We start from the raw sequence: 229,664 nt of genomic DNA on the forward strand, positions 1-229,664 counted from the left end.
CGACGACGTCAATCGCCATCCCGTCATCCACACATGGTCCTATAAACTCGCCGACGCCGCCTGATAGGATTCGAACCACGAAAACGTTGAACTAGTTCGCGTTTGATCGCCGGCCGCCGGTTGTACGGCCAGCCGGGATGTATCTAGCTCGACGTTTGCCTGTTCGCAGGCGGTTCGTGATCGTGCCTTGGGGGCGCTTGTGCACATATCGGCGCGGACTTAGCAGAAAAAACTATGCTAACGGGCAAGGTTAGAATGAAGAGCCTCGAATAGCCCATAAACTCCATAAAATATATGCAGATAACGTTTGTCATTTGCTTGCGAGGGGTACACATGGAGTTTTCAAGACGTAAGTTTTCAGCCTTGGTGGCGGGATCCCTGACACTGCCGCTTCTGAAAATCGCTCCGGCCCTGGCGGCGGAAAAGGTCGTTCGCATCGGGTTTCAGAAATACGGCACGCTCGTATTGCTGAAGGGAAAGGGCCTGCTGGAGCAGAAGCTCGCCAAGATCGGCTACACGGTAAGCTGGAAGGAATTTCCGGCTGGCCCGCAGCTTCTCGAGGCGTTGAATGTCGGCGCTATCGATTTCGGCACCACCGGAGAGACGCCACCGATCTTCGCTCAGGCCGCCGGCGCTCCTGTCGTTTATGTGGCCCATGAACCGCCGGCCCCGTTGGGCGAAGCCATTCTCGTGCCCAAGGATAGCTCGATCAAATCGGTCGCCGAACTCAAGGGCAAGACCGTGGTCCTCAACAAGGGCTCGAACGTTCACTTCCTTCTCGTCAAAGCGCTCGAGGAGGCCGGTCTCAAATACAGCGACATCAAGACGTCGTTTCTGCCGCCGGCTGACGCACGCGCCGCTTTTGAGCGCGGTGCAGTGGATGCATGGGTGATATGGGATCCTTTCCAGGCGGCTGCAGAGGTGGCGATCGAAGCGCGCGAACTGCGTAATGGCGAAGGCATCGTGCCGAACCATCAATTCTACCTCAGCACCAAGAATTTCGTCGTCGATCATTCGCAGGCCGTCGATATAGTTCTTGAGGCGGTTGGTGAAATCGACGAGTGGGCGAAGGCGAATACGTCGGCTGCAGCGGCAGAGCTTGCCCCGTCCGTTGGTATTCCGGAGGATGTTCTCGCCATCGCGCTGAAGCGCCAGTCCTATGGCGTCAAGGCGCTCGATGCGGCGGTGGTGACGCAGCAGCAGGCAATCGCGGACACCTTCTTCGGGCTCGGTCTCATCCCGAACAAGATTTCCATTGCGGATGTCGTGCGCAAAGGCGGTGCATGATGGTGGAGACGTCGGTGGCCGGCCATCCCGCCGGCGAACGCCGCAGGATCGATTTCAAGGAGTTAGGGAGCGCACTTGCGCCCTTTGCGCTTCCGATCGTGCTGCTGATTGCCTGGGAGATCGCGGCAAGCACGGGCCTTGTCAATGCCCGCCTGATGCCGGCGCCGACGAAGATTGCCGCCGCATTCTGGCGTTTGCTGCTTGATGGCTCGCTCCTCCATCATACGCTTGCTTCGACACAGCGCGCCTTTATCGGGCTTGTGATCGGCGGAGGGTTGGGTTTCGTCGCCGGTGTGTTGAACGGACTTTGGAAGCCGGCCGAGACCTTTCTCGACAGCACGTTGCAGATGCTGCGCAACATTCCGCACCTCGCGCTCATCCCGCTCGTCATCCTCTGGTTCGGCATAGACGAGGGAGCGAAGATATTTCTCGTCGCGACCGGCGTTTTCTTCCCGATCTATATCAACACCTTCCACGGGGTCCGTACCATCGATCCGCAACTGGTCGAGATGGCATCCGTCTACGGCCTCGACCGCAAGGCTCTTATCCAGCGCATCATCCTTCCGGGCGCGCTGCCTTCTATCCTCGTCGGCCTGCGCTATGCGCTCGGTTTTATGTGGCTGACCTTGATCGTCGCCGAAACGATCTCGGCAACCAGCGGCATCGGCTTCATGACGATGAATGCACGGGAGTTCTTTCAGACGGATGTCGTGCTGCTCGGCATCATCATCTATGCCCTGCTCGGCAAGTTCGCCGACATGGCGACCCGGGCGATAGAGCGCCGTGTCCTTGTCTGGCATTCCGCCTATCAGACACCGGATGGTGCGAAGCGATGAGTGCGGTCGAGATATCAGTGGCGACAAATGTCGATGATGCGGCGGAGGGCGGCTTGCCGATCGCGCTGACGCGCGTCAAAAAATCCTTCGGCAAGCTTGACGTGTTGAGCAACTTTAATCTCGAAGTCCCGGCCGGCCAGTTTCTGGCCGTCGTAGGGCGGTCTGGCGGCGGCAAGTCGACGCTGATGCGCCTGATTGCGGGGCTTGATGCACCAAATAGCGGCGCTGTAACGATCGCCGGAGAAAAGGTCGATCGGCTTCATCCGGAGGTGCGCCTGCTTTTCCAGGAAGCTCGTCTCGTTCCATGGCAGCGCGTTATCGAGAATGTCGGCATCGCGCGAGGATCGAACTGGCAGGAGACCGCGCGAGCCGTCCTGGCTGACGTTGGTCTGCAGGAGCGCGAGGAGGATTGGCCGACTGTACTGTCTGGCGGCCAGCGGCAGCGCGTGGCGCTTGCACGCGCTTTGGTCAGCCGACCGCAGATACTCTTGCTCGACGAACCCTTCGGTGCGCTCGATGCCTTAACCCGCATCGACATGCATCGCCTACTTGAGACTATCTGGGCAGACCGCGGTTTCACTACCGTTCTGATCACACATGATGTTGCTGAGGCTGTTGCGCTTGCAGATCGTGTCGTCGTTCTCCATCAAGGCTCAATTGCCCTCGATATAGACATTGATCTCGATCGTCCGCGACGCGAGCTTGCCGATTCCAGGGCTGTCGGTTTGCAACGACGTATTCTGGAGGCGGTGTAAGAGGACGCGTGGCAACAGCGTCTCTTATCCTGGCCGGCCCAAATGGAGGCTGGTCATTGCCCTGCTTTCAAGCCGCAATGGCACCCGCATCTGACCGAGCGCCACTGGGCCGGCCTGGTGGAGAAGGTCAAAGAGGCGCGGTTTCTGCGCCTCTTTCGCACGCCGCCTTGTCAGGAATCTGCGGCGTGAATCTGTTGCGGCGGCCTTGAAGGCTGCCGATAGCGTCCGTTCTGGCAATCAGACCTTGGAGAACGAGCTGAACTGCCTTCGACCAGAGGTTTTTCATCTCGTGGTTCTCTTGCTCAAGCAGCCGGGCCGGCGGCGCGAATATAGTTGCGCCAGCCGCCGAACTCGGTGATCTCTCGGGCCCCCGTTATGGCGTGGACCTCGCAGAGAAAACCTGTGACGCAGGTTCCGTCGTCGAGCGTGATCTTGCCCACGCCAAGCGGCGCCGGAATATTCTGGACGAAACGGGCGAATGCCGCAGGTGGCAGTGCCCAGACTTCTACTTCCACGCCATTGCCCGCAAAGCCCGGATCGCGCACCAGCCCCGGCTTGGGCGGGATCGTGCCGGGGAGAGCGAAGAGCCGATAGCTGCCGTCCGTCCGCGCGGTTTTCACTCTATATCCGCCCGGTCGCGTCAGCTCATGGTTCAGCGGCATATCCGTCAGGTGCGCGCCGACAACCACGATCGGAACAAATTCGTCAGCCATGGGAGCGACACGGCTTGCCTCCGGCAGCACGGCTTTGCGGTCCTTGCCCATTCCGGCGTTCAGCGCCCGATGCATGGCGTCGGCGAACGGGGCCAACGCATCGTCGGTGAAGGCGGGTCCGACGAGCATCACACCCGCTGGCAAATGGTCGTTGGCGTCAAAACCGGCGGGAATGGCGATCGCCGCGCAATCGAGCAGGTTGGCAAAGTTGGTATAGCGGCCGAAGTGGCTGTTCTTGACGATTGGGTCCGCCTGCATTTCTTTGACGGTGTAGGTGGTGGGCGACGTCGGCAGCATCAGGAAATCGACCTTCTCCCACTCGGCCTTGGTTTTCTGCCGCAATGCTTCCAGCTTGTACCGGCCCTCGAAGGCGTCGACGGCATCGTAGGCTTTTGCCCCTTCGATAATGGCGCGCACCGTCGGGTCGAAATCGCCGCCATTCGTCGCCAGGAACTCCTTGACCGCCGCCAGCCGCTCGGCAACCCAGGGGCCGTTGTAGAGCAGTTCAGCCGCCAGCCGAAACGGGGCATAGTCGAAAGGCACGATTACCGCGCCGAATGATCGTGCCCGCTCGATTGCCGCGTCATAGAGAGCTTCCACATCCTTGTTGCCGTAGAATTCCCGTTCCGCACCGCCGAGAATGCCGATGCGCGGACCTGTCGACGGCAGGCTTGCGGGGACGGCTTGCCGTGAGAACGGATCGCGGGTGTCGTAGCCTTCCATGATCCTGCGGATGGCAATGCCATCGCCGACTGTCGCGGCAAAGATGGTGACGACGTCGACACTGCGGCAGGCCGGCACCACGCCGACATTGGGCACCAGCCCCGGCGTCGGCTTGATGCCGACGAGATTGTTGAAGGCGGCCGGGACGCGCCCTGAACCGGCCGTGTCGGTGCCGAGTGAAAAGCTTGCCAGACCAGATGCGACAGCGACGGCCGAACCCGAGCTGGAGCCGCCGGAAACGTAGTTGCTGTTAAATACCGAACGCGGCGCGCCATGCGGTGAGCGCGTGCCGTTCAGCCCGGTCGCGAACTGATCAAGATTGGTCTTGCCGATGACGATGGCGCCGGCAGCCCGCAACCGCGCGACCGTCGTTGCGTCCGCCTGCGGGTGATAGGAAAAGGCCGGGCAGGCGGCCGTTGTCGGCAAGCCTGCAACGTCGATATTGTCCTTGACTGCGAAGGGAATGCCCCAGAGCGGCAGGCTGTTCGGCTCAGGGGCACGCTCCACCAGCTCGCGTGCCGCAGCTCGCAATTCGTCCTCGGGTGTTGTCGTGATGAAGATGGCCGGATCGTCCGATGCCCTGCATCTCGCGATGATCTCTTCCATCACCTTGAGCGGCGACAGGCCGGCCGTATAGGCCTGTCTCAGCGAGGCAAGATCGAGAATGGTGGGAAGCATCAGATTTCCTCCAGAATGACCAGCACATCGCCGGCTTTGACATTGCGCCCAGGGCCGGCGCGCAGATCGCGGACGCGTCCGGCGGCGTGTGCGGTTACGTTGATTTCCATCTTCATGGATTCGATTATGGCCAATGTATCGCCGGCTGCCACCGGCTGGCCTTCTTGGACGAGTATTTTCCAGACATTGCCGGGCACGGCGCTTTCGATGCCGAAGCACCCCTCCGGTATGTCGCCGGCAAAGCCGGCGCCGGAGCCTTCGTCGACGGTGAAGCTGTCGAGACCGAGCTCTTTCCAGCGTTGCCGCTCTGCTTCGAAAGCTGCCTGCTGTCTCGATTTGAAGGCGCCTATGGCGGCGACCTCACGAGCAAGCTCGGCTTCATAGGCGGCGTATGAGAACTCGGTTTCCTCTATCTTGACCGGATAGCCCCCATGCGGGAAGGCGGCACGGGCTTCGCTCAGCTCTTCATGACTGACAGGGAAGAAGCGGATCTGATCGAAGAAGTCGAGTAGCCACGGCTTATCTTTGGCGAAAACCGCTGTCGGTCGCCAACTGTTCCAGACCTGTATGGTGCGACCGAAGAGCTGGTAGCCGCCCGGCCCCTCCATGCCGTAAATGCACATATAGGCGCCGCCGATGCCGACGGCATTTTCCGGCGTCCAGGTGCGAGCGGGATTGTATTTAGTCGTCACCAGCCGGTGGCGCGGGTCGACCGGGGTTGCGACCGGCGCGCCGAGATAGACGTCGCCGAGGCCAAGCACCAGATAGCTGGCATTAAAGACGATATCGCGCACCGCCTGTTCATCCGGCAGGCCGTTGATACGGCGGATGAACTCGATGTTGGATGGGCACCAGGGCGCGTTCGGGCGCACCAGTTCCTGATATTTGCGCATGGCAAGCTCGGCATCCGGGTCGTTCCAGGACAGCGGCAGGTGCACGATGCGGCTCGGCACCTTGACCTGCTGCGCAGCAGGCAGGCTCGCCTCGATTTCGGCCAGCAGTCCCAGCAGGCGATTACGGGTAAGCGCGGTGCCGTTATAGTGGATTTGCAGCGAGCGGATGCCGGGCGTCAGATCGATGATGCCCGGCAAGTGGGCGTCGACGATCGCCTGCATCAGCAACTGCACCCGCAGGCGCAGCGCGATATCGAGCGTCATCGCTCCATATTCGACCAGCAGATTGTCGTCGCCCTGGCGACGATAGACGACGGGCACGGGTCCTTCTCGGCGCTGGCCGACGATCGCCGACCCCGCTGCATTGCCGAGGCGCTGCAGCCTCGGTCCCGCAATCGGGTCTTCGGCACGTTCGGTCGGATGAAACCGGACCTTGTCGCCGGGTTTGAACTGGCCCATTTTCCATTGTTCATCGCCAGCGATGACGGCCGGGCAGACGAATCCGCCGAGGCTCGGACCGTCGGGGCCGAGAATGATCGGCATGTCGCCTGTGAAGTCGATCGCGCCGATCGCATAGGCATTGTCATGCAGGTTGGAGGGATGAAGGCCAGCTTCGCCTCCGTCGCTGCGCGCCCATTTCGGCGCGGGGCCAATCAGACGCACGCCGGTGCGGGCGCTATTGAAGTGTACCTCGTATTCGGTCGAGAACAACGTCTCGATATCGTCTTCGAGAAAGAAGTCCGGCGCGCCATGCGGACCATAGAGGACGCCGATCACCCAGTTGCGGGTCAGAGGAGCGGGCGGGCCTGCCGGTTCTGTCTGTCGCTGCTCGGTGCGTGCCAGCCTCAGGACATGGCCAGTCTGGAGCGTGCCGGTCGCATGGCCTCCGAACCGTCCGAGGCCAAAGGTCGCCCTGGAACCGAGCATGACCGGCGCAGAGAACCCGCCGGCAACGGCGAGATAGGAGCGCTGCCCCGGCCCCTCAATCGCACCGATGGCAAGTGTTTGTCCCGCCCTGGCGTTGATGGCTTCGCCATGCGGCAGGGGCAAGCCGTCGAGGCTCATCGGCATGCGGGCGCCTGCAAGCGCGATGGTGATGTCGGAGAAGATCTTGAGCACCGGGCCGGAAACAGTGAGTTCCAGCGCCGCGGTCTCATCGGCATTGCCGACGAGCCTGTTTGCATGGCGAAACGAGCGCTCGTCCATCGGGCCACTCGGTGGCACGCCGACATGCCAGAGGCCGAGCCGGCCGGGTAATTCCTGAATGCTCGACTGCGCGCCCGGCGTCACCACCTCGATCACATCGGACACGAATGGAAAATCCCTGAGCGCTGTCGTCGCCACATCGCCGCTCGCCAGCAGCTCGGAGCTGGCTATGGCCTTGAGGTATTCCAGATTGGTCTCGATGCCGGCGATGGAGCTTTCCGCCAGTGCGCGCTTCAGCTTCTCGATCGCTGCCGGCCGGTTCTCGGCCGTCACGATCACCTTGGCAAGCATCGGATCGTAGTAGGGGGTGACCTCGGTGCCGGTCTCGATCCAGCCGTCGACACGCGTGCCTGCGGGAAAGACGACTTCGGTCAGCAGACCGGCGCTGGGCCGGAAGCCGGCATGCGGCGTCTCGGCATAGAGGCGGGCTTCGATCGCCGCTCCCTTCGGAACGAGGCTCTCGTTGCCGGAGATTACATCCTCGCCGGCGGCTTGGCGGATCATCCATTCGACAAGGTCGATACCATAGACGGCCTCTGTGACCGGGTGCTCGACCTGGAGGCGGGTATTGACCTCGAGGAAATAGAATTCCTCACGGGCAGGATCGTAGATGAACTCCACGGTCCCGGCGGATTGATAGCGCGCGCAAGCGCCAAGCGCCACGGCTGCCGCATGTAGGCGCTCCCGCATCCGAGGCGAAAGACCGGGTGCAGGTGTCTCCTCGATCACTTTCTGGTTCCGGCGTTGCAGCGAGCAGTCGCGCTCGCCGAGCGCGATCACGCGGCCTTTGCCGTCACCAAAGATTTGGACCTCGACATGTCGGGCCTTGGAAACGAAGCGTTCGAGATAGACGCGAGCATCGCCGAAGCTTGCCTTGGCTGTGCGCTGCACACTTTCAAAGGCGGTCTTAACACTATCGGCATCCTCGCAAAGCTGCATGCCGATGCCGCCGCCGCCGGCTGTCGATTTCAGCATGACCGGATAGCCGATTTCGGTAGCTGCCGCGAGCGCCGTCTCGCCCGTCTCGACAAGACCGCTGCCCGACAGCAGCGGGACGCCGCTTGCGTGCGCCAGTTCACGGGCCGTGTGCTTGAGCCCGAAAGCGGCGATATTATCTGGCGTCGGACCGATGAAGACGATGCCCTCCTTCGCCAGTCGCTCGGCAAAGCCAATGTTTTCAGAAAGGAACCCGTAGCCGGGATGTACGGCTTCGGCGCCCGTTGCCTTGCAAGCCGCAATGACGGCATCGATATTGAGATAGCTTTCGGAGGCATGTGCTGGGCCGAGCCTGACAGCCTCGTCAGCCATCAGCGATGCCTTGGCAAAGCGATCGGCGTCCGAATAGACGACGACGGAGGCAATGCCCATGCGTTTCAGCGTTTGGATGATCCGGACTGCGATTTCGCCGCGATTGGCAATCAATACCTTCTTGAACATCTCAAGCCTCACCGTCCCAGACGAGAACGCGGATCGGCGTCGGATCGAATCCATTGCAGGGATTGTTAATCTGCGGGCAATTGGAGATGACGAGCAGCACGTCCATCTCGGCCTTCAGCTCGACATAATCGCCCGGCGCGGAGATGCCGTCGACGATCGTCATCTTGCCGGTAGGCTCGATCGGCACGTTCATGAAGAAGTTAATATTGGGCACGACATCGCTCTTGCCCATGCCATGCTTTGCGACCTCGAGAACGAAATTGTCCCGGCAGGCATGGAGATATTTGGTGCCGTGGCCGAAGCGCACCGTATTGCTTTCGCAGGAGCACGCGCCGGCAGACGTATCGTGGCGTCCGCAACTGTCGGCCGTCATCGTCAACATGATGCGGCCTTCGTTGGAGATGATACCGGTGCCCGTCGTGACATAGGCCGCACCCTGCTCGCGCATGGTGTCCTGGCTGGAATAGCGTTCCGAATAATCTTCGGCATTGTAGAACAGCGTGTCGATGGCCTGCTGGCCGTAGCTGTCTTCGATGCGCAACGTCTGACCCTTGCGGATCACCGTCGAGAATGGTGCTTCGGCGGCAATGAAGTGATCCTGCACGGCGTTTTCGAGCGTGCGGAAAGAGGCGGTCTGGATGAAATCGATCATGATCGTCTCTCCCTGGATCAAAGGGTGGCGGATGCGTTGTTCTCGAAGCCGCGCACAGCCTCGGCAGTGGCGGTGCGGCACAGGTCGTCGTCGGCGACGGGCCGGACGGACAGTCGGGTCACGGTTACCGGCTTCGGTGCGTAGACGGGGCTCGGATCGAGCGGATGCGGGCAATTGGAAAAGCCCATGATCATCTCCATCTCGGCGCGCAGCTCGACATAATCGCCCTCATGCGGCAGCTCCGACTTCCATGCGAACTTGCCGTTCGCGTCGACACGAACGGGAGCAAAAAGTGCGAGCGCGGCGGGAATATCGCGCTTGTCCAATCCAGCCTTGGTCGCAAGTTTGATGAAATTGTCGCGGCTGTTGCGGGTGCCTTCGCCGTATTTCGCCAGGTTCGAAGCGGCGGTGGAACCACCCATCAGGCAGTCATGAGCACCGGAAGAATCCTCCGTGATGGAGAACATCACGCGGCCCATGTCGGAGAAGATCACTCGCCCTTTCGAAAGGGCGGTAGTCCATTGCATCTTCACTGTGTCAGGCAGATTCAGCCGCTCGCTCGTGTCGACGGCGCTCCACGCAACGAGTGACACGGTCGAGAAGCCCTGTTCCTGGGCGACGCGTAGCGTCTCGCCGCGCTTGATGCGTGTCGACCAGTACCAGCCGCCCGGTATGATCTCCTGATGGACGATCAGCGTGGCATCGATCGGCGGGGCGGGAAGCGGGCTCGGTGTCGGCAAGGCCTTGGGCGCAAATTCCAGGCCCTTCCTTTGGTGGTCCTCGTAACGGGCGCGATTGGCGGCGATTTCTTCCGGCGAACGTCTGACGTGCTGCATGGCTAAATGTCTCCCGACGGTGCCAGGTCGTCCCGGCGGTGCCCCTTTGAAGCGAACGGGCCGTCCCGGTCGGGGCTGAAGATCGAGGCGGCGCCGGCGATACGCGGCGGCCAGATGGAAATGTCCTTGGTGATCGTTGCGCCGTAGCGCTCCTTTTCTTCCGGCCGGTCGCGGCGGCGTTCGAAGGCGACAACCCGGGTGGCGAGTGTGAAGGCTTCGCGCATGTCGTGCGTCACCATGACGACGGTCATCTGCGTCTCGTGCCACAAACGCTTCATCAGCGTGTGGATTTCGGCGCGAATGCCGGGATCGAGTGCGCCGAAAGGCTCGTCGAGCAGCAGCACCTTGGGCCGCATGATGAGCGCCTGCGCCAGCGCGAGGCGTTGCTGCATACCCCCGGAAAGCTGTGCCGGATATTTGTCCTCGTCGCCGGCAAGGCCGACGTCTGCCAGGAGTTGTCGCGCCTCGTCGGTCGCATTTCGGCGCGCGGCGCCAAAAAGCTTGGCTTTGTAGCGCGAGCCGGCGAACTCCTTGCCAAGCAGCACGTTGCCGAGGGCGGTCAGGTGCGGGAAGACCGAATAGCGTTGGAAAACCACGCCGCGGTCGGCGCCCGGCTCAGACGGCAGCGCCGCGCCGTCGAGAGAAATCGTGCCTCTCGTCGGTTGCTCCTGCCCCAACAGCATGCGCAGAAAGGTGGACTTGCCGCAGCCGGATGGACCGACCAAGGCGACGAAGGCGCGGGAGGGGACCGTCAGGGACACATCCTCGAGCACGATCTGGTCGCCATATTCCTTCCAGATCTTTTCTATCCTCAGCTCGCTCATGCCTGCTTCTCCAGTTCGGACCAGGGAAAGACGACGATGCGGAGACGATCGAGAAGATAGTTCATGAGCACGGCAAGCAGCGTGATCCAGACGACGTAGGGAAAGATCACGTCCATCGACAGATATCGGCGGACGAGAAAGATGCGGTAGCCGAGGCCGGAATCGGACGAGATCGCCTCGGCGGCGATTAGGAACAGCCAGGCCGGCCCGAGCTGAAGTCTCAGGCAGGTAATCAGGCGCGGCAGGATCTGCGGCAACACGACACGAAGTGCGATCTGCCACGAGGAGCCGCCAAGCGTTTCGGCCTTGACGATCTGCTCGCGCGGCAATTCCAGCGCCTTCAGCGCCAGATCGCGGATCATCGTCGGCGCAACGCCGATCACGATAAGAGCGATCTTGGAGGTCTCGCCAAGGCCCATGACGATAAACAGGATCGGCAGCAGTGCGAGCGGCGGCACCATTGAAATGACGGCGACGAAGGGCGACAACAAGGCTCTCAGATAGGGCAGCATGCCGATGAGCATGCCGAAGCAAAGCGCGATCGCCGTGGATAGGCCGAGGCCCGACAGGAGCCGCACGACGCTTGCCCAGGTGTCCGACCACAGCAGGTATTCTCCGGTGCGCGGGTCGGCGATGAAGGCCATGCGGTCGATGGCGTCAGCAAAGCCGGCAAGATTGGGCAGCAGTTTGTCGTTGGCGTTTTCGGCAAGCCGCGTGGCCGAGCCGACGGCATAGGCGACGATCAGCAGTGCAAAAGGCAACAGCGTCAAGGCAAGCTGCGCGCCGGGGCTGGGCCTGGTATTGATCCAACGCATGGGAGGCTCCGCGGATGAAGGGACGGGGCGGCGCGATGCCGCCGCCGGAGAAGAGCTCGCTCAGAGCGAAGCGTCGGCCGCGGCCTTCATATAGGTCTCCGTGAAGCGCAGCTTGACGTTCGCGCTATCGCCGAGAACCTTGCCGTCGGGCATTTCGATCCCGATGACATCCGCCGAAGGAGCGCCATTGCCGAGCAGACCCTTCTGGAACAGGAAGCTGCGCACCAGATCCATCGTCTTCGGCAGGTTCGGTGAGGCGGTGAAGGCGACCGCGTCGGCAGGCTTGTCGAAGAGCTTGGTTGCGGCGAGCTGCGCCTCGAAGCCCTTCAGGTCCGTGCCCGATGCTGCTCCCATCGCCTCGCGGGCAGACTTGCCTTCCGGCGTGTCCGCCCTCAACAGCGCGGCCGTTTCATACCAGATACCCGCCAGCGCCTTGCCGAAATCCGGATTGTCCTTAAGGACGTTGCTGTTGGCGGCCATCAGGTCGATGATCTCGCCCGGCACCTGCGAACTGTCGAAGACCTTCTTGGCGGAGGGCTCTTCGAGAATGGTCGAGACCAGCGGATTCCAGGTGACGACGGCGGAGACGTCGGGCGTCTTGTAGGCTGCGACCATGTCGGCATCGGAGGTGTTGACCACCTTCACATCGCGTTCGCTGAGCTTGATGCTGTCGAGCGCGCGGGCGAGCAGATAGTGGGAGACGGAATATTCGACAAGATTGACGTTCTGACCCTTGATGTCGGAAAGGCTCGTCTTGTCCTTGAGGATGACGGCGTCGTTGCCGTTCGAAAAATCGCCGACGATGACGGCCGTCGTATCGACGCCGCCAGCAGCCGGGATCGAAAGGCCATCCATGTTGGTGAGTGTCACGGCATCGAAGGCACCGGCCGTGTACTGGTTCATCGACTCGACGTAATCGTTGAACTGGGTGACCTCGATGTTGATGCCGTATTTGTCGGCCCATTTCTTGACGATGCCGTGGTCGGCCGCATAGCCCCACGGCATCCAGCCGACGTAGATGGACCAGGCGACCTTGAAGCTGGTTTTCGGCGCGGCGCTGGCCGCGGAGCCGAAGCCGAAAATCAGAGAGACCGAAAGGGCCGTTGCGGAAAGGATCTTCGAAAAAGTCTGCATAGAAATTCCCCTTTTGCTTTTTTCAAAAAGGGATCGGCAAAGACCATCGCACCGCCAATCCCTTGGCTTACGAGGTCTCCCGGGCTTTTATCCCGCCGTGCATCCGGTGGGATTTCTCTCCCAGCCGGTGGTAGCTCTCGGACCAGTCACGCCCTCAACGGACGCCGGAACCCTAGCCACCAACTCGGCAGATACGAAGCAAGCACCGTGCCAGATCGTAACTCATTGATTTTTATTTGACTGCATGACGATTGATTGATGTCGAAATCCGTGATGGGTGCAGTTGCGCGAAAATTATGCACTTTCTGACGCCTGAACCATCAACTGAACTTCCATCCCGCAGAGGGTGATAAGAGCAATAGAGCCATCATTCTTGTCACCGCTCAAATGGCTCACCGAGCGAGGCGACGCCGTTGAGCTTGAGTAGGCGGCGATCCGCGGAGATAAGGCCGAGAACGATGATCGTAACGAGATATGGCAGGCACGCGAGCAATTGCGAGGGAACGGCGAGCCCGGTGGCCTGAGCAGCGAGCCCCATCAACGACACCGCGCCAAACAGGCACGCGCCTAAGAAAATCCTTGATGTCAGCCAGGTTCCGAAGACAACAAGAGCAATGGCAATCCAGCCGCGGCCGGCGATCATGCCGTCCGCCCAGAGCGGTGTGTAGATCGTCGAGGCATAGGCACCGGCAAAGCCTGCCATCATGCCGCCGAATGCAACCGCGGCGAAACGGATGGCGATGACGGGATAGCCGATGGCATGAGCGGCTTTCGGATTTTCACCGACAGCACGAAGGACCAGGCCAACCTTGCTGTAGGCAAACAGTGCCCAGATGCCAATGGTCACGACAAGAGAGATCCAGACGACGATATCCTGATTGAAGAGTCCACCGATGACCGGAATTTCCGAAAGCCCGGGGACCGCGATTTTCGGCAGCGTAGTGACCGTCAGGCTCTCATAGCTCTTGCCAAACAGTGCCGAGAGGCCCTGGCCGAGAATCCCAAGCGCAAGGCCGGTCGCGACCTGATTTGCGTTAAAGCCCAGAATAATCCCAGCAAAAATCATCGAGAGGAGAGCGCCACCGAGCCCGGCCGCAAGGAAAGCGAGAAAATGGCCGCCTCCGTGATAAACGGTAATGAACGCGATGACAGCGCCGAATGCCATCAATCCTTCGATGCCGAGATTGAGGACCCCAGCGCGCTCGACAACGAGCTCGCCTAAAGCCGCCAGCAGAAATGGCGTTGCCGCAGCCAGCATGCCAGCGAGAATGAACTCGATAGCGCTCATGATGCACTCCGGGCAGAAATGGGGCGCCATATAACGCGATAGCGTACGAAAGCCATGGCGATGAGATAGATGAGGAGCAGGCTGCCCTGGAATACGCGGACGGCAGCGATGGGTAGATTGGCGGAGACCATGGCATTATCGCCGCCGATATAGAGCGCCGCCATGACGATCGAAGACACGACGATGCCAATCGGATTGAGACCGCCAAGATAAGCAACGATAATGGCCGCATAACCATATCCAGTCGAGATGGAGCGCTGCAACTGGCCAAGCGGACCGGCAACTTCGGCTGCGCCGGCAAGGCCGGCGGCGGCGCCGCCGATGATCAGCGATAGCCAAATCGCCCAGCTCTCCTTGAAGCCGGCATAGCTCGCGGCCCGGGGTGCCAGTCCGCCGACCTGCAATTTGTATCCGGCGAAGCTTTTCTGCATGAAGATCCATGCCGCAATCGATAGACCGACGGCGAGGATAAGCGAGACATTGACGCGCGTTCCTTCGAACAGGATCGGCACCATGGCATCGTATTGGAACATGACCGACTGCGGGAAGTTGAAGCCATTCGGATCTTTCCAGGGGCCGAGAAGCAGATAATTGAGCAATTGCGCGGCAACGAAGCTCAGCATCAGCGAAACGAGGATTTCGTTGGCATTCAGCCTGACCCGCCAGAAGGCGGTGAGCGAGGCCCATAGCGCGCCGCCAATGGTGCCGAGCAGCAGCATTGCCGGCCAAATCCACTGGCCCGTTGCCTGAGGCATCCAGATGGGGAGGGCTGAGGCGAAGATGGCACCGAGAATGAATTGGCCCTCGGCACCGATATTGAAGACCTTGGCGCGGAAGCCGATCGCAAGTCCCTGTGCGATGAGAAGCAGCGGCCCGGTCTTCAGGAGCACTTCGGAGAATGACGCCCAGGAGATGAATGGCTCGATCAGCATCGCATAGATCACCGCGGCGGGGGCGCGTCCCATGGCGACATAGAGGCCGAGATTGAGAACGATGGTGACGATCAGGGCTATGGGTGGGGCGAGCAATGCAACGGTAACGGAGGCCCGTTCCCGGCGGACCAGACTGGGCAAGGCGTCGAGGAAAGGTCTGTTCATGCGGTGGCTTGCCCGCGCTGTGTGTGTGCTCCGATCATGTATCGGCCAATCTCCTCCGGTTTGGTGGCCCGCGTGACAAGCGGCGGGCTCAGCCTGCCGTGGTGCAGAACCTGTATGAAATCGCTGAGCTCGAATAATTCCTCGAGCTCCTCGGAAATGACGAGGATCGCCATGCCTTCATTGCGAAGGGTGATGAGCCGCTTGCGGATCGCCGAGGCCGCACCGATATCGACGCCCCAGGTGGGCTGAGCGAGGAAAAGAAGCTTTGGCGCCAGCATGATTTCGCGCCCGACGATGAATTTCTGCAGGTTGCCGCCGGACAGCGAGCCGGCTTCCGCCTCGGGACCGCGCGTGCGCACGTCATAGTCCCGAATGCAGTCATTGGTGAAGGCGATCGCCTTCGTCTTGTCGAGCAGGCTGTGCCTAACTAGGTTCAAAGGATGGGCCGTCAGTAGGCTGTTCAGCGTCAGCGACATTTCGGGAACCGCGCCGCGACCCAGCCGATCCTCCGGGACGAAAGCGAAGTCCAGTTTCCGGCGGGCGGCCGAGTCGAGCGTGCCGACGTCCTTGCCCATCATGAAAATCTGGTCGCGTTGAGCCTGCGGCAGGATGGTTTCGCCCGAGATCAGCGCTGCGAGTTCACTTTGACCATTTCCCGAAATTCCGGCAATGCCGAGGATCTCGCCGGCGCGTACCTCCAGGCTGACATTGGAGAGCGGTACGGCGAAAGGATCATCCGGCCGGTAGTCGAGGCCGATAAGCTCCAGGCGTTTCTCGCCTTCCGCCAAAGGCAGTGCCGGCATGGGGTCGGGCATGTCGCGGCCAATCATCATGCGGGCAAGCTCATGGGCATCATGCTCGCGGGGATCGACATGACCGGTCACGTGTCCGCCGCGCAGGATCGTCGCGCGATCGCAGAGCGACTGGATTTCCTCCAGCTTATGCGAGATGAACAGGATGGAGACGCCGCCGTCGCGTAGCCGGCGCAATGTCTCGAAAAGCCTCTCTACCGCCTGCGGCGGCAGCACGGATGTCGGTTCGTCGAGGATCAGCAGTTTCGGGTCGGTCATCAGGCATCGGATGATTTCCACCCGCTGCCGCTCGCCGACCGATAGCGAATGCACATGGGCGAGCGGATCGACCTCAAGGCCGAATTCATGTCCGAGTTTGCGGATGCGCTCCGCGAGCTCGGCTTTGCGACCGGGAACGATCAGTCGGATGTTCTCGACGACTGTCAGGCTTTCGAACAGCGAGAAATGCTGAAAGACCATGCCGATGCCGGCACGCCTTGCCTCCGCTGGGGAGGCAAGGCTCAGGGGCTGCCCCTGCCATGCGACAGTTCCGTCGTCCGGTCGCTCGACGCCGTAGATCAACTTCATCAGGGTCGATTTGCCGGCGCCATTCTCCCCGAGGATGGCATGGATCGAGCGAGGCGCTACGTCCAGATCGATATGCCGGTTGGCATGGATCTGGCCGTAGCTTTTGGAAATGCCGCGCAGCGAAAGGAGCGGGCTGGTCATGGCTTACTTCGGCAGCGGCGTCTTGACACCCTTGACGTGCCAGTCCATCGCGACGATCTGGGCATCCGTCAGCGTTGCGCCCGAAGCCGCACCTTCGCTGCCATCCGCCTTGGTGATCGGCCCTATGAATGGGGAGAAGCCGCCACTGGCGATCTTTGCTTCGATTTCCTTGATCTTGGTCATGGTTTCGGTCGGGATTGCCGGGCTCCAGTCGACGACCTCGACGACCTTGTCAGCAACGCCGAGGAAGGCGTTGGCGCCCTTGAAGGTTCCCGCGAAATGGGCATCGACCGATGCCTTGAAAAAGGGCGACCAGTCGGTGGCGACGCAGCCAAGATAGGTTTTCGGGGCATATTTCTTCATTGAGGAATTGAGATTGAACGAACGGATACCTGCCTCCTCGCAGGCAGAGATCACGGAGGGCGTATCCTGCGCATTCGAGAAGATCACGTCGCAGCCCTGGGCGATCAGAGCCTTGGCGGCTTCCTGCTCCTTTGCTGGGTCGAACCAGGAGTTGACCCAGACGACCGACACCTCGATGTCGGGCCTGACGGCCTGCGCGCCGAGCGTGAAGGCATTGATCGATGTGATCAATTCGGGAATCGCGAAGGCTGAAACCGAGCCGAGCTTGCCGGTCTTGGAAACGGCCGCTGCCGCCATGCCGAGCAGGTAGGTTCCCTGGAAATATTTGGCAGCGAACGGCGAGAAGTTCGGCGCGACCTGGAAACCCGAGGCGTGCAGGACAGTCACCTTGGGATTGCGGCGGGCGATCTGCAGCGCGCCGTTCTGATAGCCGAAGGAACCAGCGATCAGAAAATGGTTTCCGTCTGCGACCGTCTTGTTCATGATACGGTCGGCATCTGGACCTTCGGCGATGCTTTCGAGGATGGTGACCTTCACCTTGTCGCCATAGGCCGCCTTGATCGGGTCGATACCGGCAGCAAGTGCGTGGCCCCAGCCGACATCGCCGATCGGCGAGGGAACGACGAGGGTGATGCCGAGCGGTTCGTCGGCGGCGAATGCGGAGCGACCGACAAGGGCCGTTGCGAGGCCGGCGGCGGCTACGCTCTTCATGAGTGTTCTGCGGGTCAGATTGTTGGACATGTTAGTTCCCCTCTTTTGGCTTTTCAGAGTTCCACTGTCGCGAGTGCCGTTTCTGCGCCTTGCTAGTTTTCCAGGAGGCAACGGCCATCTCATCCGTCCTCCTCCGCGGGATGAGGATCGGGCTTCAACTCGTGCAGTCGATGAATGCCAGGCATTTCGATAAACCCGTCGATACTGCGCATGGCGCGTAGCCAGAGCCGGATGCTCGGGTAGAAATCGAGCGAGACGCCGCCGTCGGGCGCAAGCGCCACGTAGGGGAAGCAAGCGATGTCGGCAATGGTGGCACGGTTCGATGTCAGGAAGCGCATGCCCCGGAGACCCTGCTCGAAAAGGCCTGCTTCCAGTTCGCGCAGTGCAGCCATCCCTTGCGCTTGCAATGTTTCGATGTTGCCGGGGCGCAAGAGCATTTCGTGCAGCCGCGCGCCACCCAGGTTTGCCGTCAGCCGATGTGAGAAGGAAAGCCACTGCTGCACACGCGCCATCTCTTCGGGCGTGCTGGTTCCCAGCCATTCCCGTGCGCTCTGGGCGGCGAGATAGGCGAGAATGGCAGAGGACTCCGTCAGCACGAGATCTCCATCCTCAAGGATCGGGATGGAGCCCGCCGGATTGAGCGCGAGGAGTTCAGGTCCGCGATGTTCGGCGCCGGGATGGAAATCGACCGGTCGGATTTCCAGCTTGACGCCCAGGATCGCCGCCATGAGGCGGATCTTGTAGCAACTCGGCGATAGGATGTAATCGTAAAGCTTCATTGCGCGACCAACTGTGCGCCGTAGGTAAAATTGTGTCGCTTCAGCCAGCGCCGGTAGGCGACCGACGTCAGGTCGGCCCTGGTCGGGATTTCCATGCCGGGATCCAGCGGCAGAAGTGCCGGGATTTGGTTTTCGAGGATCGAGCGATCCTGCAAGAAAATCATCTGCTGAAAATGGATCAAGTCTGTCATCGGCGTCACGTCATCAAACAGGGCCATCCATGGCCATACGTCGCAAAGGTCTTCCGCGAGAGGCTGCACGAACAGGGTAATGACATCCCATTCGCCCGGTCGGGGAGGGCAGGTCTTGTAAAGCACCGAGCAGGTCGGCGCCGGTACGCGGTACATGTATTCGGTGGTGATGCCACCGGCAGCGGACTTTGCGGCCTGCGGCTGGTAGAATTTCACCTGGGTTGCCCAGACTTCGTCTTCATCCTCGCGGATTTCAACATTGTAGTTTTCGACTTCCGTATGGGGCTCGGCACCGAGAATGTCGGTATGGACGAAGGGGAAATGGGCGATGTCGAGGAAGTTCTCCACTGCCCGCAGCGGCGAGCAGCGCACCCGCACCACGCCGACATCCACGAAGCTGCGGCCGGGCTGATCGGCCTCGGGGATCCCAAAAAGCTCCTTGGTGGGATTGCCAAGGGAAGACCAGACATGGCCATAGCGGACACGGACGGGGAGGACGCGTCCGTCCCCGGATGTTACCTGTGCATTCCCGTCTGGTGTGCGTGTCACCTCGATGGGCTCGCTCATGAGCGCGGTTTTGCTCCCTGTCTCGGTGAGTTGGCTGAAAAGGCCGACCGGGTACCATTCATCGATCATCGCGCCGGTCTTCGTCACGCGACCTCCTTCTGGCGTGTTTCCGCCTGGCGGCGCAGAGCCTCGGCGATGCGCGATGCCGCGATCCGATCGGCTGGGCTGCGATCCTGCTCGATCAGCACATGAATGAGGGTGCGCCCCAATTGCTCAGTTGCCAGCAGTCGGACCCATGGAAAATCTGCGACACTGATCAGCCCATTCGAATCCGTTTTTGCATCAGCCGCGGCTTCGATGGCAGCGATGCCGGCCTCAACCGTCAGTGAGCGCAATGGGACGAGATCGCCCAGGCGCCACGGTTTTGTCTCAGGTTGGCCGACCGCGACCCATATAATGCCATCCGATTCTTCAACCTCCTGTACCGTAACACGGATGGTTTCCGGCGGTACGAGGTTGGGATGGGCAGGGATGCGAACGCATCCTCCTGCTGGCGAATAGCTCCAGCCATGATAAATGCAGGAGAGCGCTTCACCCCGCACAAAGCCGTGGGACAATCGCATCCCGCGATGCGGACAGCGATCCGATGATGCCGTTGTCCGCCCGGACTGGCTGCGCCAGAGAGCGAGCGGTCCTGCTGACGTCCACGCCGGCATAACTGCTCCCGGCAGCAGATCGGCAGAAAGGGCGACAGGCGTCCAGGAGCCGGTCGTATCAAATGGCATACCTTCACTTCCTCAATTTTGCCAATGCGTTAGCGTTCTTGTCCGTACACCGTTGCCGACATTGCGACCTCGGTTGCGCCAGAGGCTTGCATAAAAAATTCGCATTGGCAACAATGGTTAAATAAAAGGCAGCGGATCATTTCTATCTCTGTTGCGATGTCGCTACGGGATCTACAATCCTGCGCTGAATCTCGTCCACCCAGACGTCGATCGGGCCGAGCGAACATCCCATTTCCAGCATATCGATGAGCTCCGCAGGCCCTGCGACCTCGAGCTCGATCCGATCGGCGCTCGCGTGAAGGAAAGCTTGGGAAAGCCCGAGTTTGTCCGCATGGCGGCGTATCCACGGAACGAACGAGGCGGAATTCACCTCGCCGAGGATCGTCATCCGTTCGCGCGGTTCGTCCGCTCGTAATGCCATCATTGAATTACCTGCCATTCGGTGTCGTCAGGATGACACAATAGCGCTTGGCAGCATTTGCGAAAGAGCGGAAAAACGAAACGGGTCTGTGGCGCTATCGCTCGCAGTAGTTTCCCGAAATACGTTCGCCCAGACAATTCAAGGTGCGGTACCCTGAGCGGGTTCACCTTTTGTGAAGGTCCTGCAGCGATGCTGCGCCATCCTGCGATGATTCGGCTTAAAGGACAAAGAAAGCATGGCGGTTATACAGTTCCCCGTCCATCGGCGCACAGCCGAAGTCGAACGATGTGCAAAAGCCCTCCAGCGCCTTCATGGTGAGGAAGCCAACCGCTTCTGGCGGTCGGAGATGGCCGCGTTTGCCGCTGCGCTCGAACAGCAGGGTATGGACGAAGAGAGCATATCGCGGCAAGCGAGCTGCTTCATGCATGCGGTCCAGATCGCGCTGCAATGCGCCTTTTCGATGAATGAGGCAAGAAGCTAGTCACCTGAATCTGAAGTTCGGTTCATTGTCTTGTGGCAGAATCGCTTGACCGAGGCGAGGATTTGGTCGGCGGATTTGACCCACTTGTATGGTGTTGGATTTTCGTTGTGGGTTTCGATGAAGGCGTCGATGTCGGCTTCCAGTTCTGCGGTGGAACGGTGTACGCCGCGCTGCAACTGCTTTCGCGTCAGCTCTGCGAACCCCGCTCGACCTGATTGATCCAGGATGCCGAGGTTGGCGTGAAGTGAACATGCCAGTGTGGGCGGCGCGCGAGCCAGGCCTTGATCCTCGGCGTCTTGTGCGTCGCATAATTGTCCATCACCAGACGCACGTCCGGCCCATTGGGCATTTCTGCGTCGATCCGCTTCAGGAGGTCGAGGAATTCCGTGGCCCGGTGACGCTTGTAGCCATGACCGATCACCGCCCCCGTGGCAATGTCGAGCGCGGCGAACAGCGGAAATTTCTTTCCGTCCAGAATGACGAGGTCCGCCTGCCTGCCAGCCATCGATCAAACTCCTGCTCTTGTCACAGAAGCCAAACAAAATGAAGCTTACTTTCGTTCCACGTGACTAAAGTCATTTGCCACAGAAGTTCATTACATTGTCTGCTTGGCCTCTTCATGGGAGGTTGAGCCATAGCAAATGAGACTGGCCGACGACGGCAGAAGGGCTCCATCACCAGCGATGGCGCACAGATCCTGGCCGGCTATGACAAGGACGGCATCCCCACGATACCAGGTGATCCACCGACCGGTGATATGCTCCTGTCTGCAACGAATGGCGACATCAATCTCAATGCCGCCACGGGCACGTCGGACTCGAATAGTTCTAACAGCTCCTGGAGCATTGGCGTAGGTGTCAACTTCGGCTGCTCGACGACATCGAAGAACTGCAGCACCAGAGTCGGCGCCAGCGCCTCCTACGGCGAAGGTGGTTCTGAAACCACAGGTATCACCCACAATCTCACTATTGAATCAAATTCTGGACGAGCGGCTTGCCAATTATTCTGAAGCAAAGGCTCAACTCAAGCAGTCTCTCTTCGCTTGCGAGGACGCGTGTGACCGACTGCTGGATGAAATAGAAATTGGGAACACGAGAAGATGCCTGCAGGAGGTCCTTCCTGAGGTTTACACCTCGATACGATTCACGAAATTTGGGCCGTAGTGGCTGGCTGGCCCCGACGTTGAACTTGAAGGTGCTCAGTGAATCCCATTGAAGAGCAAAGGCTGAAACTTGACCAGCTTTATCGCGTCGTACGCGACGGGAGCTCCAGCGTAGGTCAGCAGTTTGAATACGCTGAAGCGGGAAAATTGCTTTCCGCGCCGCTGGGACCGCACCCTACGTGCGTCAGTGATACAGCTTGTTAAGGAACTCCACGCCAAGTTGGCCAACCTTACATTCCAGCGTTGCGATTTGCGCCTCATACTCGGCGATGACGCTGGCCTCATAGGCATACCGGCCATCCGGGCATGTTCATTCGTTTTGATGATGACGGCGCTGACGTCCTTCAGCGTGGCCCGTGCCGATGATCTGACCTTCGATTTGAGCCCCGAGCAGCCGGGCCGCATTCATGTCGGGCGGGATGGGACGGCAGTCGCGGCTATCCCTAAGAATTTCAAGTTCGTTACGCCGGGCACGCTCACGGTTGCCGTCGCACCCGGCGGACCGCCGCTCGCGACCTATGCAACGGATGCCAAGACCGTGGTCGGTGCCGATCCGGATATTGCCTATGCCATCGCCGATAGTCTCGGGCTGAAGCTGGAACTCGTGCCGGTCGCCTGGATCGATTGACCGCTGGGTCTGACGTCGGGCAAATACGATGCCGTCATCTCCAATGTCGGTGTCACCGAGCAGCGCAAGGAGAAGTTCGATTTCTCCACCTATCGGCAGGGCCTGCACGGCATCTACGTCAAGTCGGACAGCAAGATCGGCTCTATCAAGGAGCCGAAGGACGCGGCAGGACTCAGATTCATCGTCGGCGTCGGCACCAATCAGGAGCGTATCCTGCTCGAATGGAGCAAGGAGAATGTCGCGGCCGGGCTGAAACCGCTGGAGCTGCAATATTACGACGACGATGCCGCAAGCTTGCTGGCCCTGGCGTCGGGCCGTGCCGATGTGATCGTGCAGCCGCATGCGCAGCTCGTCTACATCGCCGCCCGCGACAACAACATCAAGAGCGTCGGCACGCTGAGCGCCGGCTGGCCGGATCGTTCCGACGTGGCGGTGACGACGCGAAAGGGAAGCGGCCTAGGCTGCGTTGACAAATTCAGTCGTGTCGGATTGTCCTACCTCCCGCTAAGGCACTGTTGATAAATTATCGCACCGGTGGTGGGATGATTGGGCTGATTGTGTAGTTCCAATCGCCATGGAATTGATGACGGTTGATGACGCCGGCATCAAGGTCAGCGATGCCGAGATGGATGCGATCAACACGGGGTAGATATTGGTGTCGATCTCGGACTTGACTGTGAGACCGGCCAGACCGCGGGCAATCGTGCTGCGCGCCAGACCGGTGATCCGCGACACCGCCGTCACGCCGCCGCGGCCGGCCGCTAACGCTTCGGCCGCCGCAAAGCGACGTCGTCCACGTTCGTCCAGAACAGGTTCAAGCGCAGCATAGCGCAGTTGGATGGCGGCCTCGTCAATCACACCGCGATTCTATAGGCTTCAAACCAAAAGGGAATCCCGGCGCCGCAAAAAATCCAAAGCTGCGATTCCTTTATTTATCAACAGTTCCTAAGTGGGCATCAGGCTCGCGCGGCTATAACGCGCGGCACATATGATGGTAAGGCCGCACGGCACTTCGACGGTGTCTTCGATCCACTCGCCTCCGTTGTTTTGCAGGCAGACGTAACAGGCCTCACAGTTTACCGTTGACGCCGAACACAATGGTTGATTCAAGGCTGCTTTTTGGAGGCAGGCTTGAGCCGGGGCGATTTGACTGAAACAGAATGGCGCGCTTTGAAGGGCTTGCTGCCGATCGAGCCTGAGAATCGTGGCCGAGGCCGTCCGCCCGAGCAGAACCGCTCAATCATCAACGGCATACTCTGGCGGCTCCGCTGCGGCGCTCCATGGCGCGACGTGCCGTCCAAGTACGGAAGCTGGAACACTATCTATCGTCGCTTCCGCCGATGGAGCGAAGCCGGGGTCTGGGAGAACGTCGCTGTGACCCTGGCCGAGATCATGGCGGATACTGGCCACTACAGCATTGATAGCACCACAGTCCGCGCCCACGTTTCGGCAGCGGGCGGAAAAGGGGGACTCATCAACGCGCTCTTGGTCGCTCGCGGGGCGGGTTCACCAGTAAACTTCACTGCCTGGCTGACGCCCTTGGACGGCCGATCGCCTTCGCCCTAACCGGCGGTGAGGCGGCGGACTGCAAGGCATATGATGCCCTGATCGATCTGCCCGAACGCGCACCCGACGCATTACTCGCAGACAAGGGCTATAATGCCAACGCGATCCGTGTCGACCTTGCAGAACGGAAGATCGAGGCCGTAATCCCCGGTCGCTCGAACCGACGCGTACAGATCGAGTATGATCGGGCGCTCTACAAGCTGCGCACCCGCATCGAGCGCATGTTTGGCCATCTCAAGATCAACCGGGCCATTGCCACCCGCTACGACCAACTGGCCAACAGCTTTCTCGGCATGGTCCATCTCGCCACCGCTAGATACTGGCTAAAATTTGTCCCCACACCCCTCAGCTTGCATCAAACCGGACGCGAGCGTCCTGGATGCTCTCCCGATTGCTGTTCGCCCACATTACGAGAGCCATTACCGGCGCAAGAAGCGTCCGTCCCACCTCCGTCAACTCGTAGTCCACGCGCGGCGGAATAGTGGGAAACAATGTCCGCTTTACCAGCCCATCACGTTCCAGTCCGCGCAAGTTAATCGTCAGCATCCGTTGCGAGATGCCGTCGATCTGGCGCCGCAGTTCGTTGAACCGAACTGGTCCATCTCTAAGCGTCGCGATGATGTACAGGGTCCATTTGTCGCCGACGAGATCGAGGATCTCCCGAACGACCCGGCAGTCGTCACCTTCGCTGGGGGTAGGAAAATCAGTGTTACTGAGTGTCATGTAAGTGCCTTCTTGCGGGTGATTGCCAGTGATCTTACTATCGTTAGTAACAAGAATTTACTACCCTGTTCACATCGGAGCAATCATGACCAGCATCCTCCTCGTTACATCGAGCCCCCGTGGCCCGGAAGGCCTGTCCACCCGCTTCGCGACCGAGATCGCCGAAGGCCTCAAGGTGCGCTTGGGCGGCACCCTTTTGACCCGCGATCTTACGGTCAACCCACCGCCGCATATTGCGCAAGCCTATATTGGCGGCCGCGTCGCGGCCCCCGAGGCCCGAACCCCCGAGCAGGCCAAGGCGGTCGGCCTTGCCCAGGAGCTCGTCGATGAGGTGAAGGCGGCTGACGTGATCGTCCTCGGTTCGGGCATGATCAATTTCGGCCCATCTTCGCAGCTCAAGGCCTGGTTCGATCATATCACCTGGCCGGGAGTGACCTTTGGTTATAGCGCAGCCGGCAAGCCGCAGGGATTGCTGACCGGCAAGAAGGTGTATCTCGTCACTGCCGCAGGCGGTGTCTTCTCCGAGGGCGACTGGGCGGCCTTCGACTTCCAGACCGGGTATCTGCGCCACCTCCTTGGTTTCATCGGCCTGACCGACGTTGAAGTCGTCCGCGTGGAAGGCACCGTCTTCGGGCCTGAGGCTGCCAAGGCCGCTATCGCGGCCGCCGAAGTCCAGGTTCGCGCGGTCCTTGAACAGGCTGCCTAAAGCGGAGCCGGCCAACTGCTCAGGCTGTAAGCACGAATATGCATGTCAGCAGCCAGAGCACTTGCTCCAAGTCAGACGACAAAAAGGAAGATGAAATGAAGATCGCTGTGCTAATCAACAATGCCGGCGTGCAGGGGCCGACACTGAAGCACACAGCGCAAGGCTTCGAGCAGACGTTCGGAGTCAATCACCTTGGCTGCTTCGCGTTCACCGCGCTGCTGCTGCCCAAGCTCATGGAAACGCCAGGATCGCGCATCGTCGTCACGAGCAGCGGGCAGCACAAGGGAGCGAAAATCGATTGGGAAGACCTTAACGCGCAGAGGGATTACAAATGGCTCCCGCGCTACGGCGCCAGCAAGCTTGCGAACCTGCTCTTCGTCTTCGAGCTGGATCAGCGGTTGCGGGCGGCAGGAGCGCCGGTAACGGCGGTAGCCTGCCATCCAGGTCTTGTCGGAACGAACCTCGCCCGCGGCAGCTTGTGGGGCAACATAGCGATGACCCTGATCGGCTTGATATTCGCCAAGCCCGCCATGGGCGCGTGGGGCGCGCTGCACGCAGCGACTGGGCCAATAACGCCTGGCGGTTACTACGGGCCGACGGGATTTTCCGGGCTGCGAGGTCCTTCCGGTGAAGGGGTTCCCTCTGAGGAGGCGAGAAATCCGCAGTTCGCCGAACGACTATGGGATGTGTCAGTCAAGATGACCGGGATCGACCCTGGCTTGCCCCCCGTCAATCGCCCGTCCTGACTTACAGATGGAAAGCGCCGCAGTCGCGGCCAAGCGGCTCAGATTAATCCAAGACTGTCGGCTCAACGCTCAGAAGGATGACATAATGCTGCAAATCGATCTTTACACCGAGATCACCTGCCCCTGGTGCATCATCGGGCATCACCGCCTCGATAAGGTCCTGGCGGAACGCTTCCCTGAGCTTGACGTGGATATCCGCCAACATCCGGTCCTTCTGCTCCCCGATGCGCCAGCGGAGGGCCTCTACATTCCCGATCTTCTCCTCTCGCGTTACGGCGTGACGGATCCGAAGGCGTCCTTCGCTCGCCCTGAGGCGGAAGCACGCGCGTCCGGCCTTGATCTCGACCTGAGCCGTCAACCGTGGACTTACAGGACACAGCCGGCGCACGGGCTAGTCCTTGCGGCGCGGGCACGAGGTACGCAGCATCGGCTCGCGGTAGCGATCACCGATGCCCATTTTCTGGAAGCAAGGAACATCTCAGACGCCGATGTCCTCGCGGACATTGCCGTCGCTTATGGGTTCGACCGCGAAGAAGCACGCGCGATAGCGCTCGACCCCGTGCAACATGCACGTGTCGAGCAGGAAGCGGCCCAATCGATGGCGGCCGGGGTCAGGTCAGTTCCCCACTTCGTCTTCGGCGAGCGTATCGCCATCAACGGAGGACGCAGCGAAGACGAGATTGCATCGGCTATCCGTGAGGCTGCTGGTGTCGCCGCGTCCGCCTAGCACCGGGTCACCATCGCAGCAAAACACTCAGGGTTGCGCTCCCATGCAAAAACGGTCCGCAACTTCCGCTCCATCGTTCGCCACAGGCCCATGCTTGATCAAATTCGTCCACGCGGCCTAGCAAATGCACTGACCGTTGCCGCCAACGACCTGATCACCAGCGGCACCTATGGGAAGATTCTCGATCACTGGCATCTTTCGGAAGAAGCCCTGCCGAAGTCGGAAACCAATCCGCCCGGCCTGCCGAAATATTGATCGCCTGGGGTATCGAGGGAGTAATGACAGGAGCGGCCGCAAGATATCCATCAGCCATATCGGTTTCCTGACCGCCGGCAATTATCCGGACGACGATCCGCTATCGGGGCTGGAGCAGACCCTCCAGCAACTGCAATATGGGGAAGAGCTGGGCTTCGACAGCGCCTGGGTCCGCCAGCGGCATCTCGAGCCCGGTATTTCGTCGGGCAGTGCCTTCCTGGCGGCGGCAACCCAGCGTACCAGCCGGATTCAGTTGGGAACGGCGGTCATTTCGATCGGCTATGAAAGTCCCTATCGATTGGCGGAGGATCTTGCGACCGTCGACGTTCTATCGCGTGGGCGCCTGAATATCGTCGTCAGCGCCGGGCGTCCGCTGCATGCCGATCTGATTGCGTCTCTGGTTTTCGACGGCGACTGGACGGGCAACGATTTCTCCCATGATCGCGTCCTGCGCTTTGCTGACAATCTGCGCGGCACCCATCTCGGCGACGAGCAGACCTTCATCAAGACACCCGTCGGCCCCATCCGGCCGCGCCTGCAGCCCTATGCCACGGGGCTGATCGATCGAATCTGGTATGGCGGCGGATCGCAGCGCTCGGCCGAATGGCAGGCCGCAACGGCTTCAACCTGTTGACGGGCAATGTGATCACGGGCGAGGGAACCGATGATTTCTTCGTCGCTCAGTCACGTTTGGTCGAAACCTATCGGTCCGCTGCTGTGCCTAAGCGTCATGTTGCCTTGGGCGCGTCATCGTGCCCATCGACAGCGCCGACGCGGTCACGCGCCGCCGGTATCAGGACTACGCAGCCGGCCGCAACGAACGAACGCTGTCGCCCCAAGGCGAGAAGCGCACCCGCTTTGCCCGCGATATCGTCGGCACCTCCGACGAAATATTGGAACGGCTCTTCGCCGATCCGTTGTTGCCGGAGGTCAGCGAGTTGCGGCTGGAACTGCCTTACGAGTTCGAACACGAGCAGTACCGCCAGATTCTCCACGACTTCGTCACGCGGATCGCGCCGGAACTCGGCTGGTCGGCCGCACTCGTGATTGCGCCGGGCGAAGAGAAAAAAGCTATGCCTGAGTTGCAGCACGCAATTCGTTGAAAGCGACGAATCTTTTCGCCAAATCAAACTCATCATACATGTTGATAATTTCTGTCCATAAGTTTGCCGGCCACATGTGTTGGCGTCAACTTGACATACGACTTCGCGCAGTGCTTTTCTCATCGTCGAAATCGATCAAGAGAGGTACCGACGTGGCCGTTCAGCCAAAGTCCCAGACTGAAGCCAGGTCGGAGACGCTGGTTGCGCGTCTCAGCAATACGCTGCGTCGGGCGATTGCGAGCGGACAGTTTCCGCCGGGAAGCAAGCTGCCGAGCGAATCGCAACTCACGGAGACCCACGGTGTCAGTCGTACGGTCGTGCGCGAGGCGATTGCGGCGCTGAGAGCCGACCGTTTGGTCGAGGCGCAGCAGGGAGCGGGGGTCTTCGTGCTGGAATCTCCGGCATTACCGGTGCTCTCCTTCGGGAATCTTGACCAGGCCCGAGTTTCGTCCGTTATCGAGCTTTTGGAGCTCAGAACTGCCGTGGAGGTCGAGGCCGCCGGGCTTGCCGCATTGCGGCGGTCGCCGGCACAGGAAGAGACGATCTTCGAACGGCATCACGCGTTGCGCGACTGTTTCAATGCAGGTGCTCCGACAAGCGAGGCCGATTTCGCGCTCCATCTCGCCATCGCTGAGGCGACGAACAATTCCCGCTTCCGGGAATTCCTGTCGATGATCGGGCCGCGGATCATTCCGCGCGCGGCCATGCGTGAGGGAGACCCCGAGCCCGATCAGGATGCCTACATCCTGTTGATCGACGAGGAGCATCTCCAGATCGTCGTTGCGATATCGAATGGTGATGAAGAAGGCGCCCGTGAGGCGATGCGCAGGCATCTGCGGGGCAGCCAGGAGCGCTATCGCGCGCTTCTGCGCGAACAGCGCAAACCTGTATGATGAGTTGTTGACAGGAAAACGTCATGCATATATGACAACTTCTGCCTGAGGAGGCAGAAGAGGAATTCCTGATGACGCCGCAAGAAATCAAGGCCGCGCTGGGCGCGGGCCTGTTGTCCTTTCCTGTTACGCATTTTGATGCAGAGGAGAGATTCCGCTCTGACAGCTATCAGCGTCATATCGAGTGGCTCTCCGGCTATGATGCTCCGGTGCTGTTTGCGGCCGGGGGCACGGGTGAGTTCTTCTCGCTGTCGCCGAACGAGATCCCGACCATCGTCAGGGCAGCCAAGGAAGCCGCAGGCAAGACGGCCATCGTTTCCGGCTGCGGTTTCGGCACGCATGTCGGTGTCGAGCTGGCGCAGGCGGTCCAGAAGGCTGGTGCCGACGGCATCCTGCTTCTACCACACTATCTGATCGATGCGCCGCAGGAAGGGCTCTACACCCACGTCAAGCGCATCTGCCAATCGGTCGATATCGGCGTCATGGTCTATAACCGCGACAACTCGGTACTCTCGGTCGATACGCTGAAACGCCTCTGCGACGAATGCCCGAACCTGGTCGGATTCAAGGACGGCACAGGCGACATCGGCGGAGTGCGCCAGATCACCGCCACGTTCGGCAACCGGCTGACTTATCTTGGCGGTATGCCGACAGCTGAACTCTTCGCCGAAGCTTATCTCGGTGCCGGCTTCACCACCTATTCTTCCGCCGTCTTCAATTTCGTGCCGGCACTGGCCGTCGAGTTCTACAGGGCGCTTCGCGCCGGTGAACGTGTGCGCTGCGAGACGATCCTGAAGGACTTCTTTTATCCCTTCATGGCTATCCGCAATCGCCGCAAGGGCTATGCGGTCGCCGCCATCAAGGCCGGCGTCAGGCTGCAGGGCTTCGAAGCAGGCAGGGTGCGGCCGCCTCTGGATGATTTAACCGCCGAAGAAGAGGCCATGCTCGACAAGCTTATCTCGCCCTGGAAGCGGTGAGATGATGGCGCCCGCGGCCCGTCCATATCGTCCCGCATGCCCATCAGGACTGCGGCTTGGCCGCCTCTTCCACGCGTTGAGGATGGTTGGACTTCGTAAGGAGGATAGGTGACATGCTGGTGCGCAAGCTTTCAGGCACTCCGCCTCGCATCGCCCTTCCCCAGGGAACGATAGACACGCAGATGCACATGTATCTGCCCGGTTTCCCGGCACAGCCCGGCGGCCCCGATCTGCCGGCCGGCGGTCTGCCGACACCTAAGCAATATCGCCAGGTAATGAGCTGGCTCGGCATAGACCGCGTGGTCATCACGCAAGGCAATGCCCATCAGCGCGACAACGGCAATCTTTATGCCTGCCTTGCCGAAATGGGCGATATCGCCCGCGGCGTCGCCGTCATCGATGCTGAGACGCCGGAGGCGGAACTCGACAGGCTTGCAGAGGCCCACGTCGTCGGGGCGCGCATCATGGACCTGCCGGGCGGCGCCGTCGGTCTCGACGCGCTCGAAGCCATCGATGACAGGGCGAGCGCGCGCGGCTGGATGCTGGCCGTGCAGTTCGACGGCAGCCATATTCTTGAGCACGAGTCCCGGCTGGCGCGGCTGAAATCTCGTTGGGTGTTCGATCATCACGGCAAATTCTTTTCCGGGGTGACGCCGGCGAGCCCGCAGGTTGCGGCCGTGAAGCGGCTGATCGACAAGGGCAATTGCTGGTTCAAGTTCGCTGGCTGCTACGAATCCTCGAAAAGCGGCGGCGGCGCCTATGAGGATATCGCCGCTGTTGCGCGCGACGTGGCCGCCCACGCGCCGGAGCGGATCGTCTGGGGCACGAACTGGCCTCACAATCTGGCACGGCAAAACGCCGATTATCCTGACGATGCAACGCTGACGGATACCGTGCTCGGCTGGCTGCAGAGTGCCGACGCCCGGAGACTTGCCCTCGTCGACAATCCCGAGGCGCTTTTTGGTTTCGCGCCGTTCGGGAGCGCAATGCAGTGAGAATTCGGCCGGGACGAGGAAGTTCCGGCCTTTGTTGAGGAGGGGAGATGATGACTATCGCCGGCATCTTGGGAACCGCTGTTGTTGGGCGGGCGCTTGGGCCGAACGCGGCGCGGACCGGAACGGTCAAGCCGCCGTTGCCATTCCAAAAGTAACCAGTGTTTTCAGCCCGATTGTGACTTGGATCTCCAGGCGCGGAAGCGGGCAGTCGTTCTTGTTTTGTGATTAGGAAAGAGGGAAACAATGAAGCGCAGCACCAGAATCATCACGACCGCATTTGCCGGCCTTCTCGCGCTCGGCACGTTTACGACGGGGCAGGCCCGTCAGTTCCGTTCAGCCGACGTGCAGGCGCCGGATTACCCGACCGTCAAGGCCGTGCAGTACATGAGCGATGAGCTCAGCAAGGCGACCGACGGCAAATATACGATCAAGGTCTTCCCGAACTCGCAGCTCGGCAGCGAGAAGGACACCATCGAGCAGGTCAAGCTCGGGGCTCTCGACTTTATCCGCGTCAACTCCGGAACGCTGAACACCATCTGCCCGGCGATGATGGTGCCGGTCCTGCCATTCCTGTTCCACGACAAGGCGCAGATGCGCACGGTTCTCGACGGACCGATCGGCGATCAGATCCTGGCGGATTGCGATGCTCATGGCCTCGTCGGCCTCGCCTTCTACGATTCGGGCTCGCGCTCCTTCTATACCACCAAGCCGGTGCGTAAGATGGAGGACCTCAAGGGTCTGAAAATCCGCGTGCAACAGTCCGATATCTGGGTCGCAATGATGAAGGCGCTCGGCGCCAACGCCACGCCGATGCCGACGGGCGAGGTCTTCACCGGCCTGAAGACCGGGCTAATCGACGGTGCGGAGAACAATTGGCCGAGCTATTACAACTTCCATCACTACGAGCTCGCCAAGTATTATTCGCTGAGCGAACACTCGATGGCACCCGATGTCTTGCTGATGTCGAAGCGCGTCTATGACAGCTTCACGCCGGAAGAGCAGGCGCTGGTGCGCAAGCTCGCCAAGCAGTCCGTCGTTTACATGCGTCAACTCTGGGACACGATGGAAACGACGTCGGAGGAGAAGGTGAAGCAAGCCGGCGTCGAGGTCATCCCGCTGGACAAGGCGCCCTTCGAAGCTGCCATGCAGCCGATCTATGACCAGTTCGTCACCGCTCCAGCCCTCAAGGATATGATCACCAAGATCAAGGCAACGAAATAATGAAGTCTGCCGGGGGCGTTTGATGCGCCCCCGCGCCGCCTGCCTTCGCCCGGCGCCTGTAAGACGCCGAAACGACGGCAATCGATACGTCAGCACCAAATGATCAATCCGAGGAGATTAGCATGGGCGCGCATATGCATGCACTGCCGGCAGATCCCGCCGCGCGTTCGCAAGCGGTCCGTACCACCACCAACACAACGGGCTTGCTCGGCGCCTATTTCGCCTTTCATGCGTGGCTCTCGCGCGTCTGCCTCATGATCGCGGTCGTCGGGACACTTTTGATCGTTGCAGCCGTCCTCTATCAAATCTTCGGGCGCTATGTGCTCAACGACTCCCCCGCCTGGACCGAAATATTCGCGCTGGTGGTCATTCTCTACGTCACTTGCCTGGCGGCAGCCGTCGGTGTTCGCGACGGACGCCACATCGGCATGGACTCGCTCCTGAACTTCGCGCCCGAGGGTGTTCGTCTGGCGGCCGAGATCATCGTTTATCTCGGCATGATCATCTTTGGCCTGTCGATGGCCTGGAGCGGTGGCGAACTCAGCATCGAGATGGCGCCTTACATCAATCCCGGCCTGCCGATTTCGCAGGCCTGGAGCTATGTGCCGCTTGCGGCCGGCGGCGTGCTCATCGCCCTCTTCGCCGTCGAGCGGATCGTCGCCGCCGTCCTGAAAATCAAGGTTATCCCCTCATGGCATTGATCATTCTCTGCGCAGTCTTCGTGGGCGGGCTGGTGCTCGGCATGCCGGTCATCTTCGCCATCGGCCTGTCGTCGATCGCCACCGTGCTATACGAAGGGCTGCCGCTGGCGGTCGTCTTCCAGCGCATGGCGTCCGGCATGGGCACCTTCTCCTTCCTCACCATTCCGTTCTTTATCTTTACCGGCGAGCTGATGATGTATGGCGGCATCGCCGATCGGATCATCCGCAGTTCCAAGGCGATGGTCGGCCATGTGCGCGGCGGCCTCGGCATGACCAACGTCGTCGCCTGCACCATGTTCGGTGGTGTCTCCGGCTCGCCGGTCGCCGATGTCTCGGCCATGGGTTCGGCACTGATCCCCCTGATGAAAAAGGAAGGGATCGACGCGGACTATGCCGTCAACGTCACCACCTATTCCTCGCTCGTCGGCGCGCTGATGCCGACCAGCCACAATATGATCATCTATTCGCTTGCCGCCGGTGGTCTGGTGTCGATGAACGCCCTCATCATGGCAGGCGCCATTCCCGCAATGATCCTGACGGTTGCCAACGTGCTGACCGCCTATTTCGTCGCGCGGTCGCGCGGCTACAGCCGCGGCGAGTTTCCGGGCTGGACTGAGGTCTGGCGCAGTCTTGCGGCCGCAGTTCCCGGCCTTTTCATCATCGTCATCATTGTCGGCGGTATCCTGTCCGGCGTCTTCACCGCGGCGGAAGCCGGCGCCGTTGCCGTTCTCTATGCTCTGCTCCTGACGATTTTCGTCTATCGCAGCCTGTCGTTCGAAAACTTTTTGAAGGCGGTGACGAAGGCGACCAAGACCACGGGTGTCGTGTTGCTGCTGATCGGCATCTCGACGATGTTCGGCTATCTGATGAGCATTTACGGCGTCGCCGACATGGTGGGCGAGGCGCTTAGCCATGTCAGCACCCAGCCATGGGTGATCTTCATCCTGGTCAACATAGCGCTGTTCATCTTCGGCATATTTCTCGACATGGCCGCGCATATTCTGGTCTGCACGCCGATCTTCCTGCCGATCGTCACGCAATACGGCATGGACCCGGTCCAGTTCGGCATCATCGTGCTCTTGAATTCGACCATCGGCCTCAATACGCCGCCGGTCGGTGCCGCCTTCTATCTCGGTTGCGCCATCGGCGAGGTGCCCGTCAGCAAGGTGATCCGTTCGATCTGGCCGTTCATGGTCGCGCTCTGGACCACGCTCATGATCGTCACGCTCATTCCGGAAACCTCCATGTTCATCCAGGATCTCTTCCGGTAGGCTGATGGGCTGCTGTCAAGCTGCGCTTATCAGGCCAGGGTTAGCCGCCCTGGCCTGCAATTTGTTTGCCCGGCTTTCAGCCGGCTTACGACCCATGGCACGCTATCCCCGACGTTTGGGCGGCAAGCGGAAGACAACTGCGAAGATCATATCCGATCCTGTAGAAGAAGCTGCCCACAGGCTCGCCATGTTTCGTCACCTGTTGCTCCTTGATTTCGCTTATCCGGGAAAACAGCGGATCTAGAGAAGCCCGTTCCAGGTCGCCCCTTTTCAGTCCGAAAAGAATGACATTGCGTCCCTGCAGGTCGGCCGGCTTGAACCAGTAGCCATACATCAAGCTATCTTGACCAAGTGCGCCCCGCCCCACGGAGGTCTGAACGGCATCGTCGTCGTCGCGATTGTAAAAGGCGATCTCGCTTGCCACGAAATACTTGTCCATTCCGGCCAGCAGCACCTGCTTACCCGTTTCCTGCTCGACGCTATGTTCGATCAATTCGGTTTGGCGGCCGAATTCCTGCCAGGCGACAGGCAGCGTCCGGATATTGCCGAAGTGGCCGACCATCGGAAATCCGAGGACGAGGTAATGCAGACCAAGCCCGTAGACTACCAGCATGGTCATTACGGTCGGAACCCATAGCCGCCGCAGCAGGCCGTCGAATTTCGACACGCTGTTGCCGGCCGCGACGATGGTTGCCGAAATCGACGGCAGAAGGGCGAGCCAGAGCGGTCCCGTCCAATTCAGCTTGACCTCGTGGAACAGGCTGAATGCGACGAAGACCAGCAGGGGAACGATCGTATAGACCTTGATGAAGAGAGAGCGACGGATAGCCTTTGCGTCCGTCTTCGTCGCGAATGTCACGCTGTTTCTGGTCACCAGTGCCGCCATCGCGGCCACCAATCCCAAGGGCGTCAGCAGGATCACGATACTGGTAACCAGAGAGGGAAGCGAGAAGGTTGTCGTGCCTTCCAAGCGATCCGCACTCTGAAATGCGAACGAAGCCCAGCTATGCGTCGCGTTCCAGTAGATCACCGGTGAGAAAAGCACGGCGGCGAGCGCGGCGGCGAGATACGGTTCCGGCCGCAGCAGCCAACGTCGCGCTCTGGCGTCAAGGAGCAGGAAGATCAGCGTGGCGGGGCCGAGGAGCGCGATCGTGTATTTGGAGAGCATTCCGACGCCGACACACAGGCCGACGCCCCACCAGGCCCGCCGCTTCCCCGCGATCAGCGCGCGCTCCAGAAAATAGAGCGTTCCAGCCCAAGCGGCCGTCAGCGGGACGTCCGGCATCATCATGAAGCCTGTGGAAAAGAAGAACGGCAGGATAGAGATGAGCAGGACGCTGACGAATGCTGCCGACTTGCCGAACAGATTGCGCGAGAACCGGAAAGCGAAGAAGCCGGCCACGATCCAGGCGAGGTAAGCGCCGATGCGAACGCCAAATCCCGTATTGCCAAACAGACTGGTTCCCGCCCAGATCAGCCAGGCAACCATCGGGGGATGGTCGAGATATCCGATGTCGAGATGCTGGGAGTAGTTCCAGTAATAGGTTTCCTCCGGCACGAGATCCACAAGCCCGAGGAAAACCAGTCGCAAAGCAAGGATGTAGCCCAGCACGCCGATCGCCGCCACGCGCCATCGGACGTCGGATGGCATGCGCGGGCGGGCATAGGGGAACACGAAGAAGGCATTGCCGAGATAATTGACGATCGCGGCGGCACCGACGCCGAGGATAATGGCGGCCTGGGGGGGCCACCCGAGAAGATCGACTGCACCGGCAAGCACGCCGCCCCGCAGGGCGAAAGCGAGCAGGCAGATGGTCATGAAGCGGATGTATCGCCGCCAATCCCGCTCATGAGGCCGTGGCCCGTCGCTTGCAAAAGCCCATTTGGAATTCAGGATGTAGTTGGAGATCGTGGCGACGGCGAAGCTGACGAGATGAGCCGTCACCAGACCGAACCCCGCCCCGAAGAGAATCTGAAAGATCAGCAGGTCGATGGCGAGGCCGATGAGGCCGACGCCGGCAAAACGCGTTGCGTTTCCAAAGGAAACCGCGCCTCCGGCAAGGACCATGAGACGGCGGGCATAGTCTATCATATGCCCCCATCCAATCTTGGTTTGCCCATGCACTCGATCGCGAAAGATGATCGGGACCTCGGTCAGCCGAAGCGCATCGCCGCCTTCCGCGATGATTTCGAGACCGATCTTGAAGCCGATTGCCGTCGGATCGATCGCTAGAAGCCGCTCCTTGCGTACGGCAAAGAACCCGGACATCGGATCCCGCATATCGGTCAAGGGCCAGGCCAGGGCGCCGCCGAGGCGGGAGAGGAGCCGGCGAGACCGTGGCCAATCCGGCGTGGCGCCGCCCGGTACATAACGGCTTCCAACCACCATGTCGCTGGTCCCGTTGATGATGGGACGAACGAGATTGCGGATCTCCTCCGGCGGATGGCTGAGATCGGCATCCATGACCACGACGATGTCGCTGCTGGCATATTGCGCTGCCCAGAGTACATCTCCGGCCAGGCCTCCATTTCCGCCTGCGGAAATGAGCCTGACGGGCGCCTTTTTCTCCCATGCCCGGACGCGCTCGATCGTGCCGTCGGTCGATCCGCCGTCGGCGATCAGGACCTCCAGCGCGATGTCGCCACCGGACTGCGAAAACAGCCCTGACAGCAGGACATCGACATTGTCGGTCTCGTTGAGAGTGGGAACGACGACCGAAATGGATTGTTGATGCTTCACGGTATTGTGAGGGGAAACGTCAAGCTCGGATACGAGAGCTCCGCCGGCCGACTTTTGTGACCGGTCCGAAATATTGCGCGAATAGTTCACAGGCTTACAGACAATGACAAAGCGCCGGAGCGCGGGGACGCTAGAACGGCTGAAAATGGGTACAGTCGGACCTGAACGTCCGAATAATAAGTTTGTGTCTGCACTTGCTTCATAAGAGATCGCTTCCTGTTCCGGTGGGGCGCGACTATCGGCAATGACGCTGACAGCCACCTGAAGACTATTTTTTAGTCTTTGATAAGGCGAGACGACATGAGACGTGCCGGGCATTCAACCGGGGTGTTTGGACGTCATGGCCATTCAAAAGCCATAAAGCTGGGGAGGCTCGTCGCCCGTACAGACAAATCAAGTCTATCTTCGCCACCCATCGGCCAGCATGTCTGTGACAGCAGCTTTTCAGCTTCGGAGAGTTGTGCTCGCCGGAATGGGTTTTAATCCACAGGACCTGAATGAGTAGGTTCGCCGCGACCAAAGCAAATTTGCGAGGTTCAATGCGATGCACTCCATCACAGACCGTGCTTTAGTTTCTATTATCATCTCGAACTACAATTACGCTCGCTTTCTACCACGCTGCATCGACAGCGCGTTAGAGCAAAGTTACGACAATATGGAAGTCATCGTCGTCGACGATGCATCGACCGATGACACAGCCGATGTTGTTGCTTCCTACGGGTCGCGGATTAGGGCCTGCCTGAGAGAGAAGAACGGTGGGCATGCAGCGGCATTCAATACCGGTTTTGCGGCGAGCCGCGGTGCGATCGTCCTCTTTCTCGACGCCGATGATTACCTTTATCCGAACGCAATATCCGAGATCGTCGACGCCTGGGAAGACGATGCCGTCCAGGTGCAGTTCAGATTGCATATCGTCGATGAGGATATGCAGGTAAAGGACGTCTTTCCGCCTCCGGAGCTCCCGTTCGACTCCGGCGACGTGACCCCAAAACTGCTGCAGAGGGGACGGTATCAGACGACTGTCACCAGCGGCTTGGCTTTCAAACGCTCGGCTCTGGAGGTGGTCATGCCGGTTCCGGAGACGGATTTTCGCCAGGGCGCCGATGGTTATCTCGTCACCGTTGCGCCTCTCCATGGAAAGGTGACGTCGATCGAGTCCTGCCTTGGAGCCTACCGCATCCATGGTGCCAATCACTCCGTCTTCGCGGAAAAACTTGGTCAGCGCGCGCGCTGGCGAATGGAGCATGACTTCCGTCGCATCGACGCCTTGTCGGATCAGGCAGCCGAGATCGGGTTGACGGTGCCAGAGGATGTCAATCTCCATGATCCCGTCCATTTGGAAGAGCGTCTGGCATCCCTGACCATGGACAAATCCCGGCATCCCATGGTCAGCGATTCCAGATTTGCACTCGGTACTGCCGGTGCCGTCGCCAGCCTGGAGATGAATGCATCGCTGCGACGGCGTGCCATGCTGGCGGCATGGTTTCTTTCGGTCGGCGTCCTTCCCGGCCGCATGGCGAAGGCGATCCTGTCGTGGAAACTCGTCGCCTCCTCCCGGCCCGCCTTCCTGTTGCGCCTTTCGAAGACCATTCGTAGCGCCATCGGATAGGGTCCAGACTGCCTGGGATCAAATCCGTGCATGGCGCAATCCGGTTGCCGGTACTAAAGTGCGTCGTATCTGAAATGGAGTGCGACGAACTTGGCGCAAAGAGCTGGCAACGCGGATCTTCCCTTGCATGGAGGGCGGGTGCCGAAATGGCTCGGCGACCGAATGACGCGTTTGGGCGCCGTGATTACCGAGGCGGTCGTTCAACATTATGGGCGCGACGAACTGTTGCGCCGGCTGGCGAGCCCCTTCTGGTTCCAGTCCTTCGGCGCCGTCATGGGCATGGACTGGCATTCCTCGGGCATCACCACCAGCGTCCTCGGCGCGCTGAAACGAGGCCTGACGCCGCTCTCGGGCGAACTTGGAATTCACGTCTGCGGTGGCCGCGGCGCTCAGTCGCGCAAGACGCCGGATGAACTTACGGCCATCGGCCGTCGTGTCGGCATCGACGGTGTGGCGCTCGCGGCGAAAAGCCGGCTTGTCGCCAAGGTGGACAGCGCCGCCTTACAGGATGGATTCGATCTCTATCTGCACGGTTTCATAGTGACAGACGATGGCAAATGGGTCGTCGTCCAGCAGGGGATGAATGGCGATCGGCGGCAGGCGCGTCGCTATCATTGGTTGTCCGAAGGGCTGACAAGCTTTCTCGATTCCCCGCATGCGGCGATCGAGGGAAGAGACCAGGGCCGGATCGTCAATCTTGCTGATCGGCGCGCCGACCGGTCGCGTGCAGGTCAGCTCGATCTACTTTCATCGCTAGGGCCGGACAGGATCGTGCGCGAAGTCGCCGCGCTGGAAGCAGAGCCGGCGGCAATTGCTGAAAACAACGCGCAACCCATGTTGCCGCACCTGATCATGCCGGCTCATCACGATGTTCGCGAAACCGATGTGAATATGAGGCGATTGCATGGGAATCTGGCGGCGGCAGCCGATCGCGGGCCGGTGGATTTCGAGGACCTGTTGCTGACGCCAGGCGTTGGCGCAAGAACGGTCAAGGCGCTGGCGATGGTTGCCGAAGTTGTGCATGGCGCCCCCTACCGCTTTTCTGATCCCGCCCGGTTTTCGCTGGCGCATGGCGGCAAGGATCGCCACCCTTTTCCCGTGCCTTTGAAGGTCTACGACCAGACCATCAACGTGATGAAATCGGCGGTGCGGAAAGGGCGGCTCGGCCGTGACGAGGAGTTGCAGGCGCTGAAGCGCCTGGACGATCAGTCCCGTATGCTCGAACGATATGTCACCGGCCCCGATCTCAAGGAAATCGTTGCCGGCGAATTCGACAGGTCCACTTTTTACGGCGGACGCAGCGTGTTCGGCTGGGAGCCTCCCGCCCAATCCGAAGACGAGATGGAGAGACGCCGGCAGCCGTCAAAAGACTGACAAAATAGGCTTTCGTGCCAAAGGGAACATATTCCCCGTTCGATTGTTGACATCCTGATAACTGGCGCAAGGAGCGGGATGATGATGACGAATGCTGCGAAAGAGCTGGCGACAGAATATTTGCGGTTGGGTGGCCATCGTCTGCTGGTGATGGACGACAACCTCTTGTCGACGAATTGTTGGGAGCCGGATTCGCCGGAGGCGGACAGCTTCTGGAGCGAGCGTATCGAGACGCTGAGCCCCAGGGGCCGCAACGAGGTGATGTCCTTCCTGCCGTCAATCAACGCCGTCTGATCTGGGCCGGCCATCGACAATCTCTGGAAACGTTCAGCGTCCGAATAGGGCCAGCGAAAGTCGGTGGCGATCGGCCGGCTTCCATTCTCAAACCGTGAGGAGAGAAACGATGAGCGTCATGAAAGCTGTGCGTATCCACGCATTTGGCGGTCCGGAAGTTCTTCGTCTCGAAGAAATCGAACGTCCCGAGCCCAAGATCGACGAAATTCTGATCCGGGTCGAGGCTGCCAGCGTCAACCCTGTCGATTGGAAGATGCGTGAGGGAAGCTATCCGGCTGTTCAGGAAGACGATTTGCCTTACGTGCTCGGTCGAGATGTCTGCGGAACGGTCGAGAAGGTAGGGGAGGGGGTCGGCGCGTTTCGCCTCGGCGAGGCGGTCTATGCCTTTCTCAATCCACGGCACGGCGGTTACGAACAATTCGTCATCGCCAGGCCGGAAGAAGTAGCGCCGAAGCCGAGGCTGATGAACCCGGTGGAGGCTGCCGCAATTCCGCTGGCGGGCATTACCGCATGGCAGGGCCTATTCGAGCATGGCGGGCTTCAGGCAGGCCAGCGCGTCCTCATCCATGGCGGCGCGGGTGGTGTCGGTCATTTGGCCATTCAGTTTGCGAAGGCGAAAGGCGCCTGGGTCGCGACGACGGTTTCCGGCGGCGATATGGAATTCGCGCGTTACCTCGGTGCCGATCAGGTCATCGACTATGAGAGTGAGCGCTTCGAGGAGGCGATCCAGCCGGTGGACATGGTGTTCGATCTCGTCGCCGGCGAAACCCAGGATCGGTCGTTCAGCGTGATAAAGACGGACGGTATCCTAGTTTCGACGCTTGCCCAGCCCGATAAGAAACGTGCAACCGAGCTAGGGATACGCGCCATTCGCTATACGGCGCAGCCGAACGGTGTGCAGCTCGCGGAGATCAGCCGCCTCATCGACGATGGAAAGGTGCGCGTCGAGATTCGCCGCGTTTATCCGCTTGATCAGGCGCGCGCCGCACAAGAGGCGATCATGAACGAACATAATCGCGGCAAAATCGTCTTGCGGGTCGAGCATTGATGCACGCCCTGCCGGGTGTATTTCCCCTTAAAGTCCGGGCTGATCGGCCACTCGATCCTGATCATATTGCTCCGCGCCCGGTAAAGGCTTCAGCCAGGGTTCGCGCCGCTTTACCCAGAGTTCGTAGGTCGGAACCATATCGGTCGGTGCGCTATCGAGGCATCCGAACTTGATCTCGGCCTCGACGTCGTTGATCGCAAAAACATGCGACCCACAATGAGGGCAGAAGCTCCGGCCTTCGTAGGCGGTTGTCTCGCCCGTCGTCGAGAAGGCCTCGGCCTTCCAGATCCCGAAAAACGCAAAGGCCGAACCGCTTTCTTGGCGGCAGTCGGTGCAATGGCAAATACCGACGCGGTTCGGCTCACCGCTGATGGAATAGCGAACCCTTCCGCAGCGGCATGATCCATGTCGCAATGTCATTTCAAAAGCCTCCGTGCCTATTGAGTGCAACCTGACGCCTCGCGCGAACTGGAAACATCAGACATTGGGGAAATGTTCCCGATAGCGAAGACCGCTCTCGCCGCCGTCTGGCCTAAGGCAGTCGGTAGGCGATGACATAATCGCCGGGCTTGGTGCCGATCGAGCCGTGGCCGCCTGCGACCATGACCACATATTGCTTGTTGTCGCCCGCCGTATAGGTCATCGGCGTCGCCTGGCCACCTGCGGGCAAGCGAGCTTGCCAAAGCTGCCGCCCGGTGGTGACGTCATAGGCGCGCAGATAGTTGTCGACCGCCGCTCCGAGGAACGCAACGCCGCCCTTGGTCATGATCGGTCCGCCGATTCCGGGAACGCCAACCTTGAAGGGCAGGGGCAGCGGCGTCATGTCATGCACCGTGCCGTTTTTGTGCTTATAGACGATCTTGCCGGTCCTGAGGTCGACGCCGGCGACGTAGCCCCATGGCGGCGCCTGGCAGGGAATACCGAGCGGGCCGAGAAACGGCCCCATATAGACGCCGTATGGCGCACCTTCGTTTCGGTTCAAACCCTGCTCGCTGCCCTTCTCATCCTGACCTCTTGGCGGGATATTCGCACGGGCAACGAGTTCGGAGGTGAAGGCGAGATAGGTTGGCATGCCGAACATGATCTGGCGTTCGGGATCGACGGCGACGCTGCCCCAGTTGAAGGTGCCGAAATTGCCGGGATAGATGATCGATCCACGCAGGGATGGTGGCGTGTAGCGGCCCTTATATTTGTACCGGTGGAAGGCGATGCGGCAGGCGAGTTGATCGAGGAGCGTCACCCCCCACATGTCTTTTTCCTGCAGCGGCGGGGGCGAGAAGGTCAGATCCGAAATCGGCTGCGTCGGCGCGGTGTAATCTTCGGGAATGGCACCACCCGGTGCCGGTATCTCCTTGAAGGGAATGAGCGGCGCGCCGGTGCGCCGGTCGAGTACGTAGATGTCGCCCTGTTTGGTCGAAGCGACAAGCGCGGGAACCACTGTGCCATCGGATTTTGTCATGTCGAAAAGAACGGGCTGCGCCGGAACGTCCATGTCCCATAGATCGTGATGGACGAATTGCTGTACCCATTTGAGCTGGCCGGTGTTGATGTCCAACGCAACGACCGAGGAGGAAAAGCGCTCGACATTTGCGCTGCGGCCCATCCCGAGCTGATCGGGGACCTGATTGCCGAGCGGAATATAGACCATGCCCAAGGCTTCATCGACGCTGAACACCGACCAGCTATTGGGCGAGTTGGTAGTGTAGGTCTGACCGGCCAGGAGGGGCGTCGTCTGGTCGGGGTTGCCGGAGTCCCAGTTCCAGAGCAGTGCGCCGGTCCTGATATCGAAGGCGCGGATGACGCCGGATTGCTCCTGAGTGGAATAGTTGTCGTTGACGGCCCCGCCGACGATCAGCTTATCCGCGACGGCAACGGGCGGCGAGGTCGAGTAGTAGTAGCCGGCCGGGTTGTACTTCATTCCAGCTTCTAGATGGAGTGCACCCTGGTTGGCAAAGCTCGTACAGATCTTGCCATTGGCGGCATCGAGCGCGATCAGCCGCGCGTCGGACGTGGGCAGATAGACGCGGTCGGCGCAGGGTGTTCCGGCCGTCGCCGTTTGATCGTGGTAGTAGGTGACACCACGGCATGTCTGATGTTGGCGATCCGGATTCATGCCGGAATTGGCGTCGAATTTCCATTTCTCCTTGCCGGTTTGCGCATCGAGCGCGATCGCCAGATTGTGTGGCGTACACAGGTAGAGGGTGTCGCCGACCTTGAGCGGCGTCACCTGATAGGTCGTCTCGCCGACATCGTCCGGGCGCTTTACGTCGCCGGTTTGATACCGCCAGATTTCCTTCAGATTGGCGACGTTCTGGACATTGATCTGATCGAGCGGCGAATAGCGCTGGCCGAAAGGTGTCCGGCCATATTGATGCCATTCGCTATCCGCTACGTCGCCGCCCATCGGCGCATTAGCCGCAACCGTCGTCGGCAGCTCGCCTGAATGATCATGCGGATCGGTGGTCATCGAATAGATCGCGACGAGGATGGAGACGATCAGCGGTACGGCAAGTGGCCAGGGATTTGCGGCGTAGTCGACGCCCGCCGGGCTGCGGAAACCGAGTGGACGCCTGATCCAGGGCGTGAGCATCCAGAGCCCGATCAGGATGATGAGGCCGCCCCGCGGGCCGAGCTGCCACCAATCGAAGCCCACCTCCCATATGGCCCAGAGGAGTGCGGCGAGCACGAGGATTGCATAGAGCCAAAGGGCAGCCGGTTTGCGCATGAACAGCAAAAGCGCGGTGGCGATGAACATCAGGCCGGCAAAGAGATAGAAGAAACTGCCGCCGAGCAGGACAAGCCATAGTCCGCCGCCGCCGAGCCATAAGCCGATGATCGCCAGAAGTGCCGATGTGATAAGAATGGCCATGATCTACTCCAGTCTCTATCCGCTTGTTGGCGGCGATTGATCGAGCGCAGGCGACGACGATCGGTCAGGATCCGCTTGCGGATCACACCCGGCGAAGCTGAAACTCGGGAGAGTGAGGGTGGAAACGATATCGATTGGGGTCGCCGATTTTGGATCGATCCATGAAGACCTCCAAAACAAAATCTTAAGTTGAACGTAAGGCCAGCGGAAATGTTCCGCGCAAAGCGAGCACCTTTGTTGGCGCGCTGAAATTGCTCGGCTCACCCAAATTGATTAACGATCGTAGTTAATTTTTTAATAATTTTGTGTTTACTCATGGAACTAAGCGCGGGACTAATCGTTTCCGCGCGGCACCGGAGGAAACATGATGAATTTCAAAATCGTCACCGCTCAGTCCGAAGTGGAAACCGAGGACACCGGAACCTATCCAGATGGCATGATGGAGCGCGATCGTATCGACTTTTCCTCAAGTCGGGAAAAACTTAACCGCAGATCTCACGAGCGCGATTACGGTGCCGGCAAAAAGCTTGCGCCCATCCCGGTCGGCTACGTGTGAGCCGGCCATCCATTGATACCTTGATGGTTCGAGAGCAGGTCTCTCGGGCAACGATCGCCGCAGCTTTTGCCCTTCGGCCTTTACTCAGGCCGGTCGTCAAATGTACAGCGCCGCCATTTTACGCCACGCGCCTGCCCGATGGGCACGGCCGCCCCAGACATGCAGTTGATGACCGACCTGTTTGTCGACGAGAAGCTGGCTTAGGTGGCGGTTGTTGTCGAGGAAGGGATCTGCGTCCCCGATGGTGAGGACGATGTCGACCTGACGTAGACTTTCGAGCCGGCATTCGCAGGAAAGCCCTGGAAGGAAGTGCGTCGGCGTGTGGAAGTAGACATTGTCGTCGTAGTATCCCTCGAACAGGTCGCCGAAGTATTCGACCTTCATCGTGAGATCGTAGCGGCCGGAAAAGGCGACGAGCTTGCGAAAGAGGTGAGGGTGGCGAAAGACCAAGCTGGCCGCCTGGAAGGCGCCGAGGCTGCAGCCGTGTACGATGGTGCAGTCATGAGGATTTTTCTGCGCCATCAGCGGCAGAACTTCGTTCAGAATATATTCCTCGAAGGCGGCGTGCCGGCGAATGCGGTCGGCCGGATGCTGTCGCGATCCGTAGAAGGTCTCGGCGGCCAGACCCTCGATACAATAAAGCTGGAGATGACCGGCCTGCAATTTGTCGGCTAGGCTGGCGACGATGCCAAGCTGCTCATACTCCCAGAAACGCCCGTCTCTCGTCGGAAACATCAATACCTTGGCGCCGGCATGGCCGAACACCAGCAGCTCCATGTCTCGATGCAGGCGCTGGCTATACCAGCGCAGGTATTCCCGGTTCATGGCACCTAAAAAATCGTTCGACTTTTTCGCGAAGCACCGCTTGTTGCTCGGTGCTGCCAACATAGTCGAAGTGACCGGCGTCCAGGATGAAGATTTCGTTAAACTTTGGCAGCGCGTTCGCCACCGCGAACTGGCAGGGCGGCGCTACCGCGGGATCGAAGAGGGCTGCTGCGACGAGCATTGGTACCTTGATACGGGCCGCCGCGTTTGCGGCATCGAACAGGCGCAGGGTTTCGAACACGCTTCCATGCTTCTTCTCGTACGCCTGGACGGATTGCGCGCTGCCGATCGTCGGCAAGCTCAGCCATAGCGACCTGTGCCCGAAGGTCGGTACGATGAGATGCCCGCGATCGATCCGGCTGTCGAAGGGGATTGCCAGCGCCCCGATACCGCCGCCGAAGCTGATGCCGCTGTAGCCAATATGCCCCTCAAGCCAGGGATAAAGGGCAATAAGCGTCGAGACGGCGAGCCACAGATCGTCGACGCAGCCGCCGATGATATAGGAATCGGGTTTTTCGATACCGTAAAGCACATGCCCGCCAGGATCGGCTGGAATCGGCGGACGAGCGCTGAGGGAGAGGCCGCGAGAGCAAGGAAACAGTATGGCCGTCTCTTCCACCGACAAATCGAAGTCGGGCATATCCCGCCCGCCATAGCCATGTCCCACGACAAGGCCACGCCGCACCGCCCCGGTGCGGGGAAGAAGCAGCCAGCCGCTGATCCGAAACGTGCCAGTCGACCTATAGGTCACGTCGAGAACATGCCAGTCGGGATGCTGGATTTTGCTGCGGCGGAGTTTCGGCTGGGGATCGACCGCGATGGCGCGCCGATACCGCTCGGTCCAAAAATCATCGAAACCGGAGATTTCCTCGGGCGGCTTGATCGCCAGGAGCTGCTCGAGCTGCATGCCATAGGTCGGATCGAAGGCGAAGGGGTGTGTCGTTGGAACGCTCATCTTGTGCTTGTCCCGCGAAAGGATTGGCGAGGCAAGACTGGAACCTCGGCAATGCCCGCAAAACCATGTCATCTGCCACAGCGTTCAGGCTGCGAGATGTCGAACGACTGAATAGAATTCATCTTTCTTTCGATCGCATTAGAAGTCGTGGGCGCAGAGTGCTAAAGTTCTCTTATTTCCCTTGTAAGCGCGGTTTCCGGAACCAGATCAAATTTCGCCGGACGCTAGAGGGTTTCGGCATCTATCCGGACGGTCGTCCGGCCCGGTCACGGGGCATTGATCATCATTGTTTGCCATGGAGGAGAGCATGACGTTTCGACCGCTTCACGATCGCATTCTCGTTCGCCGCGTCGAATCTGAAGAAAAGACGAAGGGCGGCATCATCATCCCCGACACTGCCAAGGAGAAGCCGCAGGAAGGCGAAGTCATCGCCGTCGGCTCTGGCGCACGCAACGAGGCCGGCCAAGTCCAACCGCTCGATGTCAAGGCCGGCGACCGCATCCTGTTCGGGAAATGGTCCGGTACCGAGATCAAGATCGACAATGAAGACCTGCTGATCATGAAAGAAACCGACGTCCTGGGCATCATCGAGTTTCCGGCGGAAGACCAGAGGTCTGCCTGAGCCGTCTTCTTTCAAGCATCAGTCAAAACTGCGCTGCCTATGGAGGAGTAAAAAATGGCTGCCAAAGAAGTCAAATTTCACACCGACGCCCGTGAACGCATGCTGAGGGGGGTGGATATTCTCGCCAACGCGGTCAAGGTGACGCTCGGTCCGAAGGGCCGCAACGTCGTCATCGACAAGTCCTACGGCGCTCCGCGCATCACCAAGGATGGCGTCACCGTCGCCAAGGAAATCGAACTCGAAGACAAGTTCGAAAACATGGGCGCACAGATGCTGCGGGAGGTCGCCTCCAGAACCAGCGATATCGCTGGCGATGGCACCACGACCGCAACCGTTCTCGCCCAGGCCATCGTTCGCGAAGGCGCCAAGGCTGTTGCAGCCGGCATGAACCCGATGGACCTGAAGCGCGGCATCGACCTCGCCGTCGACGCCGTCGTCAAGGAACTGAAGACAAACGCCCGCAAGATCTCCAACAATTCCGAAATCGTTCAGGTCGGCACCATCTCTGCCAATGGCGACCCGGAAATCGGGCGCTATCTGGCGGAAGCCATGCAGAAGGTCGGCAATGAAGGCGTGATCACCGTCGAAGAAGCCAAGACGGCTGAAACCGAACTCGAAGTCGTCGAAGGCATGCAGTTCGATCGCGGCTATCTCAGCCCCTACTTCGTGACCAACCCGGACAAGATGCGGGCGGAACTGGAAGACCCATATATCCTGATCCATGAGAAGAAGCTCTCCAACCTTCAGGCCATGCTGCCGATCCTCGAGGCTGTGGTGCAATCGAGTAGCCCGTTACTGATCATTGCCGAGGACGTCGAAGGCGAAGCGCTGGCAACGCTCGTCGTCAACAAGCTGCGCGGTGGTCTGAAGATCGCTGCTGTCAAGGCTCCGGGCTTCGGCGATCGCCGCAAGGCCATGCTGGAAGATATCGCCATCCTGACGGGCGGTAGCGTCATCTCCGAAGACCTCGGCATCAAGCTGGAAAACGTCACGCTCAACATGCTCGGCCGTTCCAAGAAGGTGATGATCGAGAAGGAGAACACCACCATCATCGATGGTGCCGGATCGAAGGGCGAGATCGAGGCGCGTGTGACGCAGATTCGTGGTCAGATCGAGGAAACCACCGCCGACTACGACCGCGAAAAGCTGCAGGAACGCCTTGCCAAGCTCGCTGGCGGCGTTGCCGTCATCCGCGTCGGCGGCTCGACCGAAATCGAGGTGAAGGAAAAGAAGGATCGCGTCGACGATGCACTGCATGCGACGCGTGCGGCCGTTGAGGAAGGTATCCTGCCGGGCGGTGGCGTGGCGCTGATGCGCGCGGTCAAATCGCTCGACGGGCTCAAGGCCGAAAACGAAGACCAGCGCGTCGGTGTCGAGATCGTCCGCCGGGCGATCGAGGCGCCCGTCCGCCAGATTGCCGAGAATTCCGGCGCCGAGGGCTCCATCATCGTCGGCAGGTTGCGCGAGACGGCCGATTTTTCGTTCGGCTGGAACGCTCAGACCAGTGAGTATGGCGATCTCTACGCCATGGGTGTGATCGACCCTGCCAAGGTCGTGCGCACGGCGCTGCAGGATGCAGCCTCCATTGCTGGGCTGTTGGTGACGACGGAAGCGATGATCGCCGAGAAGCCGAAGAAGGGCTCCGCGCCAGCTCTGCCGCCCGGCGCCGGAATGGACTTCTGAGGATTGCGATGGTGGCTCGCCCGATCGGGCGGGCCATTGTCGGCGCAGATTGGGAGGAGGTTCGAACAATCGTTGGGCTATGCAAGCCTAACTTACAATGGAGCTAGTTGCTTCCATCGTTCTTGCGCGCTTTGGCGCTGTCATTGCTGGATGACGAGATTGTTTTGCCGTCAGGCTGTTGACCGAAATAGGTTCCGCCAAGATGACCGCCGGCGCTGGTGTTTTTCACTTGGCGTTCGGCTCGCTTCTGGAGCTTATGAACGTCGCTTTTGCTCATTTTTGTCTCCGTTGTTCAAGTCGTACACTTGAACAACTGGTGCGGACAGGATGGGTTCCCCAGATTTTTGAGATCGAACCTTCACGCTAAGGTGAGCGAGCCGCCGCGAAAGTCGGCTGGTGTCGGCACCATGGCCGCGTCGTCCCCCTATTGGTCGGCGCCGAAAAAGGCCAGCCGGGTAAGCGCCGTATAATGCGATTCCGACACCATAAGGGCGACGAAGACAAGCACCAGGACTGGCGGAACCAGAATAGCGTAGATCAACGCTAACCGTTCCCAGGCCATGTGCATGAAAACGGCAACGATCAGCCCCGCCTTGAGGATCATGAACAGCAGGATCAGAAACCATCTGAGATAGCCCTGTATGCCGAGATAGTCGACGAGATAGGAGAAGGTGCTGAGGACGAAGAGCAGCCCCCAGACCACCATGTACAGTCTTATCGGATGCTGCTGTCCTGAATGTGCCTGCGTCTGTGCCATGATGCCATCCTCACCACAGATAGAAGAATGCAAAGATGAATACCCAGACGAGATCGACGAAGTGCCAATAAAGCCCCATGATCTCGACGATTTCATAATGGCCCTTGCGGCTGGTGAAAAATCCTCGTCTTCCGTGATCGAAATCTCCGCGCCATACCTTGCGTGCGATGATGAGGAGAAAAATGACGCCGATCGAGACGTGGGTGCCGTGAAAGCCGGTAATCATGAAAAAGGAGGAGCCAAACTGTGCCGCACCCCAGGGATTTCCCCAGGGGCGAACCCCTTCCGTGATCAGTTTGGTCCATTCGAATGCCTGCATTCCGACGAATGTCGCGCCGAGAGCCGCTGTCGCCAGCATCAGCACAGCCGTCTTGCGCCGATCGCGGCGGTATCCGAAGTTGACGGCCATGGCCATCGTGCCGCTGCTGCTGATGAGGACGAAGGTCATGATAGCGATCAGGATCAGCGGGATTTCCTGGCCGCCGATCCTTAGGGCGAAAACCTCGCTGGGATTGGGCCAGGGAACGTTCGTCGACATGCGCGCCGTCATATAGGCCAGCAGAAAACACCCGAAAATGAAGGTGTCGCTGAGGAGGAATATCCACATCATCGCCTTGCCCCAGGAGACGTTCTTGAACGCCCGCTGGTCCGATGACAGATCGGCCGCGACGCCGCGCAGTCCCGTCGGCCGCAGAAGTGGATCGTGTACCGGTCTTTCTATGGATTCGGTCATCGTCGAAGCTCCTCAGGTGACCAATTGACGGCAGAGATCGGCGAAACTATTGGCCCAGCCGGCAAAAAGCGCAAAAAGGACCAGCCAGACAACGAGCATGAAATGCCAGTAGATGGCGCAGAGATCGACGCTCAGGCGCACTCTCGCCTGCCCGACGTTGCCTTGGGCACGGATTGTCGTGCGCCCGAGCACGAAAAGCCCGCCAAGAATGTGCAGGCCGTGCAGCCCGGTAATCATGTAGAAGAAGCTGTTCGATGGATTGTCGGCGAGCACATAGCCCGCCGCAACCAATTGCCGCCACGCCAAAACCTGCCCGACAAGGAAAAGAACGGCGAGCACCAAAGCCACCGCAAGAGCCGTGTTCAGCATCTCGCTGCGGTCAAGACGGGCTTCGGTTTTCGCCCATTGCAGGGCGACGCTACTGGCGGCAAGGGCGGCCGTATTCACCCAAAGCATCCGAGGGATGGGAATGCTCCACCAATCGGAGCCGCTGAGGCGTGTCAAGTAGGCGCTGATGAGGAGCGCGAATAAGGCGCCGACGACGGCGAGAAAGATGCCGAGACCGACTTTTGCCGTTGTCTCCGACGATCCCCGCATCTCCGGCGCATCGTCCACCAAGCCCGTTTCCAACCAGGGCTTCGAGGTCAGCCTCTGCCGCGCCATCCACCAGGCGATGATGCAGGCAATCCCCGCCATGAAGATGAGAATGGCGCTCATGACGACGCCCTTTCGGGCAATCGGCTTGGCGCCGGCTGGTTCTGCGGAATGAAGTCCTGATCCGCGCCGGGCACACTGTAATCATAGGGCCAGCGATAGACGATCGGCAGCTCCTTGCCCCAATTTCCATGCGCAGGCGGCGTTTGCGGCGTCTGCCATTCCAATGTCGTTGCCCGCCAGGGATTGCCGCCCGCCTGCCGGCCCCAGCGTAGGCTCCAGGCGAGATTGAACAGGAAGAGAATCTGTGCAGCGCCGACGATCAGCGCGGCGACGGTGATGAACATGTTCAGCGTATGCGCTGACGGCGGAATGAAGGCCGTTTCGCCGAGCTCGTAATAGCGGCGCGGCACCCCCATCAGACCGAGATAGTGCATCGGGAAGAAGATCGCATAGGCGCCGAGGAAGGTGATCCAGAAGTGGATATGGCCCATCGTCACGTTCAGCATGCGCCCGGTGACTTTCGGATACCAATGGTGGATTGCGCCGAAGATCACCAGGATCGGCGCGACCCCCATCACCATGTGGAAATGGGCGACGACGAACATGGTGTCTGACAGCGGCACGTCGACGACGACATTGCCGAGAAAGAGGCCGGTCAGCCCGCCATTGATGAAGGTGACGATGAAGGCCAGAGCAAACAGCATCGGCATTGTCAGATGGATATCGCCGCGCCAGAGCGTCAGTACCCAGTTATAGACCTTGATTGCCGTCGGAATGGCGATGATCAAAGTCGTGGTCGCAAAAAAGAACCCGAAGTTCGGGTTCATGCCGCTGACATACATGTGATGCGCCCATACGACGAAGCTCAGCGCTGCGATGATGACGATCGCCCAAACCATCATCCGATAGCCGAAGATGTTCTTGCGCGCATGCGTGCTGATCAGATCCGAGACGATGCCGAAGGCTGGAAGTGCAACGATATAGACTTCGGGGTGACCGAAGAACCAGAAGAGATGCTGGAACAGGATGGGGCTGCCGCCCCCTTGCTGCAACTGCTGGCCCATCTCGACGATGGCAGGCATGAAGAAGCTCGTGCCGAGCAAGCGGTCGAACAGCATCATGACGGCGGCGACGAAGAGGGCCGGGAAGGCGAGCAGCGCCATGACGGTTGCGGTGAAAATCCCCCATACCGTCAGGGGCATCCGCATCAGGGTCATGCCGCGGGTGCGTCCCTGCAGCACCGTGACGACATAGTTCAGCCCGCCCATGGTAAAGCCGATGATGAACAGGATCAGCGATGACAGCATCAGGATGATGCCCCAGTCACGCCCTCCCGGCGTGCCCGATAGAAGAGCCTGCGGCGGATAGAGCGTCCAGCCGGCGCCCGTCGGTCCGCCGGGCGCGAAAAAGCCGACGACCAGCACGATGACGGCAAGCAGGTAGAGCCAGTAGCTCAGCATATTCGCATAGGGAAACACCATATCGCGCGCGCCGAGCATCAGGGGGATCAGATAGTTGCCGAACCCGCCGAGGAACAGCGCCGTCAGCAGGTAGATCACCATGATCATGCCGTGCATGGTGATGAACTGGTAATAGTGGTCCGCATCGATAAAGGAGAAGTAGCCGGGAAAGCCGAGCTGCAGGCGCATGAGCCAGGACAGCACCAGCGCCACCATGCCGATGGAGATGGCGGTTAGAGAATACTGAATGGCGATGATCTTGGCATCCTGGCTGAAGACATATCTCGTCCACCAGCTTTTCGGATGATAAAGCTCCACATCCTCGACTTCAGCGGGCTGGATGACCTGCTCGGTGCCCGATCCAATATCGACCATATTCCATCCTCCCTGTTCCTTCCGATGCGGCCTTCCTCTTCAGGTACCGGTCGCACTTACTTGGCCGCCGACTTCTCCGCAGACGCCAGCGATTTCGCGAAAGTCGGCTGCTGCTGCAGCCAGGCTTGATAGGCGGTGTCGGTATCGACGACGACCGTGCCGCGCATTTGTGGATGACCGACGCCGCATAGCTCCGCGCAGAGAACCTCGAAGGTTCCCGTCCGCGTCGGCGTGAACCAATAATAGGTGACCGTGCCGGGGATCATATCCATCTTGGCCCGGAACTCCGGCACGTAGAAATCGTGCAGCACGTCGATCGAGCGCAGCAGCACCTTCACCGACTTGCCGGCCGGTATATGCAGTTCGCCACCCTCGACGATAACGTCATCCAGGCCCGCAGGATCATTCTTGTCCAGACCGAGCGGGTTGTCCGGAGTGACGTCGCGCGTATTCGCCCGCCCAAGCCGCCCGTCCGCCCCCGGCAGCCGGAAGCTCCATTGCCATTGCTGACTGACGACTTCGACCTCGCTGGCATCGGCGGGGACCGTGACGAATTGTTTCCACACGAAGAGGCCCGGCGCGAGCATTGCCGCGACGCCGATCGCGGTTCCGGCGGCAAGCCACCATTCCAACCGCTTGTTTTCGGGCTGGTATGCCGCCTGGTTTCCGGCGCGGTGCCTGAAACGGAAGACGCAATAGGCAACGAACAGCACGACGACGGTGAAGACGACGCCGGTGATCCAGAACGTGATGATAATCGTGTTGTCGATATAGCTCCAATTGGAAGCGATCGGCGTCCACCACCAAGGGCTCAGCAGGTGGAACGTGATCGATCCCACTACCAGTAGAACGAGAACCAATACGACAGCCATCGTCTCCTCCCTGACCCGGCCGAGCGTTTCCACAATCCCATCGCGAAACGTTTTAGTATTATCTCATGAACAAATCACACGGGCAATTGCAGCAACGGCAGCTGTTCATCCGGCGAACCACACGGGGCATATCAACGCCGCGGGCCGGATCGGCGGCGTCCATCATTGAGCCGAGCTCCCGCCGATCCGACGGCGACATAGAAAACAGCTCATCCGCATCAGGCATCTCGCTATTTGGAATATTGCTTCAGATAGGCGATCAGATTGGTAATCTCGGTGTCATCCTTTATCCCGGTGAAGGTCATCTTCGTGCCCTTCACCTTTGCCTGGGGCGCATGCAAATAGTCGCGCAGCGACGTCTCGTTCCATACCAGGCCATCCTTGCCCGCCTGCTGCATGGCGGGCGAATAGGCGAAATTTGGATGTGTTCCGGCCGTCCTGCCGAACAAGCCGTTCAGCGAAGGGCCGACTTTGTTCTGATCGGTTTCGGCGATATGACAGATGGCGCATTTCTTGAAGACGGTGGCGCCGGCCGTGGCGTCACCCTCCTGCGCGAGGGCATCAAGCGGTAGAGCAAAGGCGAAAAGCAGACAGATCGGAAGAAAACGGTAAGACATGGCAATCCTCATTCTCTTCATCGCTATCCCAACCAAGGCGACTGCCATCTGACAGTTCGCAACGGCTTGGAGGATGATCCCACGGAAAATTTTCTTGTGAATTCAAAGCGTGCGGTTCGGATAGGCGGAGGCAATCAATTTTCGATATAAATGCCAGGTCGGATGCCCGAGGATGGGCATGACGACAAAGCTGGCAAAGATCGGGATCGTGCCGACGACGAGCAGCGCCGCGACGATCAATCCCAAAAGCGCGGCCGGCCATGACATGAAACGCCGCCACAGCAGCTCTCCTCCACCACCACGATCCGGCTAACAGTGCGAAGATGCCCGGCAAATTTCTACCGACACGTCAAACCGCAACCGGTAGTCTAGTTTTATCAAATCTCTTTGCCTTTGTCGCCTATTCCTTAAATTAGATGTTCGTCATTTCTTGTGGTAACGATCAAGCGGGGACATATGATCTCAAGCAGCCCATAAGGCGCCGTAGCGAACTCGTCGCAGGCGTTCATTCAGGATGCCGCTACCCTTGTCGCGAATTTTGAGGTTTCAGAGGGAGGCCGAGGCCTGCTTCAGGTGCGGCCCACAGTTCATTCTACTGAGCTGCCGCCGCGCAATGGCTGGAAAAACACCACGCCCTGAGAGAGTCATGCATCGTCAGATGGGAAATCCGATATGGAAGATCAAAAATTCAGAATGGCACTCGAACAGCATTGGGCCGCTTCGGACGCCGGGGATTTCGAACTGGAACATGAAATTTATCAGGACAACGCTCTCCTCGAATATCCTCAGTCCGGCGAGCGGATCCACGGTCGTCGAAAGATTCAGGAAAGCCGGTTCGCTCAACCAAACAAGAAGCGCTTCAGCGTCCGCCGCATCGTTGGCAGCGGCGAACTCTGGGTTACGGAATTCGTCCTCACCTACGATGGCATGCCTTCCCACGCCGTAAGCATCATGGAACTCACGGATGGTCTTGTGGCGAAAGAGACCCAATACTTCGCGAATCCTTTTGATCCGGCGCAGTCGCGCGCGCACCTGGTCGATCGATAATGGGCAATCGTGTTGATTGGGGGGCACGGAGTTGATCTTGTCCCCAGCTACAGGAAAAGGGTTCTCTTCCGCACCAAGTACGAAAGTTCGACGCTGCGCGACTATCTGGGCGTTTCACGCCTAGCTCTCGCGTAACTTTTCAGAGCCGGCAAGTTGCAGATCGCCGTCCGCAGTTCGATTCTCATCAACTGCAATGCACACGTCGAGTGACCGGGTTCGGTTCTGCTCCCGTCAAGGGCTGGATAGGCGGATCGGCATCTTCTTCGAAATAGCATATCCGTCCAAATGACATCAGAGCATCGCGGCCGTAGCCACATACCCACATATGTGCTAATGTGGGTCTCCATAGTTCAGGAACACGTGAGATGAGCCGATTGACGATCGACATAACGGACCAGCAACATCAAAGCTTAAAGGCGCTGGCGGCTTTGCAGGGCAAGACAATCAAGCAGTATGCACTCGAGCGCCTCTTTCCCGGAGACACAGATGGAGAACGAGCCTGGGAGGAGCTGAAGACGTTAATGAACACGCGCATCAATGAAGGGCTCGCCGGAAAACTGTCGACCAAAACCGTAAGCGAGATCCTCGACGAGGAGATTGCCGAGGGTCGTGCTTGACGGCCTACATTCTTACCGCAGAGGCGGAATCTGATCTACGTTCGGTAATCCGCTACACACGAGCTCAATGGAGTGCCGCCCACGTACGCCGCTACGTCTCGGCGTTGGAGCGAGGTATCGCAAACCTTGCCGTGGGCAAAGCTCCTTTCAAGGATATGAGCGCGCTTTATCCGGCGTTACGAATGGCGCGATGCGAACATCACTACGTCTTTTGTCTGCTTCGAGAGGAGGCGCCTGCCCTTATCGTGGCAATTCTTCATGAACGCATGGATCTCATGAAGCGTTTGGCTGCTCGTCTGAACGAATGATTTTTGGACGAAGGCGAGATGGCCCGAGCGAAAGGCCAATAAATCGTTGTTGTCGAGTGGTTCAAAGGGGGATCGCCTGTTCTGATCCCTCAAGAGCGAGAGATCGGAAAAATCCGGAAGCCTCGGCAGCACCATTTAGGTGTTTAGTTGCGTGCATTGCCCGGTGTATGCAGTGAAGCGCCTGCCTTTTCGGCCGCCGCCTGCAGGCGCTTGTCCCTGGTCCATAACGCCGCTCGCCGATCAAGCAGTATCGAGGCGAGCAAATGGGCATCTGTATAGCCGATGCCCATACTGAAAATGCCATGGCGATCAATCATTGTCATCACTTCGTCGTGCGTTGCGACGAACGCTTGGCGCTGGGCCGCCAGGAAAGCTAGTCTAAGGCTCGAAGGCTTCCTTCAGGCCGAAGCTCTTGCGCTCTCGCAGATCGAGATCCGCTTCGATGTGCGAAATATGGTGGAGCATGAGATGGCACGCCGTCTCGATATCGTTGCGCTCGATGGCAGCGATGATGTCGCCATGTTCCGCATGGCCGCAGCTCGACGCGCTCGACTGGCCGTAGAGCGCGATCACGAGCGACGAGCGGGCGACGAGCTCTTCCATGAAGCGCTGCATGATCAAATTGCCGGAGATCGAGGCGAGCATAAGATGAAAATCGCCCGACGCCTTGATTTCGGCGCGGCGCGCGGACTGGCCGCGCTCGTTCATGAGCCGGCCTTCCTCAAGCAGAAGCTGCTTCAGGTGTTGAACCTCTGAGGGCGTGATCCTTCTTGCCGCTTCGCAGAGAATGCCGGGCTCCACCAGACGGCGGGCAGCGAAGATGTGCCGGGCTTCGTCTGGAGAAGGATAGGCTACGAAAGCGCCACGGTTCTTCTCGACGCTGACAAGTCCTTCATAGGAGAGGGCCTGCAAGGCGGCGCGCGCCAGCGTCCGGCTGACGTTGAAGAGATTGCCGACATCGCTTTCCGAAAGTTTCGTGCCTGGCGAAAGCCTGCGCTCGACGATCGCTTCGCGAATGGCGTCGCGGATCTGCTGCGCACCGGTTTCAGTGGAATCGGAGGTTGTTTGAAGCGCGTCGACTGTGGAGGTCATGAAATCGGATACCTGATAATCGGCGTGATGGTATCCGTATTCCTTACAAAAGTTAAATGGAATTTGCCGCAAAATGGCGGTTAAATTGTATACGATTTTATGCCGATATTGCAGACAAAAGCCTATTTCGTGTGCAGACGAGTGTTTACCTCTCCCGAGGCAATTTTCTGAGTTTGCCGCAAAAAATCATGATTCACAAAGAGTTGGTGCGCTGCACCAGAATTGGCACGGCAGATGCATTGTCTTTCTCAAACAGAGGAAGACACGATGTCGAAAGCGGCAGAGATCGATATAGCATCCGTTTCGAAGGTCTATGGCACGACGACCGCCGTGCATGCGATCAGCCTGAAGATTCCGGCCGGCTCCTATTGCTGCTTTCTAGGGCCGTCCGGCTGCGGCAAGACATCGACCCTTCGCATGATCGCCGGTCATGAAAGCATTTCGTCGGGCGATATCCGCCTCGGAAACATCGTCGTCACCGATTTTCCGCCTGCCAAGCGCGGCACGGCGATGATGTTCCAATCCTACGCGCTCTTTCCCCATCTCGACCTCATCGACAACGTCGCCTTCAGCCTGAAGATGAAGGGCGTGGACAGGGACGAGCGCCGGGCCAAGGCGCTTGAGATGCTGAAGCTGATGCAGATGGAGGCCTATGCCACGCGGCGTCCGGCGCAGCTTTCCGGCGGGCAGCAGCAACGTGTGGCGCTTGCCCGCGCGCTGATTACAGACCCCGAGGCCCTGCTGCTCGACGAGCCGCTGTCGGCGCTCGATCCGTTCCTGAAGATCCGCATGCGTGCAGAGCTGAAGAAGCTGCAGAAGACGCTCGGGATCACCTTCGTGCATGTGACGCACAGCCAGGAAGAGGCCATGGCGCTCGCCGATATCATCGTCATCATGAACGATGGCAGGATCGAGCAGGCCGCCGCGCCGCGTCAGGTCTTTGAGCGTCCGGCGACGGCCTTCGTCGCTCGCTTCATGGGGGACCACAACGTCCTCTCCGGGCGGGTTACGTCCAGTGAAGATGGCGTTCTGACGATGACAGCTCCCGAGGGGCAGACATTTTCCGTGCGCGGAACCGGCAGGGAGGTGGGCGAGGCTGTCGATATCGGCATTCGCACTGACCGCGTGAGCCTGCAGGAGGCCTCCGAAAAGGCCGTCGGCTTCAATGGCATCGTCTCCAACATCGAATATCGCGGCGCGTCGGTGAAGATCACCGTCATCGGCGCGGGCAGCGACGACTTCACGGTCATCGCGAGCGACGGCGATTATTTCGCCAAACCCGTATCGGTCGGCGATGCGGTGTCTCTGAGCTGGGCCCTGGAGGACGCAATCCTCCTTGGCCGGGCTTCCGCATGAATTTCAAGCATCACACAAGGGGAACTGACATGACGACTGAAACGAAGACGACCAAGGCGGTAAAGGGAATCTCCCGCCGCTCGCTATTGAAGACCGGCGCTGCCGCCGCCGGCGCGATCGCCGGCTCCGGCCTCATCACCGGCTTTCCGACCATCTGGGCGCAATCCAACATCACGCTTCGCCAGTTCGGCACCGGCGTTTCGAACATCAATGCGATCGCTGAGAAGTGCAAGGCCGATCTCGGCATTACGCTGGAGATGACGGCGACCGATTCCGATGCCGCCGCCCAGCGCGCGGTTACCCAGCCGGACAGCTATGACATTGCCGACATCGAATACTGGATCGCCAAGAAGGTCTTCCCGACCGGCGTCATGCAGCCGATGGACGTCAAGAAGCTCAAATATTTCGACAAGATCGTGCCGCTGTTCATCAACGGCAAGCTGAAGTCGGACAGCGTCATCGCCCAGGGCACGGCGCCGCACACGGTCGGCTTCGTCGAAGCGCAGGGCTCCAAGAAATTCGCCAAGGAGCCGACGCAGTGGATGACGATGGTTCCGACCATCTACAACGCCGACACGTTGGGTATCCGTCCGGACTTGACCGGCCGCCCGATCACGAGCTGGGCCGACATTCTCGATCCGGCCTTCAAGGGCAAGACCGCGATCCTCAATATCCCGTCGATCGGTATCATGGATGCCGCGATGATCATGGAAGCTGCCGGCAAGATCAAATATGCCGACAAGGGCAACATGACGAAGGCCGAGATCGACAAGACGATCGACTTCCTGATCAAGACCAAGGGTGACGGCCAGTTCCGCGCCTTCTGGAAGTCCTTCGACGAAAGCGTCAACCTGATGGCGTCCGGCGAAGTCGTCATCCAGTCCATGTGGTCGCCGGCCGTTGCTGCCGTTCGTTCCAAGGGCATTGCCTGCACCTTCCAGCCGCTCAAAGAAGGTTATCGCGCCTGGGGTGGCGGCCTTGGCCTCGCCTCGCATTTGAAGGGCGCGCAGCTCGACGCTGCCTATGACTATATCAACTGGTACACGTCCGGCTGGGTCGGCGGCTATCTCAACCGCCAGGGCTACTATTCCGCCTGCATGGAAACGGCCAAGCAATTCATGTCGGCCGACGAATGGGGCTACTGGATCGAGGGCAAGCCGGCGCAGGGCGATATCCTGTCTCCGGAAGGCAAGGTCATGGAGAAGGCCGGCGCCGTTCGCGATGGCGGCTCGTTCGAAGCCCGCATGGGCGCGGTCGCCTGCTGGAACTCGGTGATGGACGAAGACCGCTACATGGTTCGCCGCTGGAACGAGTTCATCGCCGCCTAAGCAGCATCGCCCTCAAATCAAATCCTCTCCCCGTAAGCGGGGGGAGGAAGCCGCAAACGGAGAAACCGGAACATGGCGACGATCGCTTCCTCAGAGACGGACCAGGCAGCGCAAAAAGCGGGTGGCGGACGTGGTTTTGGCGTGCCGCTGCGGTTCGTCTCCTATCTGCAGGCGGCGCCGCTGTTTCTGATCCTGGGCTTCTTCTTTCTGCTGCCGATTGCAATGATCGGCGTCGTCAGTTTTTGGGATTATGATTTCGCCGGTCTCTATCCCGCCTTCCTAACCACGAATTACACCGACACGCTGGGTTCGTGGGTCACCTGGAAGACCTATCTCAACACGCTGAAATTTACCGCCATCGTCTGGGCATTGACGCTGGTGATTGGCTTCTGGGTCGCCTATTTCCTCGCCTTCCATATCCGCCGCACGTCGACGCAGATGATCCTCTTCCTCGTCTGCACCGTGCCGTTCATGACGTCGAACATCATCCGCATGATCTCCTGGATCCCGGTGCTCGGGCGCAACGGGCTCGTCAATTCCACCCTGATCCAGATGGGGCTCATCCCGAAGCCGATCGAATGGCTGCTCTATTCCGATTTTGCCGTCGTGCTCGCCATGGTGCATCTCTATACGCTGTTCATGGTGACGCCGATCTTCAACACGCTGATGCGCATCGACCGCTCGCTGTTCGAAGCCGCCCGCGATGCCGGCGCCAGCGGCTGGCAGGTCCTTTGGAACGTGGTGATCCCGCTTGCCAAGCCCGGCATGGCGATCGGCACGATCTTCGTCGTCACGCTGGTCATGGCGGATTTTTCGACCGTGCAGGTCATGTCCGGCGGCCAGAGCGCCTCCATCGCGCTGATGATGAAAAACCAGATGTCGCTGCTGCAATATCCGGCGGCGGCGGCCAATGCGGTGGTGCTGCTGATCCTCGTCCTGCTGATGGTTTCCGCCATCCTGCGGATCGTCGATATCCGCAAGGAGCTTTGAGATGAACCGCGAAAAACGCAGCCTGGAATTCTACGTCCTTGCCATCTTTTTCATTGTCTTCGTGCTGTTTCTCTACGGTCCGCTTTCGGCGATCCTCATCCTTTCCTTCCAGGGACCGGATGGCGGCCTGACCTTTCCGTTGAACGGCGTCTCGCTGCATTGGTTCGCAAACCTGTTTGAGAAGCAGGCGGTCGGCGATTTCGGCGCCTCGTTCCGCCGATCGTTCATGCTGGGGTTGATGGTGATGGTCGTCACGGTCGTCGTGTCGTTGCTGGCCGGCCTGGCCTTTCGCCGCCGCTTCCGCGGAGCATCGTTGCTGTTCTACGCGACGGTCGCCAGTCTGGTGGTTCCGTCTATCATCATCTCTCTCGGCATCGGCGTCGTCTTCCAGCAGGGCGGTCTTGCGCCGGCCTGGTATTCCTCGGCCTTCGGCGCGCATCTGACCTGGACGCTGCCTTTCGGCGTGCTGATCATGTTTGCCGTTTTCAACCGTTTTTCGCCGGCTTACGAGGAGGCCGCGCGCGATCTCGGGGCAACTTCGTGGCAGACCTTCCGCCATGTCGTGCTGCCGATGATCGCACCGAGCCTGATCGGCGTCGGCCTATTCGGCTTCACGCTGTCCTATGACGAGTTTGCGCGCACGTTGATGACATCGGGCACCTACAACACCTTGCCGCTCGAAATCTACGGCATGACCACCAACGTCACCACGCCTGTGCTTTATGCGTTGGGAACGGTGACCACTCTCTTTTCCTTCACCATCATTCTCGTGGCGCTCGGCATCATGACCATGCTCGGCCGCCGGCAGGCCAAGAAAAGCTGACATCATGCGTTTATTGCTTATCAATCCGAACACTAGCGCGTCGATGACCGAGAAGGCTGCGATTGCCGCCCGGGCTGTTGCTGCGTCCGGGACGGAAATTATCGCCGCCACGTCACGGATGGGTCCAGCCTCCATCGAGGGATATTATGACGGTGCGCTTGCCGTTCCCGGCCTGCTGAGCGAACTGAGGGAACGCCGGATAATGGGCTACGATGCGGCGATCATCGCCTGTTTCGATGATACCGGGCTTGAAGCCGCGCGAGCGTTTTCGGATGTCCCCATTCTGGGGCTTTGCGAATCCGCCGTCGCGACCGCCGGCTTTCTCGCCCAGCGCTTCACGGTCGTGACGACGCTGGAGCGTTCGCGCATCCTGATCGACAATCTCGTTCAGCGTTACGGCATGGGTGGGCGGGCGAAAGTGCGCGCTTCCGATATCGCCGTGCTGGAACTCGAGGATGCCGTCTCTGGCGCAATCGGCAAGTTACGGGCGGAAATCGAACGGGCGCTCGACGAGGACGGGGCGGAGGCGATCGTGCTCGGCTGCGCCGGCATGACTGATCTTGCGCGCGAGTTACAGGCGATCTACGGCGTGCCGGTGATCGACGGCGTCGCGGCGGCGGTCAAACAGGCGGAAGCACTGGTGTCGCTCGGCCTTTCCACCAGCAAGCGCGGCTCCTATGCCTCACCGCTGCCCAAGCCCTTCATCGGCGCGATGAGCGATTTCGCACCGGTGTGAGCCTGCAGTCTCGGCCGGCTTGCGCGGCACGGCGTCGATCAAAAGTCAGCGCTATTTTCAACCGGTCACGGGCGCAGATCGGTGCTGGGGGCGCAGATCCAGATTGGGCAATTGCGCTTGTCCTTCGACGGCACCGAGCTTCGTTCACCGAAGCCGTTGCCGAGGCAGACATCGGAATTGGCGACGGCGCGATCATAGAGCAGGCCACCGGAGCCCCGGGTTGACGGATATTGCAGGATGACCGCGCGGTTTGCCTGAACGAAGGATTGGACTTCGGCGCACGACCTCGTGGCCGTCTGCAGCCGCTGGATTGCGGCTACCGGAGAGGCGGCGAAGACCGCGAACGCGGCAAGCACTATGATTTGAGCTTTCATCTACGTTCTCCCTCTGTAGCCGGCGAACTTTCCCATCAATCCAGTCGGCCGGCACCCCGTTTCTTGCTTTCAAACTTAAGCATCTCCTTTTATGCGCCATCTGTCATCATTCGTGGTGCGAAAGCCTTCGTTCGCCGGACGGATTTGATTGCACGGTAAGAACCGGAGTTTTGACCCCGCCGGATCAGCCTATCCCTTTGCTCAGGTCGTCGATCGAAATCGATGATCCCCGTTGGATACGTCAAAAAGGAAATCCACATGAGCAAAGAAGAAGACAACAAGGCCATCGTCGCGCGCTGGTTCAGCGAATTCTGGGGTGAGACCTGCGACCTATCTGTCGTTTCCGATCTCGCAGCGCCAGACATGCTGTTGAAATACTCGCTGCACGAGCCGCGTCGCGGCCATGATGACATCAAGGCTTTCATGACCGACTTCCGCACGGCATTCCCGGACCTGAATTTCTGGGGCACCGCCGATCTCATTGCCGAAGGCGACTATGTCGTCGGCCAATGGGAAGGCGGCGGCACGCATACCGGCCCGGCCTTTGCCGACTTTCTGGTCGGATCGCTGCCGGCTGCGACCGGTCGCAAGATGCACTTCACCGGTACCACCATCCTGCGCATAGAGAATGGCAGGATCGCCGAGGAAATCGGCCTTGACGACGGTGTGACGGCCCTCACGCAGCTCGGCCTTATCAAGGCCGCCTGATGCAGGGTCGCCGCCCATCATCCGGGCGGCGACCTCCTGATGATCTCCGGTCACGTAGGAATCGGGTGGCTGTGCGGCTCTTTCGCTGCCAAGAATGATGGACTTACGCCGGAACACACAGGGACGAGTGATATGACCGTGATGCCCAGAAACCGGATGATGTTTACACAAACGGCGGTGGCCGACGATCCGCGTTGGGCGCGGATCGTCGCCCGAGACCGGACCGCTGACGGCTATCTCTGGTATTCGGTGGCAACGACTGGCGTCTATTGCCGACCCTCCTGCCCTTCGCGAACTGCAAACCCCAAGAATGTGCAACTGCATGATTCGCTCGAAGCCGCCAAAGCAACGGGCTTTCGCGCCTGCAAGCGATGCAAGCCGGATAGTCTTTCCGCAGCCGGAGAGAACGCAGCCATCATCGCGCGCATTTGCCGATTGATCGAAGAGAGCGAGGAGGAACCGTCTTTGCACGAACTCGCGGATGCGGCCGGACGCAGCGTCAGCCATTTCCATCGGTTGTTCAAATCGGCAACCGGCCTGACGCCCAAGGACTATGCCTCGGCGCATCGCGCGGCAAAAGTCCGTGAAGGCCTTGCGAACGGCAACAGCGTGACCGAGGCGATCTACGATGCCGGGTTCAATTCGAGCGGGCGTTTCTATGAGAAATCCACCGATATGCTCGGAATGACGCCGACTCACTATCGATCGGGAGGTGCTGATGAAGATATCCGTTTCGCGGTCGGTCAATCGTCGCTGGGTGCGATCCTGGTTGCGTCGAGCAGGAAAGGCGTGGCGTCCATTCTCCTCGGCAGCGATCCCGACGCGCTGCTGCGCGATCTTCAGGATCGTTTTCCCAATGCCAACCTGATCGGTGCCGATGGGGATTATGAGGCCCTTGTGGCGCGTGTCGTCGGCCTAGTGGAGGCGCCAGGTCTTGGGATCGATTTGCCGCTCGACGTTCGCGGTACGGCGTTTCAGCAGCGGGTTTGGCAGGCGCTGCGGGAAATCCCGGCGGGCCGGACCGTCTCCTACGCGGAAATCGCCCGCCGGATCGGCTCGCCCAAGGCGGTGCGCGCCGTTGCCGGAGCATGCGCGGCCAACAATCTGGCTGTCGCAATTCCATGCCATCGGGTGGTGCGAAACGACGGTTCGCTTTCCGGCTACGCCTGGGGCGTGGAGCGAAAACGTGTTCTGCTGGATCGCGAAGCGACCCAAGTTCGCTGAGAGCCGGATGAGCGACGCTTTCGGCTCGCGGTATATCTGGCGCATGCCGCCCGAGCGGGGCAATATGCTGACATGAGTGCTCCCCTTCAGAACCGTGTGACACCCTTCGGCGATATCGTGGCGATCTCGCAACGAGGATTGTTCACAGGCAATCGCGGCATCATCCACGATCCGGCGACGAAAACGCTGCTGAATAAGCGCTGGTCGAGCAAGGCATGGCTGGTTTGCACTCGCGAATACAAGGGGCGGCGCCGCGATGTCATGGCCAACCGGAGCTGGACCGAGCTCTTTTTTCTGGACGAAGCGGTGGCATTAGCCGCGGGTCACCGTCCCTGCTTCTTCTGCCGGCGGGACGACGCCAAGGCATTTCGCGCGGCATGGGCAGGCGCGAGAGGGCAAGCTGAACCCTCGGTCGGTGCAATGGACGCCGTTCTCCATAGTGAACGCATGGAGCGCGGACGCAAACGGATACATCCGCTTCCCGGACCGCTCTCCGAGCTGCCGGATGGTGCGGTTATCCTGGCATCCGGTGCGGCTTGTACGATCGCCGCCGGTCGCGCCTTTCGTTGGACCGAGCATGGCTATGAACCGCCGCAAAAGCTCATCCACGCCGAAGGCATGTTGACGCCACCTTCCACATTCATGGCCCTTCGCGCCGGCTATCGGCCGATCCTTCATCCCATGATTCGGAAGTAAAATTGTCTTTCCCAGCCGAGACTTGCCGATTTGAAAGCAAGGACCGGAGTGCGGACGGATGGCTTCAGCCCTATTGTCGCCCGCAGCAACGCCCTCATCGATAAGGAGGCTAGATCATGAATGCCCATTCGAAGCTTAGTCCATCGGGCTCTTCAGTCCTGTCCGCAGAAGAGCGCGTCGCTGGGTATAACTGGCAGACGCTGTCGGAGGAGCTGAGCGGGTTCGGCTGCGCGGTCATGGAGAAGCTGCTGTCGCCTGAGGAGTGCCGGGAAATCGCCGGCCTTTATCCGCAGGAAGAGCATTTCCGCAGCCATATTCACATGGCGCGCCATGGGTTCGGCAAAGGCGAATACCGCTATTTCAAATATCCGCTGCCGGATCTGCTTGGCAGTCTGCGCACGGCGCTCTATCCGCGGTTGGCCGAGGTTGCCAACGATTGGAACATCCGCATGGGCATCGATCAGCGCTATCGTGCAAACCATGCGGCCTTTCTCAAGCAGTGCCATGATCAAGGCCAGACGCGGCCGACGCCGCTGCTGTTGCAATACGTCCCAGGCGACTTCAATTGCCTGCACCAGGACCTCTATGGCGACCTGGCATTCCCGCTGCAGGTGGCAATCCTGCTTTCCGAACCGGGCAAGGATTTCACCGGCGGCGAGTTTGTTCTGACGGAGCAGCGCCCGCGCATGCAAAGCCGCGTCGAGGTGGTGCCGCTGCGCCAGGGGGACGCTGTCGCCTTTGCGGTCCACAATCGCCCAGTCCAGGGCTCCAAGGGGAGCTATCGCGTCAACCTTAGGCACGGCGTCAGCCGTCTTCGATCGGGTATGCGCCATACCGTCGGCATCATCTTTCACGATGCGAAATGAGCGAGCCTAACGGAGGCAGCTAAGCCCGGTTTCTGCGTCAAAGAGATGTATTGCTTCATCGTCGAAGAACAGAGTCATCTTCCGATCGGCGCTGATCGGCGTGCGGGGAGCAAGGCAAGCGGTCAGCCGCTGATCTCCGGCAATGGCGGAGACCACGAGTTCGGGACCGGTCAATTCGGCGATTTCGGGCGTTGCCTCGATGGATAGAGCGCCCTGTTCCAGACGCAGTGCTTCAGGCCGTATGCCGAGAATGACATGCTGGCCTTCTTTGACCTTCCCTTTGAAGCGTTCGGGGAGCGGCAGCCGAGCGCCGGCGCCTTCCAATAGCAGCCCATCGGCGCGAACCGTGGTCTTCAGGAGATTCATCGGCGGTACGCCGACGAAGGTTGCCACATAGAGCGTTGCGGGACTGTTATAGATCTCCTCCGGCGTGCCCAACTGCTCGATCCTTCCGTCCCGCATGACCGCGATCCGGGTGGCGAGCGTCATCGCCTCGATCTGATCGTGGGTGACGTAGACGACCGTCGTCTTCAGCATCTGATGAAGACGCTTGAGCTCCGTGCGCATTTCCATGCGCAGTTTGGCATCGAGGTTCGAAAGCGGCTCGTCGAAAAGGAAGACTTCCGGCTTCCGCACAAGGGCGCGGCCGATCGCTACGCGCTGCCGTTGGCCGCCGGAAAGCTGGCTCGGCTTGCGATCCAGCAGATTTTCGATCTGAAGCAGTCTCGCAGCCTCGCGCACGGCCTTGTCGCGCTCCGCCGTCGGCACTTTGCGCATCTCAAGGCCGAAGCCGATGTTGCGGTGGACCGTCAAGTTTGGATAGAGCGCATAGGATTGGAACACCATGGCAATGTCGCGGTCTTTGGGATGCACGCCCAGAACCGAGCGATCACCTATCCGCACATCGCCACTGGTCGCCTCGGCAAGACCGGCGATGATGTTCAGCAGCGTGGACTTGCCGCAGCCGGAAGAGCCGAGCAGCACCAGGAATTCGCCGCTCTCAAGCGCGATATCGATGCCCTTCAGCGTTTCGACCTGACCATAGGTCTTGCGGATATTCTGGATCTCGAGCGCGCTCATCGTGCGGCCTCCTTCGTCGCGTTGAGCTCGCTATAGCTGCGGGGCAGGGTGGAAATGGCGCGCGAGGCGACCTCCGTTCCAGCAGCCAAACAGGTGGAAAGTATTTCGCCGCGGGCAAGTGCGGCCAGAAATGCGGCATTGAAGACGTCGCCGGCGCCGATCGTATCCACGACTTTCACCTGGGGCGCGGTGGCGGCAATGAGTGCTCCATCCCCGTCGATGGCGATCGCGCCGTCAGAACCGCGTTTGACGACGACGATCGCCCCTTCGGGCATATGCGAGCGGAGATGGCGTGCGGCGTCTGGAGGATCGTCCAAACCTGCGAGCGTGGTCGCTTCCACCTCATTCAACAGGGCAATGCGGCAGCGCGACAGCCACCCGCGCGTGGCGGTGCAATTTTCATCCGTCCAACCATTGAGCGGCCATCCGGTATCGAGTGCGAGCGCGATCCCGTGACTATCGGCCCAGTCGAACAATGCGCCGTAATCCTGCGTCAGGTCGTCCGTCAGGAAGGGACCGCAGAGAAGGGCATAACCGCCGGAAAGCGTTGATCCGTCGAGAACGGCAAAGACATCGGCAAGGCTGAGGCGCGGCAGGTGGCCGCGCGTCGTGAAGAACGTGCGTTCGCCGTCCGGATGGGTGATCCCCACCGAAAGCGTCGTGCGCTCAGGGTGCACGGGCCACTTCGCAGCCCGTTCGCCGAAAGCTTGGGCAAGCCAGTGGCCGAACTCATCGCTGCCGACACTTGCCGCGATCTCGAAGTCGACGCCCATGCCTTCCCAGGCAAGCGCGCTATTCCCCGCTGCGCCGCCGACACGCAGTTCGTCATGGTCGACGATGATCTCCGTGCCTGCCTTCGGCCAAGGTGCGGCAGGCCCGAGGATCAGGTCGACATTGACATTGCCGATGACTGCAAGCGGCTTCATTCATTCACTCCGGGTAATTTTCGTCGATCGGACCGGCGTTCCTGCATTCTCGACGCGGGCTTCCGCAAAGGCGATCATCAGCCGTTGCGCGATCGGCAGCATGGCGAAGATCGCCGCAAGACCGGTCGCCGGCTCGAAGCGAAGGGTCACGGCGCCCGCCACCGGCTCCTCACCGGATGCATCGAAGACGACGGTCGGCGCGCCGGTTTCCACGGCGGAGACGATCATCGCGGTGACAAGACCCGCCGTATTGTCCCGCCCGCGAAACAGGACGACGCCGATGTTCGGCCCGAGCATTTCCATAGGCCCGTGGCGAAGCTGTCCGCCTTCGAGCGAGAAGCAGGGGCGGCGGGACAGCTCCGTCAAACCGAGCGCAAGCGCCTCCGCAACACCCTGCAATTTGCGGCCGGACGTGACGACTGTGTCGATAGTCGCGAGTGCGGAAAGTGCCGGCGCGATATCGACGTCTCGAGGGGATTTCAAAACGGCAAGTGCCGCCACCGGGTCTTCGCCGAGCGCGGCAAGGATTGCGAGATGGAGGGCAAACGTGACGGTCAGACTGCGTGTTGCCGCAAAGGCCAGTTCCGTGCCGCCGGCGCCGACCAGGGATGGTGCAGCCTTTGCCAGGAACGAGCCGCCTTCGAGCGTCAGCCCGAATGTCTCGTCCGTGCCGCCGGTTTCGTTGAACCAACGGACGACTTCGGCGCTTTCGCCGGATTGCGAGGTAACGAAGACCGTTCGGCCCTCCAGCATCAACGGCTGGCCGAGCTGCTCGGAGAGCGGCAAGGCGATCGCATCAATGCCAAGAGCGCGATAAAGCGGCTCGACCGCGCGGTTCACCGCATGCGATCCACCCATGCCGAGGAGCAGGAGCTTCCCCGTTTTCTTCAGCGAGGAGGCTGCCTTTGCGGCCATTTCGGCAGCGCCTTGGTAGGAGGCGATGGCATCCGCATGCTGGCGCGCCATTTCGCGATCGATCGCGACAAGCCCTGTCAGTCGTGTCTTTTGTCCGGTCATGGTCATCCCTTGACGCCGCCGCTTGTCAGCCCCGAAATCAGGGCGCGTTGCATGACGAGACCGACTAGCACCGGGGGCAGGGCGGCAAGCACACCGGCGGTCGCAATCAGTCCGTAATCGGATACACGTCCGCCTGCCAAGTCGGCGATGGCGACGGTCAGGGTCTTCGCCCGCTGGTCTGACGTAAAGAGCAGCGCATAGAAGAATTCATCCCAGGCCAGCAGGAACGCGAAGAGCGCCGATGTCGCGATCACCGGCATGGCAAGCGGCAGCGTGATGATCTTCAGCGTCTGGAAGAGGCCGGCGCCGTCGATCATGGCTGCGGATTCGATCTCTTTCGGAATGGAATCGAAACCAGATTTCATGAGCCAGGTCGTGAACGGCGCGAGGATGGTGAGATAGACGAGCGCAAGCCCGAAGACGTTGTTCAGCATGCCGAGATAGGCAAGGCCCATATAGAGCGGCACGGCGAGCGCCACCGGCGGCAGCATGTAGGTGCCGATCACCATGGATAGCGACCAGCCGACGGACGGGGTGCGCGACACGGCCCAGCCCGCCGGGATGGCAAGCGCAATAGCCGCGATCGTCGCCATAGCCGCGATTTCGATGCTGTTGCGCAGCGAGGAGGTGAATGCAGCGCCGGTACTGTTCTCGATCGTCGAGAACAGCAGCCGGTAACGGGAAAAATCGGCCGTCTGCGGCCACCAGCGCAGCGGTTTCGCCGCGAGATCGGCGGCCGGCGAAATGCTCATGACGAACAGCCAGAGGATTGGCGCGAGAATGACGGCAGCAAGCAGCAGTGCCGCGACATAGATGAAGACGGTGAAGATCGGGCTCCGGCGTTCCATCAGGCAGCACTCCCAACCGTCTTGCGCACCAGCGCGGCGTAGCCGGCGGCGAGCACTGTCACCAGCAGCGTCACCATCAACGCCAATGACGCGCCGGATCCGGCCCGCTGGAAGGAGAAGGCCTCCTGATAGACAAGGATCGACAATGTCCGCGTGCTGTTGGCGGGGCCGCCGCGCGTCATGACCCAGATGATGTCGAAGACCTTGAAGGCTTCGATGGTCCGCAGCACCAGCGCCACCATCAGCGGACCCGCGAGATAGGGCAGGATCACGAAGCGAAAGCGGGCAATCGGTCCGGCGCCGTCGACCAGCGAGGCGGCGGTGATATCGCGCGGAACGGCCTGCAGCGCCGCCAGAGCAATCAGCGCGACGAGGGGAAAGTTCTTCCAGCAATCGGCGACGATCAGCGCCGAAAGGGCAGTGGCGGGCTCTCCCAGCCATGAGCGATAAGCATCGATCAGGCCTAGCTGCGTCAGCGCCGCGTTCAAGGCGCCGTATTCCGGATTATAGATCAGCCGCCAGAGCGTCGCGTTGACGACGGTCGGCAGAGCCCAAGGCAGGATCATCAGTGCACGCAACGCCGTGCGGCCGCGGAATTCCTGATTGAGCAGCAATGCGGCAAGCACGCCGATCACCATCTCGGCGGCAACGGAAATGATCGCAAACAAGGCGGTCGTGACAAGGGTCCGCTGGAAGTTCGAACCTGAGATCATCTTCGTGTAGTTATCGATCCCGACGAAACTGCCTTCAGTGCCGACGAGCTTGGCGTCAGTGAAGGAGAGACGGACGGTATCCACCAGGGGCCATCCGATAACGGCGATCATGACCACGAGGAGCGGCAGCATCAAAAGCCACGCGCGGGTCGTCATCCAGGTGCCGGACATTTTTAGGCCACCCTTTTTATTTGTCGGACTGGATTGGAAACGGGCGGCGCTTTGCGCCACCCGTTGGCGGCGGCATTAGAGACCGCTGTTATCGGCAGCCGATTTCAAAGCGTCTTCCGGCGAGGACTGACCGAGCAGCGATTCCTGGATCGCCTGCTGAAGTGCTGTCGAAAGCTCCTGATATTTCGGTGTCGTCGGGCGCGGGTACATGGCTGCAAGGCCGACCTTTGCCGCGGCGATCAGTTCTTCCTGCCCCTTGGTGACGGCCGGGTCCTCGTAGGAGGATGCCCAGATCGGCAGGCTGAGCTTTGCATATTGGTTTTGCGTCGGCTGCGAGGTCATGAAGCTGATGTATTTCCAGGCTTCGTCCGGATGCTTACTGGCTGCGGTGATGCCAAGGCCCATCGAACCGTTCACGGCGGAGGCGTCGCTCTTGCCCGCTACGCCCGGCGCCGGCACGACACCGACCTTGCCGGCCACTTTGCTGTCCTTCGGATCGTTCGCCATATTGTACATGTAGGTCCAGTTCAGCGCGAAAGCGGCATCGCCGTTTTCGAAGACCTTGCGGACGTCTTCTTCCAGGAATTCCTTGGAGTTCGGATTGGTCAGGCCGGATTTATAGCTCGAAACCATATACTTCAGGGCATCAAGGCCGCCGCCCGTCTGGAAGGCCGGCTTGCCGTCCTTCAGGAAGTCACCCTTATAGGCGCTGACGAGCGTCGTGTAATCGCAGATCGCGGCTTCGGCCTGTGACCAGCTCCAGGCGATCGGCGTTGCCAGCAGCCCCTTGTCCTTGATGGTCTTTGCCTGTTCGGTGAGTTCGTCCCAGGTCTTCGGCGGGTTCTTGATGCCGGCTTTTTCCAGGATTTCCTTGTTGTAGAACAGATACTTGGTATCGAGAATCCACGGCATGCCGAAATATTTGCCGTCATATTGCACGGTGGTCCAAGCGCCGGGCAGTACGCCCTTTTTCATGTCGTCGGTGATGCGCGAGGACACGTCGACGAGCACTTTGTTCGTCGCATATTCGGCCGGCCAAATCACGTCGAAGAGGACGACGTCATAGCCGCCGCCTGAGCCCTGTGCCAGCACGGTCTTATCGTGCAGGCCTTCATAGGGAACGAATTCGAGCTTGACCTTGATATCGGGATTAGCCTTGGTAAAGGCGTCGGTCATGGCGCGCACGTCGGCTTCGCTATAGGCGGCCTGCGCCATGAAAAGCGCGTTGATCGTCGTTTCGGCCAATGCATGCGATGCAAAAGACGCGCCGATCAGCGCGGCGCCAAACAACGTCTTGCTTAGGGATTTCAACATTCCACCCTCCAGTTTTTGACTTTCACGCGATTTCCGATGGCGGCTCTCACCGCGACCGGTTGTTAAAAAGCAGCCGGGAGCCGGATGTCCGACTCTCGGGTCATCGTCGGGCCACTGCCGGCCCATTTGTTCCCACGAAACTCTTCGGTTTCTCATTAAGTCAATTGTCTTGACTTAATTACTTCTTCAATATTCTACTGGTGTCAAGAGGGAATTGCACATGAACGATAGCCGCCCGATCCGGGCCAAGAGCGGCACCAATCACGAAGGCACCAGCGCTCATAACCGACGCGTTATGATCGATGCTCTGCGCGTCAATGGAGCGCTTTCACGGGCGGATCTGGCGCGCGCCACCCGGCTGACCAAGCAGACGGTTTCCAACATCATCGACGAACTTGAGCGCGATGGTCTCGTGGCATCGCGGCAGACGGTGCGCAATGGCCGCGGGCAGCCTTCGACGCCCTACGCTCTGGTCCCGGAAGGTGCGTTTGCGATCGGCCTTCAAATCGACCGGCATATGACGAGAGCGATTGCCGTCGATCTCATTGGAAATGTGCTGGTGCGGCTGGAGGCGAAGCTTCCCTCGGGTGGACCGACGACAGGCGCCAAGGTCATTCTCGACCTTGTCGCGGATGTTCGGCAGCAATTGGCAGTGGTCGCGCCGCAATCCGAGGAGAAGCTGGTCGGCCTCGGGGCGGCGATGCCAGGTCCCTTCGGCCTTGCCGGCAACGGCGACGATCCCTGGATGATGGAGGCCTGGCAGAAGTTTCCCTTGCTTGAAACCCTTGCCGTTGGCACCGGTCTTAATGTCAGCATCCAAAACGATGCCGCCGCGGCGACGATTGCCGAGCGAATGGTAGGCGCCGCGCACGGGCTGGATCATGCGGTTTGCCTCTATGTCGGCTACGGCATCGGTGCCGGCCTTGTTCTCGGCGGCGAGCTCTATACCGGCGCGAACGGCAATGCCGGCGAAATCGGCATGGCCTTGCTCGCCGTCGGAGGCAAGTCGACGCCCCTCGAACATCGCGCGTCGCTGGCATCACTCTATCAATATCTATCGCTCGATCCGGCCGATCCGGATCTTTATGCCAAGATCCATGATCTCGTATCGGCCGACGATCGCAGGATCATCGAATGGATCGAAGCGGCCGCCTCCGATCTCAGATGGAGCGTGCATTTGATCGAAACCATCTTCGATCCGCAGACCGTCATCCTATGCGGCAGCGCACCACGGATTCTGGTGGACCGGCTCATCACAGCCATGGGTTCGTTGCTGCCCTCGATCGCCGAGCGTCGCGATCGGACCGTTCCACGCTTACAGATCGGCATGGCCGACCCCTGGTCCGTCGCACTCGGAGCTGCCGCCGGACCAATCAGCCGTGAATTCGATCCGCGCTATGCTGCGATCTTGAAAGACTAGCTGTCGGTGCTGGTCAGCGGACAGCCAACCGCAACTCAAGAGCCGCCGGAAGCATCATCCCGTTCTACTCGATCGCGATCTACTGCATTGAGTGCCTGAACACTGACGGCGGCAACCAGGCCTGTCAGAATGATGCCGGAAAGACCGATCATAAGAGCCAATAGCCGCGCTACAGTGTGCTTGGGCGCAAGATCGCCGTAGCCGATCGTAAGCCCCGTGACGAAGGTGAAATACAGGGTTTCCCCGAGCCGCCAATCCTCGATCTGTCCGATGACCATGCCACATCCGATCATGACAATAAGCATTCCCGAAAAGATCGGCCACAATATGCGAACCTGCTGGAAGAGCGCGGCGAAAAACAGTCTTCTCATTCCCTTCGTTTGAGACCGTTTACCTCCCGCCATAGGCTCCTGCCTTTCGATTTATGGTCCTCGCAAACAGGGTGGCACTGTTCAGTCGCCGGGACCATCATAGTCGTGGTCGTCGTCGAATGCGGATGGATCGACCACGGCGATCAGGAAGACGCGCCAGCTTTTGTCATCTTCATCGGATGAAGAGGAGGCCGCAGCGGCGCGTCTGGTTTGCCAGATCTCGAGCTCCCTGGGGTTCGGTTCCCGCAGCCGCATTTTTGAAACACCGTCCCATAGCGAGCGGCCTTGATTTTGGAGAATGCGTAGGTCCCGCAGGAGCAGCGTGTCTGCGAGCCGCGTCGTTGCCTCGACATCGTTCGCCGCTTCGAACGCCAGGACGCCACGCCCGGAAATTTCGGCCACATAGAGGCTCATCTTCGATCCCTTGTCTGGTTGTAAAAAGGCATGCGAAGCGCAGGCGCTGATACTGTGGAGGTCGCAAGCGACTTTTCTGACTGTGCCCCTCCATAAGTGGTGCCGTTAGATTAAGACGGAGTTGCCGGAGGCAAGACAAACAACGTAAACGCAAAGATGGCATAAAGCGCCAGGGCCATGACACCCGCGTACCAGGCTCCACGACCACCATTGGACAAAAGAGCCGCCGCCATTGCGGCGACGACCATCATCGTGACGGCACCCCGCCAGAACTGAAGCGTCATGGGTTCAGGGCCGATGAAATAGCTGACAAGCACCAAAATCGGCGCGACGAAGAGGGCGATCTGAACCGCACTGCCCAACGCGACCCCGACACTGAGATCCAGACGATTTGCGCGGGCGGCCGAAAATGCGGTTGTCATTTCCGCTGCCGCGCCCACCAGAGCGACGACGATGAAACCTACGAAGGCCGGCGTCATTCCCAGCTGCTCGGCGGCGACCTGGACCGATCCCACGAAGATCTCGCTAACCAGCGCGACCAGCAGCGTGACGACGACCAGCATGACTATGCTCAGTTTTACCGGCCACAGCTTTTCGTGTTCTTCGGCATGGCTGACGCTGGCGAAAAGCTCTCGGTGCGTCCGCAGCGAAAACAACATGCCCAGCGCATAGACAACGATGAGAATGATGGCCAATCCCAAGCTCAGCTTCTGGGAAACGGCGAGCGCGGGTGGCTGATCCACTTGGCTGATCAGCGAGGGAACCAGGACGGCGATCGTCGCCAGGAACAATAGGCAGGCCTGGAACCTGGCGTTGATCCGGTTAAATTCCTGAAGGTGATACTTCAGACCTCCGAACAGGAAGGCGCCGCCCAGCATGAAGAGGGTGTTGGTCACAATCGCACCCGCTATCGACGCCTTGACCAAGAGGTATTGACCGGCCTGGAGAGCCGCGAGCGATATAACCAGTTCGGTCAGATTGCCGAGGGTGGCGTTGAGCAAGCCACCGACGGCATCTCCGGTTTTGGCGGCGACCGCCTCGGTGGCGCGGCTGAGCAGTGCCGCCAAAGGAATGATCGCCAGGACCGACATAACGAAGAGCAGCGTGTGCGCTTCGGGGGAAAACCGTTCCAGAAGGATCACGACCGGCACGAATATGATGAGCGCGAGAATCGGCGTCTGACGAATTTCGTTCACAACAGTGCTTCCCACTGAAGACGACGACGCCACCGACGGTTTTTCCTGAATAGTGCCCATGACCCAGGCCCCGGCATGGAATGACCACGGGCTAAAATACCACCTTTCCCGGTCGATGTCGCGGCCGCCGGTGAATGGCTTTTGGTGTGGTTAGACATATCGGCATTCAGAGTCTCGGCCAGCGGTATTTGCCGCTCACTACCACATATTGACCGCCCAGCCGGCGGGTCCGGTTGGCAAGCGTGCCTGATATCAGCGTTTTGCGGCTTTCGGGGCTCCTCGAATATTCGTCGAGCGCGTTGGCCATCGCTGCGATCGCCTCATGCCGCGTCGGTGCCCGGGTGCAGAGCTTAGCGATCATCGGATCATAGTACATCGAGATCTCGCCGCCCTCATAGACGCCGGTGTCACGATCCACGCCCATCCAAGCCTCGGTGAAGCCCTGCAGGAGGCGAGCCTCGCGGCACTCGGCCACGCCAACCATGTCTGACGGTTTGTCGGATCTAGTCTTCAGCTTCGGGTCCGCTCACGCGGCTTAGAGAGGTGTAACTGGTACTCCTAACTGAACTCCACACTCATTCGCGCCAGATCGTCCCAAAGACTTTCGGCAAAGCCTCGGAGTACGATCAGTTCAAATGCCTCTTCCTCTGTGCGCGTCAGATATACGGCAATATGACCGACGAGGGTCGTCGTTGACTGTCCAACTGAAAATTCGGCGAGTGCAAAATCCACGGCAGTGCCCTTGGCGAGAACACGCGTTGCCATGGAACCGCGGATGGCAATCCGCCCGCGCCCGTGGCTCTGATCCACTACATCCGCTTTGGGTTTCAATATCGCCTTCAGGTCATTCAGTTCAGCAAACGGGAACGGCGCGGCGCTGACCGCAAACCATTGCCCCGGAGACAAAGTGCGAAGCGAGAGACCTGCGGCTTTGGCTTCCGCATCGAGTGCGGGGGCCTTCGGACTGGAGGTATTGGCCAGCAGATGCAGAACCGTTCCTTCAGGAAGCGCTTCGATATGCACGCCAGATCGAGAGATCGGCGGTCGGCCAGCCAATGCGGGGCGAAGCGTGACGCGGAATTCGGACATCAGATATCTCCCGGTTTAGACATGTAGCTTTTCATTGGCGGGATCGTAGAAGACTGGACTGCACAATCGGGCGGGCGTGAATTCGCCGCGCAGACCATTCCAGACCAGCACTTCTTCTCCATGGCGTTCTGAACCGCGGCGCACGAGGGCGAGGCCGATGGTCGAGCCAAGATGCGGCGAATAGCAGCTTGAGCTCACATAGCCCTGATCGTTTTCCAGCGTCGGAGCCGCACCTTTCTCCAGAATATGTGAGCCGGTGCGGAAGCTTGTTGCCTCATCGAGTGGCACCACCCCAACAAGCTGTTGGCGTTGCGGGTCGTTCAACCCTTTGCGCTCCAGCATCCGTTTGCCGATGAAATCCGGTTTCGTAGCCGAGACCATCTTCGCGAAACCGAGATCGCCCGGCACGACAGTACCGTTGATCTCGTTATGGGTGACATGGCCCTTCTCGATACGCAGCACGGACAGGGTCTCGACGCCGTAGGGCTGGATGCCGTGGTCGGCGCCGGCCTCCGTGATCGCGTCGGCTACGGCCTCTCCATAACCCGCCGGCACGGCCAGCTCATAGGCCAGTTCGCCGGAGAAGGAGATGCGGAACAGCCGGCCATGCACCTGGCCACCGAGGAGCGAAACCTCCGATGCGGCCAGGAAGGGAAAGGCGTCGTTAGAAATATCGGCATCAACGATACGTTCGAGGATCGCTCGCGATTTAGGCCCGGCAATTGCCATCTGTGCCCACTGGTCTGTGACCGAGGCAAGCCGGACGTCGAGTTCCGGCCACAGCGCCTGCGCGCAAAATTCCAGATGATTCATGACGCCTGCGGCATAGGCCGTCGTCGTGGTCATGAAGTAGCGGTTCTCATCGAGGCGGCTCGTGGTGCCGTCGTCATAGATCATGCCGTCTTCGCGCAGCATCAGACCGTAGCGGGCCTTGCCGACCGGCAGCTTAAGGAAGGCATTGCAATAGACCCGGTTGAGAAATTCGGCCGCATCCGCGCCGGTGATCTCGATCTTGCCGAGCATCGAGACATCGCAAAGACCGGCGTTGAGGCGGACGTTTCTGACTTCTCGGTCAACGCTTTCGCGCCAGCCGGTTTCGCCCGCACGCGGGAACCAGGCGGAACGATACCAGAGGCCGGTTTCGACAAAGATTGCGCCGTTCTTCTTCGCCCAGTCGTGCAGCGGCGATTTGCGCACCGGCTGTAAATGGCTGCCATGCGAGGGGCCGGTCAGCGCACCGAAGGAAACTGGCGTGTAGAACGGCCGGAAGGTGGTCGTGCCGACCTCGGCGGGGGAAATGCCGCGGGCTTCCGCGAGCAGGGCGATGGTATTGATATTGGAAAGCTTGCCCTGATCGGTCGCCATGCCATTGGTTGTGTAGCGCTTGGCAAGCTCCACATGACCATAGCCTTCCTGCACGGCAAGATGGAGATCCTTGCGGTGGACGTCGTTCTGGTAATCGACGAAGGCCTTGCCGCGCACGCCCGGTATGGTCCAGAGCGGCTTGGCCGGCGGCGACGAGATCTCGCCGGAGACGGCGCCGAAACCGGGCTTGGCGGCGGCAAAGCCGAGTTCCACCGCAATGGCCGCGCCCTTTGCAGCGCCATCTTCCAAACAGGCCGCCAAACCATCGATGCCGGCAGCGGCACCCGCCAGAGCCAATCCCTTCAGACCCGAGGGGGCTAGGAAAGCCGAGAGCTCATCGGACCATTGCGGCTTGCCGCCGCGATGGCAGGCGAGGTGAATGACCGGGCTGAAACCGCCGGACATCGCGAGCGCATCGACCTTCAGCGATTCACTGCCGCTGCGGCTATCAATTGTGATGCCGGACAGCACCTTGCCGCCGGTGGCATCCCTGACGACCGCGCCCGAAACGATCCGGGCTCGGCCCGTGTAGGCGGAAGGTGTGGCCGCGCGGCTGTCGATAATCGCCGTCGGTACGATGCCGGCAGCTTCGAGATCCTGCGCCAGCGCATAACCACTGTCGTTGGTGGTGAAGATCGCCACCTGGCGGCCGGGCGCAACGGCGTAGCGGTTGAGATAGCTGCGCATCGCGCCTGCCATCATCACCCCCGGGATATCGTTGCCGCCGAAGACGAGCGGGCGTTCTTCGGCGCCGGTGGCGAGCAGCGCCCGCTTGGCGACGATGCGCCAAAGACGCTCGACGGGAAGCTTGCCGGACGGGATGGCGATATGTTTCTGAACGCGCTCGACGGCGCCGAAGACATTGCCGTCATACCAGCCGAAGACCGTGGTACGCGGCATGACCGTGACATTCGGCAGGGCAGCGAGTTCGGCCAGCACGTCCTTCACGAAGGCCTGCGCCTTTGCTCCGCCGATCGCCGCAGTTTCCGACAACAGGCCGCCACCCGGCTGCGCATGTTCGTCGGCTATGATCACCCGCGCGCCGGCACGCCCTGCTGAGAGCGCTCCAGCAAGGCCGGCGGCGCCGGCGCCGACGACCAGCAGGTCGCAATGTGCCCAGCTTTTCTCATAGGCATCCGGGTCGGCTTCGTAGGTCGCGCGGCCGAGACCGGCGGCGCGGCGGATGAAGGGTTCGTAGAGCTTTTCCCAAAGGCCCGCCGGCCACATGAAGGTCTTGTAGTAGAAGCCGGCGCCGAGGAAAGGCGACAAGAGGCTGTTCAGCGAGCCGATGTCGAAATCGAGCGACGGCCAGCGGTTCTGGCTTTTCGCTTCCAGCCCCTGGTAAAGCTCCTGCATCGTTGCGCGTGTGTTGGGCTCGGTGCGTCCGCCCTGGCCGATCGTCATCAGCGCGTTGGGCTCGGCGGCACCGGCGGTCAGGATGCCGCGCGGGCGATGGTATTTGAAGCTGCGGCCGACCAGCAGGCGGCCGTTCGCCAGCAGCGCCGATGCGAGGCTGTCACCCTCGAAGCCCTGCATGCGCTGGCCGTCGAAGGAAAAGGAGAGGGGTTTGCTGCGTTCGACAAGTCCGCCGGCGGGAAGGCGATGAGGGGTCATGCGGTCACCTCGCGGCGCAGGGCTGCATCGCGGCTTTCGAAAATCTCATGGGTTGCGGTGTCACGGGTAACTACCAGCCAGCGACGGCAGCCGGAGGTGTGGTGCCAATATTCCTGATAGGCGCCGCGCGGATTGTCGCGCAGATAGACATAGTCGAACCAGGTTTCCCCGTCTGCTTCGGGCGAGGGGCGGCTCAGCGCGGCACCCTTGACGGTGAATTCTTCCTTGGGTCTTTTGCCGCAATGCGGGCAGGCGACGAGGCTGGCCATTTCGGTGTCCTTGCTACTGCGGATCAGTGCAGATTGGGTTGGGCGCCCTGGCCCTTTTCGTCGATCAGATAGCCGCGCTCGAAACGGTCGAGGCGCATCTGCCGCGTGGTGGGATGCGGCGTGTCCTTGGCCAGCAGATGGGCGAAGCAGAAGCCGGAAGCGGGCGTGGCCTTGAAGCCGCCATAGCACCAGCCGGCATTGAGATAGAGGTTGCCGATCGGCGTCTTGTCGATGATCGGCGAACCGTCCATCGACATGTCCATGATGCCGCCCCAGGAGCGCAGCACACGGACGCGCGACAGCGCCGGGATCATCGCCTTGCCGGCTTCCGCGACATGCTCGACTGTCGCGAGATTGCCGCGCTGGGCGTAGGAATTGTAGCCGTCGATATCGCCGCCGAAGACGAGGCCGCCCTTGTCGGACTGAGACACGTAGAAGTGTCCTGCGCCGAAGGTGCAGACGCAATCGATAAAGGGCTTCAGACCCTCGGAGACGAAAGCCTGCAGCACATGGCTTTCGATCGGCAGTTTCATGCCGGCCATCTCCGCGACGCGGGACGAGTTGCCCGCCGCCGCCAGCGCCAGCTTGCCGCAGCCGATGAAGCCTTTGGTCGTCTCGACGCCGACCACGCGGCCGTTTTCCTGGCGGATTCCGGTCACTTCGCAGTTCATGACGATGTCGACGCCCCGGCTGTCGGCGCCGCGTGCATAGCCCCAGGCGACGCCGTCATGACGTACTGTGCCGCCGCGGCGCTGCAGAAGCCCGCCCTGGATCGGGAAGCGGGCATTGTCGAAGTCGAGGAAGGGCAGCATCGCCTTGATGGCGGCGCGGTCGAGAAGGTCGGCATCGACGCCATGCAGCCGCATGGCATTGCCGCGCCGCGTATAGGCATCGCGCTGCGCATCCGAGTGATAGAGGTTTACCACACCGCGCTGCGACACCATGGCGTTGAAATTGAAATCCTGTTCGAGCCCTTCCCAGAGCTTCATCGAAAGTTCGTAGAAGGGGTTGTTGCCTTCCAGCAGGTAGTTCGAGCGGATGATTGTCGTGTTGCGCCCGACATTACCGGAGCCGATATAGTTCTTTTCAAGCACGGCAACGTTGGTGATGCCGAATTCCTTGGCGAGATAGTATGCGGTAGCGAGACCGTGACCGCCGCCACCAACGATGATGACATCGTAATGTGGCTTGGGCTGCGGCTCGCGCCATGCGGCGCCCCAGGTGCGGTTGCCCCGCAAGCCCTTCAGTAAAATGGATAGAGCCGAATATTTCATGTCCCGATCTCACGTTGATATCGATTGACCTAACATGCCTTTCATCGCAATTATTGCTGTAGAAGGACGTATTTCATGTGTTTTGGGACATGACCGACAAAAGCATGACACAAAGGATCGGGTTCGTACCGGTCCGCAATTTCGCTCTCATGAGCTATGCCTCGGCGACCGAACCATTGCGGGCGGCCAATCTCATCTCTGGAAGCCCTTTGTACGAGGTTGTTCCACTTTCGGTGAATGCAGCTTCAGTAAGCTGTTCGGCGGGCTTTGACCTGAAATGTCAGGACTTGGCCGAAACGGGAGACACCTTTCACACCATCTTCGTCTGCGCGGGCGGTGGTCCTGCAGACTGGGCCGGGGCAGATAGTCTTTATCCCCATCTGCGGAAGCTCGCTCGACAGGGTGTGAAGATTGGCGCGATTTCGAGCGGAGCCTATATGCTCGCAGCCGCCGGCCTCCTTGATCATCATGAATTTACGATCCACTGGGAACATGCCGCATTGTTGCGCGAGACGTTTCCTCACCTCACACCAAGACAGACGAGATTTGTTATCGACGGAGCACGAATCACGTGCGGCGGCGGCGTGGCACCATTGGATATGATGCACGCCCTCATCACCGATCGTATGGGAGCCGATTTCGCACGGCGAGTGAGCGATTGGTATCTTCACACAGCGGTTGGAGATTCGGTGGATCCTCAGAGAGGTTCATCCGCCGAACGGTTTGGGACCCATCACCGCGTCCTTCTTTCCGTGTTGGAGAAGATGGAGATCTCCATAGAAAACCCTCTTAGCCGGGACGCGATGGCGACGTGGGCGGGCGTGAGTACCCGTCACCTGAACCGACTGTTTATCGAGCATCAGGATACGACCTTTTCCAGCGCCTACCGTGCGATACGTCTGAAGCATGCCCGGCGATTGATAGAGCAGAGTGCCTTGTCGGTCTCACAAGTTGCCTTTGCGACGGGATTTTCCAACGCCGCACAGTTCTCGAACGCCTTCACAGCATTCTTTGGCTTGCGCCCCAAGGATGCACGACGTGCAGCGAAGACTGCACGAAGCGCAGAATATGCTTTAGAGTAAGATCTGAGAATCCAACGACGCGGAAAGCGACGCATAAATGACTGCAGAAAAACTCGCGGAAGCGATGGCCGTAAAACACTGGCTTGATCAAAATCCCCACGCTGTCCGTGAACCACGTGAAAACAATCTTGAGCTGGCTATCGGCCACGCTGTCAAGGAGTGCCGTAAGAAGCTGAACATCACCATCGCGGATCTGGCGAGCGCAACGGGTGTTTCATCCGGAATGCTCTCGAAGATCGAACGCGGCAACATCTCCCCCTCGCTCGGCACTTTGCAATCTCTGTCCAAGGCGCTCGGCGTGCCGATCACGACCTTTTTTCGCGGATACGAGGAGCCACACAAGGCTACGTTCGTGAAGTCGGGGCAGGGGCTGAATATCGAGCGAAGAGGCACGCGTGCTGGCCACCAGTATAGCCTGCTTGGACATATCGATAACAACACAACCGGCGTTTCGGTTGAGCCCTATCTCATCACGCTGACGACAGCGTCGGATGTTTTCCCGACATTCCAGCACGATGGGATGGAGTTCCTTCATATGCTCGAAGGTCGAGTTGTTTATCGGCATGGCGACCAGCTCTATGACATGGAGCCGGGGGACAGCCTTTTCTTCGACGCTGACGCTCCGCACGGACCGGAACAGCTCGTTCAGCTTCCATGCCGTTATCTTTCGATCATTTCCTATCCAAACAAAGCTGGCAGCGAAGCCTGACCGGCTTCTGGCCTGTCGAATTGCGCAGACATCGCGGCCTTTGGCATCCTTGTAGAGCCAAAGGCCGCTGCTTTTGCGCGCCGATTTCCCTGAATGTATTTCCAGTGCGTCCACTCAATGGGCATTTGCCCCATTTTGCCGCGCATCTTTTACGCATTCTGCCCATCGCCTAACCAAAATGTTTCTTCTTACGAACATTTAGTTCTTCCGAGTTGATCTAGGATAATCTGCGTGCTAGCTGTTTCTCCATCAACTGAACGGAGGCACACGCTATGTGCGGCATTGTTGGACTGTTCCTCAAGGACAAGAGCCTTGAGCCTCAGCTTGGAAATCTGCTCTCGGATATGCTGATCACCATGACGGATCGCGGACCGGACTCGGCTGGCATCGCAATCTATGGCGGTTCTGCTGAGGGCAGGGCGAAAATTACCGTCCAGTCCGCCAATCCGGGCGTGGACTTCGAAGGCCTTGCTGGTGACCTTGAGAAGGCGGGCATTAGAGCCGATGTGTCGATCAAGAGCACGCATGCGATCATCGAGCTGGAAGCATCCATGCTCGGAAATGTACGCAAAGTGCTCGAAGAGATCCGCCCGGCAGTCCGTCTCATGGGATCGGGCGAAAGCGTCGAGATTTATAAGGAAATCGGTCTTCCAAAAGACGTCGTGGCGCGGTTCGACGTCCGTGCGATGAGCGGAACCCACGGCATCGGGCATACCCGCATGGCGACTGAATCCGCCGTCACCACGCTCGGCGCCCACCCGTTCTCGACCGGCGCCGACCAGTGCCTCGTGCACAACGGCTCGCTGTCCAACCACAACAACCTGCGCCGCGAGCTGGTACGCGAAGGCATGACCTTCGAGACGCAGAACGATTCCGAAGTCGCCGCCGCCTATCTGACGGCCGAAATGGCCAAGGGCAAGGATCTCGGCCAGGCGCTGACCGGTGCGCTCGACGATCTCGATGGCTTCTTCACCTTCGTTGTCGGCACCAAGTCCGGCTTCGGCGTGGTGCGCGACCCGATCGCATGCAAGCCTGCCGTCATGGCCGAAACAGACCAGTATGTCGCCTTCGGCTCGGAATATCGCGCGCTGGTCAACCTTCCCGGCATCGAGAATGCCCGTGTCTGGGAGCCGGAGCCGGCAACCGTTTACTTCTGGGATCACGACAAGGCCGCCTGAGGGACGCCTGAAAAGGAGGAGCCGGCTCAGACCGTCTCCCGGAACAATGAGGATTCAATGCCCACATTCGATCTTTCCAACACCCCTCTTCGCGAGTTGAACAGCGCGCTGCATGCCCTTTCCAAAGGTGCGAACGATACGGAATTCGAAGTCATCAACCCACGCGGCAGTCATGCTGTTGCCGTTGGCATCGACAGCCCCGTTACGGTCGCTGTCCGAGGATCAGTCGGCTACTACTGCGCCGGCATGAATGACGGCGGCAGGGTGACGGTTCATGGGTCGGCCGGTCCGGGCGTTGCCGAAAACATGATGTCCGGCACGGTCGTCATAGAGGGCGACGCCAGCCAATATGCCGGCGCCACAGGCCGAGGCGGCCTGCTCGTCATCAAGGGCAATGCGGCGTCGCGCTGCGGCATTTCGATGAAGGGCATCGACATCGTCGTTCATGGCAGCATCGGCCACATGTCGGCCTTCATGGGCCAGTCCGGTCATCTCGTCGTGCTGGGCGACGCCGGCGATGCGCTGGGGGATTCGCTCTACGAAGCCAAGCTTTTTGTCCGCGGTGAGGTCAAGAGCCTCGGTTCCGACTGCATTGAGAAAGAGATGCGGCCGGAACATCTGGATAAGCTTGCCGAACTGCTCGACAGGGCGGGGGTCACGGGCGTCAGGCCCGAAGAGTTCAAGCGCTACGGCTCCGCCCGCAAGCTCTACAATTTCAACATCGACAACGCCGACGCGTACTGAGGCGAGGGACACCCATGAGCTATCACAACCCTTATACCCCGCCACGCAAGTCCGCGACCTTCGACGACTATACGCTCGCCGAAATCCGCCGCGCGGCTGCGACCGGCATCTATGACATCCGCGGCGCTGGCACCAAGCGCAAGGTTCCGCATTTCGACGACCTGCTGTTCCTCGGCGCCTCCATCTCGCGCTATCCGCTCGAAGGCTATCGTGAGAAGTGCGACACGACCGTCGTGCTCGGCTCGCGCTTCGCCAAGAAGCCGATCACGCTGAAGACGCCGATCACCATTGCCGGCATGAGCTTCGGTGCGCTTTCCGGCAATGCAAAGGAAGCGCTCGGTCGCGGCGCGACGATTGCCGGCACGTCAACCACCACCGGCGACGGCGGCATGACGGATGAGGAGCGCGGCCATTCGCAGACGCTGGTCTACCAATACCTGCCCTCCCGCTATGGCATGAATCCGAAGGATCTGCGCCGCGCCGACGCAATCGAAGTCGTGGTTGGCCAAGGTGCCAAGCCCGGTGGCGGCGGTATGCTGCTCGGCCAGAAGATCTCCGACCGCGTCGCCAATATGCGTAACCTTCCAAAGGGCATCGACCAACGCTCGGCCTGCCGCCATCCGGACTGGACCGGCCCCGATGATCTCGAAATCAAGATCATGGAGCTGCGCGAGATCACCGATTGGGAAAAGCCGATCTACGTCAAGGTCGGCGGCGCGCGGCCCTATTACGACACCGCTCTGGCCGTGAAGGCGGGCGCCGACGTCGTCGTGCTCGACGGCATGCAGGGCGGCACGGCGGCGACGCAGGATGTCTTCATCGAGAATGTCGGAATGCCGACTCTCGCCTGCATTCGTCCGGCTGTCCAGGCGCTGCAGGATTTGGGCATGCATCGGAAGGTGCAGCTCATCGTTTCAGGTGGCATCCGCTCGGGCGCTGACGTTGCAAAGGCACTGGCGCTGGGCGCCGACGCGGTCGCGATCGGCACGGCGGCACTCGTCGCGATCGGCGATAACGATCCGCGCTGGGAAGAGGAATATCAGAAGCTCGGCACAACGGCCGGCGCCTATGACGACTGGCATGAAGGCAAGGATCCGGCTGGTATCACGACCCAGGACCCGGAACTCGCAAAACGCCTTGACCCGGTTGCGGCCGGTCGCCGGCTTGCCAACTACCTCAAGGTCATGACGCTCGAGGCTCAAACGATCGCGCGCGCCTGCGGCAAGAACCACCTGCACAACCTGGAGCCGGAAGACCTCGTTGCACTGACGATCGAGGCGTCGGCCATGGCGCAGGTGCCGCTCGCCGGCACCAACTGGATCCCGGGCAAGACCGGTTTCTAAAAACACCCGGCCGGGCGCGTTTGGGAGGATGCGGCCGGCCTCACCATCAAGTGTCTAAGATCAATACAAGGGGACGAACGTGACACTGGACCTCTCGCAATACGCCTCTGAAAAAGGCATCAAATATTTCATGATCAGCTATACGGACCTGTTCGGCGGCCAACGCGCCAAGCTGGTCCCGGCAGAAGCCATTGCCGATATGCAGAAAGATGGCGCCGGCTTTGCAGGCTTCGCCACTTGGCTCGATCTGACGCCTGCCCATCCCGACCTGTTCGCGGTTCCCGATGCTTCCTCCGTCATCCAGCTACCCTGGAAGAAGGACGTTGCCTGGGTCGCAGCCGACTGCGTGATGGAAGATCAACCTGTTGAACAGGCTCCGCGTGTGGTGTTGAAAAGACTGGTCGCTGAAGCTGCGAAAGAAGGGCTTCGGGTGAAAACCGGTGTAGAGCCGGAGTTCTTTCTGATCTCTGCGGATGGCTCCGTGATTTCGGACCAGTTCGATACCGCCGAGAAGCCTTGCTACGATCAGCAGGCCGTGATGCGTCGGTATGATGTCATCGCCGAGATTTGCGACTACATGCTCGAACTCGGCTGGAAGCCCTATCAGAACGATCATGAGGACGCGAACGGCCAGTTCGAGATGAACTGGGAATATGACGATGCTCTCAAGACGGCGGACAAGCACTCCTTCTTCAAGTTCATGGTCAAGTCGATCGCCGAAAAGCACGGTCTTCGCGCGACCTTCATGCCGAAGCCCTTCAAGGGTCTGACGGGAAATGGGTGCCATGCCCACATTTCGGTCTGGGATATCGATGGCAAGGTAAACGCCTTCGCGGACAAGGAAATGCCCTTTGGGCTCTCCGCCCAAGGTAAAACCTTCCTTGGCGGCATCATGAAACATGCGTCGGCGCTGGCCGCGGTTACGAACCCGACCGTCAATTCCTATAAGCGGATCAATGCACCACGGACGATCTCGGGCGCAACTTGGGCGCCGAACACCGTCACCTGGACCGGCAACAACCGCACGCACATGGTGCGCGTGCCCGGCCCGGGCCGCTTCGAGCTCCGCTTGCCAGATGGTGCGGTAAACCCGTATCTCCTGCAGGCGATTATTATCGCCGCCGGCCTTTCGGGAATTCGATCGAAAGCCGATCCCGGCTGCCACTATGATATCGATATGTATCGCGACGGGCATACCGTGACCGACGCTCCAAAGCTGCCCTCAATCTTCTCGACGCGCTGCGTGAATACGAGAAGGATGAGGAATTGCGAGCTTCGCTCGGTACGGAGTTCTCCTCCGCTTACCTCAAACTGAAGCATGGCGAGTGGAACACCTATTGCTCGCATTTCACCGAGTGGGAGCGGAGCACCACTCTCGACATTTGAGTTCTCCCAGCCGCGTCTGCGGCCACCTGCACCCGTGCCACGGCACGGGTCTTTCTTCTTTGTTCGGCCTGCACCCGTGCCGCGGCACGGGTCATTCTTCTTTATTCGGAAAGCCCCATGTCTCAGTACATTCTGACGGTTTCATGCATGTCGACCCGCGGTATCGTCGCTGCGATATCGGGTTATCTAGCTGAGAAAGGCTGCAACATCATCGACTCCTCGCAGTTCGATGATCTTCAGAACACTAAGTTCTTCATGAGAGTCACGTTCGTCTCGGAAGACGGCGCGACCCAGGCAGAAATTCGGGAAGGGTTCGAAAAGGTTGCCAAGCAGTTCGAGATGAGCTTCGAATTGGTCGACGCGTCACGTCCGATGAAGGTCATCCTGATGGTATCCCGCTTCGGGCATTGCCTGAACGACCTTCTCTATCGTTGGCGTATCGGAGCGCTGCCGATCGACATCGTCGGGGTCGTTTCCAATCACCACGACTATCAAAAGCAGGTGGTGAACCACGACATTCCTTTCCACCACATCACCGTGACCAAGGCCAATAAACCCCAGGCCGAGGCGCGCTTGATGGAAGTCGTCGAGCAATCGGGCGCAGAACTGGTCGTTCTCGCTCGCTACATGCAGATTCTCTCGGACGCGCTTTGCCAAAAGATGTCCGGCCGCATCATCAACATTCACCACTCGTTCCTGCCGAGCTTCAAGGGCGCCAATCCTTACAAGCAGGCTTATGAGCGCGGCGTGAAACTGATCGGCGCCACGGCGCACTACGTCACTGCCGACCTCGACGAAGGTCCGATCATCGAGCAGGATACGGTACGCATCACGCATGCGCAGTCCGCGGAGGACTACGTCTCTCTCGGACGCGACGTGGAAGCCCAGGTGCTGGCGCGCGCCATCCACGCCCATATTCACCATCGCACCTTCATCAATGGCAACCGCACCGTCGTATTCCCGGCAAGCCCTGGGTCCTACGCTTCCGAGCGGATGGGCTGATAAAATCGCCAAGCTGATCGCCCGGCGCTCGGCACGATCCGTGCCCTGCTCTATCGTAGGATGAGGACGCGGGATCCGTATTGACCGAACGAAAGTGTCGCAGTGTTGCGACACTGTGCACTGCGGTATGGACTGCGCACCCTGTCGTTCGGCGACGAAGACGCGCAAATTTCTCCCATCGGGTTTCAGACCTGGATTTATCTCGACCAAGGGAGGATGGCATGCTGCATCAGAAAATCGTCGAATCTCCGTTCAAGCTGAAATATGGCAACTATATTGGCGGCGAATGGCGCGAGCCGATCGGCGGCAGATATTTCGACAACATCACGCCGGTGAACGGGGGCAAGATCTGCGAGATTCCGCGCTCCGATGAGAACGACATCAATGCGGCGCTGGATGCCGCCCATGCCGCCAAGGACAACTGGGCAAGGACATCAGCAGCCGAGCGTTCGAACATCTTGATGAAGATCGCCCAGCGGATGGAAGACAAGCTCGAAGCGCTTGCTCAGGCCGAGACGTGGGACAACGGCAAGCCGATCCGCGAGACCATGGCAGCCGACATTCCGCTCGCCATCGATCATTTCCGCTATTTCGCCTCCTGCATTCGCGCCCAGGAAGGCTCGATCGGCGAGATTGATCAGGACACGGTCGCCTACCATTTCCATGAGCCGCTCGGCGTCGTCGGCCAGATCATCCCGTGGAATTTTCCGATCCTGATGGCTGCCTGGAAGCTGGCGCCCGCGCTGGCCGCCGGCAATTGCATCGTCATCAAGCCCGCCGAACAGACGCCCGCTTCGCTGCTCGTCTGGGCGGAAATCGTCGGGGACCTGCTACCTCCCGGCGTGCTTAACATCGTCAACGGCTTCGGTCTCGAAGCGGGCAAGCCACTTGCGACCAGCACGCGTATTGCCAAGATTGCCTTCACCGGCGAAACGTCGACCGGCCGGCTTATCATGCAATATGCCAGCCAGAACCTGATCCCCGTCACGCTCGAACTCGGCGGCAAGTCGCCGAATATCTTCTTTGCGGACGTCATGGCGGAAGACGACGATTTCCTGGACAAGGCGCTCGAAGGCTTCGCCATGTTCGCGTTGAACCAGGGCGAAGTTTGCACCTGCCCGAGCCGGGCGTTGGTCCAGGAGTCGATCTACGATCGTTTCATGGAAAAGGCCGTGAAGCGTGTCGAACAGATCAAGCAGGGCAACCCGCTCGATGCCGCCACGATGATCGGCGCCCAAGCCTCCAACGAGCAGATGGAAAAGATCCTCTCCTATCTCGATATTGGCAGGCAGGAAGGGGCTGAAGTTCTAACTGGCGGCGGCCGCAACGATCTCGGTGGGGAGCTTTCAAGCGGCTACTACATCAAGCCGACGATCTTCAAGGGCCATAACAAGATGCGCATCTTCCAGGAGGAAATCTTCGGCCCGGTCGTGTCGGTGACCACCTTCAAGGACGAGAAGGAAGCGCTGGAAATTGCCAACGACACGCTCTACGGCCTCGGTGCCGGCGTATGGACCCGTGATGGCAATCGCGCCTATCGCTTCGGGCGGGAGATCCGGGCCGGCCGCGTCTGGACCAATTGCTACCATGCCTATCCGGCCCATGCTGCTTTCGGTGGGTACAAACAATCTGGCATCGGCCGCGAAACGCATAAAATGATGCTCGATCACTACCAACAGACCAAGAACATGCTGGTAAGCTACAGCCCGAAGGCGCTTGGCTTCTTCTGATCTCCTCTCAAGCGACTATGCAGGGCTTCCGGCTGTGGCCGGAGGCCCTTCGTGTTGATTGGAACCTATTGCGCCAAGCTCACTTTTCTTGCCGATAGCAGGCGGATTGATTGGAGCACGCCAAACGACGTCTGCGGAGCCTACGGGAAAAGCATTGCCTGCGGCTCCATCACTCGCCGACCAGCCGTGAGCGCCAGCACGGAGGCTGCAATCGCATGCCGGTCGATCCGGAAATTCCGATAGAGATCGCCGATTGTACCGGTCTGGCCGAAATGCTCGACACCGTGCGCAATGGTCTTGTGGCCTGCCACCGCGCCAAGCCAGGAGAGCGTGGCGGGATGACCGTCGATGACGGTGACGATGGTGCAATGGCTCGGAAGTGGATCGAGCAGCCGCTCGATATGGCTGACGGCGTGCGGATTGCCGCGGGCGCGCTCGCGCTGCGCCGCTGTCCAGCCGGCATTCAGGCGGTCGGCTGAAGTGACGGCAAGCACGCCGACATCGCGGCGGAACTCGCCGATCATGCCGGCCGCCGCAATGGCTTCATCCGCTACCGCGCCCTGATAGGCGATCACGACAGTGCAGTTCGGTCCCGGCTTTCGCAGCCAATAGGCGCCATCGACGGAGCCTCGGCGGAAATCATCGTCCACGCGCTTCAGTGGCTGTTCAAGTGGCTTGGTGGTGAGCCTCAGATAGACGGAGCCGCCTGTTTCGTCGCGCAGCCATGTGCGCTCGTCCGGATCGCCCTCGCCATCGCGCTGCATGTAGTCGAACGACCATTCCATGATGACGGCAAGCTCGTCGGCAAAGGCGGGCTCGAAGGCGGCGAGACCGTCCTGGCTCATGCCGATCAGTGGCATGCCGATCGACTGGTGCGCGCCTCCTTCGGGGGCGAGCGTCACACCCGAAGGCGTGCCGACGATCATGAAGCGTGCGCCCTGGTAGCAGGCATAGTTCAACGCATCGAGGCCGCGGCAGACGAAGGGATCGTAGACCGTACCGATCGGGATAAGCCGCTTGCCAAACAGCGAATGGCTGAGGCCTGCGGCCCCGAGCAGCAGGAACAGGTTCATCTCGGCAATGCCGAGTTCGACATGCTGTCCCTCCGGCGTGAACTCCCATTTCGCCGTTGATGCGATGCGGTGCTCGATGAAGGCATCGGCCTGAGAGCGCGCGAACAGCTTGCGCCGGTTGACCCAAGCGCCGAGGGTGGTGGTGCCCGTCACGTCCGGGGATGTCGTCAGGATGCGCGCGGCGAGATCGGAGTTGCCCTTAGCCAGGTCGTCAAGGATCTTGCCGAAGGCGAGTTGCGTCGCAACTTCCCTTTGCGTCTCGAATTCGATCCGCGGCACCTCTAGCCGACGGTCGGCATGGCGTCGCGTCCCCGAGGAAAAGAACGGCGCCGAAGCGAGATACGCCTTGAGCGCGGCGATGTCAGGCACGCCTGCGAAGGGGTCCCATTCCTCCCCTGGCGCGATGCCCATATGCGCCTGCCATTCGGCGAACTGTTTCACCGTCATCAGCCCGCCGTGATTGTCCTTGTGACCGGCAATCGGCGTGCTCCAACCCTTGATCGTATAGGCAAGGAAGCAAGTCGGCCGGTTATGGTCGATGCCGGCGAAGACATTGGCCATGGTCTCCACGCAATTGCCACCGAGGTTCTCCATCAACGCCGAAAGCTCGGCATCGCTCCGACGCTCGATCGGCGCGGAGACGTCGCCCTGATCACCAAGATCGTCGAGCAGACGCTTGCGCCAGACCGCACCTCCCATGAAGGTCAATGCGGCGTATTCCTGGTTCGAGCAGTTGTCGATCCAGTCGCGCAACTTTGCCCCGCCCGGCTCCTCGAAGGCCGCACGCTGCAGCAAGCCATATTTGACGCGCACGACATCCCAACCGAAGGCCTCGAAGATCTTTTCGACCCGCTCGAACAGACCCTCGCGAACGATGCCGTCGAGCGACTGCCTGTTGTAGTCGATGATCCACCAGCAGTTCCTAAGATCGTTCTTCCAACCCTCCTGCAATGTCTCGTAGACATTGCCTTCATCGAGTTCGGCATCACCGACGAGCGCCACCATGCGGCCGAGCTTGCCATGACCCCACTGTTTGGCGCGGACGAAATCCCGCACGATCGAGGCAAGCGCCGTGATGCCGACGCCCAGGCCCACCGAACCGGTGGAGAAGTCCACATCGTCGGTATCTTTGGTGCGGCTCGGATAGCTCTGCGCGCCACCGTAACCCCGGAAATTCTCGAGCTTCTCGCGCGTCTGGCGTCCCATGAGATACTGGATCGCATGGAAGACCGGTGCGGCATGCGGTTTGACCGCCACACGGTCTTCGGGTCGAAGAGCTGAGAAATAGAGCGCCGTCAGGATCGACACGACGGAGGCCGAGCTCGCCTGGTGTCCTCCCGTCTTGATGCCATCGACCTTCGGCCGAACATGGTTCGCATGATGGATCATCCAATGGGAGAGCCAAAGCAGGCGCTTTTCGATGGTCGTCAGATGCCTTGTGTCCGTCATCGCTGGCTCCGCAAACGAGTGGACAATCAATGCATTCGGCCCCGGCCGAGCGCTGTCCTCAGCCGTCCTTATAGTAGTAGCTATAGCCGTTGAGCGCCGGGGCACCGCCCAAATGGGCGTAAAGGACCTTCGAACCTTCGGGGAAGAAGCCCTTTTTCGTCAGATCGATCATCCCTTGCATGGATTTGCCTTCATAGACCGGATCGGTGATCATCGCCTCGGTACGGGCGGCAAGCCTGATTGCCGCATTGGTCTCCTCGGACGGCACGCCATAGGCAGGATAGGCATACTCGGGGTTGATGACGATCTCGCTCTCGCGGATTGACCGGCCGAGACCAACCAATTCGGCCGTGGAGTCGACGATCTTGCGGACTTGGGCGCGGGTCTGGTCGAGCGTGCCCGATGCATCGATGCCGATCACACGCTCCGCCCGATCCTGCGCGGCAAAGCCGACGATCATGCCACCCTGGGTCGAACCAGTGACGACGCAGACGACGATATAGTCGAAGGTGAAGCCAAGCTCCTTTTCCTGCGCCGCAACCTCTTCGGCGAAGCCGACATAGCCGAGAGCACCGTATTTGTGCACCGAGGCGCCGGCCGGGATCGGATAGGGTTTGCCGCCGGCATCCTTCACCGACTGGATCGCGTCTTCCCAGCTCTTGCGGATACCGATGTCGAAGCCGTCTTCGACCAGCCGGCTGTCGGCGCCCATCAGCCGCGTCAGCAGGATATTGCCCACACGATCATAGACCGCATCGTAATGCGGCACCCATTTCTCCTGAACGACCACGCATTTCATGCCGATCTTGGCGGCGGCGGCAGCGACCATGCGGGTATGATTCGACTGTACGCCGCCGATCGAGACCAGCGTATCGGCGCCCGACGCGATCGCATCGGGCACAATATATTCGAGCTTCCGGAGTTTGTTGCCGCCCATGGCCAAGCCGGAATTGCAATCATCACGCTTGGCATAGATCTGCACCTTACCGCCAAGGGCGGCCGTCAGCCGCGGAAGATGCTCGATCGGCGTCGGGCCGAAGGTGAGTGGATAGCGTTCGAATTTTTCGAGCAGTGACATCGATCGTGGCCCTCCGTGTTGATTTTGTAGCTGGAGGATAGGAGAAATCGTATGAAAGGTGCTCTCTAACTTCGTTGCCGTTTTTCTTTTCGATCGGTATCTTCGCGCAAGTATGATTTCTTTCTTCAATTTTTTAAGAGAAAATGAAAGATTCTTCCATGGCGGATTTCGACCGTATCGACCTGAAGATCCTGCGTGCCCTGCAGTCGGAGGGCCGGCTCACAAATGCAGAGCTGGCCGAGCGCGTGAATGTCAGCGCCGCCACTTGCCACAGGCGGACGCAGAGGCTTTTCGATGGGGGCTATATCACCGGCGTCCGCGCCGAAGTGGCGCCCGCAGCCGTCGGGTTGGGAGCGCTGGTGATGGTCGGCGTGGTGCTCGATCGCTCGACACCAGAAAGCTTTGCCGCCTTCGAAGGCGCTGTGATGGAAATGAAGGAAGTGCTCGACTGCAATCTCGTCGCGGGTGACTTCGACTACCTCCTGAAGATCCGCGTGCGCGACATGGCAGATTTCAATAAGCTGCACGGCCAGAAGCTCATTGCGTTACCTGGCGTCCGCCAGACAAGAACCTTCTTCGTGATGAAAGAAGTCAAGGAGAATGCACGGCTGCCGTTTTGAGAATTCCAGAAGCTGCTTTGTGCCAAGTGATGTCGTTCGGGGCCGCCGATTCGAATCCCAACCGGCGCGTACGGAATGGAGGTTGCACACGGATCAAGGCGCAAGCGCTCATTGGCAACATCTGCGGCCCGCTATCTGTGTGCCCCATCAATGCATCGTCGAATGAAGTTTCCTGCATGCATGATAGCCTGCCGTCCCGCTTCGAGCTTTGCGTTCCATAGCGGCCATGCGTGGATCATGCGCGGCCAGATCTCGAGCGTCACCTCGACGTCGGCTTCGCCCGCAGCCGCTGCAAATCTTGTGGCATCGGCAAGCAGGCTTTCATCCGATCCGACCTGGATGAGGAGCGGCGGCATGCCCTTCAGATCGGCATAGAGCGGGGACACGCGCGGATCCTTGCGATCCACGTTCTGGGGCACGTAGGCGTCGGCGAGCTCAAGCAAATAGCCTTTGTGAATGAGCGGATCGATCGCATCCTTCGTTGCAAGCGTCGTACCGGATAGGGTCAGATCGGCCCAAGGTGAAATCAGCCAGCCGCACGCCGGCAAGGCTTCGCCGCCGGTAAGCAGCGTGCTGATCAGCGAGACGGTCAGACCCGCACCAGCACTATCGCCGCCAATGGCTATGTGTTCGGCGGCTATGCCCTGTCCACGCAGAAAGCGCCAGGCGGTGATCGCATCATCGAGGGCCGCCGGGAACGGGTTTTCCGGCGCAAGGCGATAGCCGACAGCAAGCGTCCGCACACCTGCCGCCCGCCCGGCTTCGGTCACCAGGCGGCGATGGCTGACGATCGAGCCGGAGCAATAACCACCCCCGTGGAAGAACATGAGAATACGCGAAGCATCGCTGCCCGGCGCCATTGACCATTCCGCGGAGAGGCCGTTCAACTCAACCGTTTCCAGTTTGATATCGTCGGCAATCGGCCAGGCCGCGCCGACTTCCTCGATTCTATGACGGCGCTCGGCCCATCCGAAAGGGCGAGGCTTTGAACTCAGCAGAGCACGGATAGCATCGATTTCGCGGTGGTCCGCCATCTTGATCTCCATATAGGCCCGGATGGATCGTTGCTGGATTTCAGTCGATGCAGATGTGATTGCCGCTAGCCGGGCTCAATGTCGCCAGGCTCATTCTGTCCCTTTGGGACATTCTTGGGGAATACCTCAGCCGCAGAATAGAATCGCCTTTGCGCCGTTGCAAGAACGCAGCGGTGTCCGCAGACAGGGCCGTCTGCAGGCCAACTATCAGGATGCCGGGCTTCGACAGTTACGGCGTCCCGGAACTCTATGGCCGGCACCTCAGCGCCCGCCCATGCCCGCATTGAGGGCTATGCTATTGTAGATGAGTTTCTGCAGGATGATCGCGAGGAAGATGCCTGGAAGCATGGAAAGGGTGGCGCCGGCCATCAGGTAGTTCCACTGCGTGCCTTGCTGCGTCTGGAACAGGGTGAGGCCGACGGGGAGGGTGGCGTTGTCGGCGCCGGTCATGACGATCAGCGGCCAGAGGAAATTGTTCCATTGTCCGATGAAGGTGAAGAGCGACAGAAGTCCGATCGCCGGCATCGACAGGGGCACGATGATGCTGACGAGGATGCGCAGGCGCGAGGCGCCATCGATCCTTGCTGCCTCTTCAAGCTCCATGGGTATGGAGAGGAAGAACTGCCGCATCAGGAATGCGCCGAACGTACCGAAGGAGACCGGCAGGATCACGCCGGGGAAGGTGTTGACGAGGCCCAGCTTGTTGACGATTAGAAATAGCGGGATGATGAGCATCAGCGGCGGCACCATCAGCGTGCCGATATAGCCAAGCAGCAGCATTTCGCGCGCCCTGAATTTCAGCCGCGCAAAGGCGTAACCAGAAAGGCAGGAGACGACGACGGTGATCGCTGTCACGTAGATGGCGATGATGGCGCTGTTGAGGAAGAAGCGGCCGAAGGGCAGTCTGGTCCAGGCAGCGGCAAAATTACCCCATTCGAAAACCTCAGGGAGGATGCGCGCTGGGATCGCCGTCACTTCGGCGTTCGAGCGCACGGCGTTCGAGACCATCCAGAAGAAGGGAAACAGGAAGGCGATGGCGACGAGTGTGAGTGCCAAGTGATTGACAATATCGAGCGCCAGCTTCCGGCGGGCTCTGGTGTTGGACCTATGCGTCATAATGCACCCATTTGCGCTGGAGCCAGAATTGCAGTGCCGTCAGCGCCATGATCAGCGCGAACATCACCCAGGCGATGGCCGAGGCGTAGCCCATCTGGAAATTCTGAAAGCCGCGCTGGTAGATGGCGTAGCCGAGTGTCGCCGTCGACGACCCCGGTCCCCCCTTCGTCATGACGAAAATCTGATCGAAGACTTGTAGTGAGGTGATTGCCGTCATCACGGTGCCGAAGAACAGCGTCGGCGAGATCAGCGGCAGGCGGATTTTCCAGAAGCGGTCCCAGGCCGTCGCACCGTCTATCAGCGCTGCTTCGAGATAGGTGGCCGGCACCATGTCGAGGGCGGCGTTGAAGAGAACCGTATTGTAGCCGACGCCGGCCCAGAGCGAGGTGAGGACGACGGCCTGCATGGCGAGCGTGCGATCGTTGAGAACGCCCGTGAACGGCAGCGACAGCGCGGTCATCAGACTGTCGAAAAGGCCACCGCTGGTGAAGATCAGCATCCAGACCATGGCGACGGCGATGAGCGGAGTGAATGTCGGAAGAAAGAAGATTACCCGGAACCAGCGTTGCCCGATCTTGATGCTCGAAATCCACGTCGCCAGTCCGAGCGAAATGACGATATTCAGGACCAGATATTCGACGGTGAAGAAGATGGTGTTGCGCATGACCGTCCAGAATTGCGGGTCGGTCGTCAGCAGGCGCACGTAGTTGGAAAACCCGACGAAACGCGGCGTGCCGAGCAATTGCCAGTTGGTGAAGCTGAGCGCGATCGAAGCCAGGATCGGCAGGACGAGGAAGAGGACGATGCCGATCAGGCCCGGCAGCAGAAAGAACAATGCCGTCCATCCCTCGCCTCTGAACCATTCGCGGGAGCGGGGTGCTGGTTCGGCGATCATATCGGTGTGTTTGCCCAGCATCATGGGCCTCTCCTTTCCGGCAAGTGGCGCTGCGGTCGAGCCGGTGGGCCCGACCGCAGGCAGGCCAGATGCCCCGGGGTTAGGGAAGCTGGCTCTGAATGTCGCTGAGCACGCCTTCGGGTTTGGAGTCTCCGGTCAGCGCAAGCGGCACATATTGCGTCACCAGATTCTCAAACTGGTTCCATTTTTCATTAAGGCGGAAGGGGGTGGTGTGGGAGAACATATATTGCAGCGTGTCGCGGGTGCCGCTGACGTTTTTGGCCGCCCCGTCATACCAGGAGGTCTGTTGCGCAAGCCGTGCCGGTAGCGCGCGTCCCGCCGAACCGAGGATTTCGGCGGCCTTCGGGCCTGTCAGCACCTGCAGGGCCTTGAACGCAGCGTCCTTGTGCTGGCTGGCAGTGGAGATGCCCCAGCCCGAGCCGGCTGTGATGAAGCGTGACGGGCCGCTTCCGCGCGGCAGCGGCGCGATGCCGATCTTGAACTTGACGTTGGCCTGCGCGGTAATCAGCGTCCAGGGACCGTCGATATACATGGCGACATTGCCCGAAGCGAAGCGGCCGCTTGCCGCGGAGGCATCGGCTGCGGAGGCAAAAACGGGGGAGAGTTTGTCCTTGGCGGTGAGATCGGCATATTTGCTGAATGCATCGACAAAGCTGGCATTGGTGAGGTCGAATTCATTATCGGAATTGAAATATTCCGCACCGAGCGCGACGGGACCGGCAATGAAATCGAAGGCCTGGGTGCCGTAACCATAAGTACCGTCCTTCGTCAGCGTCTTGGCGTCGGCCTTGAAGTCGTCGAATGTCCAGTCCTTGGCAGGTTCCTTCAATCCGGCGGCAGCGAACTTGTCGCGATTGTAGAAGACCATCCATGGGCCGACATCGTAAGGCAGCGCATAGAGCTTGCCGTCATGCGAAAGCCCGGACATGATCGATGTCTCGAAATCCGCAACCTTCACGTCGCTGGTTTTCACGTAATCGTCGAGGGGTGTCAGGATCGAATAGAAATTCGGCATGCGCATCGACTGCATCGAGACGATGTCGGCGACTTGTCCCGATGCCGTCAGCACTGGCAGGCGCGTCCAATAGTCAGTCCAGCCTGAAAGCTGTAGCTGGACCTTGATGTCGGGATATTGCTGGGTGACGAGATCGGCCAGTTGCTGCCAGAGCTGCGCATCGTTGGGCTCGCCCCACATCTGCCAGGTCAGGGTCACGGGTGCATCCTGCGCTTGCGCGCCGATGCCGGGTAGTGAACTCGCCGCAAGGGCGGCGGCAAAGATCAATGAACGCTTCATGATGGTTCCTCCTCCTGAATGACTTTGGTTGCAGTGACGTTCGTCACACTCCGGACGCTCCCCTCCAGCTTGGTCTTGCGGCTTATTCAGGCCGCGATCATGGCCTCCAGATCGACGATGAGGCCGATCAGCTCCATCCGCTGGCGCCGCCAGATATCGGGACCCTGTCCCGGCTCCAGAATAGTGGTCATGCGCTGGAGGAAGTCAGGTGGCAGCCGTTCGAGTTCGGCTGCCATGGGCAGGTTCCAGCCATCACCCGGAAAATAGACCCGGTTGAAGGCAAAGACCGTCTGCAGGATGGCGTTCGCAAGCTTGCCCGTCAGCCCGACGAGAAAGACGAGATCGCGACGGGCAACCTTGCTCTCGTAGTGATAATCCCTGGCCCAATAGCGCAGAATATCCATGTAGTGGCTGAGGACGGTTGCCCTAAGCGCTTCTGGATACTGCGCAAGCTGCTGCTTCCATTTGGCCAGCAGACCCCGCGGATCGGCGATGATCTGCTGGCTGGCAAGGTCCGTCGGCAGATGATAGCCCCAGATCGTCCATTCGAAGCTCTTGGGCACGAGAATGCCGGCAAGCCAGGAGTCCAGATCGCGTTGCACGCCGGCGTAACGACGCATCCAGACACCATCCATGCGGATGCCTTCGGCCTGCCAGCCTCGCAGCGCGGTCTCGAAACGCCACCACGCCGCGGTTTGTCGAACCTCCGGTCCGCGATAAGCATCGGCATAGACCCGGAAGTCGAAATCCGATTGCGCATCCGAGCGTCCCTTGCCGCGCGAGCCGGCGAGCGCGACGGCACCATTGCCTTCTTCGGCCAGATCGGCGATCAAAGGGGTCATTGCGGCAATGAGTTCGGCTTCGCGGCTCATGACGGCACCGGGCGGCTGGGTTTCGCGCTCTCCTTCAGTCCTTGAGGATCAACTCGATGACCGGGGTCACGACATCCGGCTTCAGCACCGGCAGTTCCAGGGTCAGAATGCCGTCTCCGACGGCGACGCCGATGTTGGAATCGACGTCAGCATCCGGGTCGAGCCAATGGAGCTCGCTGGCATCATGCAGGAACTGCGCATATTTGACCTTGCGTCCCAGCCCTTCGATGTGGATGTGGCGGAACGGCCAGGTCTGGATGTGCAGATAGAGCCGATTGCCCTTCTGGGTGAAGCGGCAACCGCTTGGCGCCTTATGGGTAGAAGGCCCGGCGCCATAGATCGCACGACCATTCAGCCGCATCCATTCGCCATAGGTGTCGAGCGCCTTGATGGCGCGGGCATCGAAGGTTCCGCGGCCGGTCGGGCCGACATTCATCAGAAGATTGCCGCCGAGCGAAACCGTATCGACCAGTATGTTGATGAGCTGGTCGGCATCCTTCCAGCTCGTCGTCGCGAAAGTAGCCCCAGGAACCGCTGAACGTATGGCAGGCTTCCCAGCGCACCGGCAATCCGGCAACCATTGGGGCGACACGCGGCGTATACTGTTCCGGCGTCACCAGATCCGGCATGTGATCGGCGTCACGCGGCAGATCGAGGCGGTCGCCGACGATGATGTCGGGCTGTAGCTGCCGCACCAGCTTGATGAGGTCGTCGCTCTCCCAATCGGCGCGACCCTTGCCGGGCAGACCCTTGTAGACGCGACGGGGATAGCTGAAATCGAACCAAATGACGTCGATCTTGCCAAAATCAGTCAGAAGTTCGGTCACCTGGTCGCGCATATACTTGGCGTAGCGGCGGACGTCGCGGCCCTCATTGAGCTTGGCGGCATCCGGATGGTTGCGCTGCGGGTGATGTCCGTCGATCGGGAAGTCCGGATGATGCCAGTCGAGCAGCGAATAATAGAAGCCGATCTTCAGCCCCTCGGCGCGAAGCGCTTCGACATAAGGCCCGATCAGATCCTTGCCATAGGGCGTGTTGGTGACCTTGTAGTCAGTCACCTTGCTGTCCCAAAGGCAGAAGCCTTCATGATGCTTGGCGGTGAGGACCACATATTTCATGCCGGCTTGGCGAGCGCGGCGTGCCCATTCGCGGGCATCGTAGAGGTCGGGGTCAAAGTTGTCGAAATACTTTTGATAGGCCTCGGTGGTGAATTCTTCGCGGTTCTTCAGCCATTCGTGGCGGGCGCCGAGGGCGTAAAGTCCGAAGTGGATGAACATGCCGAAGCGGTCGTGTCCAAACCATGCCTTGCCGTCGGCCGCACTACGGCCACTGCTGATCGCTGCGTCGCTCACGCTATCCTCCCAAGATTTATGGCAATATCGAACCGGTTCGATTTAATCATTGAATCTATCGCTCGGTATGTCAAGCTCGCTGTTGAAATCTCTTTCTGCATATTGCTTCATGGGCGGCGGATGTTAGATTTATGACAGCGACTCATCGATGGAGGTTCTTTCGATCGGAAAGCTGAAGGGGATAGAAACGGTTCGATAAATTCATGGCCACAATTCGCGATGTCGCCAAACTCGCTGACGTATCCGTCTCGACGGTGTCATTGGCTTTGAGCAATCCGGCGCGTGTCAGCCAGAAAACGCTGGAGAAAATTCGTCAGGCGATCGCTGCGGTCGGCTTCGTTGCCGACCCGCTTGCCCAAAGCCTGGCGCGCGGGCGCAGCCGCATGATCGGCTTTGTCGTCGGCAATGTCGGCAACCCGTTTTTCGGTGACATCAGGCGCGAGCTGGAAAATTATGCGCTCGATCACCAGCACTTCGTCGTCGTGACTGATTCCTCCGGCAAGACAGATCGCGAGAGGGCGATGGTCGAGCACCTGATCGGCCTCAAGACCGCAGGGCTGGCGCTTGCACCATCAGGCTACAATCAGGACTACACCGACTTCATCGCCAGCCTGAATGTCCCGATCGTCTGCTTCGACCAGAAGGTGGCCGGTATCGAGCGCGATTTCGTCGGCTCAGACAACTACCTAGCCGGCGCGATGCTGACCGAGCATCTTCTGCAGCTCGGCCATAGGCGCATCGCTTTCATCACTGGCCCGAGCCATATGCACACGGCAACGGAGCGTTATCGCGGCTTTGCCGATACCATGGCCAATGCCGGCGTTGAGGTGAACCCGTATTTCGTGGTCGACGGGCAGTTCACGCGCACGGCCGGCTATGAGGCGGCCATGCGTCTGCTCATCCAGCCCGAGCGTCCGACGGCGATCCTCGGCGCCAACAATACCGTGGCGCTCTCGGCGCTGCAGGCCATGCAGGAATTGGGCTTCCGCTGTCCCGAAGATATCTCGCTCGCCATGATCGACAATGTGCAATGGAGCTCGGTCATCACACCGCGTATTACCATGGTGGTTCAAGATACATTGGCGCTCGGCGGCATCATCGGCCGGCGTCTCATGCATCGGATCACCAGCCCCCAAGGCGCCGTCGAGCCGCCGCAGGATTTCGTCCTGACGCCGAAATTCGTTCCGGGCAATTCCTGCCGGAGGGTTTAGGGGATCTGCGCGGCTGGCACATGTCGCACCGGAATGATCAACCTCGACCGCTGGCGACCACCGACTACTGCACTACGAAGATTGTTGCAGACTAGGCGCTTTGTGCTTGCCTACGACGCATGTATCCAAACATTGAATTTTGTAAACAAGCGCCGCGAATATTGCTGTGCCCGGCCCTTGGGCGTTAGCAAAGATCACGATCGGCAACTCAATTAATGTTGAAAAATCAGTTGTTAGTGATCGCCGCGCCTCATCGTGGCACGAGCGACCCCGTTATATAGGCCATGGCCCTGAGGATGCGGACATCTATCGAAATCAAAAGACATTTTGAGAAATTTTGCGGCCGAATTTCAATCACGGATCCTGAGCTAGCAACTGCATCGTCGCCGTTGCTGCAAAGCCACGTTTTCAATTGTCGAGGGCAGGTTGATGACACTGCTGACTTTCGTCATTCCTGTCCGCCATCAAGCCAATTCTAGTGATTGGCCTTTACTGAAGCGGCGACTTGCGCAAACGATCGTGTCGATCTCCGCACAGTCCAACGGCGACTGGCGCGCCGTTATCGTCGCCAATGAAGGCGCTGATCTACCCGATCTGCCTCAGAACTTCACAGATCAGCGGGTAAGATTCCCACCAAATCCGTTGCACGACCTGCACAGCGCCGAACGCGAACAAGTTTATGAAGCGGTCCGCCTAGATAAAGGTCGCCGTATATTGGCTGGCATGCTTTCTCAGCGCGACACGCGCTTCTTCATGATCGTAGATGACGATGATTTCGTCAGCGCCAACATCGTCGACTTTGTGGCCCGAAACACCAATGCCAACGGCTGGAAGATCGACCAGGGCTATCTCTGGAGTGAAGGCGGTCGGCTGCTGCCGCATCACAACGACTTCGCCAATTATTGCGGCACGTCGCTGATCATCCGCTCCGATCTCTATAGGTTGCCGGCATGTTTTGAGGATGCGAAGGCCGATTACATCAAATCCGTGCTCGGCAGCCATGTGCGCATCGGCAAGCTGCCCGCCGACGCCGGCTCGCCGCTCGGATCCCTTCCTTTCCGCGGCGCAATCTATCGGGTCGGCCACAGCGGCGCCCACAGCAAGTCCTCCAATCTCCTCAGGACTTATTTCTTGAACAGGTCTTTACTCAGCCAGCCCCGCCAATTCGTGCGCAACCTTAGATGCGCGCGGCTACTTAGCCCTACCTTGCAAAATGAATTCTTCGGCGCGAACGCAAACAGATAAGAGGCGAGCATAGGTGGGCAACAGCATATCTCTCCATCGCTGAAACGACGTCAGAGCGTCCGCAGTTTAAAAGTAGTCATACATGAAAGTCGGTAACCCAACACGTAAATCAATCAACATTTACGTGCGTTGCACGATGATATTGCTCATATTTGCGATCGCAGTCTTTCTGCTGGCATGCGTTGGAACTCCAATATATCTCATTCTGTCATTTCTTCTAAAGCCGCTCCACACATTGCACTTGCCGTAGAAAAGCGAATATCAAATCCGACGCTTCGAAGTTCAGGGGCCGCCTTCTGCGCGGATATCCTTGTGTCCCTTGGCACGCGTCACCCCTGTCTCGCCGTGGCTCCGGTTGCGATCGTCAGGATGAAGTCGTCGAGCTCCTGTTCCAGGCTTTCGACCGGTAGGCCAACGAATCGTCCTTCGAGGCTGATGCTGACGACGCCGTGGACGGCGCCGAAGAGGGTTCTTGCGCGGATGGCGCGCGCCGTCTCCGACATGGTCGGCTGCAGTTCGGCGAGCGGCTCGGCAATGACGCCCATCAGGAACATGTGCTCTTGAAGGTGCCATTCGGGGCTCGGGCGGTCGTCTGGTGGCCGGTGGTCGAAGAGTGCCTTCCACAAATTGCGGTGGGCGACCGCAAACCTTAGGTAGCCGCGTGCAAGGTTGCGCAGCCGGTCCGTCGGCGTGTGATCCTTGACCTCAGCCAGCGTCAAGAACGCCTCGAGCATCTTCAGAGTGGCCGAATTAACGTGGATGACCAAGTCATCGAGATCGGCAAAGACGGTGTAAAGGCCTCCAAGAGCGCAGCCGACATCCTGCGTGACGTCACGCGCCCTCAAGTTGGAAAGTCCGTCGGTCGCTATGCGATTGCGGGCCGCCTCGATCAGCCGCAGCTTCAGATCCTCGCGCTTTTCCAGGGTTTTCCTCGCCATTAACCATTCCATTTCGATTTTTGAACATCGTTCAAAAATGTTATTGAACGATGTTCACGATTCTGGCATATCTTGCTTCGTGAACATCGTTCATAAACGGGAGACGACAAATGTTCAATTCAATTCTGACGCTTATTCGCGGTCGGGCCTACGATGCGGAGCAGGCTTTCATGGATCGCCATGCCGTGCCTCTGTTGGCGCAGCAGATCCGCGACGCGGCTGACGCCATCCAGTCGGCACGGCGGGCAGTGGCCATTGCTATTGCGCAGAACGAGCAGGAAAAGAGCCGGCACGCGGTGATTGTCGGTCGCATCGCGGATCTGGAAACCCGGGCGGTTGCCGCCCTGCAGAAGGGGAGCGATGAGCTTGCCCGGGAGGCGGCTGAGGTGATTGCCCAGCTCGAAGCCGAGCGGGATGCTTCCGAGAAGGCGCAGGCGCAGTTCACCCGGACGATTGGCAAGCTGAAAGCAACCGTCCGTGCATCTGAAGCGCGGCTGCAGGAATTGCAGCGTGGCGAGCGCCTGGCGCGGGCCACTGAGCAGACACAGAAACTTAGTGAGGCCTGCGACGACAACTCCGGCCTGGCAACCTTGGACGAGGCTGAGGAGACGCTTGCCCGCCTTCGGGCCTATCAGGATCGCTGCGAGATCACGGCATCGGCCATGAAGGAAATGGACGCTGCCAACCGGCCGGGAATCGTCATCGAAAAACTCGCCAGCGCCGGCTTCGGCGCACCGCTTGGCCCTTCGGCCGACGACGTGCTTGCCCGCCTTCGCGAACGCATGAATTCAGCCGCCTGAAACCGAACACACCAAACATAGAAGAGAGGATACGATCATGAACGACAGCTTCCAGAAACATTCCCAGGCTTGGGTCAACTTTTCCTACATCTCCTTCGGCGCCGCCGCCTTCATGCTTTTCGTCGGTCTCTACATGATGCCGATCGATCTCTGGGGCAAAGGCTATCTCGCCATGGGCATCCTGATGCTGGTGCAGACCGCGGTCAATGTTACGAAGACGATCCGCGACAATACCGAGGCTGACAAGCTGATCCGCAAGGTCGAGGATGCCCGCACGGAGAAGCTCCTGGTTAAGTTCAATCGTGACGGTCAGGACTAAACTTTATTAACGACGCCACAGGGTTGTATCTGCGCTCAACCTTTGCGTAACTACTCTGTGCGTCTTGTTGGCTGAACGAGGGATAACGCCATGCAAAAGCACCTGATGAGATCGAGGAAGTTCGCGCCGCTGTTCTGGACGCAGTTCCTCACCGCCTTCAATGATAATTTTCTCAAGCAGACTCTGGTTTTCGTCATTCTCGCGAAGATGGCGACGGAGGGTGCGGCGCTGGTGACGCTTGCCGGCGGCATCTTCATCGTGCCGTTCCTGCTGCTTTCAGCGATTGCCGGGGAACTTGCCGACAAATACGTCAAGGCTGAGATGGCCGAGCTTCTGAAGCGCTGCGAGCTTGGCGTGGCGGCGATCTCCGTCGTCGGCATCGCGTTTTCTTCCATCTGGGTTCTGATGCTTGCCCTCTTCGGCTTCGGCGTCATTTCCTCCCTCTTCGGGCCGATCAAATACGGCATCCTGCCGGATCATTTGCACAGCCGGGATCTTCCCAAGGCCAATGCCTGGATCGAGGGCGGCACCTTCATCGCCATTCTCACCGGCACCATGGTCGCGGCGGTTGCTTTCCGTGAAGGCGAAAATGTCTGGATCTTCGGCCCGATGATGATGGCGCTTTCCATCCTCTGCTGGTTTGCCGCCCGTATGATCTCCTCGACAGGCTCCAAGGCACCAGATCTCGTCGTCGACACCAATGTTGTGCGCTCCAGCTACAGGCTGGTCAACGAGCTTCGCGCCGACAGCCGCATCTGGCGCGCTTCGCTGATGAACTGCTGGTTCTGGTTCGTCGGTGCCTTCATCATGTCGATGCTGCCGGTCATGGTGACCGACATTCTCGGTGGTTCCGAAATCGTCGTTCCCGCCTATCTGGCAATCTTTGCCATATCCGTTGCCATCGGCTCGGCCATCGCCGGATGGATGGCTGCCGGCCGCATCGTGCTCTTGCCGGCGCCTGTCGGCATGTTGATTGTCGCGCTCTTCGGTCTCGATCTCGCCTGGAACCTGTGGGGTCTGCAGTCGACGTCTCACGCCGAAACCATTCTCGGCTTCTTCGCCGGGCCGAAGACCATTCGCGTCGCCATCGATCTCGCCGGCATGGCAATCGGCGGTGCGTTCCTGGCCGTCCCGACCTTTGCGGCCATGCAAAGCTGGGCGCATGAGGATCGCCGCGCCCGCGTCATCGGCGCCGCCAATGTGCTGTCGGCTCTCTTCATCGCCGTCGGCCTGGCCCTCGTGGCCGTCCTGCAGGCCATCGGCCTGTCGGTTCCGGTGGTTATTCTCAGCATCTCCGTGCTCAATATCGCGATCGCTTGGCTCATGCTGAAGATGCTGCCGACCAACGCCTTCCGAGACCTCATCTCCATCATCTTCCGCGCCTTCATGCGGCTGGAAGTCGAGGGTCTGGAAAACATCCGCAAGGCAGGTCCTGCGCCGATCATCGCGCTGAACCATGTGAGCCTGCTCGACGGTGCCCTGGCGCTTGCCATCACTGAGGAAGAGCCCGTCTTCGCCATCGACTATGCGTTCGCCAAGAAATGGTGGGTGCGGCCGCTTTTGACGAAGTGCAAGTTCCTGCCGCTCGACCCGACGAAGCCGATGGCGACGCGCTCGCTGATCAAGGTGATTCAGGATGGCAGCCCGGTCGGCATTTTCCCCGAGGGTCGTCTGACGGTCACCGGCACGCTGATGAAGGTCTATGACGGTGCCGCCATGGTCGCCGACAAGACCGGCGCGATGATAGTGCCGGTGCGTATCGATGGTCTGGAAAAGAGCTATGCTTCCTACCTGACGTCGAGCCATGTTCGCCGCCGTCTCTTCCCCAAGGTCAAGGTGACGATCCTTGAGCCGGTCAAGCTTGACGTTCCGGCCGAACTCAAGGGCAGGAAGCGGCGCATCGCGGCCGGTGCTGCCCTCTATCAGATCATGTCGACGCTGATGTTCCGCACGGCCGACACCGATAACACGGTACTTGGCCGCGTCATCGAAAGTGCCCACGAATATGGCGGTAAGAAAATCGCCGTCGAGGACCCGATCGCCGGCAAGCTATCCTATGCCAAGCTTCTGACCGGTGCCGCAGTACTCGGCGCGAAGTTCCGAAAGATGTTCCCCAACGAGAAGACGCTTGGCGTCATGCTGCCGAACGCCAATGGCACGGCCGCGACTGTCCTCGGCGTCATGTCGGCGGGCAAGGTTCCGGCCATGCTAAACTTCACCGCGGGTGCCGCCAATATCCTCTCCGCCTGCCGGACGGCAGAGGTCAAGCATGTGCTCTGCTCGCGCGCCTTCATCACGCAGGCCAAGCTCGGCCCCGTGGTCGAGGAGCTTGAAAAGCATGTGACGTTCGTCTGGCTGGACGAGCTGCGAACGCAGATCACCGCTCTCGACAAGATCGCCGGTCTCACCCGCAAATATCGGCCGCTGGTCAAGCGCAGTGCCGAGGACCCGGCCGTCATCCTCTTCACCTCCGGTTCCGAAGGGGCGCCCAAGGGCGTGGTGCTGAGCCACCGCAATATCCTGTCGAACGCAGCCCAGGCGGCTTCGCGCATCGACTTCCACCCCGGCGACAAGGTGTTCAACATCCTGCCGATGTTCCACTCCTTCGGCCTGACGGCAGGCACGATCCTGCCGCTGGTCTCGGGTGTGCCGGTGTTCTTCTATCCGTCGCCGTTGCACTATCGCATCGTGCCGGAGCTGATCTACGTCTCGAACGCGACCATCGTCTTCGGCACGGATACGTTCCTGAACGGCTATGCGCGCAGCGCCCATCCTTACGACCTGAGATCGATCCGGTACATCTTCTCGGGCGCCGAGCCGGTGAAGGCATCGACCCGCGAAGTCTATATGGAGAAATTCGGCCTGCGCATCCTGGAAGGTTATGGCGTGACCGAGGCGGCGCCGGTGATCTCGCTGAACACGCCGATGTACAACCGCACGGGAACGGTCGGTAAGATCATGCCAGGCATGGAATGGAAGCTCGAGCCGGTACCCGGCATTGATGAAGGCGGCCGTCTTCACATCCGCGGCGCCAACGTCATGTCCGGCTACATGCGCGCTGACAATCCCGGCGTCCTCGAGCCGCTGCCGGAAGGCTGGCACGATACCGGCGATATCGTCACCATCGATGAAGACGGCTTCGTCAAGATCCGCGGCCGCGCCAAGCGCTTTGCCAAGATCGGCGGCGAGATGATCTCGCTTGCGGCAGTGGAGACGCTTGCCGCGCAGCTCTGGCCCGGCGCTCTCAGCGTCGTTTCTGCCGTGCCGGACCCGAAGAAGGGCGAGCGTCTTGTGCTTCTGACCGATGCCACAAACGCCACGAGAAGCGATTTCCTGACATTCGCCAAATCGAAGGGCGCCACGGAAATGATGGCCCCTGCCGAAGTCACCATCGGCAAGGTCCCGGTCCTCGGCTCCGGCAAGGTCGATTTCGTGACTGCCCGCGCCATGGCGATGGAAGGCCTGTCGCAGGCGCAGGCGGCCTAAAATTCCGTACCTGAACGGCAAAGCGGTCGATGATTTGAACCATCGACCGCTTTTTACTCGAAGCTCGGCATCGTGCCATGCGTAAGCCTGTGATGTGAGCGCGGATCCAGGGCAATCAAGAAAACTAAGCGCCGCCGAGTGCTCATGATTGCAAGTAGATTCAAAGATTTAGAACCGCGATACTTTAGGTCAATCCGGCCGGTGACTGCTTTGGGGAGTGCAGTGAAAGATAAGCGTTTTTTCTTGAGGCCTTTACTACTGAGGGGGATCATTGTATCCGCATCGGTTTTAGTGCTTGCAAGGCTTGGTCTTTCCGTTGAGAAGCTTGTTGACTGCAAGCCGGATGATTTTCTTGCCTTTCCGCTGACGGTCGTTCTGCCTTTTGCCGCCCTGTTCTTTTTGGTTCGGATGCGGAGCACCCGGACGTCCGAGGGAGCGCTGATGCGGCTTGCTGCGTTAGCACTCATTCTCATGATCCTTGGCGTGCCCAACTTGGCGCTGCATCTAGCTCTTGGATTCCCGATCGCCTTTCTGGTTGTCGAATTGTTTGAGACACGCATTCCTGCGTCGTTGCGCGATGCCATCAAGCGGCGGCTCATCGTATGATGGCATTGCAGCTCCCAGAACCGTTGATGTGGTTGCTCCGCTGGGCACTCTTGTTTGGTCCCCTGGCTTTGCTCATGGTTCTTATTCGCTGGCGCCCACCGAACCATCGGCGGCAGGTTGCCGGATTTTTTGCGTTTCTCTATGGCGTGTCCGGTATTTTCGTCACGCATTCGCTGGCACTTTCCGCGGGCTGGTGGAGCTATGGCTGGAATGCCCTGATGCTGAACGGCCTGCCGGTCGATATCATCATCGGCGGTGCGATCCTGTTCGGGCCTGTTTTTTATTTCGCCTTCCCCCGGACCAGTCCCGTGCTTATTTGCGCGACGATCATGATCGGGATGCATGGCGTCCTCTTTACGTCGCTGGTACCGCTTGTGTCGGCCGGACCGAACTGGATCCTGGGTGTCGCATTCGTCTTTGCCACAGCACACGTCCCCGCTCTCTATCTTGCCCGTTGGACGGAACAGAATATCCATCTCCCACGGCGCGTTGCACTCCTGGCTTTGATGTATGCCGGCCTCACTTTCGGCATTCTTCCTTCGTTGATCATGGCGGCCATGGGCGGCGAGTGGGCTTTGTCGACGCGTTCAACCTTGTGGTGGATCGGCATGTTGTCCGGCCTGGCACCTAGCTTCGTCATCGGACTTAGCGCTGTGCAGATGCTGGCGGTTCAGGGATTGGGCACGGCCATACCCCTGGATCCGACCGAGAGGCTGGTCAGAACCGGCATTTACACGTTTGTGCGCAATCCGATGCAACTGTCGGCCGCTCTATCGTGGATGGTACTCGGAGCATTTCTCGGCAATATCTGGATCATGGCAGCGGCGATCATGGCCTGGATTTTCGTCGAAGGTGTCGTGCGCTGGCACCATCGCCATGATCTTCAGCAGCGCTTTCCAGAAGGTTGGGCGGAGTATCGGCGCGAGGTTCCAGAGTGGCTGCCGCTCTGGCGCCCGCATTGTCGCGCTATGGCCACGCTTTCATTGAATGAGGACATGTTGCCCGATCGGCTGCTCGGAAGACTCCTGGCGAAAATCGGTTCGACAGGCCTCGAAATCCGTTATGAGGCAGGCCGAGCGCGATATGACAATCCTTCCGATCACAAATCCTACGCCGGTCTGCCGGCCCTGTGCATGGCGCTGACCCACGGCAATTTTATCACCGCGTTGATCGGCCATCTAATTCTTTTGCCTGTTCTGCCTTTGCAAGCCATGTCACGCACGACGGTGTCTGCATGAGCAGTCCGCCCGACATCAGGAGCAAGCAACCCAACCGCTTCGTGCTCGGCATCGATCACCTGTTGCGCATTCGCTCGGACCAACTCGCATTTTATACGCGTCTGCACAGGGACTATGGCGACGTCGTACAGCTTCGGCTTGGTCCTTACAGGCTGTGGTATCTCTTTCACCCGGATTTCATCGAGCCCGTTCTGACCCGGCAGGCGGATGCATTTATCCGCTTTCGCAGAATGATGGCCGTCCTGCGCCAATGGAATGGCGACAGCCTTCTACTGGCGGAGGGGCAGCATTGGCGTGAAAGGCGGCGAAAGGTGTTGCCGGCCTTCCAGTCTCGACGTCTCCCGGCTTATGGCGAGGCTGTCGTGGATGAAACCGCGAGACTTTGCGAAACTCTGGCGGAAAGCGCTGATAGTCGCGGCCAATTGCTCTTTGATGCGGACCAAGCCATGGCGAGACTTGCCCTGAACGTCGCCATCCGAACCCTGTTCGGTATGCGCCCGGTTGCCGACGGCGATCGCATCGAAACGGCGGTGCAGGATCTCTCCATCGTCGCCTTTGCGGAAAGTACCTCGCCGCTGAACATTCCCAACTGGCTGCCTCTGCCCCTCGCGCGTCGCAAGCGCCGGGCCATGCGGGACATGGACGAATTCGTCATGGGACTGGTGAGGGAGGCGCTCGAACGCTCCGATGATGGCGGCGCCTATCTTATTTCCAGCCTGATCGAGCATCACGAGCGCCGCGCGGCAGCCATTCGCGACGACGCCATGAGCCTGCTAATCGCCGGTCACGAAACCTCGGGCGCGCTGCTTGCGTGGGCACTGGCTGCGCTGGCAGCCCATCCGGTCTGGCTGGGGAGGGCCTTGCATGAGGTCGATAACGTACTGGGCGGTTCGCCTCCGAAGACTTCCGATCTTGCCCGGCTGCCGACGATCACGGCGATCCTCAACGAAACTCTGCGGCTTTATCCGCCGGCCTATACGTTGTTCCTACGCGAGGCGCTAAGGGATGTGGAGATCAATGGCCATATGATCCGCCGCGGAGATCTCGTGCAGATTGTGCCGTTCATCACGCAACGCGACGGAAGATTCTTCAAGGACGCGAAGCAGTTCGATCCGCAGCGGTTCATGGGCGAACCGGATTGGCCACCTTACGCCTATCTGCCTTTCGGGGCCGGCCCTCGCGTCTGTATCGGCCAGAACTTCGGCCTCATGGAAACGGCTTTGGCGCTTACGACGATGCTGCAATGGATGGAGCCGCAACCCTGTGATCGAATGCCGGCACCCGCGGCGCGCTTTTCGCTGCGCCCCGCCGCCGGCATGCCCTTGCAATGGCGGACACGCCGTTTTTAGCCGCGCGCCCCCAAGCCCAAACCTCAGCTCGTCAGGCGAGGGCTTCTGATGATTTTCAGGAAGAGTGCGTTCATTGCATCGGTGATGCCTTGGGTCGGATTGACCTCGAAATATAGGCCGGGCGAGGCGCAGCTTTGCAGGCGTGTCGGGATTTGCGATTGGAATGGGGCGATCCAGGTGTTGTACCAGTTGTTTGCCGGCAGCGGCAGGTAGGTCGTGTAGAGAATGGCGATCTTGACGTTTTGATCCTTCAGCGGCTGACAGAAGGAGGTGTCAATCGGCTCCTGGCACCGCGTGCCGGTCAAGGGTTTCGTGCAGGTATAGGGCTTCTTGCTGTCGCCAACCCCATCTGTCACAAAGAAGAGAACCTTTTCGCGATCGGTGCTGCTGGTGCCGCCACCGCCCGCGCCCATGTTGGTCTTCATTTGGGTGAGTGCGCTGTCGAAACTTGTCGTCTGATCGTTGTTATAGCCTTGATAGGGAATGGTCATCAGATCGACGGCGTCGGTATAGCTCTTGACCTGCGCCATATCGGACGACAGGCCGGATACTGTCGTTAGCTGCGCTTTCTCCGCCTGCGTGCCGAAGGTGTAGACTGCCATCCTGTATTGATCGGGCGTCGCGCGGCTGGTCGTCGCCGTTTCCGTCAGCTTCTGTGTCGCCTGGCGCACCACGTCGATGCGCATGCTGACCCCAAGTTTCTTCGCCAGAGTGTAATAGTTGTTCGTCGTGTCCATGTTGTGGCAGGCGAAGGCGCACTTGTCGCTGGTATTCGCCTGCATCGTCGCGACGTCGGTCGGCGTCGCTCCCACGCCCATGGAGGGCGTGTTGTCGAGCAGCATGTAGAAATCGATGAAGGTGGCGGTCTGGTATTGCGCGGTGGCCGATCCGGCGATCGGAATGGACGTGTCGCCCAGGATCTGCAGAAACGACGTTGGAACAGTCGCATGGAAAGTGATGTTCGACGTTACGATATTGGCTGCCTTCGTCACCGAGATGTCGACATTGACCGGAACATTCTTCCAGTCGCTCGCGAGTTGACCGAAGAAGAGCTTGCGTGCCTCATCCTGCCCGATTGTCACCACGCCGTCTCCAGACATGGTCATGGCTGCTGCTACGCCGCTGGAGGATTGCGCGATCGCGCCGAGTGCTGCGGCATTGGCTGCTTCATAGAGCTGGCTGCGCAAGCTGAGCGCATTGGAAACGTCGACCGCCAGGCCTGCCGCGCCGATCAAAGGTACCGCGAGGAGGGCGGTAATCGTGCCGAAATTGCCGGATTTGCTCCGCAGGAAGCGAAGAAGCGTGTGAAACATCTGATAGACCACCAAGGCTAGGCGACGCAGTTCATTCGCGCTCGATCCGCCCTCATGGCAGTTTCCAAACCGTATATCGCTAAAATATAAAACCGCGTTTAAGGCGCACTATTAAGAAAGAATGAATCGTCAGCGCCTGGCGCCCAATCTGGTTCATTTATGGTGCTGAGAAGGCGCTATGCACTTGCCTCCAACAAATCGGCGGTCACTGGTCTGCCCAGATGAAAGCCTTGAACCCGGTCAATGCTGAGGTTCTGGAGCACAGACATCTGAGCCTCGGTCTCGACACCTTCCACCAGAATGGTGTTCCCCCGGTTGCGGATAAGGGCGACCATGTCTTGCAACATGGTCAGCCCACGTTCGTCCGAACAATCATGCAGGAAGGTTCGGTCAACCTTGACCGTGTTGAACTCGATCGCCCGGAGCCATGACAATCCGGCGTAGCCAGAGCCGAAATCATCCAACCAAATCTCGACGCCGAGCGCCTGGAGATCGGCGACACACCGCAGCACCTCGGGTTGCATCTCCATATCCAGGCCCTCGGTGACCTCCAATGCAAGCCGGGACCCGGATACCCCGGTTTCTTCCAGGATGGCGGCAACGCTTGCAGCGAAACCTGGAGTTCTTAGCTGTACCGGGGAGACATTCACGCTCACCGTGGTCATGCGGTCGGATGCGAGGATGTCCTGACATGCCGTCTTGATCGCCCAGCGACCCAACTCGATAATGGATCCACTCCGTTCGGCGATCGGAATAAAGACGCTCGGTGGCACGGAGGTTCCATCGGGCATACGAAGTCTCATCAGAGCCTCGACAGCTTTCATCTGGCCGTCCCTGAGATCGAATATGGGTTGATAGACCAGCGATACCAGTCTGCGATCGATGGCTGCCGCCAGCAGCGGCACCAACTTTCCGGCATCCTCGTTCGGACGCCGCAGCATCGGATCAAATGTTCGAACGCAGTTGCGGCCGGAGGCCTTGGCGCTATAGAGCGCAAGGTCGGCCTCCCGCACAAGCCATTCCACCTTTGCCCCTGATCGTTCGTTGACAAAAGCAAGGCCAATACTCACCGTCACGAACTGCGTGTCGTCTGGCCGCTCTTCATGCCGGATGGCGAGCGCCTCGACTTGATGCCGAATTTTCCCGGCTATATGGGTTGCTTCATCCGGCGTCTGCAGGGGCATGACAACGATGAACTCCTCGCCGCCATAGCGACCAATGATGCCTCCGTGATGCTCGACCAGTTTCTGAAGCGTCGCGGCAATAACGGTGAGGCATCGGTCGCCTTCCTGATGGCCGTATCGATCGTTGAAACGCTTGAAGAAGTCGACGTCGATCAGGATGACGGAAAATTCACGGCCTTCATTTTTCCAGGCGCTCCAGCACTCGTCCAGCCTCCGATCGATCGCGCGCCTATTCTCGATGCCTGTGAGGTAGTCCGTATGCGAAAGACGGAGCAATGCCTTTCCGCGCTCTTCCGCCTCCCAATGCTGGCGGCGAGCTTCCACCGCATTCAGGAAAACGTGGTGACGCTCGACATTCAGGCGCCAGTTCACAAAGGAGGTGAAGGCAAAGGACGAGACGTAAAATAGTCCAAAGGCAAGTTGGTAGGCCGGCGTCGATGGAAACAAACCGTAGAGCGCGATAAAAAACACGGTCAATACGGTGCCGGACGTCAGGACGGATAGCCGAAACGAGAAGCTGAAGAATAGGTTCGCACCCATCATGAAAATCGCGCCGAAGATCATGTAGTACGACATGCTCATCGCATATTGGGTGGCAAGAGCCGGATAAAGCCAGCCGACATAACCCAAGACCAGCGCAAAAGCGCAGGTGGTGTCCAGCCAAATGGTCTTCGCTTTCGCCAACCGCAAAATCTCGAAGGCGACAAGCGCAACGGCGGCAACAACAAACCGCATGGTGATTGTTAGCGGCGCGACGTCCGGAATGAGCCAACTGTCAGGCGCGGCAAAGGCGAGATACACGGCGACCGCCATCCACAAACCCTTACGCGTGCATTCCCGGCGAACGGCATCGTTTTCCGATGCGTAGGCGGTCGCTATCTTCAAGGCTGAAGCATGACGTTCTTTTGTTGGGACAGCCCAGTCTGCACCGGGAAAGGTTGCTTTTACGGGAATTCCGGATGCGGTCTGCTCTGAAGATAATGGTTCATAGAACATGCGGCGATGCCTCCCGAGCATTGCTGCCGATAAACCTGAGTTCACCGCTTCCAAAGTTCCGTCCGTGTCAGACACGAAATTTAGCTCGTACTGCTAGAAATACCCTCTTGACGTGCAAAATCCAATCGAGTTCTGTCTTCCACATATTTATGCTTAACATTGCGTCGACGGAGTTCATTTATGGCACAAAACTTTAAGTTCGACGGCGAAAGTCTCATTGTTCCTGGTCAAACTTTTCGCCCGACTGAGCCAGACGATCTTCCTTCCTCCGATCAGATGATAACCGCCAAGGCGGAGCTTGCTCTTACGCTCGATTTGTCACTTCAGCAGTTTCGATCCGAAGTGGACCCTGACGTGGTTGTGAGCCGACTATCGCAGGCGTTGCATCAGATTCGCCGCCGCTTTCACGCCAACATATGGAATGAAATCATCGTCCTTACTCAGATCCATCCCGTCGCGCATTTTCTGCTGCAGGATCCGTTCACACGGTGGTCATTCGAGAAACCGCGCGGCTATTCGGGGGACGCGCATCTGCTCGACTTCATTTACGGGCATGCCAATGTGGCGGCGGAAATTGCTGCATCTACCGACCTAGGCAGAAGGATCTATGAATATACAAAAAACGCTTCCTCATCCGTCGCCGTGAGAGAGCGTCGCGATATCCTGGCGCAACGGGTGGATGAGTGCGCCAAAGATCGACCCGGCTCAGCCGAGGTCCTCGCGGTGGCATCGGGCCATCTTCGGGAAGCCGCATTGTCGTCAGCGCTGAGGGAAGGAAAAATCAGGCGCTGGATTGCGCTCGATCAGGACCCGTTGAGTGTGGGGACCGTTGCGCGCGATTTTGCCGGAACATGCGTCGAAGCCGTGGATGGCACCGTGAAGAGCTTGCTTTCGAATAAGCACACGCTTGGGCGTTTCGATTACATCTACGCTGCGGGCCTCTACGATTATCTCCCGTTTCCGGTTGCCGCTAGATTGACGCGCAAATGCATTGACATGCTGAAGCCCGGCGGCTCCTTCCTATTTGCGAATTTCTCCCAGGAAATCGAAGTAGACGGCTACATGGAGGCGCTCATGAATTGGCCCCTCCTTCTGCGTTCGGAAAACGACATGCAAATGATTGCCGACGCGAGCGCGGCCAAGGCGAAGACAAAAGTATCCGTCTGGTTTGGGGAGAACCGCAACATTCTCTATTGCGAAATTACGAAGGCGGAGTGACTCGCCAGTCATTCATGCCCTTCGTCACTTCGGGCGGCTCTGCTTCTTGTGTTCCAATGGGCAGTCGAAACCTGCGGTTTTTCATCCGTGAAAAATACCCTGCAGATTTGATTGTTTACCACCCGGGTCGCCTTTCCTATCTCTGCCTCGACGGCAAACGATCGCGGAGGACGATATGCTGAACAAACCCGATAATGCTACCACGATTGCGCTTTGGAACGGCCGCGAGATTCCGCGGCTCGGCATGGGATGCTGGGCGATCGGCGGCCCGTTTTATGCCGGCGACGTGCCGCTTGGCTGGGGCGAAGTCGATGACGATGAGTCGATCCGCGCTATCGAGCGCGGTGTTGATCTCGGCATTCGCTTCTTCGACACCGCCTCGAATTATGGGGCGGGGCATTCCGAAGAAGTGCTCGGTAGGGCGATCGGCAATCGAGACGATGTCGTCATCGCCACCAAATTCGGCTCCGCGACGGACGAGAAGACCAAACAGGCGATAGGCGCCTTCGCCGATCCCGCCTTCATCCGTCAGTCCGCCGAGACGTCTTTGCGCCGTTTGCGCCGCGATCGTTTGGACCTGCTACAGTTCCATCTCAACGATTTTCCGCTCGAAGCCTCGGATGAGGTTTTCGAAACGCTCGAAACTCTGAAAGCGGAAGGCAAGATCGATGCTTTCGGCTGGAGCACAGACCATCCGGATCGCGCTGCACGTCATGTGCACCGCTCAGGATTCGTGTCGATCCAGCATACGATGAACGTCTTCGAGCCGGTTCCGGCGATGGTCGAGCTCATCGAGCGCAATGGCCTGATTTCCATCAATCGCGGTCCGCTCGCCATGGGGCTGCTCAGCGGCAAGTTCACGCCAGATAAAACCGTCGGAGAGAAGGATGTGCGCGGCGCAAGCCTCGGTTGGATGGTCTATTTCAAGGACGGTAAGATCGCTCCTGAGTTCGCCGCCCGCTTGGAAGCGGTCCGCAATCTGCTGACTGAAGACGGCCGCACGCTGACGCAGGGTGCGCTGGCGTGGCTCTGGGCGCGCTCGCCACGCACGCTACCAATTCCCGGCTTCCGCACCGTTGCCCAGGTCGAGGAAAATGTCGGTGCTCTTCAGAAGGGACCGCTGCAAGCAAATGTGATGGCGAAAATCGATCAAGCGCTGGCCGGCCTTTAGCTGCAGCGGATCCTTTGCGGCCGTCGCAAAACCCAAATCGGAGGAACTTATCTGGCCGGCATGCATTCGAGTAGCATTCGGCCCCAGTAAGTTTAGCCATGCGCGTTCGTGTCGTTACTCTCAACGTTTGGAATGTCGAGGGCGATAGCCGCAGACATAAAATTATCAATCAGGAGCTTCGTCGCCTGAAGCCTGATCTCCTGGCTCCGCAGGAGGTCATCCGGACGCCGGTGGCAAGAACCCTTGACACTATGATGGAGGGTCTCGGTCTGCACGCCACCCATCAGCAAGATGTTCAGGTTGTTGCGCCGCTTTATGCTGATCGATAAGGCGGCGCAGCAATTGCGACCCGCTGGCCCCATAAGGTGGTCGAAGTACTCGATCCGCGAACGCCGCAGGCCCCGCATGTACCTTGGGCTACGCTCGCAGCGACCGTAGACCTCGGTGACATCGGCAGTGTTCTTTTCATCGGCACCACCGCGGCCTGGCGGCCAGCCGCTGAAGCTGCGCGTGAGCGCCATGCCGTGGCTATCAGCGATCTCGACAGCAGGCATAGGCAGGTTTTGCCGACGATCATCGCTGGCGACCTCAATGCTAATACGGATGCGGCTTCGATACGCTACTTGACGGGTCGACAGTCGCTCGATGGCAGGAGTGTTTGCTACTATGATGCTTGGGAGATTGCTGGAATTGAAAAGGGCGACACTTGGACGGTCGCCAACCCTAGTGCGGCCGACGGTGCGGAACAAATCATCGGCCATACGAACTATCATCGCCGGTTCGATTATGTGTTGGTCGGATCCTGGAATGCACATCCGAACGGTCGCGCAGAAGTCCAGTCAGCGGAATGTGTCTTCGATCAACCGATAGACGGATTATGGCCGAGCGACCATTATGGTGTCATGGTCGACATAGAACGCCAAAGAACTTGGCGGGACCGCTGAGGCTCGGATCATCTGAATCCGCCGCAACACGACGGTGATGTCCTTTTTTGGCTCAGCTTGTCTTTGCCGCAATCGCCCAGGTCGGCGGTGTCGAATTGCATATACAGAACTGCGAGCTTCTCGGAGAAAGCACGATCTTGTTCTTTTTGACCCTTAGCGTGTTTCATTGCGGAGATTGCAATGATAGCGTCCACTTCCGGTCAGCCTTGACCGGCAGAAAGTAGTGGAGGCGGGCACAATGCGTATTATTTTCCGATGTGACCCGACCCTGGCCGAATATTTGCCGCGTCCCATCCCTGCGCGCAGCGCGCTGCCGGACTGGTTGCGCGCGATGCCCAACACCGCATATTCGGCAATTCACGGTCGCGAGGTGCGTACCTTGAAGCAGTGTCCGCCCGTGGTGGATGCGATGACCTATGGCTTCATGATACTTTTGCCCTGCGATGTGCTTGTCGATAACGGTGTCTTCTCCTGGAATTGGGATGTTCCGTCCCCGGCCACCGAACAACATCCTCGATCGCCGCTGAGTTTTCACACGCCCGGGCAATTGACCGGCAGCCCGTTCGAGATCGCCGGGCAGGCGGCGATCAAATTCAACAGCTTCTGGACAATCCAGGTCGACGACGGCTGGTCGCTCTTTGCAACACATCCCGTCAATCGCGCCGATCTTCCCTTCCGGCTTGTCACCGGCCTTGTAGATTCCGACCGGTTTACCGATGGTGGGATCAATTTCCCGGCAATCTGGACCCAACCTGAATTCTCAGGGACGCTAGCCCGTGGAACGCCCGTCGCACAGTGCTTTGCGGTCCCACGCAGCATGCCGGAGCTTATTTTTGAGGAATTGGATGAGCAACGGCAGAATGCGTATACGCAGACGGTTGCCGCCGTACTTTCAACACCGGGCGTCTACCGCAAGCGATTCCGAGCCAAGCGCGGCCGCTCCGTCAGCCAATGATTGCCGCAGAACCTCCTCGTCGAGCCATAACCGACCGCAAGGCGCCGAGGTAAGAGCCATGGCGATAACTCCAAACGTGGACACATCCAGTGCGTAAGCAGTCGAGAAGGCTGCCATGGCCTCCTGCATTCTGCCCGCCTCTTGCAATACGACACCCAGATTGACCCCAGCCTCCGGCGCATCTGCCTTGATTTCGAGGACTCGTCGGTAAGCCTCGGCTGCGCCATCAAGTTTGCGCAGATCGTGCCGAACGAGCGCCAGCTCAAACCAGATTCCTGGATGGTCTTCGAGGGCAATGGCGCGTTCGAGCAGTTGTTCGGCTTCAACGAGGGCGCCACGTTCCCTCGCCAGGGAGCTGAGGCGGCTTAGAGCCTCTCGGGACGTCGGCACGGCATTTAGCACCATGCTCCAGGCGTCGCGCGCAGCCGATTTGTTACCCATCTGGTCGAAAATTCGAGCTTTCTCGACGAAGATCTCTAACCGGATTTCTATGCTTGCTGCTTTCTCAAGCTGCACCAATGCCGCTTCAAGCCTCTGCTCGGCTCGATAAATCTTACCCGCAAGAACGAGGGCGGGCACGTTCCTTGGCTGAGCAGCAAGACTAGTCTCTATCTTTTCCCGAGCACCGGCAAAATCCTCTTCCGCAAACAGTATGGCTGCTAAAAGATGAGAGAGCGACGGATCGGATGGAAACTGATTCAACCCGGCTTCGCAAAGCTGCCTTGCTGCCACACGATTGCTCTCATTGAACGCCGCCACCGCGTCCGCAATGATCTCCAAACGCTGACTTTCCTTCATGCGCACGCCATCCAGATGCTCCTGAGCGCAACACCGCAAATAATCATCGCGGAGTTATCCGCCGTCGATATCGAGCCGTCAATTGTGGAGCTTAGAGCATGAGCTGATTGTTTGGCGGGAGCAGATCCATCGTCGAACTATCGTCTCAACTCCACGGGGCGGCAGAGGGCGCTTAGATGTTCTGGCGTGATCCGGCGCGCATGAGCTTATTTAGACTTGCCAAAAACGATCGCCGTCGGCCTGCTGACCTGGATCACCTCGCCCGTCGGGACCAAGTCCCAGCGTCGCAGCGGAATTGGACAATCGTGTCGCTATCTTCATTCGCCTCGCACAGATATTGCTCGTCCGGATCGAGCGCGAAGAAACGCGGCGTCCGGCCTTGCGACGGTTCCCGTTCCCTGACGGCGACGGTGCCATCTTCGCCGACGTCGGAGATAGCGATGGAATCGTGCCTCTATTGGCGGTGTAGAGAAAACGGCTTCTTTTGCTGATCGCGATCTGTAAAGCCCGAGCCTACCCGGCAACCCGCACAGGTGTGCGAGGGGCAGCAACTCGCCGCTTGACGAAATCGGGAGGCTTAAAGGCTGTCCGTTCGGCGATTTGGGAGAATGAACTTGCTATTTGCCATTCTTCGGTGCTCACGGTCTGATTTCTGAAAACTCAACCTTCAACATTTGGAATAACTTGGAATAACATTCGTATCGCCGAACGGTCCTCGAAATAATTCAGCGGCTGGTATCGAAAAGTTGCCGGTTGCCGAGGCAGGTCACTCTCGATAGTGATTCACTCCATCAACCAGCGTATCTTAAGCATCACAGAACTGAATTCTACCAAATGAGAGCATTACACTTTCGTCGGAAAACGCGTATCCATCCGAACAGGACCAGGGGATTTTGCGCATGGCGTATGATAGAGTTGGTTGATGGAGATTGATGAGGATAAGATCGACGACGCAGTTTTGGCGCTGCTATGGCTGACGCTGCATAACGAGCGTTGTGCTTGGAAGGGCTTCGACTGGGCGGCGACGGATCGGCTTCACAAGAAGGGCATGATCGGCGACCCGGTCAACAAGTCAAAGTCATTGGTGTTGACCGATGAAGGCCTGGGGCGTTCGGAAGCGTTGTTCCGGAAGCTATTTACGCGGTCGCCGCAATAACGGCCCCATGTCGCCTTCCATTCCAAGGCAGCATCTCGTGCAAGCGGGAGACGGGAAGGTCGGCGATGCAGGCCAGCACGTCGGCGAACCAGTGGGTGATCAGGGTTTGAACGACGGGTTTTTATTTGTACTCATTGTGATCTAATCCAATCACTAAGCATATCATGAGCATCATGGGCGTGGCGCAAATAACCCTCCGACGATGGAAGCCTCCGGCCGTCTTGTGTCTGAACGGACTGCTGCGGGCCATCGCCGTTATGACCTTTCGAAAATCACCGGGGTAGGCACTTCATGGAGACCGGACCGACAAAGTACAGTTGCTTACGCCTAGTGCCGGTCAAAACGCGGACTTCGTACGACAAAAACAAGTGTTGCAACTTTACTGCGCTCAGCAGGGTTGGACTCTGGCCGCCGTCGGAAGACCACGGTGAAACCGTCCCCCGCGAAGCAGGAAATCAACGGGAGTCCTGAAGATGTTCATGCATGATCAGGTTTGCACAAGTTTGATAGAACGGTTTCAGTGTCCGGCAGCATGGCAGGCATATAGCGGCTTGCGTCACAAGATATGACAATGCAATTTTAAATAGTAATCTACTATTAACTCATTCGTTATCATCTTTTGCTTAAATTCGAATACAGCGCATTTGCGTCGAGCATGATGCTCCTTGTCTGTGATGCCCGATCCCTGGCAATTGCGCGATGTGCCCCATGTCGTTTCTTCAAAACACCAAGATCCGCACGAAGATTCTTTCAGTCATCATCCCGATCTGCCTTGTTGGCATTGCCGGCATCATTGCGATGTCACAGAATTATAAGGCTGCAAATGACGCCTATTCCGGCCTTCTCGCAAATGATGGCAGTGCTACCATCCAAATGGCGCGAGCGAGCCAGCGTGTGGTCGCGCTGAGCTATAACGCCTATCAGGTTCTTGCCTATAACGCCAATGATCCGGAGATGCCCGGTTTCGTCAAAAACTATGGTGACAACAAGAAGGCCTTGTTCGACTGGTTTAAGTCCATCAGGAGTCTAGTCCCGGAACAGGCGGCATCTGTTGATGTGCTGGCGGACAAAGCCAAAGCGATTACCGCCATCACCGACAAGGCGGTCGAAGCGGGTGCCAAGGACGACGAAAGTGCCAAAGGATTGCTGAAACAAGCAGATCCGTTGATTGCAGATGAGATCGTAAGCGTCCGGCAGTGGATCGAGAGCTCCAATAAGAACGTCAAGGCAGAAAGCGATTCCTTAACCAGCCAGACAAATCACACGATCCTCTATACATTGACGACGCTCGGCATTGTCTTCGTCGCAGCAATCGCAGCCGGCCTCTTCATCGCGGCCAAGGGCATTACGACGCCGATCGAGAAACTGCGGGAGCGGATGGTGTCTCTTGCGGGTGGAGAAACCGAAACATCCGTCGCAGGGCTGGGGCGCAAGGATGAGGTCGGCCAAATGGCCGCAGCCGTTGCCGTCTTCCGCGACAATGCGATCGAGCGCATCCGGTTGGAGCGCGATGCGGAGGCCAATCGCAGCCTTTCCGAGCGAGAACGTATGGAGCGGGACGCGCAGAAGGCGAGGGAGGCAGCCGAAACCGAATTTGCGGTCAAGGCGCTTGCAGACGGCCTTGGCGCGCTGTCTGACGGCAACCTGACCTACCGCATCGAAAAGCCATTCGTTGGCCATCTCGACCAGTTGCGCAGCGATTTCAACGGTTCGATCACAAAGATGCAGCAGGCGCTACGGGCGGTTGGCGACAACGCCCGCGGCATCGATGCCGGCGCCAACGAGATCCGTTCGGCGGCGGACGACCTATCGAAGCGCACGGAGCAGCAGGCAGCCTCCGTCGAAGAAACCGCCGCAGCGCTCGAACAGATTACGACGACCGTGAAGGACTCCACGCGACGCGCCGAGGAAGCTGGTCATCTCGTGGCGCAGGCCCGCATCGGAGCCGAAAAGTCGGGTGTTGTGATGCGCGAAGCCGTTGCCGCCATGGAAGGTATCGAAAAGTCTTCCAGCGAGATCAGCAACATCATCGGCGTTATCGACGAGATCGCTTTCCAAACGAACCTGCTGGCTCTCAATGCCGGCGTCGAGGCGGCGCGTGCCGGCGAGGCGGGCAAGGGCTTTGCGGTCGTTGCCCAGGAAGTCCGTGAATTGGCGCAGCGCTCGGCACAGGCGGCCAAGGAGATCAAGGCGCTGATTTCGACGTCCAGCAACCAGGTGCGCAACGGCGTCGAACTCGTAGCGCGCACCGGCCAGTCCCTGAGCCAGATCGTCCAGGAGGTCGAAGAAATCGATGCCAATGTGAGGGCGATCGTCGAGGCGGCGCGGGAACAGTCGACGGGGCTTGCCGAGATCAACACGGCAGTGAATGCAATCGACCAGGGGACGCAGCAGAACGCGGCAATGGTCGAGCAGTCGACTGCGGCGAGCCACAGCCTTGCAAAGGAAGTTGCATCGCTGAACAACTTGCTCGGTCAGTTCAATGTCGCGGCGGGCGACAAACAACCGCCCCTGGCCATGGCGAGCGAACGTCATCAGCCAGCGGTGTCACCTGCCCGCTCGCTTAGAGCCAAGATCGCTGGCGCCTTCAATGGAGGCGCCGCAACTGCGGCTGCAGCCTCAAAGGAAGGCTGGGAAGAGTTTTGAGGACCGCGAAGGTCGCGTAAGGGGGCGGGCTAGACGCCGCCTTACGCTCCTTTCCGTGACACCTTAACCAAGGCGCTTCAGCGCGTCAGACAGCATGGAGACAATGGTGTCGATCTCCGCTTTGCTGATAATCAGGGGCGGCGAAAGCGCGATGATGTCGCCGGTGACCCGGATCAGCAGACCCTTGTTGAAGCAGTCCACGAACACGTCGTAGGCGCGGGCGCCCGGCGCATCCTTGCGAGGAGCAAGTTCGATGGCTCCAACCAGTCCAAGGTTTCGGATGTCGACGACATGTGGAAGACCTTTGAGCGAGTGGAGGGCTTCCTGCCAGTGCTCCGCCAGGTCAGCCGCCCGCGTCAGCAGCCCTTCTTCCTGATAGATCTCCAGCGTGGCGAGGCCGGCGGCGCAGGCAACAGGATGGCCGGAATAGGTGTAGCCGTGGAACAGTTCGATTGCGTTTTCCGGCCCGACCATCAGCCCATCATAGACCTTGCGGCTGGCGAAGACGGCGCCCATCGGAATTGTGCCGTTGGTGATACCCTTGGCGGTGGTGACCAGATCGGGCACGACTCCAAAATAGTCGGTAGCAAAGGGTGTTCCCAGGCGTCCGAAGCCGGTGATGACTTCGTCGAAGATCAGCAGGATTCCATGCTTGTCCGCCGTCGCGCGCAGCTTTGCCAGATACCCTTCAGGTGGTAGGACCACGCCTGCCGATCCGGACATCGGCTCGACGATGACGGCTGCTATGGTCTCTGCGCCATGCAGGGCGACAAGCCGTTCCAGATCATCGGCAAGCTCGATGCCATGCTGCGGAAGCCCTTTCGAAAAGGCATTGCGCTCGATGTCGAGCGTGTGGCGCATATGGTCAGCCGGGATCTGCGGGAAGACGCGGCGATTGTTGACGAGGCCGCCGACCGAGATGCCGCCGAACCCGACGCCGTGATAGCCCTTTTCGCGTCCGATAATCCGCGTGCGGGTGCCCTGACCGATGGCACGCTGATAGGCGATAGCGATCTTCAGAGCTGTATCGACGGATTCGGAACCTGAGCCTGTGAAGAACACGCGGTCGAGTTTGGCCTCACCGCCGCCCGGGGCATTTGCGGCGAGCTTCGCGGCGAAGTCGAATGCGATCGGGTGGCCCATCTGAAAGGTCGGCGCGTAGTCCAAGGTAGCGAGCTGTCGCTCGACGGCCTGTGCGATCTTCTTGCGGCCATGGCCGGCATTGACGCACCAGAGGCCGGCGGTGCCATCGAGAACCTGATTACCGTCGACATCGGTGTAGTACATGCCGTCTGCGGCGGCCAACAGGCGCGGCGCTGCCTTGAACTGCCGGTTCGCTGTAAACGGCATCCAGAAATTGTCGAGAACGGGGGTGTTCGGCTTGCTAACCTGATCCATGATTGGCCTCCTCTGGGATGACAATCAGATCGACGATTTCCTTTCTTCAAACAAGTCCTTTTCTTTGCGCCAGTAACCTATTGAAATTTATAGAATCGAAAGATACTGTTTTACATATTTTGAACAACACGAACGCCCCATCATGTCCGTCGATATCGGCAACCGTCTCCGTCATCTGCGTATCGCGCATAACCTTTCTCAACGCGAGCTCGCCAAGCGCACCGGCGTGCCGAATTCGACGATCTCTCTCATCGAATCGAACGCCTCGAACCCGTCGGTTGGCGCCTTGAAGCGGATTCTGGACGGTATCCCGATTGGCCTCGCGGAATTTTTCGCGTTCGAGCCCGAGCGGCCCAAGAAGGCTTTTTATGCCGCGGAAGAATTGGTCGAGATCGGCAAGGGCGCCATTTCGTACAGGCAGGTTGGAGAAAACCTGTTCGGGCGCAGCCTGCAGATCCTTAGAGAGTGCTACCAGCCTGGCGCCGATACCGGAAAGGTCCCTCTCGTCCATGACGGAGAGGAAGGTGGGATCGTGCTGTCGGGAAGGCTCGAAATCACGGTCGACGACGAGCGGCGAATCCTTGGACCGGGCGATGCCTATTATTTCGAAAGCCGGCGCCCGCATCGGTTCCGGTGCGTCGGTCCGGTCCCTTGCGAGGTCATCAGCGCCTGCACACCGCCGACATTTTAGTTGCTGCGGCCTTCGATGCGCGCAAGTACCCTGTCGAGTGCGGACGTCAGTGCCTGCCGCCCGCCCTTCTTCTCGAAGTCTAAGAAAACCTGCTCGTTTAGCCCGCCCTTGGTGGCGAATTCAAAGCTCAGGGAATTGAATGACGTGACATCAGGCTCGTTGGCCCTTTGCGCTAAACTCGCAAATAATGGCGCGACATAGGCCTGGCCCTTCGATCGATCGAGCCCGTTCTTTTCCAGCCAGTCGGTTGTGAACTCCATGATACCGAAGAAGGTCGACATCATGGCGCTGGCGGCGGCAAGAAGGTCATATTCCCCGCGGGATTCGCATTGAACGGTGGTGCCAAGAGCATCGAATAGGGCAGCTGTTTCCGGATCGGGAGGATAGATGGCGGTCACGCCTTGGCGATCTGCGACGAACGGCAAAGGGATTGCCTGCACCAGGTCGACGTCGGCGCCGATCCAGCCGAGCAAGCTTTGGCGTTCCAGCGCGGCGACAACGCTGACAATGCGCTGTCCGTCTCTGAAACGAAGCTCACGGATAACGTCCTCGGCAATCTGCGGGCGTATGGCCAGGACGACGATGTCGCTATGATCGACGACCGCCTGGTTATCAGCCGCCACGGTCACGCTTTCGAATTGGGCGGAAAGCCTTGCTGCGATCTCCGCATTGCGAGGCGCGACATTAATCTCCGATACATACGCTGGCTCAGCCAATAGGCCCCGCACCATGGCCTCCGTAATCGCGCCGGTTCCGACAAAGCCAATTGCTTTCATTTTCGCCATCTACTCTGCGGCTCGCGCGGGGCCGAGTGAGACGTCGGTCGTATAGTTTTCACGCATGAAGCTGATGAAGTTATCCTGGAATTGCCGGGTGTGGGCATGGGCGAGTTCATCTGCCAGATCGACGTTCTTGTCCCGGATCGCTTCCAGCATCAGGCTATGCTCGTCCGTGAGGAGATACCCCTCGTGGGTTCGTTCCAGATATTCGAAATGCAGGTGCAGCATGCGCTGACCCTGGGACAGGAGCTTGTCGTAGAAGGAGGCTAGATACTGGTTCTTGCCGGCATAGGCGATCGCCATGTGGAACTCCTTGTTCGCCTCCGACATCGCCAGATGGTTTCCGGTTTTGACGGCGGTCGCAAATGCCTTTTCTCTCTTGGCGATTAGCTTGAGGTCGGTATCGGTCCGCAGTGCCGCCGCCAGGCGGGTATTCATCCTCTGGGCGATGTCGAGCGCTTCCACATATTTCGGAAAGGTCGCGACTTCGATTGGCGCAACGATCGTGCTGCGGTTGGAAAGCGTTACGACCAGTTCCTCCGCACCCAGGCGGATCAAGGCTTCGCGTACCGGCGATCGAGACATGTCGAAGCGCTCAGCCAAACTCATCTCGTCGAGAAGCTGGCCCGGTGGCAGGGTGAGAGCAAGGATCTCGTTTCGCAGCGTGTCGTAGACGCTTTTCCAACCGGTTCCCCGGACCCGTTTCACTTCAGTTTCGTCAGACACTTAGGTCCCTTTCATTCGCAGATACTGCATTGGGCCAGAAAAGCAGCGTGTCGGCAATGTAAAATTTTCGCTTGACTTTGTCGACACGCTGTTGACATAAATTTGTTAGTCGACACACAGCCGACAGAAAAACACAAAAGAAGCGGCCAAAGCCGACGAGTGGAACCGCGCTTCGCGCACAGCAAAAGAGGAATGCCGATGCTTTCGAAGTTGATCACGTCCGCCTTGCGGGCGTTGCCTGCGCTCGCCCTGATGGGAGGTCTTTCCGCAACCACCGCTCACGCTCAGACCGCCGACGGCTACTGGCAGGGTGTGCAGAAGGCGGGCGTTTTGAGGTGTGGCGCAGCCGTGGCGCCGCCTTACGTCATGCGCGACCCTGCAACCGGCGAGTATTCGGGTTTCTTTGCCGATCTCTGCAAGGAATTCGCCGACGTTCTCAAGGTGAAGCCGCAATTTGTCGATACGACCTGGGATAATATCGTCGCTGGCCTTCAGGCCGGAAAATGGGATCTCTCGCTGGCACTGAACCGGACGCCGGCCCGCGCCATGGCCGTTCAGTTTTCCATCCCGGCGATGGAGTATCAGATCTCGCTCGCCTACAATAAAAACAACCCGAAGATTCCAGCGACTGCAGCCTCAGTGGCCGATCTCGACAAGGCCGGCGTGACGATCGCCGTCATGTCCGGAACGGCTCAGGACAAGGCAATCTCCGCAGCCGTGAAGAATGCCACCATCATGCGGCTTCCGGGCAATGATGAGACGCGTCTGGCCCTTACCTCGAAGCGAGCCGACATTCTGGTCGACGCCTCCGATACCAACCAGCTTCTGACCCAGGCAAATCCCGATTGGGCCGTCGCCCTGAACCCGAAGCCAGCCCTTGCCAAGCAAGGCGTATCCTTCGGTCTCCCGCATAACATGTCGGCCTCAGACGTCGAAGTCGTAAACATCTTTCTCGAAGAGAAGGTTGCGACCGGCCATGTCGATGAGCTGATCCACAAGGCTGTCGACGAAGTCCTCAAGGGGGCAAAATAAGTCCCGCCTAGCGTCGGCGCTCAGCCGCCGACGCATTCTCTCGCTTTTCAGACAAACCGAGATCGGCCCGACCATGTCCTTCAACCTTCCTCTCGTCAAAATGCAGACGCTCCACAAGAGCTATGGCAATGGTGTTATCCAGGTGCTGAAAGGCATCGACATCGAAATGAAACCCGGCGAACGCGTCGTCGTCATCGGCCCGAGCGGTGGCGGCAAGAGCACGCTGCTCCGGGTTATGATGGGCCTGGAGCAGATAGACAGCGGGTCGATCAGCTTCGATGGGAAGGCCTATATTTCGTCCGAGGGCCTCGACAAGAAGACCCTCATCGATACGGACGTCCGCCGATCGATTGGCATGGTCTTTCAGCACTACACGCTCTTCCCGCACTTGAATGTCGTCCAGAACCTTATCCTTGCGCCCTGCAAAGTACGGGGGGAGGCAAAATCGAAGGCGATGGCTCGTGCGCAAACCCTTCTCGAGCGGTTCGGACTTGGTGCGAAGGCCAATGCGTATCCCGCCCAGCTTTCCGGAGGTCAGAAGCAGCGCGTCGCCATCGCACGCGCCCTGATGCTGGACCCCAAGCTGATGCTCTTCGACGAGGTCACGTCGGCGCTCGACCCCGAGCTCGTCAGTGAGGTGGAGCATGTGATCCTTCAACTGGCGTCCCAGAATATGCCGATGATGATCGTGACTCATGACATGTGGTTTGCGAAAAACATTGCCTCGCGCGTGATCTTTTGTGCCGGTGGCGTCGTTGTCGAAGACGGGCCTCCGGAGCAGGTGCTCGGCTCTCCCAGGGAAGAGCGCACCAAGGAATTCATCGACCGCGTGTTCCACATCAAGCAGCAGGGGGCGGTCGCGTGAGCTACACGTTCGACTTCAACGCTGTATCGATCGCGCCGCTGCTGCAGGGACTATGGGTTTCCCTGGAGCTGACCGCGGCGGCCAATATCATTGGCATCGTCCTGGGTTTTGTGCTGGCTCTTCTGATCATGAGCCCCTACAGGCTGGTTCGACTGCCGTTCATGCTCTTTGTCGAATTTTTCCGCTGCACGCCGGCCATCGTTCAGATCGTTTGGATATTCTACTGCGTTCCGATGATCTTTGACGTCTTCCTCGACCCGATCACGATGGGTGTGACGGCGCTTGGGCTGAACCTCATGGCGTTCAATGCCGAGGCCTATCGGGCGGCGATCCAGGCAGTTCCGCGGGAGCAGCTTGACGCCGGTATCGCGCTCGGCCTCTCGCCGCTGCAGCGGGTGCTCTACATCATCTTCCCGACGGCGTTCCGAGCTTCTATCCCTGTCTTGCTGACGAACGGCATCGTCATTTTCCAGCAAAGCGCGCTGGTTGCGATCGTGGCGATCCAGGACCTCATGTACCAGGGAAAGACGCTCGCGACAGAAACGTACCGGCCGATCGAAACATTCACGGTCGTCGCGCTGATCTATTTCGCCGTGTCCTTTCCGATCACACAGATCGTCGGCTTTCTTGAACGCCGCCGGCAGCTTCTCGTCAGCTAGGAGGCCAGGATGACACTCGACTTCTCGATCCTTCTCCGCTTCGAGCACGCGCTTTTGCTCGGTCTTTGGATGACCATCAAATTGACCGTCATTTGCATCGTGCTCGGATGCTCTCTCGGCTTTCTGGTGGGCCTTGCCAGAACCTCCCGCAATGTCGCGCTCCGGGCGGTCTCCAGCATCTATGTCGAATTCTTTCGCGGCACGCCCGTGCTCATCCAGCTCTTCTGGATCTTCTTTTGCCTGCCGCTGTTGCTGGGTGTCGAGCTATCGAACCTTACATCAGGTATTATCGCGTTGACCCTCTACATGGGTGCGATCACCAGCGAGACATTCCGTGCCAGCCTGAACTCGATCGGGCCTGAGCAACTGGATGCCTGCGTTGCGCTCGGACTTCCGCGCAATATCCAGATCATCAACGTCGTGCTGCCGCAGGCCGTGTTGCGCGCGATCCCGACGCTGCTGTCGAATTGCGTCAGCCTGTTCAAGGAGAGCGCCCTGGTTTCGGCCGTCGGGATGGCGGACCTCATGTTCGTTGGCCAAAACATCTCGAACAACACGGCAAGGCCTGTCGAGGTCCTGACGGTCGTCGCCCTGATCTATTTCGTCATCGCATTTCCGCTGACACGAGCCGTCTCGCTCATCGAGGCGCGCATCCTCAAGAAACTCGCCATCTAAACGCAATCGCTTCACTACAGGAGACTTCCATGAAACTGTCCGGCGTCATGCCTGCGCTCATCACCCCCTTCGATGCGAACGGCAAGGTCGATTTTAGGGCTTTCGAACGGCTTCTGGCGCACCTGCGCGAGGCAGGCGTCACCGGCTGGGTTCCAAACGGATCGACGGGGGAATACTTCAGCCAATCCAGGGAAGAGCGCCGTGACGTGCTGCAGTTCGTCAAGGATTTTGCCAAGCCGGGCGAAATTCTGATCGCCGGCACCAATGCGCCCGCCACCCGCGAGGTGATCGAACAGACGGCGCTGGCGAGGGATATCGGCTATGACACGGTCCTGCTGGCGCCGCCATTCTATACTCGCCCGACGCAAGCCGAACTCATCAAGCATTACGAAGCCGTCCTCGGCGCCATCGATGTGAGCCTCGTCCTCTATTCCTATCCGGCCAAGGACGGTTCGGACATCAGCTTCGAGCTGATGGATCACTTTGCCGATAATCCGCGCGTGATCGGGATCAAGGAAAGCTCGGGCGTATTGCAGCGCGCGATCGATATCGCCAGCCGCTATGAGGGCAAAATCCAGCTCGTCAGCGGCTCCGACGATATTGCGCTCGATTTCATGTTCTGGGGCGCGGAAAGCTGGATCTGCGGACCATCGAATTGTATGGCCAAGGCCTGCTGCGACCTCGACCGCACATTCAAATCCGGCGATCTCAACAAGGCGCGCGAGCAGATGAAAACGCTCTACCGGGCGATGAACATCCTCGAGAGCGGCAAGTTCGTGCAGAAGATCAAGTATGGCTGCGAGCTTCAGGGCTTGCCCGTGGGTCAGTGCCGCGCGCCGCTCGGCGAGCTGACGGCGGAGGAAAAGGCCGAGTTCAAGGCGGCGATGCAGCCGATCCTCAACTGGTGATCGACGGTCCGGGCAGCGCCGGCTGCCCGCATCGATCCGGTAGGCAGGAGTATTTGCGATGCGCTTCAGGAAAGTTCTGTCTGTCGTCGATTGTCATGCCGAAGGCGAGAGCGGCAAGGTGATCGTCGGCGGCGTCGGCCAGGTGCCGGGTAAGACTATGTTCGACAAGAGGCTTCATCTCGAAGCCCATATGGACGATATCCGAAAGATGGTTCTCTTCGAGCCGCGCGGCGCGGTATGGCATAATGCCAATATCGTCCTGCCGTCGGACCATCCAGACGCAGATATGGGTTACGTCATCCTCGAGACCACCGAATATCCAGCGATGTCGGGCTCGAACACGATGTGCGTGGCGACGGTCCTGCTCGAAACGGGCATCCTACCGATGAGCGAACCCGTCACCAATCTTATTCTTGAATCCCCGGCCGGCCTCATCCGCGTCCGCTGTGAATGCTTAGACGGCAAGGTCACGAGTGTTCGGTTGGTGAACCAGCCTGCCTTCTGCTACCACCGTGACAGCAGTATCGAAGTCCCGGGACTGGGCACGGTTCGCGTCGATATCGTCTATGGCGGCATGACCTATACGATGGTGGAGGCTGCCGATCTCGGCTTCACTATCGACCCGTCCGAGGCCCGCGATCTCTGCGAGGCCGGTCAGAAGCTCAAGGCTGCGGCTGCCGAACAGCTTGCGGTGGAGCATCCCGAAAACTCTGAAATTCCTGGCATCACCAATACCGAATTCATGGGGCCGTTGCGCCGTGAGAATGGTCAGTTGGTCTCGAAGAATTGCGTGGTCGTTTCTCCGGGGCGCTGCGACCGCTCGCCCTGCGGAACCGGCTCGTCGGCGCGGCTGGCGCTTCTCCACGCCAGGGGTGTCATGAAAGGGGGCGAAACCCTCATCCATGAATCGATCACTGGCAGCAAGTTCACCTGCACGATCGACGGGCTTGCCAAAGTTGGGCGCTATGACGCAGTTGTCCCCGTCATCTCAGGGCAGTCCTGGATCACCGGTTTCTACCAGATGGGTATGGACCCGACCGATCCTTACCAGACCGGCTTTACCGTCGCCGACACTTGGATGGCCAACGTTTGAAGCGGGCGAGGGGCGAGCGGATCATGAATTCGGATCGAAATCTCGTGGTGATCGGCGCCGGCGTCATCGGTGTCGCCATCGCCTATGAACTCCAGCGCCGCGGTCTTGCCGTGACGCTCGTCGACCGTGATGCGCCGGGCCGCGGCGCTTCCTACGGCAATATGGCGAGCATCGCCGTCACCGAGTTCATGCCGGCCTCGCGTCCAGGCATCTGGGCGCAAATGCCGAAATGGCTGCTCGCCCCAGAGGGGCCGGTGCGCATCCGGCCCGGCTATATGCCGAAACTGGTGCCGTGGTTCCTCAGGTTCCTCGCCGCCAGTCGCCCCTCGAAACTGCGGGATCTGGAGGCGGCGGGCGCCGTGCTTTGCCGTCGCGTCTATGAAGACCTCGATGCGCTGTTGAAGGAGACCGGGCTGACGCACATGCTGACGGCCGAGGGTTGCCTCAGCCTCTACACCGACGAAGCTGAGTTTCGGGCCGACCGCGAGCATATCGCCATCCTGGAGCGCTTCGGCTTCCGGCACGATATCCTCGGCGGCAACGCCATCCGAGACCTGGAGCCCGCTGTGACGACGAAGATCGGCAAGGCGGTGCTCTTTCCCGACAACCGGTCGATCACCGATCCCTATAAGCTCGTTACTGCTCTCTCCGAAAAGTTCGAGGCGCTCGGCGGCAAGATCGTGCGGGGTAACATCGCCGGTTTCGAGCAGGGTGAGAACGGCGTCGAGGCGCTCCGGCTCGCGGACGGACGCAGGCTTGCGGCGGAGAAGGTCGTGCTCGCAGCCGGCGCCTTTACCGCACGCCTGTCCGCCATGCTGAAAGAGCCGATCCCGCTGGAGACGGAGCGGGGTTATCACACGCAGATCATGGCGCCGCACATCTCCATGCGTCATTCAATCATCTGGCCGGCGCGCGCCTTCATGGTGACGCCGACGGCCGGCGGGATACGGGTTGGCGGCACGGTAGAAATGGCGGGCCTCGATGCGCCGCCGGATTATCGCCGCGCCAAAGTGCTGGTCAAACGCGCCAAGGAGGCGCTGCCGGAGCTCAGAGCCGAACAGACGAGCGAATGGATGGGACACCGCCCGGCTTTGCCCGACACGGTTCCAGTCATGGGGCGGTCGGCCAAGCGCCGGAACGTCTGGTACGCCACGGGCCACGGACATCTCGGTTTAACTTATGCGGCAACGACCGGTCGGTTGATGGCCGACCTCATTACGGGCGTCGAACCGCCCGTGGACATGAAACCCTATCGCGTCGACCGGTTTTGAACCAGGCGGCTGCGGCAAGCAAAGAGGGAAGAACATGCGAAGCGAACTCTATATCGACGGACGATGGGTAAAGCCGGTCAAAGGCGGCACATGCGACGTCGTTAACCCGGCCACCGAAGAGGTCATACAGACGATCGCCGCGGCAACGGCCGAGGATGTCGACGTCGCTGTGAAGGCCGCTCGCCGAGCCTTCGACAAGGATGGATGGCCGAAGCTCTCAGGTGCCAGACGTGCGCAATATCTCAGGGCTATTGCCAGCGGCATCCGCGCTCGTCAGGCCGAGATCGCCCGGCTGGAGGTTCTGGATAACGGCAAACCCTTCCCCGAGGCCGACTGGGACATTGCCGATGCGGCAGGGTGCTTCGACTTCTACGCCGGGCTTGCCGAGCAGCTCGACAATAATCCGGAGGAGCCGATCGCTCTTGCGGACAATCGCTTCACATCGAAGGCGGTGAAAGAGCCTATCGGCGTCGCTGGTGCGATCATTCCCTGGAATTATCCCTTGCTGATGGCGGCCTGGAAGATCGCGCCCGCACTTGCGGCAGGATGCACGATTGTCCTCAAACCCGCGGAACTGACGTCACTGACGGCATTGGAGCTTGCTGCCGTCGCCGACGAAGCCGGGCTGCCTCCAGGCGTCCTCAACATTCTAACTGGTTCCGGATCCGTCGCCGGACAGGCTATCATCGACCATAAGGGCGTCGACAAGCTGGCGTTCACAGGCTCCGGCCCGGTCGGCTCCAAGATCATGGCTGCGGCAGCTCGCGACATCAAGCGGGTGAGCCTCGAGCTCGGCGGCAAGTCGCCATTCGTCGTGTTCGAAGATGCAGATATCGACGAGGCGGTCGAATGGGTCATGTTTGGTATATTCTGGAATCAGGGACAGGTCTGTTCCGCAACCTCCCGCGTTCTCGTGCAGGAGGCGATCTATGAGCGCTTTCTTGCGCGTTTGATCGAGGAAACGAACAAGATCAAGATCGGAAACGGCCTGGAGGAGGGCGTGCTGCTGGGGCCGCTGGTTTCAAAGCGGCAATACCACCAGGTTCTTGCAGCCATAGAGGCAGCACGGGAGGCCGGCGCTACAGTCGCTTGTGGCGGTGACCGACCGGAAGGTTTCGACAGGGGCTATTATCTCCGCCCAACTGTACTGACGGACGTTCCCCTCGACTGCGACGCCTGGGTCGAGGAGATCTTCGGGCCGGTCGTATGCGTGAGACCCTTCAAGACCGAGGAAGAGGCGATCGAGCTTGCCAACGATTCCCGCTTCGGCCTAGCCGCAGCGGTCATGTCGAGGGATGATGTGCGTGCGGAGCGCGTCGCTGCGGCTTTCAGGGCCGGCATCGTCTGGATCAACTGCTCGCAGCCCACGTTCACGGAAGCGCCGTGGGGTGGTTACAAGGAGTCTGGGATTGGCCGCGAACTCGGCCGCTGGGGTCTCGACAACTATCTCGAAACCAAGCAGATCACGAAATACGTCAGCGAAGACCCTTGGGGCTGGTACATGAAGCCGGAGGCCGCTGAATGAACTGGAACCGCACGCTCGACCTTCTTCAGGTTCACTGCCAAGGAGAGATCGGGAAAGTTATCGTTGGCGGTGCGCCGGAAATTCCAGGCGCGACAATGCTTGACAAGATGAACCACATCAACGCGGTGGACGACAGCCTTCGCCGTTTTGTCACGTTCGAACCGCGGGCGAATGCGGCGATGTCGGTGAACCTTCTGATCGCACCGACGCGGCCCGACGCCGACGCTGGCTTCATCGTCCTTCAGGCCGATCGTGCGCATCCGATGTCTGGAAGCAACTGTATCTGCGTCGTGACCGCACTGTTGGAAAGCGGGCAGGTGCAGATGCAGGAGCCCGAGACAGTCGTTCGCCTCGATACACCAGCCGGGCTGATCGTTGCGCGGGCTGTATGCCGTGACGGCAGATGCATTTCGGTCAGCCTGGACAACGTGCCGAGCTTTGCGGAAGCCTTGGACAAGGAAATCGACACACCGAAATGGGGCCGCATCCGGACGGACATCGCATTTGGCGGCGTTTACTATGCACTCGTCGATGTCGACCAGCTCGGTTTTGATATCGCTCCAGAAAATGCCCGTGCCCTTGCCGAGGCTGGCATCGAGCTGAAGGCGTTATTGTCCGAACAAGTCGAAGTTGCTCATCCGATCCTTACGGGGGTCGATGAGATCGCCTACGTGATGTTCCGCGGCCGTGACGCGGATGGCGCCGTGCGGACCTGCACCACATTGCAGCCTGGACGAGTCGACCGATCGCCCTGCGGCACCGGCAGCTCGGCAAATCTGGCGACACTTTTCGCGCGCGGTGAAGTCAGTATTGGCGACCATAGAACCTCGCGCTCGATCATCGGTGGAGAGTTTCTCGTCGAGGCGATCGGCGAGGCGCAAGTGGGAGGGCGACACGCCGTGCTCCCACGCATAACGGGCCGCGCCTTCATCTATGGCCGAGGACAGCTTCGGATATCGGACGACGATCCATTTCCAACCGGCTTCGCACTGTCCGACACCTGGGGGCCGCAAATCGGTTCATTACGATAGGAGATGGCGATGCCAGGAGACCTTCCACTTGCGGGGCAGACCGTTCTTGTGACCGGGGCAACCGGCGGCATCGGCGCCGCCATCGTCGAGCGGCTTTCGGCCGAAGGAGCAAGGCCGATTATTCATTACAGCCGTGATCAAGCAGGGGCCGAAGCCTTGCTGGAGAGGCTCGGCGGCAATGGCCTCTTGATCCAGGCGGATCTTTCTGCCGCGGATGGTGCCCTCAAACTCTGGCGCAAGGCGCTGGAAGCAGCGGGCAGAATTCACGCGATCGTCAACAATGCGGGTATCCGCAGCGAGGTCGGGATTGATGCCGATCTCTTAGAGTGGCGCGCCATCTGGCAGAAGGAGTTCCAGGTGAATTTCTTCGCCGCTGCGGACCTATGCAAGGAAGCGCTCCTCCATTTCCAGCAAAACGGCGGGGGCAGGATCGTCAATATGGCCAGCCGGGCCGGACAACGCGGCTACGCTGATGTTGCCATGCCATACGGTTCGTCGAAAGCAGCGCTCGTCAACCTGACCAAGTCGATCGCAAGAAATTTTGGGCGCAACGGCGTCGTCGCCGTTGCGGTGGCGCCTGGGTGGGTGCGGACAGACATGGCGGAAGAATTTGTCGCTCGGCATGGAAAAGAGGCTGCGGTCGCGGACATTCCGATCGGCGAGATGGCGGAGCCGACAGAAGTCGCCGAACTGGTCGCATTTCTGCTTCGCCCGTCACAGGCGTCGCTGAATGGAGCGACGATTGACGTAAACGGTGGCAGCTATATTCGCTGAGGGAGCTCGATATGAAAAGGTTCATCGATAAGGTCGCAATCGTGACAGGCGGCGCAGGCGGCATTGGATCGGCAATCTGCCGGCGGTTGGCCGAAGAAGGGGCATTCGTCGTTGTAACCGATGCGAACAGTCAGGCCGCAGCAGACCTTGCTTCCGACATCGCCGCGAAGGGCGGAGAGGCGACGGCGATCGGTGCTGATATTTCCAAGAAGACTGACTGTGTCGAACTTATCGAAAAGGCGTTCTCACTAAAGGGACGCATTGATGTTCTGGTGAACAATGCCGGCATCAACCGGCGAGGCAAGTTACTGGCGCTATCGGACGAAGATTGGGATGTGAGCTTTGCGGTGAATCTGGATTCCATGTACCACCTTTGCCGGTCGGTCCTGCCACATATGATCGGCGCCGGCGGCGGAGCTATCGTCAATACGGCATCGCAATGGGGACTTTATCCGGCGCCGAACCACATCGCCTATAATACGACCAAGGCGGCCGTCGCCGCGTTCACGCAGAACCTTGCGCGCGATTACGCTCCGGATAAGATCCGGGTCAACGCCGTCTGCCCCGGCGAAATTCACACCCCCATGCTCGAAGCCGGCGTCAATCGGTCGGGCCGAACGATCGCCGATCTCGACAGGCTCGTGCCCTTCGGACGTATCGGAAAGCCGGAAGAAGTGGCGGCCTTGGTCGCATTTCTGGCCTCGGACGAGGCGGCCTTCATGTGTGGGTCTTTGGTCGAGATCACCGGTGCGCAGGCCGTGGCATAGGGGCATGTTCGCTCAGTCGGACCCAGGCGCGGGCGCTGACGCCCGTCCTGCAAACACCACTTGTTTCAATCCGACGATCCGCGCGAAAACCGCCGTTTCAGCGCGTTGATTTGGTCCGCGGAAATAGCCGGTGCCGTCACGGCAACCCACGCATCGATATAGTGCTGGGGCGCATAGACATGGCCATATCCGATCGGCGAGGTGGTCGCGATTGTCATGTCGACAAGGAGTTGAAGCATGGTGACGACAGGCACCCACCGCAATCGTGGAGAGACATCCGGACCCCTCTTGCCCTTCATCCACGCCGGCTCGCGATAGAATGACTGTGGCTCAAAGAAAGTGACTGCATCGCTGGCATATTGCAGATAGACGATGCGCATCGTACCCCATGTTGCGCCGGGCAGTTCAAGAGCGTTCTCCTGATTGGTAAAGCGGATGATCGAGCCGTCGCGGAAGCGGGGCAACCAGGCGGGAGATCCGGGAAGCCTGCCTTCCGTCACGGTCCGCCACATCTCGCTCTGGAACGGCGGTCCGCTCCATAAGGCACCCTGATAGGGATCGCCGACGACATCCAGCAGGTCCGTCGAGAGTTGCGAGTTGAGCGCCCCCAGGCTCAGCCCGTAGAGATAAAGTTTCGGACGTTTGTCATGCGGGAGGCTCGTCCAATAACCATAGATTTCTCGAAAAAGCGCTCGTGCCGATTCCGCGCCGTATTCCGGTTCGACCAGGATCGAAAGCCAGCTTGAGAGATAGGAATATTGAAGCGACACGCTGGCGACGTCGCCGCGATGAAGGTATTCCAGCGTATCCATGGCGGCCGGGTCGACCCAACCTGTTCCGGTTGGTACGATAATGACGAGCAGGGAGCGGTCGAAACCGCCTTGCCTTTGCAATTCGCGCAACGCGAGTTTGGCGCGCTGCTCGACCGTATTGGCGTTGTTCAAACCGACATAGACCCGAATGGGCTCCTTCGCTGGCGCCTGCCAGAAATCGCCAATCGAAGAGGCCGTCGGCCCGGAGGCGATGAAATGTCTTCCCTGGCGCCCCAGCCCTCGCCACGATACGAGCGATTGCGGGCCGCCCGTCTTGTCCATTTGAGAAGGTGCGGGGATATCCTCATCCATCGCAGCGTCGACGGCCTGGAAGGAACTGTCCGCCACATGGAGTGCCGCCCTCAGCAAAATGCCCTGGCCGATCGACCAGAACAGCAGACATGTGAGCGTGAGGCCAAACACCATCGCCAGCCGATGGGGTATGCGCTTGGAAAACTTCGTCGAGAGCCAGACAAATATCGATCTGAACAACGTTCCGAGAAGAAACAATGCTGTGAAGACCGCTGCAGCCACGCCAGCCAGTTTGAACGGGTCGGCGCTGTCGACCGGTGGCATATGCCACAACTCCCGGATCGAATTCTGCCAATCTGCTGTCTGCCAGAGGAAGACAATGGCGACGAGAAGACCGAGGAAAGCAACGGCCAGCCGCACGTCATTGCCAGGCCCCCGTCGCATGGGGAGTTCGAGATAGCGCCACAACCAGGCAAGCAGGATGCCAAGAAGGTAGCCGGCGCTTGCGCAAACGCCTGAAAGAGCGCCTTGGACGGCGTAGGAGCGCGGCATCAGGCTCGGCGTCAAAGACAACGCAAAGAAGAGGGCGGCAAGCGCCAGGCCGGTGCTGGACAGAGAAAACAAGAGGCGGAGCACAGAGGACTTCATGAATTCTCTTCGTCAGATTGGGCAACCAAAGACTTCGCCAGATCAGGATAGGTGTGAACTCGGCGGGCTCGCCCGGGCCGCTCTTCCCCAAAGCTTGCGAGCAGCCCGCTCGTGCACTCGAGTAAATCCGGCTTCAGGTTGCTCGGGCTGCAGTGGGATGCGAGCTCAAAGCCTGCTGAAGTTTTCCTTCCTGTTCTGGCGACAGCGAAGAGCGAAGGACTTTCGCGTTCTCGCCAGCAAATTCCGCCAACACCTTCTCGGGCTGAACCTTGCGGATGAGCAGGAATAATGCGGAGCTGTTGTGCGGAATGGTGCTGGCCAATGATTTGATAAAATTGTCGTCGATCCCGTAATCGACGAGCGAGCCCGCTAGAGCACCGGAGCCTGCCCCGATCGCGCCGCCAAGGACCAGTCCGGCCAATGGATTGAGAAACAAAAGGCCGACAAGCGTGCCCCAGGCTGCGCCGCTCAGTCCACCAGTGGCCGCACCGGATGCTGTCGGGTGGTAACTCTGTTTCAGATGGACCTTACCTTGGGCATCGTTGACGGCAACGACGGCATCCTCAAGGTCGATCAGATATTCCTTGCCGAGCTGGGTGAGCTTGTTGAGGATCGCATCTGCCTTGTCGGGATGATCGAATCCGAGAACCACGAGATCTGACATATTAGCCTCCTATACGCTGGTTGAAGAAATGACATTTTCTTTCGATGCGACCGCGAGCTTGTTTTCTCCGGTCGGTTCGCTGATGCCGAGCATCGCGCGACTGAACGAGGCCACGACAATGGCAATTGGGACCCCGATAAAAGCGCCGTAAACTCCCCAGAGGAATGTCCATAGAAAGATGGAAAGCAGAATGACGAAGGGGGAGATGTGCAATGCGCCGCCTGATATTTTAGGCTCAACATAGCTTCCGAGCAAAAACTGAATGGTGGTCAGGCAAAGAAAAGCGAACACGGCAAGACCTGCATTTCCAAGCTGAGCGAGAACGAAGAGAGACGGGGAGGTCGTTGCGATGAGAGGACCGAGGAAGGGAATGAAGTTCAGCGTGAAGCCAATGATGCCCCACTCCATGGGAAACGGAATTCCGGCAAAAAACGCAAATGCCGTGATCGTTGCGGCTGTAATGAAGCTCATGATCATGCGCACCCACAGGTACCATCGCAACTTGCGGGCGGATTCGCCACAGCCTGCCAATACGATGCGGGCGAGGGGCCGTGTTTCCAGTTCCTCCAGGCGCTTCTTGGCCGCACCTGTCTCGACCAGCCCCGTTAGAACATAGGCGAGAACGACCACGCAGAAGCTCATCGTCTGCCCCATTCGCGCGGCTATCTGCTGAATGAATCTAATGATCCAGAGGAAGCTGTTGTTATCAGCCCAAAAGGCCGCGACGACAAATCCTCGCTCTTCGAGCCAGTCGGCCGCCCCCTGGTAAAGCATCTGGTATCTTGCAACGTTGGCGATGACGGTCTGCCAGATCGTGCCGAACGCCCAGATGGTGACGGAACCCAAAACGAGGATGACGGCCATGATAAGGAGCACCGTCAGTACGACCGCGATGGAAAGCGGCAATGTCGTTTGCAATCCGCTTTGTATTGGCCACGACACGGCGAGAATGAACAGCGCAAGGGTCAAAGGGGCTGCGAAGGCCGCCGCAGCATAAGCAGCCCAAAGCACTGCGATAATGGTCAGAACCATGAGGCTTGCACGAGGTAGCGCGTCACTCATCCTTCCGCTCCGAACAGCAACCACCAAAAAGCCGGCCGCGGCGACACGCGGCTGGCTTTGCATGCCTTTGGCTCTCGATCAGTAGTCCACCGGATCTCGGGTGATCGGGCAGGTCATGCAGTGCCCCCCGCCGCGACCTCGCCCGAGCTCTGCCCCTGACATGGTGATGACCTCGATGCCCTGTTTGCGCAAAAGCGTGTTGGCATAGGTGTTGCGATCATAAGCGAAGACCACGCCGGGGGAGGCACATACCAGGTTTGCGCCGCTATCCCATTGCGTTCGCTCACGCATATAGTCGTTGCCACCGGTTTCCACGACCCTCATTTCCTTCAAGCCTAAGGCGTCGCGGACCGTCTGGACGAAATCGCCACTGTCCTTATGCAGATCCACCGTTCCCGGCTTTGAACCTGGCCGATACGAAAAGGCTGTGATTGTGTTGACGATATCAGGATAGATCAGGACACAGTCGCGGTCGGCGAAGGTGAAAACCGTATCGAGATGCATTGCTGCCCTGAGTTTCGGCATCGCCGCAACGATGACACGCTCGGCCGCCCCTCTCTCGAAAAGTGTCGCTGCCAGTTGGCTGATTGCCTGGCGCGATGTCCGCTCGCTCATGCCGATGAGGACCACGCCCTTGCCGATCGGCATCACGTCTCCGCCCTCAAGTGTGGCAAGTCCCCAATCCTTCGTCGGGTCGCCCCACCAGACATTCACCTTGCCGGCAAAGTCCGGATGGAACCGGTAGATCGCGCTCACCAGAAGCGTTTCCTCGTGCCGCGCTGGCCAATAAAGCGGGTTGAGGGTTACGCCGCCATAGATCCAGCAGGTCGTATCGCGGGTGTAGATCGTGTTTGGAAGCGGCGGAAGCAGATATTCCGCAGCGCCTGCGGCTTGCCGAAGCAGCTTTAGCGTCTCGCCGCCGAGAGTCTCGGGAAATTCGTAGGTCGACAGTCCGCCAATCAGCGTCTCCGCCAGTTCTCGATCCTTCAGCTCCTCCAGATAGCTGCGGATCTCTCCGGCAAGCTCCAGGCCGACCTGATTGGGGATGATCTGCTGGTCAAGAATCCATTTCTTGGCTTCGGGAATGGCAACCGTCTGCGCAAGCAGATTGTGCATCTCGACGACTTCGATGCCGCGCTCCCGCAACTTGTTGATAAAATCGAAGTGATCTCTTTTGGCCACGTCCACCCAAAGAACATCATCGAACAGCAGGCTGTCGCAATTACTGGGCGTCAGCCGTTGATGCGCTCGACCTGGCGCACATACCATCACTTTGCGCAACTGACCGACTTCGGAATGGACACCAAACTGCTGTGAAGAAGACATGACATCTACCCCTTTCCCGGTAGTTTCACGCGACAATCATGCCTGTTGCCAAACCATAGATGCCGAACGCGCAACCAATGATGGCTATGACGAAGATTACCGTTTCGACCATGTTGAACAGCGGTTCGCCGCGCTCCCGTCGGGCCCAGATGTAGAGGATCGTCCCTGGAGCGTAGAGGATGGCGGAGAGAAGAATGAATTTGAGGCCGCCGGAGATAATCATGAAGATTGTGTAGACCGTTGCGATGCAGGCAAAGACGAGATCGCGCCGGCGCTCTTGCGGGCGCACCTCGTAACTTTCTCCACGTCTTGCGATCAGGAACCCGTAAGCCGCGACCAAAAGATAGGGAATAAGCGACATGGAGCTCGTCAGGCTCAACATCAATGCGAAGGCATCCCGTGACCAATAGGTCGAGATGATGAAGAGCTGGACGATGATGTTCGTCAGCCACAGAGCTGCGACGGGAACACGGTTCTTGTTTTCCCGTGCGAATACCCTTGGCATGTCATCGGTCTTGGCGGCCGTGAAGAGCACTTCCGCACAGATCAACTGCCAGGCGAGATAGGCTCCGAGCACCGATACGATCAGTCCGGCACTGACGAAGACCGCACCCCAAGGGCCTACGACTGCCTCTAAAACGGCGGCCATTGAAGGCTGGCGCATGCCGGCAATCTGAGCGCGCGCCAGATTTGCAAATGGCAGAAGCGTCACCAGCACCATCAATCCCGTGACCGCGGCAAAGCCAAGCAACGTCGCCCTGCCGACGTCGGAGCGCTTCTGTGCATAGCGGGAATAGACGCTAGCTCCCTCGATGCCTAGGAAGACGAAAACAGTGACAAGCATCGTGGCGCGCACCTGCTCGAGCAGGCTGGTGTCCGGCATCCCCACCCCGCCCCAAAAGTTCTCTCGAAATTGTCCGAGGCGGAAGGAGACGGCGAGAATGATGACGAAGATGACAATCGGCACAATTTTGGCGACAGTGACGACGATGTTGATGAAGGCGGCCTGCTGGACACCGCGCAAGATCATGAAATGAAAGAGCCATATGCCGATTGAGGCAACGACGATGGCGATAACAGTGTTTCCGTCCCCGAAGATCGGGAAAAAGGCACCGAGGGTCGATTTGATCAGGACCCAATAGGAAACGTTACCGATACAGGAGCCGATCCAATATCCAAATGCTGAGAGGAAGCCCGGATAGTTCCCGAAACCTGCCTTCGCGTAGGCATAAACACCGGCGTCGAGATCCGGCTTTCGCTCCGCCAAGGCCTGAAAGACCCGGGCGAGCATATACATGCCCGTACCGGCGACGATCCAAGCAATGATTGCCCCGAAAGGCCCTGTTGCAGCCCCGAAGGTTCTTGGTAACGAGAAGATTCCAGCTCCGATCATGGAGCCAATAACCAAAGCTGTCAGCGAAATAACAGAAAGTTTCTGAGTAGTGCTGTTAGTCATAGGGCCTCCGGTTACACAACGGTTGCCAGGCGATCTAAGCACAATCCAAACTCTACCACTTAAGCGGTAGTTGGACATATTCCTCTCTTTTTTTAAAAGCGCAATCTGAAAATGTGATGGAATACTAAAATAGTTGAGCGTATCAGCATTTCCCGGGAGGATTAATCACTTGGACACGCACCCAAGGCGATTTTTCATTGTAAAGGCTGGTATTTACCCGCAATTGCTGCCCGTGATGGGAATAGAGATGAGACCGCGCAAGTAGCAAAAATTGCCGCTATTGAAGATCGTATTGAACAGGAGGTAGCCATGATCTCGTTGTTCCTGAGCTTTCGATACATCATCGTCCTTGCCTCCGTCGGGGTTCTTGCGGGGGCGTTCCTGATGTTTTGGGAGGGCATGCTGATTTTGCGCAACGCATTTTTATACGTGCGCACGGACCCCGATATGTCGGTGATTGCCGCGGTGTTGAACTCCACGGACAAGTTTCTCTTCGGGATCGTTTTGATGATTTTCGCCTATGCGATCACCTTCGGCTTCGTCATCGACCTATCGCCGGAGATGCGCAAGAAGGTGCCGGCCTGGATGATCCTGAATACGGTCGCCGAGCTCAAAAGCCTCTTTTTTCAGGTGATAATTCTTTACCTGGTGGTGCACTTCGCAACGGTCATGGCGGAGACGGAGGGAATGCCGGATTGGAACGGTCTCGTGCTGCCAGCGGCGATCCTGCTTCTCGCCGGCGCTATGAAGCTTGTCGACAGCTCATCCCACGATCATACGAACGGCGAGCATCGTGAGTGAGGCAACAGGGAATACAGTGGGTCGGAATCTGAGATGGTGACCGAAGAGAGCTGCAAAGCACATTTGTTGTTCATGTCGCGCGCCGATAGATTTTATGCGAATACCAATCCGATCAACCCACAGTATTAATTTCCTTGAAGCTTAATTAGGAAGGCGTATAGTCTCTCGCCGAGACTGCCTCTGCCCGCAGATCCGGCCTCATGTCTTCGAATGCATTATCTCTCTCGCAGTAGTCCTAAATACAGGCCGCAGACGGAGATTTTCATGCTGAACAGACGGTCTCTTTTGCTGGGTTTTTTCGGGGCAGCGGTTGCCGGTTTCGTGGCTGTCAGCCTGCCGGACGATGTAGAGGCGCAAACAACTCCCCGCCATCGGCGCCCTCCGCCGCAACGTCCTCCACCCCAACATCGTCCGTATCGACGTCCTCCGCCTCCGCCCCCTCTTCGCGAGCCCAGACCACGGGCGCGTCGCGGTTATCGCTGGGAGTCGGGACGATGGGTCTGGAACCACACCCGCAGGCGGTATGACTGGTTCCATGGTCGGTGGGTCAGGAGACGTCCCGCCCATCCAAATCATCGATAGTGATGCTGCACGAGCTCGAGGCGGAGGGCGATGTCCAAGTTTATTTTCTGGCACTGTTCGCAAGTGCTGACTTTGGCTTTAGTGTCGGTCGGTCTCTTCGCCGTGGATTGGGCGGCGTCAGAGGACCTACCCGCTGTCGGAACCATGCGGGTGGAGGTCTCGGACGTTTCGCCGCGACATGAGTTTGTCGGCAGGGTCGAAGCCGTCAATGCCGTCGATATTCGCTCCCGTATCGACGGCTTCCTGGAAAGCCGGTTGTTCGATGAAGGTGCAATCGTCGGTAAGGATCAGGACCTCTTCGTCATAGAACGGAGCAGCTACGAAATTGCCCTCAAGGATGCTCAGGCGGCACTTCTCAGCGCCCAGGCTTCGCTGCTGGACGCTGAACGGCGCTTGCAAAGGAATCAATCTTTGAGCAGGCAGACGGTGCCGCAGGCGACACTTGAGGAGAGTCAGACCACGCGCGACACCGCGAGAGCGAACGTGATGTCGGCCGAGGCCAAGGTGAGCCAGGCGGAACTCAACCTAAGCTACACAAGGGTAAAATCGCCGATCGAAGGACGGATTGGCCAGGCAGCCTTTTCCGTTGGCAGTCTTGTCGGGCCCTCGTCCGGCACCTTGGCCCGAGTGGTGCAGATGGATCCCATCCGCGTCGTGTTCTCCCTCAGCGATCGCAGTATTCTCGACTTGCGTGCTGCGGCAGGTGGTGCCAGCAAGGACGAACTCGTCAAGCGGTTCGTTCCGCGGCTGCGGTTGTCAAACAACCAGAGCTATGAGCAAGCGGGCAAGGTCGAGTTCTTCGGCAACGAGATCGATCCGCAGACCGGCACCTTGCCGATCCGCACGCTGTTTGGCAATCCGCAGTCGATGCTTGTGCCCGGGCAGTTCGTCACGGTGATCGTTGGCGATGCTCAACCGAGGCTCCGCCCCGTCGTGCCTTCCGGCGCCATCCAGCAGGACCGGGAGGGCCGCTTCGTCCTTCTCCTGAATGGCCAAAACCGGCTGGATATCAGGCGCATCAAGGTTTCCGACCAGATCGGCTCCGGCTGGGTCATCGAAGAGGGGCTGGAAGGCGGTGAGACAATCGTTGTCGAGGGCTTGCAGCACGCGTCTCCCGGCGCACTCGTGAAGGCCACGGACGTCAGCGCATCAGTTGCCGCGGCACAAGCGGCGGTGCCTGCCAGCGCTTCGACCTCACCTTCGGGAACGGCGAAACCATGAACCTGTCCGCGCCTTTCATCGACCGTCCACGTTTTGCCATGGTGATCGCGGTGGTCATGACCATCACCGGTGCACTGGCGTTGACGCAGATTCCGGTCGCGCAGTTTCCCCAGATTACGCCGCCGGAAGTTCAGGTCACCGCAAGCTATCCCGGCGCCAATGCCAATGTCCTGACCGAAAGCGTTGGAGCGCCGATCGAGGATCAGGTCAATGGCGTCGAGGACATGCTCTATATGTCGTCGACGAGCACCAATAACGGCAACTATTCGCTGACCGTGACATTCGCGGTGGGCACAGATCCGGCAATCGCGCAAGTCAATGTGCAAAATCGCGTGGCACTGGCAACCGCGCGGCTACCGGCGGCGGTGACACAGACCGGGGTTTCGGTGAGAACCCGCTCCTCGAGCATGCTGATGGGCATTGCCCTCTACTCTCCGAAAGGGACGCGAGACGAGATTTTCATCAGCAACTACGCCACCATCAACATTCGCGACGCCATCGCCCGCGTGGCTGGTGTCGGTGAGGCAAGCGTTTTTGGGCCTGCCTACAGCATGCGGATATGGATGAACCCGGACCGCATGCAAGCCTTGGGGGTCACCGCGGCGGACCTTACTGCCGCCATCCAGGCCCAGAATGCCCAGGCATCGGCCGGACAATTGGGATCTGCACCGGCCGTTTCCGGGCAGCAGCTCCAGCTTACGGTCATGGCGCAAGGCCGTCTGGCAAACGAGGCCGAATTCGGAAACATCGTCATCCGCACCAATGCCGATGGCGCAATCGTCCGGCTGCGCGACGTCGCTCGCGTGGAACTCGGAGCACAGTCCTATGACACCGCGTCGACCTTCAACGGACAGCCGAGCGCCACCATCGTCGTCTATCAATCCCCGAATGCGAACGCGCTGGCAGTGTCCAACGCAGTCCTGGCCGAGCTGTCGCGCCTTTCGAGTCAATTTCCCGACGACATCGCCTATACCGTCGTCTTCGACACGACCTCGTTCGTTACCGAGACGATCAGGGAGATCATGATCACCCTGCTGATCACCTTCGCGCTGGTCGTCGCGGTGACCTACGTTTTCCTTCAGGACTGGCGCGCCACCGTCATTCCAACATTGACCATCCCCGTGTCGCTTGTGGGTGGGTTTGCCGTTCTCTACCTGCTTGGTTATTCGGCGAATACGATCACGCTCTTCGCCATAGTGCTTGCCATCAGCTTGGTCGTGGACGACGCGATCATCGTGGTGGAGAACGCGCAGCGGATCATGAGCGAGGAGCGGCTTGGCATACGCGAGGCCACGCTGCGGACCATGAGCCAGGTAACAGGCCCTATCATCGCCACAACCCTGGTGTTGGCGGCACTGTTCGTGCCCGTCGCATTCCTTGGTGGCATCACAGGCCAGCTTTACCGACAGTTCGCGGTCACCATTCTCATCACCATCACCTATTCGACCATCAATGCCTTGACGCTGAGCCCGGCGCTCTGCGTGCTCATGCTGCGTCCACCGGCGTCTCAGCATTCTCGGCTGTTTGGGCGTTTCAACCGGGGTCTCGAAACCTCTCGCAGCCTATATCTCCGCATGCTTTCCAGGCTTTCCAGAAGGCTGGTCATCGCCGCGATCATCCTCGTTGTGATTTTCGGCGGAATCTACGGCGTTTTCCGCGTCCTGCCGACGGGCTTTGTGCCTGCCGAAGACCAGGGATATCTCTTCGTCAACGTACAGCTTCCCGATGCGGCATCGCTGGAAAGGACGCAGCAGACGTTGGCAAGCGTGACGTCGTTGCTTCAAACGACGCCGGGTATCGCAAACTCGATCGCCATCTCGGGAAACAGCATGATAGGCGGCGGCGGCTCGAATTTCGGCATGGCAATTTCTGCCCTGAAGCCATGGAGCGAGCGCGGTTCTGCTGAAAGTATCGACAGCATCATGAGCCACCTCAGATCCGAATTCGCGGGTATTTCGGCGGCGTCCGTCGTTGCGTTCAATCCTCCGGCCATTCCGGGTCTGGGAACGACAGGCGGATTCGACATGCGCCTGCAGGCGCGAAACGGACAAAGTCAGCAGGAACTGGCCGAAGTCATGCGAGCACTTATCGTCAAAGCAAACCAGACACGCGGATTGTCGGGCGTGTTCAGCACCTTCTCTGCGAATGTTCCGCAGATATTCCTCGATGTCGATCGCAACCGGGCTCAGCTTCTCGGCGTTTCGCCGGCCACGATATTTTCGACCCTGCAATCGCATCTCGGATCATCCTATGTGGATGATTTCAATATATTCTCGCGGGTCTATCAGGTCCGCATCCAGGACGAACCGCAATTTCGCGGCAGGATAGAAGATATTCAAAGGCTGAGAGTTCGCAGCCAAAGCGGCGAGCTCGTGCCCCTTCAAGCCCTGCTGTCCATCTCGACAACATACGGCCCAAGCTCGATCAACCGCTACAACCTGTTTCCCGCCGCCTCCATCAACGGACAAGCGGCGACGGGAACGAGCACAGGTCAAGCTTTGACGTCGATGGCCTCCCTTGCCGACCAGAGTCTGCCGCCGGGCTTTGGCTATGAATGGACCGGGCTGGCGCTTCAGGAGCAGCAGGCGGGAAACCAGACAGCCATGATCCTGCTGATGGGCATCGTCTTCACCTATCTTTTTCTTGTCGCCCAATATGAAAGCTGGAGCGTCCCAATCGCGGTGATGCTCTCGGTGTCCGTCGCCGTGCTCGGTGCACTCGGCGCTCTTCTATTCGCGGGCATGGACATCAACATCTACGCGCAGATCGGCCTTGTCCTGCTCGTCGGGCTGGCTGCAAAAAACGCGATCCTGATTATCGAATTCGCCAAGGAACGGCGGGAGGAAGGAATGAGCATCACAGAGGCGGCAAGGGTCGGCACGGCACAGCGCTTCCGCCCAGTCCTGATGACCGCGATGGCGTCTGTCCTCGGCGTCATACCGCTTGTGATTGCGACCGGCGCCGGCGCGGGGAGCCGCCGAGCGATCGGCATGACGGTGTTCGGCGGGCTGCTTGTCGGCACGATCGTAGGACTTCTGATGATCCCGGTCCTTTACGTCCTGATTCAGACGATGCGAGAAGGCATCAAGCGCCGGCTCTTCGGGGTGAAGGTCAAGGTGATTGCGAAGGATGAGAGCAAAGCCGCGCACCTTGAGGGGTGATGGTCTTTCAGATGTTTGCCGCCCCTTTTTTGCCGAAGCGGCGTTATCACCGCTCCTCGGGTTTTAAAACTTTTCTCTCGGGTTCCAACATCGCTCTGGCGTCAACAAAGCGCTCAATGCGCTTATCGGTTCTATGTCGGTCGCGCATCACGAGGTAGACGGCGAGGACCCATAGCGCGGCTATCGCGCGGGCGGCCCAGGCGAAGCCCGCTGGACCCAATGAGTCGTATAACCCCTGCATGTGGTGAGGCCGGTGTCCGCCATCGAAAACAGCCGCATAGACAATCATTGCGGTTATGAAGCATACCAATTTATTCTCTTTGATAAATTTTAGCGCCGCATGTGTCCGACATGGCCTTTCGTCCTGCCGAATTTTGTCGTGTCGTTGTTGATCTCGCATGTGTAGGTCGTCCAAATATTTCTAAGGCTGAGAGCAAGGCCGCCCGGCGTCTTGAAGAAGTTCTTCAAATCCAAATTGTCCGCTAAGAGCCGACTGCAGTCGCCGGTTGGGAATTGCTTTATTCACGGTAGGAGGTCGTCGACCTAGCTCTGCTTGTGGTCATTGACGAGTCCGCGGCGGCCGAAAGACACCTGACCGCGAGCATCGGCGGGCCGAGGCATTCCGGAGGAGGGGCGAGGCGGTTCGGCCGGCGTCGCAGCATCGGAACGGGTACTGCGGAAAATGCCTTTCTTTGACTTCGGCAACGGAATTTCAGGAAAGACGATTGCAGGAACGGCGTAGTCGCCATCGCCAGGGGTGAAGAGCAGAGCTATTGTATAAACAGCGTTAATCACCTCCGAAACTATAGTATAGTGCTTGGTCCCGAGGGCCAAAGCCGGGAACAAATAACCGACCGTCACGTCCACGACGTCGAGCGAGAGCATGGCTGGAACAATGACCATCGGGTTCCAGCCTATATCGCGAATGCGCGCTACTTGCAGGCTTAGATGCGTCCAGAGGAACACCGCTACCGCAGGCACTACGATCATCAATGCCGTCGTTTTCGATCCATCAAAATGGAAGCCGAATATGAATAGGAAAGGCAATATGAGCATCGTTAGAAAAATTGCCCCGGGAAGGAAGATATAGCCCCAAAGGAAATATTTCAGTCGCCCTATCCGTCCCTGAAAACAAAACAGATTCCCAATCATGCATCAGGTCCCCAAAGCCTTGCAGCAGAAGACCATGCACTACTTTCAATCGACTGAAGCGAATTATGAAGATTTGAGGTAATCGACTTCCGGATAACCGCGGTGCCACTGCCGACGAGACGATCAGAAGAGTGCCCCGACCAGGCGGACTTCAATTTTTGTTCTCAGGAAGCGCTGATTTGCTCACGGCCGTATTGCCCTTCGGCAGCGAGCGCCGATTGTCCACAAAGCGCAAAAGCAAGTTCCGTTTTCTGTGGCCCTGGACAAGATCAATATCACTGACAAGCTTTGCGCCGCCCTCGCGCCGCTCCAGTGTGATCTTGCGGCTATGGAAGGCTTCCAGCTCAGCGCGATGCGCGACGCTTATGATGGTGACTTTCGGCAATTCCTGGATCACCATCTCCATCATCTTGTCCTGGCTCTTTTCATCGAGTGCCGACGTTGCTTCATCGAGCACGATGATATCGGGATTGTGCAGCAGGAGGCGCGCGAAGGCGAGCCGCTGCTTTTCGCCGCCGGACAACGTCTGGTCCCATGGCGCGTCTTCTTCGATCTTGTCGTTCAGATAGTCGAGCCCGACCTTGTCGAGGGCCGCCTTGATCTCATCCAGCGTCCAGCTATCGGCGGCGCGGGGATAGGCGACTGCACGGCGCAGCGGCCCGGAAGGGATGTAAGGCCGCTGCGGTAACATGAACAATCGTCTGTCGGCATGGAAATTGACGCTGCCGTCACCCCAGGGCCAAAGACCTGCAATGGCCCGCACCAGGGTGCTCTTTCCCGTACCGGATTCTCCGGCGACGAGCACCCGCTCGCCGGGTTCGATCTCGACCTGGGTTTCCTTGACCACGGCGGTGCCATCGTCCAGCGACACCGAGAGATCGTTTAGGCTGAGCATAGCATTGCCTTCGGTTTCACCGTGCTTGATGCGTCCCAAGGCGTTGCTCTTTTCCGCGCGCTCGAGCCCGTCCAGCGACATCATCAGCGAAGCAATGCGTCGTGCGCAGGCGTTCCAATCGGCGAGACGGGGGTAGTTGTCGACAAGCCATCCGAATGCGCTCTGAACGATGGCAAAAGCCGAGGCAGCCTGCATGACCTGTCCGAGCGTCATACTGCCTTCGAGAAATTTGGGAGCGCAAAGTAAGATCGGCACGACTGGCGCAAACAGGCTTGAGCCTTGCGACACAAGCGTGGTGCGCATGTGCTGGTGTGCAAGGAGCGCCCATTGCCGAAGCACATTGGCAAACTTCTTGTCGAGGTCGCTACGCTCTTCCTCTTCGCCGCCGAGCAATGCGATGCTCTCGCCGTTTTCCCGCACATGGGTCAGCGTGTAGCGAAATTCGGCTTCCGTCTGATTTTTGACCTCGGAGACATGGACGAAATGGCGGCCGATGACCGCCATCGAGCTGGACGTGATCGCCGCATAGAGCACCGCGGTAATGACGAGGAAGCCGGGAATGGTGAAGGTCAAACCTGTGATTGTCAGAGTGAGGGCCCCGCCGATCGTCCAGAGGACTACGATGAAGGTCGTGGCCGACAGAAATGCGGAAATGACACCAGCGATGAAATCAACCGGAGATTCCGTTGCAATCCGCAAATCCTCCGAGATACGCGCTTCGGGGTTCTTGTGGTCGCCGCCGATGAGGTTCAACTGATAATAACGGCCGTTTGCGAGCCAGCGTGCGATGACCCTGGCAGTAAGCCAGGAACGCCAGCGGCGCTGGATCATCATGCGAATGTAGACTTGGATCGTGACAAGGGTCACGCTTCCGAGCACGAGCGGCAGGAATATAGCGCTCAGAAAATACACGGTGTGGGGATTGCGTTGCTCTATGGCGTCGAAAATTGCGCGGTTCCAGATATTGATTCCGTACTGGAAGCCGACATTGGTGCCGATCAGGATCAACAGCCCGATTGAGCAAGGCCACGCGAGCCCGTCACCGCTACGGCCCCAGTAGCTGCATGCGCTGATCCAGAAACGCCTGAGCAAATAGCTTTTGCGCGCCTGCTCGGCCTCCTCAGGGGTCAGCTCTGGGTCGGGTTCGACGACATTTGGCGGTGACGCGACCTCGACAGTCGATGCCTTTTCTTGGCGCGACTTCTCGGCACCGTCCCGTCCGGTGCCGTCGACCGATTTCGGATTGAATTTTGCGTCGGTCATAAGCACGACAACGGCTTAAAAATCGAAAGGTTTCATGAGCCGCTGTCGAACTTGGTATTCGAGGGTCTGTCGCGAATGAGGTTGTCGCCTCTGGAGCTCACAAGATCTCCAAAAGATGTCGCCGACGGAATAACTGCAGTCTGCTATGCGGCTCTTGGCAACAGAGATTTGAGGTTCGTGTCAGCGGCCAGTGCCTCAATAGGTGGCATGATCCGCTTTGCGATCAGCATCTCGCTCAACTTCATGTCCTTGGCAATCCTGTTGCCGGGACCGACACCGCTGGCTGCCACCAGCCGCTGAGAAAGGTCGAGATGGAAGAGGATAAACGCACCGTCGCTCAAGTCTCTGCGAACCACTGTGTGCCCTTCGTCGACGAGACCGGCGATCTGCAGGGTATGATCGAACTGATCGGACCAAAAATAGGGAACGGCGTCGTAGCTGCGGGCAGCACCCGCCAAGTTCGCCGCAGCAAGGATGCCTTGATCCTGCGCGTTGCGCCATGCTTCCAGACGAAGCCGGCGGCCGCCATATAGCGGATGGGGAAACGAGCAGCAGTCGCCAGCGGCGTAGATATCTGCCACCGAGGTCTCAAGATGTTCGTTGACCGCAATACCGTTGTCGACCGCGATGCCAGCTTGTGCGGCGAGTTCAGTGAGCGGCTGCGCCCCGATTCCGACGACGAGCACGTCCGCTGTGACCTTGGGTCCGTCCGAAAGCGAGATGCTGACGCATTGTTCGTTGGCGTCGATGTCCCCCACCGTCACGCCGCATTTCACCACGACGTCGTTGCGCCGATGCAGGGAGGTGATTGCCGCGGCAATAGATTCGGGCACTCCGCGTTTAAGGATGCGCTCTTGGCTCTCGATCACCGTGACCCTTGCGCCACGGCTGCGTGCCGATGCGGCGACTTCCAGGCCGATGAAACCGCCACCAAGCACCGCCACATGCATATCGGCGCTGATCCAGGGGCGAAGCGCAAGCGCATCGTTGATCGTCCTGAGATAGAGTATCCGCCGGCTCGCCGGAACATTCGGCAGCCGCCTCGGCACAGCGCCCGTCGTCAACAGCAATTTGTGATAGGGCAACGCTCGGCCACCCGACAACGTCACCTGCTTGCGGTCGGCGTCGATGGCGCTGACCGACGTGCCGCCGATATGCCGGATCATCCGCTCGCTGAGCACAATCTCGCTGAGAACGGCGGGTGCCTGGGGCGTTGTGGCGGCAAGCAGCACCTGCTTGGAAAGCGGCGGCCGCTCGTAGGGGAGGTGAGCCTCATCGCCGATGAGGGTAATGGGATGGGCATAGCCATTTTCCCTCAGGCCCAGAGCCGCGCGTGCGCCGCATTCGCCTGCGCCGACGATGACGATGCCAGCGTCGTCGCTCATGCTGCTATTCCGATCATGATGCGATCACCTTCCAGCTTGACCGGATATGTTCTCAGATTGACGCATACCGGCGCACCACGAGCCTCGCCCGTCTTGTAGCTGAAGCGTCCATTGTGCTTTGGACATTCGATGATGTCATCCATGACAAGCCCGTCGGCTAGGTGGATCTTTTCATGGGTGCAAAGCCCGTCGGTCGCGAAATATTCGTCGTCCGAGCTTCTGTAGATCGCGAAAGTTCGTCCGGCGTGATCAAACCGGACGACGTCTTCCTGCTCGATGTCGTCGGCGGCACACGCTTCGATCCATGTCGTCATTTCCTGCCTCCTCGCTATTGTCCGCCGGCGGCTTGCCGCCATGCACAGTGATGTCGCCTTGCGGGAGGAGCGGCGCACCGGCATTGGCCCAATGGGCGTTGAGCCTTGATCGCGCTCAGCTTTTCCTCCCTGAACACCATCAACCATGCGCGAAATAGCGCTTCACATTCCACGTCGATTATGATCATTTTTCATCAAGGGGAGGAATGGAATGAAGAAAGCCCGCTTGATCGACATTGCGGCCGCCGCAGGCGTCGGCATCGCAACCGTCGAGCGCGTTCTCAACGAGCGAGGAGGCGTCAAGCCCCACACGGCGGAGAAGGTGGTGCTGGCGGCCAAGCGGCTGGGGTACAAGGGGGTGATCCCAAATCTCTACCGTGGAACGATCCGCATCGAGGTTATCCTGGTCAGGCCGGAGTCGCCATTCTTCAGCAGGCTCAATCGCGCCTTTGAACGGATTGCCGCCTCGCTCGACAGCTCCATCACCGTTCACCGAACCTTCGTCGAGGAGAATGATCCCGAGAAGTTTGCCGCGCATATATCCAATAGCGCTATTCGCCGCCATGCCCTGATTGTCGTGGCCCTCGACCATCCGAAAATCAGGGAGAGCCTGGATAAGGCCCGAAAAGCCGGCATCGAGGTCGTCCAGATCGTGTCCTATGCGGAGGGCAGGGACGATGTGTTCGTGGGCATCGACAATTATGCCGCTGGACGAACCGCAGGCTTCTATATGTCGCGAATGCTTCGGCCCACGGCCGGAAGTATCGTCGCGATCTGCCATAGCTGGGCCTATCAAATTCACAAGGAGCGTATTCGCGGCTTTTCTGACTATCTCGCCGCCTATGGCAACCCGGCGCATCAGTTTTCGGAGGTTGTATTTGGCTTCGATGACGATGTGAGATCCGCCGAAGCGCTCACTCAGGCGCTACGCCGCGGGACGGATGTCGCGGGCATCTATAATGCGGGCGGTGCCAACCTCGGCGTTGGATCGGTCCTTCAGCGCTATCAGCGGCAGCAAGAGAGAGAATTCATCTGGATCGCTCATGAGCTCAACGACGAAACGCGCCGCTTCATTGTTTCGGGACTGATGACGCTGGTCCTGGATCAGGCTCCGGAAACTCAGGCGAGACGTGCGCTGGATACTGTTCTTTCGAGGATAGGTGTCATCGACGTGCCAGTCAGCCGCGATCCGGTGCCGTTCCTGACCTATACGGCGGAAAACATCGGGCACTTTTCGCCGCCAGCCTGACGGGCAAGCCGGAGCCTGCGAAGGAGGGCTCGCAGGCTCCGGCATTTCCCGCCTTCACAGGCCGCAGAGGCGGGGGGAGATAGTTGCACGCCGGGACGATCCCGGACGGACGCCTTGGATCAGCCAGCAGTTCCAGAGCTGCGCGCCTGCTTTTCAGCGTATTTCTTTGCCCGCTCCATAAAGCGCCTGTTCATCCGGTCCTCGGCCTCTTTCGAGCCGTCATGGAAAGTACCGAACCACTTATCGAGCGGAATGACGCCGTCGGCGTAATTGCACTCGAAAAACTTGTGATGCAGGTAGTGATCGTAGGCGTGGGTATCGATGCTGGTATCGTCGGCAATCACGATCTTGTCGAAACCTGCATGGCCAGGGGCCGGCGCTAGGGCGGCATGGGTCAGGTGGAAGAGGGCATGGATCGGACTGGAGGGCACGATCCAATGAATGAGCACGCCCGAGAAATACAGCAGATGCTCGACGGGATGCATTGCCAGACCGGACCAAGGGCCGGGATTGACATTGTTATGATGCAGCTTGTGAACGGTGTGATAGAGCGGCGGCCAGTGAATGAGGCGATGCACCAGATAGAAGTGCAGGTCGCGGAATGCCGGGACCAATAGCATGATCACAGCGCAATAGACCGGATGTTCGGCAAAATCGACATAGGGAATAATGCCGTTCGCGAAGGCCCATAGGGTCAGCACTTCGAAGGCCGTCCAAAGCGGCACTGCGCTTGCGAATGTCCAAATCACATTGTCGATGGTCTGATTGCCGAAGAGGAATGCGGAATTGCCCTTTGATGGCCACTTGCCGTTATATTTGAAGCTCGTGCCCTGCTTCTTTTGCATGTAAAGCCGCAGATGAAACGCACCGAAGAACAGGAAGACGAGGACGGCATTGCGCACGAGGAGATAGGCGATCCAGCCGGGCTCGAGGGTCTTCATCGTCTCCATCGAGGGGGTCGCATAGAACCACAGCAGCGTTGCGACGACTGCATAGACGGCGTTCCAAGGCATGAGATAGCCCGGATATCCGAAGAACCATTTCAGGAAGGCGACCGGCTGCGCCGGCCAGATGAAGACCGGGGGATATTTGAGGAGCTTATTAGGCTTCCAGTCTCCTCGCTTGTCGCGCGTGCCGTAGAGCGTGTCGTCCATGTGCGGTGTCCCAGTTAACGGAATTTATGCGATCAGTCTCACCGAGGCCGGCTCGAAACGACAGCACAGTTTTGATGAAAATTGCTCATGGCCAAGGGTGGGGCGTTCGCCGCACCAGATGACAGGGTGAAAAGGGAGGCCGTCGGCCTCCCAATGTGTCAAACCACGATCGCCTATGTTGCTGCTGACAGGAGATCGCAGGATTCCGCTCAGTTGAGATGCTCGAACTGGCTCATGTTTTCGTTGGTCACCAGCTTGAAAGGAATCCAGACTTCCTTGTCGATCTGGTCACCCTTGACCGCCTTCAGGGCAGTATCGACGGCGCCTCGCCCCTGTGCCTTGGCGTCCTGGAACACGGTGACCTTGAGATCGCCGGCCTTCATCGCTTGGAGCGCGTCAGGCGTGGCGTCGATGCCGGCAACGAGCGTCTTGCCGGTCGAGCCGCCAGCACTCTTGAGCGCAGCGATTGCGCCAAGCGCCATCTCGTCATTGTTGGCGATCACGGCATCGAATTTCAGGCCGCTGGTCAGCCAGTTCGAAACAAGATCGGCGCCGTCGACGCGGCTCCAGTTGCCGACCTGTTCGCGAAGAACCTTGATGCCGCCGCACTCGCCGGACTTCAGGACGTCATGAACGTCTTCGGTCCTCTGCCGGGCCGCCTGGCTGGTGAGATCGCCGATCATGATGACGACGTCGCCCTTTCCGCCGAGCATACGACAGACCTCCTTGGTCTGCAGTGTTCCGGATTCGGTTTCGTTCGATCCTACGAAGGCCCGCTGTTTGCCGAGGCTCGATAGATCGGTGGGCTGGATATTGACATAGATCAGCGGAATGCCCGCCTCTTCGGCGATTTTGCTCATCGCCGGCGTGCCGTCCGAATCCACCGGATCGACGATGATGGCCGATACGCCGCCGGCTGCGAAGTTTCGCACCTGATCCAACTGCTTGTTGACGTCGTTGGCGGCATCTTGCACCTGCAGGTCGATGCCCTTGGTCTTGGCATAGTCCTGCATGCCGTTAGCGATCAGGGTTTGGAAATTGGTCGTCAGGTAGCCCATCGAAACGCCAATCCGATCGGCGGCATGGGCTTGTGATGACAGCACGAGCACCAGAGCGGTTGCGCCAAGAAATTTCAGCATGTTCTCCTCCCAGGAAACAACGACCCAGTTGGTCGCCTGAAAAAAGTTAGCGACAGCCCCCGTTAGCGTCTGAGAGTATTTTGATGAAAAAACCTCAGGCCGGGCGGCTCGTCGCGCGCAAACACATCCGTATTGCAATGAAGTGCTGCCATGATCAAAACCCATCACCGGGCCATCTCGCAAAGGCATGGGATTCGTGATCTGTGCAGTCCACTGGTGGGGAGGCACTATGCAGGACATCCTTATATTCCAGTCGCTCTGGGCCATGGAGCGACGCAGCGCTAGACATCCGGAGCTCACCCTCGAAGAGAATTTGGAAAAGATCGCGGCTGCTGGCTTCGACGGCATCAGCACTCATTGGACCGATCGCGACGTTGTGCGCCGTACCGCGGGGCTGCTCAAGCACCATGGTTTGCAGGCGGAAGGGCAATGCTTTCCCAAGACCGTCGACGATCTGAAGCCGGTGCTTGAGATCGCCGCCGAATGCAATGTGCATCACATCTGTCTGCAGCCAGATGTGCGATTGCGGCGCCTGGAGGATTGCCTTCCCTTGCTCGAGGGCTGGCAGCGGTTAAGCGAGGAGGCGGGCATCGATGTCCTCATCGAGACGCACCGCGACCGTATGACGACCGATCTGTTCTTCACGCTCGATTTGCTCGATCGCCTTCCGGATCTGCGGCTGCTGAGCGATGTCTCTCATTTCCTCGTCGGCCGGGAATTCGCCTGGCCGGTATCCGACGAAAATCATGCGCTTATCCACCGGATACTCGACAGCTCCTGGGCTTTCCACGGCCGGGTGGCTTCACGCGAGCAGGTCCAGATCGAAATTTCCTTCCCGCATCACCGGCCCTGGGTCGATCTATTCCTCGGCTGGTGGGAATACGGCTTCAGAAGCTGGCGCAAGCGCGCCGGCGGCGGCAATACCCTCGCTTTCACCTGCGAGCTGGGGCCGAAGCCCTATGCGATCACCGGAAGGGACGGGGAAGACTCCACCGACCGATGGGAAGAATCCTTGCTTCTCATGCAGGAAGCACGCGCCCTATGGGACAAAACGGCCGGCTGAGCCGCAGTATGGTGCTCAAAGCGCTCCGCGCCTGTTGAGCGAAATCGCGTAAACGCTCGTCGTTGCCGTGATGAAGAGCTTGTGTTTGCCGCGTCCGCCGAAGCAGAGATTGGATACCGTTTCGGGAACCAATAGCTTACCCATCAGATGTCCGTCGGGCGCGATGCAATGGACGCCGTCGCCGGCCGAGGACCACAGGTTGCCGTCGCTGTCCAGCCGCATCCCGTCGGCGCAGCCTGGCGAGATTTCGTGAAAGACATCGCCGCCGGTCAGGCGCCAGTTTTCTGCGACGTCGAAAACGCGGATATAGCGCCGATCGTCGGTGTGCATTCGGCCGGTTTCCGCAACATAAAGCTTCTTTTCATCCGGGCTGAATGCCAGCCCGTTCGGGCAATTGAAATCGGTGAGCACGGCTGCAATCGAACCGGAAGGATCGACGCGATAGACGTTGCAAGGCAGTTCCTGCTCGCTTTTGTATCCTTCGTAATCCGTGGCGATGCCGTAGTGCGGGTCGGTGAGCCAGATGGCGCCATCGGACGCCACGATGACGTCGTTCGGCGAATTCAGCCGCTTGCCCTCATAGCGGTCGGCGATCATCGTGATCGAGCCGTCAAACTCCGTGCGGGTCACGCTCCGGCTGCCGTGCTCGCAGCTCACGAGACGGCCTTGTCGGTCGCGGGTGTGGCCATTGGCGAAGTTTGACGGTTCGCGAAAGATGCTGGTGCCGACACCTGGTATCCAGCGCATGATGCGATTATTGGGGATGTCGGAAAAGAGAAGGCAATTGAGGTCGCCGAACCAGACAGGGCCCTCAACCCAATCGAAGCCGCTGGCGATCTGTTTGACGGGAGCATTGCCGAGGACGAACTTACCGAAAGCGGGATCCATGATCTCGAAGAACGACATCTTTTATTTTACCTTTCATCAGGCCGTTGTACGGCGCCGCTCCTTAGGTCGTGCCTCAGGAGAAGACGATCTGAGCCTTCATAGCCCGGCTGCGGTCCGAGGCAATCTCGAAAGCGCCGATCGCGTCCGCAAGCGGCACGGAATGGGTGATTAGCGGTCTGACATCGATCAGGCGCTTGCGCATCAACTCGACACCCACGGCAAATTCCTCATGGAAGCGGAATGAGCCACGCAGATCCAGTTCCTTGGCGGTGATGGTCTGCATCGGCAATGTCATGTCGCCCCCGAGACCCAGTTGCACGATGATCCCGCGGGGTCTCAGCGCCCCAATCCCGCTGGCAAGAGCAACGGCTGCCCCCGAGCATTCATAGAGGATGTCGAAAGTGCCCTTGTCGGCCGAATAGGCGGCAAGCGCTTCCGGTTCTTCCTTGCTGTTGATGACCCTGTCCGCGCCGGCCTGCTTGGCAACCGAAAGCGTGAAATCCGATAGGTCGGTCGCAACGATTTCCGCGGCGCCGGCACGACGGGCGGCGAGGATGGACAGGACACCGATCGGTCCGCAGCCGGTGACGAGAACGCGCTTGCCCAGCATCTCGCCGGCGCGCTTCGTGGCGTGCAGGGTCACGGCCAGCGGCTCGGCCATCGCTGCTTCGCCGGTCGTCAGGCCGTCGGCGGGGATGCATTGAATGGCATCGGCAACCAGCGTTTCGCGGAATGCGCCCTGAATATGCGGAAAAGGCATGGCGCTGCCATAGAAGCGCATGTTCAGGCACTGATTGTGCAGGCCCTGCTGGCAATAGCGGCAGGTCCGGCAGGGGCGCGACGGCGAGACGGCGACGAGCTGGCCGACTTCGAGCCCCTGAACGCCGGCGCCGAGGGCCGTAATCGTTGCACTGACCTCGTGGCCGAGAATCATCGGCTGCTTCAGGCGCACGGTGCCGAAGCCGCCGTGGTTGTAATAATGTAGGTCGCTGCCGCAGATACCGCCCGTGGCGAGCCGCAGCTTGACCTCACCCGCACCCGGTTCCTCGTCCGGATACTCCTCGATCCGCAGATCCTTGGCGGCGTGAGCGACGATGGCCTTCATGTCTTTCTCCTCAAAGAACGGGGGTGGGCAGCGGCTGGCCGGCAAAATGGGCGGCAAGATTGTCGCGGACGAGCTGGCCCATGGCCTTACGCGTCTCGATCGTGCCCGAGGCGTGGTGTGGCTGCAGAAGCACATTGTCCAGCGCCAGGAAACGCGGATTGAGCTTCGGCTCGCCTTCGAAGACGTCGAGTGCCGCCGTTCCAAGTTTGCCCGTTTCGAGCGCGGCTAGCAATGCTTCCTCATCAATGTTGGAAGCGCGCGATATGTTGATCAGCATACCTTCCGGACCAAGTGCCTCGATGACATCGCGCCCAACGATATGGCGCGTCGCAGCCGAGGCGGCCAGCGTCACGAACAGAAAATCGGATTGCTCTGCCAGTTTCACCGGATCGCTCACGAATTCCATGTCGTTTGCATAGGATTTCGCCTCGACATCGGAGTAGGCGATCTTCATGTCGAAGCCCTTCAGTCGCTTTGCAACTTCGAAGCCGATGCGGCCAAGGCCAAGAACGCCGGCCCGCCGTCCCCAAACACGCCGTTTCAACGGATAAAGGCCCTTGTTGACCCAGCTTCCATCTCGCACCCATGTTTCGGCGCCGAGCATGCCGCGCGATTGGCAGAGCATCATGGCAACACCTAGATCGGCAACGTCGTTGGTCAACACGTCGGGCGTGTTCGTCACGCGAATGCCTCGTTCCCGGCAGGCATTAAGATCGACTGCGTCGAAGCCCACACCGTAGACCGAGATCAGTTCCAGGCTGGGGCAGGCCTCGATCATCGCCCTGTTAGCCCCGAGTTCGCCGCGCGTGGCAATTGCTCTTATGGATGGCCCGACTTCTGCCAGAAACGCAGTTTTATCTGCGGCCTCGAAATACCGGTGAACGCGAAATGCCGCGTCGAGCGGTTCCTGATCCCATTGCGGATAGGGGCCTACCTGCAGGATTGCCGGCTTTTCCATCTTTTCGATTCCTCCCTTGATACTGGCCTTGACAGTGGATGTTATCGATAACATAAACAGGCATATCGGCATTTGTCGAGATGAAAAAAGGAGGAAAACGATGTCTCTTGGCCTCTTCGATCTGAAAGGACGGCGCGCGCTTGTGACAGGTTCGTCGCAAGGCATCGGCTTGGCTCTTGCCCAGGGACTGGCGGCAGCGGGCGCCGAACTAGTGCTCAATGGCCGCGGCGTGGAAAAGCTGACGAAAGCCGCGGCTCTGTTTGACGGTAAGGCTCAGATCTTGCCCTTCGACGCAACGGACCACGAGGCTGCTCGTCACGCCGTCGATGATTTCGAAGCCAAAACCGGCGCCATCGACATCTTGGTCAACAATGCGGGCATGCAGTTCCGCACACCCCTGGAAGATTTTCCCGCAGACGCATTCGAGCGGCTTCTTCGAACCAATATATCGAGCGTTTTCAACGTCGGCCAAGCCGTTGCACGCCACATGATCAAGCGTGGCGCCGGCAAGATCATCAATATTGCCAGCGTCCAGACGGCGCTGGCGCGGCCCTCGATCGCACCCTACACGGCAACCAAAGGCGCAGTCGGCAATCTCACCAAAGGCATGGCGACGGATTGGGCGAAATACGGGCTGCAATGCAATGCCATCGCGCCTGGCTACTTCGACACGCCATTGAATGCGGCGCTTGTCGCGGATGCCGAGTTCTCCGCGTGGCTTGAGAAGCGCACGCCGGCTGGCCGCTGGGGACGCGTCGAGGAACTGGTCGGCGCCTGCATCTTCCTTGCTTCCAATGCATCCTCTTTTGTCAACGGACACGTGCTTTATGTCGACGGCGGCATCACAGCTTCACTCTAAGGCGATGCGGCCGCAACGGTTCGTCATCATGGGCGTTTCCGGCTGCGGTAAATCGTCAATCGGCGCAGCGCTCGCCTATCGTTTGTCCGGCACTTACATCGACGGCGACGACCTTCATCCGGCGGCAAACGTCGCCAAGATGAGTGCGGGTGTGCCGCTCACCGACGCGGATCGATGGCCCTGGCTGAACAGCGTCGGCGAGTGTCTTGCGCAAGCAGAGGAAACGGTGCTGATTGGATGTTCAGCGCTGAAGCAGACTTATCGCGACAGGATCCGCGCAGCCGTCGACGGGCCTGTGCGCTTCATTCATCTTGCTGGAAAAAAGGAAGTGATTGCGGCTCGCCTGCAAGCGCGGCAGGGGCATTTCATGCCGGCCGCCTTGCTCGAAAGCCAGTTCGCCGCACTTGAGCCGCCTGGGCTGGATGAGCAGGCAATTTCCGTCGATATCGATCAACCGTTTGATATGGTCATAGCGGCTGTTATCGCCGCGTTGGAGGAGGAAGAGCTATGAGCAGCAAAGTTGCGCTGATCGGCGCGGGTGCGATGGGCGGAGCCATCGGTGCGCGACTTGTGGAGACGGGGAATCATCTGACCGTCTTCGATCTCGACAGCGAAAAGGTGGCCGCGCTGACGGCCAAGGGCGCCAGCGCTGCGGCAAGCGCGTCGTTGGCCGCTTCCGTATCGGATTGCGTCATTCTCAGCTTGAACTCGCCGCGGATCGTGCGTGCCGCGGTCTTCGGTCCGGGCGGCGTCGCCGAGGGTGCCAAGCCTGGAACGCTGATCATCGACATGTCCTCTATCGATCCCGATGCGACAAAGGAGCTGGCCGCGGACGCTCGGGAAAAAGGCCTGCGCTGGGTGGATAGCCCGCTCTCCGGCGGTGCGCCAAAGGCCCTGGTCGGCCAATTGACATTAATGGCCGGTGGCCGCGATGAGGACGTCAGGGATGCGCATGAGGTGCTTCGCCACGTCGCCTCGAACTATACCCATATGGGACCTCCTGGTGCAGGCCAGACAACGAAGCTGATCAACCAGGTCCTTTGTGCGCTGAACTTTCTTGCTGTCGCGGAGGCAACCCAACTGGCGCTCGATGCCGGCGTTGATGCCGCCAAGATCCCGCAGGCATTGAAAGGGGGACGCGCTGACAGCGCCATTCTCCAGGAATACATGCCGCGCTACGTCGCCAAGGACTACCGCCGGACAGGCCGCATCGACAACATGGTCAAGGATCTGAACGGTGCGCAAGATCTCGCCCGACGCACCAACACCGCCATGCCGCTGACGGCCGTCTGCGCTGAAATACACCGCATGCTGACGGCAGCCGGCCTCGGCGGCGAGGATCAGGCGGCATTGATGGAATTTTTCAAGGGGCCAAACAAGGAGATCGCCGAATGATTACCCGATACGCACTATTCGAAGGCAAGGTGAAGGACGGCGAGGCAGATGCGTTTCGCAATGCGGTCATTGAGACCATCCTGCCGAAATGGAAGCAATTTCCGGGTGCTTTGGATGTGCGCGTCTCCTTCGCGGAAGCGCGAGACGAAGGCGCGCCGGAATTTCCGATGATTCTCGCCGTCAATTATCCGGACTTGGCCGCAGTCGAAGCCGCGCTCGCAAGCCCGGTTCGCGCCGAAGCCCGTGCGGCGACGGAAGCGGTGCTGTCCCGGTTCTTTGAAGGACGCATCCATCACCACGTCACGGTCGCTCACGAATTCGCGCTCTGAACTCATTATGCGCCGACAATACTGCGTGCGGAGCCGGGAGGCTCCGCATTTTCATTTGAGGATGGCGAAGGGTTTCTCTTGCCATTCGAAGTAAAGGCATATTACTCTCATGGTAACGATAACACAGGACATAGATGAGTAAAAATCGCAAACCACCGACCATGGCAGACGTTGCCCGCGTGACGGGGGTTTCCCCGATGACGGTGTCGCGTGCGTTCAAGGCGGACAGTCTCGTCAGCAAGGAGAGAAGAGAGGCCATCCTCCAGGCTGCCGAGGATCTGGGTTACGTTTTCGACAGTACGGCCTCCAACCTGCGCTCGCAGAAGTCCGGTTTCGTCGCGGTTACGATTCCTTCGATCAACAACGCCAATTTCGCCGACACGGTCGGTGGCCTGTCGGATACGCTTGCTGCTCGCGATATGCAGATCCTCTTGGGCTACACCAACTACAACATGCAGGAAGAGGAGCGGCTCATTGAGCAGCTCTTGCGCCGCAAGCCGCAGGCCATCGTCGTCACCGGCGGCAGGCATACGGAACGCGGGCGGCGTTTGTTGGAGACGGTCAATATCCCGGTGATCGAGACCTGGGATATCCCCGCCGAGCCGATCGACCACTATGTCGGATTTTCCAACGCCAACGCGGTTCGCGAGATGGTGGATCACTTCGTCCGCGCCGGCTATCGCCGCATCGCCTTCATCGGCGGCGATGTCGGGCGCGATACGCGCGGTAGCGAGCGGCGAATTGGCTTTGCCGCCGCAATGCAAGTGCATGGGCTCGATGCATCGCGCCTGATCGCCGCCGGATTGCCGCCCATTTCGATGCGGGAAGGGGCGAATGCGATGGCAAAGCTAATCGATATCTATCCGGATACCGAAGCCGTCGTTTGCGTATCAGACCTTGCGGCTTACGGCGCGCTGACAGAGTGTCGTCGTTTGGGCGTTCCTGTACCGGAGCGTTTTGCCATCGGCGGATTCGGCAACTACGAGATCGGCGAAGTCTGCGTACCCACATTGACCACGATCAATGCTTTCGCGCGCGAAATCGGCGAAAAGACCGCACGATTGATCCTCGATATCCTTGACGGCAAGCAGGGCGTCGATGTCAAGATCTCGCCGGAACTGATCGTGCGCGACAGTAGCCGATAAATTCTCGCTGATAGGCTCGCCGAAAAAGAGCAACGCCTGACGGTATTGCGGAACCGTTGAATTGCACGCAATCGATTGCGGTCCCAATCCGTTTGGGGAGGAACTGCTCCTCCCGCCGGGAGATTCCGGAACTCTTGGCAATCCACGTGGGCCACCAAAGTCAACGAAATGTTCGCCTCGGTCGTCGTTGCGGGGGCATGGAAAGCATAACGAAAGCGCCCTATTTCCTTGATAAGACCCGTGGCGGCTACAGAGGCGACCGCTGTCACAACCAAGCAGCGCGAGCGGAAAGGGAGGCCAGATGATCTTTTCCGAACTCCAGCAGCAGATACGTGATCTGGCCCGCGACTTTGCCCGCGAGCGCCTGGCGCCAGGCGCAGCCAAGCGAGATCGGGAGCATCTCTTCCCGCGCGAAGAACTAAAGGAAATGGGCGAACTGGGTTTGCTCGGCATGCTGGTACCGGAAGCGTATGGCGGGTCGGATGCGGGTGTCGTCGCCTATGCCATGGTACTTGAGGAGATTGCCGCAGGTGACGGATCGTGCTCAACGATCATGAGCGTGCATAGCTCGGTCGGCTGCGTGCCGATCCTGAAATTCGGCACCGAGGAGCAGCGGCAGCGTTTCCTGCCGAAACTGGCGAGCGGCGAATGGATCGGCGGCTTTGCGCTCACCGAGCAGCAGGCTGGCTCTGATGCCTCGAACCTTAAGACTTGGGCAAGGCGGGATGGCAATCACTATGTACTTGATGGGACAAAGCAATTCATCACCTCGGGCAAGAACGGCCATGTCATCATCGTCTTTGCCGTCACCGACCCTGACGCCGGCAAAAAGGGCATCACCGCCTTCATCGTCCCGACGGACATCGCAGGCTATGAGGTGATCCGCGTAGAGGAAAAGTTAGGGCTGCATTCTTCCGACACCTGCCAGATCGCCTTCAATGGCATGCGCGTTCCGATCGAGTTGAGGCTCGGTTCAGAAGGCGAAGGCTACCGCATAGCACTCGCCAATCTCGAAGGCGGTCGGATCGGCATTGCGGCTCAGGCAGTCGGCATGGCGCGGGCGGCCTTTGAGGCGGCGCGCGATTATGCTCGCGAGCGCACGGCCTTCGGTAAGGCGATCATCGAGCACCAGGCTGTCGCATTCCGCCTTGCCGACATGGCGGTGAGGATCGAGGCGGCCCGGCAACTCGTTTTTCACGCTGCCGCCTTAAGCGAAGCCGGGCTTCCCTGCCTGTCGGAAACCTCGATGGCGAAGCTCTTTGCCTCGGAAATGGCGGAGCGGGTCTGTTCCGACGCCATCCAGATACATGGCGGCTATGGTTACATGGCCGATTACCCGGTCGAGCGCATCTATCGCGATGTACGCATCTGTCAGATCTATGAAGGAACGAGCGACGTGCAACGCATGGTGATCGCCCGCAATTTGTGAGAACCACATGCGGCCCATGCTTCTGGAGGAGAGGAGCAAGGCCGCCGCAGGAGGAAAGAATAGACATGGTGGATTCTTCTCATTTGGCTCTGCATGTCCCCGAACCCGCCGTCCGCCCGGGCGGCCAGCCAGACTTTTCCAACGTCAAGATCGCCAAAGCCGGTTCCGTGCCGCGGCCGGAAGTCGATGTCGCATCCGAGGAGATCCGTGATCTTGCCTATTCCATCATCCGCGTGCTGAACCGCGAGGGCGAGGCGGTCGGTCCCTGGGGTGGCACGCTCTCCGATGAGGAGTTGCTGGCCGGCCTTCGCAACATGATGAAGCTGCGCGCATTTGACGCCCGCATGCTGATGGCTCAGCGGCAGGGCAAGACGTCCTTCTACATGCAGCATCTCGGCGAGGAAGCTGTCAGTTGTGCTTTCCGCAAGGCGCTCAAGAAGGGAGACATGAATTTTCCGACCTATCGTCAGGCAGGTCTTCTGATTGCCGACGATTATCCGATGGTCGAAATGATGAATCAGATCTACTCGAACGAGAGCGATCCCCTGCACGGGCGCCAGCTACCGATCATGTATTCCTCCAAGGAGCACGGATTCTTTACCATCTCCGGCAACCTCGCCACTCAGTATGTGCAGGCCGTGGGCTGGGCCATGGCCTCGGCAATCAAGAATGACAGCCGCATTGCCGCGGGCTGGATCGGCGATGGCTCGACGGCGGAATCCGATTTCCATTCAGCGCTCGTCTTCGCCTCGACCTATAAGGCACCTGTCATTCTCAACATCGTCAACAATCAATGGGCGATCTCCACCTTTCAGGGCATCGCGCGCGGCGGCTCCGGCACATTCGCAGCCCGCGGCCTCGGCTTCGGCATTCCCGCGCTGAGAGTCGATGGAAACGACTATCTCGCCGTCCATGCCGTTGCCTGCTGGGCGGCTGAGCGTGCGCGGCGCAATCTCGGACCGACGCTGATCGAATATGTGACGTATCGTGTCGGGGCGCATTCGACCTCGGACGATCCGAATGCCTATCGTCCGAAGACGGAATCGGAGGCCTGGCCACTTGGCGATCCAGTGCTGAGGTTGAAGAAACATCTGATCGTCAGGGGCACATGGTCTGAGGAGCGGCATGTGCAGGCAGAAGCTGAAATCATGGACGAGGTGATGGAGGCCCAGCGTCAGGCAGAGCAGCACGGTACGTTGCATGCCGGCGGCAAGCCTTCGGTTCGCGACATTTTCGAAGGCGTCTATGCCGAGATGCCGCCGCACATCCGGCGCCAGCGGCAGAAGGCAGGGTACTGAGAATGACCAGGATGACGATGATCGAGGCGGTGCGAAGCGCCATGGACGTTTCCATGGCTCAGGACGACAATGTCGTCGTTTTTGGCGAGGATGTAGGTTATTTCGGTGGCGTCTTCCGATGCACGCAGGGGCTTCAGGCAAAATACGGTAAGACGCGCTGTTTCGACACGCCGATAAGCGAATCGGGCATCGTCGGCGCGGCGATCGGCATGGCCGCCTATGGCTTGAAGCCTTGTGTCGAAATCCAGTTCGCTGATTATATGTATCCGGCCTATGACCAGCTAACGCAGGAGGCGGCTCGTATCCGCTATCGTTCCAACGGCGATTTTACCTGTCCGATCGTTGTGCGTATGCCGACAGGCGGCGGTATTTTTGGCGGCCAGACGCACAGCCAGAGCCCGGAGGCGCTTTTCACCCATGTCTGCGGGTTAAAGGTGATCGTGCCATCCAATCCCTATGATGCCAAGGGCCTTCTGATTGCTGCGATCGAAGATCCGGATCCGGTAATGTTTCTGGAGCCGAAGCGGCTTTATAACGGCCCCTTCGACGGTCATCACGAGCAGCCGGTGATACCTTGGTCTAAACATGATCTCGGAGAGGTGCCTGAGGGCCATTATACGATCCCGATCGGCAAGGCCGAGATCCGGCGCGTGGGCGCGGCGGTGACCGTAGTCGCCTATGGCACGATGGTACATGTGGCGCTCGCCGCGGCCGAGGATGCCGACATCGATGCCGAAGTGATCGATCTCAGGAGTCTGTTGCCGCTTGATCTGGACACAATTATCAACTCGGTCCAGAAGACCGGACGCTGTGTCGTCGTGCATGAGGCAACGCTGACTTCGGGCTTCGGGGCCGAGGTCGTGGCGCTGGTGCAGGAAAATTGCTTTTACCATCTGGAAGCACCAATCGTGCGCGTTGCCGGCTGGGACACGCCTTATCCGCACGCGCAGGAGTGGGATTATTTTCCAGGTCCTGGCCGTCTCGGACGGGCGCTTACCGAAGTCATGGAGGCCTGAGCCGTGAGCGAATTTGTCATCGAGATGCCGGACGTGGGGGAGGGAGTCGCCGAGGCCGAGCTCGTGGAGTGGTACGTGAAGGTAGGAGATCCTGTTTGCGAGGACATGGTGATTGCTGCCGTCATGACAGACAAAGCCACCGTGGAAATCCCGTCTCCAGTCAACGGTATTGTCACCTGGCTTGCCGGCGAGGTCGGAGAACGTATCGCGGTTAAGGCCGCGCTGGTGCGTATCGATACAGCCGGAGATACCGGCGGAGCTCGGTCCGAGGAGATCCCAGAGACGACCGCCGAAGTGACGAAGGCGGAGAGTACAAAGCCTGCTCCAACAACGTCGGATCCTGCGACACCGCAAGCCGAAAAGCCACTTGCCGCTCCCCCGGTGCGGCTCTTTGCCAAGGAAAGCGGTGTCAACCTCGCACAAGTGCAAGCGACGGGACCAGGCGGCCGTATCCTGCGAGAGGATGTCGAGCAATTTTTGAACCACGGAGCCGCTCCCACAATATCAAGGGGCGGCTTTGCCGCGAAAGCTGCGAAGGAAGAGATCAAACTGACCGGACTGCGCCGCCGGATCGCCGAGAAAATGGCACTTTCCGCCTCGCATATTCCTCACATTACCTATGTAGAGGAGGTGGACATGACCTCGCTCGAGGAGTTGCGTACCATCATGAACGCTGACCGCAAGGCAGATTATCCGAAACTGACGGTTCTGCCTTTCCTGGTACAGGCGGTCGTGAAGGCCATTTCCGAGCAGCCCAATGTCAATGCCACTTTTGACGACGAAGCTGGCATCGTCACGCGCTATGGCGCGGTCCATATGGGTATCGCAACACAGACGCCGGCTGGTTTGACCGTGCCTGTCGTGCGGCATGCGGACGCACGCGGAATCTGGGACTGCGCCGCCGAGATGAATAGGCTGGCGGAGGCGGCGCGATCCGGCACTGCGACGCGTGAAGAGCTTTCCGGCTCGACGATCACCATCAGCTCGCTCGGGGCGCTCGGCGGCATTGTCTCCACGCCTATCATCAATCATCCGGAGGTGGCGATTATCGGCGTCAACAAGATCGCCACACGGCCGGTCTGGGACGGCACGCAGTTCGTGCCGCGCAAGATGATGAATCTCTCATCCAGCTTCGATCATCGCATCGTCGACGGCTGGGATGCGGCGACCTTCGTGCAGCGCGTCCGCACACTGCTCGAAACACCGGCGCTCATTTTCATCGAAGGCTGATATCATCAAAGGGTTCGAAATTCTTGTCGTATGCAGAGCCGTTGGTTCTGCTGCCGACGCCGGGGCTTTCGGCAGGCTGAGCGCGGCCCGAAGGCCGCGCTGTTCTCGACTTCAAGAAGGGATCATTTGCCCCAGATCTTCTTGTATTGATCCTTATAGCCGTTATCCGGATCAAAAGTGTTTTTGGGGCCGCCATCGGACTGGATATTGTCTGCCGTTACGACATGCAGTGGCGACAGGTAGCCGGACCATTTTTCACCGGCGAAAGCACGGTTGAGTTCGTCGACCAGTTGCCAGCCCTGGAGATTGAGCGGTTCGGCCACCGTGACCTTCTGAAACTGGCCGGCGCGGATACGCTCATAGGCCGATTGCGAGCCGTCGCCGGCGGCGACGTTGATTGGCGCATCGGTGCCGCTCTTACCGGCGGAGGCGAGCGACGGGCCCATGAAGTCGAAATAGAGGTCGTTGATCGCGAGCGAATGGGTCCAGCTATCACCATACTTCTGCAGGAGCGAGGTGGTTAGCTGCGGCATACGCTGCGATGTCTCGGCGATCGGGGTGTCGACATATTCGAGCACTTTGCCGCCAAGCCGTTCGATCTCCTGCTTCATCTTGTCCGCCTTGGCGATGGCGATCGCATAGGTGGAGTCGGTGAAGATGATGACGCCCGGCTTGCCCTTGGCGTCGGCAAAGGCCCAGTCGGCAGCCGCTTTCGAGACTTCCATCGCATCGGTGCTGACGTTGGCGAAGAGGCCACTCTTGTCATCGGGACCGATGACCGGGCCGGCATGCCAGGCGACCAACGGGATCTTGGCAGCCTTTGCCTGTTCCAGAGCCGGGGCCTGCTCGACGGCATCGAAGCCATCGATGATGATGCCGGCCGGCTGCAGCGCTATCGCCTGGCCGAAGGCAGCCGTACGTCCGCCGATGGAGCCCGCGCCATCGAGAACCTTGACCTGCCAGCCGATGGCCTTTGCCGCTTCCTCGACACCATTGCTGACGCCGAGAATGCCGCCATTCTTGAGGTCACCGGCCAATACGACGATGGTCTTGCCGGCCTGTGCCTTCGGGCCGGTGGTCGGGCCGTCCCACTTGGTGACCGGTGTCGCATATTTGTCGACGACGGCTTTCGCATCCGCCATCGGATCGGCATAGGCCTGGCTGGCACACAGCATCAGCAGACCGGTAGTTGCTTGCAGGAAAACTCTGCGTTTCATTTCGTCTCCTCCCATTAAAAACTAAAGTTAAGTCAAGATGATCTTCAGTTGTCGGTCGCCTTAGCCGGTAACTGCGGTTTTTGTGCCGGCGCCATTCGTCCGGCATGGCTCCGGCGACGCTGCGCATAGCCGGCAATCCCGATGGCGACGAGCAGGGTCACGCCGTTGAAAAGCGGCTCTACGTAGAACGAGCCCCCGAACTGCTGGATACCGGCAATGCCGACGGCCAGAATAATGACGCCGATCATGGTGCCCCAGACATTGACGCGGCCGGGCTTGATGGTCGTGGAGCCGAGGAACGCGCCGACGAGCGCCGGCAGAAGATATTCCAACCCGACGCTGGCCTGGCCGATGCGCAGCTTGGAAGCAAGCAGGACACCGGCGAGGGCAGCGAGCGTGCCCGACGTTACGAATGCGCCGATGACGAAGCGGCGGACCGGGATGCCGTTCAAGGCGGCGGCCTTCGGATTGGCGCCGATGGCATAGATATAGCGGCCGATCGGCAGATACTCGAGCACGATCCACATGACGAAGGCGAGGCCAAGCACATAGATCCCCGTGATCGGAAGCCCGAAGACCATCGTTCCGTTGAGCGCATAAAAGCCCTGTGGGAGCATGCCGACCACCTGCCGTCCGCCCGTATGCCACAAAGCGATGGCATAGAGTACGGTGCCGGTGCCGAGCGTCGCGATGAAGCTGTCGATCTTGGCGATTTCCACCAGTAGACCATTGAGGAAGCCGGTCAATGCGCCGAGCAGGATGACGACCAGCACGGCCACCGGCCAGGGCAGGCCGAACATTGTCTGCAAGCTGATCGCCAAGACATGCCAGAGCACGATGCCGTAACCGATCGTCAGGTCGATGCGTCCAGCCGCCATCGGGATCATTGCAGCCAGCGACAGAATGGCGATGATCGTCTTGTCCGAGATGATCGAACGCAGATTGAGCAACGTCGGAAAGGTCTGTGGCAACAGGATGGAAAACAGCAGGATCAGAAGGGCAGTGAGTATAACGAGGCCATAGACTGGCAGGAGGCGCTGGATTTTCTGGCCGAAGCTCATTCCCGCAAGCTCGGCACTGGTGGGTTCGAGCGCGTTGGATTCGATCGATTGCATGAGGTTCCTCCCTGATTCAGGCCGCTTCGGACGCGGATGCTGCGGCGATGACCGCCGGTGTTGTTAAGTCGGCGCCACTCAGTTCCCGTACGATTTGGCCGCGTGAGAACACCAGGGCGCGATGGCAGATATGAGCGATTTCTTCGAAGTCCGTGGAGACGACGAGGACGGCCAGCCCATCCTCCACCGCCTCGGCGATCAGCTTGTAGATGTCCGCCTTGGCGCCGACATCCACGCCGGCTGTCGGGTCTTCGGCGATCAACAGCTTCCGGCCCGTCGCAAGCCACCGGCCCACGACCACTTTCTGTTGATTGCCGCCGGACAGGGCTTCGATCGCCAGGTTCTGGTCATTGGGTCTGAGGCCGACGCGGCTCCCGAGCGAATAGGCCATTTCGGCCTCGCGCTGCGGTGGCAGGAAGGACATCATGCCTCGCCCGGATGCACCGGGATTGAGGAAGGTGTTTTCCCTCAGGCTGAGGGACATGGCGACGGACTCTTCGGTTCGATCCCTGGCGATCAGACCGACCCCCGAAGCCATGGCTGCGACCGGGCTGGAGAGATCGGGGCTCGCACCGTTCAATAGGACCGTTCCGCTGCAGGGCTCGCAGCCAAAGAGCGCGCGCCCGATCAATTCCTGGCCGGCGCCTCTCAGTCCGACAAGACCAAGGAGCTCTCCTTGCCGAATGTCGAAGGACACCGGTCCGGCGCCGCGGCAGGCAAGGCCTTTGACCGAGACGATGGCAGGACCGACGTCTCGCTCCGCCTTGACGAAAAGCTGGTCGGCCTTGCGTCCGACGATCATTCGGATCAGCTCATCCGGCGATGTGTCGGACACCGGTTTTTGCCCGACCAGTTGGCCGTCGCGCAGCACGGCGACGCGATCGGCGATCCTGAAGATTTCATCGAGCCGGTGCGAGACATAGATCATCGCAACGCCGCGCTCCTTGAGCGGGCGGATGGCGGCAAACAGCTTCTCGACTTCATCGGCCGGCAGGCTCGCCGTTGGCTCGTCGAGAACGAGAACGTCCGCCTCGACGGCCAGAGCGCGCGCGATCGCCACGAGGGACTTTTCGGTTCGGGTCAGCTCCTGGATCCGCGTCGATGGATCGAAATCGCAGCCTACAAGCTTCAAGGCTTCCGCCGTACGGCGTTCGGTTGCCCGCCAGTCGATCAGCCGGCCGCGCAACGAATAGCCCTGCGCGAGGCCGACATTTTCACCGACCGTCATCCACTCGATCAGTCCGAGATCTTGGTGGATGAAGGCGATGGGCTGGCGCTGATTTGGCCGCGGCGGACGATGATGGTATGGCTTGCCGCGAAACAGGATCTGCCCGCCATCCGGCTTGTAGATGCCCGCCAGCGTCTTGATGAGGGTCGACTTTCCGGCGCCGTTCTCGCCGAGAAGTGCCAGAATTTCTCCCGGTTTAAGATCCAGAGAAACATTCGACAAGGCGCGCGTTCCACCAAATTCTTTGGTGATGTCGCAAAATTCGAGCAGCTTTCCGTCGTCCATCCTGCTCCTCCCAAAGTTCAGGTGAGAAGAGGCTATGTTATCGATAACATTCCGTCAAGAGGCTTCACATCGCAACCACGGAATCCCGGCTGTGGATGACCGGAGGAGCGATGCGTAACCTATGTCGAATCAATGGCTTCGCGCGACGAGCATCGAGCAGATCTTATCTTTCATCTCGATTTTTTTGCCCCTCGTCAGCCTACAGAGCTTGGCCATGGGCCGAGCTTTGTTTTGTGATCTCACATGGCGAAGGAGCGCCAGCGCTTTTTCGCCGAGCCTGCTGGGGATGTTCAAGTAAGGCTAGACGGAAAGGTACGCAAACGCGACGAGCATTTATTTAATACTTAAAATACATTTGTGAAATCGCGCCAGAGCTATTAGTATTATTTTTCCCGTCTTTCATTGCGCCGATATTCATGGCAGAAATGGGCGGGGGCACTTCAATTGCGAGTTTTCTCAGTGCTTCAGAGAGGGTCAGTAAATCGCAATAGATTCAAATGGATGCGCGCTGAGATGGGTTTCGTTGCGCCGTGAGCGGACGCGAGTTCCGGCAAGCCCGCTGCTTATTAAGGGTAGTCACATGCCTATGGGCGGTAATATGCGCGGTTTGGATAGTGTTTCTGCCGAGAATGCAGTTGTGCTGCAGTTTATCCAGTATTGTGTTGAGCAATAACAGCGGTCCACGGCCTGCTTTCATGCGGTTTAACTGACCATTGAGAGCATTACTAGGGTCGATCATCAGGGGGAATTAATGAGGTACGTTACTCATTCCGTCTTCAAGATCGTGGACGCTGATGCCGACGAAATGACGGAACACTATGCAAGGACATTGTCGCCTGCAAATGTAGAGCCGCTGCAGCGAGGCTCTTTGATCTCCGTGGAAGACCGGCACTTCGCCGTAGGACGCTTCGGCGTCTGGAATGGAAAGTGCCCTTCCGGGATGAGGGTCACGCTCTCCAGCGGGCCAGATGCATATGCTCTCTATCTTCCGTCCTCGGGCGTCATGGCAATCGATTCAGGTCGAAAACAGCTCGCGTCCGGGCCGTCGCAAGGTCTCTTGGGGGATATGTCGCGCTTCGATAGACTGGTCCTCCATGAGGACCGCAGTCACATTGGTATCGCATTCGAAAAATCCGCGATGATCCGCCAATTGAGCGAACTGCTTGATGCACCGGTCGCCGGCAACGTCGATTTCGCAGACGCTGTCGATTTGGCAACTGCAAAAGGTTTGCGGATAACGGCTCTCGGAAATCTCATTTGGAGTTGTCTGGACGTCGACGATGAGGATCAGCCCTCGTCGACGTTCGTCGAGCGCCTGTTGCAGGCGATGATGATCACGCTGTTGGAAACTGTCCCAAATAACTATTCCGCACGGCTGGCAAAACCGACGTCTCCTGCGATACCGAAGCGTTTGAAGCACGCCATCGAATATATGCATGCCAATATTTCGTCTCCGATGAGCATCACCGATATCGCTGATGCCGCTGACACAAGCGTGCGGGCCCTGCAAGGCGCTTTTCAGCAGTTCAAAGACACAACGCCGCTAAATTATCTAAGAACAATCCGTCTGGAAGGCGTGCGCAAGGCGCTGACGGATCCAGCCATCTCTTTGTCGGTTGCCGAAGTCGCGCGGAGCTGGGGCTTCTCCCACATGGGACGTTTCGCAGCACTCTATCGGCAATCCTTCGGCGAAATGCCATCCAACGCAGCGAAAATGCGCCGGTGCGGCAGTGAATAAATGGAGTCAGCGGCGTTGCTGACAGCGCGATTCGAACAAGCGATCGGAGCCGTGGCGGCCTGCAGACAGCCATCGATCGGTAGACCCTGAGGGGAGGCGGAACGCTCCGCCATTGCCTGTTGATCAATCAGGCAGGTCTGTTCGCATAACGCAGACACTATCCCGAATACGCAGGAAAACGGAACGTAGGATCATGGTATGGCGTAATCTCATTGAAGTTTGAGATGGGCCACGGCAGTCATTGTTACGGGACTCGCGTTCATGATGAACGTAGGTCCCAGAGCAGCCCCCCGCCCATCGACTTCCCAGGTTCGATGGGCGGTCTTTTGACCATACCGACTTTCGATTGAGCAAGCCTTCGCTGAAATGGAGTCAACACTTTCAACGTTGTGGGCAGTAGAGCCGGAACTCAACAGGTCTGTGCCTACGATTAGTCTTTTTTCCCTCAAGATTGCTGTGTCGTTAAACGCGAGGCACTGTCTGCCAGAAAGAGAGAACCGTGCGTATGGAGCTGAATAAAAAAGATCCGAGCCCGATTGATGTTGAGGTCGGTAGACGCATCCGAATGCGGCGCCGCATATTGGGCATGAGTCAGACGACGCTTGCAGAAGGGCTGAATGTGACGTTTCAGCAAGTTCAGAAATATGAAAAAGGCAAAAACCGGGTAGGCGCCAGCCGGCTGCAAAGCGTCGCAGATTGTCTCGACGTCCCGGTTTCGTTTTTCTTCGAGGGCGTCTCTGCGTCGTCAGAAAATACCGGGGAGGAAATTTTCAGCGGCGGAGGTGACTTAGCCGGATTCCTCGCGTCAGGAGAGGGCCTCGAACTAAACCGCGCGTTTGCTAAGATCAAAGACGCACGAACGCGGCTTAAGATCATAGGTTTGGTCAAGGCGCTTGTCGGTTCTTATAGCTGACGGCGATCAGGCTCGTGCATCAGTAAGGCGCCAGCCGGGCAGTATCCGGAGCCGGCCGGGACTTTGAACGGCGGAAACGTAGACGCATTCATTGCGGATTGCGCGTAACGACAATATCATTACGATGCTTGTAACGATGATGTCATTACGTTAGGGTGGGTGAAGATAGGAATTTCCCATGCCCACCTCACGCACTAGTAAAAGTCCTGACGCTAGCGTGCCGCTGAATATCCGTATCAAGCCGGCGACCCGCAACTTGATCGATCGTGCGGCCGAGCTACTTGGTAAGACGCGCACGGATTTCATGCTGGAGGCTTCCGAGCGCCGCGCTGAAGAAGTGCTACTCGACCGCACCATCTTTACGGTCAGCCCTGAACTTTATGCCGAGTATCTGGCTCGGCTCGATGCGCCTGCGCAGCCCAATGAGCGTCTGAAGCACACAATGACGACCAAAGCGCCGTGGGATGAGGCGTGACCCTCAGCGCGCCGGCACCACTAGCCGACCATCACGAGTTAGCAGAGTTCAATTCCGGCCTCCCTCAACTGGATGACTGGCTGCGTCGCCGCGCCCGAGCCAATCAGGCAAGTGGCGCATCGCGCACTTTCGTCGTGTGCGAGGGCAATCGCGTTATTGGCTACTATGCGCTCGCTTCTGGCGCCGTAAAGCAGCCGGAAGCGCCTGGCCGTTTCCGACGCAACATGCCTGACCCAATTCCGGTTGCTGTCCTTGGCCGTCTCGCCATCGACCAGACCTATCAAGGGCGCGGCATCGGTAGGGCATTGGTGCGCGATGCTGGCATGCGCCTGCTCCACGCCGCTGAAATCATCGGTATCCGCGGCGTGCTGGTGCACGCGATTTCCGATATTGCGCGGGCCTTCTATGAGGCAGTCGGCTTCCTGCCTTCGCCGTCCGACCCCATGATGCTGATGATCGGCCTGCATGATCTGAACAGCGCGCTGAATTCCTGACATCTTTCCTGCTCGAAAGAGCCCCCTGAGAGTGCTTCGGATGTCCAGGACGCCGGGCGGCTTCGCGTCAACGCAGAGCGCGGGGCACCGTTCGGCAGGTGAAAGCGTCTACGCCTTCATACCAGGCTCTTCACCACCCAAACTTTGCTGCGATCCACCGAGAGCACAGGCTGTCCCATCCTCAGGCGTAGCTCGATTGCCAAGAGGCTTCTGCATAGAGTCGGCGACGTGGCTCGTGAGCGACACATCCTTAGCACGCAAAAACAGGAGAGCATCATGTCGCAGGCAGGAACAAAACCCCGGACGATTGCTCAGCAGGAGACAAGCATGAACCTGGAAAACATCCCACATCCCGGTAGATCGAGGCCTGACGAGTTGGTTCCGTCGCGCTACGCGGTGCGCGTCGGTGACATTGACGTGTTGGTGATCAGTGATGGGGTGCTACCGCTTCCAACCACGATGTTGGCACACAACGCCGACCCGGCTGTTCGGGCCGCCTGGCTGGACGACATGTTCCTGCCGCCGGACGCTTTCGATTGGGCGCTGAACGTGGTCGTGGTGCGTAGCGGCAAGCAGACTATTCTCATCGACGCTGGCCTTGGGCTGGACCCGAACTTGAACTTGCCGCGGGCCGGCCAGTTGGTCAAGCGCCTGGAGTCCGCCGGTATCGATCTCTCATCCGTGACCGACGTGGTGCTGACCCACATGCACATGGACCACATTGGTGCGCTGCTTGTCGATGGGGTGAAGGATCGGCTGCGTCCGGACCTGAAAATCCACGTTGCGGCGGCCGAAGTCAAATTCTGGGAGTCGCCCGATTTCTCCCGTGTCTTCATGCCGCCGGGATTCCCGGATGCGCTTCGGGCGGCCGCCAAGCGGTTCACGGAAGAGTACCGCAGCCTGCTACGGCCGTTCGATGACGAGTATGAGGTGGCGCCTGGCGTGGTTGTCCGTCGCACCGGCGGCCACACCCCTGGCCACAGCGTGGTCCGTCTGTCGTCCGGCGGCGACCGGCTGACGTTTGCTGGCGACGCCGTGTTCGCGGTCGGCTTCGATCATCCGGACTGGCACAATGGCTTCGAACATGATCCGGAAGAAGCGGCCCGCGTTCGGGTCCGTCTTTTGACGGAGCTGGCGGAAACGGGCGAACAGCTTGTCGCCACTCACCTGCCGTTCCCATCGGTCGGCCGGGTGGCGGTCGACGGCGACCACTTTCGTTGGGTAGCAGCTTTCTGGGATTACTGACCGGCTTGGGGCTGATGCCCGCTTTACATCAGGCCCGACAAAAGATCGGGCCTGATGCGAGACGATTAGCGGCAGATTCGCTCTTTCATCACAACGCGATGGCCGTGGTGCCAGCCCTTTTCCACCCTGGTAAAGCAGTGGTGGCGATGATGACGATAGTACCAGTCGTCGCGGTCTTGGTAATAGTGCCGACTATGATGATAATAGGGACCGCCGTTGTCCGTCGTAACGACTACCGAAGCGGCCTGGGAGGGGAGAGTTGTGGCTGCAAGGGAAGCGAGGGCGATTGCGGACGCAATGAAGAACTTGTTCATGAGTTTCCTCCGGTTGTATTTTACTAAGTTACAACGTTGCTGAGCGACGTTGGTTCAAAGATAACTGGAGGGGAATGAACGCCACCTGACGACGGCGTTAATCTGAGATTCATCTGAAACTGTTCAATGCCTTAGCGCGTGATTCCATGAGAATTTGCGGATAGCGGCTTCGCCGGCCCGGTTCAGGACGTCCGGTCGCTGTGGCGGGATAGAAGCGTTGCACTCATTCGCCGCAATCAGCCGCCCTTCACGGCACCCGCTGTCAGGCCTGCAACGATCTGCTTCTGGGCGAATATCGTCAGAACCAGTACCGGCAGCGTCACGATCAATGCCGCGGCGGCAAGCGGCCCCCAGCTCACCTGTTCGAATGACAGCATGTTGTAGACGGCGACCGGTAGGGTGCGCGTCTCGCGGCTGGCAAGCACGATGCCGAAGACGAAATTGTTCCAGGAGAAGATGATCGAGAGGATGAAGGCGACGACGATCCCCGGCTTGGCGATCGGCAACGCCACGAGTCGGAAGATCTGCCACGGCGTCGCGCCGTCGATGCTGGCTGCTTCCTCGAGCTCCATTGGTGTCGTCTCGAAATAGCCGATCATGATCCATACGACGATCGGGACGGTCACCACTAGATGTATGATGATCTGCGGCCAAAGCGTTCCCAACAGGTTCAGCCATTGGAAGAGCAGAAACAGCGGAATGAGGAAGGAAAGGCCGGGCGTCATTCGCGCGATCATGATGACGATTGCCGATTTCTCTGCCTTCAGCCGCGCAATGCCGTAGCCGGCCGGAACGCCGATCAGCAGCGCTAGCGACGTCGCGGATCCGGTTACCAGAATGGAGTTCCAGAAATAGAGGAAGAAGTTGTTCTCCTCGAAAACCTTCAGGTAGTTCGACCAGGCGAAGCGCTCCGGAATGAAGATCGGCGGATAGGCGCCGTTGTCGATCTCGTATTTCAACGAGAGCGAGATCATCCAGAGGAAAAACAGGACCACCGGCGAAACCATCACCAGCGCCACGAAGAGGAGACCGATCCGGTCGAGCGTCTTGCGTTTCATCGAAGTGTCTACCTATCCGACCAGTTCGCGCGCTGTCTCGCCATCAGGAGGACGAAGGAGAGCACGACGATGAGGATGAAGAAGATGACCGCCATGGCCGAGCCGTAGCCCACGTCGTAGTAGGAAAAGGCGGTGTTGTAGAGATAAATGTTGATCGTCTCGGAGGCCGTGCCCGGTCCGCCCTGCGTCATCGCATAGATGATATCGAAGCTTTTGACCGCATCGATGCTGCGAATGATGACGGCGATCATCAGGAAGGGTGCGATCATCGGAAGGGTGAGATAGCGAAACTTCTGCCATACATTGGCCCCGTCGATCTCCGCGCTTTCGTATGGCTCGCGCGGAACCGCGGCGAGGCCGCCGAGCACGATCAGCATGACGAGGGGCGTCCACTGCCAGGTCTCGACCAGGACCAGCGACGGAATGACGCTGAACTGGTTATAGATCCATTCCTGCGGACCGATGCCGACAAAAGATAAGAGGTAGTTGAGCACGCCGAGCTGCGGATGGAACATCATGGTCCAGACGAGCGCGATGGCGACGGGCGTCGCCATCATCGGCATGACGAAAATGCCGCGCAGAAAGCCGCGAAAGGGAAATTGCGCATCGAATATTAGGGCGGCGAGTGTGCCTAAGAAAACCGGCGCGATGACGGAGAGGCCCGTATAGAGGACCGTATGCCACAGCGCCTCCCAGAAGCGGGCGTCGGTTGCCAGGCGGACGTAGTTGGAAAAGCCCGCAAAGGTTTGGGATTGCCCGAGCGTCCAGCTATTGATGCTCATCCACAGAGTGAAGACCCACGGAAAAACGATGACCGCGGCAATGACCACCAGGGCCGGAATGACGAACGGCCAATAGTTGGGAGCAAGCCGATTTTTCGGTTTGCTCTTGTTCTTGGCAGCGGTCGCCGCGGCATCTTCGATGTGCACGGACGCCATCACCCCTCGCTTCGCGCCAGCACCGGCTCGAACTGTGCGGTTGCGTTCTTCAGCTCGCTTTCCGGATCGGCGCCGCCGATCATGTTGGTGAGCGCCACACCGTAAATGTCGCGGAACTCGGTGACCGGGATGATGACCGGCAGGCCGAGTGCTGAGACCTTGCCGGAGCCGACGACGGCATCGAGCCAGGCCCCAGGCATCTTGACGCCTTCACGGACCTTCTGATCCTCGAGGACGGACTGGCGGAACGGCACGCCGGCGCCAGCCTGCAGTAGCCGCGCGCCCATGTCATGCGAGATCACCCATTGGCAGAAGAGATAGGCGGCTTCCTTCTTCTGGCTCGCCGCCGTCACGCCGATACCGTCGCCAAAGGTGGCGGCCGCTTGTGCAGAGGGCCCCTTGGGAATGACGCTATAGCCGACTTGGCCGACGACGCGGGATTTTTCCGGATTTTCGATCGGCGGCGCAAAGCCGACGCCATCGAACCACATGCCGATCTTGCCCTGCAGAAACGCGGATTGAGACTCGGCCCAGTTGAAGCCGGAGACGCCGGGAGGTGCGGCCTTGGTCATCAGGCGCTGATAGAGCTTGGCGGCCTCTATCGCTTCCGGTGAGGTGGTGCGCAACTTGCCGTCCGGCGAAAGCGGCGTCATGCCATAGCCGAGCATGAAGGCTGTCCAGACCGGCGTGTTGGCATTCTTGAGGCCGCGGGCGACGAAGCCGTAGGTGTTGGTCGATTTGTCCGTGAGCGCTTCGGCGGCATTGGCCATGTCGTCGAAGGTCTGCGGATAGGTGAGCCCCTTCTTTTCGAAGAGGGCCTTGTTCCAATAGACGATCCAGTAATCGACCGAGAAGGGTAGGGAGCGCAGGACGCCATTGGAATCCTTGGCGAACTTCAAGCCTGCCTCGGCAAAATCGCTTTCGACCAGCGATGGGTCCGTCAGGGATGGGTCCTTCAGGAAACCGCTGATGTCGGCGAGCCAGCCGCCCTTTTCGAACTGCCGCTTCTGCACGTGATAGCTCAGATGGACGACGTCGAAGCTTGGCTTTCCGGAGCTGAGCTCAATCGTCGTCTTCTGGCGCTGCTGCTGTTCCGGCGTCGCCTCGGCATTCACCTTGATGCCGGTCAGCGCCTCGAACTCGCTGAGATATTTGAGGATGGTTTCGCTGCGCGGGCTCTTGACGAGGTTGACTTCCAGCGTGGTTCCCGAAAACCGTTTCCAGTCTACCGCCGCCGATGCCGTGCGCATGCCGAGCATGCTTGCCGCGCCCAAGGCGGCCGTGCCTGCCATGAAGTGGCGGCGTGTAGGATTGATGAATGACGATGACATGCTGTTCCTCCTCCTTTGGCCGAAATCTCCTCGTTTGCGGCCTGTTTCGTTCAAATCTTCAATGCACGATCCCTTGCTCCGTTGATGTGCGAAACGAGAGACGCGACGGCGTCCTCCGGGGATCGTCTTTCGATCGCCTCAAGCACTTGCAGATGCTCTTTCATGACCGGCCCGACATGTCCGTTGATCCGGAAACGGTCCTGGCTGATCAGCCGCATCTTGATCGAATTGACGCGATAAGCGTTCGAAATAATGGTGTTGCCGAGCGCGTCGATGAAGGCATCGTGCATGCCCCAGTCCACCGACTGCGCATGGACCTCAAGCTCTTGTGAAGCATCGCCCGCCTGGATGGCCGCGGCAATATCGCGATGCTGTTTCAAGAGTTTAGCGATCGTTTCGTCCGAGGCCGTATGGGTGAAGAGTGCAACGGCTTCCTTTTCCAGAAAGATGCGTAGCTGAAACGCCTCGCGGATCAGATTGAGATCGATATGGGCAATCTGGAGACCGCGCTGCGGCACCGTCTTGATCAGGCCTTCGGCTTCGAGCCGCGGGATCAACTCACGGATGGCGCCCAGCGGCAAGCCTGTGAGTTCGACGAGCCTGCGCTGCGAGACGAATTCGCCTGGCCGCACATCGCGAGCAAGCAGATGATGGGTAAAGCTTGCATAGGCTTTTTCCCGTAAGGTCGGCTGCTCGTTCACGCCGTCCATTCGTCCCTCTCTTTCCTCTCCGGTTCGCTTAAGCTGCCTTGGATCTGAAAAGCGCATTAAACGCGCCGGCGAGATGCTTCTGTCCTTCGTCGGATATTGAAACGAGCGGCGGACGAACCGCAAGCCAGATTTCATCCCCGGAGACCTGTGCCACCATGACTTTGACGGCCGCAGTCACAGGGAATTTCAATAGTTCCGGCACAAAATCCACGACGCGCGGATCATCCTTTCCCTCTTCCGCCATCAGGCGGACCTCGTGGGGCACGAAATTTGCCATGCCGGAAATCGCTCCCTGGCCGCCCAACCGGACGCCCCTGGCAAGATGGCGTTCATCGCCGATCAGGATGATGAGATCGCCATGCGCCTTCAATAGCGCCTCCGTGAACGGCCAATCGCCGGAGGAGTCCTTGACACCGACGACGACGCCGGGAAAGGCGCTGCGCAGCCTGCCAATCAGCGCCACGGAAAGCGGCACCATGGTGATGGAAGGAATGTTGTAGACGATGATGTCACGCGCCTTGTCGGCCAGCCGCGCGAATACGGCCGAGAACCAGCGAAACAGACCTTCGTCGCTGACATTCTTGAAATAAAAGGGTGGTGCAAGGAGGATATTGCGCACGCCTTTCGCCAGCGCAAATCCCGCTTGTGCGGCGGCATCTTCGACCGAGTCCGCCATCACGCCCACGATGATCTGGTTCGGCGCTATCCCAACTTCCAGGAAGGCGTTGAGCACCTGTTCGCGCTCTTGCGTTCCGATGGAGGAGCCCTCGCCGGTGGTGCCGAAAAGTGTGACGCTCGAGCATCCCGACGCAAGGCTTAGCTCGGCCTGCTTGATCATTGGGCCGATCGCGATATCGCCTTTGGTATCGAAGGGTGTCGTGAGCGCGACTGACAGACCGAATTTGCGATACAAGTTCCATTCCTCCAGATGTGCTATCAGTACATACAGACTAACATGTTAGTTGTATAGCCAGAATCGCACGCCTTGGATTGGCTCACGGAAAAATGTCGCGATGGCTGTCACGCAAACACGGATCGTGCGGCAGTTTTTGAAGCTGCGATGGGTTTTGGGTAGCTATCGCAGGACTTCAGCTTAGTCGTCGCCGGCTTCACTTTTGCTGGTTGGAATGTCGACACCCGAATGACCTGGGCTCTCCGAGCGCGATGTCGCAGAGCCGATTTGCGCATCATCTCCCAGGATGAGGCTGGCCGCGCCGATCAGGCCTGCATGACGCCCGAGCTGTGCGGGAACGATCGGCACATCGCGATAGGCTGGCATGGCGCGTTCGCGAACCGTTGCCACGATGGCGTCGTGCAAAAGATAGAAGCCGTGGGATATCCCGCCGCCCATTACCAGAATGTCCGGGGAGTAGAGGTGGAGCAGATTGGTGAAGCCGATCCCCAGCCAGCGAGCCTCCGCGCTCAGCAGTTCCATTGCCAACGCGTCGCCGTTTCGCGCGGCGTCAACAACGTGGCGCCCGGTCACTTCCGCATCGGCCGATAGGTTGCGCAGCATCGAGCCGTCGGATTGGCGGGTACGCGCTGTCGCCCGCCTGCCAAGGGCCGTTCCGGAGGCAACGGCTTCAAAGCAGCCGATCGCACCGCAAAAGCACCGCTCCCCTTCACTCGTGATCGTCATGTGACCGATTTCCGCTGCCAAGCCACGTCTGCCATGCAATGTTCGTCCGTCGACGATCACGCCGCCGCCGATCCCGGTCGAGACGGTGACGAAGACCATCGATCGCGCGCCGCGGCCGGCGCCATATCGCCATTCGCCAAGTGCCGCCGCGTTTGCGTCGTTTTCGAGCCGCACCGGCAGTTGGAACCGGCTGGAAAGAATATCGGCGAGCGGAACCTCGTACCATCCGGCCAGGGTCGGCGGGGCAATGACGATGCCGACTTCCGGATCGAGCGGGCCGGGGGCGCCTATCCCGATCCCGGTCGGAACAAGATCGGGCTTTTCCGCCAGCGTCGCGGTTGCCAGCAACTCGATCTGCTGGATGACCGCAGCCGGTCCACCCGCCGCATGGGTCGGCACGGCGGAGAATGACAACAGGCTCCCCTCGCTATCCACCAGCGCAGCGCGGAGCTCCGTTCCGCCGAGATCAAATGCGAGGGCAACCTTTTTCACGAAACGCGGCTCTCCAATCCATGCAGCCAAGCCATCCGCTCGCCCAGGTTCTTATCGCCAAAGGCAAGCGATCCGAGGACGACCGTTTGTGCTCCGGCCGCGCGCAACAACGGCACGGTCTGTTCGCGAATGCCGCCATCGGCCGCCAAGATTACCTGACCCTCCCGGCCAGACTGTTTCAGCAGCGAGCGCGCTTCGATCAGCCGATCGCAGGCCTTCTCGGAAAGGCTTTGCCCTTTGACGCCGATCGATGTGCCGAGCAGGGTCACGAAGGCGACATGGTCGATGAATGGCCGGATCGCTGAAACGGGGGTCTCCAATCGCAGGACGACACCCGCCTCGGCGCCAAGCTCCTTTGCCAGCGCGACGGCACGTAAACCGGCTTCACCGTTTTCGGCATGAACGCTGATAAGATCCGCACCCGCTTCGATGAATTGACGCGTTTGCTCCTCGACGATTTCAGCCTCGACCATCAGGTGAACATGGATCGGCCTAGCGGTTGCCTTGGCGATGCGTGCGACGAAGTCCGGAAAGAACAGGAATCCCGGCGTAAAACGCGCGTCGGCAACGTCGATGTGATGCAGGTCCGCGTAGGGTTCTATGCGCCGGAGATCGGCCTCCATGTTGGCAAGATCGGCCGACCACAGCGAGAATTCGCCCAGCAGCCGGTTGCGGGGAAGCGCTGCAATGGCCGCCGGGCCGGAGAGTGTATTGAGTGTCATGATGGGAGGCTCCGGATGGTCTTCGATGTGAGGAAGGTAGCGATGGCGTCTTGAACTTCGGCGAAATGCCGTGCCTTGTCGGCCGCCTTGGGGGTGACTTCGACAAAGCGGGCATCGGCAACAGTGTCGGCGAAAGTCCGGGCGCAGGTGAGGGGATGGATCGCGTCCTGTTCGTTGCCAATGATGAGGGTAGGGACGGTGAGGGCAGCGGCCTCCGCCTGTGTCACCCCAGGGCCATCAGCCGCGATGTCGGCCAGTACGGATGCAAAAGCGGCCGCATTCGGCCGATCGAAATAGCCGAGCAGGGAAGCAAAATTGTCGGGCGCGTTCGCGGATATCCGCAAGCCGATTTCGGAAGCGGCGAAGCGCTCCTTGGCTTCACCGATCGAATACGAGCGGAGCAAGGCCGCGACAGTGCGGACCGGCTCCAGATTGGCGGGCGCGGCGGTAAAGGTCCAGGCTGGACGGACAAGAATGAGGGCAGCGACGCGGTCCGGGTAATGGTGAGCGAGGTAGAGGGCAATGGCCGCGCCCATGGAAATACCGCCGACGACAAAGCGGCCTAACCTGCGATCTGTCGCCACCGCTAGCACATCCCCGGCAAACATCCGAAGTGAAAAGGGCCTGATGTCGCCAAGCGACGACGCACCATGTCCGCGGCACTCGACCGTGATGCGCCGCGCCTTTCCCATTGGAAAGGTTTGCGCAACCTGCGCCTCATCGCCACCCAAGCCATGCTGAAAAAGCACCGGCAGCCCTTGGCCGCTATCGAAAACGGCGAGGGTGGCATCATCACGCATGAAAGCTGCGCTTGCGCCCATCAGATCAATTCCTTGAGAAAGGCCGCCACATGCGGCGCCTCCGCTGCTGACAATCCGTGCGTGACGAGCGGGCCATCGAAGCCGACGGCTTTCAGTCGTGCGATGAAATCGGGAAAATCCACGATGCCCTGGCCGGCTGTGGCAAAGCGTCCATCGGCATAACGATCCTTGGCATGTGCCATGGCGATGTGCCCGGCCGCGGTCTCGATCGCGCGCTCGACAATGGCGCGCGCTTCCGTTGGCGTGGCGCTTTCGAAAAGATTGGCCGGGTCAAGCACGATGCGCAGCCTTTTCGATCCCATTTCTGTAATCAGCCTCTGCGCATCTGCAGCAGATCTCACAATATTCGCCTGTTCGGGTTCGATGCCGAGATCGACGCCATAGTCTTCCGCCAGTGCCAGCGCCTTCGACATCTCCGCCGCCATATCGGCCCAGGCCGAGGGGTCGGCGTTTTCCGGATGATGTGCCCATTGATCGCTGGGATGGCGGGTGCCGGTGCAGAGTGTCACGAGCGGAATGGAAAGTGCCGCCGCAGTCTCGATGACGACGGCAAGTTGGCGGAGGCCAGTCTGCCGCACCGATGCGTCAGGGTGGGCCATATTGTAGGTTCCGGACAAGGCGGCAAAGGAGACGCCTGTTGCCTGGGCCGCCGCGCGGATCGCCGTGACGGTAGCCTCCGGCACGGCATCCGGCATGGAGGGCAGCCCGGAGCAGGCAAGATTGAATTGCGTGCCGGTATAGCCGCTGTCGCGCACCGCCGAGAGGACGTTTAAGGGATCGGTTCCGGGAAAAGTTTTGGCGAAGATCCCGATCTGCATCAGACGGCTCCCGTCACTGACGCGAGTTCAACGCGCTCGCCGGTCTCTACGGACCGCGCGATCGCCACCATCGCGCGGATGGAGGCAATCCCGTCTTCAACATCGGCGCCGCGCATGGGTGCCCCCTTCAGCGCAGTATCGGCGAGGCCTTCGAGCTGCCGGCGGAAAAAATGTCCGTCGGCACCGAGCGGTTTCCTGCTCGTCGCATCTTTTTCATGAAAGATCTCAACTTCACTGGAGCGGAAGTACCAGGGATTAAAGGTCTTTGCGAGGACCGAGCCGTTTTCGCCGTAGAGCTGGAAACCCTCGTGCCAATCCATGCGGACGGCAACTGTCAGATCGAGATGGCCGAGGGCGCCATTGGCGAATTCGGTTTCCACGAACCAGCAATAGGCGCCGGCACGCTCCGACAGGCGGGCGCGTACGGCGACGATATTGCCGCAGAAGAAGCGGGCGGTATCGACCAGATGCGAACCATGCGCCAGCATGAAATATTGCCTGAGATCGGCTTTCGGATTGCCGGCCGGCTTGCGCGCAAGTTTGCTGGTAACCGGCAGCGGCTGCACCGCATCGGTGTTGGTGTAGCGATGAGTGGAATCGCAATACCATGCCTTCAGCGCGAAGATCTGGCCGATATCGTTTTGAACGAAATCATGGGCGGCCTGAAGCGCCGGATCGAAACGCTTCATGTGCCCGACCTGCAAGATCTTGCCCGAGCGTCTAACGGCGTCGGCAAGCTGCTGGCCTTCCTCGACGGAGACGCCGATCGGCTTTTCGCATAGTACATGTTTGCCGGCCTCGAGCGCTTTGATGGACATCGGCACGTGATAGGCGTCTGACGTGGCGACGATGACCGCCTCCAGATCAGGGTCGGCCAGCATGGCGTCGTAGTCACTGAACATTTTCTGCGGCTCGTAGGTTGCACCCATGCGTGCCAGCAGATCGGGTGCGGCGTCACAGATCGCGTAAAGATCGGCGTTTTTGGCCTTCACGCAGGATTCCAGATGCGCAAACTGGGCAATCGGGCCGCAACCCAGCACACCGACGCGAAGACGACGATTTTCCTTCTTGATCATGATCTTCTTCCTTACGCGCCGCAGCTGCGCATCGTTTCGCGGTTGGCCTTTATGGCTGCGGCAGGATCAGCCGCGGCCGTCTCGGATTCCTCTTCCAGCACCAGCCATCCGTTGAAGCGCGGTGCCTGAGAAACGAGATCAATCACCGCCGGCGTATCGAGAACGCCTTTGCCGAGCATCGCCCATCGGTCCTGCGCATCGACATCCTTGAGGTGCAGATAGCGAATCCGATCCCGGTAGGTGCGCATGGTATCGAGGATATCGTCATGTCCGCGCAAGATATGGCCGGTGTCGGGAACCCAGCCAACCAGTGTGGGATCGAGCAGCGCGAAGATCCGATCGTAGTCGGCACGGTTGAACAGCAAGGTGTTGTGATGCGAACTCGGATGGACGGCGACCCCGACGCCGGATGCCTTACCGAGCGCGCCGGCGCGATTGTAGAACTCGGCGGCGATGGCAAACTTGTCGTCACGCGCGCCTTCCGAGACGATGGTCGCGGAGCCGATCGAGACAAGCGCGCCTGGGAATTGTGCGGCATAGTCGATCCAGCGCTGTGCCGTGGCTAGATCCTTTTCCATTGCGTCGGCAACCGTGAAACCGCTTTTGGAGCCGAAGGCGAAGGAGACGAGCTGCAAACCCATATCTCTCAGAGCCCTGGCGAATTCGCCGGGCTTTGCGGCGTAGTGGCCGATCATCGTGTCGGTAATTTCGATGCCCGAATACCCGCCCGTGGAAATCGCCGAGAGCAAATCGTCCGGCGTACCGGCCCAAGCGTCGCCGAGCATTTCCCATGTGAACGTCTGGCAGCCGACCTTTAGATCCCTGGTCATGTCGTCATTCCTTGATTCCGCCCTGCGTCAGGCCTTCGATAATGTGTCGTTGGAAGAAGAGGACCAAAACAATCAGCGGCACGGTGACGACCGCCGACGCAGCGGCGATGTCTCCCCAGGGCACGTAGTATTGGTTGGTGAAATTGGCGATGCCCACCGGAATGGTCTGGCTGTCGCTATCGGATGTGAAGGCCAGTGCGAATAGGAACTCGTTCCAGGCGGTGATGAAGGCGAGCAGGCCCGTGGTCACGAGGCTGGGGAGCGACATCGGCAGGATGATATGCCAAAGCAGGCCGATCACCCCCACGCCATCCATGCGCGCGGCTTCGTCGATCTCCCGCGGCAGCGTTTCGAAATAGCCGAACAGAACCCAAGTCACGAGCGGTAGCCCAAGCGCCAGATAGGTGATGATCAGGGCACGGTAGGTGTCCAGAAGGCCCAAGTCGGACGCGATCAGATAGAGCGGTCCGACAAGCGCGATCTGCGGAAACATTGAGACCGACAGGATGACCATGAGGATTCCAAATCGCCCTTTCACATCGAGACGGGAAAGGGCAAAGGCGGCGAGCGAACCGACGATCAGGCAGAGAGCCGTGGTCGCGAGCGATACGATGAGCGAGTTCAAGACATAGTGGTGCAGGCCCTTTTCCACGAAGGCATTGTAATAATGCTCCAGCGTGAATGGGTGCGGGATCAACGACGGCGTGCCTTCCGTCAGTGCTTTGTCGAGTTGGAACGAGGTCGAGAACTGCCAAAGGAACGGCCCCGCGGACCAAACGAGAATGAGAAGTGCGCCAAGATAGATCGTGATGCTCTGGAAGACTGGGCGGCTGCCGTTCATGTCGTCTTCCTTAGCTGCCTGACCAGGAAAAGACAGAACACCAGGGCGATCACGCCTTCGGTGATGAACATTGCGGTCGAAATGGCCGAACCGTAACCGAACTGCAGCGTCGCGAAGAGCACCTTGTAGGACAGCGTTGAAAGCGTTTCGGTGGAATCGGCCGGACCGCCGCCAGTCAGCACATAGACCAGATCGAAAACGCGAAATGCGTCCAGCGCCCGGAAAAGACCGGCAATGAGCAGGGTCGGCAGCAGCAGAGGCAGGCGGATATTCCAGAAGATCGTCCATGCCCCGGCGCCGTCCATACGGGCGGCCTCGATCAGCGATTTCGGAACGGTCTGCAGTCCGGTCAGCAGGAGCAACGCCATGAAGGGCGTCGTTTTCCAGACATCGGCAAGGATAATCGTCGTCAGTGCCGTCTCGGGCGCACCATACCAGTTCACATTCTGATCGATCAAACCGAGCTGGAGCAGGATGAAATTGATAATGCCATGCTGCCCGTCGAACAGCCATCCAAACATCTTTGACGTCACGACCGTTGGCATTGCCCAGGGAACCAGCATTGCCGCGCGGACGATGCCGCGGCCGCTGAAAGCCTCGCAAAGGATCAGTGCCATAGCTAGGCCGATCAGCGTCTCAAGCCCGGTCGATGCGGCGGTGAACCAGATCGTGTGCCACCAGGCATTCCAGAACGGCGGGTCCGTCAATAGTTGCACATAGTTGGCAAAGCCGATGAAATCATTGTCCTGCGTAATCAGGGAACGGTTGGTGAAGGAAAGATAGACGCCATTGATGATCGGATAGAAGGAGACCGATCCCAGCGACATGAAGGCCGGCAACAGCAGGAGCCAGGGCCAGAGGGCGCTCGGAAGCGCCCCCATTGACCTTCGCGTCCTGCTGTCGGCGGGGGCCGTCAATGCAGTGGCCATATCAGGCAACGATTTTGTTGATCTGATCGGCGGCAGCCTTGAGCTCAGCCTGGACGTTGCCGCTGACCAGAGCCTTGGAAATGCTGGACTGCAACGCCAGCGTCACCTTGGCATATTGTGGGGTGATCGGCCGGGGCGTGGCGCCGGTGAAGACGTTTTGCAGGCTTGCCATAAACGGCTGTTCGGCCTTCAGCTTTGCATTTTCGAAGATTGCGGGGCGCGAGGGCGCGAGGCCGAAATTCAAAGCGAGACGGGTCTGGGTTTCCGGAGACGACATCCATGTCAGGAACTCGATCGCCGCTTCCCGCTTCTTGGAATTGGCATTGACGCCAAGCTGATAGCCGCCGAGGCATGCTGCACTTTTGCCGCCGGGAAAATGCGGCAGCGGCGCAACCGCGACCTTGTCGACGACGTGCGAGGCTTTCGGGTCCTGCGCGATCGGATAGACATAGGACCAGTTGCGCATGAACATCGCTTCGCCCGAGGTGAAGGGCTGACGGGAAGGCTCTTCGTCCCAGGAAAGAACATTCTGAGGGCTGATTTTCGTCTTGTTGATCGTGTCGTAAAGAAACTGGATCGCCTCGACCGCGGCCTTCTCACCAATCACAGACGATTTGCCATCGGCGGCCAGGATGGAGCCGCCATTTGAGGTGATAACCTCAACAGCATCGCAGATCAGGACCTCGGCCTGCTTGCCTTGCCAGAGATAGCCGAATTTGGTGTCGCCGGCCTTCTGAGCGGCAGCCGCCATGGTTGCCATGTCGCCCCAGGTTTCGGGAACCTTGCCGCCATGCTTTTCGACGAGATCCTTGCGATAGTAGAACATGCCGGAATCGACGAACCACGGAAGCGCGGTCAGCTTTTCATTGTAGGTGCAGGCTGCGACCGTTCCGGGAAAATAATCGCTGCGTTTTTCCTTCGGGAAATACTGGTCCAGCGGTAATGCCCAGCCGGCCGCCGCAAAACCGGCGATCCAGATGACGTCCTGGCTGAATACGTCAGGCGTTCCGTTACGGCGGGCCAACTGCTGGATCAGGCCCTGGTAGACCTCGGTCGACGAACTCGGCGGCGGGAGCTCGATGAATTTGACCATGATGCGGTCCTGCGACTCGTTATAGGCCTTGACGAGATCGCCGATACCTTCCTTGCCGAAGAAACTTGCGCTGGCAAAGCTGATCTCCGTGCGGTCGGCAGCGCGCGCCGTGCGCATCCCAAGGCCCGACGCGATACCGAGGGTCGCCGCGCCCGCGGCTCCAATCAGCAACTGGCGACGGTCGAGCATTACGGAACCTGCGGCCACGTTTGAAGCGGCCGGCACTTTCTTGAAGTCGCTCATGTTTCCCTCCCAGGAAAGACTGACGCCCTCCAAAAATCTCCGCGCCAGCATTAGCATATGTTTGATAAAAAATTATCGCGCGTCAAGAAATAAGATGCTTTAAATCACTTTATGACGCGTCGGGCCGGTTCGCCCGTTGGTGAGATATCGGCCGTCGGATCTTGGAGGATTTTGAAAAATGATTGAAAAAACAAACGAAAACCTTGGCGTCGGCATCATCGGTTGCGGCAACATATCGATGACCTATCTGCGTAACGCCGCATTATTTAGCGGTATCGAGCTGCGCGCCTGCGCCGATATTTCGGCTGACGCTGCGGCTCTTCGCGCACGGGAATTCGGCATTCGCAGCGTAAGCGTCGATCAGCTACTTGCAGATCCCGAGGTCGATCTCGTTCTCAACCTGACTGTGCCGGCGGTGCATTTCGACGTCACCATGTCGGCCTTGTCCGCCGGCAAGCACGTCTTCACGGAAAAGCCGCTGGCAACATCGGCGGCAGACGGGCGGATTTTGGTAGCTGAGGCGAAAAACCGGGGTTTGCTGCTCGGCTCGGCGCCCGACACCTTCCTTGGCGCGGCGGGCCGGCGGGCGCGTCGTTTGATGGAGCAGGGCGCGATCGGTCGCCCCGTCAGCGGCACTGCCTTCATGATGGGACGCGGCATGGAGCACTGGCATCCCAATCCGCAATTCTACTATCAGCCTGGGGGCGGCCCGGTTTTCGATATGGGCCCTTACTATCTGACCATGATGGTGAATTTGCTCGGTCCCGTGGTGCGCGTCATGGCGATGGCAACGAAAGGCCAGGACGAACGCCTCATCACCGCGGAGGGCCCCTTCAAGAATACGAGGTTCAAGGTCGGGACGCCGACCAACGTTCTGTCGCTGCTCGAATTTCAATCCGGTGCGACCGTCAACTTCGGCGCATCCTGGGATGTCTTCCGCCATTCCAATCACCCAATCGAGCTGCACGGCACCGAAGGTTCGTTGCGCCTGCCGGATCCTGATACTTTCGGTGGAACGGTCTCCCTGTCCGAAAGGGGCGCCGAGTGGCGAAATTTCGAAAGCGATGGTGAGCTTTACGGCGAACGGAACTGGCCGTTTGCCGCGCCGGACAGGGCAAACTATCGTATGCTCGGCGTTGCCGACTTAGCTCGCGCACTTACCGAAAACAGGCCGCCGCGCGCGTCGGGGGAGCTGGCTCTTCATGTCCTCGAAATCATGGAGGCTATTCTTGCTTCCGGCGAGAGCGGGCGGTCAGTCAGCGTCGGCGGTGGCCTGGCGCGGCCGCCGCTTCTTGGCGAGGACGAAGCCCGCAGTTTTTTGGTCTGATCGCTGCATGGGAGACGCAATGTGACGGGATATCTCGATGAAGAAGCGCAATGGATTCTCGATGTCAGTAGAGCGGCGAAGGCTCGGCCACTTGAAAGTGGGAGCCCCCTGGAAGCCCGCATCGCCTACAATGCTGGCAGCCCGGCGCTGCAGGGCGCCCGGGAAGCGGTTGCTTCGGTAGAGGATCGCCAGATCAGCGGCCCCAACGGCCCGATCAGCGTGCGCATCTATCGCGGCATCGGAACGCCTTCCAAGGATGGCCCAGGTCTTCTCTATCTCCACGGCGGCGGCTGGGTGATCGGCAATCTCGACTCTCACGACGAGATTTGCCGATGGTTCGCCAATCTCGCCGAATGCACCGTGGTCTGCCCTGACTATCGCCTGGCACCGGAGCACAAGTTTCCCGCTGGCCTGACGGATTGCGCTGCGACGCTGGCATTCATGGTGCAGTCTGCCACGGAACTCGGCGTCGATCCCAAACGGCTCGCGGTAGCCGGCGACAGCGCCGGCGGCAATCTTGCAGCCGTGCTGGCATTGATGGCGCGGTCGGTCGAGGCTCCGCAAGTTGCTGCGCAACTGCTCTTCTATCCCAACACGGATGCCAGGCAGACGACCGACGGCTATCGCCGCTACGCCGAAGGCTTCGGTTTAACCGCAACGACGATGAAATGGTTTCGCGACCATTATGTCCGCACGCCAGCCGATATCATGGATTGGAAGGTCTCACCCTTGCTGGCCGAAACTGTTGCCGCGGTAGCGCCGGCATTCATTGCCACGGCTGGTCATGACATTCTGGTGGACGAAGGCATGGCCTATGCCACGCGGCTACAACAGGGTGGGGTTCGCGTGGTGGCGCGCCATTGGCCGGGGCAGATTCACGGCTTTGTGTCGATGGGAAGATTCATGCCGGCCGCACGGCAAGCGGTCGAGGACGCAGTCGCGGCGTGGCGGAGCTTTGAAGGGAATCCAGATTGAGCGAGACCTCGCCCTCGCTCTATGCTGATTGCCGCATGACCAGCGTCCCATCCAGCGAGACTTTGCTTGCGATCGTGTGAACCGGTGCGTCCGTGTCTCCGAGGAGCGTCAGCAGAGTATCAACGCTGCTCACGGTCATGGACGCAAAATCCTGCGCCATCGTCGTTAGCGGCGGACAGGTGTAGCGGCTCAGCGGGTGATCGTCATGGGCTGCTATACGCAGGTCGTCGGCCTTCTTGCGCCCGATCTTCAGCCCATGCGCGAAAGCGGCAGCCATGACGCCGAAGGCAAGGCGATCATTGGCGCAGAGGATGGTCTTGAATGACAGCTTCCCGGCTTTGAGCATCCCGTCCATTTGCTCGTAGCCGACGCGCTCGAAATCCCATGTGTAGGGGGCAATGGTCTTGATCACCTTGGGCTCGTGGCCGGACGCCTCCATCGTGGCGATATAGCTCGCCAATCTCTCCGGGGAGTTGTGATTGACGTGAGGAATGTCGAAATAGACTGGCGCCTCTCCGGATCGGCACAGATATTCCACGATTATCGAGACGCTCTGGTGATTATTGTTGCCGATGAATGGCGTGTTGCCCTCGATATAGGTGTCGAAATAGACGAGCGGGACATTCTGCGTGAGTTTTTCAAAGGCGCGCGGATCGGATTTCTGCCCGAGTGGCGCGGCGATCGCACCTGCGACCTTCAATGACAGCATGGTGCTGACGGCCTCGGCCTCCAGCTCGGGCAGGCCGTGCGAGGAAATCACGATCGGCCAATAGCCTTCACCCCGCAGCCGCAGTTCCAGCCGGTTGACCATCTCGGCGTAGAAGGGGTCGGTCAGGGCCGGAACGAGAATGCCGATATTGCGGGTTCTCTTTCGATTGAGGTTTCGAGCGTAAAGATTTGGCTGGTAGTCCGACGCACGAAGGGCCGCCTCGATGAGCGCGCGTGTCGCCGGTTTCACGCTCGTCGGATCATCAAAATATTTGGAAAGGGTTGGGCGAGAGACACCGCAGGACTTCGCAAAGTCCTCCATGGTCTTATGCGTCAGTTTTTCCATCGATCGTCGACCATATTCAAATCACCGTACCCGACAATCATCGTTATGCGTCTGCGTGGAAACAGGCGCAACCCGCAAACGTAAATTCCAGGCAAGTTCTTTCGAGCCTTGTGTCACGCAAAAACATTGCATGCGCAAAATTTATAATTTGACGCGCAAAATACAAGCCATAAGAAAATGGCTTGGTTGGCCTGCCGCATCAACCAGCAAACAGATTTCTCTTCAGAGCGCCGGAGAAGACCTCAGCTTTTGTCGGCGGCGGATAAGCGATCGAGGATGGCATGCGCCGTATTTGCGTCTGTTACTAGAGCATTGATCATGCCCGACCGTGCAGCGCCAATGATGCCGGGCGCCTTGGCGGGTGTTGCCGCAACTGCAATGCACAAGGGAATCCGTTGCAATTGTTGTGGCGACGCAGCGATCATGCGCTCCTCGCCGTCCCAATGAAGGATTTCGCCTGCCTCGGTAACGTAGTGGCGCAGAACATCGCCCGCCGCATGACTGAGGGCTTTTTCTCCCGGGAGGGCGGCCGTGGCTTCGGAGGGGTTTGCAGCGTGCGTCAGGCCGACGCCGACGATCGCAGCATCCAGCTTATTCCACAGGGATGTCACTTGCTGAACCGTGGGGTCTGCGAGGAACGCATCGCGCAGCTCTGAGGACGAAATGTAGGGAGCGTGCAGAAAATGCGGAACTCCGCCCATTTGCTCCGCAGCCTGGCGCACGAACTCATTGATCTGAAAATGCGGAGCTGCCTGCTGCATCCCTCCGTTGAGAGCAATGGTCACGATACCTGGCAACTGCGGCAGGCCCGCAAAGGTAACTTCACGAATAGCTCGTCCCCAGCCGATGCCAAGCGTCGAGCCCGACCGCAGTCCCGCCTGTTGCAGCAACGACCCGACCGGCGGGGCAAGCGCGCCGAGGACGTTCGACGATGGCGTATCGATCACGACAGCATTGCGTAATTTCAGGCCGTCAACCAATGCCGCGCTCAAATCTTCCGACGGGGAAAGGTCGATCACCTCAATCCGAACGATGCCGGCCGAGCGTGCTTTCTGAAGCAGCCGCGAGACCGTAGCCGTTGATAATCCAAGCTTTTTGGCAATATCAACTTGCGACATATCAGATTGGTAATGCAGCTTCGCAACCATATGCAGCAATGCACGGTTCGTTGCAGGCTCCTGCGACTGAGACGAATTCAGATTGAAATTCCTTTCTGCAATGTGTTACATAGTCGGCACGTGAGGTGTTATCGCTCAAAACGGCCGGTTTCGCAATGATTATGCAGGCTCCAGAGCGCTCTCCATGTTTTCGTTGGCCATCCCTTCCAAACCCGGGGTGAGACGCGCTTTCAGCATCCGGTTTGGAACGGGCTAAGGGAGGATCAGATGTCGAGGTTGACGACAGCCGAAATGCGAGGTTACCAACAGATTTGCGGTCATGACGGAGCCATGATGGTGATCGCCTGCGATCAGCGCGGCGGCATGCGCAGCCTGCTTGCGAGCGACCCGCAGGAGCAGGCCGCCATATCCGACAAGACTCTCGGCGACACGAAGGCCGATATCGCCATGTTCCTTGCAAGCAAAGCATCTTGCGTTCTCGTCGATCCGATCTGTGCCGTTCCGGCATTGGTCGACGACCGGATTATCAGGCGCGATACCGCGCTTTTGATTGGCCTGGATGCATCGGGATGGGATACGTCGCCAGAAGGCTATCGCCTTTCCAAACTGGTTGCCGGCATTTCGGCCCGTCGCGTCCGCCAACTCGGCGCCACCGGCGGCAAGATCATGGTCTATCTCCGCGCTGACCGGGAGGAGGCGAACAGCCACAACATCAACATCCTGCGCCAATGCATCGAGGATTTCGCGCGCGAGGACCTGCTGCTGGTCGTCGAATTCCTGACATACAAGTTCGATGACGAAGACGAAGCGGACTACAGGGCAAAGCTGCCCTCGCTCGTCGTCGGCGGCAGCAAGATTTGCCTGGACTGCGGAGCGAAGGTCCTGAAGATCCCCTATCCTGGCACTGCCGAGGCTTGTGCGGAAGTGACGAGGCTTGCAGGGGAGGTGCCCTGGGCAGTGCTGTCGGCTGGTGTTGATCACTCGACGTTCTTGCGACAGGTGGAAGATGCCATGCGCAACGGCGCGTCCGGCGTGATCGCAGGCAGGTCGCTATGGAAAGACTGCATCTCGCTCGACCGCTCCATCACGAGGGACCGATTGGAAACGGTCGCCGTTCCGCGGCTTCGCGAAATTCAAGCTGTCATCGCAGCACATTTCAAAGGCGTTAGGTCTGAAGGTCTCGATCAGGGACAGAAAGCAGATGTCTGAATTAGCCATTGGCGTGGACATTGGCGGCACGAATATCCGTGCGGCCCTCGTCTCCAAGCGAGGCGAAATTCTCAAAAAGCTGTCGGAGCGGACACCGACCGATCCGCGGCAGGTCTTTGAGCGCGTCAAGGCGATGGCGCATCAACTCGATGCGGCCGACGTTGTTGGTCTTGGCGTAGGCATTCCCGGTCGTGTCGACATTGCAAATCGCGCCGTTCTATCCGGCGGCATTTTGAACTTGGCCGGCATGGACCTCGTCGATCATCTGGAGACAAGTCTCGGCAAGAGGGTCGTCATCGAAAATGATTGCAGCATGGCGCTCATAGCCGAAATGAGCATTGGCGCTGCCAGAGGCTTTCAAAGCGTCGCCATGCTGACTATCGGAACGGGGATCGGCGGCGCGGTTGCTCAGGACGGCAGCATCTATCACGGCCATAGGACTGCCGGGCAGTTTGGCCACATCTGCGTTCAACAGGATGGTCCCGAATGTGCATGTGGAAGACGCGGTTGCGTGGAAACCTTCAGCTCGGGAACGGCGCTGCGCCGGCACCTAAATGAAGCGGGACTATCGGCTGCATCCATTGCCGATGTTTTTGAAATGGCGTCAAACGGAGATGTGACGGCCCGGGCAGTGTTACACGCTTGGGCGGCGCCCCTGCGCGTAGCGCTCGACAACATAGCTGCAACGATGGACCCGGAACTCATCATATTGGGAGGGGGCCTCGGCTCCGACGCGGCGCGAGCGCTTGCAGATCTTCCGGCGGTGGCGCCATGGTTTCGCCCGACAATCCTGCCGGCCAAACTTGGGGATGATGCTGGGGTCATCGGCGCCGCCCTATCGACATTCTCAGGCGCCCTCCGCTGTGTTGAAAAGCGTGTCGTGCTGGTCAACGGTGTGCCGGCATCGGGAAAAAGCCGCCTTGCCAAATTGCTCTCGCAACGCACCGGATGGCCGGTCCTTTCCCTCGATGGCATCAAGAATCCCTTCCTGGAGCACATCGGCGGCGTAGACCGGGAGTTCAACCGGACGCTCGGAAAGGCAAGCTATCAGGCCATTTGGTCGGCAATTCGCGAGGCCCCGGCCGGGTCGACGTTCGTCATCGACGCGTGGTTTGGCTTTCAGCCCAAGACCGTGCTCGAAGCCTATATTAAGGATGCCGGCGTCGACCGTGTCGCAGAGCTTTGGTGCAAGGTTCCCGGCGTCGTTGCTGGCGACCGGTATGGCCGTCGCTTGAAAGACAGGCTGCCCGGCCATCCGGGAGCGGAATACATCCCGGAACTGGTGGTGCTCGCCGATCGTGCCGAACCCATGGGATGCGGCCCATTGATGACTGTCGACCAGACAAAGGAACCGGACATGGACGATGTAATGGCCTGGATTTCGAAGGTGTTCGACCAGACATGAAAACGGCCGCCTTCCAGGCGGCCGAAGAAAGCTCAGACCTGACTTCAAAACGCTGTGAGACACTTCGTCGGCGGCAGGGTGCGGCGCGTTGCCGATCGCGGCGATTTATAAGTCTTTTCAAATAGATGTTGGAAATTCGTTGCAGAAAAAAATTACTTGACGGCCCGCTATAAGCCGCTGATTATCCATTCCGCCGGACAGGGGAGGTCTGGTTTCAAGAGGAGGAAATTATGGAGCGCCGTTCATTTCTCAAGGCCACTGCCGTGGCAACGCTTGCCACCGGTGTTTCGGCTGTTGCCGGAGGCGTCAAAGCACAAGACAAGAAGTTTACCATTGCCCTGATTCCGGGTCTCACGACCGATGCCTTCTATATCACCATGCGCAAGGGCGCTGAGGCCGCCGCCAAGGCGGTAGGCGCTGAACTCATGTTCCAGGGCGCATCCGACTTCAACCCTGTCACACAGGTTCCGGTTCTCGATGCTGTCATCGCCAAGAAACCGGATGCGATCCTGATTGCACCGACCGACAAAGATCAATTGGTCCAGCCGCTGAAGAAAGCTGCCGATGCGGGTATCCCCGTTATCACCGTCGATACGTTCATCGGCACCGGTGTCTATCAAACCGGCAGCGGCGACGCCGATTTTCCGCTTTCCTACATCGCCTCGGACAACTTGCTCGGTGGGGCAATTGCGGCGCGCGCGCTTGCCAAGGCCGTCGGCGAAAAAGGCAAGGTCTACGTTTCAAACGTGAAGCCCGGCATCTCGACGACCGACCAGCGCGAGCAGGGTTTCAAGGACGAGATGAAAAAATATCCGAACATCACCGTTCTGGAAACGCAGTATAATGACGACGATGCCAACAAAGCCGCGTCGCAGCTTCAGGCCGTCTACGCCCGCAATTCCGATCTTGACGGCGTTTTCGGTGCCAACCTGTTTTCCGCGCTCGGCGCCGCAAACGGCGTGCAGCAGGCGGGCCAGACGGGCAAGATCCGCGTCGTTGCCTTTGATGCACCGACGACGATCGTCGACAATATCAATTCCGGCCTGGTTGATCTCGCGATTGCCCAGCATCCGGCCGAAATCGGCTATTTCGGTGTGATGGCAGCTTACGCCCATCTGACCGGCAACTCGATCCCGACCTCCATCGGTACCGGTTTCACGGTCATCGACAAATCGAATGTCACCGATAAGAACGTCGCGAAATTCATCTACTCCGATTGATCGGATGAAGTCTGCGCCTCGCTCAAGGGCGAGGCGCATCCTTGACCATAGTAGAGGGACTGGCGTGGCGACTTTTGTTCGTCCTCGCTCGAGTTCGGGTTGATTTATGAGCATCGACAATATCGAGACCCGCCAGGCGGATCAGCATGTGGCGCCAGAGGCGGACCACGGCGATCAGGCAAAAACCATCGTCAACCGCATCGCACAGTTGCGCGCATGGCTCTTCCTTGCCGCGCTGATCGTGATTTTCGAGATCTGGGCGCGTATCGATTTCGGCGGCACCTTTGTCGGCTCGGCCTTCAACTGGCAGTCGGTCGCCGTTTTTGCCGTGGCACCGCTCCTGCTTGCCATCGGCCAGACCTTCGTCATCATATCCGGCGGTATCGACCTTTCGACCGGCTTCATCATGGGTCTTGCCGCGGTCGTTGCCGCGCATGTCACCAATATGGTTGGCCTTTATATGCCGCTGCCAATAGCCATGCTTTTCGGCATACTCGTCGCCATGCTCGCCGCCACGGTGCCCGGCTGCATCAACGGCCTTTTGATCTCCCGTCTTAAGGTTCCGCCCTTCATCGGCACGCTTGGTATGTTCGGTGTTGCGCGCGGTACCGCGTTTCTTCTCGCCGGCGGCACGACCGTGCCCATCAAGAATTCCTATTTCGCCGAGCTCGGCAACGGCCGTTTCTATGGTGTGCCCTATCTCGTCATCGTCACGCTGATCTTCGTGGTGATCATGCATTACCTGCTGAGCCAGACACGCTTTGGCCAGCACAATTATGCGATCGGCGCCAATGCGCAGGCGGCACGACGGGCCGGCATCGATATAAAATCCCATCTGCTGCGGCTCTACATGCTTTCGGCGATCTGCGCCGGTCTCGGTGGCGCGCTCTATGCTGCCCGCTTCACCGCCGGTGCTGCCCAGGCGGGTGAACCGCTGCTGCTCGACAGCGTGGCCGCGGTCGTCATCGGCGGCGCCAGCCTGTTTGGTGGTTCGGGCACGATCATCGGCACCATTGCAGGCGCCCTGGTCATCGCCGTCATTCAGTACGGTTTGGTTTTCATGAATGTGGAGCCGTTCTGGCAGTTCATCGCCGTCGGTATCGTCATCATCATTTCGGTGCTCATCGACCAGGCGCAGCGCCGGTTCAGCGGAGCAAAACAGGATGAATAGCGCAGCGCCTCTTCTCGAAGTCCGGAATCTGTCGCGCTATTTCGGCGCCGTTCAAGCCTTGGACAATTGCTCCATGGTGGTTCACCCCGGCGAGGTCGTAGCGCTGGCAGGAGACAATGGCGCCGGCAAAACGACGATGATCAAGACGATCTCGGGCGTCTATCCGCCGACGGCCGGTGAAATCCTGATTGAGGGACAACCGGTCACCTTTTCCTCCCCACAGGATGCGCGGGAAAAGGGAATAGAGACGATCTATCAGGATTTGGCGCTTGCCGACAATCTGACGATCGGCTCCAACATCTTCCTTGGGCGCGAACCGATGAAGAAGCTCTTCGGTTTCCTGCCCGTCATCGACCGGAAGGCCATGGCGGAAGCTGCGCGCGCCACGATGGCGAAGCTCGACTTCCATGTGAAACGGCTTGATGCACCGGTCAGCAACTTCTCCGGCGGCCAGCGTCAGGCGGTCGCGATCGGGCGGGCGGTCTATTGGAATGCCCGCATCCTGATCATGGACGAACCGACCGCAGCACTCGGCGTGCCGGAGCAGCGCAAGGTCGTGGCATTGATCAAATCGCTGAAAGCCCAAGGCCGCGGCGTGATCTTCATCTCGCACAATCTGCAGGATATTTTTGCCGTGTCCGACCGCATTGTCGTCCTTCGCCGCGGTATCGTTGCCGGGGAGCGCAAGATCAGCGAGACGACCCATGAGGAAGTCGTCAAGCTGATGATTGGCGGCTAACCGATCGGGTGTGCGCCGCCCCGGTCTTTGTCGGGGGTGCCTGACGACAGGCCCCAAGCGACCGTCCAAGGGCCGATTTGACCGCTTGAAATGCTACCTGATACCAAGAGTGTCTGCGCCTCCGGAGGAATTGCTGCGGCAATGGCCTCGTCCGACAAATTGGCAACAAGACTGAGGGTTGCCCGGCCCAACCGCCATGTAACTCGCACCAGCGGCCCACCTTTGTCGTAGACGGTCGAGTGGCCCTTGGCGTGCTTGAGAAGCGGCACAATCTTTTCGCGCCGGAGCGTTATCAACCGCTCGTAATATGCATTGAGGGCTTTACCCTGCTCTGCCTCGTCCCAACGCAACTTGGCACTGCGAAAAGTAGCCTCGCAAGTCGGGTCGGGCGCGTCTTCCGCATCGAAGCCCGGCAGGCGCGACAGCTCCTCCTTGCGGCCAAGCCTCACCTTGCTGTTCAGATCCTCGTCGAAATCGCAGAAGAAGGGAAAGGGCGTGGCGGCACCCCATTCCTCGCCCATGAACAGCATCGGGATTTGCGGCGAAAGCAGATAAATGGCGGCAATGGCCGTCATGGCTTCGATCGAATGGGAAGCAACCATCCGGTCGCCCATAGCCCTGTTGCCCACCTGATCGTGGTTCTGGATGAATGAGATGAAGGCCGTTGGCGGCAGGTCGGCACTCGGTGATCCCCGAGTGTGTCCTCGATATCCCATAAGTTCGCCTTGAAACACGAAGCCCTCGGCAAGTGCCCGGCCCATATGCGATCTATGATCGACGTAGTCCTGGTAGTAGCCGAAGGTCTCGCCGGTGGCAGCGACGTGAAAAGCGTGGTGGATGTCGTCGTTCCATTGCGCCGTGAAGTGATATGGCTTGCCATGGGGATCGCGGGCCAAAAGAGCTGAATTATTGTCCTCGTTCTCGACGATGAGATGGATGTGGCGCTCAGGAAACGTCCGTCTGACGCTGTCGGCGAGCTCGTTGAGGATATGCTGATCGCTGTCGTCTTTGATGGCGTGAACGGCATCGAGCCGCAGACCATCCATGCCAAACACGTCTAACCAGTAGATTGCGTTTTCAATGACGAAGTCGCGAACGAAGCGGCTGCCTTCGCCATCATAGTTGAGACCTTTGCCCCAGGGGCTCTTGTGCCGGTCGTTGAAGATCGGCGCGTAGACCGGCAGATAGTTTCCGTCCGGTCCGAAGTGGTTGTAGACGACGTCGAGGAAGACGCAGATGCCGCGCTCATGCGCGGCATCGACGAGCATTTTCAGATCTTCGGGACGACCATAGCTGCTGTCCGGCGCATAAGGCAAAACACCGTCATAGCCCCAGCCGTGCCGCCCCGGGAAGTCGCTAAGCGGCATGAGCTGGATCGCCGTGATGCCAAGCCGCTGCAGGTGATCGAGCTTTTCGATGACTGACAGAAATGTGCCAGCTTGGGTAAAGGCCCCGACATGCAGTTCGTAAATAACGATTTCCTCCCAGGGCCGGCCTTTCCAATGGTCCGCACGCCACTCGAAGGCCGGATCGATCAGCTCGCTCGGGCCATGAACATCCTTCGGCTGGAAGCGGGACGCTGGATCCGGCACTTCCAAACCATGAGCGAGAATGAATTTGTACAGGTCGCCCGGGCGTGCCTCGGGTATTTCGGCGACATGCCAGCCGTCTTGCTCCCGTCGCATCTCCCATTCCCCGCGCCGCTCGATCCTGACCTTCAGGCGGTCCTGCAACGGTGCCCAGATGCGAAATGTGACGGCATGCGCTTGGATATCGGGCCCGAACGTGAAGCTGTCTCGCATGTCGCCTCCGTGTCACCGGCTTCAAACTCAGCGCAATCTTCAACGCATCTTGTCGGCGAGTGTTCCGGAGCCGGAACCGATCTTGTTTGGCCCCGTTGATAAAAGCCATTCTCATGCGAGGGGAAGCCATGAACGTTCCGACCTCCACCTATCGCCTGCAATTGCGCGGCGGCGTCACATTCGATCGGGCGAGTGAGCTGGTTCCCTATCTGAAAGATCTTGGCATCAGCCACCTCTACCTCTCGCCGATCTTCACCGCCACCGGGGGGTCGACGCACGGTTACGACATCACCGATCCAAACGAGATCGATCCGGCGATTGGCGGCCGAAAGGGTTTCGACATCCTGACGGCAAGTTTGCAGAAAGCCGGGCTCGGCCTCATCGTCGATATCGTTCCGAACCATATGGCTGCCTCGCTGGAAAACCCCTGGTGGAGGGACGTCCTGCGATACGGGCCGAAGAGCGCTTACGCACGCCATTTTGATATCGACTGGAGCGAGAAGCTGACATTGCCGCGGCTTGGAAAGCGCTTCGAAGAAGCCCTTGCGGCGGGTGAGCTTCAACTGCGCTCCGATGCCACCGACGATCTTTTGCAATTGGCTTATTTCGACAATTGCTTCCCGCTTTCCGAAGACAGCGCCCAATTCGTGATGGCGCAGACAGGAACAGATACAGAGCGATTGCTGGCTTTCTCAAGCGACGCTGCCAAAATGAAGGAGCTGATCGACAAGCAGCACTGGCAATTGCTCTGTTGGAGGGATGCGGCTCGGCATCTCAACTATCGCCGCTTCTTCGAGGTCGCAGGGCTGGTCGGGATAAGAGTGGAAGACGAGCAGGTTTTTCAAGACACGCATCGGATGACGATAGACCTGGTTCGTTCCGGTCAGGTGCAGGGCTTGCGCATCGACCATATCGACGGGCTAGCGGATCCGAAAACCTATCTCGAACGGCTGCGGCGGTCGGTCGGCGCCGATACGTTCATCGTGGTCGAGAAGATCCTTGGCCGCGGAGACACCTTGCCGGCAGACTGGCCCGTATCGGGGACCACGGGATACGAATTCATCTCCGCCATGACAGACCTTTTCATTGCTGGAGATGGACTAGAAAAAATCGAGGCGGCATACGAGATCGTCGACAAAGAGCATGGCGACTTTGCCGGCGGTTTGCGCAACGCGAAGCTCTTGATGATCGAGCGCAATTTTGCCGGCGAGACGGCACGGCTAACCAAGCTGGCCTGCTTGATTTTCCCCGGTTGCGACGAAGTGGAAATGTCGTCGGCGCTTCGGGAACTGTTGGTCGCGTTTCCGGTCTATCGCACCTACTGTTACCGAGGAGCGCTGTCTGCTGAGGATGAAGCGGTCATCCGTGGCGCGGTCGATAAGGCCCAAGCCAGATTGCTGGCGGCCGGCGCGCTGAACGCGGTAAAAAGCCTGCTGTGTGGAGAAATCGCCGGTGACCGGGCCGTGGAATTCCGAGCGAGATTTCAGCAGCTCAGCGGCCCCGTCATGGCAAAGGCCGTCGAGGATACGCTTTTTTATCGCTACAACCGGTTGATCGCGATGAATGAAGTTGGCGGCGAACCCGCAATGCCACCGCGCGGCATCGCCGCCTTTCACCAGATGATGGCGGACCGGCTTCAGCGCCAACCGTATGGGCTTTCCACCACATCGACGCATGATACGAAACGCGGAGAAGATGCGCGCGCCCGTCTCTACGGTCTCTCACAGTATCCCAATGCCTGGATCGACGGTGTCGCGCGGTGGCGTGCCTTGAACGCGGCTTTTCGCACCGATCTTGCAGATGGACCAGCGCCGGAGCCCAATATCGAATGGATGTTGTATCAGGCGCTGGCCGGTATCTGGCCGGCCGATCTCGAGCAAAACAGCATGGATGAGCTGAAAGGTCGGTTCGCAGCCTATGCGCTAAAGGCGATACGCGAGGCAAAGTTGCGAACGGATTGGATGGATGAAAAGCCCGCATATGAGAAGGCGGTTCTGGACTATGCCAGCGCTTTGCTTTCGCCTCAGAACCAGGCCTTCCTGAACGATTTTGGGAGGACACTGCAGCCATTTATCAAGCTTGGCTATTTGAACAGCCTGTCTCAGGTGCTGATCAAGCTCACCGCCCCCGGCATTCCCGATATCTACCAGGGCGCCGAGGGTCTCGATTTCAGTATGGTCGATCCCGATAACCGAAGGCCGGTCGATCGCCGGCCAGCCGACGCTTCGCGGAGCCAATCGCCCTTCGAAGAGCCGTGGGCCAGATCCCTGAAACGGCAGATCATCCGTAGCGTCCTGCGCCACCGCAAGGACCATCCCGAACTCTTTCTCGAGGGCAGCTATCTACCGCTAGGTGTCAGAGGACAGTGGGCGGACAAGCTTGTCGCCTTCGCACGAGTTCATCGGAAGGAGGCGGCAATCACCATCGTTCAGCGGTCGGTGGATGCCGGCAGCACCGGATCTGATTTCTGGGGGGAAACGATCGTGTCGATGCCGCCTCCGCTTAGCGAGCAAATGCGTGACCTGCTGACGGGTAAGCCGCTGGCCGCGGGCGATATTTCGGCGGCGCAATTGTTCAGGGATTATCCAGTCTCCTTCCTCGTTACTCCAGATTAGCCTTGTCGCCGGCCCATCCACAGCATCCCGCCCGCCGGAACAAAGCGTCTCGTTGGGGTGTTTTGGAATGCACCCAATGAAGAGGCCTGCATGACACAAGACGGAAAGCGATATGCAATTGAACAGGGTGATTTTACGCAACTAGGAGCCAATTATGATGGGCAGGGCGTCAACTTCGGGCTCTTCAGCGCCTATGCGGAAAAGGTCGAACTCTGTCTTTTCGACGAAACCGGAACGCAGGAGATCGAGCGGATTGTCCTGCCGGAATTCACCAACGAGATCTGGCATGGCTATGTTCCAGGCCTGAAGCCAGGCGCTCTCTACGGTTACCGTGTTCACGGGCCGTTTGATCCGGAGAACGGTCATCGCTTCAATCCGAACAAGCTGCTCGTCGACCCTTACGCCCGTGAGCTCGTGGGCGATGTGGGATGGTCGCAAGCGCATTTTGCCTACACCCTGGATGACGAGCTGAAAGATCTATCCTTCGACGAGACCGACAGCGCACCTCTGATGCCGAAGTGCCGCGTCATCGATCTCAATCATAAGGACGAAATCTTCTGCCCAAAACCATCCGTTCCCTGGTCCCGGACGATTTTCTACGAATCTCACGTCAAGGGACTGACGATGCTTCATCCAGATATTCCGGAGGAGCTGCGCGGCACGTTCGACGGGTTCGGCCAAAAAGCGATCGCCGATTACATCAAGAGCCTAGGCGTTACCTCGATCGAGCTGCTGCCGATCCACTTTTTCCCGGATGACAGGCATCTGCTCGACAAGGGCCTCAGCAACTATTGGGGCTACAATACGCTCGCCTTTTTTGCCCCGGCTTCCCGCTATTACGGCCCGAAAGGCTTCGCGGGTTTCCGCGAAATGGTGCGCACCTTTCACGATGCCGGGATCGAAGTGATCCTCGACGTCGTCTACAACCATACCGCCGAAGGCAACGAGCTTGGCCCGACCCTTTCGTTCAAAGGCATCGACAATTTTTCATATTATCGCACGCTGCCGGACATGCCCCGCTATTACATCAACGACACGGGTACCGGTAACACCATCAATACCTCGCACCCGCGCGTGCTGCAGATGGTGACGGACTCGCTTCGCTATTGGGCCGAAGAGATGGAAGTGGACGGCTTCCGCTTCGATCTCGGCACGATTCTTGGCCGAGAACCGCAGGGCTTCGACCAGCGCAGCGGCTTTTTCGATGCGGTTGGCCAAGATCCAGTCCTCTCCAAAGTCAAGCTCGTTGGCGAGCCATGGGACATCGGTCCAGGCGGATATCAGGTCGGCGGCTTTCCGCCGGGCTGGGCAGAGTGGAACGACAAATATCGCGATACGATCCGTGACTATTGGAACGGTACCCCGGGCACGACAAGAGAGTTTGCTGCGCGTATCCTCGGCTCGGGCGATGTCTATGACCTGCGTGGGCGCCGGCCATGGGCGAGCGTCAACTTCGTCGCGGCCCATGACGGCTTTACCCTCAACGACCTCGTCTCCTACAACGACAAGCATAATGAGGCGAATGGCGAGGGCAACGAAGACGGCCACAATGACAATCGCAGTTTCAATTATGGTGCCGAAGGACCAACGGACGACGAGGGCATCAACGCGACGCGAGATCGCCAGAAGCGGAATTTCCTGGCGACCCTGTTCCTCTCGCATGGGACGCCGATGTTGCTTGCCGGCGACGAATTCAGCCGCAGCCAAATGGGCAACAACAACGGCTATTGTCAGGACAACGAGCTTAGCTGGCTGCATTGGCAGGATCGTTATGAAAGCGCCGAAGTCCTACGAGCCTTCACCAAACGCCTGGTTGCTCTGCGACAGGATCATTCGATCTTCAGACGGGAGAATTGGCGCGATGGCTTGATTGTCAGGTGGCTCAATCCCGACGGTGGCGAGTTTGCCGAAGAGCATTGGGATGACGAGGCAAGCACGACCATTGGACTGCGTCTGTGGCGCGACCACCCCATCGAGGAAGGCTGGGACGACGTGCTCCTCCTCTTCAATCCTCAGGACGAAGATGTCCGTTTCAGCCTGCCGGATGACAGACGCTGGGTTCTGGAACTCAGCACATCCGATCCGATGGCGAAGGGGGCGGACGCAATCGCCGACCAGAGTTTGCAGCTCGAAGCCCGAAGCTTGGCGGTTTTGCGGCCGATCTGAATAGGTTCGTCCAACATACCCTGACCAAACCCGCCGACCTATGTGATGTCACCCGATCCAGGGATCCGCCAACTCAATCCCGAAGCCTTCGAAATCTCTTATGTTGCGCGTTGCAAGGGTGAGATCGTGAGTAATCGCCGTGGCTGCGATCAGACCGTCCATTGATGACAGGCCGCGGCCGTTCCGCTTTGCAAGGCCCATCAGGTCGCCCCAGGCCATGGCAATCGGTTCGTTCACAGGGAGGACGCGATGCTCGAAGCGTTGCGGCAGGTCCTGGGCAAGCCATTCGGTCAGCGCGTCGCGCTTCCGCCCGCTATCCATCAATGCAACCCCACGTCTGATCTCGGCAATCGACACGACGCTGATGAATGAGCGATCTTCGTCGAGGCTATCCAGCCATTGCAGGACCTGCGCATCAGGACGCGGCCTTGTCACCTCAGACAAGACATTGGTGTCCAGCAGAAGTCTCACAGCGAAAGATCACGTGGGTCGTCGCGCTGACGTTCGAGATCCAGATCGGCGCCACGTAGGGGCGACTCCATCAGAAACTCCGCAAGCGTGCCCTTGCGCGCAGTTTTCCGGTGCCATTCTTCGGCAGAGACGACAACGACACTTGGCTTGCCGTTTCGCGTAATAGTCTGCGGCGCGGATTGCGCGCGTTCGATGAGCTCAGACAGCTTCGCCTTTGCGCTGGCGACGGTCCAGCTTTCCTCGCCTTGTGACAATGGCCGCATTGCTCATTTCCTGACCATGATGACTATAAGGACTATATAAGGCCAGACTTGGTAAGTGGCAAGATTGGCCGGACGTTTCGCTGCCGCTCAAACCGAAGATTTCCCAATCGTATCGGCGACCTGGGCACCGCGACTTCCCATGGGAAGTGCAGGGCCGATCGTCGTGTCGACTGCCGTCTGGTGCTCCAGTTCCGCGTTGACTTCCGCCCCGACCAAAAGGATCACCACGGACAGCCAGATCCAGATCAGAAAACCGATCAGAGCGCCAAGTGTGCCATAGGTGGCATCGTAGTTGGCGAAGTTCTTGAGATAGACAGAGAAGAGGAGCGACATGGCGATCCAGCCTGCGGTTGCCAGGGCGGCTCCCCAGGTGAGCCATCTCACCTTCGCTGGTTCGCGGCTTGGGCCAAACCGGTAGATTGCCGTCACCGCAACGATCATGAGAACCAGCAGAATTGGCCAACGCACGATCAGCGCGAGGTTCTCCTTCCATTGATCGAGCCAAAGGAAAGACAGGACCAGCGGCAAGATCGCGACCGCACCAATGACCAACATGGCCGCCAATATTGCAGACAGCGTAAAACAGAGTGCGACGAGATTGAGGCGGACCAACCCACGTTTTTCTGCTTCTTCGTAAGCAACGTTCATCGCGTCGAAGAGCGCCAATGTGCCGCTGTGGGTACTCCACAAGGCTACCCCTAGTCCAAGAAACAAAGCCACGCTCAGCGCTCCGTTTCGCCGCTCGACGAGATCGTTCAGTCGATCGGCAATCATCTCAAAGGCGCCGGGTGGCAGGAGTGGGGACAGGGAACGAAGATGCTCGCTGATGCTCGCAGGATCGGCAATGAAGCCATAGAGCGAGACGAGTGCCGCAAGTGCGGGAAAGAGCGCAAGAAGGAGATAAAAGGTCACCCCCGCGGCAATGAGCGAAATGCGATCGTCGCTAACCTCATGGACGACGCGCCAGAGCACATCGCGCAAGCCGCGGACCGGTATTTGCTCCGGAACGGCTGCAAATCGCCCGAGTTCCCGGTCGAGCGTGTCATCTCGAGCAACAGAAGGCTCGGCCCGGACATGTGCGTGTTTCACGAAGGCGCGAGCTAAAAGCAAGGCGGCAATCGCAATGGCACTCATTCGGAATAGGGAATGCGTGTGTTTAGGCCGGCCACCGTGGAGACGTTTTCTCATCGGGCTACTCTTCATCAGGCTGCCCATCGCTTTGCGGTAACGCTTGACCTGACGAAAAGATGCGTCGGGCGTCGCAATGCACGATCGGAGAATCATCAGCGGGCGGAGGAGGAGATTGCCATCCCGATGCTATTTTTCAGCTTCAATGACGACGATCGATCTATCCGCGGCATCGATCAATGAGTTGGCAATCCCGCCATAGGAAAGCCTTGTGCCCGCTTGCCTGCTGACGCCCAGTACGATCAGATTGGCTCGACGTTGCCGCGCGTTCCGCAATATGGCCAGCTCCGGCGATGCTCCTCGTTGAACCGTCTTGCGAATGTCGAGATCATAATATGCGGCAATTTCGTCGACCCGCTTGAAGGCTTCTCGGTGAAGATCGCTCATATCGCTGAGGCGCGGCATCCGGACAAGCTGCTGTGGATCGGTCACGTACACGACGGCGATCTCACACCCAGCAGCTTTTGCGATTGCCGAAGCGAACTCGACGGCGCGGGTCGAGCGCTCCGTCCCTGACACTGGAATGAGGATGCGAAGTTCATTGTCATTCTCGGGTAGCCGCCCTCTGCTGAAGGTGATTGCTACGGTTCCCTGAAATGAAGACGTCATCTTTGTAAAACGTTCGGCCAGCCCCCCAGCATCCGCGACAGCAGGTTCGGCCCCGATGATCATCAGGTCGTGTCCTTTCTCGGCGCTTTCGGAAAGTGCTCGCTCCAAATCGCCGCTTTTCTTTCTTGCGGTGACGTGGACGTCCGTGGATGTGGCAGAGTCGGCGTCGGATTGCGCCACCGCCTTCGTTGCGGTTGCCTTGACCTGATCTACAAACGTCGCGAGGCCGTCTGCATCCGACCGCTCGTCGCTCGGCTGCCCTTCGGTTTCGTCGTCAACGCGCAGCACCGTCACAGGCATCTGCCTGACTGCGGCTAGGAACCCCGATATTCTGGAGGCCAAGTTGGCATTTTTAGACCGGTCGACCGCCAGCAATATGCGTTCGAATTTGGCGAGGTAGCTCGCTTTTTCAAACTCCTCGCTCTCCAGCCGGTTCTGTTCCTCCGGTCGAACGGGCAATCGCGCAAGCGCCCATCTCAAGGTCGGCGGCATGAGCATTGTCGTGACCACGGCCATTGCGACAATGATAGAAAACAGCCGTTGATCAAGGACGCCGACGGAAAGTCCGATGGAAGCAACGATCACCTCGGTAGAACCCCTCGCGTTCATACCGCAGCCAAGCGCGATGGCTTCCGAAGTCGAGAAGCCCCCGAAACGGCCGCCGAGAAACGCGCCGCCGAACTTTCCGATGCTGGCGATGACAATCAAGCCACTTGCCAGCAATAGGATGGCGGGATCTCTGAGGACGGTGAGATCCGTTTGAAGCCCGGTGAGACCAAAGAACACCGGCATGAATAAAGCCGTCGTCAGCGCGCGAAGCTGCGTGTCTATTTGACGTGTCAGTATGGGCGATTGTCCGACGAGGATTCCGGCGACGAATGCACCCAGCACCGTATGAACGCCGATTAAATTGGTGATGATGGCCATGATGCCCATGACCGCGACAATGGCGCTCAAGACGGGCAGATCGCTTTTGAATCGGTCGTTCGTCCAGCGGATGATCTCGAAGACGACACGTCGTCCGATCGTGAAACTCACGCCCATGAACACAAGCGTGCCGATTACGCTCTTTGCAAGCGTCGGCAGCTCAACGGCGCCTTTTTCGGCAAGGGAGAAGGTGACCGAGATGATAACCCAGCCCACCGTGTCGTCGATGATGGCGGACGCGACGATCAGTTGACCGATGTTTCTCCTCATGAAGTCCATTTCGCGAACGACGGATGCAACGATTTTCACCGACGAAATGGAAAGCGCCGTTCCGAGGAACAGCGAGGCCACAAGTCTTTTCTCGGGATCGGGAAGCAAGCTGTCCGGAAGGAGTTCGCCAAGCGCAAAACCGGCTGCGAAGGGGACGACGATGCCCGTGAATGAGATGCCGAATGCAGCGCGCCGCATCCGTCGCGCCAGCCCCAGATCCGTTTCCATGCCGGCCAGCAGAAGCAGAAAAAGGATGCCGAGCTGCGCCACCGCATTGATCATACCCTTTTGCGCATCGCCGGCCGGAAAAAGCACGGCCTGAAAGTCCGGCCAAATCTCACCGAGAACGGACGGACCAAGCAATACGCCGCCGATGATTTGGCCCATGATCGACGGTTGCCCGATGCGCACCATAAGTTCGCCGAGCAAACGCCCAACGACGACGAGGACGATAATTTGAGTGAGGAAAAGACCTTCGGAGGGCGTAGCGGCGCTCTCTCCATTCGCGGCGAACGCCGACGTCGCAACGGCTGCACACAGTAGCAAGCCGATCAAAATGGAACCTGGGTAGCGTTTTCCGAAATTCATGGATCTCATGAGGGCCTTGCTCACCGCGGAAAAGCGTCTCGATGCATTCAGCTCTTTACGCCAATGACTTGCGCATTTTGGGCTTGCTGGATCTGGTCGCCATGGCGCTCTTTCTTGTGAAGGGACATGGCGAGTTAACGCGGCCCTTGAGGGGGAGTTCCTTTCGATGATCCCGCTCCAGACCTGACGTCGATCAACCGGTCCTAAACGTCAGGAGAGGCAAGTCTCGGATTTTGCTTGCTGGAACGACCGCCATGCTGGGCGGCCGGGCGATCACGACCTCAATTTGCTGGGCACCCAGTCGGAAACGATCCACCGGACTTCATTCTTCAAAAGATAGCTCTGGCGCCGTGCTAGGGCCGCGGCAGATAAACTTGCGCTCCCAAGAATTGTATTTTCTGTGAACATTCATTGTGTACAAAGAGTACACAATTGTTGACTCGAGCGCCGACGCGTGCAATGATCCTCGTCATCAGGAAAGACGCGGACCGGAGTTTTCCCATGGCGAAGACCGTTAAGAGCAACCTCTATGAGGACCTGAAGCGTCAAATCCTGACGATGGAGCTGGATCCGGATACTGATCTCGATGAGGCGAGCCTCAGTGCGCGTTACGGCCTTTCGCGCACCCCGGTTCGGGACATTTTCCGGCGTCTGGCGGGGGAGGGGTATATCGACATCCGCGAGAACCGCGGGGCCCGGGTCATTCCGATGAACCACGCTACGCTGCGGAACTTTTTTCTGGTTGCGCCGATGATTTACGCGGCGATCGGCCGCCTAGCGGTGCAGAACTTCAAGCAATCCCAGCTTGCCGATCTGAAGCAGACGCAGGAGCGTTTTCGCCAGGCCAGCAAGGATATGGATGCGTTTACGATGGTTCTCGAGAACAACCGCTTCCATGAAATCTTCGGCGAGATGTCGGCCAACGACTATCTGCAGCCGAGCCTCGGCCGGCTCCTGATCGACCATGCGCGCATCGGACACACGTTCTTCCGTCCGAGAACTCAGGACATGAGGCGGCGCCTGCAGGTGGCGGTCGAGCACCATGACAATTTCATCGAGGCCCTTGGCTCCCACGACGAAGACGCCGTCGTCGACCTGGTTTTCGAGCATTGGGAACTGTCCCGCGAGAACATGGAAATGTTCATAGCGCCACAAGGACTTAAGGCGGATGCGCTGATCGGCGGTCCGAGCGTGCAATCATTGGAGAAATCATCGTGAAGTTTGAAGGCATCTATACGCCTGCGGTGACGCCGCTGAGCCCGGATGGGCAGATCGACAGGAAGGGTTTTGCGGCGGTGCTGGAGTCGCTGATTGCGGCCGGCGTGCATGGCATCATCGTCGGCGGATCGACCGGCGAATATTACGCCCAGAGCAGCCAGGAGCGGTTTGAGCTTGGCGCCTATGCCAAGGAGGTGATCGGCACCCGGCTGCCGTTGATCATCGGCACCGGCGCGACGCGCACCGAAGATTCGGTCGAATATGCCAAGGCGGCCAAGGAGATCGGCGCCGATGCCATCCTGGTGTCGTCGCCGCCTTATGCTTTGCCGACGGAGCGCGAGAATGCCGTTCATGCGCTGACCGTCGACCGCGCCGCCAACCTGCCGATCATGCTCTACAACTATCCCGCCCGCATGGGTGTGATGATGGGTGAGGAGTATTTTGCCCGCGTCGGCAAGTCGAAGAATGTGGTGGCGATCAAGGAAAGCTCCGGCGACATGGGCAACCTGCATCTGCTGGCCAGGAAGTTCCCGCATATCGGGCTTTCCTGCGGCTGGGACGATCAGGCGCTGGAATTTTTTGCCTGGGGGGCGAAGAGCTGGGTCTGCGCCGGCTCCAACTTCCTGCCGGGCGAACATGTCGCGCTTTATGAGGCTTGCGTCCTCGAAAAGAACTTCGACAAGGGCCGGGCGATCATGACCGCCATGCTGCCGCTGATGGATTTCCTCGAATGCGGCAAGTTCGTGCAGTCGATCAAACATGGCTGCGAGATCATCGGCCTGAAGGCCGGTCCGGTGCGCGCGCCGCTGCGCGGCCTGACCTCGGACGAAAAGCGAACCCTTGAGACCGTCGTTGCCAACCTGAAGCGCACGGTCGCCCAGATCACCGTGGGAGCCAACTATGCATGAACCCTTGACCGCAACGGAATATAAGGCGCTCGCCGCCGGCCTTCAGTTCCCGACGAATGCTTTCATCGACGGCGCCTTCCGTCCGGCCAATTCCGGCAAGACGTTCAAGACGACCAATCCGGCAACCGGCGAGGCGCTGGCGGAGATCGCCGCCTGTGATGGCAGCGACGTCGACTATGCCGTCGCCAAGGCCAAGCAGGCCTTCGACGATGGCCGCTGGCGCCAGCTCACGCCCGGCGACCGCAAAACCATCCTCCTCAAGCTTGCCAAGCTGCTGGAAGAAAACCGCCACGAACTCGCCGTCATGGAAAGCATCGACAGCGGCAAGCCGGTCCGCGAGTGCCAGACCGTCGATGTCCCGGACACGATCCACACGATCCGCTGGCATGCCGAGCTGATCGACAAGCTTTATGACAACACCAATTCCGTTGGTCCCAATGCCTTGGCGATGGTCGTTCGTGATCCGATCGGCGTCGTCGCCTGCGTGCTGCCGTGGAACTTCCCGCTGCTGATGCTCGCCTGGAAGATCGCGCCGGCACTCGCCGCCGGCTGCTCGGTGATCGTCAAACCCGCCCAGGAAACGACGCTGACGACCTTGCGCGTCGCCGAGCTTGCCCATGAGGCCGGCATTCCGGCCGGTGTCTTCAATGTCGTCACCGGCAGCGGCAGGGACGTTGGCGAACCGCTTGGCCTGCATATGGATGTCGACATGGTGGCCTTTACCGGCTCGACCCCGACCGGCCGGCGCTTCCTGCATTATTCGGCCGATTCCAACCTGAAGAAAGTCGTGCTCGAATGCGGCGGCAAGAACCCGGCCGTGGTGCTGGAAGACGCCGAAGACCTCGATCTCGTCGCCGAACAGGTGGTCAACGGTGCCTTCTGGAACATGGGCGAAAACTGCAGCGCCTCCTCGCGCCTCATCGTTCACGCCAGCATCAAGGACGAACTGCTGAAGCGGATCGGCGCCTATCTGCGCGAATGGAAGACCGGCGATCCGCTCAATCCGGAAAACCGCATCGGCGCCCTGGTCAGCAAGAGCCACTTCGAGAAGGTGCGTTCCTTCCTCGACGACGTGACGAGCGAGAAGCTCTCGCTGGCCTTTGGTGGCGAAACGCAAAGCGGCGTCTTTATCGAACCGACGGTCGTTGACGGCGTCACACCCGCAAGCCGCCTGTTCAAGGAGGAGATCTTCGGGCCGATCCTGTCGGTGACGACATTCAACTCCCTCTCCGAAGCCGTCGCTTTGGCCAACGACACCAATTACGGCCTGACGGCATCGGTTTATACCGGCAGCCTGCGCAACGCGATCCGGGTGTCGCGCGACATCCGTGCCGGTCTCATCACCGTCAACTGCTTCGGCGAAGGCGATGCGAGCACGCCGTTCGGCGGCTACAAGGAATCCGGCTTCGGTGGCCGCGACAAGTCGGTCTTTGCCCACGACAACTACTGCGAACTCAAGACCATCTGGATCGACGTCTCCGAACGTGCCGTCGATGAGGCAATCAGATGAGCCGACATGTGATCAAGCGCCTGCCGATCGATACCGGCGTTTCGGGATGGGAGGCGATCAGCGAACGCGCCTATCCCGCCACGGCGCTTGACCACGACATCACTGCGGACTGGCTGATTGTCGGTGGAGGATTTGCCGGCCTGTCCGCGGCACGGCGCCTCTCGCAATTGCGGCCCCAAGATAAGATCGTCATTCTTGAGGCTCGTGAACTCGCAAAGGGACCAGCCGGAAGGAATTCCGGCTTCATGATCGACGTGCCGCATAGTCTCTCTTCCGGCGAGTACTCGGTTGCCGACGAGCAATCCACCAAGGAAGAGATCAAACAGAACCGCTTGGCGATTGCCTTCGCAGCGGACGCTGCGGCCGAGTACGGCCTGTCCAGGGAAATATTCGATCCGTCGGGCAAGGTAAACGCGGCTGCGTCGGACCGAGGCCTGGGGCTCAACGAGAATTACAGAAAGTCTCTTGAGAAGATCGGCGAAGACTATCGCGTCCTCGATGCCGATCAGATGCGCGAAATGACCGGCTCGCACTATTATCGGGGAGGGCTCTATACGCCAGGAGCCGTGATGATCCAGCCGGCGGAGTATATTCGCGGCCTGGCGCAGGGATTGCGATCGAAAGTCGGTATTTACGAACATTCGCCGGTGCTGGAGCTTTCGCGCGAAGGAAAGCTCTGGAAGGCCAGGTCAAACCGCGGGTCCGTGTCCGCACCGAAGGTCATCCTGGGTGTAAACGGCCACATCGAAAGCTTCGGCCACTTCCGCAGACGGCTGCTGCACATCTTCACCTACGCGTCCATGACCGCCGCCTTCTCCCAGAACGAGTTCGGAGGCGACGTTACTGGTGTCGATCGGTGGGCGCTGCTGCCGGCGGACCCCATGGGGGCGACCGTGCGCAAGGTCACCACAAATGGGCGTTCCCGGATCGTCGTAAGAACGCGGTTCACATACGACCCAAGCCTCAGAGTGTCGGATAGGCGCGTCGCCGGCGTGGCCGCCGAGCAGCGCCGGTCGTTCGATGCCCGTTTCCCGGGGCTGAAGGCTTTGCCGATGGAATATAGCTGGGCCGGCGCGCTGTGCCTCAGCAGAAACCATGTGCCGGCATTTGGCGAGGTCGAAGAAGGGCTGTTTTCCGCGTGCTGCGAAAATGGCCTCGGCACGGTCAAGAGCACGCTGGCAGGGATGATGGCTGCCGATCTGGCTGTTGGGGCCAATAGCCGTGAACTCGATCAATACAGGAATCAACCGGAACCGACCAGGCTGCCGCCCGAGCCGATCGCATGGCTCGGCGTGAATTCGGTCATCCGGTTCCAGGAATTGCGTGCAGGCCGCGAGGGATGATCCGTCGCCGCGCAATGTGAGGATCGGGCCGCGTTCTGATCTTCAGAAGAACGGGAACGAAAACTAGGAGAAAGAATAATGAAAGCTTTGTGGAAGGCGCTTTGCGCCGCTGCGATGATCGGGATGAGCATGCTTCCAGCTCATGCGGAAGACAAGAGCATCACCGTGGGCACGATGTCCTGGGAAGACCTGACACCGATCACCGGGATTACCAAAAAAGTGCTGGAGGATGCCGGCTACACGGTGAAGGTCGTGCCGTTCTCCGAATGGGGCATTGCCTATGCGGCGCTTAGCAAGGGTGACATCCAGATCCTTGCATCTCAGACCGACTACGTAGCGCAAGACTATTGGGAGAAAAACAAGAAGCGTCTCGAAAAGATCTCCCCCGTCTCGCACGGTCTGTATCAGGCGATCGCCGTCCCGAACTATGTGACGATCGACTCGATGGATCAGCTCAATGACAATGCCGACAAGTTCGGTGGCAAGATCGTCGGCATCGAGCCGGGCTCCGGTTTGATGCGTGACGCTGCCAATGCCGTGAAACAATACGGCCTCAAGCTGCAGCTCGTCGAAGGCAGCACTGCCGCAATGACCGCTGCGCTGAAGTCGGCGATCGACCGCAAGGAATGGGTCGCAGTCACGATCTGGGAACCGTCCTGGATGATGCAGAAATACCCCGTCAAGTTCCTCAAGGATCCGAAGGGCATCTTCCCGCCGCCGCAGAGCTACTACTGGGTCGGCAAGAAGGGCTTTTCCGAGGAGCACCCCCACGCCCGCGAAGTCATTGCCAGCGTCTATGTGCCGCTTGCTGATATCACCGCGATCAATGGCGCTGTCAGCGACGGCAAGACGATGGACGATGCCGTCAAGGACTGGACCGCGAGCCATGCCGATCTTCTGAAGCGGTGGGAGAATATCAAGAGCGAATGATGTGAACGGCGGGTCGCCGTTTGGCGACCCGCATCTCTCAATGAGCACAAACAGGTCGGCGATGGACTGACCCGCGGGGGAACGCAATGAACACTGTCGTGAATAATGCCAACGAAATCCTGGTCGATTGCCGGAGCGTCTGGAAGATATTCGGCGCCCGTGCTCCGGCTGCCGTAAAAGCCGTTTCAGAGCGCGGCCTTTCCAAAAAGCAGGTCCTGGACGAATTCAACTGCGTAGTCGGTGTCGCCGACGCCAGCCTCCAGGTCCGCCGCGGCGAGATATTCTGCATCATGGGGCTTTCTGGAAGTGGAAAATCCACCTTGGTTCGCCTCCTCAATCGTCTTATCGAGCCGAGCCTTGGCAACATCGCCGTCAAGGGCAAGGAGATTGCCAGGCTCAATGCCGCGGAGCTGCGCGACATGCGGGCGCGCAACATTGGCATGGTCTTCCAAAGCGTGGCCCTGCTCCCCAATCGCACGGTCCTCGAGAATGCTGCGTTTGGCTTGGAAGTCCGCGGCGTGCGCAAGGACGAGCGCAACAAGACTGCGCGCACGGCGCTCGACAAGGTCGGGCTTTCCGACTGGACGTTGCGATATCCCTCGGAATTGTCAGGCGGCATGCAGCAACGCGTCGGCCTTGCCCGCGCATTGGCCGCCGATCCCGAGATCATTCTCATGGACGAGCCGTTCAGCGCGCTCGATCCACTCATTCGCCGCCAATTGCAGGACGAGTTCCGGCAACTCACGAAATCGCTCGGCAAGTCCGCGGTCTTCATCACGCATGACCTCGAAGAGGCCATCCGTATTGGTGACAGGATCGCCATCATGAAGGACGGCGTCATCGTCCAGGTCGGAACCGCAGAAGAGATCGTAACGAAGCCCGCCGACGCTTATGTCGCTGATTTCGTGGCGGGCATATCCAGAATTCATCTCGTCAAGGCGCATTCGGTGATGCGGCCGATCGCAGAATACAGGAGCCTGCAGCCACAGCATGACGTGAATGCGCTCCTCCAGACCACTCCGGAAGCCGATATCGGCGAACTCATCGATCTCACGATGAAATCGGAGCGCGATGCCTTGGCCGTCGTCGACAATGGTTCCATCGTCGGCGTGGTCACGACCCGCGGGCTGCTTCGCGGTGTCGCCGGATCCCCAGAGCAACCACATGTGACAGCCTGAGAGGACGGACGCAAATGGACATCTCGGTCATTGCGGATACATTCGATGCCTGGACCGACGACGCGCTAGGCTGGATCAGCGACCACGGCGACTGGTTGTTCGACCCATTAAGGACAGCGCTAGAGGGAACCTACAACGGCGTTCTCTGGCTCCTTCAACTCCCGCCGTTCTATGTCATCGCCATTATCGGGGCGCTGCTCGGTTGGCGGCTGATCAACCTTGCATCCGGGCTTCTCGCCGGCTTGGCTCTCTTCTTCTGTGCGGTCATGGGGCTTTGGGCCGAAACCATGAGCACCCTTGCACTGGTGACCACCGCCACGATCTTCGCCTTAATGATCGGAATCCCTGTGGGGATTGTCGCTGGGTTTTTGCAGTGGTTCGACAGGTTCCTGGAGCCGATCCTCGATCTCATCCAGACGATGCCCCCCTATATCTACCTTCTTCCTGCCATTGCGCTGCTTGGATTTGGTCCTGCAACCGCGCTGGTTGCGACCTTCGTCGTCGCAGCACCCCCTGCAATTCGCTTGACCTCGCTCGGCATCCGCATGACGCCACCGGCCTTCATCGAACTCGGTCAGGCAAGCGGTCTGACACCATGGCAGATGTTTACGAAAATTCGGCTGCCATTTGCGATTCCAAGCGTCATGGCAGGCGTTAACCAGAGCTTGATGATGGCGTTCGGCATGGTGGTGATCGCCGGCATCGTCGGTTCCGGCGGCCTCGGCCAGACCATCTACGGCGCCGTGCGCACGCTCGATATGGCGACATCGATCAATGCCGCGATCGCAATCGTCATACTGACCATGGTGCTCGACAGATTGACACAGAGTGCGGCCCGCCGCACCAAGGTAGGTGCAAGATGAACCTCGACCTCTTACGGTTCTCGCCCGGTCTATATTTTGCTCCCTCCGTCGACTGGCTGAACACCAATTTCCATCCGCTCTTCGAAGCCATCACCAAGCTTATCGAAGCAGTGCTTAGCGCCTTGGAATCCGCTTTACTCTACCCACCTCCATATGCGCTCATTGTCGCAGCGGTCCTTATCGTGGCCTTCGCGATCAGCATCAGGGCTGCCGTGGTGACAGCCGTCGCCCTTGCCTTCTGCTTTCTGGCGGGCCTTTGGGCAGCGTCTATGCAGACACTCGCCCTCGTAACGGTGGCGGTCGCCATTTCGGTCTTGATTGCCTTTCCCCTCGGCATCCTTGCTTCGCGTCGCAAAGGCTTCGAGGTCGCCATAAGGCCGGTGCTCGACATCATGCAAACGGTACCGCCGTGGGTTTACCTCATTCCGGCTGTCATGATCTTCAGTCTCGGCCGCGTACCGGCGATCATCGCCACGATCATCTATGGCGTGCCGCCGATGCTTCGTCTGACGACGCTAGCATTCAATCAGGTGCCGAAGGATCTTCTCGAACTCGGCCAGGCAACCGGCGCACCACCGCGTGCGATCCTGCTCAAGATCGAGGTACCGTCTGCGATGCCGACCCTGCTCGTCGGCCTCAACCAGTGCATTCTTCTTTCGCTGGCCATGGTCGTCCTTGCCGGGCTTGTTGGCGCTGGCGGGCTGGGAGCTGAGGTGACCCGGGGCCTGACCCGAATGGAAATGGGTCTTGGCCTGCGCGCCGGGCTCGCCATCGTCGCCATCGCGATCCTGCTCGACAGGCTTTCAAAGGGGGCACTTCAGGGACGCGCACGGTCCCCGGCCAAGAGCGCCTAACCGGAAAGATTTAGAGAATGCGTCACAGCTTCTTCTGCATAGACTCACACACCTGCGGCAACCCCGTGCGGCTCGTTGCCGGCGGCGGCCCGCTTCTGCCGCACGCCCCAATGGGCGAGAGGCGAGAAATATTTCTTCGAGACCATGATTGGGTCCGCAAGGCGCTCATGTTCGAGCCGAGGGGACATGACGTCATGTCCGGCGCGATCATATATCCCGCCCACCGCGACGATTGCGACATTGCAGTGCTCTTCATCGAAGTCAGCGGTTGCCTGCCGATGTGCGGGGCAGGGACGATCGGGCTCGTGACTGCTGCGATCGAGGAAGGCCTCGTCCAGCCGCGTGAACCCGGAAAGCTCTCGATCGAAACCCCGGCCGGAAGAGTCGACGTCACTTTCGAAACGAGCGGAAATCATGTCGATTCCGTCCGGCTCTTCAATGTGCCGAGCTACCTCCACAAAGCGGACGTTGAGGTGAATGTGCCCGGCTTGGGACGTCTGCACGTCGATATTGCCTATGGCGGCAACTACTACGCCGTCGTGGAGCCGCAGGAAAATTGGAGCGGCCTCGACGGCATGAGCGCGGCCGATATCGTCGGCTGCAGCCAGAAGCTCAGGTCGGCTCTTGCGGATATATGCGATCCGATCCATCCGGATGATGCCCGTATTCGCGGAGTTCACCACGCGATATGGTGCGACGGCCCGGTCAACGACGTCTCCGATGGCCGTTGCGCAGTTTTCTATGGCGAAAAGGCCATCGACCGATCGCCGGGTGGCACCGGCACATCGGCACGAATGGCGCAATTGCATGCCAAAGGACGCCTGGCCGTCGGATCGGCATACCGTCACGAAAGCCTGATCGGAACCATCTTCGAAGGCCGGATTGAAGCCGAAGTTGGCATCGGGGCCTATAAAGGCATTCTTCCGAGCATAGGAGGCTGGGCGCGCGTCATCGGCCACAACACGATTTTTGTCGACGATCGTGATCCGCTCGCGTACGGCTTCCAGATTCGATAAAGTAAATCTTCGAGGTCTTGGGAGCGGCGAGGGGATAGAAAGATGCCTGAGAAACATCGACCGGAAGACGATGTGACGACGTCCGCCAGCCGTCTCAAGGTGGGGTTCATCTTGGCGCGGTCTTTCACATTGTCCGCCTTCGCGCTCTTCGTGGATACATTGCGGCTTGCAAGCGACAAACAGGATCGGTCCGGAAGGGTGCTTGCCGACTGGCAGGTGCTCGGCAGCACGAGGCACCTCATAACCTCGAGCTGCGGCGTTCAGGTCGCCCCGACGTCGGATCTCGTCGATCCCACGAGGTTCGATTACATCGTGGTTGTCGGCGGTCTTTTGACCGTCGCAAATCCCGTCGACGAGGCGACAAACACCTACCTCAAGCAGGCCGACGCCAAGAAGGTGCCGCTGATCGGCGTGTGCACCGGTTCGTTCATTCTTGCTGCGGCCGGCCTGATGAAGCGGCACGAATCCTGTGTAAGCTGGCTGCATTACGAAGGGTTTCGAGAGCGCTTTCCTGAGCTCAAGGTCCGTTCCGACCGGTTGTTCAACCTCGATCGCCAGCGGGGATCGTGCGCGGGCGGTAGCAGTGCTGCCGACATGGCGGCATTGCTCGTCAGGAGATACATCAGCCGCGATGCGGAACGAAATGCACTGGAGGTCCTTCAGATCGAGAAGGCTCGCACGACCGCGGACATACAGCCCCGCCGTCCACTCTACGAAGATTATGACGATGCCCGCGTCAAGGCGACGATGATCGCAATGGAACAGTTCGTCGATGGCAGCCTGCCGATCCCCAAGCTGGCTGCCAAGGTTGGGTTATCGCGGCGGCAACTGGAGAGGATATTCCTCGAAAAGACGGGAATGTCTCCTGCCAAAGCCTATAACCGCGTTCGCATGGAGCGGGCGAAATCGATCCTTGCCCGGTCGAAGGCGCCTCTCATCGAGGTCGCGCTGGATGTTGGGTTTGAAAACACGTCGCAGTTCACAAGGACGTTCAAGCGCACATTTGGGCAGACGCCGTCACAACATCGCGCCGAGGTTTTGAGAACCCGTTAGAATGCATCCTCTAAGGCGACGGTGCGATAAGCAGCATCAGTGCGTTGATGGCTATCGCAGCGGCCAATAGAACTGCAAATATGCGAGGGTTGTTTCCCATCTTCGCCGCCAATCATATGCTGCCATGCTCAATGAAATGGGCGCCGCTGTAAAGAGCATTAGCATCCCACCTATGGCACCAGACACCTATGGGAGGCTTTGCCGAACTATCGCAACGCGGCTTGAGCCTCAGGGTGTTTTCATCGCCGCGTCGGCTGTCGCGTCTGTGGGCATGATCATCACCATGATCCTGCAGGACGCACGAAAGCTCAAGTTGGATAGGGGAGCTTGAGTTGCGAAAATCCCCGCTACACTGGCCTCGTTTTCCGATGTTCGCAGTGCTGCAAAACATCAAGTTTTGCGGCGACTGCGGTGGACGCCTGTGACGCATGCCCTGAAATCTAGGGTCGCTAATATGCTTTGCGGCTAAAATATGGTAGTTCTGCTACAGCCTTTCGACGGTGACGATCTATATCCCGACCTATAGCAACAACCGAGGATACACCGATGCATAAGCTAATCATCTCTACCGCGATTGCTAGTATCGTTGGCTTCAGTGCGGCGTCGGCCGCAGATGTTGTAACACAAGCACCGGAGGCGCCTGTCGTTGAAACGCCAGCGGGCTTCACGTGGGCGGGTGCATATGCCGGTATTCGCGGCGGCGGCAATTGGGTGAATGGAGATTTCAGCATTCCCGGCGCAAGCACGTCTGAAGATTTAAGTGGCGGCCTAGTCGGTGGCTTCATCGGCTACAATTGGCAATTTGAGAACCATGTCGTGCTCGGTCTTGAAGGCGACCTGAATTATAATTGGAACAGGGATACCGTTGCGCCAGGCATCGACGTCGGGACGGATATCGATGGTTCCGTTCGCGCCCGCCTCGGCTATGCCTTCGATCGCACTCTGATCTATGCGACAGGCGGCTGGGAAGCAACGCGGGGCTTTGTCGACACGGGCAGTAAAGACACCAAAACCTTCAATGGCTGGACTCTCGGCGCCGGGCTTGATTATGCCTTCACCGATCGCGTCTTTGGCCGCTTGGAATACCGCTACACCGACTTCGGCAGCAAGGATATCAATGGTGTGAACGTCGATCTGAAGCAGAACGCTGTTGTCGTCGGTATCGGTGTAAAATTCTGGTGATCGGTTTCAGCGCACGACATCGGGCGCCCTACAAAGCATTTGGATCATCGAAGGGGACCGCTGCAGTTCCCCCCGAGGCGTCGCCCGTGATGACCTCAGGACTGCGTAGGTTTGATATTGTCCGTGCGCACTCGCCCCTCCAGAATGCCACGGCGCAAGTCCGCCCGGCCGTGCTCGAGTTCCACCACCGTATAGAGCTTCTCGCTGCGGAATGCGCTGGCGTTCGCCGTGCTGACGTCCTCGGCTGGCGCTGAATCGACCTCCATGTAGTCCAATTCACGCGCTGCCGCGACGACACGGGCGTCCCCGGCGGTACGGGCTGCCACCACCACCTCGCCGTGTGAAGGTGCGTTTTGCCAATTCAGGTCATTGGGCTCCGCGATAGGCGTGAGGCGATACACGTTTAGCAATTCTCCCATTGTCGACGCACCCTTTATCTGGGCATCCTCTATCTGGGCACGGCTTTCGACCGACCGACCGAACGTCGTGCGGCTGGTTGCGTTGTTGCGGTCGGTTCCGTTTGTTTTGACGACATTGGACATGTTTTCATCCTCTTCGCATCTGTAGCGCGGACAGCCTGTGTTCCTATGGGCAGGGTGCAGCGGCGCGACTGCTGTTTGAAGCAAGCATTGCTTTGGCCGGGGTGTCTGGGAGCGATCGGAGCCTATCGGCATGTCACCGCTCGTTTGTCGGGATCAGCACCTCAATGTGTCAACGGCGGAGACTGGCATCTGTTCCAACTGCAAATTCGGCCTTTTCACGGAGGTCATCGGTTTTGTAGCATCGGAAAACGCTTCGGGAGTTCAGCCGCCTACGGTGGGTAAAATCGAATGTGGCGCCGGGAACAAATGAAGCGGCTGGATGTTCGGTGCGTGGCGAGCCCGTCCCTAAACTCGCCAACGCTCGCTCCATCAAGCGGTCGTTAGAGAGCTGCCGTTGATCTCGCGCTCTTTCCACTCATCAACGGCGGCCCTCTATAGAGCGCGGCAGGGAATACGCCATGCGCCTTATCCCAACGTTCCCTGCCGCGTCT

204 protein-coding genes, 12 pseudogenes and 1 riboswitch are annotated in these 229,664 nt (G+C 59.4%); of the genes and pseudogenes, 112 read left to right on the forward strand and 104 right to left on the reverse strand.

What is annotated here, in order from left to right; genetic code table 11:
• The first annotated feature begins 333 nt into the window (after positions 1–333).
• From GGD50_RS20830 to GGD50_RS20840, 3 genes are read left to right on the forward strand one after another with little or no spacing between them, the layout of a single operon-like run.
• Complete coding sequence (locus GGD50_RS20830; RefSeq protein WP_183939011.1) at positions 334–1,287, forward strand: sulfonate ABC transporter substrate-binding protein; 954 nt, start codon at positions 334–336, stop codon at positions 1,285–1,287.
• Complete coding sequence (locus GGD50_RS20835; RefSeq protein WP_183939013.1) at positions 1,287–2,123, forward strand: ABC transporter permease subunit; 837 nt, start codon at positions 1,287–1,289, stop codon at positions 2,121–2,123. Before GGD50_RS20830 ends, GGD50_RS20835 begins: the two co-directional genes overlap by 1 nt.
• 17 nt (positions 2,124–2,140) lie before the next feature.
• Positions 2,141–2,878 (forward strand): ABC transporter ATP-binding protein, encoded by a 738-nt coding sequence (locus GGD50_RS20840; RefSeq protein WP_343069986.1) that lies wholly within the window; start codon positions 2,141–2,143, stop codon positions 2,876–2,878.
• A gap of 302 nt (positions 2,879–3,180) precedes the next feature.
• Here GGD50_RS20840 and atzF read toward each other — a convergent pair whose 3' ends face one another.
• The 15 genes from atzF to GGD50_RS20915 all read right to left on the reverse strand — a co-directional run bounded on the left by atzF (position 3,181) and on the right by GGD50_RS20915 (position 20,454).
• On the reverse strand, positions 3,181–4,992 hold the full coding sequence (atzF, locus tag GGD50_RS20845) for an allophanate hydrolase (RefSeq protein ID WP_183939017.1): 1,812 nt from the start codon (positions 4,990–4,992) through the stop codon (positions 3,181–3,183).
• Positions 4,992–8,528 carry an urea carboxylase gene (gene uca, locus GGD50_RS20850; protein ID WP_183939019.1) on the reverse strand — a complete coding sequence of 1,179 codons (3,537 nt, stop codon included), beginning with the start codon at positions 8,526–8,528 and terminating at the stop codon, positions 4,992–4,994. Before uca ends, atzF begins: the two co-directional genes overlap by 1 nt.
• Before the next feature lies 1 nt (position 8,529).
• Positions 8,530–9,180, reverse strand: coding sequence for an urea amidolyase associated protein UAAP2 (locus GGD50_RS20855; RefSeq protein WP_183939021.1), 651 nt, complete (start codon positions 9,178–9,180; stop codon positions 8,530–8,532).
• Between the two features lie 17 nt (positions 9,181–9,197).
• A complete protein-coding gene (locus GGD50_RS20860) occupies positions 9,198–10,016 on the reverse strand; it encodes an urea amidolyase associated protein UAAP1 (protein WP_183939023.1) in 819 nt (272 codons plus the stop codon).
• A gap of 2 nt (positions 10,017–10,018) precedes the next feature.
• The gene (locus tag GGD50_RS20865; RefSeq protein ID WP_183939025.1) at positions 10,019–10,840 is read right to left on the reverse strand and encodes an ABC transporter ATP-binding protein; all 822 of its coding nucleotides are present in this window, start codon (positions 10,838–10,840) and stop codon (positions 10,019–10,021) included.
• The gene (locus GGD50_RS20870; protein WP_183939027.1) at positions 10,837–11,655 is read right to left on the reverse strand and encodes an ABC transporter permease; all 819 of its coding nucleotides are present in this window, start codon (positions 11,653–11,655) and stop codon (positions 10,837–10,839) included. The genes GGD50_RS20865 and GGD50_RS20870 overlap by 4 nt, the downstream gene beginning before the upstream one ends.
• Before the next feature lie 60 nt (positions 11,656–11,715).
• A complete protein-coding gene (locus GGD50_RS20875) occupies positions 11,716–12,789 on the reverse strand; it encodes a putative urea ABC transporter substrate-binding protein (protein WP_183939029.1) in 1,074 nt (357 codons plus the stop codon).
• Between the two features lie 74 nt (positions 12,790–12,863).
• Positions 12,864–12,976: riboswitch (guanidine-I (ykkC/yxkD leader) on the reverse strand.
• Positions 12,977–13,165: 189 nt separating this feature from the next.
• Positions 13,166–14,077 (reverse strand): ABC transporter permease, encoded by a 912-nt coding sequence (locus tag GGD50_RS20880; protein WP_183939031.1) that lies wholly within the window; start codon positions 14,075–14,077, stop codon positions 13,166–13,168.
• Positions 14,074–15,174: an ABC transporter permease gene (locus tag GGD50_RS20885; protein WP_183939033.1), complete on the reverse strand. Its 1,101-nt coding sequence runs from the start codon at positions 15,172–15,174 to the stop codon at positions 14,074–14,076. The genes GGD50_RS20880 and GGD50_RS20885 overlap by 4 nt, the downstream gene beginning before the upstream one ends.
• Positions 15,171–16,694 (reverse strand): ABC transporter ATP-binding protein, encoded by a 1,524-nt coding sequence (locus GGD50_RS20890; protein ID WP_183939035.1) that lies wholly within the window; start codon positions 16,692–16,694, stop codon positions 15,171–15,173. The genes GGD50_RS20885 and GGD50_RS20890 overlap by 4 nt, the downstream gene beginning before the upstream one ends.
• 3 nt (positions 16,695–16,697) lie before the next feature.
• Positions 16,698–17,798, reverse strand: coding sequence for a BMP family ABC transporter substrate-binding protein (locus tag GGD50_RS20895; RefSeq protein ID WP_183939037.1), 1,101 nt, complete (start codon positions 17,796–17,798; stop codon positions 16,698–16,700).
• Positions 17,799–17,887: 89 nt separating this feature from the next.
• Entirely contained in the window at positions 17,888–18,547 is a 660-nt protein-coding gene (locus GGD50_RS20900; RefSeq protein ID WP_183939039.1) for a glutathione S-transferase family protein, read from the reverse strand.
• The gene (locus GGD50_RS20905) at positions 18,544–19,374 is read right to left on the reverse strand and encodes an aromatic ring-hydroxylating oxygenase subunit alpha (protein ID WP_183939339.1); all 831 of its coding nucleotides are present in this window, start codon (positions 19,372–19,374) and stop codon (positions 18,544–18,546) included. The genes GGD50_RS20900 and GGD50_RS20905 overlap by 4 nt, the downstream gene beginning before the upstream one ends.
• A gap of 14 nt (positions 19,375–19,388) precedes the next feature.
• The gene (locus GGD50_RS20910; RefSeq protein WP_183939041.1) at positions 19,389–20,030 is read right to left on the reverse strand and encodes a Rieske 2Fe-2S domain-containing protein; all 642 of its coding nucleotides are present in this window, start codon (positions 20,028–20,030) and stop codon (positions 19,389–19,391) included.
• A 142-nt stretch (positions 20,031–20,172) separates the two neighbouring features.
• Positions 20,173–20,454, reverse strand: coding sequence for an acylphosphatase (locus GGD50_RS20915; protein WP_414125770.1), 282 nt, complete (start codon positions 20,452–20,454; stop codon positions 20,173–20,175).
• Between the two features lie 232 nt (positions 20,455–20,686).
• On the opposite strand from GGD50_RS20915, the gene GGD50_RS32800 reads away from it, so the two are divergent.
• On the forward strand, positions 20,687–20,932 hold the full coding sequence (locus tag GGD50_RS32800; RefSeq protein WP_246451386.1) for a DUF6074 family protein: 246 nt from the start codon (positions 20,687–20,689) through the stop codon (positions 20,930–20,932).
• Here GGD50_RS32800 and GGD50_RS20925 read toward each other — a convergent pair.
• Positions 20,929–21,386: pseudogene (locus tag GGD50_RS20925) on the reverse strand (IS630 family transposase); the annotation flags it as partial. The gene GGD50_RS32800 and the pseudogene GGD50_RS20925 overlap by 4 nt on opposite strands.
• 303 nt (positions 21,387–21,689) lie before the next feature.
• Between GGD50_RS20925 and GGD50_RS33520 the strand changes: the two are divergent.
• Positions 21,690–21,941 carry a hemagglutinin repeat-containing protein gene (locus GGD50_RS33520; RefSeq protein ID WP_414124663.1) on the forward strand — a complete coding sequence of 84 codons (252 nt, stop codon included), beginning with the start codon at positions 21,690–21,692 and terminating at the stop codon, positions 21,939–21,941.
• Between the two features lie 475 nt (positions 21,942–22,416).
• Positions 22,417–23,181, forward strand: a pseudogene (locus GGD50_RS20935) (transporter substrate-binding domain-containing protein); the annotation flags it as partial.
• A 219-nt stretch (positions 23,182–23,400) separates the two neighbouring features.
• On the opposite strand, the pseudogene GGD50_RS20940 reads toward GGD50_RS20935, so the two are convergent.
• Positions 23,401–23,580: pseudogene (locus GGD50_RS20940) on the reverse strand (ISAzo13 family transposase); the annotation flags it as partial.
• Positions 23,581–23,853: 273 nt separating this feature from the next.
• On the opposite strand from GGD50_RS20940, the pseudogene GGD50_RS20945 reads away from it, so the two are divergent.
• Positions 23,854–24,623 (forward strand): annotated as a pseudogene (locus tag GGD50_RS20945) (IS5 family transposase); the annotation flags it as partial.
• Between the two features lie 10 nt (positions 24,624–24,633).
• Here GGD50_RS20945 and GGD50_RS20950 read toward each other — a convergent pair.
• Positions 24,634–25,011 carry a winged helix-turn-helix transcriptional regulator gene (locus GGD50_RS20950; RefSeq protein ID WP_183939047.1) on the reverse strand — a complete coding sequence of 126 codons (378 nt, stop codon included), beginning with the start codon at positions 25,009–25,011 and terminating at the stop codon, positions 24,634–24,636.
• Positions 25,012–25,096: 85 nt separating this feature from the next.
• Here GGD50_RS20950 and GGD50_RS20955 point away from each other — a divergent pair, with 85 nt between their 5' ends.
• The 11 genes and pseudogenes from GGD50_RS20955 (at position 25,097) to GGD50_RS21005 (ending at position 34,606) form a co-directional block, all read left to right on the forward strand.
• Positions 25,097–25,717 carry an FMN-dependent NADH-azoreductase gene (locus tag GGD50_RS20955; RefSeq protein ID WP_183939049.1) on the forward strand — a complete coding sequence of 207 codons (621 nt, stop codon included), beginning with the start codon at positions 25,097–25,099 and terminating at the stop codon, positions 25,715–25,717.
• A gap of 29 nt (positions 25,718–25,746) precedes the next feature.
• Positions 25,747–26,463: pseudogene (locus GGD50_RS20960) on the forward strand (SDR family NAD(P)-dependent oxidoreductase); the annotation flags it as partial.
• Positions 26,464–26,548: 85 nt separating this feature from the next.
• Positions 26,549–27,190, forward strand: a complete 642-nt coding sequence (locus tag GGD50_RS20965) for a DsbA family oxidoreductase (RefSeq protein ID WP_183939053.1) — start codon at positions 26,549–26,551, stop codon at positions 27,188–27,190.
• A 114-nt stretch (positions 27,191–27,304) separates the two neighbouring features.
• Positions 27,305–27,445 (forward strand): annotated as a pseudogene (locus GGD50_RS20970) (ABC transporter substrate-binding protein); the annotation flags it as partial.
• A 43-nt stretch (positions 27,446–27,488) separates the two neighbouring features.
• Positions 27,489–28,548 (forward strand): annotated as a pseudogene (locus GGD50_RS32805) (LLM class flavin-dependent oxidoreductase).
• Positions 28,549–28,700: 152 nt separating this feature from the next.
• The gene (locus GGD50_RS20980) at positions 28,701–29,441 is read left to right on the forward strand and encodes a FadR/GntR family transcriptional regulator (protein ID WP_343069989.1); all 741 of its coding nucleotides are present in this window, start codon (positions 28,701–28,703) and stop codon (positions 29,439–29,441) included.
• A gap of 71 nt (positions 29,442–29,512) precedes the next feature.
• Positions 29,513–30,418: a 5-dehydro-4-deoxyglucarate dehydratase gene (kdgD, locus tag GGD50_RS20985; RefSeq protein WP_183939057.1), complete on the forward strand. Its 906-nt coding sequence runs from the start codon at positions 29,513–29,515 to the stop codon at positions 30,416–30,418.
• A gap of 113 nt (positions 30,419–30,531) precedes the next feature.
• Complete coding sequence (locus tag GGD50_RS20990; protein ID WP_183939059.1) at positions 30,532–31,413, forward strand: amidohydrolase family protein; 882 nt, start codon at positions 30,532–30,534, stop codon at positions 31,411–31,413.
• 243 nt (positions 31,414–31,656) lie between these two features.
• Positions 31,657–32,634: a TRAP transporter substrate-binding protein gene (locus tag GGD50_RS20995; protein WP_183939060.1), complete on the forward strand. Its 978-nt coding sequence runs from the start codon at positions 31,657–31,659 to the stop codon at positions 32,632–32,634.
• 122 nt (positions 32,635–32,756) lie between these two features.
• Positions 32,757–33,335 (forward strand): TRAP transporter small permease, encoded by a 579-nt coding sequence (locus tag GGD50_RS21000; RefSeq protein ID WP_183939062.1) that lies wholly within the window; start codon positions 32,757–32,759, stop codon positions 33,333–33,335.
• Positions 33,326–34,606 carry a TRAP transporter large permease gene (locus GGD50_RS21005; protein WP_183939064.1) on the forward strand — a complete coding sequence of 427 codons (1,281 nt, stop codon included), beginning with the start codon at positions 33,326–33,328 and terminating at the stop codon, positions 34,604–34,606. Before GGD50_RS21000 ends, GGD50_RS21005 begins: the two co-directional genes overlap by 10 nt.
• A gap of 85 nt (positions 34,607–34,691) precedes the next feature.
• Here GGD50_RS21005 and GGD50_RS21010 read toward each other — a convergent pair whose 3' ends face one another.
• A complete protein-coding gene (locus GGD50_RS21010; RefSeq protein WP_183939066.1) occupies positions 34,692–37,346 on the reverse strand; it encodes a glycosyltransferase family 39 protein in 2,655 nt (884 codons plus the stop codon).
• A 544-nt stretch (positions 37,347–37,890) separates the two neighbouring features.
• Here GGD50_RS21010 and GGD50_RS21015 point away from each other — a divergent pair.
• The 4 genes from GGD50_RS21015 (at position 37,891) to GGD50_RS21030 (ending at position 41,671) form a co-directional block, all read left to right on the forward strand.
• Entirely contained in the window at positions 37,891–38,955 is a 1,065-nt protein-coding gene (locus GGD50_RS21015) for a glycosyltransferase family 2 protein (protein WP_107107324.1), read from the forward strand.
• A gap of 90 nt (positions 38,956–39,045) precedes the next feature.
• Complete coding sequence (locus GGD50_RS21020; RefSeq protein ID WP_107107323.1) at positions 39,046–40,329, forward strand: DUF763 domain-containing protein; 1,284 nt, start codon at positions 39,046–39,048, stop codon at positions 40,327–40,329.
• A gap of 78 nt (positions 40,330–40,407) precedes the next feature.
• Complete coding sequence (locus tag GGD50_RS21025; RefSeq protein WP_181316013.1) at positions 40,408–40,623, forward strand: hypothetical protein; 216 nt, start codon at positions 40,408–40,410, stop codon at positions 40,621–40,623.
• A gap of 109 nt (positions 40,624–40,732) precedes the next feature.
• A complete protein-coding gene (locus tag GGD50_RS21030; RefSeq protein WP_245407428.1) occupies positions 40,733–41,671 on the forward strand; it encodes an NADP-dependent oxidoreductase in 939 nt (312 codons plus the stop codon).
• Positions 41,672–41,698: 27 nt separating this feature from the next.
• On the opposite strand, the gene GGD50_RS21035 is transcribed toward GGD50_RS21030, so the two are convergent.
• Entirely contained in the window at positions 41,699–42,091 is a 393-nt protein-coding gene (locus tag GGD50_RS21035) for a GFA family protein (RefSeq protein ID WP_107107321.1), read from the reverse strand.
• Between the two features lie 112 nt (positions 42,092–42,203).
• Positions 42,204–44,540, reverse strand: a complete 2,337-nt coding sequence (locus tag GGD50_RS21040) for a glucose/quinate/shikimate family membrane-bound PQQ-dependent dehydrogenase (RefSeq protein WP_107107320.1) — start codon at positions 44,538–44,540, stop codon at positions 42,204–42,206.
• 364 nt (positions 44,541–44,904) lie between these two features.
• Here GGD50_RS21040 and GGD50_RS21045 point away from each other — a divergent pair, with 364 nt between their 5' ends.
• Positions 44,905–45,096 (forward strand): hypothetical protein, encoded by a 192-nt coding sequence (locus tag GGD50_RS21045; protein WP_246451390.1) that lies wholly within the window; start codon positions 44,905–44,907, stop codon positions 45,094–45,096.
• A 96-nt stretch (positions 45,097–45,192) separates the two neighbouring features.
• On the opposite strand, the gene GGD50_RS21050 is transcribed toward GGD50_RS21045, so the two are convergent.
• Both GGD50_RS21050 and GGD50_RS21055 read right to left on the reverse strand, forming a co-directional pair.
• Complete coding sequence (locus tag GGD50_RS21050) at positions 45,193–45,921, reverse strand: esterase family protein (RefSeq protein WP_107107318.1); 729 nt, start codon at positions 45,919–45,921, stop codon at positions 45,193–45,195.
• Positions 45,893–46,876, reverse strand: a complete 984-nt coding sequence (locus GGD50_RS21055) for an acetylxylan esterase (protein ID WP_107107317.1) — start codon at positions 46,874–46,876, stop codon at positions 45,893–45,895. The genes GGD50_RS21050 and GGD50_RS21055 overlap by 29 nt, the downstream gene beginning before the upstream one ends.
• Before the next feature lie 307 nt (positions 46,877–47,183).
• On the opposite strand from GGD50_RS21055, the gene groES reads away from it, so the two are divergent.
• Positions 47,184–47,498, forward strand: coding sequence for a co-chaperone GroES (groES, locus tag GGD50_RS21060; protein WP_107107316.1), 315 nt, complete (start codon positions 47,184–47,186; stop codon positions 47,496–47,498).
• A gap of 54 nt (positions 47,499–47,552) precedes the next feature.
• Positions 47,553–49,181 carry a chaperonin GroEL gene (gene groL, locus GGD50_RS21065; RefSeq protein WP_107107315.1) on the forward strand — a complete coding sequence of 543 codons (1,629 nt, stop codon included), beginning with the start codon at positions 47,553–47,555 and terminating at the stop codon, positions 49,179–49,181.
• A 103-nt stretch (positions 49,182–49,284) separates the two neighbouring features.
• On the opposite strand, the gene GGD50_RS21070 is transcribed toward groL, so the two are convergent.
• The 8 genes and pseudogenes from GGD50_RS21070 to GGD50_RS21105 form a co-directional block, all read right to left on the reverse strand.
• Positions 49,285–49,458, reverse strand: coding sequence for a hypothetical protein (locus tag GGD50_RS21070; RefSeq protein WP_181316012.1), 174 nt, complete (start codon positions 49,456–49,458; stop codon positions 49,285–49,287).
• A 147-nt stretch (positions 49,459–49,605) separates the two neighbouring features.
• The gene (locus GGD50_RS21075) at positions 49,606–49,938 is read right to left on the reverse strand and encodes a cytochrome C oxidase subunit IV family protein (RefSeq protein WP_107107314.1); all 333 of its coding nucleotides are present in this window, start codon (positions 49,936–49,938) and stop codon (positions 49,606–49,608) included.
• A gap of 10 nt (positions 49,939–49,948) precedes the next feature.
• On the reverse strand, positions 49,949–50,671 hold the full coding sequence (locus GGD50_RS21080; RefSeq protein WP_107107313.1) for a heme-copper oxidase subunit III family protein: 723 nt from the start codon (positions 50,669–50,671) through the stop codon (positions 49,949–49,951).
• A 12-nt stretch (positions 50,672–50,683) separates the two neighbouring features.
• On the reverse strand, positions 50,684–51,388 hold the full coding sequence (locus GGD50_RS21085; RefSeq protein ID WP_107107312.1) for a cytochrome c oxidase subunit 3: 705 nt from the start codon (positions 51,386–51,388) through the stop codon (positions 50,684–50,686).
• Positions 51,385–53,163: a cbb3-type cytochrome c oxidase subunit I gene (locus GGD50_RS21090; RefSeq protein WP_107107311.1), complete on the reverse strand. Its 1,779-nt coding sequence runs from the start codon at positions 53,161–53,163 to the stop codon at positions 51,385–51,387. The genes GGD50_RS21085 and GGD50_RS21090 overlap by 4 nt, the downstream gene beginning before the upstream one ends.
• Positions 53,164–53,219: 56 nt before the next feature.
• Positions 53,220–54,035 (reverse strand): cytochrome c oxidase subunit II, encoded by an 816-nt coding sequence (locus GGD50_RS21095; protein WP_107107310.1) that lies wholly within the window; start codon positions 54,033–54,035, stop codon positions 53,220–53,222.
• 230 nt (positions 54,036–54,265) lie between these two features.
• Positions 54,266–54,652 carry a c-type cytochrome gene (locus GGD50_RS21100; RefSeq protein WP_107107309.1) on the reverse strand — a complete coding sequence of 129 codons (387 nt, stop codon included), beginning with the start codon at positions 54,650–54,652 and terminating at the stop codon, positions 54,266–54,268.
• A 102-nt stretch (positions 54,653–54,754) separates the two neighbouring features.
• Positions 54,755–54,910 (reverse strand): annotated as a pseudogene (locus tag GGD50_RS21105) (DUF2189 domain-containing protein); the annotation flags it as partial.
• A 414-nt stretch (positions 54,911–55,324) separates the two neighbouring features.
• On the opposite strand from GGD50_RS21105, the gene GGD50_RS21110 reads away from it, so the two are divergent.
• From GGD50_RS21110 to GGD50_RS21120, 3 genes are all read left to right on the forward strand, one after another.
• Positions 55,325–55,699, forward strand: coding sequence for a nuclear transport factor 2 family protein (locus GGD50_RS21110; protein WP_107107308.1), 375 nt, complete (start codon positions 55,325–55,327; stop codon positions 55,697–55,699).
• 365 nt (positions 55,700–56,064) lie between these two features.
• Complete coding sequence (locus GGD50_RS21115) at positions 56,065–56,316, forward strand: antitoxin (RefSeq protein ID WP_107107307.1); 252 nt, start codon at positions 56,065–56,067, stop codon at positions 56,314–56,316.
• Positions 56,313–56,624: a type II toxin-antitoxin system RelE/ParE family toxin gene (locus tag GGD50_RS21120; RefSeq protein WP_107107306.1), complete on the forward strand. Its 312-nt coding sequence runs from the start codon at positions 56,313–56,315 to the stop codon at positions 56,622–56,624. Before GGD50_RS21115 ends, GGD50_RS21120 begins: the two co-directional genes overlap by 4 nt.
• A gap of 143 nt (positions 56,625–56,767) precedes the next feature.
• Here GGD50_RS21120 and GGD50_RS21125 read toward each other — a convergent pair.
• Together GGD50_RS21125 and GGD50_RS21130 are read right to left on the reverse strand one after the other, a co-directional pair.
• Positions 56,768–57,001: pseudogene (locus GGD50_RS21125) on the reverse strand (type II toxin-antitoxin system VapC family toxin); the annotation flags it as partial.
• Between the two features lies 1 nt (position 57,002).
• A complete protein-coding gene (locus GGD50_RS21130; RefSeq protein ID WP_107107305.1) occupies positions 57,003–57,716 on the reverse strand; it encodes a GntR family transcriptional regulator in 714 nt (237 codons plus the stop codon).
• 267 nt (positions 57,717–57,983) lie between these two features.
• On the opposite strand from GGD50_RS21130, the gene GGD50_RS21135 reads away from it, so the two are divergent.
• The 5 genes from GGD50_RS21135 to GGD50_RS21155 all read left to right on the forward strand — a co-directional run bounded on the left by GGD50_RS21135 (position 57,984) and on the right by GGD50_RS21155 (position 62,949).
• Complete coding sequence (locus GGD50_RS21135) at positions 57,984–59,072, forward strand: ABC transporter ATP-binding protein (RefSeq protein ID WP_107107304.1); 1,089 nt, start codon at positions 57,984–57,986, stop codon at positions 59,070–59,072.
• A gap of 29 nt (positions 59,073–59,101) precedes the next feature.
• The gene (locus tag GGD50_RS21140; RefSeq protein WP_107107303.1) at positions 59,102–60,400 is read left to right on the forward strand and encodes an ABC transporter substrate-binding protein; all 1,299 of its coding nucleotides are present in this window, start codon (positions 59,102–59,104) and stop codon (positions 60,398–60,400) included.
• A gap of 72 nt (positions 60,401–60,472) precedes the next feature.
• Positions 60,473–61,390: an ABC transporter permease gene (locus tag GGD50_RS21145; protein WP_107107302.1), complete on the forward strand. Its 918-nt coding sequence runs from the start codon at positions 60,473–60,475 to the stop codon at positions 61,388–61,390.
• Between the two features lies 1 nt (position 61,391).
• Complete coding sequence (locus GGD50_RS21150; protein ID WP_107107301.1) at positions 61,392–62,213, forward strand: ABC transporter permease; 822 nt, start codon at positions 61,392–61,394, stop codon at positions 62,211–62,213.
• A gap of 4 nt (positions 62,214–62,217) precedes the next feature.
• Positions 62,218–62,949: an aspartate/glutamate racemase family protein gene (locus GGD50_RS21155; RefSeq protein ID WP_107107300.1), complete on the forward strand. Its 732-nt coding sequence runs from the start codon at positions 62,218–62,220 to the stop codon at positions 62,947–62,949.
• Positions 62,950–63,014: 65 nt separating this feature from the next.
• On the opposite strand, the gene GGD50_RS21160 is transcribed toward GGD50_RS21155, so the two are convergent.
• Positions 63,015–63,323, reverse strand: a complete 309-nt coding sequence (locus tag GGD50_RS21160; protein WP_107107299.1) for a hypothetical protein — start codon at positions 63,321–63,323, stop codon at positions 63,015–63,017.
• Positions 63,324–63,581: 258 nt separating this feature from the next.
• Between GGD50_RS21160 and GGD50_RS21165 the strand changes: the two genes are divergently transcribed.
• From GGD50_RS21165 to GGD50_RS21180, 4 genes are all read left to right on the forward strand, one after another.
• The gene (locus GGD50_RS21165) at positions 63,582–64,031 is read left to right on the forward strand and encodes an ester cyclase (protein ID WP_107107298.1); all 450 of its coding nucleotides are present in this window, start codon (positions 63,582–63,584) and stop codon (positions 64,029–64,031) included.
• 156 nt (positions 64,032–64,187) lie between these two features.
• Positions 64,188–65,255 carry a bifunctional DNA-binding transcriptional regulator/O6-methylguanine-DNA methyltransferase Ada gene (ada, locus tag GGD50_RS21170; RefSeq protein ID WP_245407427.1) on the forward strand — a complete coding sequence of 356 codons (1,068 nt, stop codon included), beginning with the start codon at positions 64,188–64,190 and terminating at the stop codon, positions 65,253–65,255.
• Positions 65,256–65,327: 72 nt separating this feature from the next.
• On the forward strand, positions 65,328–65,951 hold the full coding sequence (locus GGD50_RS21175) for a hypothetical protein (protein WP_107107296.1): 624 nt from the start codon (positions 65,328–65,330) through the stop codon (positions 65,949–65,951).
• A 116-nt stretch (positions 65,952–66,067) separates the two neighbouring features.
• Positions 66,068–66,817, forward strand: a complete 750-nt coding sequence (locus GGD50_RS21180; RefSeq protein ID WP_107107295.1) for a 2OG-Fe(II) oxygenase — start codon at positions 66,068–66,070, stop codon at positions 66,815–66,817.
• 6 nt (positions 66,818–66,823) lie between these two features.
• Here GGD50_RS21180 and GGD50_RS21185 read toward each other — a convergent pair whose 3' ends face one another.
• From GGD50_RS21185 to GGD50_RS21210, 6 genes are all read right to left on the reverse strand, one after another.
• On the reverse strand, positions 66,824–67,897 hold the full coding sequence (locus GGD50_RS21185; RefSeq protein ID WP_107107294.1) for an ABC transporter ATP-binding protein: 1,074 nt from the start codon (positions 67,895–67,897) through the stop codon (positions 66,824–66,826).
• Positions 67,894–68,823: a PfkB family carbohydrate kinase gene (locus tag GGD50_RS21190; RefSeq protein ID WP_107107293.1), complete on the reverse strand. Its 930-nt coding sequence runs from the start codon at positions 68,821–68,823 to the stop codon at positions 67,894–67,896. Before GGD50_RS21190 ends, GGD50_RS21185 begins: the two co-directional genes overlap by 4 nt.
• Positions 68,824–69,846 (reverse strand): SIS domain-containing protein, encoded by a 1,023-nt coding sequence (locus GGD50_RS21195; protein WP_107107292.1) that lies wholly within the window; start codon positions 69,844–69,846, stop codon positions 68,824–68,826.
• The gene (locus GGD50_RS21200) at positions 69,843–70,688 is read right to left on the reverse strand and encodes a carbohydrate ABC transporter permease (protein WP_107107291.1); all 846 of its coding nucleotides are present in this window, start codon (positions 70,686–70,688) and stop codon (positions 69,843–69,845) included. Before GGD50_RS21200 ends, GGD50_RS21195 begins: the two co-directional genes overlap by 4 nt.
• The gene (locus tag GGD50_RS21205) at positions 70,688–71,572 is read right to left on the reverse strand and encodes a carbohydrate ABC transporter permease (RefSeq protein ID WP_107107290.1); all 885 of its coding nucleotides are present in this window, start codon (positions 71,570–71,572) and stop codon (positions 70,688–70,690) included. Before GGD50_RS21205 ends, GGD50_RS21200 begins: the two co-directional genes overlap by 1 nt.
• Before the next feature lie 75 nt (positions 71,573–71,647).
• Complete coding sequence (locus GGD50_RS21210; RefSeq protein ID WP_107107289.1) at positions 71,648–72,886, reverse strand: extracellular solute-binding protein; 1,239 nt, start codon at positions 72,884–72,886, stop codon at positions 71,648–71,650.
• Between the two features lie 220 nt (positions 72,887–73,106).
• Between GGD50_RS21210 and GGD50_RS21215 the strand changes: the two genes are divergently transcribed.
• A complete protein-coding gene (locus GGD50_RS21215) occupies positions 73,107–74,306 on the forward strand; it encodes an ROK family transcriptional regulator (protein ID WP_107107288.1) in 1,200 nt (399 codons plus the stop codon).
• Positions 74,307–74,341: 35 nt separating this feature from the next.
• Here the strand turns inward: GGD50_RS21215 and GGD50_RS21220 are convergent, their stop codons facing one another.
• From GGD50_RS21220 to GGD50_RS21255, 8 genes and pseudogenes are all read right to left on the reverse strand, one after another.
• On the reverse strand, positions 74,342–74,677 hold the full coding sequence (locus tag GGD50_RS21220) for a potassium channel family protein (RefSeq protein ID WP_107107326.1): 336 nt from the start codon (positions 74,675–74,677) through the stop codon (positions 74,342–74,344).
• 81 nt (positions 74,678–74,758) lie between these two features.
• Positions 74,759–75,091 carry a hypothetical protein gene (locus GGD50_RS21225; protein WP_107107287.1) on the reverse strand — a complete coding sequence of 111 codons (333 nt, stop codon included), beginning with the start codon at positions 75,089–75,091 and terminating at the stop codon, positions 74,759–74,761.
• A 110-nt stretch (positions 75,092–75,201) separates the two neighbouring features.
• Positions 75,202–76,347, reverse strand: a complete 1,146-nt coding sequence (cax, locus tag GGD50_RS21230; protein ID WP_107107286.1) for a calcium/proton exchanger — start codon at positions 76,345–76,347, stop codon at positions 75,202–75,204.
• A 223-nt stretch (positions 76,348–76,570) separates the two neighbouring features.
• A pseudogene (locus tag GGD50_RS32810) lies at positions 76,571–76,760 on the reverse strand (acetyl/propionyl-CoA carboxylase subunit alpha); the annotation flags it as partial.
• An 85-nt stretch (positions 76,761–76,845) separates the two neighbouring features.
• The gene (locus GGD50_RS21240; protein WP_107107285.1) at positions 76,846–77,376 is read right to left on the reverse strand and encodes a sarcosine oxidase subunit gamma family protein; all 531 of its coding nucleotides are present in this window, start codon (positions 77,374–77,376) and stop codon (positions 76,846–76,848) included.
• Between the two features lie 15 nt (positions 77,377–77,391).
• Positions 77,392–80,355, reverse strand: coding sequence for a sarcosine oxidase subunit alpha family protein (locus GGD50_RS21245; RefSeq protein WP_107107284.1), 2,964 nt, complete (start codon positions 80,353–80,355; stop codon positions 77,392–77,394).
• Positions 80,352–80,624: a sarcosine oxidase subunit delta gene (locus tag GGD50_RS21250; protein ID WP_107107283.1), complete on the reverse strand. Its 273-nt coding sequence runs from the start codon at positions 80,622–80,624 to the stop codon at positions 80,352–80,354. The genes GGD50_RS21245 and GGD50_RS21250 overlap by 4 nt, the downstream gene beginning before the upstream one ends.
• Positions 80,625–80,647: 23 nt before the next feature.
• The gene (locus tag GGD50_RS21255) at positions 80,648–81,898 is read right to left on the reverse strand and encodes a sarcosine oxidase subunit beta family protein (protein ID WP_107107282.1); all 1,251 of its coding nucleotides are present in this window, start codon (positions 81,896–81,898) and stop codon (positions 80,648–80,650) included.
• An 89-nt stretch (positions 81,899–81,987) separates the two neighbouring features.
• Between GGD50_RS21255 and GGD50_RS21260 the strand changes: the two genes are divergently transcribed.
• The 8 genes and pseudogenes from GGD50_RS21260 to adh all read left to right on the forward strand — a co-directional run bounded on the left by GGD50_RS21260 (position 81,988) and on the right by adh (position 91,072).
• Positions 81,988–82,980, forward strand: coding sequence for a GlxA family transcriptional regulator (locus GGD50_RS21260; protein ID WP_107107281.1), 993 nt, complete (start codon positions 81,988–81,990; stop codon positions 82,978–82,980).
• A gap of 37 nt (positions 82,981–83,017) precedes the next feature.
• Positions 83,018–83,689, forward strand: coding sequence for a helix-turn-helix domain-containing protein (locus tag GGD50_RS21265; RefSeq protein ID WP_181316011.1), 672 nt, complete (start codon positions 83,018–83,020; stop codon positions 83,687–83,689).
• Between the two features lie 272 nt (positions 83,690–83,961).
• Positions 83,962–84,867 carry a class II glutamine amidotransferase gene (locus tag GGD50_RS21270; protein WP_107107280.1) on the forward strand — a complete coding sequence of 302 codons (906 nt, stop codon included), beginning with the start codon at positions 83,962–83,964 and terminating at the stop codon, positions 84,865–84,867.
• A gap of 57 nt (positions 84,868–84,924) precedes the next feature.
• A complete protein-coding gene (locus GGD50_RS21275) occupies positions 84,925–85,611 on the forward strand; it encodes a GltB/FmdC/FwdC-like GXGXG domain-containing protein (protein WP_183939068.1) in 687 nt (228 codons plus the stop codon).
• A 14-nt stretch (positions 85,612–85,625) separates the two neighbouring features.
• The gene (locus GGD50_RS21280) at positions 85,626–86,954 is read left to right on the forward strand and encodes an FMN-binding glutamate synthase family protein (protein ID WP_183939070.1); all 1,329 of its coding nucleotides are present in this window, start codon (positions 85,626–85,628) and stop codon (positions 86,952–86,954) included.
• A gap of 79 nt (positions 86,955–87,033) precedes the next feature.
• A pseudogene (glnT, locus tag GGD50_RS21285) lies at positions 87,034–88,340 on the forward strand (type III glutamate--ammonia ligase).
• A 117-nt stretch (positions 88,341–88,457) separates the two neighbouring features.
• The gene (purU, locus tag GGD50_RS21290) at positions 88,458–89,342 is read left to right on the forward strand and encodes a formyltetrahydrofolate deformylase (RefSeq protein WP_183939072.1); all 885 of its coding nucleotides are present in this window, start codon (positions 88,458–88,460) and stop codon (positions 89,340–89,342) included.
• A gap of 221 nt (positions 89,343–89,563) precedes the next feature.
• Entirely contained in the window at positions 89,564–91,072 is a 1,509-nt protein-coding gene (gene adh, locus GGD50_RS21295) for an aldehyde dehydrogenase (protein ID WP_183939074.1), read from the forward strand.
• Between the two features lie 140 nt (positions 91,073–91,212).
• Here the strand turns inward: adh and GGD50_RS21300 are convergent, their stop codons facing one another.
• The gene (locus tag GGD50_RS21300; RefSeq protein ID WP_183939076.1) at positions 91,213–93,594 is read right to left on the reverse strand and encodes a 1-deoxy-D-xylulose-5-phosphate synthase N-terminal domain-containing protein; all 2,382 of its coding nucleotides are present in this window, start codon (positions 93,592–93,594) and stop codon (positions 91,213–91,215) included.
• Positions 93,595–93,652: 58 nt separating this feature from the next.
• Complete coding sequence (locus GGD50_RS21305) at positions 93,653–94,672, reverse strand: 1-aminocyclopropane-1-carboxylate deaminase (RefSeq protein WP_183939078.1); 1,020 nt, start codon at positions 94,670–94,672, stop codon at positions 93,653–93,655.
• Between the two features lie 143 nt (positions 94,673–94,815).
• Between GGD50_RS21305 and GGD50_RS21310 the strand changes: the two genes are divergently transcribed.
• Positions 94,816–95,292 (forward strand): Lrp/AsnC family transcriptional regulator, encoded by a 477-nt coding sequence (locus GGD50_RS21310; RefSeq protein ID WP_183939080.1) that lies wholly within the window; start codon positions 94,816–94,818, stop codon positions 95,290–95,292.
• 131 nt (positions 95,293–95,423) lie between these two features.
• Here the strand turns inward: GGD50_RS21310 and GGD50_RS21315 are convergent, their stop codons facing one another.
• The 6 genes and pseudogenes from GGD50_RS21315 to GGD50_RS21340 form a co-directional block, all read right to left on the reverse strand.
• Entirely contained in the window at positions 95,424–96,326 is a 903-nt protein-coding gene (locus GGD50_RS21315) for an alpha/beta hydrolase (RefSeq protein WP_183939082.1), read from the reverse strand.
• A gap of 261 nt (positions 96,327–96,587) precedes the next feature.
• Positions 96,588–97,442 carry a carbohydrate ABC transporter permease gene (locus tag GGD50_RS21320; RefSeq protein ID WP_183939084.1) on the reverse strand — a complete coding sequence of 285 codons (855 nt, stop codon included), beginning with the start codon at positions 97,440–97,442 and terminating at the stop codon, positions 96,588–96,590.
• Positions 97,432–98,337 (reverse strand): carbohydrate ABC transporter permease, encoded by a 906-nt coding sequence (locus tag GGD50_RS21325; protein ID WP_246451407.1) that lies wholly within the window; start codon positions 98,335–98,337, stop codon positions 97,432–97,434. Before GGD50_RS21325 ends, GGD50_RS21320 begins: the two co-directional genes overlap by 11 nt.
• A gap of 100 nt (positions 98,338–98,437) precedes the next feature.
• The gene (locus tag GGD50_RS21330; protein WP_183939086.1) at positions 98,438–99,652 is read right to left on the reverse strand and encodes an ABC transporter substrate-binding protein; all 1,215 of its coding nucleotides are present in this window, start codon (positions 99,650–99,652) and stop codon (positions 98,438–98,440) included.
• 86 nt (positions 99,653–99,738) lie between these two features.
• On the reverse strand, positions 99,739–100,524 hold the full coding sequence (locus GGD50_RS21335) for a DUF4037 domain-containing protein (RefSeq protein WP_183939088.1): 786 nt from the start codon (positions 100,522–100,524) through the stop codon (positions 99,739–99,741).
• A gap of 34 nt (positions 100,525–100,558) precedes the next feature.
• Positions 100,559–101,801: pseudogene (locus GGD50_RS21340) on the reverse strand (alpha-L-fucosidase).
• A 278-nt stretch (positions 101,802–102,079) separates the two neighbouring features.
• On the opposite strand from GGD50_RS21340, the gene GGD50_RS21345 reads away from it, so the two are divergent.
• Positions 102,080–103,087, forward strand: coding sequence for a LacI family DNA-binding transcriptional regulator (locus GGD50_RS21345; protein ID WP_183939090.1), 1,008 nt, complete (start codon positions 102,080–102,082; stop codon positions 103,085–103,087).
• Between the two features lie 429 nt (positions 103,088–103,516).
• Positions 103,517–104,332 (forward strand): galactosyl transferase, encoded by an 816-nt coding sequence (locus GGD50_RS21350; protein WP_183939092.1) that lies wholly within the window; start codon positions 103,517–103,519, stop codon positions 104,330–104,332.
• Positions 104,333–104,661: 329 nt separating this feature from the next.
• On the opposite strand, the gene GGD50_RS21355 is transcribed toward GGD50_RS21350, so the two are convergent.
• A complete protein-coding gene (locus GGD50_RS21355) occupies positions 104,662–105,270 on the reverse strand; it encodes a TetR/AcrR family transcriptional regulator (protein ID WP_183939094.1) in 609 nt (202 codons plus the stop codon).
• 110 nt (positions 105,271–105,380) lie between these two features.
• Between GGD50_RS21355 and GGD50_RS21360 the strand changes: the two genes are divergently transcribed.
• From GGD50_RS21360 to GGD50_RS21385, 6 genes are all read left to right on the forward strand, one after another.
• A complete protein-coding gene (locus GGD50_RS21360) occupies positions 105,381–106,070 on the forward strand; it encodes a PspA/IM30 family protein (RefSeq protein WP_183939096.1) in 690 nt (229 codons plus the stop codon).
• Positions 106,071–106,107: 37 nt separating this feature from the next.
• Complete coding sequence (locus tag GGD50_RS21365; RefSeq protein WP_183939098.1) at positions 106,108–106,389, forward strand: YiaA/YiaB family inner membrane protein; 282 nt, start codon at positions 106,108–106,110, stop codon at positions 106,387–106,389.
• 90 nt (positions 106,390–106,479) lie between these two features.
• On the forward strand, positions 106,480–109,875 hold the full coding sequence (locus tag GGD50_RS21370) for an acyl-[ACP]--phospholipid O-acyltransferase (RefSeq protein WP_183939100.1): 3,396 nt from the start codon (positions 106,480–106,482) through the stop codon (positions 109,873–109,875).
• Positions 109,876–110,097: 222 nt separating this feature from the next.
• On the forward strand, positions 110,098–110,481 hold the full coding sequence (locus GGD50_RS21375) for a hypothetical protein (protein WP_183939102.1): 384 nt from the start codon (positions 110,098–110,100) through the stop codon (positions 110,479–110,481).
• Between the two features lie 74 nt (positions 110,482–110,555).
• Positions 110,556–111,719: a methyltransferase family protein gene (locus GGD50_RS21380; protein WP_183939104.1), complete on the forward strand. Its 1,164-nt coding sequence runs from the start codon at positions 110,556–110,558 to the stop codon at positions 111,717–111,719.
• The gene (locus GGD50_RS21385) at positions 111,716–113,068 is read left to right on the forward strand and encodes a cytochrome P450 (RefSeq protein WP_183939106.1); all 1,353 of its coding nucleotides are present in this window, start codon (positions 111,716–111,718) and stop codon (positions 113,066–113,068) included. Before GGD50_RS21380 ends, GGD50_RS21385 begins: the two co-directional genes overlap by 4 nt.
• Positions 113,069–113,091: 23 nt before the next feature.
• Here the strand turns inward: GGD50_RS21385 and GGD50_RS21390 are convergent, their stop codons facing one another.
• On the reverse strand, positions 113,092–114,381 hold the full coding sequence (locus GGD50_RS21390; RefSeq protein ID WP_183939108.1) for a TadE/TadG family type IV pilus assembly protein: 1,290 nt from the start codon (positions 114,379–114,381) through the stop codon (positions 113,092–113,094).
• 176 nt (positions 114,382–114,557) lie between these two features.
• Complete coding sequence (locus GGD50_RS21395) at positions 114,558–116,519, reverse strand: putative bifunctional diguanylate cyclase/phosphodiesterase (RefSeq protein ID WP_425503990.1); 1,962 nt, start codon at positions 116,517–116,519, stop codon at positions 114,558–114,560.
• 222 nt (positions 116,520–116,741) lie between these two features.
• Between GGD50_RS21395 and GGD50_RS21400 the strand changes: the two genes are divergently transcribed.
• The 4 genes from GGD50_RS21400 to GGD50_RS21415 all read left to right on the forward strand — a co-directional run bounded on the left by GGD50_RS21400 (position 116,742) and on the right by GGD50_RS21415 (position 120,849).
• Positions 116,742–117,779 (forward strand): class I SAM-dependent methyltransferase, encoded by a 1,038-nt coding sequence (locus GGD50_RS21400; RefSeq protein WP_183939112.1) that lies wholly within the window; start codon positions 116,742–116,744, stop codon positions 117,777–117,779.
• Between the two features lie 175 nt (positions 117,780–117,954).
• Positions 117,955–118,950 carry an aldo/keto reductase gene (locus tag GGD50_RS21405; protein ID WP_183939114.1) on the forward strand — a complete coding sequence of 332 codons (996 nt, stop codon included), beginning with the start codon at positions 117,955–117,957 and terminating at the stop codon, positions 118,948–118,950.
• 365 nt (positions 118,951–119,315) lie between these two features.
• Positions 119,316–119,894 (forward strand): endonuclease/exonuclease/phosphatase family protein, encoded by a 579-nt coding sequence (locus GGD50_RS33365; protein WP_343069991.1) that lies wholly within the window; start codon positions 119,316–119,318, stop codon positions 119,892–119,894.
• Between the two features lie 238 nt (positions 119,895–120,132).
• Positions 120,133–120,849, forward strand: a complete 717-nt coding sequence (locus GGD50_RS21415; RefSeq protein WP_183939118.1) for a hypothetical protein — start codon at positions 120,133–120,135, stop codon at positions 120,847–120,849.
• Here GGD50_RS21415 and GGD50_RS21420 read toward each other — a convergent pair.
• Together GGD50_RS21420 and GGD50_RS33525 are read right to left on the reverse strand one after the other, a co-directional pair.
• On the reverse strand, positions 120,787–121,647 hold the full coding sequence (locus tag GGD50_RS21420; protein ID WP_183939120.1) for a tetratricopeptide repeat protein: 861 nt from the start codon (positions 121,645–121,647) through the stop codon (positions 120,787–120,789). The two genes, GGD50_RS21415 and GGD50_RS21420, sit on opposite strands and share 63 nt — an antisense overlap.
• 253 nt (positions 121,648–121,900) lie before the next feature.
• A complete protein-coding gene (locus GGD50_RS33525; RefSeq protein ID WP_183939346.1) occupies positions 121,901–122,089 on the reverse strand; it encodes a beta-propeller fold lactonase family protein in 189 nt (62 codons plus the stop codon).
• A gap of 480 nt (positions 122,090–122,569) precedes the next feature.
• Here GGD50_RS33525 and GGD50_RS21430 point away from each other — a divergent pair, with 480 nt between their 5' ends.
• Together GGD50_RS21430 and GGD50_RS21435 are read left to right on the forward strand one after the other, a co-directional pair.
• Complete coding sequence (locus GGD50_RS21430) at positions 122,570–122,803, forward strand: DUF6429 family protein (protein ID WP_183939122.1); 234 nt, start codon at positions 122,570–122,572, stop codon at positions 122,801–122,803.
• A gap of 708 nt (positions 122,804–123,511) precedes the next feature.
• Entirely contained in the window at positions 123,512–125,449 is a 1,938-nt protein-coding gene (locus tag GGD50_RS21435) for a methyl-accepting chemotaxis protein (protein WP_183939124.1), read from the forward strand.
• Between the two features lie 63 nt (positions 125,450–125,512).
• On the opposite strand, the gene aptA is transcribed toward GGD50_RS21435, so the two are convergent.
• Positions 125,513–126,847 (reverse strand): omega-aminotransferase AptA, encoded by a 1,335-nt coding sequence (aptA, locus tag GGD50_RS21440; RefSeq protein ID WP_183939126.1) that lies wholly within the window; start codon positions 126,845–126,847, stop codon positions 125,513–125,515.
• Between the two features lie 142 nt (positions 126,848–126,989).
• Here aptA and GGD50_RS21445 point away from each other — a divergent pair, with 142 nt between their 5' ends.
• Positions 126,990–127,538, forward strand: a complete 549-nt coding sequence (locus GGD50_RS21445) for a cupin domain-containing protein (protein WP_183939128.1) — start codon at positions 126,990–126,992, stop codon at positions 127,536–127,538.
• On the opposite strand, the gene GGD50_RS21450 is transcribed toward GGD50_RS21445, so the two are convergent.
• Positions 127,535–128,323 carry a pyrroline-5-carboxylate reductase gene (locus GGD50_RS21450; RefSeq protein ID WP_183939130.1) on the reverse strand — a complete coding sequence of 263 codons (789 nt, stop codon included), beginning with the start codon at positions 128,321–128,323 and terminating at the stop codon, positions 127,535–127,537. The two genes, GGD50_RS21445 and GGD50_RS21450, sit on opposite strands and share 4 nt — an antisense overlap.
• Positions 128,324–129,043: a GntR family transcriptional regulator gene (locus GGD50_RS21455; protein ID WP_183939131.1), complete on the reverse strand. Its 720-nt coding sequence runs from the start codon at positions 129,041–129,043 to the stop codon at positions 128,324–128,326. It abuts the gene before it with no gap.
• A gap of 198 nt (positions 129,044–129,241) precedes the next feature.
• Here GGD50_RS21455 and GGD50_RS21460 point away from each other — a divergent pair, with 198 nt between their 5' ends.
• The 11 genes from GGD50_RS21460 to GGD50_RS21510 all read left to right on the forward strand — a co-directional run bounded on the left by GGD50_RS21460 (position 129,242) and on the right by GGD50_RS21510 (position 139,643).
• The gene (locus GGD50_RS21460) at positions 129,242–130,075 is read left to right on the forward strand and encodes a substrate-binding periplasmic protein (protein ID WP_183939133.1); all 834 of its coding nucleotides are present in this window, start codon (positions 129,242–129,244) and stop codon (positions 130,073–130,075) included.
• A gap of 73 nt (positions 130,076–130,148) precedes the next feature.
• Complete coding sequence (locus GGD50_RS21465; RefSeq protein WP_183939135.1) at positions 130,149–130,940, forward strand: amino acid ABC transporter ATP-binding protein; 792 nt, start codon at positions 130,149–130,151, stop codon at positions 130,938–130,940.
• Entirely contained in the window at positions 130,937–131,599 is a 663-nt protein-coding gene (locus GGD50_RS21470; protein ID WP_183939137.1) for an ABC transporter permease subunit, read from the forward strand. Before GGD50_RS21465 ends, GGD50_RS21470 begins: the two co-directional genes overlap by 4 nt.
• Before the next feature lie 9 nt (positions 131,600–131,608).
• Positions 131,609–132,274: an amino acid ABC transporter permease gene (locus GGD50_RS21475; protein ID WP_183939139.1), complete on the forward strand. Its 666-nt coding sequence runs from the start codon at positions 131,609–131,611 to the stop codon at positions 132,272–132,274.
• A gap of 29 nt (positions 132,275–132,303) precedes the next feature.
• On the forward strand, positions 132,304–133,182 hold the full coding sequence (gene dapA / locus GGD50_RS21480; protein WP_183939141.1) for a 4-hydroxy-tetrahydrodipicolinate synthase: 879 nt from the start codon (positions 132,304–132,306) through the stop codon (positions 133,180–133,182).
• Between the two features lie 58 nt (positions 133,183–133,240).
• Positions 133,241–134,275: a proline racemase family protein gene (locus GGD50_RS21485; protein ID WP_183939143.1), complete on the forward strand. Its 1,035-nt coding sequence runs from the start codon at positions 133,241–133,243 to the stop codon at positions 134,273–134,275.
• Between the two features lie 23 nt (positions 134,276–134,298).
• Positions 134,299–135,546, forward strand: coding sequence for an NAD(P)/FAD-dependent oxidoreductase (locus GGD50_RS21490; protein ID WP_183939145.1), 1,248 nt, complete (start codon positions 134,299–134,301; stop codon positions 135,544–135,546).
• Between the two features lie 34 nt (positions 135,547–135,580).
• Positions 135,581–137,071, forward strand: a complete 1,491-nt coding sequence (locus tag GGD50_RS21495) for an aldehyde dehydrogenase family protein (protein ID WP_183939147.1) — start codon at positions 135,581–135,583, stop codon at positions 137,069–137,071.
• A complete protein-coding gene (locus GGD50_RS21500; protein WP_183939149.1) occupies positions 137,068–138,102 on the forward strand; it encodes a proline racemase family protein in 1,035 nt (344 codons plus the stop codon). The genes GGD50_RS21495 and GGD50_RS21500 overlap by 4 nt, the downstream gene beginning before the upstream one ends.
• Positions 138,103–138,111: 9 nt before the next feature.
• Positions 138,112–138,876, forward strand: coding sequence for an SDR family NAD(P)-dependent oxidoreductase (locus GGD50_RS21505; protein WP_183939151.1), 765 nt, complete (start codon positions 138,112–138,114; stop codon positions 138,874–138,876).
• A gap of 11 nt (positions 138,877–138,887) precedes the next feature.
• Positions 138,888–139,643, forward strand: coding sequence for an SDR family NAD(P)-dependent oxidoreductase (locus tag GGD50_RS21510; RefSeq protein ID WP_183939153.1), 756 nt, complete (start codon positions 138,888–138,890; stop codon positions 139,641–139,643).
• A 65-nt stretch (positions 139,644–139,708) separates the two neighbouring features.
• Here the strand turns inward: GGD50_RS21510 and GGD50_RS21515 are convergent, their stop codons facing one another.
• The 5 genes from GGD50_RS21515 to GGD50_RS21535 all read right to left on the reverse strand — a co-directional run bounded on the left by GGD50_RS21515 (position 139,709) and on the right by GGD50_RS21535 (position 145,863).
• Positions 139,709–141,355, reverse strand: coding sequence for an alpha/beta hydrolase (locus GGD50_RS21515; protein ID WP_183939156.1), 1,647 nt, complete (start codon positions 141,353–141,355; stop codon positions 139,709–139,711).
• 133 nt (positions 141,356–141,488) lie between these two features.
• Entirely contained in the window at positions 141,489–142,019 is a 531-nt protein-coding gene (locus tag GGD50_RS21520; protein WP_183939158.1) for a DUF1269 domain-containing protein, read from the reverse strand.
• A 9-nt stretch (positions 142,020–142,028) separates the two neighbouring features.
• The gene (locus tag GGD50_RS21525; RefSeq protein WP_343069993.1) at positions 142,029–143,144 is read right to left on the reverse strand and encodes an AI-2E family transporter; all 1,116 of its coding nucleotides are present in this window, start codon (positions 143,142–143,144) and stop codon (positions 142,029–142,031) included.
• Between the two features lie 15 nt (positions 143,145–143,159).
• The gene (gene arcA, locus GGD50_RS21530; RefSeq protein ID WP_183939162.1) at positions 143,160–144,407 is read right to left on the reverse strand and encodes an arginine deiminase; all 1,248 of its coding nucleotides are present in this window, start codon (positions 144,405–144,407) and stop codon (positions 143,160–143,162) included.
• 25 nt (positions 144,408–144,432) lie between these two features.
• A complete protein-coding gene (locus GGD50_RS21535; RefSeq protein ID WP_183939163.1) occupies positions 144,433–145,863 on the reverse strand; it encodes a basic amino acid/polyamine antiporter in 1,431 nt (476 codons plus the stop codon).
• A gap of 309 nt (positions 145,864–146,172) precedes the next feature.
• Between GGD50_RS21535 and GGD50_RS21540 the strand changes: the two genes are divergently transcribed.
• From GGD50_RS21540 to GGD50_RS21550, 3 genes are all read left to right on the forward strand, one after another.
• Positions 146,173–146,664, forward strand: coding sequence for a YqhA family protein (locus GGD50_RS21540; protein ID WP_183939164.1), 492 nt, complete (start codon positions 146,173–146,175; stop codon positions 146,662–146,664).
• Between the two features lie 612 nt (positions 146,665–147,276).
• Complete coding sequence (locus tag GGD50_RS21545; RefSeq protein WP_183939166.1) at positions 147,277–148,467, forward strand: efflux RND transporter periplasmic adaptor subunit; 1,191 nt, start codon at positions 147,277–147,279, stop codon at positions 148,465–148,467.
• On the forward strand, positions 148,464–151,628 hold the full coding sequence (locus tag GGD50_RS21550; protein WP_183939168.1) for an efflux RND transporter permease subunit: 3,165 nt from the start codon (positions 148,464–148,466) through the stop codon (positions 151,626–151,628). The genes GGD50_RS21545 and GGD50_RS21550 overlap by 4 nt, the downstream gene beginning before the upstream one ends.
• Before the next feature lie 543 nt (positions 151,629–152,171).
• Here GGD50_RS21550 and GGD50_RS21555 read toward each other — a convergent pair.
• From GGD50_RS21555 to GGD50_RS21570, 4 genes are all read right to left on the reverse strand, one after another.
• The gene (locus tag GGD50_RS21555) at positions 152,172–152,780 is read right to left on the reverse strand and encodes a DUF805 domain-containing protein (RefSeq protein ID WP_183939170.1); all 609 of its coding nucleotides are present in this window, start codon (positions 152,778–152,780) and stop codon (positions 152,172–152,174) included.
• 151 nt (positions 152,781–152,931) lie between these two features.
• Positions 152,932–154,938 carry an ABC transporter ATP-binding protein/permease gene (locus GGD50_RS21560; protein WP_183939172.1) on the reverse strand — a complete coding sequence of 669 codons (2,007 nt, stop codon included), beginning with the start codon at positions 154,936–154,938 and terminating at the stop codon, positions 152,932–152,934.
• A 143-nt stretch (positions 154,939–155,081) separates the two neighbouring features.
• On the reverse strand, positions 155,082–156,323 hold the full coding sequence (locus GGD50_RS21565; protein ID WP_183939174.1) for an NAD(P)/FAD-dependent oxidoreductase: 1,242 nt from the start codon (positions 156,321–156,323) through the stop codon (positions 155,082–155,084).
• The gene (locus GGD50_RS21570; protein ID WP_183939176.1) at positions 156,320–156,637 is read right to left on the reverse strand and encodes a MocE family 2Fe-2S type ferredoxin; all 318 of its coding nucleotides are present in this window, start codon (positions 156,635–156,637) and stop codon (positions 156,320–156,322) included. The genes GGD50_RS21565 and GGD50_RS21570 overlap by 4 nt, the downstream gene beginning before the upstream one ends.
• Before the next feature lie 211 nt (positions 156,638–156,848).
• On the opposite strand from GGD50_RS21570, the gene GGD50_RS21575 reads away from it, so the two are divergent.
• On the forward strand, positions 156,849–157,886 hold the full coding sequence (locus GGD50_RS21575) for a LacI family DNA-binding transcriptional regulator (protein WP_183939178.1): 1,038 nt from the start codon (positions 156,849–156,851) through the stop codon (positions 157,884–157,886).
• 119 nt (positions 157,887–158,005) lie between these two features.
• Here GGD50_RS21575 and GGD50_RS21580 read toward each other — a convergent pair whose 3' ends face one another.
• Both GGD50_RS21580 and GGD50_RS21585 read right to left on the reverse strand, forming a co-directional pair.
• Positions 158,006–159,040, reverse strand: coding sequence for a sterol desaturase family protein (locus tag GGD50_RS21580; RefSeq protein WP_183939180.1), 1,035 nt, complete (start codon positions 159,038–159,040; stop codon positions 158,006–158,008).
• 209 nt (positions 159,041–159,249) lie between these two features.
• Entirely contained in the window at positions 159,250–160,179 is a 930-nt protein-coding gene (locus GGD50_RS21585) for a sugar ABC transporter substrate-binding protein (protein WP_183939182.1), read from the reverse strand.
• 229 nt (positions 160,180–160,408) lie between these two features.
• Between GGD50_RS21585 and GGD50_RS21590 the strand changes: the two genes are divergently transcribed.
• Positions 160,409–161,242, forward strand: coding sequence for a sugar phosphate isomerase/epimerase family protein (locus GGD50_RS21590; protein ID WP_183939184.1), 834 nt, complete (start codon positions 160,409–160,411; stop codon positions 161,240–161,242).
• A 15-nt stretch (positions 161,243–161,257) separates the two neighbouring features.
• Here GGD50_RS21590 and GGD50_RS21595 read toward each other — a convergent pair whose 3' ends face one another.
• From GGD50_RS21595 to GGD50_RS21605, 3 genes are read right to left on the reverse strand one after another with little or no spacing between them, the layout of a single operon-like run.
• Complete coding sequence (locus tag GGD50_RS21595) at positions 161,258–162,148, reverse strand: SMP-30/gluconolactonase/LRE family protein (protein WP_183939186.1); 891 nt, start codon at positions 162,146–162,148, stop codon at positions 161,258–161,260.
• A gap of 55 nt (positions 162,149–162,203) precedes the next feature.
• On the reverse strand, positions 162,204–163,235 hold the full coding sequence (locus tag GGD50_RS21600; protein ID WP_183939188.1) for an L-idonate 5-dehydrogenase: 1,032 nt from the start codon (positions 163,233–163,235) through the stop codon (positions 162,204–162,206).
• Positions 163,236–163,245: 10 nt separating this feature from the next.
• Positions 163,246–164,193: a 2-hydroxyacid dehydrogenase gene (locus tag GGD50_RS21605; RefSeq protein ID WP_183939190.1), complete on the reverse strand. Its 948-nt coding sequence runs from the start codon at positions 164,191–164,193 to the stop codon at positions 163,246–163,248.
• Positions 164,194–164,293: 100 nt separating this feature from the next.
• On the opposite strand from GGD50_RS21605, the gene GGD50_RS21610 reads away from it, so the two are divergent.
• The 9 genes from GGD50_RS21610 to GGD50_RS21650 all read left to right on the forward strand — a co-directional run bounded on the left by GGD50_RS21610 (position 164,294) and on the right by GGD50_RS21650 (position 172,894).
• A complete protein-coding gene (locus tag GGD50_RS21610; protein WP_183939192.1) occupies positions 164,294–165,052 on the forward strand; it encodes an SDR family oxidoreductase in 759 nt (252 codons plus the stop codon).
• Complete coding sequence (locus GGD50_RS21615) at positions 165,021–165,563, forward strand: gluconokinase (RefSeq protein WP_183939194.1); 543 nt, start codon at positions 165,021–165,023, stop codon at positions 165,561–165,563. Before GGD50_RS21610 ends, GGD50_RS21615 begins: the two co-directional genes overlap by 32 nt.
• Entirely contained in the window at positions 165,560–166,447 is an 888-nt protein-coding gene (locus tag GGD50_RS21620; RefSeq protein WP_183939196.1) for an NAD(P)-dependent oxidoreductase, read from the forward strand. Before GGD50_RS21615 ends, GGD50_RS21620 begins: the two co-directional genes overlap by 4 nt.
• A complete protein-coding gene (locus tag GGD50_RS21625) occupies positions 166,444–166,776 on the forward strand; it encodes a hypothetical protein (protein WP_183939198.1) in 333 nt (110 codons plus the stop codon). Before GGD50_RS21620 ends, GGD50_RS21625 begins: the two co-directional genes overlap by 4 nt.
• 134 nt (positions 166,777–166,910) lie before the next feature.
• Positions 166,911–167,921 (forward strand): LacI family DNA-binding transcriptional regulator, encoded by a 1,011-nt coding sequence (locus GGD50_RS21630; protein WP_183939200.1) that lies wholly within the window; start codon positions 166,911–166,913, stop codon positions 167,919–167,921.
• 301 nt (positions 167,922–168,222) lie between these two features.
• Complete coding sequence (locus tag GGD50_RS21635) at positions 168,223–169,350, forward strand: acyl-CoA dehydrogenase family protein (protein ID WP_183939202.1); 1,128 nt, start codon at positions 168,223–168,225, stop codon at positions 169,348–169,350.
• A gap of 65 nt (positions 169,351–169,415) precedes the next feature.
• Entirely contained in the window at positions 169,416–170,648 is a 1,233-nt protein-coding gene (locus GGD50_RS21640; protein ID WP_183939203.1) for a thiamine pyrophosphate-dependent enzyme, read from the forward strand.
• A gap of 2 nt (positions 170,649–170,650) precedes the next feature.
• Positions 170,651–171,664 (forward strand): alpha-ketoacid dehydrogenase subunit beta, encoded by a 1,014-nt coding sequence (locus tag GGD50_RS21645; RefSeq protein ID WP_183939205.1) that lies wholly within the window; start codon positions 170,651–170,653, stop codon positions 171,662–171,664.
• A gap of 3 nt (positions 171,665–171,667) precedes the next feature.
• Positions 171,668–172,894 carry a 2-oxo acid dehydrogenase subunit E2 gene (locus GGD50_RS21650; protein ID WP_183939207.1) on the forward strand — a complete coding sequence of 409 codons (1,227 nt, stop codon included), beginning with the start codon at positions 171,668–171,670 and terminating at the stop codon, positions 172,892–172,894.
• 122 nt (positions 172,895–173,016) lie between these two features.
• Here GGD50_RS21650 and GGD50_RS21655 read toward each other — a convergent pair whose 3' ends face one another.
• The 3 genes from GGD50_RS21655 to GGD50_RS21665 are packed head-to-tail and all read right to left on the reverse strand — an operon-like array spanning position 173,017 to position 176,739.
• Positions 173,017–174,111, reverse strand: coding sequence for an ABC transporter substrate-binding protein (locus GGD50_RS21655; RefSeq protein WP_183939209.1), 1,095 nt, complete (start codon positions 174,109–174,111; stop codon positions 173,017–173,019).
• A 44-nt stretch (positions 174,112–174,155) separates the two neighbouring features.
• Positions 174,156–175,226: an ABC transporter permease gene (locus GGD50_RS21660; RefSeq protein WP_183939211.1), complete on the reverse strand. Its 1,071-nt coding sequence runs from the start codon at positions 175,224–175,226 to the stop codon at positions 174,156–174,158.
• Positions 175,227–175,242: 16 nt separating this feature from the next.
• Positions 175,243–176,739, reverse strand: a complete 1,497-nt coding sequence (locus tag GGD50_RS21665) for a sugar ABC transporter ATP-binding protein (protein ID WP_183939213.1) — start codon at positions 176,737–176,739, stop codon at positions 175,243–175,245.
• 805 nt (positions 176,740–177,544) lie between these two features.
• Between GGD50_RS21665 and GGD50_RS21670 the strand changes: the two genes are divergently transcribed.
• From GGD50_RS21670 to GGD50_RS21690, 5 genes are all read left to right on the forward strand, one after another.
• Positions 177,545–178,477 (forward strand): AraC family transcriptional regulator, encoded by a 933-nt coding sequence (locus GGD50_RS21670; protein ID WP_343069999.1) that lies wholly within the window; start codon positions 177,545–177,547, stop codon positions 178,475–178,477.
• Positions 178,478–178,982: 505 nt separating this feature from the next.
• Entirely contained in the window at positions 178,983–179,390 is a 408-nt protein-coding gene (locus GGD50_RS21675) for a helix-turn-helix domain-containing protein (RefSeq protein ID WP_183939348.1), read from the forward strand.
• 178 nt (positions 179,391–179,568) lie between these two features.
• The gene (locus GGD50_RS21680) at positions 179,569–179,865 is read left to right on the forward strand and encodes a type II toxin-antitoxin system TacA family antitoxin (RefSeq protein ID WP_183939217.1); all 297 of its coding nucleotides are present in this window, start codon (positions 179,569–179,571) and stop codon (positions 179,863–179,865) included.
• On the forward strand, positions 179,862–180,359 hold the full coding sequence (locus GGD50_RS21685; protein ID WP_183939219.1) for a GNAT family N-acetyltransferase: 498 nt from the start codon (positions 179,862–179,864) through the stop codon (positions 180,357–180,359). The genes GGD50_RS21680 and GGD50_RS21685 overlap by 4 nt, the downstream gene beginning before the upstream one ends.
• Positions 180,360–180,635: 276 nt before the next feature.
• On the forward strand, positions 180,636–181,604 hold the full coding sequence (locus GGD50_RS21690) for an MBL fold metallo-hydrolase (RefSeq protein WP_183939221.1): 969 nt from the start codon (positions 180,636–180,638) through the stop codon (positions 181,602–181,604).
• Between the two features lie 65 nt (positions 181,605–181,669).
• Here the strand turns inward: GGD50_RS21690 and GGD50_RS21695 are convergent, their stop codons facing one another.
• The 15 genes from GGD50_RS21695 to GGD50_RS21765 form a co-directional block, all read right to left on the reverse strand.
• Positions 181,670–181,918, reverse strand: a complete 249-nt coding sequence (locus tag GGD50_RS21695; RefSeq protein ID WP_183939223.1) for a hypothetical protein — start codon at positions 181,916–181,918, stop codon at positions 181,670–181,672.
• A 236-nt stretch (positions 181,919–182,154) separates the two neighbouring features.
• On the reverse strand, positions 182,155–182,976 hold the full coding sequence (locus tag GGD50_RS21700) for a carbohydrate ABC transporter permease (RefSeq protein WP_183939225.1): 822 nt from the start codon (positions 182,974–182,976) through the stop codon (positions 182,155–182,157).
• 8 nt (positions 182,977–182,984) lie between these two features.
• Positions 182,985–183,914 (reverse strand): carbohydrate ABC transporter permease, encoded by a 930-nt coding sequence (locus GGD50_RS21705; protein ID WP_183939227.1) that lies wholly within the window; start codon positions 183,912–183,914, stop codon positions 182,985–182,987.
• Complete coding sequence (locus tag GGD50_RS21710; protein ID WP_183939229.1) at positions 183,914–185,245, reverse strand: ABC transporter substrate-binding protein; 1,332 nt, start codon at positions 185,243–185,245, stop codon at positions 183,914–183,916. The genes GGD50_RS21705 and GGD50_RS21710 overlap by 1 nt, the downstream gene beginning before the upstream one ends.
• Positions 185,246–185,295: 50 nt before the next feature.
• Positions 185,296–185,955: a GntR family transcriptional regulator gene (locus tag GGD50_RS21715; protein ID WP_183939231.1), complete on the reverse strand. Its 660-nt coding sequence runs from the start codon at positions 185,953–185,955 to the stop codon at positions 185,296–185,298.
• A 28-nt stretch (positions 185,956–185,983) separates the two neighbouring features.
• A complete protein-coding gene (locus tag GGD50_RS21720; protein WP_183939233.1) occupies positions 185,984–186,868 on the reverse strand; it encodes a dihydrodipicolinate synthase family protein in 885 nt (294 codons plus the stop codon).
• 180 nt (positions 186,869–187,048) lie between these two features.
• A complete protein-coding gene (locus tag GGD50_RS21725) occupies positions 187,049–188,086 on the reverse strand; it encodes an ROK family protein (RefSeq protein WP_183939236.1) in 1,038 nt (345 codons plus the stop codon).
• On the reverse strand, positions 188,083–188,808 hold the full coding sequence (locus GGD50_RS21730; RefSeq protein WP_183939238.1) for a ribulose-phosphate 3-epimerase: 726 nt from the start codon (positions 188,806–188,808) through the stop codon (positions 188,083–188,085). The genes GGD50_RS21725 and GGD50_RS21730 overlap by 4 nt, the downstream gene beginning before the upstream one ends.
• Positions 188,805–189,629, reverse strand: coding sequence for an alpha/beta fold hydrolase (locus GGD50_RS21735; RefSeq protein WP_183939239.1), 825 nt, complete (start codon positions 189,627–189,629; stop codon positions 188,805–188,807). The genes GGD50_RS21730 and GGD50_RS21735 overlap by 4 nt, the downstream gene beginning before the upstream one ends.
• Complete coding sequence (locus GGD50_RS21740; protein WP_183939241.1) at positions 189,629–190,447, reverse strand: sugar phosphate isomerase/epimerase family protein; 819 nt, start codon at positions 190,445–190,447, stop codon at positions 189,629–189,631. Before GGD50_RS21740 ends, GGD50_RS21735 begins: the two co-directional genes overlap by 1 nt.
• Positions 190,447–191,523 (reverse strand): Gfo/Idh/MocA family protein, encoded by a 1,077-nt coding sequence (locus GGD50_RS21745; protein ID WP_183939243.1) that lies wholly within the window; start codon positions 191,521–191,523, stop codon positions 190,447–190,449. The genes GGD50_RS21740 and GGD50_RS21745 overlap by 1 nt, the downstream gene beginning before the upstream one ends.
• 11 nt (positions 191,524–191,534) lie before the next feature.
• Positions 191,535–192,353 carry a sugar phosphate isomerase/epimerase family protein gene (locus GGD50_RS21750; RefSeq protein ID WP_183939245.1) on the reverse strand — a complete coding sequence of 273 codons (819 nt, stop codon included), beginning with the start codon at positions 192,351–192,353 and terminating at the stop codon, positions 191,535–191,537.
• Between the two features lie 4 nt (positions 192,354–192,357).
• Positions 192,358–193,194: a carbohydrate ABC transporter permease gene (locus GGD50_RS21755; protein WP_183939247.1), complete on the reverse strand. Its 837-nt coding sequence runs from the start codon at positions 193,192–193,194 to the stop codon at positions 192,358–192,360.
• A complete protein-coding gene (locus tag GGD50_RS21760; RefSeq protein WP_414124775.1) occupies positions 193,191–194,021 on the reverse strand; it encodes a carbohydrate ABC transporter permease in 831 nt (276 codons plus the stop codon). The genes GGD50_RS21755 and GGD50_RS21760 overlap by 4 nt, the downstream gene beginning before the upstream one ends.
• A 103-nt stretch (positions 194,022–194,124) precedes the next feature.
• Positions 194,125–195,459 (reverse strand): ABC transporter substrate-binding protein, encoded by a 1,335-nt coding sequence (locus tag GGD50_RS21765; protein WP_183939251.1) that lies wholly within the window; start codon positions 195,457–195,459, stop codon positions 194,125–194,127.
• A gap of 178 nt (positions 195,460–195,637) precedes the next feature.
• On the opposite strand from GGD50_RS21765, the gene GGD50_RS21770 reads away from it, so the two are divergent.
• The gene (locus GGD50_RS21770; protein ID WP_183939253.1) at positions 195,638–196,786 is read left to right on the forward strand and encodes a Gfo/Idh/MocA family protein; all 1,149 of its coding nucleotides are present in this window, start codon (positions 195,638–195,640) and stop codon (positions 196,784–196,786) included.
• Between the two features lie 21 nt (positions 196,787–196,807).
• On the forward strand, positions 196,808–197,761 hold the full coding sequence (locus GGD50_RS21775; RefSeq protein ID WP_183939255.1) for an alpha/beta hydrolase fold domain-containing protein: 954 nt from the start codon (positions 196,808–196,810) through the stop codon (positions 197,759–197,761).
• A 19-nt stretch (positions 197,762–197,780) separates the two neighbouring features.
• On the opposite strand, the gene GGD50_RS21780 is transcribed toward GGD50_RS21775, so the two are convergent.
• The gene (locus GGD50_RS21780; RefSeq protein ID WP_183939257.1) at positions 197,781–198,815 is read right to left on the reverse strand and encodes a LacI family DNA-binding transcriptional regulator; all 1,035 of its coding nucleotides are present in this window, start codon (positions 198,813–198,815) and stop codon (positions 197,781–197,783) included.
• A gap of 242 nt (positions 198,816–199,057) precedes the next feature.
• A complete protein-coding gene (locus GGD50_RS21785; RefSeq protein ID WP_183939349.1) occupies positions 199,058–199,963 on the reverse strand; it encodes a sugar-binding transcriptional regulator in 906 nt (301 codons plus the stop codon).
• A gap of 237 nt (positions 199,964–200,200) precedes the next feature.
• Between GGD50_RS21785 and GGD50_RS21790 the strand changes: the two genes are divergently transcribed.
• The 5 genes from GGD50_RS21790 to GGD50_RS21810 all read left to right on the forward strand — a co-directional run bounded on the left by GGD50_RS21790 (position 200,201) and on the right by GGD50_RS21810 (position 205,677).
• Positions 200,201–201,142, forward strand: coding sequence for a tagatose-bisphosphate aldolase (locus GGD50_RS21790; RefSeq protein ID WP_183939259.1), 942 nt, complete (start codon positions 200,201–200,203; stop codon positions 201,140–201,142).
• Positions 201,135–202,547 carry an ROK family protein gene (locus GGD50_RS21795; protein ID WP_183939261.1) on the forward strand — a complete coding sequence of 471 codons (1,413 nt, stop codon included), beginning with the start codon at positions 201,135–201,137 and terminating at the stop codon, positions 202,545–202,547. Before GGD50_RS21790 ends, GGD50_RS21795 begins: the two co-directional genes overlap by 8 nt.
• A gap of 230 nt (positions 202,548–202,777) precedes the next feature.
• Complete coding sequence (locus GGD50_RS21800; protein ID WP_183939263.1) at positions 202,778–203,767, forward strand: substrate-binding domain-containing protein; 990 nt, start codon at positions 202,778–202,780, stop codon at positions 203,765–203,767.
• A gap of 106 nt (positions 203,768–203,873) precedes the next feature.
• The gene (locus GGD50_RS21805; protein WP_183939264.1) at positions 203,874–204,938 is read left to right on the forward strand and encodes an ABC transporter permease subunit; all 1,065 of its coding nucleotides are present in this window, start codon (positions 203,874–203,876) and stop codon (positions 204,936–204,938) included.
• Positions 204,931–205,677, forward strand: coding sequence for an ATP-binding cassette domain-containing protein (locus tag GGD50_RS21810; RefSeq protein ID WP_183939266.1), 747 nt, complete (start codon positions 204,931–204,933; stop codon positions 205,675–205,677). The genes GGD50_RS21805 and GGD50_RS21810 overlap by 8 nt, the downstream gene beginning before the upstream one ends.
• Here GGD50_RS21810 and treZ read toward each other — a convergent pair.
• A complete protein-coding gene (gene treZ / locus GGD50_RS21815) occupies positions 205,674–207,479 on the reverse strand; it encodes a malto-oligosyltrehalose trehalohydrolase (protein WP_183939268.1) in 1,806 nt (601 codons plus the stop codon). The genes GGD50_RS21810 and treZ overlap by 4 nt on opposite strands.
• A 128-nt stretch (positions 207,480–207,607) precedes the next feature.
• Here treZ and treY point away from each other — a divergent pair, with 128 nt between their 5' ends.
• Together treY and glgX are read left to right on the forward strand one after the other, a co-directional pair.
• Positions 207,608–210,094: a malto-oligosyltrehalose synthase gene (treY, locus tag GGD50_RS21820; protein WP_183939270.1), complete on the forward strand. Its 2,487-nt coding sequence runs from the start codon at positions 207,608–207,610 to the stop codon at positions 210,092–210,094.
• 90 nt (positions 210,095–210,184) lie between these two features.
• On the forward strand, positions 210,185–212,260 hold the full coding sequence (gene glgX, locus GGD50_RS21825; protein WP_183939272.1) for a glycogen debranching protein GlgX: 2,076 nt from the start codon (positions 210,185–210,187) through the stop codon (positions 212,258–212,260).
• Positions 212,261–212,308: 48 nt separating this feature from the next.
• On the opposite strand, the gene GGD50_RS21830 is transcribed toward glgX, so the two are convergent.
• The 4 genes from GGD50_RS21830 to GGD50_RS21845 all read right to left on the reverse strand — a co-directional run bounded on the left by GGD50_RS21830 (position 212,309) and on the right by GGD50_RS21845 (position 216,585).
• On the reverse strand, positions 212,309–212,731 hold the full coding sequence (locus GGD50_RS21830) for a PIN domain-containing protein (protein WP_183939274.1): 423 nt from the start codon (positions 212,729–212,731) through the stop codon (positions 212,309–212,311).
• Positions 212,728–212,994 (reverse strand): type II toxin-antitoxin system Phd/YefM family antitoxin, encoded by a 267-nt coding sequence (locus GGD50_RS21835; RefSeq protein WP_183939276.1) that lies wholly within the window; start codon positions 212,992–212,994, stop codon positions 212,728–212,730. The genes GGD50_RS21830 and GGD50_RS21835 overlap by 4 nt, the downstream gene beginning before the upstream one ends.
• Before the next feature lie 87 nt (positions 212,995–213,081).
• Positions 213,082–214,182, reverse strand: a complete 1,101-nt coding sequence (locus tag GGD50_RS21840) for a YihY/virulence factor BrkB family protein (RefSeq protein WP_183939278.1) — start codon at positions 214,180–214,182, stop codon at positions 213,082–213,084.
• A gap of 129 nt (positions 214,183–214,311) precedes the next feature.
• A complete protein-coding gene (locus GGD50_RS21845) occupies positions 214,312–216,585 on the reverse strand; it encodes a cation:proton antiporter domain-containing protein (protein WP_246451397.1) in 2,274 nt (757 codons plus the stop codon).
• A gap of 492 nt (positions 216,586–217,077) precedes the next feature.
• Between GGD50_RS21845 and GGD50_RS21850 the strand changes: the two genes are divergently transcribed.
• The 11 genes from GGD50_RS21850 (at position 217,078) to GGD50_RS21900 (ending at position 228,631) form a co-directional block, all read left to right on the forward strand.
• On the forward strand, positions 217,078–217,794 hold the full coding sequence (locus GGD50_RS21850; RefSeq protein ID WP_183939280.1) for a GntR family transcriptional regulator: 717 nt from the start codon (positions 217,078–217,080) through the stop codon (positions 217,792–217,794).
• Positions 217,791–218,702 carry a dihydrodipicolinate synthase family protein gene (locus GGD50_RS21855; RefSeq protein WP_183939282.1) on the forward strand — a complete coding sequence of 304 codons (912 nt, stop codon included), beginning with the start codon at positions 217,791–217,793 and terminating at the stop codon, positions 218,700–218,702. The genes GGD50_RS21850 and GGD50_RS21855 overlap by 4 nt, the downstream gene beginning before the upstream one ends.
• The gene (locus GGD50_RS21860) at positions 218,695–220,212 is read left to right on the forward strand and encodes an aldehyde dehydrogenase (protein ID WP_183939284.1); all 1,518 of its coding nucleotides are present in this window, start codon (positions 218,695–218,697) and stop codon (positions 220,210–220,212) included. Before GGD50_RS21855 ends, GGD50_RS21860 begins: the two co-directional genes overlap by 8 nt.
• Positions 220,209–221,555 carry an NAD(P)/FAD-dependent oxidoreductase gene (locus tag GGD50_RS21865; RefSeq protein ID WP_183939286.1) on the forward strand — a complete coding sequence of 449 codons (1,347 nt, stop codon included), beginning with the start codon at positions 220,209–220,211 and terminating at the stop codon, positions 221,553–221,555. Before GGD50_RS21860 ends, GGD50_RS21865 begins: the two co-directional genes overlap by 4 nt.
• 78 nt (positions 221,556–221,633) lie before the next feature.
• Positions 221,634–222,485, forward strand: coding sequence for a glycine betaine ABC transporter substrate-binding protein (locus GGD50_RS21870; protein WP_183939288.1), 852 nt, complete (start codon positions 221,634–221,636; stop codon positions 222,483–222,485).
• 86 nt (positions 222,486–222,571) lie between these two features.
• Positions 222,572–223,663, forward strand: a complete 1,092-nt coding sequence (locus tag GGD50_RS21875; protein WP_183939290.1) for a quaternary amine ABC transporter ATP-binding protein — start codon at positions 222,572–222,574, stop codon at positions 223,661–223,663.
• A 14-nt stretch (positions 223,664–223,677) separates the two neighbouring features.
• Entirely contained in the window at positions 223,678–224,526 is an 849-nt protein-coding gene (locus GGD50_RS21880) for an ABC transporter permease (protein WP_183939292.1), read from the forward strand.
• Positions 224,523–225,380: an ABC transporter permease gene (locus tag GGD50_RS21885; protein WP_183939294.1), complete on the forward strand. Its 858-nt coding sequence runs from the start codon at positions 224,523–224,525 to the stop codon at positions 225,378–225,380. Before GGD50_RS21880 ends, GGD50_RS21885 begins: the two co-directional genes overlap by 4 nt.
• A 17-nt stretch (positions 225,381–225,397) precedes the next feature.
• Positions 225,398–226,396 carry a 4-hydroxyproline epimerase gene (locus tag GGD50_RS21890; protein ID WP_183939296.1) on the forward strand — a complete coding sequence of 333 codons (999 nt, stop codon included), beginning with the start codon at positions 225,398–225,400 and terminating at the stop codon, positions 226,394–226,396.
• 42 nt (positions 226,397–226,438) lie between these two features.
• Entirely contained in the window at positions 226,439–227,449 is a 1,011-nt protein-coding gene (locus GGD50_RS21895; protein WP_183939298.1) for a GlxA family transcriptional regulator, read from the forward strand.
• A gap of 546 nt (positions 227,450–227,995) precedes the next feature.
• A complete protein-coding gene (locus GGD50_RS21900) occupies positions 227,996–228,631 on the forward strand; it encodes an outer membrane protein (protein WP_183939300.1) in 636 nt (211 codons plus the stop codon).
• Positions 228,632–228,726: 95 nt separating this feature from the next.
• Here the strand turns inward: GGD50_RS21900 and GGD50_RS21905 are convergent, their stop codons facing one another.
• Entirely contained in the window at positions 228,727–229,173 is a 447-nt protein-coding gene (locus GGD50_RS21905; protein ID WP_183939302.1) for a hypothetical protein, read from the reverse strand.
• Positions 229,174–229,664 lie beyond the last annotated feature (491 nt).

Source organism: Martinezella paranaensis (assembly GCF_014200235.1).
GTDB classification, from domain to species: domain Bacteria; phylum Pseudomonadota; class Alphaproteobacteria; order Rhizobiales; family Rhizobiaceae; genus Rhizobium; species Rhizobium paranaense.

Coding starts and splice junctions, on each gene's coding strand:
- GGD50_RS20830 (WP_183939011.1), top strand. CDS start 334: ATGGAGTTTTCAAGACGTAAGTTTTCAGCCTTGGTGGCGGGATCCCTG.
- GGD50_RS20835 (WP_183939013.1), top strand. CDS start 1,287: ATGGTGGAGACGTCGGTGGCCGGCCATCCCGCCGGCGAACGCCGCAGG.
- atzF (WP_183939017.1), bottom strand. CDS start 4,992: ATGCTTCCCACCATTCTCGATCTTGCCTCGCTGAGACAGGCCTATACG.
- uca (WP_183939019.1), bottom strand. CDS start 8,528: ATGTTCAAGAAGGTATTGATTGCCAATCGCGGCGAAATCGCAGTCCGG.
- GGD50_RS20855 (WP_183939021.1), bottom strand. CDS start 9,180: ATGATCGATTTCATCCAGACCGCCTCTTTCCGCACGCTCGAAAACGCC.
- GGD50_RS20860 (WP_183939023.1), bottom strand. CDS start 10,016: ATGCAGCACGTCAGACGTTCGCCGGAAGAAATCGCCGCCAATCGCGCC.
- GGD50_RS20865 (WP_183939025.1), bottom strand. CDS start 10,840: ATGAGCGAGCTGAGGATAGAAAAGATCTGGAAGGAATATGGCGACCAG.
- GGD50_RS20870 (WP_183939027.1), bottom strand. CDS start 11,655: ATGCGTTGGATCAATACCAGGCCCAGCCCCGGCGCGCAGCTTGCCTTG.
- GGD50_RS20875 (WP_183939029.1), bottom strand. CDS start 12,789: ATGCAGACTTTTTCGAAGATCCTTTCCGCAACGGCCCTTTCGGTCTCT.
- GGD50_RS20880 (WP_183939031.1), bottom strand. CDS start 14,077: ATGAGCGCTATCGAGTTCATTCTCGCTGGCATGCTGGCTGCGGCAACG.
- GGD50_RS20885 (WP_183939033.1), bottom strand. CDS start 15,174: ATGAACAGACCTTTCCTCGACGCCTTGCCCAGTCTGGTCCGCCGGGAA.
- GGD50_RS20890 (WP_183939035.1), bottom strand. CDS start 16,694: ATGACCAGCCCGCTCCTTTCGCTGCGCGGCATTTCCAAAAGCTACGGC.
- GGD50_RS20895 (WP_183939037.1), bottom strand. CDS start 17,798: ATGTCCAACAATCTGACCCGCAGAACACTCATGAAGAGCGTAGCCGCC.
- GGD50_RS20900 (WP_183939039.1), bottom strand. CDS start 18,547: ATGAAGCTTTACGATTACATCCTATCGCCGAGTTGCTACAAGATCCGC.
- GGD50_RS20905 (WP_183939339.1), bottom strand. CDS start 19,374: ATGATCGATGAATGGTACCCGGTCGGCCTTTTCAGCCAACTCACCGAG.
- GGD50_RS20910 (WP_183939041.1), bottom strand. CDS start 20,030: ATGCCATTTGATACGACCGGCTCCTGGACGCCTGTCGCCCTTTCTGCC.
- GGD50_RS20915 (WP_414125770.1), bottom strand. CDS start 20,454: ATGATGGCATTACGAGCGGACGAACCGCGCGAACGGATGACGATCCTC.
- GGD50_RS32800 (WP_246451386.1), top strand. CDS start 20,687: ATGGCGGTTATACAGTTCCCCGTCCATCGGCGCACAGCCGAAGTCGAA.
- GGD50_RS33520 (WP_414124663.1), top strand. CDS start 21,690: ATGCTCCTGTCTGCAACGAATGGCGACATCAATCTCAATGCCGCCACG.
- GGD50_RS20950 (WP_183939047.1), bottom strand. CDS start 25,011: ATGACACTCAGTAACACTGATTTTCCTACCCCCAGCGAAGGTGACGAC.
- GGD50_RS20955 (WP_183939049.1), top strand. CDS start 25,097: ATGACCAGCATCCTCCTCGTTACATCGAGCCCCCGTGGCCCGGAAGGC.
- GGD50_RS20965 (WP_183939053.1), top strand. CDS start 26,549: ATGCTGCAAATCGATCTTTACACCGAGATCACCTGCCCCTGGTGCATC.
- kdgD (WP_183939057.1), top strand. CDS start 29,513: ATGACGCCGCAAGAAATCAAGGCCGCGCTGGGCGCGGGCCTGTTGTCC.
- GGD50_RS20990 (WP_183939059.1), top strand. CDS start 30,532: ATGCTGGTGCGCAAGCTTTCAGGCACTCCGCCTCGCATCGCCCTTCCC.
- GGD50_RS20995 (WP_183939060.1), top strand. CDS start 31,657: ATGAAGCGCAGCACCAGAATCATCACGACCGCATTTGCCGGCCTTCTC.
- GGD50_RS21000 (WP_183939062.1), top strand. CDS start 32,757: ATGGGCGCGCATATGCATGCACTGCCGGCAGATCCCGCCGCGCGTTCG.
- GGD50_RS21005 (WP_183939064.1), top strand. CDS start 33,326: ATGGCATTGATCATTCTCTGCGCAGTCTTCGTGGGCGGGCTGGTGCTC.
- GGD50_RS21015 (WP_107107324.1), top strand. CDS start 37,891: ATGCACTCCATCACAGACCGTGCTTTAGTTTCTATTATCATCTCGAAC.
- GGD50_RS21025 (WP_181316013.1), top strand. CDS start 40,408: ATGATGATGACGAATGCTGCGAAAGAGCTGGCGACAGAATATTTGCGG.
- GGD50_RS21030 (WP_245407428.1), top strand. CDS start 40,733: ATGAGCGTCATGAAAGCTGTGCGTATCCACGCATTTGGCGGTCCGGAA.
- GGD50_RS21035 (WP_107107321.1), bottom strand. CDS start 42,091: ATGACATTGCGACATGGATCATGCCGCTGCGGAAGGGTTCGCTATTCC.
- GGD50_RS21040 (WP_107107320.1), bottom strand. CDS start 44,540: ATGGCCATTCTTATCACATCGGCACTTCTGGCGATCATCGGCTTATGG.
- GGD50_RS21045 (WP_246451390.1), top strand. CDS start 44,905: ATGATGAATTTCAAAATCGTCACCGCTCAGTCCGAAGTGGAAACCGAG.
- GGD50_RS21050 (WP_107107318.1), bottom strand. CDS start 45,921: ATGAACCGGGAATACCTGCGCTGGTATAGCCAGCGCCTGCATCGAGAC.
- GGD50_RS21055 (WP_107107317.1), bottom strand. CDS start 46,876: ATGAGCGTTCCAACGACACACCCCTTCGCCTTCGATCCGACCTATGGC.
- groES (WP_107107316.1), top strand. CDS start 47,184: ATGACGTTTCGACCGCTTCACGATCGCATTCTCGTTCGCCGCGTCGAA.
- groL (WP_107107315.1), top strand. CDS start 47,553: ATGGCTGCCAAAGAAGTCAAATTTCACACCGACGCCCGTGAACGCATG.
- GGD50_RS21070 (WP_181316012.1), bottom strand. CDS start 49,458: ATGAGCAAAAGCGACGTTCATAAGCTCCAGAAGCGAGCCGAACGCCAA.
- GGD50_RS21075 (WP_107107314.1), bottom strand. CDS start 49,938: ATGGCACAGACGCAGGCACATTCAGGACAGCAGCATCCGATAAGACTG.
- GGD50_RS21080 (WP_107107313.1), bottom strand. CDS start 50,671: ATGACCGAATCCATAGAAAGACCGGTACACGATCCACTTCTGCGGCCG.
- GGD50_RS21085 (WP_107107312.1), bottom strand. CDS start 51,388: ATGAGCGCCATTCTCATCTTCATGGCGGGGATTGCCTGCATCATCGCC.
- GGD50_RS21090 (WP_107107311.1), bottom strand. CDS start 53,163: ATGGTCGATATTGGATCGGGCACCGAGCAGGTCATCCAGCCCGCTGAA.
- GGD50_RS21095 (WP_107107310.1), bottom strand. CDS start 54,035: ATGGCTGTCGTATTGGTTCTCGTTCTACTGGTAGTGGGATCGATCACG.
- GGD50_RS21100 (WP_107107309.1), bottom strand. CDS start 54,652: ATGTCTTACCGTTTTCTTCCGATCTGTCTGCTTTTCGCCTTTGCTCTA.
- GGD50_RS21110 (WP_107107308.1), top strand. CDS start 55,325: ATGGAAGATCAAAAATTCAGAATGGCACTCGAACAGCATTGGGCCGCT.
- GGD50_RS21115 (WP_107107307.1), top strand. CDS start 56,065: ATGAGCCGATTGACGATCGACATAACGGACCAGCAACATCAAAGCTTA.
- GGD50_RS21130 (WP_107107305.1), bottom strand. CDS start 57,716: ATGACCTCCACAGTCGACGCGCTTCAAACAACCTCCGATTCCACTGAA.
- GGD50_RS21135 (WP_107107304.1), top strand. CDS start 57,984: ATGTCGAAAGCGGCAGAGATCGATATAGCATCCGTTTCGAAGGTCTAT.
- GGD50_RS21140 (WP_107107303.1), top strand. CDS start 59,102: ATGACGACTGAAACGAAGACGACCAAGGCGGTAAAGGGAATCTCCCGC.
- GGD50_RS21145 (WP_107107302.1), top strand. CDS start 60,473: ATGGCGACGATCGCTTCCTCAGAGACGGACCAGGCAGCGCAAAAAGCG.
- GGD50_RS21150 (WP_107107301.1), top strand. CDS start 61,392: ATGAACCGCGAAAAACGCAGCCTGGAATTCTACGTCCTTGCCATCTTT.
- GGD50_RS21155 (WP_107107300.1), top strand. CDS start 62,218: ATGCGTTTATTGCTTATCAATCCGAACACTAGCGCGTCGATGACCGAG.
- GGD50_RS21160 (WP_107107299.1), bottom strand. CDS start 63,323: ATGAAAGCTCAAATCATAGTGCTTGCCGCGTTCGCGGTCTTCGCCGCC.
- GGD50_RS21165 (WP_107107298.1), top strand. CDS start 63,582: ATGAGCAAAGAAGAAGACAACAAGGCCATCGTCGCGCGCTGGTTCAGC.
- ada (WP_245407427.1), top strand. CDS start 64,188: ATGATGTTTACACAAACGGCGGTGGCCGACGATCCGCGTTGGGCGCGG.
- GGD50_RS21175 (WP_107107296.1), top strand. CDS start 65,328: ATGAGTGCTCCCCTTCAGAACCGTGTGACACCCTTCGGCGATATCGTG.
- GGD50_RS21180 (WP_107107295.1), top strand. CDS start 66,068: ATGAATGCCCATTCGAAGCTTAGTCCATCGGGCTCTTCAGTCCTGTCC.
- GGD50_RS21185 (WP_107107294.1), bottom strand. CDS start 67,897: ATGAGCGCGCTCGAGATCCAGAATATCCGCAAGACCTATGGTCAGGTC.
- GGD50_RS21190 (WP_107107293.1), bottom strand. CDS start 68,823: ATGAAGCCGCTTGCAGTCATCGGCAATGTCAATGTCGACCTGATCCTC.
- GGD50_RS21195 (WP_107107292.1), bottom strand. CDS start 69,846: ATGACCATGACCGGACAAAAGACACGACTGACAGGGCTTGTCGCGATC.
- GGD50_RS21200 (WP_107107291.1), bottom strand. CDS start 70,688: ATGGAACGCCGGAGCCCGATCTTCACCGTCTTCATCTATGTCGCGGCA.
- GGD50_RS21205 (WP_107107290.1), bottom strand. CDS start 71,572: ATGTCCGGCACCTGGATGACGACCCGCGCGTGGCTTTTGATGCTGCCG.
- GGD50_RS21210 (WP_107107289.1), bottom strand. CDS start 72,886: ATGTTGAAATCCCTAAGCAAGACGTTGTTTGGCGCCGCGCTGATCGGC.
- GGD50_RS21215 (WP_107107288.1), top strand. CDS start 73,107: ATGAACGATAGCCGCCCGATCCGGGCCAAGAGCGGCACCAATCACGAA.
- GGD50_RS21220 (WP_107107326.1), bottom strand. CDS start 74,677: ATGAGAAGACTGTTTTTCGCCGCGCTCTTCCAGCAGGTTCGCATATTG.
- GGD50_RS21225 (WP_107107287.1), bottom strand. CDS start 75,091: ATGAGCCTCTATGTGGCCGAAATTTCCGGGCGTGGCGTCCTGGCGTTC.
- cax (WP_107107286.1), bottom strand. CDS start 76,347: ATGGGCACTATTCAGGAAAAACCGTCGGTGGCGTCGTCGTCTTCAGTG.
- GGD50_RS21240 (WP_107107285.1), bottom strand. CDS start 77,376: ATGTCCGAATTCCGCGTCACGCTTCGCCCCGCATTGGCTGGCCGACCG.
- GGD50_RS21245 (WP_107107284.1), bottom strand. CDS start 80,355: ATGACCCCTCATCGCCTTCCCGCCGGCGGACTTGTCGAACGCAGCAAA.
- GGD50_RS21250 (WP_107107283.1), bottom strand. CDS start 80,624: ATGGCCAGCCTCGTCGCCTGCCCGCATTGCGGCAAAAGACCCAAGGAA.
- GGD50_RS21255 (WP_107107282.1), bottom strand. CDS start 81,898: ATGAAATATTCGGCTCTATCCATTTTACTGAAGGGCTTGCGGGGCAAC.
- GGD50_RS21260 (WP_107107281.1), top strand. CDS start 81,988: ATGACCGACAAAAGCATGACACAAAGGATCGGGTTCGTACCGGTCCGC.
- GGD50_RS21265 (WP_181316011.1), top strand. CDS start 83,018: ATGACTGCAGAAAAACTCGCGGAAGCGATGGCCGTAAAACACTGGCTT.
- GGD50_RS21270 (WP_107107280.1), top strand. CDS start 83,962: ATGTGCGGCATTGTTGGACTGTTCCTCAAGGACAAGAGCCTTGAGCCT.
- GGD50_RS21275 (WP_183939068.1), top strand. CDS start 84,925: ATGCCCACATTCGATCTTTCCAACACCCCTCTTCGCGAGTTGAACAGC.
- GGD50_RS21280 (WP_183939070.1), top strand. CDS start 85,626: ATGAGCTATCACAACCCTTATACCCCGCCACGCAAGTCCGCGACCTTC.
- purU (WP_183939072.1), top strand. CDS start 88,458: ATGTCTCAGTACATTCTGACGGTTTCATGCATGTCGACCCGCGGTATC.
- adh (WP_183939074.1), top strand. CDS start 89,564: ATGCTGCATCAGAAAATCGTCGAATCTCCGTTCAAGCTGAAATATGGC.
- GGD50_RS21300 (WP_183939076.1), bottom strand. CDS start 93,594: ATGACGGACACAAGGCATCTGACGACCATCGAAAAGCGCCTGCTTTGG.
- GGD50_RS21305 (WP_183939078.1), bottom strand. CDS start 94,672: ATGTCACTGCTCGAAAAATTCGAACGCTATCCACTCACCTTCGGCCCG.
- GGD50_RS21310 (WP_183939080.1), top strand. CDS start 94,816: ATGAAAGATTCTTCCATGGCGGATTTCGACCGTATCGACCTGAAGATC.
- GGD50_RS21315 (WP_183939082.1), bottom strand. CDS start 96,326: ATGGCGGACCACCGCGAAATCGATGCTATCCGTGCTCTGCTGAGTTCA.
- GGD50_RS21320 (WP_183939084.1), bottom strand. CDS start 97,442: ATGACGCATAGGTCCAACACCAGAGCCCGCCGGAAGCTGGCGCTCGAT.
- GGD50_RS21325 (WP_246451407.1), bottom strand. CDS start 98,337: ATGATCGCCGAACCAGCACCCCGCTCCCGCGAATGGTTCAGAGGCGAG.
- GGD50_RS21330 (WP_183939086.1), bottom strand. CDS start 99,652: ATGAAGCGTTCATTGATCTTTGCCGCCGCCCTTGCGGCGAGTTCACTA.
- GGD50_RS21335 (WP_183939088.1), bottom strand. CDS start 100,524: ATGAGCCGCGAAGCCGAACTCATTGCCGCAATGACCCCTTTGATCGCC.
- GGD50_RS21345 (WP_183939090.1), top strand. CDS start 102,080: ATGGCCACAATTCGCGATGTCGCCAAACTCGCTGACGTATCCGTCTCG.
- GGD50_RS21350 (WP_183939092.1), top strand. CDS start 103,517: ATGACACTGCTGACTTTCGTCATTCCTGTCCGCCATCAAGCCAATTCT.
- GGD50_RS21355 (WP_183939094.1), bottom strand. CDS start 105,270: ATGGCGAGGAAAACCCTGGAAAAGCGCGAGGATCTGAAGCTGCGGCTG.
- GGD50_RS21360 (WP_183939096.1), top strand. CDS start 105,381: ATGTTCAATTCAATTCTGACGCTTATTCGCGGTCGGGCCTACGATGCG.
- GGD50_RS21365 (WP_183939098.1), top strand. CDS start 106,108: ATGAACGACAGCTTCCAGAAACATTCCCAGGCTTGGGTCAACTTTTCC.
- GGD50_RS21370 (WP_183939100.1), top strand. CDS start 106,480: ATGCAAAAGCACCTGATGAGATCGAGGAAGTTCGCGCCGCTGTTCTGG.
- GGD50_RS21380 (WP_183939104.1), top strand. CDS start 110,556: ATGGTTCTTATTCGCTGGCGCCCACCGAACCATCGGCGGCAGGTTGCC.
- GGD50_RS21385 (WP_183939106.1), top strand. CDS start 111,716: ATGAGCAGTCCGCCCGACATCAGGAGCAAGCAACCCAACCGCTTCGTG.
- GGD50_RS21390 (WP_183939108.1), bottom strand. CDS start 114,381: ATGTTTCACACGCTTCTTCGCTTCCTGCGGAGCAAATCCGGCAATTTC.
- GGD50_RS21400 (WP_183939112.1), top strand. CDS start 116,742: ATGGCACAAAACTTTAAGTTCGACGGCGAAAGTCTCATTGTTCCTGGT.
- GGD50_RS21405 (WP_183939114.1), top strand. CDS start 117,955: ATGCTGAACAAACCCGATAATGCTACCACGATTGCGCTTTGGAACGGC.
- GGD50_RS21415 (WP_183939118.1), top strand. CDS start 120,133: ATGCGTATTATTTTCCGATGTGACCCGACCCTGGCCGAATATTTGCCG.
- GGD50_RS21420 (WP_183939120.1), bottom strand. CDS start 121,647: ATGAAGGAAAGTCAGCGTTTGGAGATCATTGCGGACGCGGTGGCGGCG.
- GGD50_RS21430 (WP_183939122.1), top strand. CDS start 122,570: ATGGAGATTGATGAGGATAAGATCGACGACGCAGTTTTGGCGCTGCTA.
- GGD50_RS21435 (WP_183939124.1), top strand. CDS start 123,512: ATGTCGTTTCTTCAAAACACCAAGATCCGCACGAAGATTCTTTCAGTC.
- aptA (WP_183939126.1), bottom strand. CDS start 126,847: ATGGATCAGGTTAGCAAGCCGAACACCCCCGTTCTCGACAATTTCTGG.
- GGD50_RS21445 (WP_183939128.1), top strand. CDS start 126,990: ATGTCCGTCGATATCGGCAACCGTCTCCGTCATCTGCGTATCGCGCAT.
- GGD50_RS21450 (WP_183939130.1), bottom strand. CDS start 128,323: ATGGCGAAAATGAAAGCAATTGGCTTTGTCGGAACCGGCGCGATTACG.
- GGD50_RS21460 (WP_183939133.1), top strand. CDS start 129,242: ATGCTTTCGAAGTTGATCACGTCCGCCTTGCGGGCGTTGCCTGCGCTC.
- GGD50_RS21465 (WP_183939135.1), top strand. CDS start 130,149: ATGTCCTTCAACCTTCCTCTCGTCAAAATGCAGACGCTCCACAAGAGC.
- GGD50_RS21475 (WP_183939139.1), top strand. CDS start 131,609: ATGACACTCGACTTCTCGATCCTTCTCCGCTTCGAGCACGCGCTTTTG.
- dapA (WP_183939141.1), top strand. CDS start 132,304: ATGAAACTGTCCGGCGTCATGCCTGCGCTCATCACCCCCTTCGATGCG.
- GGD50_RS21485 (WP_183939143.1), top strand. CDS start 133,241: ATGCGCTTCAGGAAAGTTCTGTCTGTCGTCGATTGTCATGCCGAAGGC.
- GGD50_RS21490 (WP_183939145.1), top strand. CDS start 134,299: ATGAATTCGGATCGAAATCTCGTGGTGATCGGCGCCGGCGTCATCGGT.
- GGD50_RS21495 (WP_183939147.1), top strand. CDS start 135,581: ATGCGAAGCGAACTCTATATCGACGGACGATGGGTAAAGCCGGTCAAA.
- GGD50_RS21500 (WP_183939149.1), top strand. CDS start 137,068: ATGAACTGGAACCGCACGCTCGACCTTCTTCAGGTTCACTGCCAAGGA.
- GGD50_RS21505 (WP_183939151.1), top strand. CDS start 138,112: ATGCCAGGAGACCTTCCACTTGCGGGGCAGACCGTTCTTGTGACCGGG.
- GGD50_RS21510 (WP_183939153.1), top strand. CDS start 138,888: ATGAAAAGGTTCATCGATAAGGTCGCAATCGTGACAGGCGGCGCAGGC.
- GGD50_RS21515 (WP_183939156.1), bottom strand. CDS start 141,355: ATGAAGTCCTCTGTGCTCCGCCTCTTGTTTTCTCTGTCCAGCACCGGC.
- GGD50_RS21520 (WP_183939158.1), bottom strand. CDS start 142,019: ATGTCAGATCTCGTGGTTCTCGGATTCGATCATCCCGACAAGGCAGAT.
- GGD50_RS21525 (WP_343069993.1), bottom strand. CDS start 143,144: ATGCAAAGCCAGCCGCGTGTCGCCGCGGCCGGCTTTTTGGTGGTTGCT.
- arcA (WP_183939162.1), bottom strand. CDS start 144,407: ATGTCTTCTTCACAGCAGTTTGGTGTCCATTCCGAAGTCGGTCAGTTG.
- GGD50_RS21535 (WP_183939163.1), bottom strand. CDS start 145,863: ATGACTAACAGCACTACTCAGAAACTTTCTGTTATTTCGCTGACAGCT.
- GGD50_RS21540 (WP_183939164.1), top strand. CDS start 146,173: ATGATCTCGTTGTTCCTGAGCTTTCGATACATCATCGTCCTTGCCTCC.
- GGD50_RS21545 (WP_183939166.1), top strand. CDS start 147,277: ATGTCCAAGTTTATTTTCTGGCACTGTTCGCAAGTGCTGACTTTGGCT.
- GGD50_RS21550 (WP_183939168.1), top strand. CDS start 148,464: ATGAACCTGTCCGCGCCTTTCATCGACCGTCCACGTTTTGCCATGGTG.
- GGD50_RS21555 (WP_183939170.1), bottom strand. CDS start 152,780: ATGATTGGGAATCTGTTTTGTTTTCAGGGACGGATAGGGCGACTGAAA.
- GGD50_RS21560 (WP_183939172.1), bottom strand. CDS start 154,938: ATGACCGACGCAAAATTCAATCCGAAATCGGTCGACGGCACCGGACGG.
- GGD50_RS21565 (WP_183939174.1), bottom strand. CDS start 156,323: ATGAGCGACGACGCTGGCATCGTCATCGTCGGCGCAGGCGAATGCGGC.
- GGD50_RS21570 (WP_183939176.1), bottom strand. CDS start 156,637: ATGACGACATGGATCGAAGCGTGTGCCGCCGACGACATCGAGCAGGAA.
- GGD50_RS21575 (WP_183939178.1), top strand. CDS start 156,849: ATGAAGAAAGCCCGCTTGATCGACATTGCGGCCGCCGCAGGCGTCGGC.
- GGD50_RS21580 (WP_183939180.1), bottom strand. CDS start 159,040: ATGGACGACACGCTCTACGGCACGCGCGACAAGCGAGGAGACTGGAAG.
- GGD50_RS21585 (WP_183939182.1), bottom strand. CDS start 160,179: ATGCTGAAATTTCTTGGCGCAACCGCTCTGGTGCTCGTGCTGTCATCA.
- GGD50_RS21590 (WP_183939184.1), top strand. CDS start 160,409: ATGCAGGACATCCTTATATTCCAGTCGCTCTGGGCCATGGAGCGACGC.
- GGD50_RS21595 (WP_183939186.1), bottom strand. CDS start 162,148: ATGTCGTTCTTCGAGATCATGGATCCCGCTTTCGGTAAGTTCGTCCTC.
- GGD50_RS21600 (WP_183939188.1), bottom strand. CDS start 163,235: ATGAAGGCCATCGTCGCTCACGCCGCCAAGGATCTGCGGATCGAGGAG.
- GGD50_RS21605 (WP_183939190.1), bottom strand. CDS start 164,193: ATGGAAAAGCCGGCAATCCTGCAGGTAGGCCCCTATCCGCAATGGGAT.
- GGD50_RS21610 (WP_183939192.1), top strand. CDS start 164,294: ATGTCTCTTGGCCTCTTCGATCTGAAAGGACGGCGCGCGCTTGTGACA.
- GGD50_RS21615 (WP_183939194.1), top strand. CDS start 165,021: ATGTCGACGGCGGCATCACAGCTTCACTCTAAGGCGATGCGGCCGCAA.
- GGD50_RS21620 (WP_183939196.1), top strand. CDS start 165,560: ATGAGCAGCAAAGTTGCGCTGATCGGCGCGGGTGCGATGGGCGGAGCC.
- GGD50_RS21625 (WP_183939198.1), top strand. CDS start 166,444: ATGATTACCCGATACGCACTATTCGAAGGCAAGGTGAAGGACGGCGAG.
- GGD50_RS21630 (WP_183939200.1), top strand. CDS start 166,911: ATGAGTAAAAATCGCAAACCACCGACCATGGCAGACGTTGCCCGCGTG.
- GGD50_RS21635 (WP_183939202.1), top strand. CDS start 168,223: ATGATCTTTTCCGAACTCCAGCAGCAGATACGTGATCTGGCCCGCGAC.
- GGD50_RS21640 (WP_183939203.1), top strand. CDS start 169,416: ATGGTGGATTCTTCTCATTTGGCTCTGCATGTCCCCGAACCCGCCGTC.
- GGD50_RS21645 (WP_183939205.1), top strand. CDS start 170,651: ATGACCAGGATGACGATGATCGAGGCGGTGCGAAGCGCCATGGACGTT.
- GGD50_RS21655 (WP_183939209.1), bottom strand. CDS start 174,111: ATGAAACGCAGAGTTTTCCTGCAAGCAACTACCGGTCTGCTGATGCTG.
- GGD50_RS21660 (WP_183939211.1), bottom strand. CDS start 175,226: ATGCAATCGATCGAATCCAACGCGCTCGAACCCACCAGTGCCGAGCTT.
- GGD50_RS21665 (WP_183939213.1), bottom strand. CDS start 176,739: ATGGACGACGGAAAGCTGCTCGAATTTTGCGACATCACCAAAGAATTT.
- GGD50_RS21670 (WP_343069999.1), top strand. CDS start 177,545: ATGACGGAACACTATGCAAGGACATTGTCGCCTGCAAATGTAGAGCCG.
- GGD50_RS21675 (WP_183939348.1), top strand. CDS start 178,983: ATGGAGCTGAATAAAAAAGATCCGAGCCCGATTGATGTTGAGGTCGGT.
- GGD50_RS21680 (WP_183939217.1), top strand. CDS start 179,569: ATGCCCACCTCACGCACTAGTAAAAGTCCTGACGCTAGCGTGCCGCTG.
- GGD50_RS21690 (WP_183939221.1), top strand. CDS start 180,636: ATGTCGCAGGCAGGAACAAAACCCCGGACGATTGCTCAGCAGGAGACA.
- GGD50_RS21695 (WP_183939223.1), bottom strand. CDS start 181,918: ATGAACAAGTTCTTCATTGCGTCCGCAATCGCCCTCGCTTCCCTTGCA.
- GGD50_RS21700 (WP_183939225.1), bottom strand. CDS start 182,976: ATGAAACGCAAGACGCTCGACCGGATCGGTCTCCTCTTCGTGGCGCTG.
- GGD50_RS21705 (WP_183939227.1), bottom strand. CDS start 183,914: ATGGCGTCCGTGCACATCGAAGATGCCGCGGCGACCGCTGCCAAGAAC.
- GGD50_RS21710 (WP_183939229.1), bottom strand. CDS start 185,245: ATGTCATCGTCATTCATCAATCCTACACGCCGCCACTTCATGGCAGGC.
- GGD50_RS21715 (WP_183939231.1), bottom strand. CDS start 185,955: ATGGACGGCGTGAACGAGCAGCCGACCTTACGGGAAAAAGCCTATGCA.
- GGD50_RS21730 (WP_183939238.1), bottom strand. CDS start 188,808: ATGACACTCAATACACTCTCCGGCCCGGCGGCCATTGCAGCGCTTCCC.
- GGD50_RS21735 (WP_183939239.1), bottom strand. CDS start 189,629: ATGGGCGCAAGCGCAGCTTTCATGCGTGATGATGCCACCCTCGCCGTT.
- GGD50_RS21740 (WP_183939241.1), bottom strand. CDS start 190,447: ATGCAGATCGGGATCTTCGCCAAAACTTTTCCCGGAACCGATCCCTTA.
- GGD50_RS21745 (WP_183939243.1), bottom strand. CDS start 191,523: ATGATCAAGAAGGAAAATCGTCGTCTTCGCGTCGGTGTGCTGGGTTGC.
- GGD50_RS21750 (WP_183939245.1), bottom strand. CDS start 192,353: ATGACCAGGGATCTAAAGGTCGGCTGCCAGACGTTCACATGGGAAATG.
- GGD50_RS21755 (WP_183939247.1), bottom strand. CDS start 193,194: ATGAACGGCAGCCGCCCAGTCTTCCAGAGCATCACGATCTATCTTGGC.
- GGD50_RS21760 (WP_414124775.1), bottom strand. CDS start 194,021: ATGTCGCTGGGATCGGTCTCCTTCTATCCGATCATCAATGGCGTCTAT.
- GGD50_RS21765 (WP_183939251.1), bottom strand. CDS start 195,459: ATGAGCGACTTCAAGAAAGTGCCGGCCGCTTCAAACGTGGCCGCAGGT.
- GGD50_RS21770 (WP_183939253.1), top strand. CDS start 195,638: ATGATTGAAAAAACAAACGAAAACCTTGGCGTCGGCATCATCGGTTGC.
- GGD50_RS21780 (WP_183939257.1), bottom strand. CDS start 198,815: ATGGAAAAACTGACGCATAAGACCATGGAGGACTTTGCGAAGTCCTGC.
- GGD50_RS21785 (WP_183939349.1), bottom strand. CDS start 199,963: ATGGTTGCGAAGCTGCATTACCAATCTGATATGTCGCAAGTTGATATT.
- GGD50_RS21790 (WP_183939259.1), top strand. CDS start 200,201: ATGTCGAGGTTGACGACAGCCGAAATGCGAGGTTACCAACAGATTTGC.
- GGD50_RS21795 (WP_183939261.1), top strand. CDS start 201,135: ATGTCTGAATTAGCCATTGGCGTGGACATTGGCGGCACGAATATCCGT.
- GGD50_RS21800 (WP_183939263.1), top strand. CDS start 202,778: ATGGAGCGCCGTTCATTTCTCAAGGCCACTGCCGTGGCAACGCTTGCC.
- GGD50_RS21805 (WP_183939264.1), top strand. CDS start 203,874: ATGAGCATCGACAATATCGAGACCCGCCAGGCGGATCAGCATGTGGCG.
- GGD50_RS21810 (WP_183939266.1), top strand. CDS start 204,931: ATGAATAGCGCAGCGCCTCTTCTCGAAGTCCGGAATCTGTCGCGCTAT.
- treZ (WP_183939268.1), bottom strand. CDS start 207,479: ATGCGAGACAGCTTCACGTTCGGGCCCGATATCCAAGCGCATGCCGTC.
- treY (WP_183939270.1), top strand. CDS start 207,608: ATGAACGTTCCGACCTCCACCTATCGCCTGCAATTGCGCGGCGGCGTC.
- glgX (WP_183939272.1), top strand. CDS start 210,185: ATGACACAAGACGGAAAGCGATATGCAATTGAACAGGGTGATTTTACG.
- GGD50_RS21835 (WP_183939276.1), bottom strand. CDS start 212,994: ATGCGGCCATTGTCACAAGGCGAGGAAAGCTGGACCGTCGCCAGCGCA.
- GGD50_RS21840 (WP_183939278.1), bottom strand. CDS start 214,182: ATGAGAAAACGTCTCCACGGTGGCCGGCCTAAACACACGCATTCCCTA.
- GGD50_RS21845 (WP_246451397.1), bottom strand. CDS start 216,585: ATGAGATCCATGAATTTCGGAAAACGCTACCCAGGTTCCATTTTGATC.
- GGD50_RS21850 (WP_183939280.1), top strand. CDS start 217,078: ATGGCGAAGACCGTTAAGAGCAACCTCTATGAGGACCTGAAGCGTCAA.
- GGD50_RS21860 (WP_183939284.1), top strand. CDS start 218,695: ATGCATGAACCCTTGACCGCAACGGAATATAAGGCGCTCGCCGCCGGC.
- GGD50_RS21865 (WP_183939286.1), top strand. CDS start 220,209: ATGAGCCGACATGTGATCAAGCGCCTGCCGATCGATACCGGCGTTTCG.
- GGD50_RS21870 (WP_183939288.1), top strand. CDS start 221,634: ATGAAAGCTTTGTGGAAGGCGCTTTGCGCCGCTGCGATGATCGGGATG.
- GGD50_RS21875 (WP_183939290.1), top strand. CDS start 222,572: ATGAACACTGTCGTGAATAATGCCAACGAAATCCTGGTCGATTGCCGG.
- GGD50_RS21880 (WP_183939292.1), top strand. CDS start 223,678: ATGGACATCTCGGTCATTGCGGATACATTCGATGCCTGGACCGACGAC.
- GGD50_RS21885 (WP_183939294.1), top strand. CDS start 224,523: ATGAACCTCGACCTCTTACGGTTCTCGCCCGGTCTATATTTTGCTCCC.
- GGD50_RS21890 (WP_183939296.1), top strand. CDS start 225,398: ATGCGTCACAGCTTCTTCTGCATAGACTCACACACCTGCGGCAACCCC.
- GGD50_RS21895 (WP_183939298.1), top strand. CDS start 226,439: ATGCCTGAGAAACATCGACCGGAAGACGATGTGACGACGTCCGCCAGC.
- GGD50_RS21900 (WP_183939300.1), top strand. CDS start 227,996: ATGCATAAGCTAATCATCTCTACCGCGATTGCTAGTATCGTTGGCTTC.
- GGD50_RS21905 (WP_183939302.1), bottom strand. CDS start 229,173: ATGTCCAATGTCGTCAAAACAAACGGAACCGACCGCAACAACGCAACC.